215 protein-coding genes and 2 tRNA genes (2 of these 217 only partly in view) are annotated in these 230,686 nt (G+C 58.4%); 93 read left to right on the forward strand and 124 right to left on the reverse strand.

The annotated features are described in order from the left end of the window. Positions 1–662 carry the 3' portion of a metal ABC transporter substrate-binding protein gene (locus E8M78_RS13295; protein ID WP_137135482.1) on the forward strand. The gene continues 235 nt to the left of window position 1, outside the view, so only the last 662 of its 897 coding nucleotides appear in the window; its start codon lies off the left edge, out of view; it ends in the stop codon at positions 660–662. A 221-nt stretch (positions 663–883) separates the two neighbouring features. On the opposite strand, the gene E8M78_RS13300 is transcribed toward E8M78_RS13295, so the two are convergent. From E8M78_RS13300 to coxB, 14 genes are all read right to left on the reverse strand, one after another. Further along, positions 884–1,192, reverse strand: a complete 309-nt coding sequence (locus E8M78_RS13300) for a Dabb family protein (RefSeq protein ID WP_137135483.1) — start codon at positions 1,190–1,192, stop codon at positions 884–886. Positions 1,193–1,238: 46 nt separating this feature from the next. Continuing rightward, positions 1,239–1,679 carry a ribonuclease HI gene (rnhA, locus tag E8M78_RS13305; protein ID WP_137135484.1) on the reverse strand — a complete coding sequence of 147 codons (441 nt, stop codon included), beginning with the start codon at positions 1,677–1,679 and terminating at the stop codon, positions 1,239–1,241. Further along, positions 1,676–2,647 carry a homoserine kinase gene (locus tag E8M78_RS13310; protein ID WP_137135485.1) on the reverse strand — a complete coding sequence of 324 codons (972 nt, stop codon included), beginning with the start codon at positions 2,645–2,647 and terminating at the stop codon, positions 1,676–1,678. Before E8M78_RS13310 ends, rnhA begins: the two co-directional genes overlap by 4 nt. A gap of 95 nt (positions 2,648–2,742) precedes the next feature. Beyond that, positions 2,743–3,099 (reverse strand): VanZ family protein, encoded by a 357-nt coding sequence (locus E8M78_RS13315; RefSeq protein ID WP_137135486.1) that lies wholly within the window; start codon positions 3,097–3,099, stop codon positions 2,743–2,745. Positions 3,100–3,260: 161 nt separating this feature from the next. Further along, complete coding sequence (gene ispH / locus E8M78_RS13320) at positions 3,261–4,265, reverse strand: 4-hydroxy-3-methylbut-2-enyl diphosphate reductase (protein WP_137135487.1); 1,005 nt, start codon at positions 4,263–4,265, stop codon at positions 3,261–3,263. Positions 4,266–4,273: 8 nt separating this feature from the next. Further along, positions 4,274–4,639, reverse strand: coding sequence for a DUF1304 domain-containing protein (locus tag E8M78_RS13325; protein ID WP_137135488.1), 366 nt, complete (start codon positions 4,637–4,639; stop codon positions 4,274–4,276). A gap of 66 nt (positions 4,640–4,705) precedes the next feature. Next, the gene (locus E8M78_RS13330; RefSeq protein ID WP_137135918.1) at positions 4,706–5,425 is read right to left on the reverse strand and encodes an SURF1 family protein; all 720 of its coding nucleotides are present in this window, start codon (positions 5,423–5,425) and stop codon (positions 4,706–4,708) included. A gap of 25 nt (positions 5,426–5,450) precedes the next feature. After that, a complete protein-coding gene (locus E8M78_RS13335; RefSeq protein WP_137135489.1) occupies positions 5,451–5,831 on the reverse strand; it encodes a DUF983 domain-containing protein in 381 nt (126 codons plus the stop codon). 123 nt (positions 5,832–5,954) lie between these two features. After that, positions 5,955–6,830, reverse strand: a complete 876-nt coding sequence (locus tag E8M78_RS13340) for a cytochrome c oxidase subunit 3 (RefSeq protein ID WP_137135490.1) — start codon at positions 6,828–6,830, stop codon at positions 5,955–5,957. A gap of 56 nt (positions 6,831–6,886) precedes the next feature. Then, positions 6,887–7,492 (reverse strand): cytochrome c oxidase assembly protein, encoded by a 606-nt coding sequence (locus E8M78_RS13345; protein ID WP_137135491.1) that lies wholly within the window; start codon positions 7,490–7,492, stop codon positions 6,887–6,889. Between the two features lie 26 nt (positions 7,493–7,518). Then, complete coding sequence (locus E8M78_RS24060; RefSeq protein WP_137135492.1) at positions 7,519–7,653, reverse strand: hypothetical protein; 135 nt, start codon at positions 7,651–7,653, stop codon at positions 7,519–7,521. After that, positions 7,653–8,609, reverse strand: coding sequence for a heme o synthase (locus tag E8M78_RS13355; protein ID WP_137135493.1), 957 nt, complete (start codon positions 8,607–8,609; stop codon positions 7,653–7,655). The genes E8M78_RS24060 and E8M78_RS13355 overlap by 1 nt, the downstream gene beginning before the upstream one ends. A 63-nt stretch (positions 8,610–8,672) precedes the next feature. Beyond that, positions 8,673–10,364 (reverse strand): cytochrome c oxidase subunit I, encoded by a 1,692-nt coding sequence (ctaD, locus tag E8M78_RS13360; protein WP_137135494.1) that lies wholly within the window; start codon positions 10,362–10,364, stop codon positions 8,673–8,675. Between the two features lie 13 nt (positions 10,365–10,377). Continuing rightward, complete coding sequence (gene coxB / locus E8M78_RS13365) at positions 10,378–11,262, reverse strand: cytochrome c oxidase subunit II (RefSeq protein ID WP_137135495.1); 885 nt, start codon at positions 11,260–11,262, stop codon at positions 10,378–10,380. Positions 11,263–11,557: 295 nt separating this feature from the next. On the opposite strand from coxB, the gene E8M78_RS13370 reads away from it, so the two are divergent. From E8M78_RS13370 to E8M78_RS13385, 4 genes are all read left to right on the forward strand, one after another. Continuing rightward, positions 11,558–12,214 carry an invasion associated locus B family protein gene (locus E8M78_RS13370; RefSeq protein WP_246658314.1) on the forward strand — a complete coding sequence of 219 codons (657 nt, stop codon included), beginning with the start codon at positions 11,558–11,560 and terminating at the stop codon, positions 12,212–12,214. 106 nt (positions 12,215–12,320) lie between these two features. Further along, the gene (gene tldD, locus E8M78_RS13375; RefSeq protein WP_137135496.1) at positions 12,321–13,736 is read left to right on the forward strand and encodes a metalloprotease TldD; all 1,416 of its coding nucleotides are present in this window, start codon (positions 12,321–12,323) and stop codon (positions 13,734–13,736) included. A gap of 12 nt (positions 13,737–13,748) precedes the next feature. Then, on the forward strand, positions 13,749–14,174 hold the full coding sequence (locus tag E8M78_RS13380; protein WP_137135497.1) for a VOC family protein: 426 nt from the start codon (positions 13,749–13,751) through the stop codon (positions 14,172–14,174). Between the two features lie 15 nt (positions 14,175–14,189). Beyond that, positions 14,190–14,912 carry an HAD family phosphatase gene (locus E8M78_RS13385; protein WP_246658315.1) on the forward strand — a complete coding sequence of 241 codons (723 nt, stop codon included), beginning with the start codon at positions 14,190–14,192 and terminating at the stop codon, positions 14,910–14,912. Positions 14,913–14,914: 2 nt separating this feature from the next. Here E8M78_RS13385 and E8M78_RS13390 read toward each other — a convergent pair whose 3' ends face one another. Then, on the reverse strand, positions 14,915–15,214 hold the full coding sequence (locus E8M78_RS13390) for a MazG nucleotide pyrophosphohydrolase domain-containing protein (RefSeq protein ID WP_137135498.1): 300 nt from the start codon (positions 15,212–15,214) through the stop codon (positions 14,915–14,917). Between the two features lie 302 nt (positions 15,215–15,516). Here E8M78_RS13390 and E8M78_RS13395 point away from each other — a divergent pair, with 302 nt between their 5' ends. Continuing rightward, the gene (locus E8M78_RS13395; RefSeq protein WP_137135499.1) at positions 15,517–16,575 is read left to right on the forward strand and encodes a polysaccharide deacetylase family protein; all 1,059 of its coding nucleotides are present in this window, start codon (positions 15,517–15,519) and stop codon (positions 16,573–16,575) included. Between the two features lie 19 nt (positions 16,576–16,594). On the opposite strand, the gene pdxH is transcribed toward E8M78_RS13395, so the two are convergent. After that, complete coding sequence (pdxH, locus tag E8M78_RS13400) at positions 16,595–17,209, reverse strand: pyridoxamine 5'-phosphate oxidase (protein WP_137135500.1); 615 nt, start codon at positions 17,207–17,209, stop codon at positions 16,595–16,597. A gap of 50 nt (positions 17,210–17,259) precedes the next feature. On the opposite strand from pdxH, the gene E8M78_RS13405 reads away from it, so the two are divergent. From E8M78_RS13405 to E8M78_RS13420, 4 genes are all read left to right on the forward strand, one after another. After that, on the forward strand, positions 17,260–17,730 hold the full coding sequence (locus E8M78_RS13405) for an RT0821/Lpp0805 family surface protein (RefSeq protein WP_246658316.1): 471 nt from the start codon (positions 17,260–17,262) through the stop codon (positions 17,728–17,730). A gap of 216 nt (positions 17,731–17,946) precedes the next feature. Further along, on the forward strand, positions 17,947–19,194 hold the full coding sequence (locus E8M78_RS13410) for a DnaJ C-terminal domain-containing protein (protein WP_137135501.1): 1,248 nt from the start codon (positions 17,947–17,949) through the stop codon (positions 19,192–19,194). 194 nt (positions 19,195–19,388) lie between these two features. Continuing rightward, entirely contained in the window at positions 19,389–20,207 is an 819-nt protein-coding gene (fabI, locus tag E8M78_RS13415) for an enoyl-ACP reductase FabI (protein WP_137135502.1), read from the forward strand. Between the two features lie 34 nt (positions 20,208–20,241). Next, complete coding sequence (locus E8M78_RS13420) at positions 20,242–20,838, forward strand: histidine phosphatase family protein (RefSeq protein ID WP_137135503.1); 597 nt, start codon at positions 20,242–20,244, stop codon at positions 20,836–20,838. Positions 20,839–20,959: 121 nt separating this feature from the next. Here the strand turns inward: E8M78_RS13420 and E8M78_RS13425 are convergent, their stop codons facing one another. Beyond that, on the reverse strand, positions 20,960–21,220 hold the full coding sequence (locus E8M78_RS13425) for a DUF1344 domain-containing protein (RefSeq protein WP_137135922.1): 261 nt from the start codon (positions 21,218–21,220) through the stop codon (positions 20,960–20,962). Positions 21,221–21,544: 324 nt separating this feature from the next. Here E8M78_RS13425 and E8M78_RS13430 point away from each other — a divergent pair, with 324 nt between their 5' ends. After that, positions 21,545–24,715, forward strand: a complete 3,171-nt coding sequence (locus E8M78_RS13430) for an EAL domain-containing protein (RefSeq protein WP_246658317.1) — start codon at positions 21,545–21,547, stop codon at positions 24,713–24,715. 229 nt (positions 24,716–24,944) lie between these two features. After that, the gene (aroC, locus tag E8M78_RS13435) at positions 24,945–26,045 is read left to right on the forward strand and encodes a chorismate synthase (protein WP_137135504.1); all 1,101 of its coding nucleotides are present in this window, start codon (positions 24,945–24,947) and stop codon (positions 26,043–26,045) included. Positions 26,046–26,059: 14 nt separating this feature from the next. Here aroC and E8M78_RS13440 read toward each other — a convergent pair whose 3' ends face one another. Next, entirely contained in the window at positions 26,060–26,473 is a 414-nt protein-coding gene (locus E8M78_RS13440) for a GNAT family N-acetyltransferase (RefSeq protein WP_246658318.1), read from the reverse strand. 13 nt (positions 26,474–26,486) lie between these two features. After that, positions 26,487–27,680, reverse strand: a complete 1,194-nt coding sequence (locus E8M78_RS13445) for a winged helix-turn-helix domain-containing protein (protein WP_137135505.1) — start codon at positions 27,678–27,680, stop codon at positions 26,487–26,489. Between the two features lie 175 nt (positions 27,681–27,855). Between E8M78_RS13445 and E8M78_RS13450 the strand changes: the two genes are divergently transcribed. From E8M78_RS13450 to E8M78_RS13460, 3 genes are read left to right on the forward strand one after another with little or no spacing between them, the layout of a single operon-like run. After that, the gene (locus E8M78_RS13450) at positions 27,856–28,491 is read left to right on the forward strand and encodes an ABC transporter ATP-binding protein (protein ID WP_246658319.1); all 636 of its coding nucleotides are present in this window, start codon (positions 27,856–27,858) and stop codon (positions 28,489–28,491) included. Further along, complete coding sequence (locus E8M78_RS13455) at positions 28,485–29,102, forward strand: energy-coupling factor transporter transmembrane protein EcfT (RefSeq protein WP_137135507.1); 618 nt, start codon at positions 28,485–28,487, stop codon at positions 29,100–29,102. Before E8M78_RS13450 ends, E8M78_RS13455 begins: the two co-directional genes overlap by 7 nt. Before the next feature lie 40 nt (positions 29,103–29,142). Beyond that, positions 29,143–29,706, forward strand: coding sequence for a biotin transporter BioY (locus E8M78_RS13460; protein ID WP_062553033.1), 564 nt, complete (start codon positions 29,143–29,145; stop codon positions 29,704–29,706). Between the two features lie 6 nt (positions 29,707–29,712). Here the strand turns inward: E8M78_RS13460 and E8M78_RS13465 are convergent, their stop codons facing one another. Then, positions 29,713–30,114 carry a thioesterase family protein gene (locus E8M78_RS13465; RefSeq protein WP_137135508.1) on the reverse strand — a complete coding sequence of 134 codons (402 nt, stop codon included), beginning with the start codon at positions 30,112–30,114 and terminating at the stop codon, positions 29,713–29,715. 178 nt (positions 30,115–30,292) lie between these two features. On the opposite strand from E8M78_RS13465, the gene E8M78_RS13470 reads away from it, so the two are divergent. Both E8M78_RS13470 and E8M78_RS13475 read left to right on the forward strand, forming a co-directional pair. After that, on the forward strand, positions 30,293–31,228 hold the full coding sequence (locus tag E8M78_RS13470) for a histone deacetylase family protein (RefSeq protein WP_137135509.1): 936 nt from the start codon (positions 30,293–30,295) through the stop codon (positions 31,226–31,228). 2 nt (positions 31,229–31,230) lie between these two features. Further along, positions 31,231–31,485: an exodeoxyribonuclease VII small subunit gene (locus tag E8M78_RS13475; protein WP_137135510.1), complete on the forward strand. Its 255-nt coding sequence runs from the start codon at positions 31,231–31,233 to the stop codon at positions 31,483–31,485. A gap of 180 nt (positions 31,486–31,665) precedes the next feature. Here E8M78_RS13475 and E8M78_RS13480 read toward each other — a convergent pair whose 3' ends face one another. Next, positions 31,666–32,829, reverse strand: a complete 1,164-nt coding sequence (locus E8M78_RS13480; protein ID WP_246658336.1) for an ROK family protein — start codon at positions 32,827–32,829, stop codon at positions 31,666–31,668. A gap of 277 nt (positions 32,830–33,106) precedes the next feature. On the opposite strand from E8M78_RS13480, the gene xylF reads away from it, so the two are divergent. The 4 genes from xylF to E8M78_RS13500 all read left to right on the forward strand — a co-directional run bounded on the left by xylF (position 33,107) and on the right by E8M78_RS13500 (position 37,125). After that, positions 33,107–34,147 carry a D-xylose ABC transporter substrate-binding protein gene (gene xylF / locus E8M78_RS13485; protein ID WP_137135512.1) on the forward strand — a complete coding sequence of 347 codons (1,041 nt, stop codon included), beginning with the start codon at positions 33,107–33,109 and terminating at the stop codon, positions 34,145–34,147. Between the two features lie 117 nt (positions 34,148–34,264). Then, positions 34,265–35,587, forward strand: coding sequence for a sugar ABC transporter permease (locus tag E8M78_RS13490; protein WP_137135513.1), 1,323 nt, complete (start codon positions 34,265–34,267; stop codon positions 35,585–35,587). A gap of 14 nt (positions 35,588–35,601) precedes the next feature. Next, positions 35,602–36,387 (forward strand): ATP-binding cassette domain-containing protein, encoded by a 786-nt coding sequence (locus E8M78_RS13495; protein ID WP_137135514.1) that lies wholly within the window; start codon positions 35,602–35,604, stop codon positions 36,385–36,387. A 255-nt stretch (positions 36,388–36,642) separates the two neighbouring features. Next, complete coding sequence (locus tag E8M78_RS13500; protein ID WP_137135515.1) at positions 36,643–37,125, forward strand: hypothetical protein; 483 nt, start codon at positions 36,643–36,645, stop codon at positions 37,123–37,125. 94 nt (positions 37,126–37,219) lie between these two features. Here the strand turns inward: E8M78_RS13500 and E8M78_RS13505 are convergent, their stop codons facing one another. From E8M78_RS13505 to E8M78_RS13525, 5 genes are read right to left on the reverse strand one after another with little or no spacing between them, the layout of a single operon-like run. Then, the gene (locus E8M78_RS13505; RefSeq protein ID WP_137135516.1) at positions 37,220–38,128 is read right to left on the reverse strand and encodes a homocysteine S-methyltransferase family protein; all 909 of its coding nucleotides are present in this window, start codon (positions 38,126–38,128) and stop codon (positions 37,220–37,222) included. 30 nt (positions 38,129–38,158) lie between these two features. Then, a complete protein-coding gene (locus tag E8M78_RS13510; protein ID WP_137135517.1) occupies positions 38,159–38,848 on the reverse strand; it encodes an ABC transporter permease in 690 nt (229 codons plus the stop codon). A gap of 10 nt (positions 38,849–38,858) precedes the next feature. After that, positions 38,859–39,584, reverse strand: a complete 726-nt coding sequence (locus tag E8M78_RS13515; RefSeq protein WP_137135518.1) for an ABC transporter permease subunit — start codon at positions 39,582–39,584, stop codon at positions 38,859–38,861. Positions 39,585–39,596: 12 nt separating this feature from the next. Next, positions 39,597–40,370 carry a transporter substrate-binding domain-containing protein gene (locus E8M78_RS13520; RefSeq protein WP_137135519.1) on the reverse strand — a complete coding sequence of 258 codons (774 nt, stop codon included), beginning with the start codon at positions 40,368–40,370 and terminating at the stop codon, positions 39,597–39,599. Positions 40,371–40,401: 31 nt separating this feature from the next. After that, a complete protein-coding gene (locus tag E8M78_RS13525) occupies positions 40,402–41,181 on the reverse strand; it encodes an ABC transporter ATP-binding protein (protein ID WP_137135520.1) in 780 nt (259 codons plus the stop codon). Between the two features lie 186 nt (positions 41,182–41,367). On the opposite strand from E8M78_RS13525, the gene E8M78_RS13530 reads away from it, so the two are divergent. Next, positions 41,368–41,838 (forward strand): Lrp/AsnC family transcriptional regulator, encoded by a 471-nt coding sequence (locus E8M78_RS13530; RefSeq protein WP_137135521.1) that lies wholly within the window; start codon positions 41,368–41,370, stop codon positions 41,836–41,838. A 40-nt stretch (positions 41,839–41,878) separates the two neighbouring features. On the opposite strand, the gene E8M78_RS13535 is transcribed toward E8M78_RS13530, so the two are convergent. Beyond that, entirely contained in the window at positions 41,879–43,882 is a 2,004-nt protein-coding gene (locus E8M78_RS13535; RefSeq protein ID WP_137135522.1) for a DEAD/DEAH box helicase, read from the reverse strand. Between the two features lie 255 nt (positions 43,883–44,137). Here E8M78_RS13535 and E8M78_RS13540 point away from each other — a divergent pair, with 255 nt between their 5' ends. Further along, positions 44,138–45,055 carry a pirin family protein gene (locus E8M78_RS13540; RefSeq protein ID WP_137135523.1) on the forward strand — a complete coding sequence of 306 codons (918 nt, stop codon included), beginning with the start codon at positions 44,138–44,140 and terminating at the stop codon, positions 45,053–45,055. Between the two features lie 109 nt (positions 45,056–45,164). Beyond that, a complete protein-coding gene (gene dxs, locus E8M78_RS13545) occupies positions 45,165–47,081 on the forward strand; it encodes a 1-deoxy-D-xylulose-5-phosphate synthase (protein WP_137135524.1) in 1,917 nt (638 codons plus the stop codon). A gap of 157 nt (positions 47,082–47,238) precedes the next feature. Here the strand turns inward: dxs and E8M78_RS24110 are convergent, their stop codons facing one another. Together E8M78_RS24110 and E8M78_RS24115 are read right to left on the reverse strand one after the other, a co-directional pair. Further along, positions 47,239–47,673, reverse strand: coding sequence for a GNAT family N-acetyltransferase (locus tag E8M78_RS24110; RefSeq protein ID WP_348640118.1), 435 nt, complete (start codon positions 47,671–47,673; stop codon positions 47,239–47,241). Between the two features lie 5 nt (positions 47,674–47,678). Continuing rightward, positions 47,679–48,182, reverse strand: a complete 504-nt coding sequence (locus E8M78_RS24115) for a MarR family winged helix-turn-helix transcriptional regulator (protein ID WP_348640119.1) — start codon at positions 48,180–48,182, stop codon at positions 47,679–47,681. Between the two features lie 316 nt (positions 48,183–48,498). Between E8M78_RS24115 and E8M78_RS13555 the strand changes: the two genes are divergently transcribed. Continuing rightward, entirely contained in the window at positions 48,499–49,212 is a 714-nt protein-coding gene (locus E8M78_RS13555; RefSeq protein ID WP_137135525.1) for a DNA helicase, read from the forward strand. 71 nt (positions 49,213–49,283) lie between these two features. On the opposite strand, the gene E8M78_RS13560 is transcribed toward E8M78_RS13555, so the two are convergent. Together E8M78_RS13560 and E8M78_RS13565 are read right to left on the reverse strand one after the other, a co-directional pair. Continuing rightward, positions 49,284–50,291 (reverse strand): DUF4424 domain-containing protein, encoded by a 1,008-nt coding sequence (locus tag E8M78_RS13560; protein ID WP_137135526.1) that lies wholly within the window; start codon positions 50,289–50,291, stop codon positions 49,284–49,286. A 118-nt stretch (positions 50,292–50,409) separates the two neighbouring features. After that, positions 50,410–52,446, reverse strand: coding sequence for a methyl-accepting chemotaxis protein (locus E8M78_RS13565; RefSeq protein WP_137135527.1), 2,037 nt, complete (start codon positions 52,444–52,446; stop codon positions 50,410–50,412). A 241-nt stretch (positions 52,447–52,687) separates the two neighbouring features. Between E8M78_RS13565 and E8M78_RS13570 the strand changes: the two genes are divergently transcribed. Together E8M78_RS13570 and E8M78_RS13575 are read left to right on the forward strand one after the other, a co-directional pair. Beyond that, positions 52,688–53,476, forward strand: coding sequence for a TlyA family RNA methyltransferase (locus tag E8M78_RS13570; protein ID WP_137135528.1), 789 nt, complete (start codon positions 52,688–52,690; stop codon positions 53,474–53,476). Further along, a complete protein-coding gene (locus E8M78_RS13575; RefSeq protein ID WP_137135529.1) occupies positions 53,473–54,720 on the forward strand; it encodes a class I SAM-dependent RNA methyltransferase in 1,248 nt (415 codons plus the stop codon). Before E8M78_RS13570 ends, E8M78_RS13575 begins: the two co-directional genes overlap by 4 nt. A gap of 29 nt (positions 54,721–54,749) precedes the next feature. On the opposite strand, the gene E8M78_RS13580 is transcribed toward E8M78_RS13575, so the two are convergent. The 5 genes from E8M78_RS13580 to E8M78_RS13600 form a co-directional block, all read right to left on the reverse strand. Beyond that, positions 54,750–56,546, reverse strand: coding sequence for a PAS domain-containing methyl-accepting chemotaxis protein (locus tag E8M78_RS13580; RefSeq protein ID WP_137135530.1), 1,797 nt, complete (start codon positions 56,544–56,546; stop codon positions 54,750–54,752). A gap of 279 nt (positions 56,547–56,825) precedes the next feature. Further along, on the reverse strand, positions 56,826–57,104 hold the full coding sequence (locus E8M78_RS13585) for a hypothetical protein (RefSeq protein WP_137135531.1): 279 nt from the start codon (positions 57,102–57,104) through the stop codon (positions 56,826–56,828). 138 nt (positions 57,105–57,242) lie between these two features. Then, on the reverse strand, positions 57,243–59,324 hold the full coding sequence (locus E8M78_RS13590; protein ID WP_137135532.1) for a methyl-accepting chemotaxis protein: 2,082 nt from the start codon (positions 59,322–59,324) through the stop codon (positions 57,243–57,245). 334 nt (positions 59,325–59,658) lie between these two features. Beyond that, positions 59,659–60,414 carry a crotonase/enoyl-CoA hydratase family protein gene (locus tag E8M78_RS13595; RefSeq protein ID WP_137135533.1) on the reverse strand — a complete coding sequence of 252 codons (756 nt, stop codon included), beginning with the start codon at positions 60,412–60,414 and terminating at the stop codon, positions 59,659–59,661. Between the two features lie 21 nt (positions 60,415–60,435). Then, a complete protein-coding gene (locus tag E8M78_RS13600) occupies positions 60,436–62,214 on the reverse strand; it encodes an acyl-CoA dehydrogenase (RefSeq protein WP_137135534.1) in 1,779 nt (592 codons plus the stop codon). Between the two features lie 240 nt (positions 62,215–62,454). Here E8M78_RS13600 and E8M78_RS13605 point away from each other — a divergent pair, with 240 nt between their 5' ends. Continuing rightward, positions 62,455–63,453, forward strand: a complete 999-nt coding sequence (locus E8M78_RS13605; protein ID WP_246658337.1) for a transporter — start codon at positions 62,455–62,457, stop codon at positions 63,451–63,453. A 16-nt stretch (positions 63,454–63,469) separates the two neighbouring features. On the opposite strand, the gene E8M78_RS13610 is transcribed toward E8M78_RS13605, so the two are convergent. From E8M78_RS13610 to E8M78_RS13625, 4 genes are all read right to left on the reverse strand, one after another. Next, complete coding sequence (locus E8M78_RS13610; protein ID WP_137135536.1) at positions 63,470–63,934, reverse strand: BA14K family protein; 465 nt, start codon at positions 63,932–63,934, stop codon at positions 63,470–63,472. Positions 63,935–64,121: 187 nt separating this feature from the next. Then, positions 64,122–64,604: a BA14K family protein gene (locus tag E8M78_RS13615; RefSeq protein WP_137135537.1), complete on the reverse strand. Its 483-nt coding sequence runs from the start codon at positions 64,602–64,604 to the stop codon at positions 64,122–64,124. Positions 64,605–64,697: 93 nt separating this feature from the next. Continuing rightward, on the reverse strand, positions 64,698–65,780 hold the full coding sequence (locus tag E8M78_RS13620; protein WP_137135925.1) for a hybrid-cluster NAD(P)-dependent oxidoreductase: 1,083 nt from the start codon (positions 65,778–65,780) through the stop codon (positions 64,698–64,700). A 5-nt stretch (positions 65,781–65,785) separates the two neighbouring features. Next, on the reverse strand, positions 65,786–67,030 hold the full coding sequence (locus E8M78_RS13625) for an aromatic ring-hydroxylating dioxygenase subunit alpha (protein ID WP_137135538.1): 1,245 nt from the start codon (positions 67,028–67,030) through the stop codon (positions 65,786–65,788). Positions 67,031–67,334: 304 nt separating this feature from the next. Between E8M78_RS13625 and E8M78_RS13630 the strand changes: the two genes are divergently transcribed. The 3 genes from E8M78_RS13630 to E8M78_RS13640 are packed head-to-tail and all read left to right on the forward strand — an operon-like array spanning position 67,335 to position 70,413. Continuing rightward, positions 67,335–67,946, forward strand: a complete 612-nt coding sequence (locus E8M78_RS13630) for a DUF6656 family protein (protein ID WP_246658320.1) — start codon at positions 67,335–67,337, stop codon at positions 67,944–67,946. A 46-nt stretch (positions 67,947–67,992) separates the two neighbouring features. Then, on the forward strand, positions 67,993–68,973 hold the full coding sequence (locus E8M78_RS13635) for an L-threonylcarbamoyladenylate synthase (protein ID WP_137135539.1): 981 nt from the start codon (positions 67,993–67,995) through the stop codon (positions 68,971–68,973). Between the two features lie 12 nt (positions 68,974–68,985). Then, positions 68,986–70,413, forward strand: coding sequence for an FAD-binding oxidoreductase (locus E8M78_RS13640; protein WP_170973422.1), 1,428 nt, complete (start codon positions 68,986–68,988; stop codon positions 70,411–70,413). A 6-nt stretch (positions 70,414–70,419) separates the two neighbouring features. Here the strand turns inward: E8M78_RS13640 and E8M78_RS13645 are convergent, their stop codons facing one another. Further along, complete coding sequence (locus E8M78_RS13645) at positions 70,420–72,717, reverse strand: DUF1217 domain-containing protein (RefSeq protein ID WP_137135541.1); 2,298 nt, start codon at positions 72,715–72,717, stop codon at positions 70,420–70,422. Positions 72,718–73,047: 330 nt separating this feature from the next. Between E8M78_RS13645 and E8M78_RS13650 the strand changes: the two genes are divergently transcribed. After that, positions 73,048–73,614: a DUF6101 family protein gene (locus E8M78_RS13650; RefSeq protein ID WP_137135542.1), complete on the forward strand. Its 567-nt coding sequence runs from the start codon at positions 73,048–73,050 to the stop codon at positions 73,612–73,614. Between the two features lie 75 nt (positions 73,615–73,689). Here the strand turns inward: E8M78_RS13650 and ubiA are convergent, their stop codons facing one another. From ubiA to E8M78_RS13670, 5 genes are all read right to left on the reverse strand, one after another. Beyond that, positions 73,690–74,661, reverse strand: a complete 972-nt coding sequence (ubiA, locus tag E8M78_RS13655) for a 4-hydroxybenzoate octaprenyltransferase (protein ID WP_137135543.1) — start codon at positions 74,659–74,661, stop codon at positions 73,690–73,692. Between the two features lie 118 nt (positions 74,662–74,779). Further along, positions 74,780–77,614, reverse strand: a complete 2,835-nt coding sequence (locus tag E8M78_RS13660; protein ID WP_137135544.1) for a hypothetical protein — start codon at positions 77,612–77,614, stop codon at positions 74,780–74,782. A gap of 71 nt (positions 77,615–77,685) precedes the next feature. Beyond that, positions 77,686–77,916 (reverse strand): hypothetical protein, encoded by a 231-nt coding sequence (locus E8M78_RS23315; protein ID WP_170973423.1) that lies wholly within the window; start codon positions 77,914–77,916, stop codon positions 77,686–77,688. Between the two features lie 60 nt (positions 77,917–77,976). After that, entirely contained in the window at positions 77,977–78,150 is a 174-nt protein-coding gene (locus E8M78_RS23545; protein WP_205910238.1) for a hypothetical protein, read from the reverse strand. 409 nt (positions 78,151–78,559) lie between these two features. After that, positions 78,560–80,878, reverse strand: coding sequence for a Tex family protein (locus tag E8M78_RS13670; RefSeq protein WP_137135545.1), 2,319 nt, complete (start codon positions 80,876–80,878; stop codon positions 78,560–78,562). Positions 80,879–81,049: 171 nt separating this feature from the next. Here E8M78_RS13670 and purD point away from each other — a divergent pair, with 171 nt between their 5' ends. The 3 genes from purD to E8M78_RS13685 all read left to right on the forward strand — a co-directional run bounded on the left by purD (position 81,050) and on the right by E8M78_RS13685 (position 85,038). Then, a complete protein-coding gene (purD, locus tag E8M78_RS13675; protein ID WP_137135546.1) occupies positions 81,050–82,315 on the forward strand; it encodes a phosphoribosylamine--glycine ligase in 1,266 nt (421 codons plus the stop codon). Between the two features lie 110 nt (positions 82,316–82,425). Continuing rightward, a complete protein-coding gene (locus E8M78_RS13680; RefSeq protein WP_137135547.1) occupies positions 82,426–82,911 on the forward strand; it encodes a plant virulence effector HPE1-like domain-containing protein in 486 nt (161 codons plus the stop codon). A gap of 291 nt (positions 82,912–83,202) precedes the next feature. Then, positions 83,203–85,038: a methyl-accepting chemotaxis protein gene (locus E8M78_RS13685; RefSeq protein WP_137135548.1), complete on the forward strand. Its 1,836-nt coding sequence runs from the start codon at positions 83,203–83,205 to the stop codon at positions 85,036–85,038. Between the two features lie 54 nt (positions 85,039–85,092). On the opposite strand, the gene E8M78_RS13690 is transcribed toward E8M78_RS13685, so the two are convergent. The 11 genes from E8M78_RS13690 to E8M78_RS13740 all read right to left on the reverse strand — a co-directional run bounded on the left by E8M78_RS13690 (position 85,093) and on the right by E8M78_RS13740 (position 95,680). Then, positions 85,093–85,581, reverse strand: a complete 489-nt coding sequence (locus tag E8M78_RS13690; protein ID WP_137135549.1) for a DUF523 domain-containing protein — start codon at positions 85,579–85,581, stop codon at positions 85,093–85,095. A gap of 7 nt (positions 85,582–85,588) precedes the next feature. Further along, entirely contained in the window at positions 85,589–87,808 is a 2,220-nt protein-coding gene (gene glyS / locus E8M78_RS13695; protein ID WP_137135550.1) for a glycine--tRNA ligase subunit beta, read from the reverse strand. A gap of 251 nt (positions 87,809–88,059) precedes the next feature. After that, positions 88,060–88,389, reverse strand: coding sequence for a TM2 domain-containing protein (locus E8M78_RS13700; protein ID WP_137135551.1), 330 nt, complete (start codon positions 88,387–88,389; stop codon positions 88,060–88,062). Between the two features lie 83 nt (positions 88,390–88,472). Continuing rightward, positions 88,473–90,374, reverse strand: a complete 1,902-nt coding sequence (locus E8M78_RS13705) for a DUF2207 domain-containing protein (protein ID WP_137135927.1) — start codon at positions 90,372–90,374, stop codon at positions 88,473–88,475. Between the two features lie 54 nt (positions 90,375–90,428). Next, positions 90,429–91,685 carry a 3-phosphoshikimate 1-carboxyvinyltransferase gene (aroA, locus tag E8M78_RS13710; protein WP_137135552.1) on the reverse strand — a complete coding sequence of 419 codons (1,257 nt, stop codon included), beginning with the start codon at positions 91,683–91,685 and terminating at the stop codon, positions 90,429–90,431. A 51-nt stretch (positions 91,686–91,736) separates the two neighbouring features. Then, on the reverse strand, positions 91,737–92,288 hold the full coding sequence (locus tag E8M78_RS13715) for a LemA family protein (protein ID WP_137135553.1): 552 nt from the start codon (positions 92,286–92,288) through the stop codon (positions 91,737–91,739). Positions 92,289–92,379: 91 nt separating this feature from the next. Then, a complete protein-coding gene (locus E8M78_RS13720) occupies positions 92,380–93,336 on the reverse strand; it encodes a glycine--tRNA ligase subunit alpha (RefSeq protein ID WP_137135928.1) in 957 nt (318 codons plus the stop codon). 151 nt (positions 93,337–93,487) lie between these two features. Further along, positions 93,488–93,682, reverse strand: coding sequence for a hypothetical protein (locus tag E8M78_RS13725; protein ID WP_137135554.1), 195 nt, complete (start codon positions 93,680–93,682; stop codon positions 93,488–93,490). Positions 93,683–93,715: 33 nt separating this feature from the next. Then, a complete protein-coding gene (locus E8M78_RS13730) occupies positions 93,716–94,588 on the reverse strand; it encodes a S49 family peptidase (protein ID WP_137135555.1) in 873 nt (290 codons plus the stop codon). Positions 94,589–94,685: 97 nt separating this feature from the next. Continuing rightward, positions 94,686–95,456: a tRNA1(Val) (adenine(37)-N6)-methyltransferase gene (locus tag E8M78_RS13735; RefSeq protein WP_137135556.1), complete on the reverse strand. Its 771-nt coding sequence runs from the start codon at positions 95,454–95,456 to the stop codon at positions 94,686–94,688. Continuing rightward, entirely contained in the window at positions 95,453–95,680 is a 228-nt protein-coding gene (locus E8M78_RS13740) for a DUF2007 domain-containing protein (protein WP_137135557.1), read from the reverse strand. The genes E8M78_RS13735 and E8M78_RS13740 overlap by 4 nt, the downstream gene beginning before the upstream one ends. Before the next feature lie 104 nt (positions 95,681–95,784). Here E8M78_RS13740 and E8M78_RS13745 point away from each other — a divergent pair, with 104 nt between their 5' ends. The 4 genes from E8M78_RS13745 to moaB all read left to right on the forward strand — a co-directional run bounded on the left by E8M78_RS13745 (position 95,785) and on the right by moaB (position 100,417). After that, positions 95,785–96,801 (forward strand): polyprenyl synthetase family protein, encoded by a 1,017-nt coding sequence (locus E8M78_RS13745; protein WP_137135558.1) that lies wholly within the window; start codon positions 95,785–95,787, stop codon positions 96,799–96,801. Between the two features lie 180 nt (positions 96,802–96,981). Further along, positions 96,982–98,988, forward strand: coding sequence for a tetratricopeptide repeat protein (locus E8M78_RS13750; protein WP_137135559.1), 2,007 nt, complete (start codon positions 96,982–96,984; stop codon positions 98,986–98,988). 11 nt (positions 98,989–98,999) lie between these two features. Beyond that, positions 99,000–99,869, forward strand: coding sequence for a 4-(cytidine 5'-diphospho)-2-C-methyl-D-erythritol kinase (locus tag E8M78_RS13755; RefSeq protein ID WP_137135560.1), 870 nt, complete (start codon positions 99,000–99,002; stop codon positions 99,867–99,869). Further along, positions 99,866–100,417 carry a molybdenum cofactor biosynthesis protein B gene (moaB, locus tag E8M78_RS13760; protein WP_137135561.1) on the forward strand — a complete coding sequence of 184 codons (552 nt, stop codon included), beginning with the start codon at positions 99,866–99,868 and terminating at the stop codon, positions 100,415–100,417. Before E8M78_RS13755 ends, moaB begins: the two co-directional genes overlap by 4 nt. Before the next feature lie 5 nt (positions 100,418–100,422). Here moaB and E8M78_RS13765 read toward each other — a convergent pair whose 3' ends face one another. Beyond that, complete coding sequence (locus E8M78_RS13765) at positions 100,423–100,938, reverse strand: glycosyl transferase (protein ID WP_137135562.1); 516 nt, start codon at positions 100,936–100,938, stop codon at positions 100,423–100,425. A 130-nt stretch (positions 100,939–101,068) separates the two neighbouring features. On the opposite strand from E8M78_RS13765, the gene E8M78_RS13770 reads away from it, so the two are divergent. After that, positions 101,069–102,226, forward strand: a complete 1,158-nt coding sequence (locus E8M78_RS13770; protein ID WP_137135563.1) for a PA0069 family radical SAM protein — start codon at positions 101,069–101,071, stop codon at positions 102,224–102,226. 274 nt (positions 102,227–102,500) lie between these two features. Further along, on the forward strand, positions 102,501–103,157 hold the full coding sequence (locus tag E8M78_RS13775; RefSeq protein ID WP_137135564.1) for a ribonuclease HII: 657 nt from the start codon (positions 102,501–102,503) through the stop codon (positions 103,155–103,157). Positions 103,158–103,319: 162 nt separating this feature from the next. On the opposite strand, the gene E8M78_RS13780 is transcribed toward E8M78_RS13775, so the two are convergent. The 11 genes from E8M78_RS13780 to E8M78_RS13830 form a co-directional block, all read right to left on the reverse strand. Next, positions 103,320–103,805, reverse strand: a complete 486-nt coding sequence (locus tag E8M78_RS13780; RefSeq protein WP_137135565.1) for a F0F1 ATP synthase subunit B — start codon at positions 103,803–103,805, stop codon at positions 103,320–103,322. 4 nt (positions 103,806–103,809) lie between these two features. Continuing rightward, complete coding sequence (locus E8M78_RS13785; protein WP_137135566.1) at positions 103,810–104,409, reverse strand: F0F1 ATP synthase subunit B; 600 nt, start codon at positions 104,407–104,409, stop codon at positions 103,810–103,812. A 79-nt stretch (positions 104,410–104,488) separates the two neighbouring features. Continuing rightward, positions 104,489–104,716, reverse strand: a complete 228-nt coding sequence (locus tag E8M78_RS13790) for a F0F1 ATP synthase subunit C (RefSeq protein ID WP_010026583.1) — start codon at positions 104,714–104,716, stop codon at positions 104,489–104,491. A 66-nt stretch (positions 104,717–104,782) separates the two neighbouring features. Next, positions 104,783–105,535 carry a F0F1 ATP synthase subunit A gene (locus E8M78_RS13795; protein WP_137135567.1) on the reverse strand — a complete coding sequence of 251 codons (753 nt, stop codon included), beginning with the start codon at positions 105,533–105,535 and terminating at the stop codon, positions 104,783–104,785. Between the two features lie 61 nt (positions 105,536–105,596). Then, the gene (locus E8M78_RS13800; RefSeq protein ID WP_137135568.1) at positions 105,597–105,953 is read right to left on the reverse strand and encodes an AtpZ/AtpI family protein; all 357 of its coding nucleotides are present in this window, start codon (positions 105,951–105,953) and stop codon (positions 105,597–105,599) included. A 231-nt stretch (positions 105,954–106,184) separates the two neighbouring features. Beyond that, positions 106,185–107,360 carry a cell wall hydrolase gene (locus E8M78_RS13805; RefSeq protein WP_246658321.1) on the reverse strand — a complete coding sequence of 392 codons (1,176 nt, stop codon included), beginning with the start codon at positions 107,358–107,360 and terminating at the stop codon, positions 106,185–106,187. Between the two features lie 137 nt (positions 107,361–107,497). Then, a complete protein-coding gene (locus E8M78_RS13810) occupies positions 107,498–109,360 on the reverse strand; it encodes a potassium transporter Kup (protein ID WP_246658339.1) in 1,863 nt (620 codons plus the stop codon). A 66-nt stretch (positions 109,361–109,426) separates the two neighbouring features. After that, entirely contained in the window at positions 109,427–110,398 is a 972-nt protein-coding gene (locus E8M78_RS13815; protein WP_281405068.1) for a magnesium transporter CorA family protein, read from the reverse strand. Positions 110,399–110,565: 167 nt separating this feature from the next. After that, positions 110,566–111,738, reverse strand: a complete 1,173-nt coding sequence (locus E8M78_RS13820; RefSeq protein WP_137135571.1) for an Mrp/NBP35 family ATP-binding protein — start codon at positions 111,736–111,738, stop codon at positions 110,566–110,568. A gap of 391 nt (positions 111,739–112,129) precedes the next feature. Further along, positions 112,130–112,864 carry a LuxR family transcriptional regulator gene (locus E8M78_RS13825; RefSeq protein WP_137135572.1) on the reverse strand — a complete coding sequence of 245 codons (735 nt, stop codon included), beginning with the start codon at positions 112,862–112,864 and terminating at the stop codon, positions 112,130–112,132. A 165-nt stretch (positions 112,865–113,029) separates the two neighbouring features. Further along, positions 113,030–113,815, reverse strand: coding sequence for an IclR family transcriptional regulator (locus tag E8M78_RS13830; RefSeq protein WP_137135573.1), 786 nt, complete (start codon positions 113,813–113,815; stop codon positions 113,030–113,032). Positions 113,816–113,933: 118 nt separating this feature from the next. On the opposite strand from E8M78_RS13830, the gene E8M78_RS13835 reads away from it, so the two are divergent. From E8M78_RS13835 to E8M78_RS13855, 5 genes are all read left to right on the forward strand, one after another. Continuing rightward, complete coding sequence (locus E8M78_RS13835) at positions 113,934–114,710, forward strand: SDR family oxidoreductase (protein ID WP_137135574.1); 777 nt, start codon at positions 113,934–113,936, stop codon at positions 114,708–114,710. Then, positions 114,710–115,624, forward strand: a complete 915-nt coding sequence (locus E8M78_RS13840) for a 2-dehydro-3-deoxygalactonokinase (protein WP_137135575.1) — start codon at positions 114,710–114,712, stop codon at positions 115,622–115,624. Before E8M78_RS13835 ends, E8M78_RS13840 begins: the two co-directional genes overlap by 1 nt. Positions 115,625–115,636: 12 nt before the next feature. Continuing rightward, positions 115,637–116,275 (forward strand): 2-dehydro-3-deoxy-6-phosphogalactonate aldolase, encoded by a 639-nt coding sequence (locus E8M78_RS13845; protein ID WP_137135576.1) that lies wholly within the window; start codon positions 115,637–115,639, stop codon positions 116,273–116,275. Continuing rightward, the gene (locus E8M78_RS13850; protein WP_137135577.1) at positions 116,272–117,159 is read left to right on the forward strand and encodes an SMP-30/gluconolactonase/LRE family protein; all 888 of its coding nucleotides are present in this window, start codon (positions 116,272–116,274) and stop codon (positions 117,157–117,159) included. The genes E8M78_RS13845 and E8M78_RS13850 overlap by 4 nt, the downstream gene beginning before the upstream one ends. Positions 117,160–117,366: 207 nt before the next feature. Beyond that, positions 117,367–117,996 carry a PRC-barrel domain-containing protein gene (locus tag E8M78_RS13855; protein WP_137135578.1) on the forward strand — a complete coding sequence of 210 codons (630 nt, stop codon included), beginning with the start codon at positions 117,367–117,369 and terminating at the stop codon, positions 117,994–117,996. A gap of 83 nt (positions 117,997–118,079) precedes the next feature. Here E8M78_RS13855 and E8M78_RS13860 read toward each other — a convergent pair whose 3' ends face one another. Continuing rightward, positions 118,080–119,450 carry an EAL domain-containing protein gene (locus tag E8M78_RS13860; RefSeq protein WP_137135579.1) on the reverse strand — a complete coding sequence of 457 codons (1,371 nt, stop codon included), beginning with the start codon at positions 119,448–119,450 and terminating at the stop codon, positions 118,080–118,082. A 78-nt stretch (positions 119,451–119,528) separates the two neighbouring features. Further along, positions 119,529–121,193: a response regulator gene (locus E8M78_RS13865; RefSeq protein ID WP_170973424.1), complete on the reverse strand. Its 1,665-nt coding sequence runs from the start codon at positions 121,191–121,193 to the stop codon at positions 119,529–119,531. Positions 121,194–121,479: 286 nt separating this feature from the next. On the opposite strand from E8M78_RS13865, the gene mutL reads away from it, so the two are divergent. Next, positions 121,480–123,315, forward strand: a complete 1,836-nt coding sequence (gene mutL / locus E8M78_RS13870; protein WP_137135581.1) for a DNA mismatch repair endonuclease MutL — start codon at positions 121,480–121,482, stop codon at positions 123,313–123,315. 54 nt (positions 123,316–123,369) lie between these two features. Next, complete coding sequence (locus E8M78_RS13875; protein WP_137135582.1) at positions 123,370–123,609, forward strand: DUF2093 domain-containing protein; 240 nt, start codon at positions 123,370–123,372, stop codon at positions 123,607–123,609. Here the strand turns inward: E8M78_RS13875 and lpxK are convergent. The 6 genes from lpxK to E8M78_RS13905 all read right to left on the reverse strand — a co-directional run bounded on the left by lpxK (position 123,601) and on the right by E8M78_RS13905 (position 129,291). Next, positions 123,601–124,641 (reverse strand): tetraacyldisaccharide 4'-kinase, encoded by a 1,041-nt coding sequence (gene lpxK / locus E8M78_RS13880; RefSeq protein WP_137135583.1) that lies wholly within the window; start codon positions 124,639–124,641, stop codon positions 123,601–123,603. The genes E8M78_RS13875 and lpxK overlap by 9 nt on opposite strands. A 38-nt stretch (positions 124,642–124,679) precedes the next feature. Further along, entirely contained in the window at positions 124,680–125,414 is a 735-nt protein-coding gene (locus tag E8M78_RS13885; protein ID WP_137135584.1) for an HAD family hydrolase, read from the reverse strand. After that, positions 125,414–126,730 (reverse strand): lipid IV(A) 3-deoxy-D-manno-octulosonic acid transferase, encoded by a 1,317-nt coding sequence (gene waaA, locus E8M78_RS13890; protein ID WP_137135585.1) that lies wholly within the window; start codon positions 126,728–126,730, stop codon positions 125,414–125,416. The genes E8M78_RS13885 and waaA overlap by 1 nt, the downstream gene beginning before the upstream one ends. A 119-nt stretch (positions 126,731–126,849) precedes the next feature. Continuing rightward, positions 126,850–127,089: a DUF4170 domain-containing protein gene (locus E8M78_RS13895; protein WP_137135586.1), complete on the reverse strand. Its 240-nt coding sequence runs from the start codon at positions 127,087–127,089 to the stop codon at positions 126,850–126,852. 59 nt (positions 127,090–127,148) lie between these two features. Further along, positions 127,149–127,958: a 3'(2'),5'-bisphosphate nucleotidase CysQ gene (locus E8M78_RS13900; RefSeq protein ID WP_137135587.1), complete on the reverse strand. Its 810-nt coding sequence runs from the start codon at positions 127,956–127,958 to the stop codon at positions 127,149–127,151. After that, the gene (locus E8M78_RS13905) at positions 127,945–129,291 is read right to left on the reverse strand and encodes a TldD/PmbA family protein (RefSeq protein WP_137135588.1); all 1,347 of its coding nucleotides are present in this window, start codon (positions 129,289–129,291) and stop codon (positions 127,945–127,947) included. Before E8M78_RS13905 ends, E8M78_RS13900 begins: the two co-directional genes overlap by 14 nt. Positions 129,292–129,401: 110 nt before the next feature. Here E8M78_RS13905 and E8M78_RS13910 point away from each other — a divergent pair, with 110 nt between their 5' ends. Next, a complete protein-coding gene (locus E8M78_RS13910; protein WP_137135589.1) occupies positions 129,402–131,201 on the forward strand; it encodes a monovalent cation:proton antiporter-2 (CPA2) family protein in 1,800 nt (599 codons plus the stop codon). A 15-nt stretch (positions 131,202–131,216) separates the two neighbouring features. Here the strand turns inward: E8M78_RS13910 and E8M78_RS13915 are convergent, their stop codons facing one another. Genes E8M78_RS13915 through E8M78_RS13925 form a run of 3 tightly spaced genes read right to left on the reverse strand, consistent with a single transcriptional unit; the run spans position 131,217 to position 134,771 of the window. Continuing rightward, positions 131,217–132,098, reverse strand: coding sequence for a patatin-like phospholipase family protein (locus E8M78_RS13915; RefSeq protein WP_137135590.1), 882 nt, complete (start codon positions 132,096–132,098; stop codon positions 131,217–131,219). 12 nt (positions 132,099–132,110) lie between these two features. Beyond that, on the reverse strand, positions 132,111–132,671 hold the full coding sequence (gene rsmD, locus E8M78_RS13920) for a 16S rRNA (guanine(966)-N(2))-methyltransferase RsmD (protein WP_137135591.1): 561 nt from the start codon (positions 132,669–132,671) through the stop codon (positions 132,111–132,113). A 3-nt stretch (positions 132,672–132,674) separates the two neighbouring features. Then, positions 132,675–134,771 (reverse strand): pseudouridine synthase, encoded by a 2,097-nt coding sequence (locus E8M78_RS13925; protein ID WP_137135592.1) that lies wholly within the window; start codon positions 134,769–134,771, stop codon positions 132,675–132,677. A 158-nt stretch (positions 134,772–134,929) separates the two neighbouring features. Between E8M78_RS13925 and E8M78_RS13930 the strand changes: the two genes are divergently transcribed. Further along, positions 134,930–135,400 (forward strand): nucleoside deaminase, encoded by a 471-nt coding sequence (locus E8M78_RS13930; protein ID WP_137135593.1) that lies wholly within the window; start codon positions 134,930–134,932, stop codon positions 135,398–135,400. Here the strand turns inward: E8M78_RS13930 and E8M78_RS13935 are convergent. From E8M78_RS13935 to chrA, 6 genes are all read right to left on the reverse strand, one after another. Then, positions 135,393–136,019 carry a hypothetical protein gene (locus tag E8M78_RS13935; RefSeq protein ID WP_137135594.1) on the reverse strand — a complete coding sequence of 209 codons (627 nt, stop codon included), beginning with the start codon at positions 136,017–136,019 and terminating at the stop codon, positions 135,393–135,395. The two genes, E8M78_RS13930 and E8M78_RS13935, sit on opposite strands and share 8 nt — an antisense overlap. A 132-nt stretch (positions 136,020–136,151) precedes the next feature. Then, the gene (gene ileS / locus E8M78_RS13940) at positions 136,152–139,145 is read right to left on the reverse strand and encodes an isoleucine--tRNA ligase (protein WP_137135595.1); all 2,994 of its coding nucleotides are present in this window, start codon (positions 139,143–139,145) and stop codon (positions 136,152–136,154) included. Between the two features lie 237 nt (positions 139,146–139,382). Beyond that, on the reverse strand, positions 139,383–139,622 hold the full coding sequence (locus E8M78_RS13945; protein ID WP_137135930.1) for a BrnA antitoxin family protein: 240 nt from the start codon (positions 139,620–139,622) through the stop codon (positions 139,383–139,385). A 53-nt stretch (positions 139,623–139,675) separates the two neighbouring features. After that, positions 139,676–140,656 carry a bifunctional riboflavin kinase/FAD synthetase gene (locus E8M78_RS13950; protein WP_137135596.1) on the reverse strand — a complete coding sequence of 327 codons (981 nt, stop codon included), beginning with the start codon at positions 140,654–140,656 and terminating at the stop codon, positions 139,676–139,678. Positions 140,657–140,670: 14 nt separating this feature from the next. After that, positions 140,671–141,519, reverse strand: a complete 849-nt coding sequence (locus tag E8M78_RS13955) for a TIGR01459 family HAD-type hydrolase (RefSeq protein ID WP_137135931.1) — start codon at positions 141,517–141,519, stop codon at positions 140,671–140,673. A 124-nt stretch (positions 141,520–141,643) separates the two neighbouring features. After that, a complete protein-coding gene (chrA, locus tag E8M78_RS13960; RefSeq protein ID WP_137135597.1) occupies positions 141,644–143,008 on the reverse strand; it encodes a chromate efflux transporter in 1,365 nt (454 codons plus the stop codon). Between the two features lie 137 nt (positions 143,009–143,145). Between chrA and groES the strand changes: the two genes are divergently transcribed. Both groES and groL read left to right on the forward strand, forming a co-directional pair. After that, complete coding sequence (groES, locus tag E8M78_RS13965; protein WP_062553120.1) at positions 143,146–143,442, forward strand: co-chaperone GroES; 297 nt, start codon at positions 143,146–143,148, stop codon at positions 143,440–143,442. A gap of 74 nt (positions 143,443–143,516) precedes the next feature. Next, entirely contained in the window at positions 143,517–145,154 is a 1,638-nt protein-coding gene (gene groL, locus E8M78_RS13970; protein WP_062553121.1) for a chaperonin GroEL, read from the forward strand. Positions 145,155–145,233: 79 nt separating this feature from the next. Here groL and E8M78_RS13975 read toward each other — a convergent pair whose 3' ends face one another. Beyond that, positions 145,234–145,548 carry a hypothetical protein gene (locus E8M78_RS13975; protein ID WP_137135598.1) on the reverse strand — a complete coding sequence of 105 codons (315 nt, stop codon included), beginning with the start codon at positions 145,546–145,548 and terminating at the stop codon, positions 145,234–145,236. Positions 145,549–145,796: 248 nt separating this feature from the next. On the opposite strand from E8M78_RS13975, the gene E8M78_RS13980 reads away from it, so the two are divergent. Continuing rightward, positions 145,797–146,249 (forward strand): DoxX family protein, encoded by a 453-nt coding sequence (locus E8M78_RS13980; protein WP_137135599.1) that lies wholly within the window; start codon positions 145,797–145,799, stop codon positions 146,247–146,249. A gap of 84 nt (positions 146,250–146,333) precedes the next feature. Here the strand turns inward: E8M78_RS13980 and hisG are convergent, their stop codons facing one another. From hisG to hisS, 3 genes are read right to left on the reverse strand one after another with little or no spacing between them, the layout of a single operon-like run. Beyond that, the gene (hisG, locus tag E8M78_RS13985; protein ID WP_137135600.1) at positions 146,334–147,029 is read right to left on the reverse strand and encodes an ATP phosphoribosyltransferase; all 696 of its coding nucleotides are present in this window, start codon (positions 147,027–147,029) and stop codon (positions 146,334–146,336) included. Further along, entirely contained in the window at positions 147,026–148,150 is a 1,125-nt protein-coding gene (locus E8M78_RS13990) for an ATP phosphoribosyltransferase regulatory subunit (RefSeq protein WP_137135601.1), read from the reverse strand. The genes hisG and E8M78_RS13990 overlap by 4 nt, the downstream gene beginning before the upstream one ends. Position 148,151: 1 nt before the next feature. Further along, positions 148,152–149,687, reverse strand: a complete 1,536-nt coding sequence (hisS, locus tag E8M78_RS13995) for a histidine--tRNA ligase (protein ID WP_137135602.1) — start codon at positions 149,685–149,687, stop codon at positions 148,152–148,154. A gap of 165 nt (positions 149,688–149,852) precedes the next feature. On the opposite strand from hisS, the gene E8M78_RS14000 reads away from it, so the two are divergent. From E8M78_RS14000 to E8M78_RS14025, 6 genes are all read left to right on the forward strand, one after another. Continuing rightward, the gene (locus E8M78_RS14000) at positions 149,853–150,602 is read left to right on the forward strand and encodes a hypothetical protein (protein ID WP_137135603.1); all 750 of its coding nucleotides are present in this window, start codon (positions 149,853–149,855) and stop codon (positions 150,600–150,602) included. 220 nt (positions 150,603–150,822) lie between these two features. Continuing rightward, positions 150,823–152,604: a di-heme-cytochrome C peroxidase gene (locus E8M78_RS14005; protein ID WP_137135604.1), complete on the forward strand. Its 1,782-nt coding sequence runs from the start codon at positions 150,823–150,825 to the stop codon at positions 152,602–152,604. 302 nt (positions 152,605–152,906) lie between these two features. Beyond that, positions 152,907–153,302 (forward strand): hypothetical protein, encoded by a 396-nt coding sequence (locus tag E8M78_RS14010; RefSeq protein WP_205910239.1) that lies wholly within the window; start codon positions 152,907–152,909, stop codon positions 153,300–153,302. Between the two features lie 45 nt (positions 153,303–153,347). Next, positions 153,348–153,722, forward strand: a complete 375-nt coding sequence (locus tag E8M78_RS14015) for a DUF305 domain-containing protein (protein WP_137135606.1) — start codon at positions 153,348–153,350, stop codon at positions 153,720–153,722. Between the two features lie 93 nt (positions 153,723–153,815). Beyond that, the gene (locus E8M78_RS14020) at positions 153,816–154,520 is read left to right on the forward strand and encodes an HAD family hydrolase (RefSeq protein WP_137135607.1); all 705 of its coding nucleotides are present in this window, start codon (positions 153,816–153,818) and stop codon (positions 154,518–154,520) included. 187 nt (positions 154,521–154,707) lie between these two features. Continuing rightward, entirely contained in the window at positions 154,708–154,944 is a 237-nt protein-coding gene (locus E8M78_RS14025) for a hypothetical protein (RefSeq protein ID WP_137135608.1), read from the forward strand. 81 nt (positions 154,945–155,025) lie between these two features. Here the strand turns inward: E8M78_RS14025 and E8M78_RS14030 are convergent, their stop codons facing one another. Next, on the reverse strand, positions 155,026–155,655 hold the full coding sequence (locus E8M78_RS14030; protein ID WP_137135609.1) for a DNA-3-methyladenine glycosylase I: 630 nt from the start codon (positions 155,653–155,655) through the stop codon (positions 155,026–155,028). A gap of 196 nt (positions 155,656–155,851) precedes the next feature. Between E8M78_RS14030 and E8M78_RS14035 the strand changes: the two genes are divergently transcribed. Beyond that, complete coding sequence (locus tag E8M78_RS14035) at positions 155,852–156,697, forward strand: L,D-transpeptidase (protein WP_137135610.1); 846 nt, start codon at positions 155,852–155,854, stop codon at positions 156,695–156,697. A 113-nt stretch (positions 156,698–156,810) separates the two neighbouring features. After that, positions 156,811–157,503, forward strand: a complete 693-nt coding sequence (locus tag E8M78_RS14040) for a L,D-transpeptidase (protein WP_137135611.1) — start codon at positions 156,811–156,813, stop codon at positions 157,501–157,503. Positions 157,504–157,545: 42 nt separating this feature from the next. On the opposite strand, the gene glcF is transcribed toward E8M78_RS14040, so the two are convergent. From glcF to E8M78_RS14055, 3 genes are read right to left on the reverse strand one after another with little or no spacing between them, the layout of a single operon-like run. Beyond that, complete coding sequence (gene glcF / locus E8M78_RS14045) at positions 157,546–158,835, reverse strand: glycolate oxidase subunit GlcF (protein ID WP_137135612.1); 1,290 nt, start codon at positions 158,833–158,835, stop codon at positions 157,546–157,548. Positions 158,836–158,837: 2 nt separating this feature from the next. Then, the gene (gene glcE, locus E8M78_RS14050) at positions 158,838–160,046 is read right to left on the reverse strand and encodes a glycolate oxidase subunit GlcE (protein ID WP_137135613.1); all 1,209 of its coding nucleotides are present in this window, start codon (positions 160,044–160,046) and stop codon (positions 158,838–158,840) included. After that, the gene (locus E8M78_RS14055; protein WP_137135614.1) at positions 160,043–161,494 is read right to left on the reverse strand and encodes an FAD-linked oxidase C-terminal domain-containing protein; all 1,452 of its coding nucleotides are present in this window, start codon (positions 161,492–161,494) and stop codon (positions 160,043–160,045) included. The genes glcE and E8M78_RS14055 overlap by 4 nt, the downstream gene beginning before the upstream one ends. 263 nt (positions 161,495–161,757) lie before the next feature. Between E8M78_RS14055 and E8M78_RS14060 the strand changes: the two genes are divergently transcribed. The 5 genes from E8M78_RS14060 (at position 161,758) to E8M78_RS14080 (ending at position 167,111) form a co-directional block, all read left to right on the forward strand. Continuing rightward, positions 161,758–162,261, forward strand: coding sequence for an NUDIX hydrolase (locus E8M78_RS14060; protein WP_137135615.1), 504 nt, complete (start codon positions 161,758–161,760; stop codon positions 162,259–162,261). A gap of 66 nt (positions 162,262–162,327) precedes the next feature. Next, positions 162,328–163,872 (forward strand): inorganic phosphate transporter, encoded by a 1,545-nt coding sequence (locus E8M78_RS14065; RefSeq protein ID WP_137135616.1) that lies wholly within the window; start codon positions 162,328–162,330, stop codon positions 163,870–163,872. A 13-nt stretch (positions 163,873–163,885) separates the two neighbouring features. After that, positions 163,886–164,641 carry a 16S rRNA (uracil(1498)-N(3))-methyltransferase gene (locus E8M78_RS14070; RefSeq protein WP_137135617.1) on the forward strand — a complete coding sequence of 252 codons (756 nt, stop codon included), beginning with the start codon at positions 163,886–163,888 and terminating at the stop codon, positions 164,639–164,641. 93 nt (positions 164,642–164,734) lie between these two features. Continuing rightward, on the forward strand, positions 164,735–166,108 hold the full coding sequence (locus E8M78_RS14075) for a glutamate--cysteine ligase (protein ID WP_137135618.1): 1,374 nt from the start codon (positions 164,735–164,737) through the stop codon (positions 166,106–166,108). A 124-nt stretch (positions 166,109–166,232) separates the two neighbouring features. Then, positions 166,233–167,111: a DUF937 domain-containing protein gene (locus E8M78_RS14080; protein ID WP_137135619.1), complete on the forward strand. Its 879-nt coding sequence runs from the start codon at positions 166,233–166,235 to the stop codon at positions 167,109–167,111. Between the two features lie 205 nt (positions 167,112–167,316). Here E8M78_RS14080 and E8M78_RS14085 read toward each other — a convergent pair whose 3' ends face one another. Beyond that, a complete protein-coding gene (locus E8M78_RS14085) occupies positions 167,317–167,604 on the reverse strand; it encodes a DUF1127 domain-containing protein (protein ID WP_137135620.1) in 288 nt (95 codons plus the stop codon). Between the two features lie 184 nt (positions 167,605–167,788). Here E8M78_RS14085 and E8M78_RS14090 point away from each other — a divergent pair, with 184 nt between their 5' ends. Continuing rightward, entirely contained in the window at positions 167,789–168,745 is a 957-nt protein-coding gene (locus tag E8M78_RS14090; protein WP_137135621.1) for a LysR substrate-binding domain-containing protein, read from the forward strand. 20 nt (positions 168,746–168,765) lie between these two features. Here E8M78_RS14090 and E8M78_RS14095 read toward each other — a convergent pair whose 3' ends face one another. From E8M78_RS14095 to E8M78_RS14120, 6 genes are all read right to left on the reverse strand, one after another. Beyond that, entirely contained in the window at positions 168,766–169,653 is an 888-nt protein-coding gene (locus E8M78_RS14095) for a dienelactone hydrolase family protein (RefSeq protein WP_137135622.1), read from the reverse strand. Positions 169,654–169,751: 98 nt separating this feature from the next. Next, positions 169,752–170,780 (reverse strand): alcohol dehydrogenase AdhP, encoded by a 1,029-nt coding sequence (adhP, locus tag E8M78_RS14100; RefSeq protein ID WP_137135623.1) that lies wholly within the window; start codon positions 170,778–170,780, stop codon positions 169,752–169,754. 119 nt (positions 170,781–170,899) lie between these two features. Continuing rightward, entirely contained in the window at positions 170,900–171,319 is a 420-nt protein-coding gene (locus tag E8M78_RS14105) for an MAPEG family protein (RefSeq protein ID WP_062553144.1), read from the reverse strand. 55 nt (positions 171,320–171,374) lie between these two features. After that, entirely contained in the window at positions 171,375–171,740 is a 366-nt protein-coding gene (locus E8M78_RS14110) for a hypothetical protein (protein WP_137135624.1), read from the reverse strand. A 109-nt stretch (positions 171,741–171,849) separates the two neighbouring features. After that, on the reverse strand, positions 171,850–173,343 hold the full coding sequence (gene guaB, locus E8M78_RS14115) for an IMP dehydrogenase (protein ID WP_137135625.1): 1,494 nt from the start codon (positions 173,341–173,343) through the stop codon (positions 171,850–171,852). 171 nt (positions 173,344–173,514) lie between these two features. After that, positions 173,515–174,516, reverse strand: coding sequence for an MBL fold metallo-hydrolase (locus tag E8M78_RS14120; protein ID WP_137135626.1), 1,002 nt, complete (start codon positions 174,514–174,516; stop codon positions 173,515–173,517). A 191-nt stretch (positions 174,517–174,707) separates the two neighbouring features. Between E8M78_RS14120 and E8M78_RS14125 the strand changes: the two genes are divergently transcribed. Next, positions 174,708–176,117, forward strand: coding sequence for an MFS transporter (locus tag E8M78_RS14125; RefSeq protein ID WP_137135933.1), 1,410 nt, complete (start codon positions 174,708–174,710; stop codon positions 176,115–176,117). Here E8M78_RS14125 and E8M78_RS14130 read toward each other — a convergent pair. Then, on the reverse strand, positions 176,093–176,854 hold the full coding sequence (locus tag E8M78_RS14130) for an RlmE family RNA methyltransferase (RefSeq protein ID WP_137135627.1): 762 nt from the start codon (positions 176,852–176,854) through the stop codon (positions 176,093–176,095). The two genes, E8M78_RS14125 and E8M78_RS14130, sit on opposite strands and share 25 nt — an antisense overlap. Then, on the reverse strand, positions 176,851–178,536 hold the full coding sequence (locus tag E8M78_RS14135; RefSeq protein ID WP_137135628.1) for a Ppx/GppA phosphatase family protein: 1,686 nt from the start codon (positions 178,534–178,536) through the stop codon (positions 176,851–176,853). The genes E8M78_RS14130 and E8M78_RS14135 overlap by 4 nt, the downstream gene beginning before the upstream one ends. Positions 178,537–178,868: 332 nt before the next feature. Here E8M78_RS14135 and E8M78_RS14140 point away from each other — a divergent pair. After that, positions 178,869–178,942, forward strand: a tRNA-Gln gene (locus E8M78_RS14140). Between the two features lie 188 nt (positions 178,943–179,130). Here E8M78_RS14140 and E8M78_RS23550 read toward each other — a convergent pair. The 5 genes from E8M78_RS23550 to hsdR form a co-directional block, all read right to left on the reverse strand. Further along, positions 179,131–179,430: a hypothetical protein gene (locus tag E8M78_RS23550; RefSeq protein ID WP_205910240.1), complete on the reverse strand. Its 300-nt coding sequence runs from the start codon at positions 179,428–179,430 to the stop codon at positions 179,131–179,133. A gap of 33 nt (positions 179,431–179,463) precedes the next feature. Beyond that, positions 179,464–179,712: a winged helix-turn-helix domain-containing protein gene (locus E8M78_RS14150; protein WP_137135629.1), complete on the reverse strand. Its 249-nt coding sequence runs from the start codon at positions 179,710–179,712 to the stop codon at positions 179,464–179,466. Between the two features lie 46 nt (positions 179,713–179,758). Beyond that, positions 179,759–181,066, reverse strand: coding sequence for a restriction endonuclease subunit S (locus E8M78_RS14155; RefSeq protein WP_137135630.1), 1,308 nt, complete (start codon positions 181,064–181,066; stop codon positions 179,759–179,761). Continuing rightward, positions 181,063–182,598 (reverse strand): N-6 DNA methylase, encoded by a 1,536-nt coding sequence (locus tag E8M78_RS14160; protein WP_137135631.1) that lies wholly within the window; start codon positions 182,596–182,598, stop codon positions 181,063–181,065. Before E8M78_RS14160 ends, E8M78_RS14155 begins: the two co-directional genes overlap by 4 nt. A 79-nt stretch (positions 182,599–182,677) precedes the next feature. After that, positions 182,678–186,085: a type I restriction-modification system endonuclease gene (gene hsdR / locus E8M78_RS14165; RefSeq protein WP_170973425.1), complete on the reverse strand. Its 3,408-nt coding sequence runs from the start codon at positions 186,083–186,085 to the stop codon at positions 182,678–182,680. A 362-nt stretch (positions 186,086–186,447) separates the two neighbouring features. Here hsdR and E8M78_RS14170 point away from each other — a divergent pair, with 362 nt between their 5' ends. From E8M78_RS14170 to arsH, 5 genes are all read left to right on the forward strand, one after another. Further along, complete coding sequence (locus E8M78_RS14170) at positions 186,448–186,801, forward strand: metalloregulator ArsR/SmtB family transcription factor (RefSeq protein ID WP_137135633.1); 354 nt, start codon at positions 186,448–186,450, stop codon at positions 186,799–186,801. Positions 186,802–186,868: 67 nt separating this feature from the next. Then, a complete protein-coding gene (locus E8M78_RS14175) occupies positions 186,869–187,396 on the forward strand; it encodes an arsenate reductase ArsC (RefSeq protein WP_137135634.1) in 528 nt (175 codons plus the stop codon). Further along, positions 187,396–188,454 carry an ACR3 family arsenite efflux transporter gene (arsB, locus tag E8M78_RS14180; protein WP_137135635.1) on the forward strand — a complete coding sequence of 353 codons (1,059 nt, stop codon included), beginning with the start codon at positions 187,396–187,398 and terminating at the stop codon, positions 188,452–188,454. The genes E8M78_RS14175 and arsB overlap by 1 nt, the downstream gene beginning before the upstream one ends. A gap of 2 nt (positions 188,455–188,456) precedes the next feature. Next, positions 188,457–188,882 carry an arsenate reductase (glutaredoxin) gene (gene arsC / locus E8M78_RS14185; RefSeq protein WP_137135636.1) on the forward strand — a complete coding sequence of 142 codons (426 nt, stop codon included), beginning with the start codon at positions 188,457–188,459 and terminating at the stop codon, positions 188,880–188,882. Further along, a complete protein-coding gene (gene arsH / locus E8M78_RS14190; RefSeq protein ID WP_170973435.1) occupies positions 188,857–189,585 on the forward strand; it encodes an arsenical resistance protein ArsH in 729 nt (242 codons plus the stop codon). The genes arsC and arsH overlap by 26 nt, the downstream gene beginning before the upstream one ends. A gap of 4 nt (positions 189,586–189,589) precedes the next feature. Here the strand turns inward: arsH and arsK are convergent, their stop codons facing one another. Together arsK and E8M78_RS14200 are read right to left on the reverse strand one after the other, a co-directional pair. Next, the gene (gene arsK / locus E8M78_RS14195; protein ID WP_170973436.1) at positions 189,590–190,783 is read right to left on the reverse strand and encodes an arsenite efflux MFS transporter ArsK; all 1,194 of its coding nucleotides are present in this window, start codon (positions 190,781–190,783) and stop codon (positions 189,590–189,592) included. Between the two features lies 1 nt (position 190,784). After that, positions 190,785–191,144 carry a metalloregulator ArsR/SmtB family transcription factor gene (locus tag E8M78_RS14200; protein ID WP_137135638.1) on the reverse strand — a complete coding sequence of 120 codons (360 nt, stop codon included), beginning with the start codon at positions 191,142–191,144 and terminating at the stop codon, positions 190,785–190,787. A gap of 42 nt (positions 191,145–191,186) precedes the next feature. Here E8M78_RS14200 and E8M78_RS14205 point away from each other — a divergent pair, with 42 nt between their 5' ends. The 3 genes from E8M78_RS14205 to greA all read left to right on the forward strand — a co-directional run bounded on the left by E8M78_RS14205 (position 191,187) and on the right by greA (position 193,011). Further along, positions 191,187–191,702, forward strand: a complete 516-nt coding sequence (locus E8M78_RS14205) for a DUF6428 family protein (RefSeq protein ID WP_137135639.1) — start codon at positions 191,187–191,189, stop codon at positions 191,700–191,702. Beyond that, positions 191,690–192,370, forward strand: a complete 681-nt coding sequence (locus tag E8M78_RS14210) for an MmgE/PrpD family protein (RefSeq protein WP_281405069.1) — start codon at positions 191,690–191,692, stop codon at positions 192,368–192,370. Before E8M78_RS14205 ends, E8M78_RS14210 begins: the two co-directional genes overlap by 13 nt. A gap of 143 nt (positions 192,371–192,513) precedes the next feature. Then, entirely contained in the window at positions 192,514–193,011 is a 498-nt protein-coding gene (gene greA, locus E8M78_RS14215) for a transcription elongation factor GreA (protein WP_137135641.1), read from the forward strand. On the opposite strand, the gene E8M78_RS14220 is transcribed toward greA, so the two are convergent. Further along, a complete protein-coding gene (locus tag E8M78_RS14220; protein WP_246658343.1) occupies positions 193,008–193,739 on the reverse strand; it encodes a pseudouridine synthase in 732 nt (243 codons plus the stop codon). The two genes, greA and E8M78_RS14220, sit on opposite strands and share 4 nt — an antisense overlap. 231 nt (positions 193,740–193,970) lie before the next feature. Between E8M78_RS14220 and prmB the strand changes: the two genes are divergently transcribed. Together prmB and E8M78_RS14230 are read left to right on the forward strand one after the other, a co-directional pair. After that, complete coding sequence (gene prmB, locus E8M78_RS14225) at positions 193,971–194,888, forward strand: 50S ribosomal protein L3 N(5)-glutamine methyltransferase (RefSeq protein ID WP_137135643.1); 918 nt, start codon at positions 193,971–193,973, stop codon at positions 194,886–194,888. Between the two features lie 87 nt (positions 194,889–194,975). Continuing rightward, a complete protein-coding gene (locus E8M78_RS14230; RefSeq protein ID WP_137135644.1) occupies positions 194,976–195,680 on the forward strand; it encodes an SDR family oxidoreductase in 705 nt (234 codons plus the stop codon). A 3-nt stretch (positions 195,681–195,683) separates the two neighbouring features. On the opposite strand, the gene E8M78_RS14235 is transcribed toward E8M78_RS14230, so the two are convergent. Next, positions 195,684–196,232 (reverse strand): cupin domain-containing protein, encoded by a 549-nt coding sequence (locus tag E8M78_RS14235; protein ID WP_137135645.1) that lies wholly within the window; start codon positions 196,230–196,232, stop codon positions 195,684–195,686. A gap of 156 nt (positions 196,233–196,388) precedes the next feature. On the opposite strand from E8M78_RS14235, the gene E8M78_RS14240 reads away from it, so the two are divergent. Then, positions 196,389–197,723 carry an aspartate aminotransferase family protein gene (locus E8M78_RS14240; protein ID WP_137135646.1) on the forward strand — a complete coding sequence of 445 codons (1,335 nt, stop codon included), beginning with the start codon at positions 196,389–196,391 and terminating at the stop codon, positions 197,721–197,723. A gap of 169 nt (positions 197,724–197,892) precedes the next feature. Here E8M78_RS14240 and E8M78_RS14245 read toward each other — a convergent pair whose 3' ends face one another. Beyond that, positions 197,893–198,714 carry a bifunctional allantoicase/(S)-ureidoglycine aminohydrolase gene (locus E8M78_RS14245; protein ID WP_137135935.1) on the reverse strand — a complete coding sequence of 274 codons (822 nt, stop codon included), beginning with the start codon at positions 198,712–198,714 and terminating at the stop codon, positions 197,893–197,895. A gap of 1,545 nt (positions 198,715–200,259) precedes the next feature. Here E8M78_RS14245 and E8M78_RS14250 point away from each other — a divergent pair. Beyond that, positions 200,260–202,011: an MFS transporter gene (locus E8M78_RS14250; protein WP_137135936.1), complete on the forward strand. Its 1,752-nt coding sequence runs from the start codon at positions 200,260–200,262 to the stop codon at positions 202,009–202,011. Positions 202,012–202,080: 69 nt separating this feature from the next. Here the strand turns inward: E8M78_RS14250 and E8M78_RS14255 are convergent, their stop codons facing one another. Then, positions 202,081–202,356, reverse strand: coding sequence for a hypothetical protein (locus tag E8M78_RS14255; protein WP_137135647.1), 276 nt, complete (start codon positions 202,354–202,356; stop codon positions 202,081–202,083). A 150-nt stretch (positions 202,357–202,506) separates the two neighbouring features. Continuing rightward, positions 202,507–203,940, reverse strand: coding sequence for an aldehyde dehydrogenase family protein (locus tag E8M78_RS14260; RefSeq protein WP_137135648.1), 1,434 nt, complete (start codon positions 203,938–203,940; stop codon positions 202,507–202,509). Positions 203,941–204,258: 318 nt separating this feature from the next. Here E8M78_RS14260 and rpsU point away from each other — a divergent pair, with 318 nt between their 5' ends. The 5 genes from rpsU to E8M78_RS14285 all read left to right on the forward strand — a co-directional run bounded on the left by rpsU (position 204,259) and on the right by E8M78_RS14285 (position 209,340). Continuing rightward, entirely contained in the window at positions 204,259–204,492 is a 234-nt protein-coding gene (gene rpsU, locus E8M78_RS14265; RefSeq protein ID WP_137135649.1) for a 30S ribosomal protein S21, read from the forward strand. A 44-nt stretch (positions 204,493–204,536) separates the two neighbouring features. After that, entirely contained in the window at positions 204,537–204,722 is a 186-nt protein-coding gene (locus E8M78_RS14270; RefSeq protein ID WP_137135650.1) for a hypothetical protein, read from the forward strand. Positions 204,723–204,980: 258 nt separating this feature from the next. Continuing rightward, positions 204,981–206,459, forward strand: coding sequence for a PbsX family transcriptional regulator (locus E8M78_RS14275; RefSeq protein WP_137135651.1), 1,479 nt, complete (start codon positions 204,981–204,983; stop codon positions 206,457–206,459). Positions 206,460–206,789: 330 nt separating this feature from the next. After that, positions 206,790–208,037 carry an FAD-binding oxidoreductase gene (locus E8M78_RS14280; RefSeq protein ID WP_137135652.1) on the forward strand — a complete coding sequence of 416 codons (1,248 nt, stop codon included), beginning with the start codon at positions 206,790–206,792 and terminating at the stop codon, positions 208,035–208,037. A gap of 1 nt (position 208,038) precedes the next feature. Continuing rightward, positions 208,039–209,340, forward strand: a complete 1,302-nt coding sequence (locus tag E8M78_RS14285) for an FAD-binding oxidoreductase (RefSeq protein WP_137135653.1) — start codon at positions 208,039–208,041, stop codon at positions 209,338–209,340. 70 nt (positions 209,341–209,410) lie between these two features. Here the strand turns inward: E8M78_RS14285 and E8M78_RS14290 are convergent, their stop codons facing one another. Continuing rightward, positions 209,411–210,403 (reverse strand): Fe(3+) ABC transporter substrate-binding protein, encoded by a 993-nt coding sequence (locus tag E8M78_RS14290; protein ID WP_246658344.1) that lies wholly within the window; start codon positions 210,401–210,403, stop codon positions 209,411–209,413. A gap of 219 nt (positions 210,404–210,622) precedes the next feature. Between E8M78_RS14290 and rirA the strand changes: the two genes are divergently transcribed. From rirA to E8M78_RS14305, 3 genes are all read left to right on the forward strand, one after another. Next, positions 210,623–211,093: an iron-responsive transcriptional regulator RirA gene (rirA, locus tag E8M78_RS14295; protein WP_137135655.1), complete on the forward strand. Its 471-nt coding sequence runs from the start codon at positions 210,623–210,625 to the stop codon at positions 211,091–211,093. 87 nt (positions 211,094–211,180) lie between these two features. Beyond that, positions 211,181–212,209: an AbrB family transcriptional regulator gene (locus tag E8M78_RS14300; protein ID WP_137135656.1), complete on the forward strand. Its 1,029-nt coding sequence runs from the start codon at positions 211,181–211,183 to the stop codon at positions 212,207–212,209. Positions 212,210–212,692: 483 nt separating this feature from the next. After that, positions 212,693–213,352 carry a TetR family transcriptional regulator gene (locus E8M78_RS14305; protein ID WP_246658322.1) on the forward strand — a complete coding sequence of 220 codons (660 nt, stop codon included), beginning with the start codon at positions 212,693–212,695 and terminating at the stop codon, positions 213,350–213,352. A 128-nt stretch (positions 213,353–213,480) separates the two neighbouring features. Here E8M78_RS14305 and E8M78_RS14310 read toward each other — a convergent pair whose 3' ends face one another. Then, on the reverse strand, positions 213,481–214,977 hold the full coding sequence (locus E8M78_RS14310) for a CoA-acylating methylmalonate-semialdehyde dehydrogenase (protein ID WP_137135657.1): 1,497 nt from the start codon (positions 214,975–214,977) through the stop codon (positions 213,481–213,483). A gap of 105 nt (positions 214,978–215,082) precedes the next feature. Between E8M78_RS14310 and E8M78_RS14315 the strand changes: the two genes are divergently transcribed. Beyond that, positions 215,083–215,970, forward strand: coding sequence for a LysR family transcriptional regulator (locus tag E8M78_RS14315; protein ID WP_137135658.1), 888 nt, complete (start codon positions 215,083–215,085; stop codon positions 215,968–215,970). 23 nt (positions 215,971–215,993) lie between these two features. On the opposite strand, the gene E8M78_RS14320 is transcribed toward E8M78_RS14315, so the two are convergent. Then, a tRNA-His gene (locus E8M78_RS14320) sits at positions 215,994–216,070 on the reverse strand. A 142-nt stretch (positions 216,071–216,212) separates the two neighbouring features. Continuing rightward, a complete protein-coding gene (locus E8M78_RS14325; protein ID WP_137135659.1) occupies positions 216,213–216,659 on the reverse strand; it encodes a phasin in 447 nt (148 codons plus the stop codon). Positions 216,660–216,894: 235 nt separating this feature from the next. On the opposite strand from E8M78_RS14325, the gene E8M78_RS14330 reads away from it, so the two are divergent. Continuing rightward, entirely contained in the window at positions 216,895–220,752 is a 3,858-nt protein-coding gene (locus E8M78_RS14330; RefSeq protein WP_137135660.1) for an ATP-binding protein, read from the forward strand. Positions 220,753–220,818: 66 nt separating this feature from the next. Further along, positions 220,819–222,489: an iron ABC transporter permease gene (locus E8M78_RS14335; protein WP_137135661.1), complete on the forward strand. Its 1,671-nt coding sequence runs from the start codon at positions 220,819–220,821 to the stop codon at positions 222,487–222,489. Between the two features lie 269 nt (positions 222,490–222,758). On the opposite strand, the gene E8M78_RS14340 is transcribed toward E8M78_RS14335, so the two are convergent. Further along, positions 222,759–224,711 carry an acetoacetate--CoA ligase gene (locus tag E8M78_RS14340; RefSeq protein ID WP_137135662.1) on the reverse strand — a complete coding sequence of 651 codons (1,953 nt, stop codon included), beginning with the start codon at positions 224,709–224,711 and terminating at the stop codon, positions 222,759–222,761. Positions 224,712–224,850: 139 nt separating this feature from the next. Between E8M78_RS14340 and E8M78_RS14345 the strand changes: the two genes are divergently transcribed. Next, positions 224,851–226,704, forward strand: a complete 1,854-nt coding sequence (locus E8M78_RS14345; RefSeq protein WP_137135663.1) for an AsmA family protein — start codon at positions 224,851–224,853, stop codon at positions 226,702–226,704. Positions 226,705–226,710: 6 nt separating this feature from the next. Here E8M78_RS14345 and E8M78_RS14350 read toward each other — a convergent pair whose 3' ends face one another. The 4 genes from E8M78_RS14350 to E8M78_RS14365 all read right to left on the reverse strand — a co-directional run. Next, on the reverse strand, positions 226,711–227,529 hold the full coding sequence (locus tag E8M78_RS14350) for an ABC transporter permease (RefSeq protein ID WP_137135664.1): 819 nt from the start codon (positions 227,527–227,529) through the stop codon (positions 226,711–226,713). Between the two features lies 1 nt (position 227,530). After that, positions 227,531–228,439 carry an ABC transporter permease subunit gene (locus E8M78_RS14355; RefSeq protein WP_137135665.1) on the reverse strand — a complete coding sequence of 303 codons (909 nt, stop codon included), beginning with the start codon at positions 228,437–228,439 and terminating at the stop codon, positions 227,531–227,533. Between the two features lie 10 nt (positions 228,440–228,449). Continuing rightward, positions 228,450–229,616: an ABC transporter ATP-binding protein gene (locus E8M78_RS14360; RefSeq protein ID WP_137135666.1), complete on the reverse strand. Its 1,167-nt coding sequence runs from the start codon at positions 229,614–229,616 to the stop codon at positions 228,450–228,452. Between the two features lie 68 nt (positions 229,617–229,684). Beyond that, positions 229,685–230,686, reverse strand: the 3' portion of a protein-coding gene (locus E8M78_RS14365) for a polyamine ABC transporter substrate-binding protein (RefSeq protein WP_137135938.1). It continues 36 nt past the right edge of the window; 1,002 of the gene's 1,038 nt are visible here — the last part of the coding sequence; the start codon falls outside the window, past its right edge — the gene reads right to left on this strand; it ends in the stop codon at positions 229,685–229,687.

Below are 230,686 nucleotides of genomic sequence, written 5' to 3' on the forward strand. Positions count from 1 at the left end.
TGTTCGTCAGCGGCGAAGGACTGGAAGGCTGGATGGACCGGCTCATCTCCGCGTCCGGTTTCAAAGGCAAGCCGGTGGTCGCCTCCGAAGGCGTGAACACGCGCACCATGGAAGAGGACGGCAAGACGGTGACTGATCCGCATGTCTGGAACAGCCCGGTCAATGTGAAGGTCTGGGTCGCCAATATAGAAAAGGCGCTCTCAGCGGCCGATCCGGCACAGGCAGCAACCTTCAAGGCGAATGCTCAAGCCTATACCAAAAAGCTGGATGAGTTGAACGCCTACGCCCATTCCAAGCTGGACAAGATCCCGCAGGAGCAGCGCAAGGTGCTGACCAGCCATGATGCGTTTGGCTATTTCGGCCGCGAATACAAGGTAACCTTCCTGGCGCCGCTTGGCGTTTCCACGGAAACGGAAGCCTCCGCCGCCGACGTGGCGAAGCTGATCGAACAGATCAAGGCCGAAAAGGTGAAGACCTACTTCTTCGAAAACTCCAATGATCCACGGCTGGTGAAGCAGGTTGCCAAGGCAACCGGCGCCAAGCCTGGCGGAGAGCTTTATGTGGAGTCTCTCTCCAAACCGAAAGGTCCCGCCGCCACGTATGAAAACATGTTCCGCTTCAACGTGGACCAAATAGCGACCGCCATGGAGAAGGCAAGCTGACCTCCACACTGATCCGGCGCAACCTGCCCCCCCCTCACTTGGCAGGTCACCGGTCGAATGAGGGGGCTTGCCCAGCTCCCTCATTCTCTTGTTCTCTTGTTCTCTTGTTCTCTTGTTCTCTTGTTTCCTTGAAGCCTGTTGCTTCGCACTTGGCGCTTTAACTCTTTATTTTATCGCATGTCGTTATCGCAAAACCGCTGCGCACTTTTGCGCGACATGCTTCAAGTCTCGAAATCGAAGACCATCAATCCGGCAAGACCGCCATCGCAAGCAGCCACAAGGCGATCGCCGACCGCGACATGCTCCGGATGAACCAGATAGGCGTCACGTGCATCGGCGTTTTCAAACGTTACGATGAAGCCATCCCGAAAACCGCCACTCAGGCCCTCCGGCGAGACGTTCGGTCCATGCTGGATCTCAACGATACCGGAGATAGTTCCCCTCAAGGCCACAAGCGCCCCGAAGAGGGCCGCCTTTTCCTCTGCCGGCAACGAGGCCTTCAGGCGCAGGAATACGCAGTGCAGAATCATGCCGTCCCCTCCCATTTATGGCATTCTTGCGTCGAACCGGGCCGATTCATCGCTTCTTGAACGGCTCCATGCCGAGCCTTGCCAGTTCGTCCGCCCGCTCGTTTTCCGGGTGGCCGGCATGGCCCTTCACCCAGTGCCATTTCACCTTGTGCCGCTGGTTGGCGACATCGAGTTCCTGCCAAAGCTCGCCATTCTTGACAGGCTTCTTGTCCGCCGTCTTCCAGCCGTTCTTCTTCCAGCCGAAGATCCACTTGGAAATGCCGTCCATCACATATTTGCTATCGGTATGGAGATCGACTTCGCATGGAGTCTTCAGCGCATTGAGCGCGCTGATCGCCGCCAGCAGCTCCATGCGGTTGTTGGTGGTTTCCGGCTCGCCGCCATAGAGTTCCTTTTCGTTCTCTCCATAGCGAAGAATGGCACCCCAGCCACCCGGTCCCGGATTTCCCGAACAGGCACCGTCGGTGAAGATCTGCACCTGTTTCATGCGGCGGGCTCCAGCCCATATTCGGATGCAGCTTCGATTGCCCGGTGAAAGCGAGATTTGCGCAGGTATTCGATCGGATCTTTCTTGACGACCAGAGCGCCCTCCGGAGTCGTCAGCCAATCGTAAAGCCGCGTCAGGAAGAAGCGCAGCGCCGAGCCCCGGCACAGAACCGGCAGAGCCGCAATCTCATGCGCGTTCAAGGGACGGATAGACTGATAACCCGCCAGCAGCGCGCTGCCTTTCGCGAAATTATAGGCGCCATCCGGCTGGAAGCACCAGGCATTCAGGCAAATCGAGACATCGTAGGCCAGAAGGTCATTGCAGGCGAAATAGAAATCAATCAGTCCTGACAGGCGATCGGACAGGAAAAACACATTGTCCTGAAACAGATCGGCATGGATAACGCCCTGCGGCAGATCCTGCGGCCAGTGGCTGACCAGATAGTCGAGCTCGGCGCCGATTTCCTGCTGAAGACCGGGCAGAACCTCATCGGCACGCGGAGCAGCTTTGGCCCACAGCTCCTGCCAGCCATCTACCGAAAGCGCGTTGCGGCGGGTAATCGAAAAATCACTTGCTGCCAGATGCATCTGCGCAAGTGCTACGCCAACCGCATGGCAATGATGGGCTTCCGGCTTACGCAGCCACATGCCTTCCAGAAAGGAAATGAGCGCCGCCGGGCGACCCGACAGTTCGCCACAGATTTTTCCATCGTGGCGTGGCAGCGGCAGCGGGCAATTCAGGCCCTTCTGCGCAAGGTGCTGCATCAGCCCGAGAAAGAACGGCAAATCGCCTGCATCGACGCGCTTTTCGTAAAGTGTCAGGATCAGCGGATCCTTCGTGGTGTGCAGCAGAAAATTGGAGTTCTCGACGCCCTCTGCGATCCCCTTGTAGGAGGTCAGTTCGCCCACATCATATTCGCTGAGAAACTTGCGAAGGTCGTTTTCGGTAATGTCGGTGTAGACAGCCAAGAGCTCTGGTCCTGCTTTCGATCCTGCGTTGGACATGAGATACACAGCAGGATGGCCCCATGGCTAGTGCCGGAGGCGCTTCAGGCACAGGAATTCTAATCGCTCTCAACCCGCCTTGATGCCCGATAACGGTTGATGAGCCATCCGATGAGCAGGCCGAGCGCCGCACCCGCCGCCTTGATCAGGGCATCGCGCACTTCCGGATGACGGCTTGGCTGCAAAAATTGAAGCAGTTCGATGGCAAAGGCAGATGCGATGATGCAGGCCGTCGAAATCAGGAAAAAGCGCGGATAGGCCACGACGAAGAGGCAGGACAGCAGCGCGAACGCCAGCGCGCGATCCACATTCACCGGCAGAAAATCATGCGGACGCAGACCGATCGGCGAGACGGTTGCAAAAATAACGAAGGCAAGGGTCGACCACGCCAGTATCTTGAAGAGCTTTTCCGACATGGTTCCGTGCTGGCTCGGGTTTTATGAGGGTTTAGTGACGGAAACCTGTGGCCAAGTAAAGGCGGAAGCTGCGACAGCGTTAATCGTAAGACTTGCAACAATATCACTTACAGCATTCGTCACTGCAATCGACTCACTGGATCGATTTTACCGGTCGCAGCTCACCCATTCACCCAGGCCATATCCTCGCGGGTCAGCTCGATATCGCGAAGCTCGCGGTTGACCAGGAAATGTTCGTTTTCCTCGGTGGTGATCGCCAATTCGACACTGGCATCGAAACGCTCCCGGAAGGCCTCGATGATTTCGTCGACGATGACTTCCGGAGCCGAGGCACCGGCGGAAATGCCGAGCGTTCCGATCGTGCCGATGCTTTCCCAATCAATTTCGGAGGCACGCTGGACGAGCAGGGACCGCGTGGCCCCTGCCCGTAAGGCAACTTCCACCAGCCGCTTCGAATTGGATGAATTGGGAGCACCGACCACAATGAAGAGATCGCAACCGGGTGCGGCCTGCTTCACCGCCTCCTGCCGGTTGGTGGTGGCGTAGCAGATGCTGTCTGCCGACGGCGCTGTCAGGTTTGGAAAACGCTCCTGCAGTTTCGCGATAACGCCCGCCGTATCATCCACCGACAACGTTGTTTGCGTGACATAGCCCAGATTGTCCGGATCCGATGGCTCATAACGCTCGGCATCTTCCACGGTCTCGATCAGTGACACGGTGCCTTCCGGCAGTTGCCCCATGGTGCCGATGACTTCCGGGTGACCCGCATGGCCGATCAGCACGACATGCCGGCCAAGCCTCTGGTGGCGCATGGCCTGCTTGTGCACCTTCGACACCAGCGGACAGGTGGCATCCAGATAGAAGAGATTACGCGACTGCGCATCTTCCGGCACGGATTTCGGCACGCCATGGGCGGAAAACACCACGGGCTGATCGCGATGTTCCGCCGGGATCTCGTTCAACTCCTCAACGAAAATCGCGCCCTTAGCCTCAAGCCCTTCGACGACATAGCGATTATGGACGATTTCATGACGCACATAGACCGGGGCGCCATAACGCTTCAGCGCCAGAACCACGATCTGGATTGCCCGATCCACCCCGGCACAGAAGCCGCGCGGACCGCACAGGCGAATGTTCAGCGGGGGACGGAAAACCTGCATATTCATCGACAAACCTAGCCAGCAATCAGCACAAAAATCAGGGCGATGGCCGCCGGAAGCGCCTGAATGACAAAAATCTTCCGGGAGGCCGTTGCTCCTCCATATAGGCCAGCGACCAGCACACAGCCAATGAAAAATAGCTTGAGCTGATAGGCGACGCCAGCATCCGGATGGACAAGCGCCCAGAGAAGACCGGCGGCGAGGAAGCCGTTATAGAGCCCCTGGTTGGCCGCCATGACCTTTGTGGCTTCTGCCCGCTCGGGCGTCAGACCAAATGCTTTGCGCCCTTGGGGCTTGGTCCAGAGAAACATCTCCAGCACCAGAATATAAAGATGTTCGAGCGCCAGGAGTGCAACAATAACATTAGCAATAACAGACATTTATAAACCCCCTTAAACACTCCGACGACACGCCCCTGCGAATCGCCTTCTCCCCGCAAGAGTATGTTACTGACGACGACGGAAAACCATGGCGAGCGAGACGCCAACGAGCGCCGCCGCAAGGCCATACCAGGTGACCGCATATTGCAGATGGTTGTTCGGCAACTCGAACTGCGTGACGCCCGCCTTTGGCCAACCACCAGGCGGCTGCACGACATCATCCGCATCGACAAAGAAGGGTACCACGTTTGCCGGATCGAGGTTCGTAGACCGCACCATGGCCGTCCAATCCTTCCAGTAGAAGATGTTCTTCTGCAAGTCGTTGTCCGGCACAAGCGAGGATGGCTTTCCCTCAAGCCGGTTGCGGAGATAACCGGTCAAAGTGACCCTCCCCGTCACCTCCCCCGCCTGCCGCTTATGCGGCTGTTTCAAATCATAGGGCACGAACCCGCGGTTGACGAAAAGCTCCCTCCCATCGGCCAGTCGCAGCGGTGTGTAGACATAGAAGCCCGTGCGGCCAGCATCTGTGGCGAAGAAATGCCGCTCCTTTGTGTGATCGAAGACACCTTCGACACGCACGCGCAGATATTCCTGATCCTGCGCGGTTTTCAGCGCCGTCTCGGCGTCGACCAGTTCGACCGGGGCGGCCTGACGGCGGGCCTCGATCTGCGCCAGTAACTGCTCTTTCCAGTGAAGGCGCTGGACCTGCCAGGTGCCAAGTGACAACAGGATGGCGAGCGCGACCAGAACCAGCACGGCGGAGACGAGCTTGCGACGAGGTGACATGCGCGGCGACGGCAAGGGCGACTGATCAGCCACGGTCTATGCTGCCTTCATGGGCACTGTGCTTGTATTGCAAGGCAATCAGCACCCCCTTCAACACTCGTAGCGAGCCAAGGCAGATGACGATGGAAAACGGTGCGGTGACGATAAAATGCAGCCAGATGGACGGGTGAAAGGTGAATTCAAACCAGAGCGCAAAACCGACCACCACGAAGCCAACGAGCAGCATCACGAAAACGGCGGGACCATCGCCCGCATCCGCAAAGGAATAATCGAGGCCGCAATTGCCGCAGGCCGGCCGCACCTTCAACAGGCCATCGAACAGCTTGCCTTGACCACAGCGCGGGCACGAACCGCTCAGGCCAGCTCGCACTGCATCCTGCGGCGGGTAATGGGCTTCATCCTGCATGGTTCAATCTATCCGGTCCCGTTGCACCCTGTTGATACTGACGTTAGCCGCAGGCAAGGCATCTGTTCAAATGAAAAAGGGCGACCATGGCCGCCCTTCGCATGCGCAAGGATCGTCGATGGCTCAATGAGCCAACGGCGCGCCCCAACCACCCCAGATGTAGATGGTGAAGAACAGGAACAACCAGACCACGTCAACGAAGTGCCAATACCAGGCGGCGGCTTCGAAGCCGAAATGCTTCTGCGGCGTAAATCCGCCATTGACGGCGCGCAGCAGGCAAACGATCAGGAAGATCGTGCCGATCAGGACGTGGAAGCCGTGGAAGCCGGTCGCCATGAAGAAGGTTGCGCCATAGATCGAATTCTTGAAGGCGAACGGAGCTTCGGCGTATTCGTAACCCTGCACGAAGGAGAACAGAACGCCGAGCACCACGGTGAGCAGCAAGCCGTTGATCAGGCCCTTGCGATCATTGTGCAGCAGGGCATGGTGCGCCCAGGTAACGCAGGTGCCGGACAGAAGCAGGATGACCGTGTTGTACAGCGGCAAATGCCAGGGATCCAGCACTTCGATGCCCTTCGGAGGCCACTGGCCGCCGGTTGCAAGAACGCGGCTCGCCTGGATCGCCTCGTTGGCATAGAGGCTTGCATCGAAGAAGGCCCAGAACCAAGCCACGAAGAACATGACTTCCGAGGCGATGAACATGATCATGCCATAGCGCAGATGCAGCGAAACTACCCGCGTATGGTGGCCTTCGCGGCCTTCCTTGATGGTGTCTGCCCACCAGCCGATCATCGTGTAGATAACGATCGCCAGACCGATAAAGAACAGCCACGGCGTTGCGAAGTTCAAGCCGAACATCTTGAACTCGCTGCCATGCAGATAACGCATATAGCCAACACCACCGAAGGTGATGACGAAAGCACCGATGGAGGCAAGCAACGGCCACGGGCTTGGATCTATGATGTGGTAATCGTGCTTTTTCTGATGTGCATCTGCCATGTCGAAGTCCCCGGTCTTTCTCCTCAAGCCCCCGCGCGAAGCGGAGGAGCCCTCTCTTACAGCTTACGCTCTGTCTCGCCCGACTTATCCTGCAAACCGGCAACCGGCTTGGCCCCCTGGCTTGGATAGAAGGTATAAGACAGCGTAATAGTTCTGATATTCTTGGTTTCTTCTGCCTTGGTGATCTCGGGATCAACGAAAAACACCACCGGCATTTCCAGCGTCTCACCCGGCTTCAGGGTGGTTTCCGTGAAGCAGAAGCACTGGACCTTATTGAAATAGGCACCCGCCTCCATGGGCGTAACATTGAACACGGCCGTCCCGGTTACCGGTGTCGGCGATTTGTTCGTTGCCTTGTAGGTGATCTGGACCGTTTCGCCGATCTTCGGCTCAACTGAATGCTGGACGGGCTTGAACTCCCAGTTCAGCCCGGAGGACGTGTTCGCGTCGAAGGTGACCCTGACCGTCTGATCCAGAACCGTGTCGGAAAACTGCTCGACCCGCTGGGTGGTGCCATTATAGCCGGTCACCTGACAGAACAGGCGGTACAAGGGGACGGAGGCATAGGCGGCGCCCACCATGCTGGCGACGAACACGACACAGCCGACGAGAATCGAACTGTTGTTCACCCGGCGCTGCGCTGGCTTTGCGGCTTCAGTCATGTCGTATCCTCCTCCCTGTATTCGTCTCAGCCCATATGGCCGATCTTGATCAGCGTCACGATATAGAAGATCACGACGAGCGCACCGAGCACCACGCCCAGCGCGATGTTACGACCACGCCGGGACTTTTGCTGCTTTTCATTGAGCTTGATCGTTTCCATCAGAGCAATCCTCCCATGGGACCGAAGATCGCGGCTGCAAAATGTGAGGCCAGCAGACCGCAGAAGATGACGAAGAGATAGAGCACCGAGTAGGCAAACATCCGCTTTGCCTGCACCATCTTTTCGTCGCCATCCGGCATACGCCAGACGGCGATGGAACAGAGAATGAAGATGGCTCCAAGGACGGCGGCGAAGGCCCCATAGGCCCAACCGACCAGCCCGGTCAACGTCGGCGCGACGCCAACCAGAGCGGTCAGAACCGCGTAGACGATCATCTGGAGCTTGGTAGACCGTTCGCCTGCAACATTCGGCATCATCGGGACGCCAACGGAGCCGTAATCGCGCATCTTGAACAGAGCGAGCGCCCAGAAGTGCGCGGGCGTCCAGAGGAAAATGATGAGGAACAGCAGGATACTGTCCAGAGAGACGCCACCGGTCACGCAGGCCCAGCCAATCATGGGCGGAAATGCTCCGGACGCGCCACCGATGACGATGTTCTGCGGTGTCGAGCGCTTCAGCCACATCGTATAGACGACGGCATAGAAGAAAATCGTGAAGGCCAGAAGGCCCGCCGCGAACCAGTTGACCACAAGGCCAAGGATCGCAACCGAGAAGGTGGACAGCGTGAGGCCGAAAGCAAGCGCTTCCTGCGGCAGGATGCGCCCATCCGGGATCGGACGGCGCGCCGTGCGGCTCATGACGGCATCGATATCGGCGTCATACCACATGTTGAGAGCACCGGATGCGCCCGCACCAACGGCGATACATAGAATGGCGATGGCACCGATGAAGGGATTTATGTGGCCCGGAGCCAGCATAAGACCGGCAAAAGCCGTGAACACCACAAGCGACATAACGCGCGGCTTCAAGAGCTCGAAAAAATCGCGAGCGCCAGCTTCCGAAAGACGAACCTGATCGTCTCCCCCAAGGCCTGCGTGATGATCGACTGTGGTCATGTTTCAATCCTAACTCTACCGGAAGCGGCGCAGGGTTGCCGCGCCGCCTCTTATTCATCGCGCTTACTTGATGCGCGGCAGTTCTTCCCACTGGTGGAACGGCGGCGGCGAAGACAACTGCCATTCCAACGTGGTTGCACCTTCGCCCCACGGGTTGTCACCGGCGACGCGCTTGCGAGCAAAGGCTTCCCAGATGCCATAGAGGAACACAAGTACGGCAACGAAGGAGATATAGGAGCCGATGGAGGATACGTAGTTCCAGCCAGCGAACGCATCCGGATAGTCGATATAGCGGCGCGGCATACCGGCAAGACCCAGGAAGTGCTGCGGGAAGAACACCAGGTTCACGCCCACGAACATGATCCAGAAATGCAGGTTGCCAATCGCTTCGGAATACATGTAGCCGGTCATCTTCGGGAACCAGTAGTACCAGGCAGCGAAGATGGCGAAGACTGCGCCGAGCGACAGAACGTAGTGGAAGTGCGCGACCACGTAATAGGTGTCATGCAGCGAACGGTCGAGACCGGCATTGGCCAGCTGAACGCCCGTGACACCACCGACCGTGAACAGGAAGATGAAGCCGATCGCCCAGATCATGGGTGTGCGGAAGGTCAGCGAACCACCCCACATCGTTGCGATCCAGGAGAAGATCTTCACGCCCGTCGGAACGGCGATGACCATGGTTGCGAACACGAAGTAGCGCTGTGCATCGAGAGACAGACCAACCGTGTACATGTGGTGCGCCCAGACGATGAAGCCGACGGCGCCGATGGCCACCATGGCATAGGCCATGCCGAGATAACCGAAGACCGGCTTCTTCGAGAAGGTGGAAACGATGTGGCTGATGATACCGAAGCCGGGCAGGATGAGAATGTAAACTTCCGGATGACCGAAGAACCAGAACAGGTGCTGGTAGAGAATCGGGTCACCGCCACCTTCCGGCGAGAAGAAAGTTGTGCCGAAATTGCGGTCCGTCAGAAGCATGGTGATGCCGCCGGCCAGAACTGGCAGGGAGAGAAGCAGCAGGAATGCCGTGACCAGAACGGACCAGGCAAACAGCGGCATCTTGTGCAGGGACATGCCCGGCGCACGCATGTTCAGGATCGTGGTGATGAAGTTGATGGCACCAAGGATCGACGAGGCACCCGAAACGTGGAGCGCGAAGATTGCCAGATCAACCGCCGGACCGGGTTGCCCGGATGTCGCGAGCGGCGGATACATGGTCCAGCCACCACCGACACCGAACGCACCGGCTGGACCTTCCACGAACATGGACAGGACGAGCAACAGGAAGGCCGGGACGATGAGCCAGAAGGAGATGTTGTTAAGACGCGGAAACGCCATGTCCGGCGCGCCGATCATGATCGGGATCATCCAGTTGGCAAAGCCGCCGATGAGAGCGGGCATGACCATGAAGAAGATCATGATGAGCGCGTGTGCCGTGGTGAACACATTGTACATGTGCTTGCCGCCGTCAATGGCAGCGTCACCCTGGAAGCCGTAGACCATGGATGCCAGACCGTGGAAGATCTGGATGCCAGGATCCTGCAGCTCCATGCGCATGGCAACCGACATCAGGCCGCCGACGATGCCTGCCATGATCGCGAAGATCAGGTAGAGCGTGCCGATATCCTTGTGGTTGGTCGAGAAGAACCAGCGGGTAAAGAAGCCCGGCTTGTGATCGTGATGGTGATCATCGTGGACATGCGCGCCGTGCGCGGCATGCTGATGATCATGTGCGGAAGGTCCAGCCATTGTCCCCACTCCCTTACTTGATTTCCGCGGAGGCCAGCTTCACGCCGGTCTTGGCATCGGTTGCAGCCATGAGTGCCTTGTTGGCGCCCTGCAGATCGCTGCCGGCCTTGGCAAGCCAGGCCTTGTACTGCTCGTCAGAAACGACGCGGATGGCGATCGGCATATAGGCGTGATCCTTGCCGCAAAGCTCGGAGCACTGACCGTAGTAGAGGCCTTCCTTCTCGGCGCGGAACCAGGTTTCGTTCAGACGGCCCGGAACGGCATCGATCTTGACACCGAAGGCCGGCATGGCGAAGGCGTGGATAACGTCCGTCGGAGCAGCCGTCACCAGCATGCGCACGGTCTTGTTGACCGGCAGAACCAGCTCATTATCGACAGCCAGCAGGCGCGGATAGACCTTCACATCGACCTTGCCCGTTGCGGCACGATCGGTTTCCTTCAGCATGTAGCTGTCAAATCCGACCGGATTTTCCGAGCCCTGATACTCATAGGACCAAAGCCACTGCGTTGCCGTTGCCTTCACCGTCACGTCCGGATTTTCGGGGATGGTAAGCTGCGCGTTCAAAAGGTTGAACGACGGAATCGCTAGGAACAGGAGAATGACCACCGGGCCCAGCGTCCAGGCGACTTCGATCGCGGTATTGTGGCTCGTCTTGGATGGCACCGGATTGACGCTGGCGCGGAACTTCACCACGACCCAGACGAGAAGCGCCAGCACGAACAGGGTGATCGGCACGATGAACCAGAGGCTGTAGTGCGAAAACCACCGGATTTCGTGCATGATCGGCGATGCTGCCTGCTGAAGATCAAGCTGCCACGGCACAGGTTGATCCGCCCCTGCCCCCGAGGCAAAGAGCAGACAGATCGTCGCAGCCAAGGCTGCATAGGCTCTGTTCATCGATTTCTCTCCCCTTGCGTTTGATCTAGATCAGACCACAACGCAAATTCCCTAGCTATAGACCTGCGGTTCAACCACAGAATCACGCCTGCCGCAATATCCGTAAAGAGGGTTGCGGGCGCTTGTTCGTGCGGCATTTTTGCCCTGAATCAATTTTAACCACAAAAGAGCCCGGAATTGCTGGCTTCCCGTTCGCTCCCCATTTTCGCCGCAGTCGCTTGAAATGACGAGAGGGCTTTTCATTCCCGCTCCCCGGCGACAAGAATAGCGCGACTGATTCGTTTGAGAGGTTTTCATGAAATTCCCGACCCTGCGCGCCGCCACAATGGCCGCACTGTTGCCCTTGGCGCTTGCGGCGCAGCTCGTGGCAGAGCCCGTCCAGGCCCAGACGTCATCGGGAGACAAGCAGCCTCGTCCCACGCAGTCGCAGTCTCCAGCGCCCGCGCAGCCCGTACCAGCTTCCCCGTCTGCCGGTTCCGCATCGAGAACCTCCCCTCCCCAGACCGGCTCACCCGCAGCACCTGGCACCGTGCGCGAGAGCCATGGCGCCTGGTCGATCCTGTGCGACAAGCCCGCAGGCTCTTCCGTCGAACAATGTGCGATGATGCAGAACGTTATCGCAGATGACCGGCCGGAGGTTGGCCTCTCCGTCGTCGTGCTGAAGACGGTAGACCGCAAGGCCCGCATCCTGCGCATCCTCGCGCCGCTCGGCGTTCTCCTGAAGGATGGCATGGATCTCTTCGTCGACGGCAACAATATCGGTCGCGCCTATTTCACGCGCTGCTTCTCCGAAGGGTGCTATGTGGAAGTGGAAATCGACGATGAACTGATGAAGATCCTGCGGGCTGGCAAGAACGCAGTCTTCGCGCTGAGGGAATCCATTGATCAGGACCGCGTCGGCATTCCGATCGAGCTGTCCGGCTTTGCCCAAGGCTACGACGCGCTCCCGTAAGGCGGCGCCGCGCGACGTGCCTTGCGTTGCAAGCCGCACGGACCTACATCGACATTCTGGTATCGGAGATCTGGGCCGATCGTCTGGACCGGTGAAGGAGCTTTTTATGACGACCGATCTGATCAACCTGTTCGATTGCGATGAATCGCGTTTGCGCGCCATGCTCTCCGAGGCGCTGAGCGGCGCGGATGACGGCGAGCTTTTCATCGAGCATGCGCAGGCCGAAGCACTGACCTTCGATAACGGGCGGCTGAAGGGCGGTTCCTTTAATACAGACCAAGGCTTCGGTCTTCGGGCCGTGGCGGGCGAGGCAGTGGGTTATGCCCATGCGGGCGAACTGTCAGCCTCGGCATTGACGCGCGCTGCGGATGCGGTGAAAGCGGTAACGCGCGGTTACGCAGGCAGCTATTCTGCCGCGCCGCAACGCACCAACAAAAAGCTTTACGGTGACGAAAACCCGATCGGTTCCCCGACCTTCGAAGAGAAGGTGAAGCTTCTGACCGAGATCGACGCCTATCTTCGCAACAAGGATCCCAAAGTTCGTCAGGTTACCGCCTCGGTTGCGGCTAGCTGGCAGGTTGTCAACATTCTGCGGGCCGACGGTCATCTGGTGACGGATGTCCGTCCGATGACGCGCGTCAATATTTCAGTGGTCGTCGGCGAAGGCGATCGCCAGGAAAGCGGATCGTCCGGCAAAGGGGGCCGCATCGGTCTCACCGATTTTCTTCTGAACGGCAACTGGCAGCAGGGTGCCGATGAGGCTTTGCTGCAGGCCCTGACCAATCTGGAGGCCATCGACGCGCCGGCTGGCACCATGGATGTTGTTCTCAGTTCCGGCTGGCCGGGCGTGATGCTGCACGAAGCTGTCGGCCACGGTCTGGAAGGCGATTTCAACCGCAAGAAAACCTCAGCATTTGCCGGACTGCTGGGCCAGATGGTGGCCGCGCCGGGCGTAACCGTCGTGGACGATGGCACCATAGACAATCGTCGCGGCTCGATTACCGTCGATGACGAAGGTACGCCTTCGGCCTATAACGTGCTGATCGAGAACGGCAAACTCGTCGGCTACATGCAGGACCGGCAGAATGCCCGGCTGATGGGCATGAACCCCACCGGCAACGGTCGCCGCCAGGGCTATGCCTACCAGCCCATGCCGCGCATGACGAACACCTATATGCTGGGCGGCGACAAGACGCCGGAAGAGATCATCGCTTCGGTCAAGAAGGGCATTTATGCCGTTTCCTTCGGCGGTGGGCAGGTGGACATCACCTCCGGCAAGTTTGTCTTCGATTGCACAGAGGCCTATCTCATTGAGAACGGCAAGGTTGGACCGGCCATCAAGGGCGCGATGCTGATCGGCAATGGGCCGGACGCCATGAAACGCGTTTCCATGGTCGGCAATGACATGGCGCTCGATACCGGCATCGGCAATTGCGGCAAGGCGGGACAGTGGGTTCCGGTCGGCGTTGGCCAGCCGCATCTTCGCATGGATCAGGTGACCGTTGGCGGCACCAAGGCCTGAGGGACGAGACAGATGACCGAAAACGCGCTGGTACCCGAGCTGGCGGTTTTCGACTGGTCCGTCAGCCGTGATTTCTACACAGATATCATCGGCTTTGACGTTCTCTATGAACGTCCGGAAGAAGGTTTCTCTTTTCTGGCGTTCGGAAGCGCGCAACTGATGATCGACCAGATCGGCATTGGCCGCACCTTCGAAAGTGGAGCACCGCTCCTCCTGCCGCTCGGTCGGGGCTTGAACCTGCAGATCCGGGTCGATGCACTTGAGACGCTTCTAAAGCGTCTGGCCAAATCGGATTATCCATTGTATCTGCCGCCGGAAGAAAAGTGCTACCGCCGGGATACCGTCGAAATCGGACACAGGCAATTTATTGTCGCCGATCCGGATGGCTATCTGCTTCGCCTGTACGAAGACATCGGCACGCGCCTCTCACAGTCCTGAAATCCCGAAAGACCCTTGTCGAAAGAAGTCGACGTGATCGCTCTCTCCCTCCCCCGCCCTCCGAAAGCCGTCATCTTTGATATGGACGGTCTGCTGCTCGATACGGAGGTGCTGTACCGCCAGTCGGTTATCTCAGCTGCGGCACATCATGATCTGCTCATCGGACCTGCCATTTACGAAGGTATGCTGGGACGGCCTTGGGTCAGCATTGCCGATCTGCTGCGGGAGCATTACGGCACGGAGTTCGATGTCGACGGCTTCCGTCAGGTTTGGCTTGAGCACTTCGATCTGCTCACGCAGACCGAACTGCGCCTGAAAGCTGGCGTTCACGAATTGCTCGATGTGTTGGACGCGCTCGACCTGCCGCGTGCCATCTGCACCTCTTCGGCGCATTTCCAGGTCGAACATCACCTGGGGACGCTGGGTATTCTCGACCGCTTCCACCATGTCATCGCACAGGGCGATTATCCGCGCGGAAAGCCGCATCCCGAACCCTATCTGGCGGCTGCTGCGCGCATCGGGGTCGATCCTGTCGACTGCCTGGCCCTTGAGGATTCCTTCAATGGCATCCGCAGCGCGGCCAGCGCAGGCATGATGGCCGTCATGGTGCCTGATCTTCTGCAGCCGACCGATGATATCCGCGCGATCTGCACGCAGGTGGCGGAAAGCCTTGCACACTGCTGCGCCTTTTTCGATCAGCATCCGGCGCGCCAATCGGCACGGACCGCTTTACGCTGACTCTACGGGCGAAATCGCCATTTGCGCTCAATGGCAACGGACAGATCGAGCCTGTTGCGGTGCGCAAGAAGAAGAATATGACCGAGTACGTCAGCCGTTTCATCCGCCAGATCCTGGCGGATTTCCTCTGCTGTTCGCCCTTTTGCCCGTCCACGTCCCGTCGCCCTGTTGTAAGCTTGCGTTAGCTCTCCAACCTCCTCATGCAGTTTCAGCATGAACCAATCATCATCCCGATGAAGACCATTGGCCTCCGCATAGGCGGCAGAGGCGAGCTCAAAGCGGGCGGCTAGATCCTGCAACACGTCCGTTCTCCGTTTGTTCAGGAACATGCAGGAAGTGCGACGATTCGACAAGTTCCCACCGGGTGAAACTGTCAGATCATCAGAACGAATAGCGGGATGAGCGCAAAGAGTTCGTTTTCTGTTTCCGCATCTGCCTGGCATTGATCGGTGCGGCGGGTGTGATCAGCCTGCCAGTTCTCGACAGCATCCTACGGTAGAAACCATGCAATTCGTTTCAGTTTCAGACAGTGATTTTTAGAAGTGCTTAACGGTTGACGCGCTAGCGTATCCGCGTCAAAGGCGGAAACCGGATCAACAATCAGATGAGCGTATTGTTACAGGCCATTTGGCGCCGTAGCCTCAAGCGCGCGATGATTGCCGGCGGCCTGGAAGCGGCATACGTGCTGGCGAACCTCGGCGTCCTGCGCAATGCGCGTGGGCATGGTGCCATCTTTACGCTGCATCATGTGCGGCCTCGTGCACCACGCATTGTGGAACCCAACGCCCATCTGGAGATCACACCGGAGTTTCTGGACCAGGCGCTGAGCCGTTTGAAGGAAGAAAGCTACGATCTAATCCCGCTTTCAGAGGTTCCGGCACGCCTTGCAAACCCCAGCGAAAGGCCATTCGCCTGCTTCACGATGGATGATGGCTATTGCAACAATGCCGACCATGCCCTGCCCGTCTTCGAACGCCATGGCGCACCGTTCACGATCTTCATCAACGAAGGTTTCGCGGATCGGACGCACACGATCTGGTGGGAAACGGTGGCGGCGCTGATCAACCAGCAAAGCCGGATCCGCTTTGATTTCGGTGAAGGCATGGAGGAAGTCAGACTCTCCTGCCCCAAAAGCAAGCTCGATACCTTTGACCGCTTCGCACGCTTCATGCAGAAGGATTGCGAGGCCCAGGCGGTCAAGCGTCTGGATGACGCAGCGCGCGCTTATGGGATCGAGCCTTTGGCGATCACGGAGGCCCTCACGATGGACCGGGCGCAGTTGCGCGCGCTTGCCCGCCACCCGCTTGCCTCGCTCGGCGCGCATACGGTCAGCCATCGCGCCCTGATGCGGCTTTCGCCAGACGTTGCAGGACACGAAATGCGGCGCTCCGCCGATTGGCTGGAAGAGGTGACCGGCACGAGGCCCACCACCATTGCCTATCCCTATGGCACGAAAGCCGCCGTTTCGGAGCGGGATCAGCGTATCGCCCGCGAACTTGGTTTTTCGGTCGCAGTCACCACACAGCCCGGCACGCTGGGCCCCGACAGCCTTGATCGGCTGACGGGGCTGCCACGCATTTCGCTCAATGGCTTCTATCAGGAGCCGCGTTATGTCGCGGCCCTTGCTTCCGGGATTCCCTTCGCGATCTCGCGCGCGGCGTGACGATTTTCGCGGATACATGCTAGGGATATAGGCGGACCTTTTCCCAGCCCTCGCCCGCTCGCCGGAATTCCACGCGATCATGCAGGCGAAACTGGCGATCATGCCAGAATTCGATAGAGGTCGGCTCTATACGGAAACCCGACCAGTGGGGTGGGCGCGGTATCTCGCCTATTGCGAACTTGGCGGTGTATTCCGCAACGGCCTTCTCCAGCGCAAACCGGCCCTCCAGCGGTCGTGACTGCCTGGATGCCCAGGCACCGATGCGGCTGCCCCGTGCGCGCGAGGCATAATAGGCATCCGCTTCTTCATCAGAAACGACTGTTACCGGCCCACGGACCCGGACCTGACGGCGAAGCGATTTCCAGTGAAAGCACATGGCTGCCTTTTTCTGACCCAGAATTTCCTGTCCCTTCTGGCTTTCGAAGTTCGTGTAGAAAACGAAACCTCGTTCATCCAGACCCTTCAGGAGGACCATGCGAACATTTGGCAGACCATCCTGATCGACTGTGGCCAGTGCAGTGGCGTTCGGATCATTGATCTCCGAGCCCTCGGCATCCTTCAGCCACTTGGCAAAAAGCTGAAAGGGCTCGCTCTCCTCGGTGAAGTCACCGCTTGTTAACCGTTCTTGCGACATATTGACTAAAATGCTCCCGATCTGATCGAATGCAGCCCTAGAATCTTTCCGTGATTGGACGCAAGGTGGCAGTGACGCACAAGACAATCAACCGCACCCCCGGCACTTCGTTGCGTTCGGTCCAGGCTGCAATTCTTGTTGTTATGGCATGCGCTTTGGCAGGTTGCACTACCGGTGCGATGGATCTTTTCGGATCCACGCCGAAGGTGGATCGAAGCCTTTCTACGGCCACCGTCCCTACCCGGACCACCGAATCCGTCTCGGATGAAAAAACGGTGTTGAATGCCGTTTCCTCTGCCGATCTGGTCAAGCTCGGCTCCTCGCCTCTGCCCTGGGCAAACACATCGACGGGAAGCGCCGGTGTCGTTTCCGAGATTCACGAGGTCAATCTCAACAGTCAGGTTTGCCGCCAGTTTCTGACAACCCGCCATTCCTATGAAGGAATTGCGCGCATGCGCGGCAATGCGTGCCTTGTCGGTACGGAATGGACCATGACCTCGTTTGCACCGCAGACGAACTGAACAATCCGCCAACATAGCCAGACGCTTACATTGGGTTAAGCTTAATGCGGTTTTCACTTTTCGCTTAAAAGCATCTTTAGAAACTCAGCCTCTATCGTCGCTCTCAACATCGCGGACTGCTGTTTTGGCCCAATGGAACCGGAACGGCAAAATGCGAGTTGGATGGAGGAATGCTCGTGCCTGGCGCGAGCCTTTGCAGCGAACCGGTGGCGAAAGATGCGTGACCCTTATTCCCTTCTCGGCGTCAAGAGAGACGCAGGAGCCGACGAGATCAAGGCAGCATGGCGATCCAAGGCGAAATCGCTGCATCCGGATCATAACCAGGACGACCCGCTGGCAGCGAAGCGCTTTTCAGAAGTCGGCCAGGCCTATGATCTGTTGAAAGATCCCGAGCGCAGACGCCGCTTCGACCAGAGCTTCGACACTCAACAAACGATCATGCAGCAGCGCGAAGCCGCAAGGCAGGCGGAAGAACGGGCCAAGGCGGCCCGCGCGCGCGCTGAAGCGGTGATGGAGGAACTTGCCCGCGCCAATGCCCAGCGCGCGCAGGCACAAGCCCAGCAACAGGCCCAGCAACAGGCCCAGCAACAGGCAGGTGCCGCATCAGAACCGGCTGAAGACATGGTCGAGCGCATTTTTGGCAGCGGCGCCCAGCGAGCCGCGGCGGGCGGCGGCGGTTCCTATCGCGCCCAGCAGCAATCCAGTGCACGGAAAGGGCAGAATTCAGCCAATCAGCAGGCGGGCCAGCAATCGTCCGGACCAAAACCCAATACGCAGCAACAGTCACAGGCTTCTTCCGGAGCCAAGGCTGCCGACCCCTCACAGGATCAGGCCAACAAAGTCGAACCGGAGGAAAAGCCGGAAGCGCCCAAGCCTGCGACCCCTCTTCCGCTTCAGGCCCTCGAACTCATTTCAACCCTGGTTCGCCGTATTCGCGGTGAAGTACCGCCGCCGGAAAAAGCGCCCGATCTCACAGTGACGGCGAGCGTGTCGCTTGAGGACCTGCTTGAGCTGAAACCATCGCAGGTAACCCTGTCCGACGAGCGGGAGGTCTGGTTTGCGCTGGAGCCCGGCATGAGCGACGGACACGTGCTGCGCCTCAAGGGCCAGGGCCTGCGTTTGCCGAACATGCAGCGGGGCGATCTCGTGATCACGCTGCAGGTGCGCAAGGACAATCGTTTCCGCCTTGAGGAATTCGATCTCCATACCGTTCTTCCCATAAAGCTCGAAGACGCCGTGCTCGGTGGCGAGGCCGAAGTCGAGACCCCAGGCGGCATTGTTCCCGTATCCATTCCGGCCTGGACCGGCTCCGACCAGACCGCAAGGCTGGAAGGACTGGGATTACAGAAGGAAGACGGCAGCCGCGGTGATCTGGTGGTAGAGTTCCGCGTGCTTCTCTGGGAGAAGCCCGATGACAAGGTTATCGATCTCATGCGGCACATGCGCTACGGATTATTTGTGTAACGGAGATATGACGTTATCCACTGCACGTCCGGCGACAAAGGCCCGTCATGGTCTCGAAATTGCAGTCATATTTGCTCAGCATGCCTGAATGCACGCCGTGTTACGGAAGCTTACAGGAGATGATCTGCCTTGTGCTTGAACCCGCGGGCGGCCTATGCCATAGGCAAACTCGAAATTAGCTTAGGGGATACCGTATGGCTCAGGCAACCGGCCTCATGGCAGGCAAACGTGGCGTTATCATGGGTGTTGCGAACAATCGTTCCATCGCCTGGGGTATCGCAAAGGCCATTCATGCGCAGGGCGGCGAAATCGCACTAACCTATCAGGGCGATGCGCTGAAGAAGCGCGTCGAGCCGCTGGCCGACGAAATCGGCGCGATCCTGGCGGGCCACTGTGATGTCTCTGACGAAACGACAATCGATGCCGTTTTTGATCATATCGAAAAGGTCTGGGGCAAGATCGACTTCATCGTCCACGCAATTGGATTTTCCGACAAGGACGAACTGACGGGTCGTTACGTTGATACGACGCCGGAAAACTTTGCCAAGACGATGCAGATCTCCGTCTATTCGTTTACGTCGGTCGCACGTCGCGCTGAAAAGCTGATGACAGATGGCGGCTCGATGTTGACGCTCACCTATTACGGCGCCGAAAAGGTCATGCCGAACTACAACGTCATGGGCGTTGCCAAGGCGGCTCTCGAGGCGAGCGTGAAGTATCTGGCGGTCGACCTCGGACCGAAGAACATCCGCGTCAATGCCATTTCGGCCGGTCCGATCAAGACGCTGGCAGCTTCGGGCATCGGCGATTTCCGCTATATCCTGAAGTGGAACGAGTACAACGCGCCTCTGCGCCGGACGGTAACGATCGAGGAAGTGGGCGATGTCGGCCTCTACATGCTGTCCGACCTGTCGCGTTCGGTCACGGGCGAAGTTCACCATGCTGACAGCGGCTATCATGTCATCGGCATGAAGGCTGTCGACGCACCGGATATCTCGGTCGTCAAGGATTGAGTCGTCTTACCCGGCAACAGACGGAGCACGTGCTTTGCTGATCTACATGATCCGCCATGGTCAGACCGACTGGAATGCCGAAGGGCGATTGCAAGGCCAAAAGGATATTGGCCTGAATGACACAGGGCGGGCTCAGGCCCGCCTGAACGGGCACACCTTGCGCGACCTTCTGGGCCCAGAGGCGCCGCATTTCGACTATGTGTCCTCCCCGCTTGGCCGCACCCGCGAAACCATGCAGTTGGCGCGAACTGAAATGGGCCTCGATCCCATGGCCTATCGCACCGATGAGCGGTTGGTGGAGCTTTCCTTCGGAGACTGGGAGGGTCATACGCTGGACGACATCCGTGCCGTGGCGCCGGATCGCCTCAAGGCACGCTCCCGCCATAAGTGGTCCTTCATTCCACCGGGCACTGACGCGGAAAGCTATGAGATCCTGTCATGGCGCGTCGGCGCCTGGCTGCAAACCGTAACCCAGCCCACAGTCTGTGTTGCCCATGGCGGCGTTGTTCGCTCCATCCTGAAACTCGTGGGAGGATGGGACGAGATGGAAGCCGCGAAATGCGACATTCCGCAGGACAAGGTGCTGATCATAGACCGCGATGCGGGCAAGGCGCAGTGGTACGCACAATAGAACGGAATTCGATCTGATTGAATCAGATCGGCACTCTATCTGTATGTTTGTCACGCATAACTTTCTCGATCCTCGTTTCACTCCGGTCGGATTATGCTGTAAACGGGAAGCGAACAGGCCGTTACTGTCTGACCTGCAAGTCGTCGATCATCCGGTTTCCGCCGACCACCGTGTAAAAGACGACGACCTTCACACCTGACTTCAACCCGTCGAAGTTGAATTCTTCCGGTACCTTGTAGGTTTTGCCGTCATCAAGCGTGATGGAAAGCTTCTTTGTATCAACGGCCTTGATCGTGGCTTCGACATCCATGCTTTGAGCGGAACTGGCCAGGGGCGACAGGATGCTGGCAGTGGCGAGGAGAGCCGCAATCAGGAGACGCATGGAGATATTGCTTTCATTAACGGATCGAGTGTCTTGTTTCGACACATAATTTTCTGCCAGATTGTGGCGAAATTCGACCCCGATGATGACGATTTCCGGCTTCTTCCACAGATCACAAAACGCGATCCGGTGCTCCAGGTGGCGATATGATGCTTTATACCGCAGCATCCGTCAAACTTGCTTCGAGGCGATGATGTTCTGACGATTTACCACAGTGGAAAACAAGAAATCACAGGGCAGTTAATGCTGTTCATCTAAAGCAGAAAATTAACTCGCGCCCCTTAGTTTTGATCCCAATGGTTGTAGAACAGGATGACATGGCTGGTGCGGTTTCTCTCTTCACTCACTATTTTCAAGCGGGAGAGCCCTCAATTTCTGACGCGGCGTACGCCGCTTGCCATGGCTTTTGTCATGGTCATCGGGATCATAGCGCTCGGACTCGTCATCGATCTTGAGCGCACATCGCGGCATCAGGCCGAATTGCGCGAGTCGGCTGAACATTCTCTCGCCGACCTCCTGCAGAAAATCGACGGACATTTGCGCAGAGATCTGATGATTGCCGATAACCTGGCGAATGTCTTGCGGTATAAATCTCGTTTTTCCCCTGTACAACTGAATGACGAGGCGCGATCCGCTCTGCAGATGAACGGTCACATTCGCGCAATTGCGGTTGCGCCGGACAACAGGCTCAGTCATATCCTGACCCGCGACGGCACCATCGATCTGTCGAGCAGTCAGCCGCACTCGGACCAACAGAACCTGCACCTGAAAATTCTGGCTCGACAATTGGGCGAGCTTTCCCCGACGCAGGAGCCAATACTCCTGCCTGATCCGGAACAGGGCGTCCTCAACCTTGCGGTTCCCGTGCCGGGTGCAGACGAGCAATCGTGGGGATCACTGATTCTCCTGATCGACCGCAATGCATTTCTGTCGGACGTGGGCCTTGATGCCCCATCCTCCAGCGTTTCCCTGCAGCACGCCGAAAGCACCCACTCCCTTCATGTTTCCATCGAGCATCGCGGTCTGAATGGTACGTCGCCGATCACGGGGAAACCGCATGCCGGAGATATCCTTGCTCTGTCGGGCCAAGTGGACCTGTTCGGAACGGGCCATTGGCACATCCGCGCGATCCCACAGTCGGGCTGGGACGCTGCTCCCGAAGATCTGGTTCCTTTTCGCATCTTCCTGACGCTGACAGGCTTGGCGGTCATCATTCCGATCATCGTCGCAGCCTTCCTGATCGGCGAGCGCAACCGCAATATCCAGATGCTGAAGGCACGTGAGGCCAATCTCCTGGAGTTGTCGCAGCGTTTCAACCTCGCCATGGAAACCTCCAATATCGGCATCTGGGAGGTTAAGGCGGATAATCATCTTATCTGGGACGAGCGGGCAGCCATCTTGCACGGAAAGAACCCCGATATGGAGGCCAACAGGCTTGAGGAATGGCTGGATCTGATCGTGCCGGACGATCTTGCCGCGGCAGAAGCCCATTTCTTCACGACGATCTGCTCTTCGGAGCCCTGTACGAATATCTACCGCATCCGTACCGCACAGGGCGAGATCCGCTATCTGCGATCGGCGGGCGCAAGCTACCGCAAGAGCGACCTGACGACCCACACGACGGGCATCGTCTGGGATGTCACCTCCGACATGATGGTCAACAAGACGCTGCTCGAAGCCAAGGCCGACAGCGACATCAAGAATGCCGAACTGGAACTGGCGCTTGACGAGCTTTCCAATCGTGAACAGGAACTGGAAGAGCTTTCAACGCGTCTCAACCTGGCGCTTGCCTCCTACAATTGCGGCATATGGGAATCCGTTCCGAGCGGCGGTGGCGAATTGTGGGACGAGCGCATGTGCCAGCTTTACGGCATTCCCTACACAGGACGCGTCATCAGCCACGAAACCTGGATCGACATGATCCATCCCGATGACCGGTTCATGGCTCGTCCGCTGATCGGCATGTTGCCCAATGATCTTTCTGCAGCGCCGCTAACGGTGCGCGTGCCGCAACCCGATGGAACAAGCCGCTATGTGCGCTCCATCGGCAAGACGCATGTCATGCGTGACGGTTCCACCAAGCTGGTCGGCATCGCCTTTGACGTGACCGGCGACATGCTGATGACGCAACAACTGCAGGCCGCCAAGCGCGAGGCCGAGGCCAAGAATGTGGAACTGGAACTGGCGAAGCACCGCATCGAGCACAATGCGCTGCATGATCCGCTGACCGGGCTGGCCAATCGCCGCAAGCTGGACATGGAACTGGATGCGCTGACGCAGAAGAGCCACAGCGAGCGAACCCATATCTCAATCCTCCATCTCGATCTCGACCGCTTCAAGCAGATCAACGATACTCTGGGGCACGCGGCCGGGGACGCCATGCTGGTTTATGCCGCCAAGATATTGACCCGCAGTGTTCGCGCCGATGATATCGTTGCACGTATTGGCGGGGATGAATTCGTTATCCTGGTGCAGGGAACCAGCGACCCGGATGTCGTGGCCGAGCTCTCCAGCCAAATTATTACAGAAATTCGCCAACCGCTCGATTATGACGGCTTTTCTTGCCGATGCGGCGTTTCCATCGGCATCGCGCAGGCCAGCGGAACCCGTATCGATGGGCGCAAGATGCTGGTCAATGCGGATATTGCGCTCTACCGGGCGAAAAATCTTGGCCGTAACCGCTTCGAATTCTTCACGCAGAACCTGCAGTCGGAGATCATTACCCAGAAGAGAACAGCCGATGAGCTTCTGACAGCCATTGAGGAACAGCAGTTCGTGACCTGGTACCAGCCGCAATTCTGTGCAAACAGCATGAAGCTTACCGGCGTGGAAGCCCTCGTGCGGTGGCGTCATCCGCATCGCGGCATTCTGGCGCCGGATGCATTCCTGGGCATTGCCGAAGACCTGAACGTGACTGCGACACTCGACCAGATCGTTCTCGAAACCGTTCTCAAGGATCAGATGCGGTGGGCGGCCGTCGGGATCGACGTGCCGAAGGTATCGGTCAACGTGTCTTCCAAGCGTCTCAAGGACGAAGGCCTCATCGAAACGCTGAAAACACTCCAGATCACGCCCGGACGTATCTCTTTCGAACTGATTGAATCGATCTTCCTCGATGAAAGCGAGGACTGCGTGACCGCCAATCTGGAGCGCATCAAGGCGCTTGGGATCGACATCGAGATCGACGACTTCGGGACGGGGCATACCTCGATCGTCAGCTTGCTGAAACTCAGGCCCAAGCGCTTGAAGATCGACCGCCAACTCGTGATGCCGATCCTGGAGTCCCGTCAGGAGCTGACGCTCGTACGCGCGATCATTGACATCGCCAAATCGCTTGGGGTTGAGACAGTGGCTGAAGGCGTGGAGACCATGCAGCACGCCAAGATGCTTCGGGACATGGGCTGCGACCTGTTGCAGGGTTACGCCTTCTCGCGTCCCCTACCCTTCGAGAATTTCAGCACAATGGCACTGGCAGGCTTCCAGAAGGCCAGTTGATCCAGACAGGTCTAATGCATGTCGCGCTCAACCGAATTCGGTTGAGCGGAACGAACATGCATCAATTTAAAGTCTTACAGCGTCGTTCGCGCGTTCAATCGAACGCGCCGCGCTGTAGGACCGGCGAACGGATTGCCCGATAAAAGGGCTTTCCTCGTGCAGGTCTTTTCAACTATGACAAACCCGATTTCAAAGGGAGCGGCTCTTCGCCGCCGAATGGTCGGGTCTCATGTCGCACAACACATTTGGTCATCTCTTCCGCGTTACAACCTGGGGTGAAAGCCATGGTCCCGCGCTTGGCTGTGTGGTGGACGGCTGCCCTCCCGGCATCACCTTCACGCTCGATGATCTGCAAATCTATCTCGACAAGCGCAAACCCGGCCAATCCCGTTTCGTGACGCAGCGCCGCGAAGACGATATCGTGAAGGTGCTCTCGGGTGTCATGATCGCCGAGGACGGGTTGACAATGACCACGACGGGCACGCCGATCTCCATGCTGATCGAAAACACCGATCAGCGTTCAAAGGATTATGGCGATATCGCCCGCCGCTATCGCCCTGGCCATGCCGACTTTGCCTATGACGTGAAATACGGCATTCGCGACTATCGCGGCGGCGGTCGCTCATCTGCCCGCGAAACCGCAGCACGTGTGGCAGCGGGTGCGCTCGCCCGCAAGATCATTCCCGGCGCGACCATCCGCGGGGTGCTGACCCAGATCGGCAAGCACAAGATCAATCGTGACAACTGGGACTGGTCGCAGGTCGATCAGAACCCGTTCTTCTGCCCGGACGCTGCCATGGTGCCCGTGTGGGAAGAGTATCTCGATGGCATCCGCAAATCCGGTTCCTCCATCGGTGCGGTCATCGAAGTGGTGGCCGAAAATGTGCCGGCCGGTCTTGGCGCGCCTCTCTATTCGAAGCTCGATCAGGATATCGCCTCGCTGCTGATGTCGATCAATGCGGTGAAGGGTGTCGAGATCGGCGAAGGCTTTGCCTCTGCCGAATTGAGCGGCGAGGAAAATGCCGACGAAATGCGCATGGGCAATGATGGCAAGCCGCTTTTCCTCTCCAACCATGCAGGCGGTATTCTGGGCGGCATTTCCACCGGCCAGCCCATTATTGCCCGCTTCGCCGTAAAGCCGACTTCCTCGATTCTGACGGAGCGCCAGTCTATCGACGCCGATGGCAACAACGTGGATGTGCGCACCAAGGGCCGTCACGACCCTTGCGTGGGCATTCGCGCCGCCCCTATTGGTGAAGCCATGGTGGCCTGCGCGATTGCAGACCACTTCCTGCGTGATCGCGGCCAGACGGGCAAGCAGCGCGACTAATTATTTCACTGCGGTTACCGTCCAACGATCATCGACATGCCGAGCGAGCGCGGCGCGGTTTCACTGAAGCCATATTGCTCGTACAGGCGGTTTGCGGGTACATCGGCAATCAGGCTGACATAGGCCGTTTCCGGCAGGTTCTCCCGGATGTAATCGGTCAACGCACCCATGATCTTCTTGCCTAAGCCCTGCCCCTGATGGGCGGGGTCGACGGCAATATCGGTGATCTGAAAAAAGCAGCCGCCATCACCGATGATGCGGCCCATGCCGATAACGTCCTTGCCGTGGCAAACAGAGACGCCGAAAATCGTGCCCTTCAGGCCGATGCGTGAAGCCTCTTCGGAAAATGGCGTCAGGCCCGAAATCTTCCGCAGCCGCATGTAATCGGCAAGTTCGGGAGTGCGCAGTTCCACGCTATAGCCATTCATATCAGTCCTTCCCTCAATCATTGGCCAACCAGCGATCGGCATACTCCACGCGTTCCACTCCGGTAAAACGAGCAAGCCGTACAAGCTCTGCGTTCAGGCGCTCCAGTCGTCCGGTGGACGGTTTGACGCCCGGCTCCAGCCACAAACGCTTGACGCCAAGAACGCTTGTCTTTCGATCCGCCTTCATATCTATGCGACCAATCATGCGGTCCCCCTCCAGCAAGGGGAAGACATAGTAGCCGTATTGCCGCTTGGGTTCGGGCACGAATATCTCGATGCGATAGAAGAAACCGAACAGTCTCTCGGCACGGTTCCGGTCCCGCAGCAGTGGATCGAACGGTGACAGGACGCGGATGCGCTGCGGCGGTGCCGGCGGCTCAAGCAGCGAGGATAGCTGTTCCTTCAGCGCGAAGGATGGGCGTGGGGAACCATCGACGCTGCTGATCGATACGGCTTGCAATTCCTCGCGGTGGCTATCCACCCAGATTTTCGCCTCCTGCGGGGAAACCAGCGCCCAGAAGGCGGCGATCTCTCCATGTGTCGCAAAACCAAGCCGGGAAAGCGCCGAGCGACAGGCCCAATCCACAAATTCATCGTGGCTTACCTCTGGCTCATAATGATGAGGCGGGATTACGCGCTCGGCCAGATCATAGACCTTCTGGAAGTTCTCCCGCCGCGCGATGGCGAGCTTGCCCGTATGCCACAAAAATTCGAGCGCGGTTTTCGATGGATGCCAGTTCCACCAGCCACCAGCTTTATGATCCTGCGCCTTCACATCCCGCGACATCGTGGCTCCCAGCGTGCGTATGCGCTGATAGGTTTCCTCGAAAGCGCGATCGAACCCCTCTCCCTGCCACTTGGCCCAGTTCTCCATGATCTTCGCCTCGCGGCGGACAAAGCGATGCTTCCAATAGGGAAAGAAGGCGGATGGAATGACCGAAGCATCATGCGTCCAGTGCTCGAACAGGCTTCTTTCTTTCTCCAGCAGGTGCGCCAGATCCTCTCGCCGATAGGTCTGGTTGCGGGAGAAAAGGATCTGGTGATGCGCGCGCTCCACCGTCTGGACGCTATCGACCTGAACAAAACCGATTGTCTCGATCAATTCCTGCAGGCCCTTGGGCCCAAGCGCACGGTTTGGCGCTGCGGCAAGGCCCTGCCGTTCCAGAAACATTCGCCGTGCACGCTCGTTTTCGATCAGAATCGTCATAAACCGCACGCTAGCGCCTGTTCTTGTTTTGTTCAATGCGGCTTGCAGATTTTTCCGCCTTCAGACAGGCATTCCCCTGATCGATGCTGGAGGTTATAGAGACTGCGGAAACGGATAGAGGCCTTCACGGTTGCGCATTCAACTTGAAAACGTGGGTTTGAGCTTTGGAGAACGGGTGGCGCTTCATACGCTTTCGCTTGAGCTGAGCGAACACCGGATTGGCGTGATCGGCCTCAACGGGTCCGGCAAAACGAGCTTTGCGCGGCTCATTGCGGGTCTGGCAAGGCCAACCGCTGGCAGGGTTCTGCTGGATGGACTGGATACGGTCGAGCAGGCAAAGGCACTTGAAGGGCGCACAGGGTTCATTTTTCAAAACCCCGGCAACCAGATCATTCTGCCAATCATCGAGGATGACATTGCGCTGGGCCTGAAAAGCCGGGGCGTAGATGGGGCTGACCTGACGCAGCGCGTTTCGGCTGCGCTCAACCGGTTCGGCATCGAGGATCTGGCCAGACGCAGACCACACGAGTTGTCCGGCGGGCAATTGCAGCTCGCGGCGCTGGCCGCCGTAACGGTGACGGAACCGGATCTTATTCTGTTCGACGAGCCGACCAATCAACTGGATCTGCGCAATCGGGCCATCGTCAAGGACACAATTGCCAACCTGCCGGAACAGGCCGTTATTGTTTCCCACGATCTGGATCTGGTCGCCGGCTTCGAGCGCGTGCTGGTATTCCATGAGGGACGGCTTGCCTTTGATGGCTGGGGGCATGAGGCCCTCCGCTTCTATCGCGAGCTGGCCGGATGCTGAACAGCCTGCACATCGAGGGCGCAAGCTGGCTTCACCGGATGGGAACCGGCTGGAAGCTTTTCGCGCTGTTCGTAATCAGTCTCGCGCTCACACTGATCGACAACCTACCGGTGCTGGCAGGCGCACTCTTTGCATCGCTGATTGTTGCGCGCAGTATCGGCATGAAGGAAAGGATGCTGTGGCAGAGAACCAAGCCGGTGCTCTTGACTATTGCCTTTCTTGCGCTTGTCAACATGGTGCTCCTGTCACCGCGCGACGGTCTGGTCATTCTTCTTCGCCTGCCTGCCATCCTGTTTTTTGCCAGCGCGGTGACGGCCAGCACATCCCTGTCAGCCTTTATCGATTGCCTGACGCGCGCCGCCATGCCGCTGGAGAAAATGGGCCTGTTGCGCGCTGCGGATCTGGGATTGGCGCTCGGTCTCGTCTTGCGTTTCGTGCCGGAAATTCATGAGCGCTATCGCGCCTTGAGGGATGCGCATCAGGCGCGTGGAATCCCGGTCAAATTGCATCGTCTGCTCGGTCCGCTGATCATTTCAACGCTGAAGGATGCGGATAGCATTGCTGATGCGATTGACGCGCGCGGCATTCGAGGCCAGAAAAGCCGCCATTAATCTTTCTTTAAAGAGGCGCTCCGCCTCGACAGGAGTTTTCATGTCCACCAGAGATCTCGTGCTTGCGGCGCTGTTTACAGCCATCATAGTTGTTCTTGGCCTCATTCCGCCGGTTCCGCTGGCCTTTCTGCCGGTACCGATCACCGCGCAGTCCATGGGTGTCATGCTGGCGGGCTGCATCATCGGTGCCACGCGCGGCGCTCTGGCCTATGTTCTGCTGGTCGTGCTGGTGGCGGTCGGTCTGCCGGTCCTGTCCGGCGGTCGCGGCGGACTTGCCGTCCTCATGGGGCCGACGGCAGGCTACATCTTCGGCTGGATTGTCGGCACCTTCGTCACTGGCCTTCTCGCCCAGCGTCTCGTCAGCGAGAGCCAGCCTGCGCTTCGCCAGATGGCGGGTTTCCTGATTGCGGGCGTCGTGGGCGGAATCGTGGTCGTCTATGCCATCGGCATGCCCTGGCTGAGCTTCATTACCGGCACGCCATTCGACAAGGTCGTCACCGGCTCGGTCGTCTTCCTGCCCGGCGACATCCTGAAGGCTGTGATCGCATCGCTGGCGGCGCGCGCCGTCATGGTCGGTTACCCGCTCCTGCCACAGCGGGCCTGAGTTTCCTCAATCGAGGAAGCGATACAGCCAATCACGCAGCTCTTCGGAAAGCGGTGCCGGTGCGCCGCTTTGCCGGTCGCAGGCGCTCCAGATGATTTCGGCCTCCGCCACCGGCTCGGTGCCGCGGTGCATCAGGACGGAAAAGCCCGCTGAGCGACCGCCGATCTTGCTGACGCGTACCGTCGTTTCAATGCGATCGCCAAAGCGCACTGCCCGCAGAAGATTGCAGCTGACCTTTGAGACATAGAAGGCCGGATCGGTGTCCAGCGGCTCACGCTGGTCCCAGAAGCGGGCGAGCGCCTCTTCCGCATGAATGATATAGGCTGCGCTGAACATTTCGCCGCGCATACCGACATCACGAAACGGCACCTCGAAGGCCTGCCGGTTATTGATCTGTTTAGCCGTCATTCTGCCCCTCAACCGGTTGCCCGGCCTTCCACCCCTTTAATGCCATTAAAGAGCACGGATGCCCTGCCCACAAGCAGGAAGCGGTGGGTGGTCAGAGCAGACGGCTTGAAATCTCATCACATATGAGCCATTTCGGTGACGCCCGCCTTTTTGGTTGAAGCGGCAGGAGGCCGAGTGCATGACGACCCGCCTGTACGAAAACAAGATTTTCCTCGAACACAATACGCCTGAAGGCCATCCTGAACGCGCCGACCGGCTGCGCTCTCTGGCACTGGCGCTGGAGCACCCGAATTTCGAGCGTCTGGAGCGTGTTCAGGCACCGCAAGCCAACGAAGATTTCGTTCTGTTGGCGCATCCGGAAGAGCATCTTTACTCAGTCATGCGCGAGATTCCCGAAGAGGAAGGCCGCATCCGCCAGATCGAGGCGGATACCCATGTCAGCCAGAAAAGCCTGCAGGCCGCACTGACCGGCATTGGCGGCGCGATTGCTGCGGTGGATGACGTGTTCAACGGCAAGGTCGACAATGTATTCGTTGCCTCCCGCCCTCCCGGCCATCATGCAGAAAAATCCAAGGCCATGGGCTTTTGCCTGTTCAACAATGTCGCCATTGCTGCACGCCATGCGCAAAAGACCTATGGTGTGGAGCGCGTTGCGATCGTGGACTGGGACGTTCACCACGGGAACGGCACACAGGACATTTTCTGGGACGATCCGAACGTGCTGTTCTGTTCCACCCACCAGATGCCGCTTTACCCCTGGAGCGGAGAACTCAGCGAAACCGGTGCGCACAACAATATCATCAACGCACCGCTGGAGCCGCATGCGGCGGGCGATCATTTCCGCGAGGCGTTTTCGACCCGCGTGTTGCCTGCCCTACACAATTTCCGTCCGGATTTCCTGTTGATATCTGCCGGTTTCGACGCGCATCACCGCGATCCGCTGGCGCAGATCAATCTGGTGGGCGATGATTTCGATTGGGCGACGGGGCGCTTGATGGAAGTTGCCGGACGCTATGCGGGCAACCGCCTCGTGAGCCTGCTGGAAGGCGGCTATGATCTTGAAGGGCTGGCAGAATCCGCCGGACTTCACATTTGCAGACTGATGAAGGGTTGAGGATGAGCGACAGCGCAGCAAATCAGGATGTGGGCAGCCTGAGCTTCGAAAAGGCAGTTGCAGAGCTGGAGGGCATTGTAACCCGGCTGGAACGTGGCGACGTGGCACTCGACGAGTCGATCGCGATATACGAGCGCGGCGAAGCCCTGAAGAAGCATTGCGAGACGCTTCTCAATGCGGCGGAGAACCGGATCGAAAAAATCCGTCTCGATCGTGCAGGCAAGCCGCAGGGTGTGGAGCCTCTCGACGGGGAATAATCGCAGACCGCGAGGGAACCCGAAGAAGGCTCCCGCCGTTCTCGGGCCATGGCAAGAGATACCGGACCCCGCGCCCGCAAGGGCATGATCAGCTTTGTTTTGACCATATTTTTCGTGGCCCTTGTTTTGGCCGCGATTTACATGATCGGCTTCACGCCCGGCGAAACGAATTGATCGGCGTCACCTGACCTGCGTGACACGATGGTCGATGGCGTTCAGGGCCCTGTCGACATGACCCTCGAACACCAATGTCTGTTCGTCCTGCACCAGCGATATCGCTGGCTGACCGTTCAGCCTCACATGCAACGACTGTGACAACCCTTCCTCGACACCGCCCGTCAGGAGATCGTAGAAGCGGTTGCCGGGGCCGGTGATGGCAACCGGCATGTCGCCCGCAAGACTAAGCACGCGCGACAGCCCCTGCCCCAGCGCCAAGCCTGCCTGACGAAAGGCATATTGCGCCATGCGATTGCCTTGACGGGCCGACTGGGCAATCTTTTCCATTTCCGCAAGCGGAACGAACTTGGCGGGAATCGTATTTGGCGGCACCTGGAAGGCCAGGCGCAGGATGCCGTAAAAGCCGGCCGATGCCTCGATACAGCCATAGGCGCCGCAACGACAGAGCCGGTTATCTGGAGCGTTCAGCATATGCCCGAAATTCGGAGCGGTCGTCATGATTTCGCCTGCCTCCATGCGCGCAATACCCAGGCCGATGCTGTGGCCGAGCGACAGGGCAACAAGCCCGTTCGGTGGCATTTCCGATCTTGACGATTGACGCCGTGCCAAGGCCTGAACCACAAGCAGGGTTTCATTGCTGAGCGACAGATGACAATTGGGATAGGCATCGGCCAGCACGGAAAAATCCACCTCTTCCCGGCCCAGGACAGGCGACCAGACGAGCCTGCCGATCTCCGACTCCACGATGCCCTTGCTGCTCAATGAGAGCTGGCTGAAAGCCTCTGGCGAAAGCTTTGAGCGTCCCAGAAGCCTCGCAAGCGATGCGGCGATATCTTGTAGAAGCGGACCGGCCCTTGCGACGTTGACATCCCGGACCGTGCTGAACCGGTCGATCAGTTTGCCGCGGTAATCGGAAAGCGCATAATGCAGGGCATCTGAGGAAATCTGTACCGAAACCGCATAGGCAAATCCGGCAGCCCGCTCAAACAAGACACGGGGCCGCCCTCGCCCACTGGGCGCGCTCTGCTCCTGCCGTTCGATGGCACCTGTCTTCTCCAGATCGACCGTCACTGCCGTCACGGTGGCCGAAGCCAAACCCGTAAGTTCCGAAAGCTCCGTATGGGAAAGCGCGCCCTTTAGCCGCAGTACGCCAAGCACGGCCAGCATGTTCTGGCGGCGCAGAAGCTCGGTTCCTGGCTTGGCAGCCAACGAACGCTGGCCCGATGGCAGATCTATGGATGGCGTGGCTTTCATCCACATGATTTCGCACTCAACTACTCAAAAAGGGCTGTTGACACCCTGCACTCCATCTGCCAGATATTTTCTCGACTGTCGAGAAAAACAATTTCCAGCATGGGAGCAGGGATTGTCGACGGTATTCGGGCGGGGGAGGAACGGGCCTGAAAGGTCCGGGCGCTGCCGCGTATTCACTCGGGAGGTTTTAATGAAATCAGTTCTCAAGCTGATGGCCGCTGCGGCTGTCATCACCGCCGTACACGCTCCGGCTTTCGCCAAGGATCTCGTGGTTGGCGTATCCTGGTCCAACTTCCAGGAAGAGCGTTGGAAGACTGACGAAGCAGCGATCAAGAAGGCGCTCGAGGCCGCTGGCGCGAAGTATATTTCTGCTGACGCCCAGACATCTGCCGCAAAGCAGCTGACCGACATCGAAAGCCTGATCTCGCAGGGCGCCAACGCCCTTATCGTGCTGGCACAGGATTCGTCCGCCATCGGCCCGGCCATTGAAAAGGCAACCAACGAAGGTATTCCGGTCATTGGCTATGACCGCCTGATCGAAAACCCGAAGACCTACTACATCACCTTCGACAACAAGGAAGTCGGTCGTCTGCAGGCAAAGGAAGTCTTCAAGGTCAAGCCACAGGGCAATTACGTGTTCATCAAGGGCGGCTCCACCGACCCGAACGCAGATTTCGTCTTCTCCGGTCAGCAGGAAGTGCTGAAGGAAGCTATTGCTTCCGGCAAGGTGAAGAATGTCGGTGAAGCCTATACCGATGGCTGGAAGCCGGAAATTGCCCAGAAGAACATGGAGCAGTTCCTGACCAAGAACAGCAACAAGGTCGATGCAGTCGTTTCCTCGAACGACGGTATGGCCGGTGGCGTTGTGGCCGCTCTCGAAGCGCAGGGTCTTGCCGGTTCCGTTCCGGTCTCCGGTCAGGATGGCGACAAGGCTGCTCTGAACCGCATCGCGCTCGGCACGCAGACTGTCTCCGTCTGGAAGGACAGCCGCGAGCTCGGCAAGAAGGCCGGCGAAGTGGCTGTTGCTCTCGCAAAGGGCACCAAGATGGAAGCTCTTCCGGGCACGCAGAAGTTCAAGGGCGGCGCCAAGGGCGTTGAAATGAACTCCGTATTCCTGACACCGATCGCCATCACCAAGGACAACCTGAACATCGTTCTCGATGCTGGCTGGATCTCCAAGAAGGAGCTTTGCCAGGGTGTAAAGGCCGGTTCCGTGAAGGTCTGCAGCTAAGCTCGGACTTTAGAAGTCGATCATCGGCAACAAAAGTTCCGCAAGGGACGTCGCAGCACAACTGCGGCGTCCTTCGCTCGCGGAGGCTTGCCGACAAGAAGAGGGAGTTCAAGGCTTATGACGGATCAAACCATTCCGGTCGCCATCAAACCCGCCAGTGGCGCTCGCGCGGCACCCGGCAACCCGCTCAAGCGCTTCTTCCAGGCCACGGAAATCGACACGCGCCTTCTGGGCATGGTCGTGGCGATGCTGCTGATCTGGCTGGGTTTCCACGTTCTGTCGGACGGCCTGTTCCTGACATCGCGCAACCTCTGGAACCTTTCGGTTCAGGCAGCCTCCGTTTCCGTCATGGCAACGGGCATGGTGCTGGTCATTGTGACGCGCAACATCGACCTCTCTGTCGGCTCGATCCTTGGCTTCGTCGGCATGATCATGGCTGTCACGCAAACAAAGTTTCTGCCCGTATGGCTGGGCTATGATCATCCGCTGACATGGATTCTGGCGCTGAGCATCGGCATCGCTCTCGGTGCGGCCATCGGTGCCTTTCAGGGTGCTATCATCGCCTTCCTCAACGTCCCTTCCTTTATCGTCACACTCGGCGGTCTGCTGGTCTGGCGTGGGGCGGCATGGATGGTGACGAGCGGCGCGACCGTTGCACCCATGGACACGAAATTTCGCCTGATGGGCGGCGGTGCAGATGGCTCCATCGGTGCGACGGCCAGCTGGATCGTCGGCGTCATCGCCTGTGTTTTCATCGTGTTGTCCATCCTGCATTCGCGCAAACAACGCAAGCGCTTCGGCTTTCCGCTGAAGCCAATCTGGGCCGAATTCTTTGTCGGTATAGCCAGCTGCGGCATCGTTCTCGGCGCGGTGAAAGTGCTCAACAGCTATTACATGCCGGTCAATCTGGCGCGGCGCTATGCGGAAGAGCATGGCATTGCCTGGCCGGAAAATGGCCTCGATATTCCGCTCGGCATCGCCATTCCTGTTCTCATTGCGCTCAGCATTGCCATCGGCATGAACTTCCTGACGAACCGCACGCGCTTTGGCCGCTACGTCTTCGCTATCGGTGGCAACCCGGAAGCAGCAGAACTGGCCGGTATCAAGACCCGCTGGGTAACCGTTCGCCTGTTTGCCCTGATGGGAGCGCTCTGCGCCATCGCAGCCGCCATTTCCACCGCACGCCTCAACGCCGCTACCAATGCGCAAGGCACGCTGGACGAGCTTTACACCATTGCCGCGGCCGTTATCGGCGGCACCTCGCTGGCCGGTGGCGTGGGCACCATTGCCGGTGCGGTTCTCGGCGCGCTGGTCATGCAATCGCTGAATTCCGGCATGGTTCTGCTCGGCATGGATGCGCCCTTGCAGAGCATCGTGATCGGCATGGTGCTGGTGCTGGCGGTCTGGCTTGACACCATCTATCGCGCAAGAGCCCGCTAGAAGGAGCAGGAAAAATGACGCAAAACAAAACACCTCTGGTGGAAATGCGCAACGTTTCCATCTCCTTCGGCGGCATTCACGCGGTCGATGGCGCTTCGGTGGATCTCTTCCCCGGCGAAGTCGTGGCTCTTCTCGGCCACAACGGTGCGGGCAAATCCACCCTCATCAAGATCCTCTCCGGCGCCTATCGGCGTGATTCCGGCGAGATCCTCATCAATGGCGAAGCGGCGGACATCAACAATCCACGCGATGCCAAGAAATACGGCATCGAGACCATCTACCAGACGCTCGCCGTTGCCGACAACGTCGATGCCGCCGCCAACCTCTATCTCGGCCGCGAGCTTCGCACGCCCTGGGGCACGCTGGACGATGTGGCGATGGAAGCCAAGGCGCGCGAAGTCATGGGCCGCCTGAACCCGAACTTCCAGCGCTTCAAGGAACCGGTGAAGGCATTGTCCGGCGGTCAACGCCAGTCTGTCGCTATCGCCCGCGCCATTCTGTTCGACGCCCGTATCCTCATCATGGACGAGCCGACGGCAGCACTTGGACCGCAGGAAACGGCGCAAGTTGGCGAGCTGATCACGCAGTTGAAGCGCGAAGGCATCGGCATCTTCCTGATCAGCCACGACATTCATGACGTGTTCGATCTGGCAGACAGGGTGTTCGTGATGAAGAACGGCCGCGTGGTGGGCCATGCGCGTACTGAAGATGTGACCAAGGATGAAGTTCTCGGCATGATCATCCTCGGCAAGGTGCCGCCCGGCGCCACCGCCGGCCCCGGCGCCATGCAGATGGCGTGAGGGTAACATTCTGCAATCGAGCGGCGGGCCAAGTGCCCGCCGTTTTGGTTTCAAGAGCTGTGTTACGGCGTCAGAAAAATGTTTAACCCTTACAGAGATTGGAGGGCTTTCTCATTATGATCCACAATCATATTATACTATTAAATTGAATTTACTCAGATTTTGCATTTTCTAGTTGTGCCTCCAGCGCCGGGAGCTACGCTGCGCCCATGCTTGGATCAATAAGTAATGAATGCTCTTATGTAGATGTACCCAATGTACACTGTCCCAACCAGAAACCTGATATTCGCGGCCTTTGCGACGGCTTATTACGCAATACTTGTTTATGCCTATGCTCATCCGGCTCCATACCGGCATGAGGAAAAGAAGCACGAAGCCATTGTTGCGACGATCAATTACCTGATGAAGCCGAGGCAACTGCGAACAGAGTTCGCACGGAACGAACTTGCGAAGTATCAGGACAATGGGGAGCTTTTTCTTAAAGATTACCCAAAATGTTGCAGCGCCTCTATGTACTATAGAGGTCTTTCGCCTAGTTACTTTGAAAAATTTTCATCAATCTCCAAGGTTTCAACCACACTTGGAACTTATTTCAACATGGAAGATTATGGGGTCTTCATATCAGTTGATGCATTAACATTTTCGTTTGAAGGAGGCGCAGACGTCACAGCAAATGGTTTTATTAGAGATTATTGGGGACCTGTTATAAAGGAAAATAGACCCAAAGCACCGACTTGAATGGATTAGATCGGTGCTCTGACTTTCCGTTTGTGAGGGATAATCTTTTCGATCCCTGCTTCAATTCAGTCGGATCATGCTCTGGAGCCCTCCCTCACCTTCCCCGCAGAACACCGGCCAGCGTGTGGATGTGGGCCGCACCGATGCCGCAGCAGCCGCCGATGAAGCTGGCGCCCGCATCGGCCCAGTTGCAGGCAAAGCGGGAATAGGCATCGTCCGTCAGGTCCTTGCGGGTTTCGTGCAGGCCTTCGTTGGCAGCACTCTCATCCGCATCGGCCTCAAAGGCGTTGGCATAGACGCCGATTTCGATCGAGACGCCCTTCTCCTTGAAGATGGCGGACGCCGTGCGTACCGCCGCTTCCATGACTTCCGGCTTGGCGCAGTTGAACATCAGCGCCTGTGCGCCGGAACCTGCCGCCCAGAGCGCTGCATCGACCACCGTCTCGCCGGAGCGAAGTTTCGGTTCTCCGCCCTTCACCTGTGCCTCGTCATCGGCCAGCGTGAACGAGATCCAGAAGGGCTTGCCCGTACCCTTCACTGCGACACGCACCGCCTCTCCCTCGGCGATCAGGCTCAGCGTTTCGCCCAGCCAGACATCCGCATAGGCGTCGAGGTTTTCCACAAGCACCGAGAGATAATCCTGCACGCGGGAGGGATCAAAATTCTCAGGCTCATAGGAGCCAAAGATCGGCGGAAGACCACCTGCAACTGTGACCGGACGGCCCGCCTTATCCGCTGCCTGTCGCGCCAGTTCACCGGACAGGCGGATGAGCTGAGGGCCTTCGGAAGCGAAACGCTCTTCCCCAATGTGGAACGGCACCAGTGCATAGGAATTGGTGGTGATGACATCGGCGCCGGCGGCGATGAATTCCTCATGCACCTGCCGCACGATATCCGGGCTATTGATCAGCGCCAGCGCCGACCATTCCGGCTGCTTGAGTTCAGCGCCGAGACGCAGGAGTTCCCGGCTCATGCCGCCATCGAGAATTTTGAGCGTCGTCATAGGATTACCTCATGGAATTCGGATTGAAGCTCAGCGTCGGATCGGCACTTGTGCTTCGACAAATTTGAAGCTGCGGGCAATCACGGCCGTCAGCGCGACATAGAAAAGGGTCACCACGAGCAGCGGCTCGTAGACCAGCAGCGTGTCCTGCCGGACCTTGTAGGCAACCGCATAGAGATCCATGACCGTGACGGTGAAGGCGAGCGGCGTAGATTTCAGCTGCAACACAACCTCGCCCGCAATGGTAGGCAGCGCGATACGGATGGCGCGCGGCAGCCAGATGCGGCGCACCAGCGTGAACGGGCTCATGCCAACAGCGCGGCCTGCTTCCAACTCGCCTTTGGGCACCGAGAGAAGCGCGCCCCGCAGGATGACGGCCTGATAGGCGGCAAAATTCAGCGTGAAGGAGACCGCGGCGAAGAAGAAGCCTTCGCGCAGAATGGGCCAGAGAAAGCTTTGCCTCAGACCCGGCACCAAAGGCAGCAGCGAGCCGACACCGTAATAGAGCAGCCAAAGCTGGATAAGCAGCGGTGTTCCACGCAGGAAGGTGCAATAGGCGCGCGAGAGATTACGCGACAGAAGGCCTCCAGACACCTGGGCAAAGGCAAGACCGATGGCGAGCACGAAGCCCACGCAGACCGAAATCACCAACAGCGATATGGTCTGTATCGCGCCGTCGATCAGAAGCGGCCAGTATTTCGCAATCCAGTCGAACCGCATCCTATCCTCCTCAACTCAACTGTGGCTGGCCGCGCCGCACGCGGCGTTCCAGTGCGGTGAAGACGAGGTTGGAGACGAGCGTGATGGCGAGATAGAGAAAGGCCGCCGCGAGGAAGAACAGGAAATATTGCTTGGTGTTTGCCCCTGCCAGTCGCGTTGCAAGCGCCAGTTCCTGGTAACCGACGACGGCAACGAGAGCGCTATCCTTGGTGACGGACATCCAGAGGTTTGCCATGCCCGGCAGCGCATTGGGCAACAATGCCGGAAGTGTGACACGGCGAAAGGCAAGCAAGGGTGAGAAGCCGAAAGCCTTGGCCGCATCGATCTGCCCTGAAGGCACGGCGAGGATGGCACCGCGCAGCACTTCCGTCATGTACGCACCCTGCACAAAGCCCAGCACGGAAACGGCTGCAACAAAGCCGTTGACCTCTACCGTTGGCAGCGACAGCGCGCTCAGCAACCGGTTCAGTCCATCCGTTCCCGCATAGTAGAGGCCGACGATGAGAATGAGTTCCGGCACCGCGCGAATGATGGCCGTATAGGCACTCAAGCCGCCTACCAACAGGCGATTGCCGGAAAGCTTGCTGAGCGCACCCGCAAGGCCAATGGCAAGGCCGATGGCATAGGCGCAGACCGAGATGGCGACGGTCGACAGGGCACCGGTCAGCAGCACCCCGCCCCATCCCGGAGGATAGGGGGAGAGCAGTTCCCAAACACTCATCTGGCTCGCCGCCATCCGGGACGTTCCTTACTTCGCGCCGTAGATATCGAAGTCGAAGTATTTCTTGGAGATCTGATCGTACTGGCCGCTGGTGCGGATCTTTGCGAGAGCGGCATTCAGCTTCGCCTTCAGCTCCGTATCGCTCTTGCGCAGGCCACCGCCGACGCCGATACCCAGAACGGCCGGATCATCCGCCACATTGCCCATGTCTGCGCAGCAGTTCTTGCCTGTCTCGCTCTTCAGAAATTCGGCAAGCGCGATCGAGTCACCAAACACATAGTCGATACGCCCATTGACGAGATCCTGGAAGGCTTCGTCCAACGTCTGATAGGTTTTCTGGTCCGCCTGCTTGGCGAAATACTTGTTGTAGTATTCCGTCTGGATGGTAGAGACCTGAATGCCGATGGTCTTGCCCTTCACGGCATCTGCCGTCGCGCCGGGCTTCTGGTCCTTCGGACCAATCAGCTTGCTTGGCGTGTTATAGTACTTGTTGGTGAAATCGATCGTCTTCAGGCGCTCTTCCGTGATCGACATGGAGGACCAGATGACATCGAATTTCTTCGCATCCAGCGCCGGGATCAGACCATCCCAGGATGTTTCGACGATGGAGCATTTCTCCTTCAGCTCGGCGCAAACGGCATCCATCAGCTCGATTTCCCAGCCTTGCCACTTGCCGCTCGCATCCTTGGCGAAGAAGGGCGGATAGGCCTCGTTCATGATGCCGAAGCGAATTTCAGCGTGAGCGGCAAAGGCCGACGCCACGAAGGCGGCAGAGGCGAGCAGAAGAGAGAAAGGCTTCATCAGGCAATCATCCTTGTTTTGCGTTGAGATGTCAGCGGGAAAAACCGCTGGTGAAGGCGCGCGCCCGCTCCGTCAGCGGGGCATCGAAAATCTGTTGCGGCGGCCCCTGTTCTGCGATATCGCCTTTATCGAGGAAGACGACATGGCTGGACACATCGCGGGCAAAGGCCATTTCATGCGTCACGAGAAGCATGGTGCGCCCCTCCTCCGCCAGATCGCGGATGACCTTCAGCACCTCGCCCACCAGTTCCGGATCGAGCGCGGAAGTCGGTTCGTCAAACAGCATCACAGCCGGATCCATGCACAGAGCCCGCGCAATGGCAGCCCGCTGCTGCTGACCGCCAGACAGGAAAGCCGGGTAGACATCGCGCTTATCGGACAATCCGACCTTTGCCAGCAGCGCCTCAGCCTTCTCAATGGCTTCGCGGCGTGACTTTCCCTGAACATGGATCGGGGCTTCGATCAGGTTTTCCAGAACCGTGCGATGCGCCCAGAGATTAAAGCTCTGAAACACCATGCCGAGCCCGGTGCGCAGCCGCTCCAGCTGGCGGCGATCCACCGGCTCAAGCCCTCCCTGGCGCGCAGGCTTCAGCTTCAGTTCCTCGCCTGCCACGATGATGCGGCCCTGGTCCGGCTTTTCCAGCAGGTTGATACAGCGCAGAAGCGTGCTCTTGCCGGAACCGGATGAGCCGATGATGGACAAAACATCACCGCTATTTGCTTCAAGCGAAATGCCACGCAGCACCTCAAGGCCCGAGAAGGTCTTGTGGATGTTTTCCACCTGCAAAGCTGCAACGCTGGTTTGAGGCATTCGTTCTTCTGTCACAATTGAATTTGCGCACAATAAAGGTTCATTGCGCGGATTTTCCTCGCTTCATGCCTTAATGACGCATAAAACAGTCACAGATGAGAAACAGGCGCATATTTTCCCCAGCAACGAGGGAAAATTCATCTCAGAACGCGTCTCTTTACAGAAGTCGTATGTGAGGAGTTTGAAATGGCGGAAGCACTGGATAGTTTTGATCGTGCCATTCTGCATCTTGTTCAGAAGGATTGCCAACTGAAGGCAGAAACCATTGCCGATGAAGTGGGCCTTTCCGCATCCGCCGTGCAACGCCGACTAAAGCGGCTTCGCGACAACGGGATCATTCAGGCGGAGGTGGCGGTCATCAATCGCAAGGCGACCAGTTTTCCGATGACCTTCATAGCGGGCATGGAAATAGAGCGCGATAATTACGATGCGCTGGCCCGCTTTCGCCAGTGGGCGGAAAAGCAACCGAATGTTCAGCAGGTGTACTATGTCACCGGTCAGGTGGATCTGATCGCCATTATTACTGCTCGCGATGTGGAGCATTACGACGACATCAGCGCCCAACTGATGGCCGACAATCCGCAGATCAAACGCATGACCACCAATGTGGTGCTGCGCGATGTAAAGACGGGACTGTTCATTCCGATGGAGGAGTAAGAAAAGGCCCGGATCGCTCCGGGCCTTTGCATATCATGAATTACCAGGTCTTGCCCTTGGCATTGGCCTGCTTGGGCTTGCCTTTCTTGGCGAAGGGCTTTGCCCCATCCTTGAACGGAGCCTTGGCGGCGTAGGGCTTTGCGCCTTCCTTGCGGGCGGGTTTTTCGCCGCGCGCGGGCCGATCCGAGAAAGGACGCTCGGAGAACGAACGCTCGCCTGCCGGGCGGTCTTCATTGAACCGCTTCTTCGGCTTGTCCTTGGTCCACTCGCCGCCACGCTCGCTTCCGCGCTCGCCACGAGGCTCCTTACGGCTGTCCTCGCGCGCCGGGCGATCTTCATAAGCGCGCTTGGCAAACGGCTTGTCGTTGCTGCGGTTTTCGAACGGACGCGAAAGATCCGGCACGCCATCCAGCTGCTTGACGCGCACGCCACGCTCCAGCGTCTTGTTCGGACCGATGGCGCCGAGGAAGTCATCCACCTGATCGGCGGCAATTTCCACGAAGGTTTCTTCCGGCTGCATCTTGATCGCGCCGATGCTGGCCTTGGTCAGGCTGCCATTGCGGCACAGCATGGGGATGAGCCAGCGCGGCTCTGCATTCTGCTTACGGCCAACCGACAGCGAGAACCAGACGGCGGGGCCGAACTCGCCGCGCGGCGTGCGCGGTGTCGGCTCGAATTCCTGACGCTCACGGCCACCTTCGCGGGGCTTGCGAGCATCCTTGCCCTGCACGGACACTTCGATCAGATCTTCCGGGGCTGCATTGCGGGCGCGATGAAGCGCCACGAGAGCTGTGGCCAGACGCTCGGCTCCATATTGTTCGGAAAGCTTGGCAATCAGATCCTGCTCTTCCTCGCGTGCTTCCTCGGCAAAGATCGGATCGTTGAGAAGGCGTTCCTGATCACGGGCAATCACCTCGTCGGCGCTTGGCGGACGCACCCAGTTCGGCGTCACATCTGCACCGCCGAGAAGACGCTCCGCCTTGCGGCGCTGGTTGACCGGCACGATGAGCGCGCTGATGCCCTTGTTGCCGGCGCGGCCCGTGCGGCCCGAGCGGTGCAGAAGCGTTTCGGAATTGGTGGGCAGGTCGGCGTGAATGACGACTTCGAGACCCGGCAGATCGATGCCGCGAGCCGCGACGTCCGTTGCAATGCAGACGCGAGCGCGGCCATCACGCATGGCCTGCAGCGCATGGGTACGCTCGTTCTGGGTTAGTTCGCCGGAAAGCGCCACGACCGAGAAGTTACGGTTGCTGAGGCGGGCCGTCAGATGGTTCACATTGGCGCGGGTGGAGCAGAACACGATGGCGTTTCTGGCTTCGTAATAGCGCAGAACGTTGACGATGGCGTTCTCGCGATCCGCCGGAGCCACGACCAGCGCGCGATATTCGATATCGGCGTGCTGCTTTTCTTCAGACGCAATCTGAATGCGCACCGCGTTGTTCTGGTACTGCTTGGCAAGCTTTGCAATGCCGGACGGAACGGTTGCCGAGAACATCAATGTGCGGCGATCTTCCGGCGCGGATTCCAGGATGAATTCCAGATCCTCGCGGAAGCCGAGGTCCAGCATCTCGTCGGCCTCGTCCAGAACGGCGACGCGAATGTTGGACATATCCAAGGCGTTGCGGCGAATATGATCGCAAATGCGGCCCGGCGTGCCGACCACGATATGGGCACCACGTTCCAGCGCACGGCGTTCGTTACGGATATCCATGCCACCGACGCAGCTGGCAATCACAGCGCCTGCCGGCTCATACAGCCAATCGAATTCGCGCTTCACCTGAAGGGCAAGCTCACGGGTCGGCGCAATGATCAGCGCCAATGGCGCTTCCGCACGGCCAAAACGCTCGCCGTCATCCAGCAGGTTCGGCGCGATTGCGATACCAAAGGCAACAGTCTTGCCGGAACCGGTCTGGGCTGAGACCAGAGCATCGGAACCGGACAGGTTTGGATCGAGCATGGCTTCCTGAACAGGCGTCAGGGTTTCATAACCGCGTTTTGACAACGCCTTGGCAATCGCCGGAACGGCGTTCTTCAGATCGGACATCACTTCTCTTTCGGAATGGGGATGAGCGCATTGGCGCGCCGCTGCCCCTAGATCGAGAGCCGTTCTGAGTGCAGCGCAACATTGCGCTCTCCCTACTCATTTGTTGAGCAAATGTCAAAGCCGGGAAAGCGAGGTCTGCTAGAACCTTCTTGCATGGCTAATGCTAATACTTGCCGGGTTCCCGGTCAGTTCTGCCTATCGCCGCGCGCTTGGACCCACTAAACTAACGGCAAACCAACAGGAAAGCGCGCGATCATGTCCTTCTTCCCCGGCAACGATCCCGAACCCGGCGATGCCTTTGCCTGCGATGCGATCGAAAACCTGATCATTCCGCGCTCCAGCGATATTGGCGGGTTTTCGGTGCGCCGGGCCCTGCCCACCCGCCAGCGGCGACTTGTGGGTCCTTTCATCTTCTTCGATCGCATGGGACCGGCGGTCCTTCGCGCGGACGAGGCGCTGGATGTGAAGCCGCATCCGCATATCGGCCTTTCCACCGTGACCTATTTGTTCGATGGAGAGATCAAACATCGCGACAGCCTCGGCACAGAACTTGTCATCCGCCCCGGCGACATAAACCTGATGACGGCGGGACGCGGCATCGTGCATTCGGAACGCACGCCTGAAAACCTGCGCGGCAATCCGCTTTCCATGTCCGGCCTGCAGACATGGCTGGCGCTGCCGGACGACAAGGAAGAGATAGACCCAGCCTTTGCTCACACCGCCCGAAGTGAAATGCCGCTGATCGATCTGGCGGGCGTTTCAGGACAGGTTGTGATCGGCGTGCTGGATGGCTTGAAGTCCCCGGTACACACCTTCACCGATACGCTTTATGTCGACCTGCGCCTGGAGGCTGGCCGTCGCTTTCCCTTCTCCGCAGCCCATGAGGAACGCGCGATCTATGTGCTGTCGGGTTCGCTGGTGGTGGCTGGCGACCGGTTTGCACAGGATCAATTGCTGGTGTTTCGCCCGGGCGATGAAATCACGCTGGAGGGCGGGCCGGAAGGCTGTCACATCATGCTGTTCGGCGGCGCGGCGCTGAACTCTAAACGCTATATCTGGTGGAATTTCGTGTCTTCCTCCAAAGAACGGATCGAACAGGCCAAGGAAGAATGGCGCACGGGACGCTTCGATATCGTTCCCGGAGACGAAGAAGAGTTCGTGCCTTTGCCTTGAGCCGGGAATCCTATAGAAGCGCGGCAGTTAACACTTGAAAAAGCCGCCTTTCTTCTCAATGTGAGAGGAAACGCAGGCTCCGGACGTGAGAGCAGAAAAGGCAAGTTCCGTGATTTCAACCCCGACCACGCCCCTTCTGGACCAGGTAACCTGGCCCGCCGATTTGCGCAGGATCGACGATCGCGAACTGCCGCAACTCGCCCGCGAGGTGCGTGACGAGATGATCGACGCCGTTTCCAAGACCGGTGGACATCTGGGTGCGGGGCTTGGCGTGGTGGAACTCACCATCGCCATCCACAAGGTTTTCAATACGCCGGATGACCGGCTGATCTTCGATGTCGGCCACCAGTGCTATCCGCACAAGATCCTGACGGGACGCCGCGACCGCATTCGCACGCTACGCCAGGAAGACGGGCTTTCCGGTTTCACCAAGCGGGCGGAAAGCGAATACGACCCGTTTGGCGCGGCCCATTCCTCCACCTCCATTTCAGCCGGTCTCGGCATGGCAGTGGCGGCGGAACTTTCCGGCAAGCCGCGCAATGTGATTGCCGTTATCGGTGACGGCGCGTTGTCAGCCGGCATGGCCTATGAGGCACTGAACAATGCAGGTGCCTTGGATGCGCGGCTGATCGTGATTCTCAACGACAACGACATGTCGATTGCGCCGCCGACGGGTGCCATGAGCGCCTATCTGGCGCGCCTTGCCTCTGGCCGCACCTATATGGGCTTTCGGGAATTTGGCAAGAAGCTGACGGCCTATCTTGGCAAGAACATTGATCGCGCCATTACCCGCGCCGTGGAGCATGCACGCGGCTATGTGACCGGCGGCACCATGTTCGAGGAAATGGGCTTTTACCATATCGGCCCCATCGACGGGCATTCCTTCGAGCACCTGCTGCCCGTGCTGCGCAATGTGCGCGACAATGCCAAAGGCCCGGTTCTCATCCATGTCGTGACGCAGAAGGGCAAGGGCTATCCACCTGCGGAAGCGGCTGCCGACAAGTATCACGGCGTCAACAAGTTCGACGTCATTACTGGCACGCAGGCCAAGGCGAAACCCAACGCGCCTGCCTATACATCCGTGTTTGCCGATGCTTTGGTGCAGGAAGCCAAACTGGATGAAAAGATCGTTGGCATCACCGCTGCCATGCCATCCGGTACCGGCCTCGACAAGCTGCAAAACCTGTTTCCAGAGCGCACCTTCGACGTGGGCATTGCCGAACAACATGCGGTGACCTTTGCCGCCGGTCTCGCTGCTGAAGGCTACAAGCCCTTCTGTGCGCTCTATTCCACCTTCCTGCAGCGTGGTTACGATCAGGTCGTCCATGATGTGGCGATCCAGGGTCTGCCCGTGCGCTTCCCCATTGACCGCGCAGGTTTCGTGGGTGCCGATGGCCCGACGCATGCGGGCTCGTTTGACACCGGCTTCCTTGCCTCCCTCCCCGGCTTCGTGGTGATGGCTGCCGCCGATGAGGCAGAGCTGAAGCACATGGTGCGCACGGCTGCCGCTTACGATGACGGCCCGATCTCCTTCCGCTATCCGCGTGGTGAGGGCGTTGGCGTCGATATGCCGGAGCGTGGCGAAATTCTCGAGATCGGCAAAGGCCGCGTGATGAAGCAGGGCGCCAAGGTGGCGCTACTGTCCTTCGGTACGCGGCTTGCCGACTGTCTGCTGGCGTCGGAAGATCTGGATGCTGCGGGCCTTTCAACCACGGTGGCAGACGCCCGCTTTGCCAAGCCGCTGGATCACGACCTCATTCGCCAACTGGCCCGCCACCACGAGATTGTGGTGACAGTGGAGGAAGGTGCTATCGGCGGCTTCGGCTCCCAGGTCATGCACTTCCTCGCCAATGACGGGTTGCTGGACAATGGCCTCAAAATCCGCTCGCTGGTGCTGCCCGACCTCTGGATGGATCAGGCCAAGCCGGAGGTGATGTATGCCAAGGCAGGCCTCGACCGCGCCGGTATCGTCAAAACCGTGTTCGATGCACTGGGCCGCGGGGCAAAGGTGGGCGCTGCGGGGTGAGGTAGGGGTAGAATGCGAGCCGGAAGTCACCGAAGCGGGCGTGTTTAATTCTTCAGGCTGGGAGAAAATCTGAAAGCTACAGCTACCATATCGTCATGATCGACACATAAAGCGCGGCGCATCTTATTGGATTCAACAGAGCCGCGCTTTCGATCTTTCATTGCCGCATCCTGACGAAGCGTTGTTCGAGGACTTGGCTACCCCACTGTGTCCCGGAACGCTCCTCCATCAAGACGAACCCCCGAGATTCATACAGGTATCGAGCCGCGTCGAGTCCGGAAAAGGTCCAAAGATGGGTCTCCCTGAACCCATTAGAATCTACGAAATCCAAAGCGGCATCTAAAAGACGGCTACCTGCCCCCCTTCCGCGCAGAGAGTCATCGACAATGAACCAACGAAGATGAGCAATATCAGATCCCAGATCCTCCCCGTCGATAGCGACAGAGCCGAGAATTTGGCCACGACACACTATCGCCCATATCTGATTTATCCGCTTGTTCAAACGGCCACAGAACTCGGCCAGACCACCTGCGACCACGCTTTCAAAGGGCTGCCCAAACCCCGATTTCCGAGAATAAAAAAGTGCGTGCATCTCGGTTATCCGCGCGATGATACCCGAGCGATACCCTTGAAGCAGCTCGACCTCGCTCGATACGGCCTTGTCGACCGAGGTCGAAAGGGCCTCTGCATAGGCCGAATGCCTTCCAGAACCGTGCGGTCCTGCCCCGGTTGCAGGCGACCGAGGGCATCAGATACCCGTCGTCGGGCAAAGGCATGAATGGCACCTACACGCTCCAGTCCAGCCGGTGTCAGCGATAGAAGCTTGGTGCGGGCATCGTCTTCACTTGCAACCTCTCGCACGTCACCAGACGCTATTAGCTTGCAAAGCATGCGGCTTACACTCGACTTTTCGAGACGCAGGGTCACAGCCAGATCCCGTGCCGTCACTCTGCCTTGCTCGATTTCAATCAGCGCATGCACCGCGGAAGGAGAGAGGTTTGTTCCAGCGAAGTCCTCTCCCATGAAACCAAGTTCGCGGACGAGATGGCGCGAAGTCGCTCGCAATTCGTCGATTGTGAACGGGTTAAGAGGCGTTGTCATCGCTGCAGCCTTCATATAGTTGCACCATGCAACCATATCTGTGAAATATTGCACTGTGTCAACAGGAAGTGCGGCGGGGCAAAGGTGAGCGCTGCCGGGTGAGCGTGTGGGTTTGCGTAGTGGGCCAGAAAGCAGCCCTTTGCGGCCCTTGCCACGAATCACCCGACCTAATAATTGTTGGGTACTGGCTAGACCCAAGCCTCCCCCCTCCTTTCGGGAAAGCATTTTACATGTAGGGTGACCACATCTTATCGAACCATCTGTTCGAGCATCGCATTAGGAGGGGTTGCGATATGGCTCGTAATGGAGGTTTTTGATGAAGCTTTCTGCACCAATATTCCAGCTTAAACGTCGAGCCAAGCTGATGGCCCGGAGTAATAGCCTGCCTCTGAACGAGGCACTGGACCATGTTGCACGAGAAGAGGGATTTGCACGATGGAGCCTGCTTTCCGCAAGCATGTCTGCTGGCCCACCATCTGAAACGGTTCTGTCTCAGCTTGACGACGGCGACCTGCTACTGATTGCAGGCAGACCCGGCCACGGCAAGACCAAGCTTAGTCTTCAACTTTTAGTTGACGCCGCTCGCGACGGCCGCAAGGCTTTTCTCTTTACGTTAGAGTTCACTGAGCAACAGGCAAGGAATCACCTCCAAACGTTGGGGGTACCTAGCAGCAATATTGCCGAAGCTGTGCAGATTTTCACATCTGATCAGATCAGCGCAGAATACATCATCCAACACATGTCCGGCCTGGAAGCCGGCGCAATTGCAGTCATTGATTTCCTGCAACTGCTGGACCAGCAGCGCAGCAAACCGGTGCTTTCCGAACAACTTCAAACTTTGGGAGACTTCGCAAAGCACACAGGTATTATCCTTGGTTTCATTTCCCAGATAGACAGGTCATTTGAAGCGGAAGGCAAGCGGCTTCCTGACATCAGAGACGTTCGGTTACCAAACTTCGTTGATCTGGGACTATTTTCCAAAGCATGCTTCCTCCACAACGGAGAGGCCCAGTTCCAGAACGTTGCGTGACTGCCTGCCGCGACCTCGATGGTCGCGGCTTTTCCCTTATGACCACTTGCCCAACGCCCCCTCCCACACCACTACTGCTGCAATGGCGGGTTGGACACCAAAAACAAAACATCCAAATCCTTTTCCGGCCAGAAATCGGTCTTTTCCATCACGAAGGTGGTGGGGCCGGTTTTCTTGATGCCATCGGCGCAGAGGCTGAGGTAGTTGTCGGGCTTGCCCTTGTCGATGGTAAGCTTGAACTTGGAGATCGAGCCGCCCCAGTTTGCACCGGTTTTCAGCACGTAGGAGAGCCAGCTTTCCGTGTAATAAGGCCCGCCGGATCTTGATGCCTTTTCCAGCTTCATGGCTGTCTTCAGGAAAGCGTCGTCGATGCAGTAGCGGTCCTTGTAGCTGGCATAGGTCTCGTTGGTCTTGCCTTCGCTGAGGAACGATATGGCGACCGTGCCGCCGACGCTCGGCTTGTAGCGATGGCTGACACGTACCGGCTTCTTGGCCGGAAATGTGGTTTTCCAGTAATAGACCGATTGAAGGGTCCAAATCGGCGTATAGACGGTCTGCATGCCCTGCCCTGCATCGAAGGTATCGGCATAAACGAGGCCTTTGCTTTCCCAGTCCTTCAGCGTTTCCGGCGGCAGCGCCTTCAGCGCTTCGAGCGTCTTGTCTGCATAGGGGCGGAAGGGAACCTTGTTGGCTTTCAGCAGATCCGTGTAATCGACGGAAAGTGCGCTGACACGCTGCTGGAGCTGCGGCGTTATCGCCTTGCCATCCTGCGTCACGGAAAAGCCAAGAAAGTTATCCGTCTCATAGTCCGGAATGGCGACATTGCTTTCCGGACGCGCCGTAATATCCGGCATGGGAAAGGCGATGATGCTTTCAATATCCTTGTCGCCACTGTTCTGGAAAACATAGTCGACGCGCACCTCATCCATGGAGAGGAACAGGTTTTCCTCGACCATCGAAACATCGGTGCTGATGACATAGGCCAGACCGCCCGTGCGCAGCTCTGCCATGGTATCATTGGCGAGCGCTGGTGCGGCCAGACAAAGCGCCGCCACGGACGCAAGAAGCAGATGTTTCATGATCAGGTCCCCTCATTGCCAAGAACTTAGCGCGGCAATGAATTTACCGGAAGGGGCTCAAACGTGGAAAAGGGCCGCTTTCGCAGCCCCTCCCCGATCTCTCATCCATGAGGATTGATCAGAACTCTTCCCAGTTATCCTGAGACGGTTTGGCTTGTGGTGATGCCGCGCCGAAGGCCTTGGCCAGCGTGTTATGCAGCGCATTGGCCGGCGATGCCTTCGGGCGAGATGTTGCGGTTGCGGCAACCGGTCCGCGGCCAATTGCCGGGCGCAGAGCGGGCTTTGCTGCTGCCTGCGGCGCTGGCTGTGCCATAGGCGCTGGCTTTGCGCTGGTCGCAGGGGCGCTCGCGTTGAAGGAAGAGCGTGCGGCACCGTTGGCAGGCGTTCCCAGCTTGAACTGGCGCAGCAATTCGTCCAGCGAACTTGCTTCGCGGGCGAGCGAATGGCTGGCGGCCGTCTGCTCTTCCACCATGGCAGCATTCTGCTGGGTGTTGTGATCCATGGCGGAAATCGCCTGGTTGATTTCCTGAAGACCGAGCGACTGCTCCCGCGTCGATGTAACGATGGCCTTGATGTTATCGTTGATCTCCTGAACCTCGACCACGATAGCTTGAAGCGCATCGCCGGTTTCACCAACCAGAGCCACACCAGCATCCACCTGCTGGCTGGATGTTGTCAGAAGCGTCTTGATTTCACGGGCCGCGTTGGCGGAACGCTGGGCCAGTTCGCGGACTTCCTGTGCAACGACCGCAAAGCCCTTTCCGGCTTCACCGGCGCGGGCGGCCTCGACACCGGCATTCAGCGCCAGAAGGTTGGTCTGGAATGCAATATCATCGATGACACTGATGATATTGTTGATTTCGCTGGATGACTTCGAAATGCCCTCCATCGCGGATACGGCACGGCGTACAACTTCGCCCGAACGCTCAGCCCCCACGCGTGCCCGCTCGATGCGCTGGCCGACATCCTCGGCACGCTTGGCGGAATCCTTGACGGTGGTTGTGACCTCCTCAATGGCGGCAGCCGTTTGCTCTACAGAGGCAGCCTGACGCTCCGTGCGCTTGGCGAGATCGTCTGTCGCAGCGCGAATTTCCGCAGCACCGGCATTGATGGCAGAGGCGTTGTGACCGACGCTTTCCAGTGCGCCCTGAAGTTTTGCAAGCGCCTGGTTGAAGTCGACGCGCAGGCGATCCAGATGATCGGCAAAGGGGTTGTTGAGGCGGTAGGCGACATCACCATCCGCCAGCTTCACCAGACCTTCGGCCAGCGAATTCATGGCGAACTCGATTTCAGCGGTTTCGCGCGCCTTGCGGGCGTCGTTGTCCTGACGTTCGCGATCGGAGGTCAGGCGGATACGGTCCGTTTCGGATGCCAGCCGCAGCTTCTCGACCGCCGCATCCTTGAACACGGCAACGGCCTTGGCCATCTGGCCCACTTCGTCACCGCGATCGAGTGCCGGAACCTTGATCTCATGGTTGCCATTTGCCAGTTCCGTCATCGCGCTTGTCATGCCGACAATCGGCGTGACAATCGCACGCGACAGCAGCCAGATGAGCCCCGTTGCAATGATACCGGCGACACCGCCACCGATTATCAGCGTCCACAGTACGGCTTCATGGGCAGACTTCTGCTGGGCCACCATGGCATTTTTGAAAGACTGCGCCTCGGCGCGTACCTTTGCCGCAGCCTTGCGGAAATCCGAAAGCGGAACCGCATTCTCGCTGGTCTTTACGTCGGCAGAGTTACCTTTGGCCTGGTAGGCCTTCACCTGCGGCTCAACCACGTCATTATTGAAAGCGTCTGCGGCGCTGCGCATCTGCTGGAGACCAGACAAGATACCGGGCTGACCAACAGCCAGTTTTTGCAAGACATCCAGCGCTGCCAGTGTGGCGGACCGCTGGGCGCTGATACCGGCCAGCATGTCTGCATTGCCGGAAATGAGATAGCCGCGCAGAGCCAGAGCCTGTTCCAACTGAGCCTCCGAGGCTGCAGCCACGATCATGTCTGCTTCCTGCGCAATAACCAGCTCACCGGATGCATGTGATGATTTGAGGCCCTGCCAGTATACAACGGCAGAGGCGCAGCCACAGACAAACATCAGGGTGAGGAATGTCGAGATGATTTTCTTACTGATGGACAGGTCTCGGAATGACATCGGGTACCGCTTTCGAACAGCAATATGCGTAGCCTTACAGAATCCCAGTTCAGTTAATATTGCGTTGCGTCGCGCGCTCAAATTACCAAACAGAGCCTGAGATTCTGTCAATTTCTACAGGAACTTAAAGAGCAAATGCTAATAGTTTGGCATTCGTCATTTCAGGCGGCGCTTTTTCGTCCTGTTCCAATGGATCGGGAAAATGCTTGCGTTCGACGTGCGCGAACGGCATGGACACAGAATGACAGCAAAGAGCACCCAGACAGCGGCCGAAAGGCTGGATCAACTTCTCGTTTCACGAGGGCTTTTCGAAAGCCGGTCGCGCGCGCGCGATGCCATTGCCCGCGGCACGGTGCAGGTGAATGGCGTGACCGTGACCAAGCCCGGCCAGGTGGTTTCAACCGCGGCCGCGCTTGTGGTGGACGATCCGGCGCAAGGCTATGTATCGCGCGCGGCCCTGAAGCTGATCGCGGCGCTTGATCATTTCGGCATCGATCCGTCAGGCATGCATTGTCTGGACATCGGCGCATCCACCGGCGGCTTTACCGAGGTGCTGCTGGAACGCGGCGCATCCCATGTCGTTGCCGTCGATGTGGGTCATGACCAGATGAACGAACGCATCGCTTCCGATGAAAGAGTAACCAACCTCGAAGGGCTCAACGCGCGAAACCTGACGCGAGACGACATCGGCGAGGATGACATTCAGCTCGTCGTGTCGGATGTCTCGTTCATATCGCTCAAGCTTGCCTTGCCGCCAGCATTGGAACTGGCGGAGCCGGGGGCGCTGTGTGTGCTGCTCGTCAAACCGCAATTCGAGGCCGGGCGTGAAAATATCGGCAAAGGCGGCCTCTTGCGCGATCCGTCCTCCGCCCCCGTCATCGCGGAGAACCTCAAAGCATGGCTTGAACAGGACATGGGCTGGAAGGCTCTTGGTCTGATTCCCTCCCCCATTGCCGGTGGCGATGGCAATCACGAATATCTTCTGGCTGGCAAAAAGCCCGGCAAGTCTTCGGAAACGACCGCATCATGAGCACCGAATCCTACACCATTACCTCCCTCACCTCCAAGGGCATGGGCTTGGCCCATGCGCCGGATGGACCGGTCTATGTGCCCTTTGCGCTGCCGGGGGAAACCGTGGCGGTGGCGCGTGTGGGTAACGAGGGCACTGTCATATCCTACGGCCCTCCCTCACCGGATCGCATCCAGCCTGCCTGTCGCCATTTTGGGCCTGAAGGCAAGGGCGGCACCTGTGGCGGCTGCTCGCTGCAACATCAGGCTAAACCCGCCTACAATGCCTACAAGCGGGATCTCCTGATCAACGCGCTGAAATCAAAAGGCATCGACGCGCCGGTCGGCGACCTGATCGAAGCACAGCCGCACCAGCGCAGGCGGCTGGTCTTCACGGTTCGACGGCCGGAAAAAGCGCTTGTCATTGGCATCAATCAGGCGGAGACGCATCATGTCGTGCCGGTGGAGGAATGTCCCATCGCGTCCGACGGGCTGATTTCGCAACTGGACGCATTGCACATCATTGCGCGTGCAACAGGCCATGACATGTTTCGCATCACGGTGACGGAAACGCTGACCGGTCTCGATATCTCGATGGATGGATTGCGCTCCGGCCTTGGTGAGCGCGAGCGGCGTGCCGTGACCGAGGCGGTCATGGGTCTTCGCGGCATCGCGCGCGTTTCGGCCAATGGGGAGATCGTGGTGGAACCGCACAAGCCCCAACTGGACTTTGGCGGCGCCCGCGTCATCCTGCCCCCCGGTGGCTTTACACAGGCAACCCGCGAGGCGGAAGAGGCCATGGCAAAGCTTGCAATCGAGCATATCGGCAAAGCCAAACGCGTGGCAGACCTGTTTGCCGGGATTGGTACCTTCGCGCTGAGAATTGGCCGCAAGACGAGCGTTCACGCAGTCGAATCCGAAGAGCGCGCCGTCAGGGCGCTGGATCAGGCCGCGCGCATGACGCAAGGGCTGAAGCCGGTGAGCGTGGAGCGGCGCGATCTTTTCCGCCGCCCCATGACCCCGCAGGAACTGAAGGTCTATGACGCTGTGATCTTCGACCCACCCCGCGCCGGCGCAGAAGCGCAAAGCGCGGAACTTGCTCGTTCACAGGTCAAGCGGGTCGTTGCGGTCAGCTGCAATCCGCTGACGCTTGCGCGCGATCTCGCCATTCTCGCGAAGGGCGGTTATCGCATCAAGACGGTGATCCCGGTCGATCAGTTCTTGTGGTCACCGCATGTGGAAGCCGTGGCGCTTCTGGAAAAATAATATCGGCAGAAGCGCCTTGCAGGTATCGATCAGAACTCTTCCCAGTTCTCTCCGGATTTGACCGCGGCATTACCGTGGAAAGCGTGGGCGATCTTCGCCGTCATCTTCTTGACGGGCGGTGGCGCGACCGTGCGCGAGATGGCTGCGGCCGGAGCAATAGATGACCCCGTGCGACGGGCCATCGGCTCTCCACCGACCTTGAACTGGCTGAGCAGTGCAAACAATTGCTCGGCCTCACGCGCCAGAGCGTGAGAAGCTGCTGACGTCTGTTCAACCATTGCGGCGTTCTGCTGCGTGCCCTGGTCCATCGTGTTGACTGCCACGTTGATTTCCTTCAGGCCAGTTGCCTGCTCGCGAGACGCTTCCACGATCGCACCGACATTTCCGTCGACCTGCACGACCTGGGACACGATTTCCTGCAGCGCCTTGCCCGTGTTACCAACCAGGTTCACGCCATTCTTGACGTAATCATTCGAGGTATTGATCAGCGCCTTGATTTCCTTGGCCGCCGTTGCGGAACGCTGCGCGAGTTCACGCACTTCCTGCGCCACGACCGCAAAGCCCTTACCCGCCTCGCCGGCACGCGCAGCCTCAACACCGGCGTTCAGCGCCAGAAGGTTTGTCTGGAAGGCAATCTCATCGATCACGCCGATGATGTTGCCGATCTCACCCGCTGACTGCTCGATCTTGCCCATGGCTTCAACTGCCTGGCTGACGATATGACCTGAGTTTTCCGCATGCTCCTTAGTGCGGCGTACCAATTGACCGGCGTCCTGTGCACGCTGGCTGCTATCGGCGACCGTTGTGGTGATTTCTTCCAGCGCGGCTGCCGTCTCTTCGACGGACGCCGCCTGCTGTTCGGTGCGCTTGGAAAGGTCGTTCGAGGCCGACTGTATTTCCTGCGAAGCGGCGCTGATGGCGCTGGCGTTTTGCGCAATGGTCTGGAGGGTAGCGCGCAGTTTCGATGACGTCTGGTTGAAATCGATACGCAATGTTTCCAGAGCCGGCACGAAGCGGGTCGTCAATTCCTGAGTCATGTCTCCGGCCGACATGGCTTTCAAGGCGCCCGCCAGTTGCTCGACATTGGACACTCGCTCGCTGACGTCCATACCGAACGCCACCACCTTGAAGACCTTGCCGTCGATATCAGTGATCGAGCTGTAGGACGCCTGCATGTGAATCCGTCTGCCGCCCTTGCCGACAAACAGGAATTCATCGGAGACATGATGTCCACCGGACAGTCCTGCCCAGAAACCCCGGTACTCTTCGCTGCTCGAATGCGAAACCTCGCAGAGCATGGAATGATGCTTCCCCTGAATTTCGGACAACTGATACCCAACCGCATTCAGAAAATTCTCGTTTGCTGTGAGGATCTCACCGGTTGGCGAAAACTCGATCACGGCCTGTGCCTGCCCGAGAGCCTGCAGCTTGCCCTTGTCTTCCGACCGGCGAAGGTTCTGCTCGGTAATATCGGTGGCGAACTTTACGATCTTGTAGGGCTTTCCACCGCGCAGCACAGGATTATAGGAGGCTTCGATCCAGATCTCGCTTCTATCTTTGCAGACCCGCTTATACTGGCGGCGGTCGAACCGGCCCTGGGCAAGCCCCTGCCAAAGCTCCTGATAGGCTCTGGATGACGCTTCCTCCGGATGCACGAAAATACGGTGATGCTTGCCGACGATTTCCGAAAGCTGGTAGCCGAGGGTACGACAAAAATTTTCATTTGCGCTGATGATGGTGCCATCTGGCTTGAACTCGATGATGGCCTGCGATCTGTTCATCGCCTCCAACACTGCCTTTGCATCCGCGCTTCCAATTCCAAACATCTTTTCCCCCGAAATTACACTTCGCTCACCCCGGCCCGTTGCCTGAAGACAACCGGCACCCAGAGACTGATGACACAATTTGTCGCAAAATAACTTTACGGTCGGTAAAGTTTTAGTCGAAATATAAATTCCGCCTATGTTTAGATAATCGCTGTTTTTCGAGATTATATATTTATACTATTCAAATAAAATCATTGGTTTCAAATCGCGTCCCGCGCGACACTAATGATAGAAGATCACTAGACATTTGCCGACGATGGTCCATCATGAAGGCAACATTCAGTTGGCAAGCTGAAGCGTTCCATTACCGGTGACGCCATCGCAGCGGCAACGCCCGCCGACACGGCCTTCTGTGGCCCGGCACACATTGGGATATTGTTGGCTGGAACTTTGCGGCTGCGGCACGACGCAGACGTAACGCTGCCTTGGTTTGTAGTCATTGCTGTTGTCTGTGCGCGTATTGACCCCGCCACCACCGATCACCGTGCCACCCTGCTGGGCGCCAGCAGCAATGGCACTGACGAAGATGATGAGCGCCGCAGATATCAGTCGTTTCATGACGATCTCCCGAAAAACTATTTCCGATCCTGGAATCTCCTGGTTTAACCGGAGATGAATGTCTTGCCTGCGGATACGACAAGAGGCGCCGGAAGTTCCCGCGCCTCTCAATGCTTTCAAATTGTCGTTAACCGGCAGTTACGCCGCGCGGCGCGAATGCCCGGTCGACGGTTGGCGATCATCAATCCGGAACTGGGCAATCAGGTTGTTCAATGTCGCAGCCTCGCTGGCAAGGCCATGGCTTGCCGCCGTCTGCTCCTCGACCATGGCAGCATTCTGCTGCGTGCCCTGATCCATGGTGTTGACCGCCGTATTGATCTCCTGAAGGCCAGTCGATTGTTCACGCGAGGCGGTCACAATAGCGTGGATATGCGTATTGATCTCCTGCACCTCCCGGACAATGACGGCAAGCGCTTCGCCCGTCTGGTTGACGAGATCGACACCGCCACGCACCTGATCGCCGGATGTGCTGATCAGTGCCTTGATCTCGCGCGCAGCCGTGGCCGAGCGCTGCGCCAGTTCGCGTACTTCCTGTGCGACAACCGCGAAGCCCTTGCCTGCCTCACCCGCACGCGCTGCCTCGACACCGGCGTTCAAGGCCAACAGGTTGGTCTGGAAGGCGATTTCATCGATAACGCCAATGATGCTGGAAATGGCCTCGGACGACTTCTCGATGCTCTGCATGGCCTCGACGGCACGCTGTACAACTTCGCCGGACTTTTCCGCACCGGATCGAGCACGTGTAACCAGATTTCCAACCTCTTCCGCCCGTCGCGCACTGTCTTTTACGGTGGTGGTGATTTCCTCCAGCGCCGCTGCGGTTTCCTCGACAGACGCCGCCTGCTGCTCGGTACGCCGCGCGAGGTTGTCCGCGGCGGAACGGATTTCAGCGGCACCGTTATCGATGGCGCGCGCATTGCGGCCCACTGTTGCCATGGCATCGTTCAGGCGTTCAACGGCTTCATTGAAGTCGTTGCGCAGGCGATCGAGATCGCCGGCAAACGGTGTATTGATGCGACAGGTCAGATCACCATCAGCAAGCTGGCCGAGCGAAGTGGCAAGCGAATTGACGACGAAGGCGATCTGTTCCGCCTCACGAGCCTTCGCGGCCTCACGCTGCAGCCGCTCCTCCTCGGTCAGGGACCGGTTTTCTTCCGCTTCCTTCTCCAGACGCGACTGTTCCATCATGCTGTTTCGGAAAACCGCGACAGCTGCCGCCATCCGGCCGATTTCATCCTGACGCTCCGTGCCCGGGATCTCGACGGAAAGATTGCCCGCCGCAAGCTTGTCCATACTGGCCGTCATTGCCGTGACAGGACGGACCACCACGCGCGAGATGACATAACCCAGCATGCCGGTCATGAGGAGAACCGCCAGCGCCGTCACGATAGCGCCGCCCCAGCGTGCCTCAACAAGCGGCGAGAAGACCTTGCTCTCATCGAAAACGAAGGCCAGCTGCCACTTCACGCCTGGCAATCCCTGCACCGGTGTAAAGCTGACAAGAACTGGCTTGCCATCAAACGCAGTTTCCACCAGCTCCGAATTGCGCTCTTTGATGGATGGCAGGATATCCGCCAAGGACTTGTTGATCAGATCCGCATTGGGATGCAGCAGCACCTTGCCGGCATCATTGATCAGGAATGCGTGGCCCAAGCCATTGAAATCCAGCGACTTGATCTGATTGACTAGTGTTTTCAACGGGAAGTCACTACCCGCAATCGCAACGATCTTTCCGTCCTTGCGAATTGGAGCTGCGGACGTAATCGTCAACTCCTTGTCGGAGGCCGACATGTAAGGTTCGGTCAGGATGGTGGCGTTAGCTGCGAGAGCCGCCTTGTACCAAGGGCGCTTGCGTGGATCATAATCCGGCGGAACCGCCTTTTGCGGCCAGTTGGTGAACACACCCTGCTCATCGCCAACGTAGGAGCTGTTGAAACCCTTCAGCGCATCGTTTTGCAGCATGGAGCGGATTTCATCCGGCGTTGACAGCTTTTCAGCAGCCGAAGCGATCACTTCGGTCAGGCGGATATTGGCGTTGAGCCAGTTGGACATGCTCTCGCCCGCAAGCTTGCCCGCCGTATCGACTTCGCGCTGAACCGTTTCGCGCAGAAGCCTCGATTGGACATGATCGCCATAGAGAGAGAAGCCGCCAAGCGCGACCACGACGACGGACGTGGCTGCGACGAGAATGCGCGTCATAAGTTTGGTGCTTTTTAGCATCCTGATGCCTTCTTATTTTCTCTACACGGTAGCCGTTCGCCACTCTCCTGAAGCAGAAGGTGATTTTGAGCCTGACAGTGGAAATGTGCCGCACAACGCAATAGCCCGATATCATGTCGAGCCTGCTCTCGGTTGAGTTCCGATACTGCAAATATTGATGAAAAGTTTTAATATAATTTTAAGTCAACACAGACGCAATGTCACCGGCAACAGGCCAGCAACCCAACAGTTAACCTTATTGGACTGTTGAACGTCAAAATAGCCGTATCAGGCATATAGTATTATTATAAATTACTACATGCGCGATCAAGCTTACAAACAAATGCAGTCCTGATCAGCGCTTCATGAAGGCTTCAAAGGCAGCGCGCGCTTCCTGGCTGCGCAATTGGGCCTCGAAATGCACCATTTCTGCATCAATGCGCGTCAGCACCTCTTCCGCATCGCCCCGAACGAGGTTGCGGGCGATCCGGACTGCATTGACCGGCTTTGCCGCGATCGAGGCTGCCAAGGCAAGCGTTTCTGCTTCCAGTTGCTGCGGCTCCACGACGTCCCAGATCAGGCCTGCCGCCTGAGCCTGTTCGGCCGAGAACGGTTTACCGACGGCCAGCATGGCGAATGCGCGCTGATGACCCATGATGCGGGGCACCAGCAGGCTGGATGCCGCTTCCGGCACCAGGGCCAGATCCGTGAAAGGTGTGCGGAACTGGCTGCGCGTGGAGGCGACGGTCAGATCGCAATGCAGGTGCAGCGTGGTGCCGATGCCGATGGCAAGACCATCGACGCCGGAGACCAGCGGCTTGCTGAAGCTTGCCAGAACTTTAAGAAAGTCCACGGCAGCCGGAGGCTCTTTCGTTCCCGACAAGGCATAGGTAAGGAAATCCCCCATATCGTTGCCTGCGGAAAAACACCCCTCGGAGCCCATGAAAACCACGGCACGGATAGATGAATCATGACCCGCCTCATGGAGGGCCATGACCATCTTGCGATACATGTCCGACGTGATGGCGTTTTTCTTTTCCGGCCGGTTCAGACGTATGACGAAGACACCGGGAAAGGCTTCGGGCCGTTCGATAAGGATATGGTCGGTCATTACGGGTCCTCCTCGGACGGATTACGCAAGCACGGCGCGGGCTGCCTGAAGGCTGGCTGCGCCATTGATGACGCGATCCTTCAGCGCTGCAGTTTCCGCAATCAGGTTTTCTGCCGTGAACCTGCACAGGGAAAGGCGCTGTTCGCGACCGTGGTCCTCTTCCGCTAGGGCTCCCTTGGCGAGATAGACGCCCGTGAGCGCAAGCCCAAAGAGACGCTGATAGGGCGTGGCGCCCGCGAGCGCCGAAGCCATATCTCCTGCGGCGAACCTTGCCAGCAGCCAATCAGTAGTATCTTCGAGATCTGCGAGGCTGGACGAAAGACGGGCCGCCGTTTCGCCGAACGCTTCGAGATTGGAGGCGCGCACCTGCTCTGCAATCTCCTTCAGTTCGGCAATGAAGCCCCGAACGTGATCGCCATTGGAAAGCGGCAATTTACGGGTTACCAGGTCTGCCGCCTGAATGCCGTTCGTTCCCTCGTAGATCGGCGCAATGCGGCTGTCGCGCCAGAGACGAGCCGCACCGGTTTCCTCGATAAAGCCCATACCCCCGTGCACCTGAATGCCGAGCGACGCTACATCGACGCCGGCATCGGTGGCAAAACTCTTTGCAATCGGCGTGAGAAGTGCAGCCCGTTCAGCCCAATGGCGGACCTCGTCTCCTTCGCCATTATGGCTGAGGTCTGTTGCATGGGCACAGGAATAGCAGATGGCACGCGCGCCCTGTGTCAGCGCCTTCATGGTGACCAGCATACGCGCCACATCCGGATGCTCGATGATGGGACTCATGCCGGAGCCGCTCCAGCCGGGCGCTTTGCCCTGGGTGCGATCCTTCGCATACTGGATGGCCTTCTGGGTCGCAGCCTCACTGATGGCGACACCCTGCATTCCCACCGCCAGACGGGCATTGTTCATCATGGTGAACATACAGGCGAGACCCTTGTTCTCTTCGCCGATCAGGTAACCGATCGCCCCCGGTTCATCCCCGAACTTCCCGTCTCCATAGATCATGGTGCAGGTCGGAGAGCCATGAATGCCAAGCTTGTGCTCGAGAGAATGGCAGTGCAGATCGTTGCGAGCTCCAAGCGAGCCATCCGCATTGAGCAGGAACTTCGGCACCAGAAACAGCGAGATGCCGCGTGTGCCGGCCGGCGCATCCGGCAGACGGGCGAGAACCAGGTGAATGATGTTTTCGGTCACATCATGCTCCCCCCAGGTGATAAAGATCTTCTGGCCGAAAATCCTGTAGGTGCCATCGTCACGGCGCTCGGCCCGGCTTTTCATGACGCCGAGGTCGGAACCGGCATGCGGCTCTGTCAGGTTCATCGTGGCCATCCATTCGCCGGACACCATTTTCGGAAGATACTGCGCCTTGAGAGCGTCCGATCCATGCGCAGAGAGCGCATCAACGGCCCCCATGGTCAGCGTCGGCCCGAGCGTGAAGCCCATGGAGCCGCCGTTCCACATTTCCAGCGCCGCGACATTGAGCATGTGCGGCAGGCCCTGGCCGCCAAAATCCGGATCAGACGTCAGGGAGTTCCAGCCACCGGCAGCCCAATCCTGGTACAGCTTATCCCAGCCCGTCGGGACGATAACCTTGCCATCCACGAGGCGAGCACCTTCCTTGTCGCCCACCGGGCCAAGCGGCGCCATTTCGTCGGATGCAAAGCGCCCCGCCTCAGCCAAGATCGCATCGACAAGGTCATCGCTGAGATCGCCCAGCCTGCCGTCGGCGATGGCGTCCTTCAGACCTGCAACATGGTTGAGTGTGAAGGCAATATCTTCGACCGGGGCCTTGTACATGGCGCGTCTCCTCGCAACAATCCTCGTACAGCCGCGCGGAGCGGCTTCTCCTTCCTGCTTTTTACGTAAACGTAAGACGATTTGTCAATCGCCGCCAGATCACAAAGGAGGGGTCAGGTGGGCGGTTCTCCTGTCACAAAACTGTTGTGAAACGCCGTTACGGCCATAGGATGGATGGAATTCTATCGGTCCATTTGCCGTTGTTCCACGCATTCAGACACGGGAGGCTCCGGGTTGACAATCACGCTCGCGGCATCCGCCATTCCCGGCATCGTTTGGGCGTACCGGCTCAAGCCGGATGAGCGCCTTTGTCTGCGTCTGTTACCCGATGCCGCTCGTGATCAGATCAAGCCACCGCTGAACGGCTTCACCTGGCTTCACCTCAATCTCGCAGACCAAAGGGTTCCGGCCTTTCTGGAGAGCCTCGGCACTCTGCCGCCAGATATTGTGAGTGCACTGACGACACACGAAACGCACGCCTCCATCACGCTGGACGAGCAAACGATCTATGGCACGCTGGTCGACTTTCAGCGTGAATTCGACAGCAATACGCGCGACATCGGCTGGCTGCACTTTGCCGTGGTCGAGGGCATGATCATCACCACGCGGCTGCAGCCGCTGCGTTCCATTGATCGGGTGCGCGCCAGTCTGGAAAAGAACCCGGCTCGCTGCAGGCAGCCAATCGATATCTTCGAGATGATCGTCATCGAATTCCAGCGCACGCTGATTTCGCTCGTGATGGAATTGACGGAGGAACTCAACCAGATCGAGGATATCGTCTACGACAGCGATGCCCGCGATGAGCGCCGCAGGCTTGCGCCGGTTCGGCGGACAATCGTGCGCTTGCATAGACACTTACGGACGATTTTGACGCTCATGCGCCGCGCCGCCGCATCCGACGATGACGAGATGCCCCCAGGTTTCGACGATACGGCCAGCCGTCTGATGGCCCGACTGGAATCGGTGGATTACGATGTCTACGCACTGCAGGAACGAGCGCGGCTGCTGCACGAAGAAATCGACTCGAAGCTCTCCTCCGAGACGAACCGCCACCTCTACATTCTCTCGCTGATGACAGCCTTCCTGCTGCCGCCCTCGCTGGTGACCGGCTTTTTCGGCATGAACACCTCGGACCTGCCGTTTGCCCACGGCGTTGGTGGCACCACGCTGGCCTTCGGCTTCATTGTTCTATCCGTGCTTTGCGCCTGGTGGATACTGCGGCGAGCAAGGATTCTCTGATTGCTCAATCCGTAAATCAATAGAACGGTGAGTAGCAAGGGCGACGCGGCCCGTGATTTGGCTGGAACGTATTGCTGTAGCTATCATACGACCGGTAACGCGCCGCGCAATATTCGTAGTGGCGTGGATTGATGCCCGAACGCGCCGGTGCAACGTAGCGTGGAGCCGGAGCCACGTAGCGTGGCTGGGCCGCGACGGCACCACCGATCAGGGCACCGGCGGCAAAGGCCGCGAGCGGGAACCAGTAGCCGTTGTGATAGCGATAGCCATCCCGACGCTCGCGATGGCCGCGATAGCCGCCGTAATATCCGTCACGATGGCCGCCGTAATAGTCGCGTTCGCGCCAGTATTGCACGGTCTGCACATCGGTTTTTACTTCCGGACGTGCGGTCAGAGGCATTGCCTCTGCGGGCAGGAAAGAGGTCGCCAGGACCGCAGCAGACACTCCGAGAAGTGCGATTTTCTTCACCAAACTTGTCATATCCAGTCTCCAACCCGAAACGATCATCTGGAGGGCTTTGAACGCCGTACGATCGAGCTTGTCCGGGTTCAACTTGAGTGTAATCCGAATAGAGAAAGCTTACAAACCGGAAGCTGAACCGCTCATTAACAATTTTTTCAGATTTCCAGCAAACGGCCCGGGCCACTCTGACAACTGCCGTGGCAGATCAATAAGGAGAGTTGCAGTAGCGGCGCTCGCCCGCGCTATTGGCCACATAAGTATTGTCGTAAGCGCGGTAGGTTCTGTAGCGCTGCTGGCACCAGGCATAGTGGCGGGAACTCAATGCGCCAGCCGGGGCACCAGCCGGAGCCACCGCGCGCGGCGCAATCGTTGCACCGCCAATAATCGCACCAGCCGCGAAGGCTGCCAGCGGGAACCAGTAGCCATTGTGGTAGCGGTATCCCGAGCGACGTTCGCGGTAACCCCGATAGCCGTTGTAATAGCCGCCGCGATATTCCTGGCGGCGATCCCAGCGGCGGTCATAACCGCGATCCCAGCGGCGATCGAACTGGACGTTCACCACCGGTGCTTCTGCCGATTGCTTTTGCTGCATCGGCGCAAATGGCATGGCTTGCGCAGGCGAAAGTCCAGTCACGGTCACAACGAAGGCGATGGCGATAGCAGCCAGCTTTCTGGTGATGATACCCATTTTCGGTTTCCTCTGTTTCCTGGTTGGCCCTCTAACGCAATGGTTCGAAGGCCGGTTCCGCCAGCAGAGGCACGAAAGCGTGATCGGGCTCGATCAGGCTTCCACTTCGACATCCGTCTTTGGACGAGAGCAGCAGGCGAGAATATAACCTTCCTCGATCTCCTCATCGAGAATGCCACCATTGTGCGCCATATCCACCTCGCCAGACAGAAGCATGACGCGGCAGGTACCGCACAAACCGGATTCGCAGGCAGCGCCGATCCGGACACCGCTGGCGCGGGCCGTCTGCAAGACCGTGAAGCCGGGCTCGCACTTGCCGTCCTTGCCGGACATCGAGAAAGAGACCTTGTGCGCCTTGGCCTCTCCATCGGCGTTTGCAACCACCACGGGCAGTTCGGAAGCAACAGGCTGGAAGGCTTCCTCGTGATAGCGGCTCATATCGAAACCGGCGCTCTTCAGGCTTTCCCGCACCGTTGCCATGAAGGCTTCAGGCCCGCAGCAGAACACCGTACGCTCCAGAAAATCTGGCGCAAGAAGCGAGAGCTTGGCCTTGTCAATGAAGCCCTTGAGGCCTGCCCAAAGCTGCGAACGTCCGACCTGCTCAACGATGAAGCCGAGCTGGAAATGCGGCAGGTGGCGCGCGAGATACTCCAGTTCCCAGCGGCAGATGATGTCATCGGGCGTGCGGGCGCAGTGGATAAAACTGACATCGGTATCCGGCGTGCGGTCCGCCATGTCACGCGTCATCGACATCATGGGCGTGATGCCGGAGCCTGCCGAGATGAACAGATATTTCTCGCCCGGATGCTTCACATAGGAGAAATCGCCAAGCGGCCCGATGGCGCGGATTTTCATGCCCGGCTTCAGATTGTCGAACATCCAGCGCGTGCCGATGGAGTTCTTCTGCGCCTTGACCGTGACCGAGACCGTGTAGGGCCGCGAGGGACTGGATGACAGCGTATAGGTGCGCAGCACGGGCTCCGGCCCGACCGGAAGTTCCAGAGTAACGAACTGGCCGGGAAGATAACGGAACCAGTGGCCGGGATTTTCCGGCTTGAAAGTGAAGGTCATCACATCCGGCGCTTCGGGCGTCCAGGCAACAAGTTCCAGAAGATGGGTCCGGTCGGACCAGGGCCGCATCTCGTCAACATGCTTGTAAGGATGAATTGGCGCCATAATGATCAGGCCACGGCGGAAAGCTTGGTACGATCGCCCTGCAGGCGTTCCGTCATGAAGTTTGTGTACCATTCGACGAACTGCATGACACCACCTTCATGATCGGGCGAATAGGGACCTGGCTCATAGGCAGGCGAGCGGATGCCGAAAGCGTTTTCCTCAACGATCGAGCGATCCTGATCATTGGTCATCTGCCAGACATGAGTGAGCTCGTGCAGGTCGTAATCCACGCCTTCCACGGCATCCTTGTGCACCAGCCATTTGGTGGTGACCTGCGTTTCTTCCGCAGAAAGGGGAAGCACACGGAACGAGATCGCGTGATCTCCCAGCATATGGTTCCAGGTCGTTGGGTAGTGGAACAGCAGCATGGTGCCAATGTGGGAAATCTTCACGTCATCGGAGAGAGGACGCTTCACGGCCCGCTTGCCGCTCATGGTGTAGCTTTCGGCATCCTCGATCAGCGGCATGCGCGCCACGCGGAACTGGCCGCTCTGGTGCATGGTGAAGGTGCTTGGCAGGCCTGCCTGCTCGCAGCGCTGCCAGTGTTCCGAGATAAAGGGATCTTCAGCGGCCCCCTGAACGCCGGTTGCAGACGGCGCTTCCGGGTATGTACGGCAAAGCTCCGGGTGATTACCCGCGCAATGGTAGCATTCGCGGTTATTTTCCCAGACGAGCTTCCAGTTCCCCTTTTCGACAATGGTGCTTTCGAACGCGACCTTGCTTTCCCAAAGGCGATGCGGCGCGACATAGGGTTCGATGGTCTGGCGAACGGGTGCGAAATCCGGCGCCTCATCGGCCAGACAGATGAAGATGTAACCGGCCACGCTTTCGCAATGAACCTGCTTCATGCCGAACTGAGCCTTGTCGAAATCCTCGCCCATCTGGCGCGCGAAAACGAGGGAACCGTCCAGATCATAGGTCCACTGGTGGTAGGGGCAGACGAGCTTTGCGGATGCACCTTTTTCTGCGGTGCAGACCCGGTGGCCACGGTGGCGACAGGTGTTGTGAAAAGCCCGAATGACCTTGTCGCGACCGCGCACGATGACGACAGGATAATCGCCAATCTGCACGGTGAAATAATTGCCCACTCGAGGGATCTCGCAATCATGGCCCATGAACAGCCAATCGCGATACCAGATCATTTCCATGTCGAGACGGAAGTAATCCTGATCGATATAGAAGGGCTGTTCGAGACTGAAGCCCTCGCGGTGGTTCTTCAGCTGGCGCAGCACGGTTTCGCGAATATCCATCTTGCGTTCCTGTCGATCTGGAATGACCCTGAAATGTCGATACCAAATATAGCCGACAGCAGGTCAGCCACGACAGAGGGCATTGCGACATGCAGTTCCGCATTGACGACAGGAAAAACGACATGTCGCAGCAAGCGCATTCGCGAAACTGTCTCAAACATCCAATGACTTAAGTTACAAGACCGTCGCTTTCTGATGGAGTCGGACGACGCAAACAGGATAGGTTTGAAAATCAACAATCACGCAAGCCAGCGTTAAGGATCGTGCAATAAACTTTGGGCTGTACCTGATTGGAGAGCGTGGCGTGGAAGAGAAGAGGAAGTTCCGTTATTTCGATGCGGCGGCGCTCAAACCCTTGTTGCCGCAGACGAAGAAGGCGTCGCATTCCGAATTTCTGCGCACGGGCCGCATTTCCCGCGAAAAAGGCGACTGGCTGCCAGACGAGCGGCGCTACCTGACCTATGAAGAGGTTGCGGAACGCACGGAAAAAAAGCTGACGACAGCCGGGGAAACCACCCATGAGCGGCTGAACAATGTTCACAAGCTCATCCGCTTTCCGAAGATCATCTTCAGCAAGGCGCTGGATGAGCGCCCGCATCTCGGCTATTGCCATGTCACCACGGCCAAGACCCGCTTCGAGCGCAGTAAGCCTATCGTCTGGTCGTTCTACATCTGCAACTTTGCCGCAGACATCGGGGATAATGAAGAGTTCTTCCAGCACATTCGCACCGACTATTCCCGCATGTATTTCGCCGTTGCCATGCAGCAGGCAGCCGATGGTCGGATGGAAATCGACAAGAGCATTCGCGGCAATGGACTTCTGTTCAAGACAAGCGATCCTTCGGAAGCGCTGAAGAACGTGCTCGTTCTGGGCGCTCCGGACGAAACGGTGCGCGAGATCATCCGCAAGCTCTGAAAGAATTTGCAAGGCCGATGGATTTGGCGTTATTCACCAGATCATCATGGCTGCAACAATCATTTCCATCGAAAACGAACACGACCGAGCCCTGAAGGACGGCGTCTCCCGGCTGAGCGAAGGCTTGCCGATCGCCATTCCAACGGAAACGGTTTACGGTCTGGCGGCCGATGCGACAAATCCGAAGGCTGTGACGGCCATCTACGAGACCAAGGGGCGACCGCAGTTCAACCCGCTGATCTGCCATATGGCAGATCTTGCCATGGCAAAGCTGCATGCAGAATTCGATCCCATCTCGGAACGTCTCGCGCAAGCCTTTTGGCCGGGGCCCCTGACGCTGGTTCTGCCGCTTCTGGAAACAAGCCCCATCCACCTATTGGCGACGGCGGGGCTTGATAGCGTGGGCGTGCGCGTCCCGAAGGGGTTTGCCAGCGAACTCATCCGTGCTCTGGGCAGACCGCTGGCTGCACCAAGTGCGAACACCTCCGGCAAGATCAGTCCGACCAGCGCGCAGCATGTCGCGGATGATCTGGGAAACAAGCTCTCGCTCATCCTTGATGGCGGCAGTGCGCCGGTGGGTGTTGAATCCACCATCATCCGCGTTGAGGGCAAGCGCGTGCGTCTGCTTCGTCCGGGCGGCATTGCGGCGGAGGAGATCGAGGCGCTGCTGGGTCAACCGGTCGAGCGCCAGGAGGGTCCGGCACCGACAATCGAAGCGCCTGGAATGCTGGCTTCGCATTATGCGCCAGGGGCTTTCGTGCGCCTTAACGCCGTGGATGCGCAGGCTGGTGAGGCGCTGATCCGCTTTGCGGGTCAGCCCGTAACCGGAAGCGAGCATGCGCGCGCCATCTTCGATCTGAGCGCCTCTGGTGATCTGGCCGAGGCTGCCGCCAATCTCTTCGGCCTGTTGAAGCAGGCAGACGCCACAGGCGTTGAGCGAATTGCCATTGGCCCTGTTCCGGATCATGGGCTGGGAGAAGCAATCAACGACCGGCTGATGCGCGCTGCCGCACCTCGCGATACGTAAAGGATAGCGACTATGGATAGCCTCCTCTCCTCCGATCTGCTTTCCCGCTTTGCCGCAATCGTGGGCGAAGCCAATGTCATCACGGATGAGAAGGAGATGGCTCCTCGACTTTCCGAGAACCGAGGGCTCTACCATGGCCGCGCTGCCATGGTGCTGAAACCGGCTTCAACAGAAGAGGTTTCGCGCATCATGGCGCTGGCAAGCGAGACAGGAACGCCAGTTGTACCGCAAACGGGCAATACGGGACTGGTCGGCGGGCAGACGCCCTCGGAAGACGGCAAATCCATCATCCTGTCTCTGGAGCGGATGAACCGCATTCGCGACATCGATCCGCTGGGCAACACCATGGTGGTCGATGGCGGGTGCATTCTCGCCGATATCCAGAAGGCCGCGGAAGATATCGGGCGGCTGTTTCCGCTCTCGCTTGGCTCTGAAGGCTCTTGCCGCATTGCGGGCAATCTCTCCACCAATGCGGGCGGAACCGCCGTTCTTGCCTATGGCAATACGCGCCAGCTTTGCCTAGGGCTCGAAGTCGTCCTTCCGACCGGCGAAATATGGGACGGGCTGCGTCGCCTGAAAAAGGACAATACTGGCTACGACCTGCGAGATCTCTTCATCGGCGCGGAGGGAACGCTCGGCGTGATTACCGGAGCGGTGTTGAAACTGTTTCCACGTCCAGCAGGCCATCAGGTTGCGTTTGCGGGCGTGCCCTCACCGCAGGCCGCGCTCCAGCTTTTTGAGAAAGCATCCAACCTGTGCGGCACGGCGCTGACGGGCTTCGAACTGATGCCGCGGATCGGCATAGACTTCACAACCCGCCATATTCCGGGCGTGCGCGATCCGCTCGCCTCCCCTCACCCGTGGTATGTCCTGATCGACATCTCCACCAATGATTCAGCCGCGACAGCGGAAACCATGGTGCAATCCCTGCTGGAGCAGGGCTTCGAAGATGGCCTGGTGGAAGATGCCGTGATTGCTGCTTCCCTCGCACAGACCAAAGCGCTCTGGCACATGCGCGAAAGCATGTCGGATGCGCAGAAGCCGGAAGGTGGCTCGATCAAACACGACGTCTCCGTTCCGGTGTCGCGCATTCCCGAATTCATGGCACAAGCCGAGACGGCCGTGCTGGCGGCGATGCCGGGCGCGCGTATCTGCGCTTTCGGGCATCTGGGCGACGGCAATATTCACTACAATATCTCGCAGCCGGTCGGCGCCGACAAGGCTGCGTTTCTTGCCCGCTGGCGCGAGATCAACGCAATCGTCCATGCCATCGTGCTGGAAAAGGGCGGCTCGATCTCCGCCGAGCATGGCATCGGTCAGTTGAAGCGGGATGAGCTCGCGAGCATTCGTCCTGCAATCGAAATCGACCTCATGCGCCGCATCAAGCGGGCATTCGACCCGGCCGGGATCATGAACCCCGGCAAGGTGATCAACGTCTGAACCAGATTATCGCTGCGAGAGCGAATACAACAGGTCGGCGCTGATGCCGGACGCCGCGCCGGTTCCATTCAGGATGGAGAGAGCTGACGAGCTGGCGCTGGAATTCTGCTGGTCATACAACGCGGTGAACTTGCTGATCATCTTGGCGACCTTGTCGCTATCCTTGAGATCTGAAAGGGTCATGTACTTCTCGACAAGCGCCGCCTGTTTGTCGACATCCATGTTGCTGAAGCTTTCCGGCAGAGAGTAGGACACGCGGAAGAACTCGAGCAGCGCCGTATCGCCGAGAATATCGTAGGCGGAGGTGATCTTCGGCGACATGCGCTCGAAGTAGAGCGCCAGGCGAACGCCGGGATTGGCCTCGCCCTGCTGTTCTTCCAGCGTCTGCCGGTTATACTTGTTCTCGATCTCGATGATCTTGCCCTGGGACTGGACGCCGGTATTCACGTTGCGCGAAACATTGCCGCTCTTATCGAAATTGAACGATCCCAGAATCTCCGCCCAGACACCATCCTTCTGCTGGTTCACGAAGCTGTTGGGGTCCAAAAGATCGGAACTGAATACCTGCTTGAGGAAATCGCTGGAAACATCCTTGGGATCGACGCCGTAAGAGGTCAGAAGAACATTCACCAGACGGCTATCGCTCAAAAACTGAGACGCGGTTTCGATCTCCACCATCTGTTTCGAATAGTAGCTGACCTCCTCCTTGGCCTTTGTCTGCGCGGAGGTAAGTTCTGTGCCCTTGAGCAGACGCGTCTGCTGAATGGTATAAGCAGAGCCGATGGAAGTGATCGTTGCAGTGGTCTGGGCAATGACAGGAGATGTGGTTTTGCCATCCTTGCCGAAGTTGAACGCCTTGGCGAGTTGGAGATAGCGGTCGTCGCCAAGCGTGTAGACGAAGCTCTTCGTATCGTTGAGATCGCTGGTCAGCACCTGCCTGAGCGTGAAGGTGGACACCTGCGACGGGTCCAGACCCACAGCCTTGAGAGCAAATTCATAGGCATTCGGTTTACTCAGGAAATCATCGACCGAAGTGACGTCTGTCATCGCCGTCTTATAGAGCAATGCTGCCTGCTCATCGGCTTCATCCTGCGTATCGTCATAGCGGCTGAAGTAATAGTTTGACGTTGTCTCCTGCTGCTGGGCCGTCTGGGCGCTTCCCGCGGCAACGGTTCCGTCGGAGGCAAAATTGAAGGCTTTGGCCAGTTCAAGCAGACCGGGCTTCTCAGCAGCAAGCGTGTAAACCGCGCTACTGGTATCGTTCAGATCGCTTTTCAGCGCGCTCTCGATATTGGACCAGACTACGCCATCCAGATCGAACGCCTTGGTTATGTAGTTGTAGAGACGGCTGTCGGTCGAGAGATCCTCGATCTTCGTGACGCTGCCGATCTTCGATTTGAAATAGGTATCCTCATTGGTGGCGGTCGTGGTTGAGACACGCGTCTGGTTGCTCAGATAAAGCTCGTAGGTCGCCTTGGACTGATCGCTTGTCTGCGCACCACCCGTCGGCACAGTGCCATCAGCATTGAACTGGAAGGCATCCGCCAGCTTGTAGTACTGCTCGATCGTACTCAGCGTCTTCTCGTTGGCAAAAATCTGGTTGCGCAAGGAAATTCGCTCGTCGGGATCGTCTGATGCATCCACCTTGGCCTGGAGGTCCGCATTGGCCGCCGTCAGTTCATCCTTGCTAGGCTTCAGGTTCTGGTTGATGTAGCTGTTGGCATCGCTGGTATCGCTTGTCAGCACGCCTTTCAGAAAATCGCGCGAATAATAGGTCTCATCGAGACCATAGGCGGTAAACATATAGGAGCGCAGCCGGTCATCGCTCAACAGTTGATCGACGCTGGTGATCGTCCCCATCATAGCGTTGAAATATCCTGCCTCCACAGAGACGGATTCTTCCTTGGCGTCCATTGTCGCAGAATAAAGCCCGATCACATCGTCCATCTGATTGGACGTCTGAGCAACCGCGGAACTCGTGTTGTTGAAATTGAACGCTGCTGCAAACTGGCGGTAACGACTATCGCTCAAACGATTGGCGAAGCTCGTCTCATCGCTCAGGTCGCTTTCCAGAACCTTTTGCATGAAGGCCTTGGCATAGGTCATCTCGCCAAGACCAAACGCTTTCATGGCATAATTGTACAGCCGATCGTTCTCCATGAACTCATCGACGGTCTTCACCTTGGCGATGTTGGCTTCGTAATAATCTGCCTCCCGCGAAACCTCGGGCTGCTTGGCCACGCGATTCAGTGACGTATAAAGATCGCGATTGACGAGATCGTAGCTGAGAAAGGTCGATACCATTGCCGAGGCCTCTTACCCTCACGCGACGTTGTGAGACGCCACAATACATACGGAAACTTAAGGAATTGCTGCCGCAGTCTGTCACGTTTCCCTTGCCCGGACCTGTTGCATTTGAGCTTTTCGTATCAGACCCGCACTGAGATTACTGGATTCATTCAAATGAAACCTTGAGAAGTTGACATTCGCTAACCATCTGACGACGCTAGAATTTCTTAACCGCGATTTTTAAGTCGTTCTGCAAATACCCCGCCTATGTTGAGCCCACCAGAGGACAAAAGTCCCGGGAGATGACCGAAACGGCTCTCAGGTAAAACAAGGGTAGCATTCGAGATGACAAATACGGTTCTGAAACCCACATGGGCAGGTGCGACGCTGAGGCTCGACCCCGCGCGTTTCCCCCAGCAGATCACGTACGGGCTGCATGATGCCGCCGGCGATGTCACCATTACCATCGACGAACGCGGCGCAGTCCTGCGCAAGATCCTCCCCGAGAGCGGCCTGCCGCTTTCCTTCGCTCTTCCCGCTCGCGCCTTCAAAGGAGTCGCGGCTCGGGCTATCGATCATGGCAATGGCGAAGTGACCGTGACACTTGAACTCCATCACGAAGATCCGGACCTCTGCATTCCGCTGCTGGTGGCTCACGACCTGTGCGACATCGCAGCCGACTGGCGTAGCTGGTCGGAAGCTTTCCGCATTCCGATGCTGATGGTAGAGGCAGACGGAATCGCCCGTCCGCTGGAAAACCACCTCGGAAACATTCGGACCGGGGAAAGCAAGCAGCGCCGCCGTCACTCCTACTTTGCGGCTCGTCGGCCACGCTTCCTGGTTCGCCGCCAGACCGGCAGTCTGGGCGTTGCCATGCGCATCGAAGGCAAGGAAATCATCGCAAGACGTTGAATTTCCCATTTTTTATGAAAATTGCCCGGTCCTGACGCCAAACGTCAGCCGGGCATTTTCATATACGACATAGCGTCACAGGGCATTGCCGTTGTAATGCGCCAAGGCTGCGGTAAGGCCGACAAAGATGATGAAGCCCACCCGGTTGTTGAACTTGAACAGCTTCAGGCATTGATCAGGATTATCGATATCCAGCACCAGGATCTGCCAGGCCAGCATGACGGCGGCAACCAGCAGGCCTAGGTAGGCGAAAAGGCCTGCATGGGCGGTCGCAAAGGCAGCGATAAAGAAAATCAGCGACAAACCATAAATGGCCGATAGCCAGATCTTTGTATGTTCCCCGAACAGACGCGCGGTCGAACGGACGCCAACAAGCGCATCGTCCTCCTTATCCTGATGGGCATAGATCGTATCGTAGCCGATGGTCCAAAGGATTGCCGCAATGTAGAGCCACAATGCCGGCCAGCCGAGACTACCATAGACGCCAGCCCAGCCCATCAGCGCGCCCCAGGAAAAGGCCAAACCTAGGAAAAATTGCGGCCAATCCGTAAACCTTTTGGCAAAGGGATAGATCGCAACGATTGCGAGCGAGGCAAAGCCCAGCCAGATCGCAAATGTATTGAATTGCAACAACACGACCAGACCAACCAAGGCCTGAAGCACCATGAAGACCTTGGCCTGCAGACGCGAGACCCGGCCCGACGGAAGAGGCCTTGAGCGCGTGCGGGCAACCTGCAGGTCGATCTTGTGATCCACCAGATCATTATAGGTGCAGCCCGCACCGCGCATGGCAACGGCACCGATGAAGAACAGAAAGAGATGGACAAGCTTCAGCTCCAGTGAAAACCCGCCATCAGGAGCCCCATCGGCATTCGCGGCAAGGGCTGATGACCAGAAACACGGCCACATGAGAAGCTGCCAGCCGATAGGCCTGTCCCAGCGCGCGAGCTGTGCATAGGGCCACAGCCATCGCGGCAGGACGCGGTAGACGAAGTTATCGGAAGGAGCGTCGGCGACACGGCCGTTCAGATCAATGGGCTTACTCATGGCAGCCTTCTACAATATTGACCTGTCCGGCGGAACCAAATTCTACTCTGTTGGGTCACATCACGACACCAGCTTGACCCGCCGGATTACTCCGGCGGGTCAAGCATTGATTGCACTCTTACATCTGCGGGTTGGAACTGTACCGCGCCGCATATTTCTTATCATTCTCCGCCTTAACCTTGGCCCAGTCATATGGATTAGCGTCGTAGCCATATTGATAGGGTGCGTGAGACAGCTTCGACCGATCGTAGGAACCAGGTCCCCTGCCGATACGAGCATTTGGATGCTTATCCCAGTCCTTAGCATAGTTGTTCGGAACGTCGTTGCGGGTAAGTTTCCAGATGGAGTCGTAGATCGTGTCGCGATATTTGGCTTCGGCTTTGTTCTGCTTGATCTCCTGCCAGATCTGCAGCCCCAAAGTTACGAATTGTCCAATACCGGCCAGGACAAGGCCTACGCCAGTGCCAGCGCTGCCCGCCGTTATCGTGGTGAGAATTTGCGCGACGCGGGTGGCGCCGGTAGCGGACGCAACCGCCGCACCGGCGCTCAGACCGCTCAAGACCGCAGCGCCAAAATCTGTTGCAACAATGCCGGTTACGAAGACTTTTTCATGAGTGTCCATCTTTTTCCAGCCCCGGATCAACCAGTTCAGGTCCACACCCAACCACGCTGCATTGGCGATCAAGTCGACTCCGATTCCGACGCGCGCAATATTCGTCTTGCGCTTCTCGAGATAGGCAACCTGCTTGGCAGCAACTTCGTCACCAAAAGCTTCCAGGATCTTAAGCTCTCCAGTTGCTCCCTTCGCCTTAGGTGCCAGAGCGCCAGTCAAGATCATTCCCGCTCCCTGTATGGCCATCGCGCTTACGAAACCGACGTCGGTGGAATCCAGACGATCCTTTCCAACCGTAGCCCAAGCCATACGCATGCCCATGATGCCACCAGACATGATGCGGGTGGCATAATCGAGCTTTACAGGAGTATTGAAGACAGAAAACTCTTTCTTGTACTTGGTATTCATCAGTTTGGCCATCTCGTTGTAGAGACCCTGAACTGTGCCGCCAGGCTTCAGAAGACCGAACGCATCCCACATAACGCGAGTGATATTAGCCTTTAGCTCCATTCCCGCTGGTGTTGAGGCATCTCCGAGAGTACCTTTGGCAACTGCATTCGCCAAGGGCTCGAACAGAGTGTCCATCGCATCCTTGTCGCTGATGTCGTTAATGCTGTAATATGGCTGCTCGATCTTGGCCATGCCAATGCTCTGACCATAGTTGACCATGAGGCCAGTGAAGTCACGCAGGCTCGTCGCACCATATTTCTTGATCAGCGCAGCATCCCAAGCCCTCGTCTGCGTCTGGAACATGGAATTAAGATCATTGCTCGAGACAGTGACCGGCAGCTTCGTCTGGCCACTGGCGATACCTTTGCCTTCAAAGCCGATGGCCATACCCGTTAGACGTTCAAGACCGGCCATGCCCATCTTCGAGATGCCGCTGTCAGGCAATGCTGCAACAGGGGAGTTGCCATTCCCAATAGGGCGAGTATTATCCCGTCCCGCTGAATAATTAGCCATTTTTGACGTAAGAACAGATCCGCGAACCATAGCCTTTATGCCCGCAGCCAGCAAACCGCCTTGCCCCTTATTTGGGCCCGCTCCCTTGTCGATTTCCGCCTGCAGGGAGCCCAGACGCGAGTCCAAAACAGCGTCATCAAGTTTACCTTGATCGGCAAGTTCGATGAGGGTGCGCGATTCGGAAATCAAAGTCTTTGTGAAGCCATCCTTGACCACGGCAGAAGCGGTGCTCAATTTCGAATTCGCCATATAACGTGCTGATGAAAGCAGCGTAGAGTTCAGCGCATCATCTTTTACGCCAAGCTTGCGCAGTTCGCCAGCATTCGCTGCGCTGGCGGTCAATCCTGAGTAACCGCTTACAACCCCGCTCGTCTTGAGATCCGTCAACATGTTGCCGTAATTACTGCCGTTGATGAGCGGCGTGATGCTACCAAGATTGCCAAACTGGCTGGCTGACATCTTCCCAAGCTTTGCAAGATTTATCATTCCTTGCATCGATGCTTTTGCATCAGGAAGAAGCGGAGAAACGTGCTGTGAGTAGAAGCCGTTCAAACTATTCTGGGCCGCATCTCCATTTGCCTGCATAAACTCATTCGAGAGTACAGAGCCAAATGTACTGAAATAATTATTGAACCCCGTCAGAATACTAAGTTCGTTCCCCTTCTCCTTGCCTGCGTATTGCTTGAAGTAGCCACCATCAATGATGTCAGTCTTGAACGCAGTCTCCAAGTCGGTCTTGAGAGTGGCAACGGATGCCTTGTATGCATCGCCGTGATCGGCGTCAGCATCGAACGTCTCGCCATTCAGGACACGCTTGTAAAGATCAAGCGTTATCTGCGTTACCTTCGATGCCACTTCCGGATCAGCGGCAAGGGTCTGCATCGCCTGATCCAGGTCCTTGTTGATTTCATCGGCGTTACGCTGCGGACGCGACTCACCCATCTTGCCCTCGACGAGGGCTTGCAGATAGCCGGCAAAATTGGATTTCGCCTTCAGAAGCTCCGCGTAACGGGCGACCTTCTCATTCAGGCTGTATTTCTCCGGATGCTCATAGATATCCATCCCATCAAGATTGCGCCTGGTCTTGCCATCGTTGAACATGGCATCAAACTGATGCAGAATTTCATTCTGGATTTTCGGGTCCGACTTCTGAAGAATGGAAAAGAGTTTGGCAGTGCCGGAACCAGAAATAGTCGCATCAACTTTCTGACCGTTTATACTGTTACTTCCCTGTGCCTCCAGAAGTCCGGACGATCTGTCACTGATTGGATTGCCGCTTTCATCGTAACCAAGCAGCCTACCATCCGTACTGGGGTTATAGGTCGCCGTTCCTTGACCAGTTCCAGTACCGGATGAACCGTCTGCAGCGAGCTTCATAACAACGCCGGATGCTCCAGATCCAGATCCAGTGCCTGTTCCAGTCCCGGATGAGCCGTCTACAGTGAGCTTCAGAACATCGCCGGATGCTCCAGCACCCGTTCCGGCTCCCGTTCCAGTTCCCGCACCCGTTCCGGATCCCGTTCCAGATCCAGCGCCCGTTCCGGCACCCCTTCCGGATCCCGTTCCAGATCCAGCGCCCGTTCCGGCACCCCTTCCGGATCCAGCGCCCGTTCCGGCACCCGCTCCAGTTCCAGCACCCCTTCCAGTTCCAGTTCCAGAACCCGTGCCAGTTCCAGCACCAACTTCCAATTTGCTGACGACCGGCGTACCTCCTGAAGGATTAAATGGTGAGACTTTTTTTACGGTAGCCGGACGTGTCGACGCAGTTCCCGAGCCTTTTGATGCCGCCCCGCCATTGGACTGACCACCGGAAGCCGCGCCACTTCCAGCACCAGACCCTCCACTGGAGCCGGAACCGCTTCCAGAACCAGTAGTTTTTTTGGATGTCCCTTTACCGTTGGTCGTATCGTCATTCACATTCGAAGATGTCGACGCAGAAGTACTCGTCGTCGCCAAACGTGAAACTTTTGCCATGCCATCGTCCCTTCAGGCACAAAAATCGGAATTGACAAAAAAGTTTCATAAATCCTTAACACTGTCAACATTACCAAGTAAATCTCAATAAATATTCAAATTGAATCATTCATTTTAGCCATTTTATACAACAGTTAGAGAGAAAATATTTTATATATTTTTCAAATTATCGCCGCAACCAGCGACATTACCAAAGGTTGCACAATTCGATAAATTCATAAGTGTTGAATTTTACATATAATACTGATTTTCTCTACTTAGTGTGCTCCACCGTTAAACAGGCAGACACAAAAAAACCCGCCGGAAGAACCGACAGGTTTAGTTTAAAGCCTGTTACTTTGCTTTAGATCAGCGCTTCTTCATGGCCTCAGCGAGGGCCGCACCCAGTCCGCCCAGCTGGTTTCCCTCACTCTTCTGTGGCTTGGCCTGCGCATGGCGCATGGGGTTACCGCCTGCAGGAGAGCGGTTTTCGCGCATGGATGCGGGTGCGGCCTCGCCGCCATCCTTGCGCATGGTGAGCCCGATGCGTTTGCGCTTGGCATCGACTTCCACCACGCGCACCTTCACCACATCTCCGGCCTTTACCACCTCATGCGGGTCTTTCACGAAACGATCCGCCAGTTGCGAGACGTGGACGAGGCCATCCTGATGCACACCGATATCAACGAATGCGCCGAAGGCCGCGACATTGGTGACAGTGCCTTCCAGCAGCATTCCCACCTTGAGATCGCTGATTTCGTTGACGCCTTCGGCAAAGGTCGCCGTCTTGAAGCTTGGGCGCGGATCGCGGCCCGGCTTCTCCAGTTCGGAGAGAATATCCTTCACGGTTGGCAGACCGAATTGCTCATCAACGAACTGGCGCGGATCGAGCTTTTTGAGAGCTGCGCTATCACCCATCAGGTCGCGCAAATCACGGCCGCAGGCGGCCACGATCTTCTTTGCCACGCCATAGGCTTCCGGGTGGACGGCAGAGGCATCCAGCGGCTCCTTGCCGTTGGGAATACGCAGAAATCCGGCACATTGCTCGAAAGTGCGGGCACCGAGGCGCGCCACCTTCAACAGTTCCCTGCGACTTGCAAACGGACCGTTCTGATCGCGATGCACAACGATGGCATCGGCAATAGAGCGGGTGAGGCCTGCCACACGCGCCAGAAGCGGCGAGGAAGCGGTATTGAGATCCACGCCGACGGCATTCACCGCATCTTCCACCACCGCATCCAGCGAGCGGGACAACTTTCCTTGATCGACATCGTGCTGATACTGGCCGACGCCGATGGATTTCGGTTCGATCTTGACAAGCTCCGCCAGCGGGTCCTGCAGGCGACGCGCGATGGACACGGCGCCACGCAGCGAGACGTCGAGATTGGGGAATTCCGCCGCCGCCAGTTCAGACGCGGAATAGACCGAAGCTCCGGCCTCAGACACAATGACCTTGGTCGGTTTCGGACCTGCCGGAAGCGCGGACAGCATGTCCGCCACCAGTTTTTCCGTCTCGCGGCTGCCGGTGCCGTTGCCGATGGCAATCAGATCCACCTTATGTTTGCGGATAAGGCTGGCGAGTTCCGCCTGCGTGCCGCGCAGATCATTCTTCGGTGGAAACGGGTAGACCGTGGTGGTTTCCACCAGCTTGCCGGTGCCATCCACCACGGCCACCTTCACGCCGGTGCGGATGCCCGGATCGAGGCCCATGGTGGCACGCGAACCAGCGGGAGCTGCCAGCAACAAATCCTTGAGGTTGCGGGCGAAAACGCGGATCGCCTCTTCCTCCGAGCGTTCGCGCAGTTCACGCATCAGGTCGAGCGACAGGGACATGGAAAGCTTCACGCGCCAGGTCCAGCCCGCCACATCCATCAGCCAGCGGTCGGCGGGGCCCTTGTCACCAATCTGGAAGGCGCCGGCGATCATGCGATGGGTCGGCTTGATCGGCGACGGATCATCCTGGTCAACATCGATGGTCAGCGTCAGGAACTCCTCGTTCCAGCCGCGCAGCATGGCGAGTGCCCGGTGGCCGGGGGTTGTTGCCCAGCGTTCGGAGTGATCGAAATAGTCGGAGAACTTTGCGCCCGCCTCCTGCTTGCCATCCACCACCTTGGCCCGCAGAGTGGCGTTGTCGCGCATATGCTGGCGCAGGCGCCCCAGCAGATCGGCATTTTCCGTAATGGTTTCCGCCACGATATCGCGCGCGCCTTCGAGTGCCGTCTTAACATCGGCAACCTCGGACGAGAGGTAGGCTTCCGCCAGCTTAGAGGGATCGGCCGAGCGGTCTGCCCAGATTGCTTCCGCCAGAGGCCCGAGACCCTTTTCGCGGGCAATCTCTGCCTTGGTGCGGCGCTTGGGCTTGTAGGGCAGGTAGAGATCTTCCAGCTCTGCCTTGGTGGTGGCGCGGGCGAGCTTCACCGCCAATTCATCTGTCATCTTGCCCTGAGAACTGATGCTCTCGACAATGGAGGTGCGCCGCGCTTCCAGCTCACGCAGATAAACCAGACGTTCAGCGAGCGTGCGCAGTTGCGTGTCGTCCAGCCCGCCGGTCACCTCCTTGCGGTAACGCGCGATGAAGGGCACCGTTGCGCCCTCGTCCAGCAGTCCGATCGCGGCGACCACCTGATCCGGGCGGGCATTGATTTCTGCGGCAATGGTTGCGGCGAGAAGCTTGGTATCGGCGGCCATGGGTCTTCCTGTTGCTTGGATTTGCGGCGACCATAGCGATAGATCGTGGCAAGGCAACGCCGCGAGCACCGATTCCACAGGTTGAAACGCCTCCGACCGGGCGTTCGGTCTTGACCTTTGACGCCCCTGCCCTTAACCGCGCAGCATCTCTTTAAAATATTGGGGGCGGCAATGAAGGTTCTTCTGATCGGTTCTGGTGGTCGTGAGCATGCTCTTGCCTGGAAGCTTGCACAATCCCCCCTCTTGACCAAACTCTATGCGGCTCCGGGCAATCCCGGCATCGCAGAAGAAGCAGAGCTGGTGCCACTGAACGTGGAAGACCATGCAGCCGTCATCGCCTTCTGTCAGAAGCAGGCGATCGATTTCGTGGTCGTCGGGCCGGAAGCGCCGCTGGTGGCAGGCATTGCCGATGACCTGCGCGCAGCGGGCTTCGTCGTCTTCGGTCCCTCGAAGGCGGCGGCCCAGCTGGAAGGCTCCAAGGGTTTTACCAAGGATATCTGCGCCCGCTACAATATTCCAACAGGCGCCTATCAGCGATTTACCGCCGCAGAACCGGCCAAGACCTATATCCGCGAACAGGGTGCGCCGATCGTCGTCAAGGCCGATGGTCTGGCCGCGGGCAAGGGCGTGACGGTTGCCATGACAATTGATGAGGCGCTTGCCGCCGTGGATGACTGCTTTGCCGGTGCCTTTGGATCAGCTGGAGCTGAGGTTGTCGTCGAAGCCTATCTGGATGGTGAGGAAGCGAGCTTCTTCTGCCTTTCCGATGGCAAGACCGCACTGGCGCTGGCCACGGCGCAGGACCACAAGCGCGTGGGCGATGGCGATACCGGCCCGAACACTGGCGGCATGGGCGCCTATTCTCCCGCGCCGGTCATGACGCCCGAGATGGTGCAACGCACGATGAAGGAGATTATCGAGCCGACAATCCGCGGCATGGCAGAGAGCGGCTATCCATTTACCGGCGTCTTCTTCGCCGGCCTGATGATCACCGCCAAGGGTCCGGAACTCATTGAATACAATGTGCGCTTCGGCGATCCAGAATGTCAGGTGCTGATGATGCGCCTGAAGAGCGACCTCTTGCCAATCCTCTATGCCGCCTCCACGGGCACGCTGGACCAAGTGACAGCTGAGTGGCGTGACGAACCGGCGCTGACAGTTGTTATGGCATCCAAGGGCTATCCAGGTGCCTATGACAAAGCCACCCCGATTGCTCACCTGCCGCAGGCGCGCGACGGTGCGAAGGTGTTTCATGCCGGAACGGCGCTCAAAGACGGACAACTGGTCGCGACAGGGGGCCGCGTGCTGAACCTGACGGCAACCGCGAGCACGGTGGCCGAAGCCCAGGCAAAAGCCTATGCGCTGGTAAATGAGGTTCGCTGGGAAAATGGCTTCTGCCGCCGTGACATTGGCTGGCGTGCGCTCAATCGCGGATAATGGAGGACAGGTGAATTGCGCGTCTTTACGATGTGTTAACCGCACCTCCTGACTGCTTGGAAAGATTCTTCTGCTAATGCTCTGACCTATTATCGGGAAGGGTATTCGCTATGATCGGCTCTGTTCTGGCACTGGTAGCATCTGTTGCAGCCGTATCGGCAGACATGACATCGATCTCTGTCCTGTCCGGTCAGCCTCTCACGGCAACACCCAGCGTCGTGCGGATCGCATGCACACATTGCGACGGCAAAGCGCCCCGGCGCTCGAAATCCGACTATGTGGTTCCGTCGCTGGATGCGGGCCACGAACGCGTGACCATTTCACAGATCGGTGGGAGACCGGCGATTACCCGTACCGAGAACTTCATGGGTGGCTCGCCGGTTCGTTTTGTCAGCGTCAACCCGATGTGGGTGGAGCGCGAACAGCAACTCATGCTGTCGCGCACCGTGTCACCCACCAGGAGCGACGGCGTGGACCAGAGGGCGACGACGTCTGCCGTATCGGCGGATGCGGCCCCGAAGCCTGTTGCTGCAACGCCGGTCGAGCAGCCGATTGTTCCTGATTTCTCGAAATTCGAGCTTCGGCCCAGTCTCTGATCAGGTATTCAGGACATTAAACACAGGTAAAGCGTAAACCTGATGCTTTGCGGCTGATCCATTTTGCTGCGCTCTCTGCAATCAACATATGCCCCTGCAGTTTCCATTTCTCGCTGTCACTGAGGAGTGCAACGGGAAACTTTCTATTATCCAAATTTTCAGGAAGCCGGTTTACTCTCTGCGTCCAGGAACGCGTTGTAGCGTTCGTCCGGTGCAGGAAGCGCCTCTCTCAACCTTCCTCGGCACCTTGTGTTTCTGACAGTGTTCGAGATCGAATAGGCGGTCGTCAGAATGAAGAACATGCGCATATCACTTCAGCTTTTCATGCTCGTGGGCGCCATGATGGCAGTCTTTGCGGTCATTACCTATTTCCAGCTTCAATCTTCAACGACGGCTATTTATCGCGAACGCTACGAAATGCTGCGCACGCAGGTGGAAACAGCCATTTCGGTGCTCAAGGATTTCGACGAGCGTGCGAAGAAGGGGGAATTCAGCCAGGAAGAAGCGCAAAAGCGCGCCTACGGCCTGTTGAACACTATGAAGTTTGAGCCGGATGGCTATTTCTTTGCGTATGATTACGACGTTGTCATGATGTTTCACCCGAACCAGAAACTGGTCGGCACATCTGGTAAGGGCAAGGGCGATCCAACTGGCTTCCTGTATAGGGATGAACTGGTGAAGCTGGGCCGTGCCGGTGGCGGGTATGTAGAATTTCTAGGCCCGAAGCCCGGTATGGACCAGACCGACTACAGCTATCCCAAGGCCTCCTTCGGCAAAGCGTTCGAGCCTTGGAAGATCGTCGTGGTGACGGGACTTTACACCGACGACCTGAAGGCCGAGATCCGCGAGAACATCATCAAGACCGCCGGTGGTTCGCTCGCGCTGTTCCTGGCCGCTCTCGCCGGCGCCTATGCCGTGATCCGCGGGATCACGCGCCCATTGAGCGCCATCCACGATACGCTCGGCGCGGTCGCCAATGAGAACACCAGCCTGCCGGTGCCGCATACCGACATGAACAATGAAATCGGCAAGATGGCCCGCGCGACCGAGGCGCTGCAACAAAAGGTACGCGAACGCCATGCCATGGCGGCACGCCAGCAGGAGCAGGAAGCGCAGATCGAGGAACAACGCATACGGGCCGAAGAGGCGCAGCGTCGCGAGGCCGCCGAACAGGCCCATGTGGTTTCAACCATCGGCACTGCGCTCGAGCAATTGGCCAAGGGTGATCTGACCATTCGTTGCGCTGACCTGGGCGGAAAATACGAGGGTCTTCGCCACAATTTCAACGATGCGCTTTCGCACCTCGAACAGGCCATGTCTCGCGTCAGTCTTAAGGGCAATGACATCGGCGTGTCGAAAGAAGAGATCCGCCGTGCTTCCAATGAACTGGCGCAGCGCACGGAGCGCCAGGCCGCCAATCTCGAGGAGACATCTGCGGCACTGGACGAGTTGACCGTTGCCGTTCGCCAGACCGCCGATGGTGCCAAGGAAGCGGCTCAACGCGTGAAGACGATCAGCGGCGAAGCCCGCCAGAGCGACTCCATTGTCGAGCAGGCCATCACCGCCATGAGCGGCATCGAGCAATCCTCCGCCGAAATCACCAAGATCATTGGCGTGATCGACGAGATTGCCTTCCAGACCAACCTTCTGGCACTCAACGCAGGCGTCGAGGCAGCACGCGCAGGTGAAAGCGGCAAGGGCTTTGCGGTCGTTGCGCAGGAAGTTCGCGAACTGGCCCAGCGTTCCGCAGCAGCGGCCAAGGAGATCAAGGATCAGATCTCGCGGTCCGGCGGCCAGGTAGAACAGGGCGTTCAGCTGGTTTCTCAGGCTGGCGAAGCCCTGAAGCGGATTTCGGCGCAGATCGAAGCGGCAAACGACGTGGTATCCAAGATTGCGCACAGCGCGCAGGAGCAGGATACGACCTTGCGCTCGATCTCATCGGCGCTGAACCAGCTCGATACGGCCACGCAGCAGAATGCCGCCATGGCAGAAGAGACGACCGCATCCGCCGAAGTTCTCGCCAACGATACCGGCGATCTGCTCGATCTTATCCGCGGCTTCCGCACGGCTGACGCACGCGGCAATGGCCTGCAGGACATGGCAAACCGCATGCGCCGCGCCGGCTGACAACATTTCATCCGATGATGGCAGACGCCGGTTGAAAGGCCGGCGTTTTGCGTTTCAGCAAAGTTTCGCGGCCAGCTCTTCAATTTGAGAAGGCGCGTAGACGGCAATACCCTCACGCTTCAAGAGCGCCGCGGTTACGCCATTGCCTGCGTGTTTCACGCCTTTAAAGTTCCCGTCATAGATTGCCAGCGAGCCGCAGGATGGACTGCCGTCGATCAACAGAGCGTGGTGACAGCCATTTTCGCGGGCATGTCTGAGCGCACGCCCTGCGCCGTCGATGAATGCGACCGTGACATCGCCACCGGTCAGTTCCAGAACGCGGGCACGGCCCGCCAGAACATCCTCGCCGTTCAGGCCGTCTTCGATTTCCGCAGGCGGGCGCGGCACGCTCATGCCGCCCGCAAGTTCAGGACAGAAAGCAACAAGGCGCCCCTCCCCTTTCCACTGTTCGATGAGCGGATGGAGAAGCGGCTTGCCTTTGCCGTCATAACGGACCGGCTGGCCGAGGAGGCAGGCACTGATGAGGATCCTGCCTGCCGCCATCTCTTCTCTATCCACTGATCTTGGAGAAGTCCGCAACCGTTCCTGTCGCCTCGCGAATGGCCTTCAACAGGGCCAGACGGTTGGCGCGAACGGCTGGGTCTTCATCATTGACGAGCACCGCTTCAAAGAATGCATCGACCGGGCCGCGCAGCTTGGAGAGTGCTTCCATGGCAGAACGGAAGTCTTCCGCTGCCACTGCCGCTGCTGCCTCGCTGGTTGCAGATGTGATGGCCGCATGCAGCGCCTGCTCCGCATCAAGTTTCAGGAGATCCGGTGAGACGGCATCCGCAACGACGGTTCCCTTCTTCTCTTCCGCCGCAAGCAATTGCGTGGCACGCTTGGTGCCAGCCAGCAGGTTCTTGCCATCTTCCGACGTGATGAAGGCGGTAAGTGCTTCGGCGCGTCGAGCAACCAGCAGAAGATCATCCGCATCCGGCGTCAGCACGGCATCAATGATATCGTGACGCGCACCCATGTCGCGGAGATAAACCTTCAGGCGGTCGTGGAAGAAGGAGAGAAGGTCGACAAATGTAGCCTTGGGATTTTCAATGGTGAAACCGAGTGGCCCAGAGAACCGTGCTGTGGCATACCCGGCGAATATTATCTTCAACAGCGGCAACCGCACCTTACGCTCCAGCATGATGCGCACGACGCCGAGAGCGGCGCGACGAAGGGCGTAAGGGTCCTTGGAGCCGGTCGGCTTTTCATCGATGGTCCAGAAGCCGACAAGCGTGTCGAGCTTGTCAGCCAGGGCAACGGCGATGGCGACCTTGTCTTCCGGCACACGGTCGGACGGGCCTTGCGGCTTGTAATGGTCTTCGATGGCGGCGGCGACGGACGCATCTTCGCCCTGGAGAACCGCATATTTGCGGCCCATCAGGCCCTGAAGCTCAGGGAATTCGCCCACGGCTTCGGTGCGCAGATCCGCCTTGGCAAGAACCACGGCGCGATCCACCAGCTTTTCATCGGCACCGACAACGCCCGCGATCTGCTTCGCCAATGCACGAATGCGCTCCACGCGTGCACCCTGCGTGCCGAGCTTGGCGTGGAAGGTGACGTTCAGCGCATCGAGCTTGGCCATGCGCTGGTCGAGTGGCTTGGAGAGGTCGAGGCCGAACTTGTCCGCGGAAGCCTTCAAGGTTTCGAGGTCCGGCAAATTGCCCTGGTCACGCGTCCAGAAATGCTTGGCATCCGAAAGCCTGGCGCGCACGACCTTGCCATTGCCGTGGATGATTTCCTTGCCGCCATCCTTCGCTTCGATGTTCGAGATGAGGATGAAGTGGTTGGAGAGACCTTCGGTTGCACCTTGCGGACGAGTGACGAAGCATTTCTGGTTTGTCTTGATCGTCAGGCGGATGATCTCAGCCGGGATCTGCAGGTACTCTTCTTCGAAGGTGCCCATCAGCACATGCGGCCATTCGACAAGGCCGGACACTTCTTCCAGAAGGCCCTCGTCTTCCACAAGTTCGAGGCCGTTGGCAAAGGTCAGATCCTTCGCGTCATGCAGGATCACATCCTTGCGGCGCTCTGCATCCAGCATGACCTTCGCTTTTTCGAGGCTCGCCACGTAATCGTCGAAGCGGCGAACAGTAATCGCCTCCGGCGCATGGAAGCGATGGCCATAGGTAACGTTGGAGGCCGTGATGCCATCCACTTCAAACGGAATGATCTGCGTTTCGTCATGCTCAGGCCCGAACATGCAGAGGATGGATTGCAGCGGGCGCACCCAGCGCAAGCTCTCAGATCCCTTACCGTCAATGCCGTTGAACCGCATGCCCTTGGGCGCGGAAGCGGCACCGGAGCGCATGCTCTTCGGCCAGGGGAAAGAGCGGATGATGCCGGGCATCACATCGGCAATGATTTCTTCCGCCGCACGACCCGGCTTGGAAATCACCGCCACGTAAAAATCGCCCTTCTTCGGGTCCGAAGCGACTTGCGCCTCTTCCACGGAGCTAAGTCCTGCCTTGCGCAGAAAGCCTTGGACTGCCTGTTCCGGTGCCTTGGTGGACGGACCCTTGATCTCTTCCCGCTGGTCGGCGGAACGGGCCGTCAGACCACGGATATCCAATGTCAGGCGGCGCGGCGTCCAGTATTCGCGCGCTCCCTCATAGGTCAAACCGGCTTCCACCAGCGCATCGGTCACGAGCTTCTTCAGATCGCCCGCCGCCTTGCGCTGCATGCGGGCAGGAATTTCCTCGGAGCGGAGTTCTAGGAGAAGATCAGGCATAGTTTATTCCTTGGCCCACATGCCATCTGCCTGTTTGCGCGTCCTCGCACCTGCAACGCTGCGGGCGCGCGGCGTGGCAGGAATTTCCTCGGAGCGGAGTTCCAGGAGAAGATCAGGCATGATGACTATTCGGCTCTGGCTTTAAAATTCGATGCCGGGACTTAGCAAGGCAACGTTCAAAAGTCATCCGCAGAGTGCGAAAAAAGAAGATGCAGCAAGCAATCCCGCATCTTCTTTCAACATGCATCGAATTACAGGCTGCCTGTCAGTGCCCGCTGAAGCAGCTCATTGCGCACCTGGTTCTTGTGCTTGGCAACCATGCCCGGAATGAGAAAGGCATCGATCAAGACCCAGATCCCCATGATGCCGAGAAACACGACGCCGACACCGATGAAGCTTGTCGCAAAACCGATAATCGTCAGTAGCAGAATGGCGATCGCCGACCCCTTGCGCCCCAGATAGAAGCGATGGCCACCGAGTGAACCAAGAAAGAACCAGATGAGATAGGCAGCGCCAATCGATTTGGCTTCATTTGTGACGCGCTGCTCAATTAGTATTTGTTGTTCGGTAGTAACGGCCATGAACTAAACCTCTGTTGTCCCCAATTTCTTCTTAGACAAGGACAACAGAACAGACAATCTTCAAAGAGTTTTAGCCTTAAATTCTACCAGCCGCCGCCACCTCCACCGCCACCGCCGCCACCGGAAGAGCCACCACTGGAGAATCCCGACGAAGACGAGGAGACGGGCTGCGGGATGGTGGATGCGATGGTCGACGCCATGGACGACGAAAAGCCACCTATGCTGTCCCCAAACGAGCCGAAACTATCTCCACTGTACCAGCCGGGGTGATAGCTCGCCGCTGTAGCACCGGCTGCAGCGGTTGCAAGCCAGGTTTCGAATGTGCGGCTCCATGGCTTTTCCACACCCAGCGCAACGGCGTAGGGTAGAAGCGTCTCGAAATGGCGCGGCGACATTTCCGGCACATCGACCATGTTCATGCGATCTTTTTCGGCCAGCGTCAGGTAGATCCGCAAGCCCTCCACCTCATCCATCAACTTCGCGCCCAGAGGCGTTGGTGCGCCCATGAGGAAGAAGAATATGGCGTTGATGAGCGTAATTCCGCCGACGACCGCCAGAACCGGCCAATCGGCGTGATCCAGCGCTTCGACCGCCGCGACAAGCAGACCTCCGGCGGCAATCAGGCCAATGAAGCCGAAGACACCGAACATCAGAACGCCGCCGATGCGCGCCAGAACGCTGCGCTTACGGAACAGGGAGCGACCGGCATTCAGGGCAAAGCCACCCCAAACCGCACCGAAAATGACCGAGGGAACGAGGAAGCCGATGCTATCGGGATCAAAATCACCGAAGAACAGGAGGGCCGCGAGAGCCAGGATGCTGAGGAGAACACCGACGACGACATAACCGATATTGCTCTTGTAGTAGCGGCCGCGATGCTCTTTTTCGATCGCGTTGCGAAAGAGCTTGCCAACAGATTGCACCTTCGTGCCATTGGCCTTGTCGATGGTGAAAGCTTCGCCCTTCGCGCCCATCTGCTGCAGCAGGATGGCCTGTCCGGCGGGGAGACCGGATGGAGCGGCTTTGCCCGTTCGCCGCACCACAATGCTGCTCTTCAAATCTTCCAGAACAACATAACCGCCCACGGCGAGATCGATGAAGCTGGCCGACAGCGCATCCCAGCCTTCGCCGGAGAAACCCTTGTTGTCGACATAGTTGACCAGTGCAGGCGATAGCCCTTCCGGTGGATGCCAGCGCGGCACCACGACGCCGCGCGGCGGATCACGACCAACACGTCGCCAGAACCAGAGATAGTAGAGCCCGACCACGGCCAGGGTGATACCGCCAATGATGAAGTTGATGTTATCGCGCCAGAACCAGCCGCGCTGCTGCGCATCGCTGGGCGGCATGATCGAGCCCTTGGGCATGGCGATGGCAATCGTCAGGCCTTCATTCGGGCTGAGAGGGCGCACAGTAACGAACCCCGGCGCCGTATCGCTGCCAGTGCGGCGCGCATCCTTACCGGTTGCGCCTTCGGCACCTGTGAAAAAGGTCGTGTTCAGCGACTTCACCCCCGGTGGTAACTGCACCACGGCGGAGGCCTGATCGATACGGAACATCCAGCCATTGCCGGTCACATTCCAATAAAACTCGTCGAAGCTGTCCTGATAGCGGATCTGGCGATCCGTCCGGTAGGTCAGTTCATAGGTGTGCAGACCGCGATCAAGCTGGGTATCAGCAGAGCCGAGATAGATGCGCACGCCTCCGCTCACGCCTTCCGTGCGCCAGTTTTCCGGCCGCCCGTCGCGGGTGACAGTCAGAACCTCGAAGCCCACCTTCTGCCGCTTGCCCTTCGCATCCACCATGTAGAGCGGGAAGTCGCGAAAGATGCCACGCCGGATATCCTTGCCTTCCGCATTGACGGTGATGATCTCGGTGACCGTCACATCGCCTTCACGACTGAGCTGGATCTCGGAGCGAAAGGCCGCGATATATTCCGCAGCCCATGCCGCACCCGACATGCCAACCCCCAGCGCCTGCAGCATTAGCAGCAGCAGGAGAAGGCGAACAATTGGCACGCGAGCGCATATCATCCCTGGTCAGCCCCGATCCAAAGCCACGCCAAGCGATGACAGGGCATCCCAATAGTGCGGATAGGTTTTTGCCACGCAGCCCGGATCAAGAATGGTAATGCCGTTGATCTTCAGGCCCGCCAGCGCAAAGCTCATGGCAATGCGGTGATCGGCAAAGGTATCGATGCTGGCAGGCAGCGTCTGGCCGACAAGCGCAGGGTCGGATGCGACAACGAGATCGTCGCCTTCCTCCGTGGCCAGACCGTCGCGAATATTATTGAGGCCGGTCGAGAGCGCACGGATGCGATCGCACTCCTTCACGCGCAGGTTCGCGATGCCGACAAAACGCACCGGCGTTTCGTTGAAGGCAGCCAGAACCGCAATCGTCGGAATGGCATCCTGCATCTGGCTGCCATCGATCAGTGAAGGCATGTTCGGGAAAGCCGAAATGACCTCATAGGCCTTGGCATCCGGCTGGGTAAACTCGGTCGCAGGTGTGCCAATATCGATTGAACCACCGGTCAGCACTTCCGCGCCCCAGAGATAGGTGGCAGCAGAGGCATCTGGCTCGATGTGGAAATCGGTTGCTGTGTAACCCGTGGGTTCGATGCGCCAGACGGATGGGGACGGCTGCTCGACCCTCGCCCCGAAAGCACGCATGGCGGCCAAGGTGAGATCGATATAGCCGCGTGCGCCGATATCGGCACCGGCCAGTTCGATTTCGAAGGGTTCGGCGGCGATGGCCGCGGCCATCAAGAGGGCCGACACATACTGGCTGGACAGACCGGCATCGATGACAACGCGGTTCTTCTCGAACCGGCCTGTGGCATCGATTGTCACCGGCGGGCAGCCGGTTGGTGCTTCGACGGCAACGCCCAGCGACCGCAAGGCATCGACCAGAGGCTGGATTGGACGCTTGCGCATATGCTGATCGCCATCCACCACATAGCGCCCCTGCCCCAGAGCCACGGCCGCTGTCAGAAACCGTGTTGCCGTGCCTGCGTTGCCAAGGAAAAGCGGCTCCGACGGCGGGGTGAGAGTGCCGGAACTGGTGACGACGAAGGTGGTCGCGTCCGGCTCATCCACCGTCACGCCCATGGCGCGCAGAGCTTCAGCCATATAACGTGTGTCATCGCTTTTCAGCGCGCCGGTCAGGCGGCTCGTTCCCTTGGCGAGACCGGCCAGCAACAGGGCACGGTTGGTGATGGATTTCGAACCGGGAGGCGCCACATGCCCCTTCAGGGGATGGGCGGGTGGCAGGATGGTCAGTTGATCGGCACTCATGATACTCTCGCAAGCGCTATTGGAGCGCCTTTTGCATAAACGTCAGGCATTTCAGAACTTAACGGTCGGAACAGCCCGATCCGCTTCATTGGTAATTTCGAAATAGGGCTTCTTGGCAAAGCCGAACTGACCGGCAATGAGGTTGGACGGGAAGCTTTCCACCTTCACATTCAGGTCACGCGCAGCACCATTATAATAGCGGCGTGACATCTGGATTTCGCCTTCCACGGTTTCCAGCGACTGCTGCAGCTCCAGAAAGTTCTGGTTCGCCTTGAGTTCCGGATAGGCTTCCGCGAGCGCGACAATGCGGCCAAGCGCTTGCCCAAGAAGACCTTCTACGGCTGCGCGGCCCGCGACGTCGCCGGCTGGCACGGCCTGCGCCTTGTTGCGCAGTTCGACCACGGCTTCCAGCGTGGATTTCTCATGGCTGGCGTAACCTTTGACGGTCTCAATCAGGTTGGGAATGAGATCGGCGCGGCGCTTCAGCTGCACGTCAATGCCCGACCAAGCCTCTTCCGCCATCTGACGGGATTTAACCAGCCCGTTATAGACGAAGACGACATAGAGGGCGATGGCCGCGAGTACGGCTAAGGCGACATACATGGAGGGCTCCCCGGCTTAATCAGCGCGCGAACCCTAATCGTTCCGCGCGCTTCTGTCATCGGGATTCTCTGACCTGGCTGTGTAAGGCCTCTCAGGCCGCCGCACCAAGGTTGGCGCCACCGGCATCCGTCAGCAGGAAGGCTTCACCACAGGCCTTCGCCAGCGTGCGCACGCGCAAGATATAGCTCTGGCGCTCGGTTACGGAGATCACGCCGCGTGCATCCAGAAGATTGAAGACGTGGGACGCCTTGATGCACTGGTCATAGGCGGGAAACACGCATTTGTGGAGGCGCTGGTTGGCTCCTCCTTTTTCGCTCCCCGCCTCTTCATCGCCTGGCGCACCGGCGGCGAGAAGTGCCTGACACTCCTTTTCCGCGTCGATGAAATGGCGATGCAGCATTTCAGTGTCGGCGAATTCGAAATTGTGGCGCGAATATTCCTGCTCTGCCTGCAGGAAGACGTCACCGTAGGAAATCTTTTCCTCGCCTTCGCGACCGTTGAAGTTGAGGTCGTAAACATTGTCCACGCCCTGCACATACATGGCCAGACGTTCCAGACCATAGGTCAGCTCACCGGCAACCGGCGAGCACTCGATGCCGCAAACCTGCTGAAAGTAGGTGAACTGCGAGACTTCCATGCCATCGCACCAGCATTCCCAGCCAAGACCCCAGGCGCCGAGCGTCGGGCTTTCCCAATCGTCTTCCACAAAGCGGACATCATGCAGTAGCGGATCGAGACCGATGGCCGCCAGCGAACCGAGGTAAAGCTCCTGCAGGTTCGACGGGTTCGGCTTAAGGATGACCTGATACTGGTAATAGTGCTGCAGGCGGTTGGGGTTTTCACCATAGCGGCCATCGGAGGGACGGCGCGAGGGCTGCACATAGGCCGCCTTCCAGGGCTTGGGGCCAAGCGCACGCAGCGTCGTTGCCGGGTGAAACGTACCCGCGCCCACTTCCATGTCATAAGGCTGCAGGACGGCGCAGCCCTTGTCTGCCCAATAGTTATGAAGCGTCAGGATCAGCGCCTGGAAAGAGCGCTTCGGGTCCATATGCGGAGCAAGGGTCGTGGTCATGGGATTGTGTCCGGAGCCAGTATTCAAAGATTTTTGCGCGTCTGGTGCCACGGCGGGGCTTAAGGGTCAAGTCTGAGGGGCAAGATCGCGCCAGCCAAGACGACGACAGGAATACCCCAGGACCAGCCTAATCCTCGTCTTCGCGCTTCACGCGATATTCGCCGGTGACCGGGTCCTTGATCAGTGTTCCAATCGCCCCGGTCTGCTGTTCCTTTTCCTTGGCGCGCCGGATACGGGCGAGCTTTTCCGCGTCATTGACGAATTTCCGGTACAGCAGCCAGCCTCCGCCGATGAGAATGGCCAGAAACACAAGCTGCGGCATGGGTAACACGTCCTCGAATCGGAAATGGCGGGCTCAAAGTCCGTAACGGCTCCATAATGCCCGTTCTTCCAATGTGCTCGCAAGACCTGCGGCAGCACCGGAAGCGATTTCCGCGCCGATGTTGGTGTTGGAAAGCGAAGCGATACCCGGCAGACGACGGCCCAGAAGGCCACGCGCCGAACCCACCAGTTCCAGCCGAGTCTTGGGGCCAAAGCGACGCTTCAGTACATCGCGGATTTCGCCGATGCCATCGACAAGACCGAGCTCTACGCCGCGTTGCCCTGTCCAGAAAAGGCCGGAGAAAATGGTCTCGTCATCGGCAAGCCGCTCTCCACGACGGGACTTGACCATATCAATGAAGACCTTGTGAATGTCGAGCTGCAGCGATTTCAGATATTCGATGTCGCTTTCCTTTTCCGGCTGGAAGGGGTCGAGGATCACCTTGTTCTCACCCGCCGTGTAGACGCGCCGCTCGACGCCGATCTTCTGCAAGAGTTCAGGGAAACCAAATCCACCGGAGACAACGCCGATAGAGCCGACGATAGACGTCGGATCGACGAAAATTTCATCGCCCGCCAGCGCAATCATGTAACCGCCGGAGGCCGCCACATCTTCCACGAACATCAGAACACGCTTGTTCTTTTCCTCCGCCAGCGCCCGAATGCGCTGATAGATCAGGCGCGATTGCACCGGAGAACCACCGGGCGAATTGATGGAGATGGCGACGACGGGCGCATCCTTCTTCGCAAAGGCGCGCTCCAGCACCGGGGCTGTATTGGCAAGGTTCAGCGTGGGGCGGAACTGGCCGCCGCCGGTCATGATCGCGCCCTGCAGGCGGACGACGGGAATGGCTATGCCTTCTTTACGGAACCGCTTCGGTAGAATGCGCGTCAAAAGGCCTGCCATGTTATCTCCTTGGAATGGTGTTTATTCATCATGTACGCAACGAAATGGCGGGCGCAATGGTTGCTTCCCGTAAATTCCGCGTCATTGGCAATCAGCCTTAACGACCCTTGCGGGCATAGGCTTTACGGCCATTGTTGAGATCATCCACAACGGGGGAGAAAGCGTGGCCGTCCGCTTCATGCATGAAGAGTGGCGCGCGCCATATGAGACGGGATTTCGAACCCTTGATGGCCGTGACGAGAAGCCGAATGGCATCTTCGCCCGGTCGCGGATGGATGGCTGTCAGTTCCAGCCCGCCAAAGCGTTTGCCACAAGCGGCGATGATGTCCGCCACGGATGACGGGCGCGCAATGAGAGAAAGCTGGCCACCAGGGATCATGATTGCGTTTGCGGTACGAAGCCAGCTTTCGAAGAGGTCTTCGGTCATGGCATGCGCTTCGGCCTTGAGGGCGTTTGGTGTTCGGCGGTCCCGTGCATCGTTGAAGGGCGGGTTCATGATCACATGATGGAAATGATCATCCGGCAAACTCGCCGCTGCGCGTGCCTTGCCGCGCAATGTCACATCCGCCTCGATCACGGTGAGACGAGAGCCAAATGCACGGTTTTGATCGATCGCCGTATTTCTCCGCGCATAATCGGCCATTTCCGGCGAACGCTCGACCAGCACCACGTGAGCATTCGGCAATCGAGCGGCGACGGCAAATCCGGCAGCGCCGGCCCCCGCACCCAGGTCCGCCACACGTACAGGACGCTCGTCATCCACCAGCGAGGCCAGTAGCATGGCATCCATGCCCGCACGATGTGCCCCCTTGGCCGGTTGCAACAGGTGAAAGGCGCCACGATGGAAGGCGTCGAGCGTCTCGGTCATTTTTCAGTCCGCAGTTCCGCCTCAAGACCCGCATCGACCAGCAGCCGTCGCGCCTCATCTGCCCGCTCCGTCTCCACCAGGAGGCGACGGGGCAGAAGACCGAGGGAACCCTCCAGCACGCTCATGGATTGATCTGCGGTCAGAGAATGAATACCTGCGTCGTTCAATAGGCTGGTGGCGAAGGACAAGACCACGGCATCATTGGTGCGGATCAGTTCTTTCATGCGTCAAACGATCTCGATTCCGGGTTATAACATGATTTGGCACTTGCCGGTTGTTGCGCCCCTTTCTATTGTCCGCCGCAAGATTTGAACAGGAGGCCATTTCATTGGGCGTCGTTATTCCGCTCGAAGAGGGCAAAAACAAGCAGGCATCCGTCAAGCCGCTGGTCGATCTGACCAAGTCGGACATGGATCGGGTCAACCAGCTGATCCTGTCGAAGGCCGGATCCGATGTGCAAATGATTCCGGAAGTAGCGAACCATCTGATCTCCTCAGGCGGCAAGCGTCTGCGCCCCATGCTGACACTCGCGGCCGCACAGATGTTCGGCTACGAGGGCGATGGCCATATCAAGCTCGCCACGAGCGTGGAATTCATGCACACGGCCACACTGCTGCATGACGACGTGGTGGATGAAAGCGACATGCGGCGGGGTAAGTCCACCGCCCGCATGATCTGGGGTAACCAGGCCAGCGTTCTCGTCGGCGACTTCCTGCTGGGGCAGGCCTTCAAGATGATGGTCGAGACCGGCTCCATGGACGCGCTGGATGTTCTGGCCTCCGCTGCCGCCGTGATTGCGGAAGGCGAAGTGCTTCAGCTTTCCGTTGCCAAGAACATGGAAACAACCGAAGACGATTATCTCTCCGTCATCCGCGCCAAGACCGCAGCGCTTTTCGCAGCCGCTGCCGAAGTCGGCCCCATCATTGCCGGAAACGACAAGAGCGCCCGCTCGGCCCTTCGCTCCTATGGCATGAATCTGGGCCTTGCCTTCCAGCTGGTGGACGATGCGCTGGACTATGGCGGCAAGGCCGCTGACCTTGGTAAGAACGTCGGCGACGATTTCCGTGAAGGCAAGATCACGCTGCCGGTGATCCTGTCCTATCGCCGTGGCACGCCTGAAGACCGCGCCTTCTGGAAAACCGCGATCGAAGATGGCCAGAGCAGCGATGAAAACCTGCAGCGCGCGCTGGGCCTGATCGCAAAAAACAATGGTCTGGCCGATACGATTGCGCGCGCCAAGCATTATGGCGCGATTGCGCGTGACGCCTTGTCGCCCCTGCCCTCTTCGTCACACAAGGCAGCATTGATGGAAGTCATCGATTTCTGCATCGAGCGGGTGAATTGACGGCTCAGGAAGGTCGCGGAGGCTGTTTAATGGCCTTCCCTTCTGACGGCGGCGACAAAGGAACCGGATATCCGAGATTCTTGCGCAGCTGCTTCAAAAAAGCCATTCTATCATGAATCATCGATTGAAGATTCCCGGTGGCCTGATGGCCGCCCTCAGTTCTTCTTGAAAGGCACTTTCATGCGGCAGAATTTCGCCCTTCGTCTGCTTTCCGGCGTGGCTTTTGCCTCAGCCCTTCTGGCAGCGACGGTCGCCCCCCGTCTTGCTGCGGCGCAGGACAACCCGGTTACGGAAGCCGTAGAGTTCACGCCGGAGAAGGTCAACACGTTTTCCGGTGCATTTCTGGCGGCCAGAACCGCTGATGTCGATCACGATTACGCGACTGCAATCGCCCTCTACCAGAAAGCGCTGAACTTCGAACCGGCCAACCTCGACATTCGCGAGCGCCTGATGGTGTCCTTGCTGATGAACGGGCAGCTTGACGAAAGCCTCAAGCATGTGGAGGCACTGAAGGGCGACGACGCCGTCGAGCGTATCACCACGATCGTGCGTGGGCTCGAAGCGATCCGCAAGGGGTCCTACGCCGATGCCGAAAAGATCCTGACTTACAAGGGCGGCAACGATCTGGACCGGCTGACCCATGCCCTGCTGATTGGCTGGGCAAAGGTTGGTGCCGGCAAGGGTGCGGAAGCAATCAAGCAGATCAAATCGCTTAAAGGCCCTGATTGGTTCAAGGTCTTCACGCAATATCATCTGGGTGCGATGGCGCTGGTGGCGGGCGATACTGCCACAGCCCGCAGCAACCTTAGCGCAGCCATCACCAGCCAGGAAGCCGTTGCCACGACGCCGGATACATTCATGCGATCGGTCATGGCGCTGGCCCGCCTTGAAGCGGCGCAGGGCAACAAGCAGAAGGCGCTCGATGCGATCTCTGTTGCCGAACGGCTGATGCTGAATTACGCGCCGCTCAAGGCTCTTCGCCAGAGCATCGAAAAGGGCGAAAAGCCGGAGCAGCAGGTCACCGACGCCACGCAAGGGGCCTCCGCCGTTCTCTTTTCCATCGGCAGTGCGCTGAACCGCCAGGGTGCCGAGGAGATGGTCTCGCTCTACTTGCAGATCTCGCATGCGCTTGATCCGAAGAGCGCCGATACGCTGATCCTGCTGGGTGGTATTGCCGAGAAGCTGGAGCAGCCGAAACAGGCAATCGAGCTCTATGGTCGCGTTCCGCAGGATTCGCCCATGCGGCGCATTTCCGAGCTGCAGCTGGGCCTGACACTAGCGCAGACAGGCGATGTGGACGGCGCGAAAGAACATCTGAAGAAGCTCATCGAATCCGATCCGACCGACATTCGCAGCTACATTGCTTACGGCAGCGTTCTTTCAGACGCCAAGGATTTTGCCGAGATGGCAAAGACCTATGACAAGGCGGTGGAAGTGGTCGGTCCGGCCCCTCGGCCCAGCGACTGGTCGGTGTTTTTCCAGCGCGGCATCGCCTATGAGCGTCTGAAGGAGTGGGACAAGGCCGAGCCCAACTTCCGCAAGGCGCTCGAACTGAACCCGGACCAGCCGCAGGTTCTCAACTACCTTGGCTATTCCTGGGTTGATATGAACCGCAACCTGGAAGACGGTCTCAACATGATCCGCAAGGCGGTGGATCTGCGGCCCGACGACGGATATATCGTAGATTCGCTCGGCTGGGCCTATTATCGCCTAGGCCGTTATGACGACGCGGTGACCGAGCTTGAGCGCGCGGTGCAGCTGCGAGCGGGCGATGCCACGATCAACGACCATCTGGGCGATGCCTACTGGCGCGTTGGACGGCAGCTGGAAGCGAAGTACCAGTGGCAACGTGCCCTGACCATGAAGCCGGAACTGACAGAAATCCCGAAGATCGAACAGAAGATCCGGGAAGGTCTCGCAGATGCCGGTCCGCCGCCGGTACAGACAGCCATGGCTTCTCCGGCAGCCACCGCACCTGCTGCTCCCCCTGCCGCAGCGCAGCCCAATGCACCGGTCACTGCCGATTACATCGTCAGCGAAGGCGATACGCTGTCCAAGATTGCGACGGATCGGCTGGGTGACAAGGAACGCGCGCGCGAAATTCTGGAGATGAATCCGGAACTCAAGCGTAACCCCAACCGGCTGTTTCCCGGCCAATTGATCAAGATTCCGGCTAAATCCAATTGAGCCCAACCGGAATGGTGATCGAAGCAGCGCGGGCGAAGATCAATCTCGCGCTGCATGTGACCGGTCAGCGCGCGGATGGCTATCATCTTCTCGATAGCCTTGTGACGTTCGCAGACTTCGGCGACGAGCTCGCCATTCGCCCATCTGCGCAGGACCGGTTCGAGATAACCGGGCGGTTTGCAGACACTCTGTCGATCGAGGCGGATAATCTCGTGACGCGGGCGCGAGACGGGTTGCGCGCCCTTGCCGCAGAACTCGAATACGAGACGTGTCCGGTCGACATCACGCTAACGAAGAGCCTGCCGCTCTCCTCCGGAATTGGTGGTGGCTCCGCAGATGCAGCGGCAACCTTGCGCGGCCTCGCTCGACTATGGAACCTGAACGTGCAGCGAGACCGGCTGGCAAAGCTTTGCCTGTCTCTTGGGGCGGACGTGCCGATGTGTCTTGCGTCCAGCCCTTTGATCGCACGTGGGATTGGCGAGGACATAGAACCGCTTGCCACCCTACCGCCCTTCTTCATACTGCTGATCAATCCGCTCAAACCCGTTTCAACGCCCCAGATATTCCGGTTGCTGACATCGAAGAGCAACGCGCCGCTACCTCCTTTTGATCCGGCGCAATCGGACTGGCTGGAGTATCTGGGGGCCCTCAGAAACGACCTTCAAGAACCTGCGCAGAGGCTGCTTCCGGAGATCGGGGAATGCCTCCGGCAGCTGGAGGAGAGCGGCGCGGAGGTCTCGCGCATGTCTGGATCGGGCGCCACGTGTTTTGGCCTCTACCGCGACGAAATGGCTCTGGAACGTGCAGCTTTGACGCTCCAGCAGACCAGGCCGCAGTGGTATGTCAGAGCGGGCCGAACTTTGGAAGGAAATGCACCATGAGCCGTATCGATGAGAGCCGTCCCTTCATTCCGGTCGGTATTGCCGTGCTGACCGTTTCCGACACTCGGCGGCTGGATAATGACAAATCCGGCGATACGCTGGTGCAGCGCATTCTGGAAGCGGGCCACGAACTCGTTGCTCGCGCAATCGTTGCCGACGACAAGGAGCAGATCTATGAGCAGGTCCGTAACTGGACGCTTGCAGAAGAAATCGACGTGGTGATCACCACCGGTGGCACGGGCTTTACCGGCCGGGATGTGACGCCGGAAGCACTGGAACCCCTGTTCGAAAAGCGTATGGATGGCTTCTCCGAAGTGTTTCACCGCATATCCTACGACAAGATCGGCACATCCACGATCCAGTCCCGCGCCACCGGCGGCGTTGCCAATGCGACCTTCATTTTTGTCCTGCCCGGTTCGCCCGGCGCCTGCAAGGACGCGTGGGACGGCATCCTGAAATGGCAGTTGGACTACCGCCATATGCCCTGCAATTTCGTGGAAATCATGCCACGGCTTGATGAGCACCTGAAGCGCGGCGGCAAAGCCTGACTAGATTAGCTACGCGCTGCAGCCCAGGCTGGAATCAGTTCGGAGATGAGCGTATGCGGCCGATTCCCCTCGACAAGGTCGGCAAGCCGCCTTGCGCGCGCACCCTTTGCTGAAGCCGCACTTTTTTGAATGAGAAGACCCTGCGCGAGCGGCGGATCCTTGCCGAACAGTCGCTGGATCAGCGACCTGCGGTAATTGCGGGATGGACTGAAGCGCGCGGGATGGCGCGTCAGCGAGATATGCTCGGCGACTTCATCAATCCAGCCGATTTGAGGGCGCGCTCCCGGCTCCAGAAGCATGAGCCACTCGCCACGCACCTCTCGCAGAACGCTTTCCAGATCCCACTGCGTATAGAACTTGCAACCCGCCGCATCCGCAACACGCGCAGACGCATCAGTGGAACCATGGTCGAGCACCGCAACGTCGCTGACCAGACCTTCCACAGCACCGGCAACCAGCACAGACAATGTCTGTGCCAGCTCGGATTCCTGATCATGGCATTCCATCAATACAGTCAGCATTCATGACCTTTATCGCATCGGCCCGAAAATTGCCATCAACAAAGGCGGCAGATTTTGTTCTTGCATTGTTCTCATTTTAACGATACGAATTTGAGTACGCCAGCGTTAAACATCTGGCTGGGAGTTTTCCATGAACGAGCTGTCTCAACTGCGGCAGGACGCTTTTGCGCCTGCTCACACGGCGGATATTGCCGATGCTCTGGTCCAGTCATCAGGTCTCAGGATCGAGGTGGACCGACGCCGTGGACGTGGTGCAGGCTTGAACCCGAGCGGCCGGTTCGAAGACCAGCGGAGAGAGCAGTTCGATGATGGCTGGCAGTCGCTGGAAGAACTCGAGCCTTTCAAGACCGAAGTCCAGATCGAGAAGCCGAAGACGGCTATCACCCGCAATGATTCACCCGATATTCCGTTTGACCGTTCCGTCAATCCGTATCGCGGCTGTGAGCACGGCTGCATCTATTGTTTTGCCAGACCAACCCATAGCTATATGGGGCTTTCGGCAGGGCTGGATTTTGAGGCCAAGCTCTTCGCGAAGCCCGATGCCCCTCGCCTGCTTGAGCGAGAGCTAAGCAAACCCGGATACAAGGTGAAGCCCATTGCGATCGGCACGAACACGGACCCTTATCAACGGATAGAGCGCGACTGGCGTATCATGCGGCAATTGCTGGAAGTGCTCGAGAAAGCCAACCATCCAGTCATGATCGTTACGAAGTCGGCGCTGGTAGCGAGGGATATCGATATTCTTGGCAAGATGGCCGCAAAAGGACTGGCCAAGGTAGCGATTTCCGTCACCACGCTTGACCGTAAGCTGGCGCGTCTGATGGAACCTCGTGCTTCGACGCCGACCAAGCGCCTGGAAGCGGTACGGCAGTTGACCGATGCAGGAATACCGACCGGCGTTCTCGCCTCTCCTCTTATTCCTGCGCTGAACGACCATGAGTTAGAGCGAATTCTGGATGCGGCACAGGCAGCTGGCGCTGTGTCTGCAAGCTACATTCTGCTGCGTCTGCCGTTGGAAGTCAGCCCGCTCTTCCGCGACTGGCTTCTGAGACACTATCCCGATCGCTACCGGCATGTGATGTCGCTGATAAAGTCGATGCGCGGCGGAAAAGACTATGATGCAGAATTTGGCAAGCGCATGAAAGGAGAAGGTCCCTATGCCTGGCAGATTTCGCGCCGTTTTGAAATGGCGACAAAGCGCCTTGGTCTTGCCCGTAGAGGTGTAGCACTGCGCGACGACCTTTTTGTTCGCCCCGATGGCGCCGGGGTCCAGCTGTCGCTTCTCTGATACCGCGACGGGATATGCGGCGACTACGTGCGGGTTTTACCAGAGATTTGTTCAATCGCACGCGAAGTCAGAAGTCAGCCATCGGAGCGGGCTCCTGAATTCGAACTAAGACTTGTCGTTTCGCTGACCGAGCGTGTTGCGAAACTAAAATGGACCGGCGCCGCCCCTGCTGGTCTTGCCCCGTTGGCCTGATCCCCTTGGGCCGGAAGCAGTGCCGCCTCATTTGCTTCAACGGGGCTTGCGGGAAATCGGGTGGGCGTGCGACTGATGCCGCATGTCACGACGCACGCCCCCCGATTCTCCTCCCGATCTTTTCTCTCTCGAACCGATCGTTCCGGATTTTTCGCTGGAGCAGATGGCGCGCAAGGCGGGGCATTGGCCGGTAGCCGGCACCGACGAAGCCGGACGCGGCCCCCTTGCCGGACCTGTTGTCGCTGCAGCAGTCATCCTGGATCCGGACCACATTCCCGCCGGATTGAACGATTCCAAGCAATTGACGCTGAAACAGCGTGAGGCGCTCTTCGTGGAGATCTGTGCAACGGCGCATATCTCAGTCGCCTCTTCCGGTCCCCGTCATATCGACGAGAAGAACATTCTTCGCGCCAGCCTTGATGCGATGCGCCGGGCTGTGGACGCCCTGCCGGTGAAAGCCGACTTTGTTCTGGTCGATGGACGGGATGTTCCCGCAGGGCTCTCCTGCCCAGGCAAAGCCGTTATTCAGGGCGACGCCCGTAGCCTTTCCATTGCCGCCGCTTCGATCATCGCCAAGGTGACGAGAGACCGGATGATGGCCCGCGCGGGAGATGTCTTCACAGCCTACGGATTTGCGCAGCATGCCGGCTATGGCACGGCCCAGCACCGTCGCGCCATCGAAGAGTACGGGCCGTGCGCACTGCACCGTATGAGTTTCAGGCCGCTACGACGAGATTGAACAAATTAATCGCTACCCGACGTGCTGTCAGTCAGAAGGACGATGCGCTGAATCAGATCAGCTGGGGTCGAACAGTCATCCCAGTTCATTGTAGCCAGGAACTCCAGATACAAAAAAGGCCGGGTTACCCCAGCCTTCCTGCAAAGTCGAATATCTTGGAGATCAGTTCAGGCGAGCCTTGACCTGAGCGACGGACTGAGAGAACAGAGCCTGCTGCGTCGCGGCATCAGCCTTGGCAGCAATAACCTTCTCGGCAGCAGCAACCGCCAAATCGACCGCGGCGGCGCGAACGGCGCCGATGGCATCGGCTTCGGCCTGGCGGATCTTCTGTTCCGAAAGAGCATTGCGGCGCGCGACGAATTCCTCCGTCTTCTGACGGGCTTCCTGCGTCAGGGCAGCGGCTTCACGTTCTGCGGAGGCAACGATCGCAGCGGCTTCAGCTTCGGCTTCCTTACGCTTGCGCTGGTACTCTGCGAGCAGAGCCTGCGCCTCTTCACGAAGGCGCTTGGCCTGATCGAGTTCCTCGCGGATGTTGGCGGCGCGCTTATCCAGCGACGAGGCCATCATACCAGGAACCTTGAGATAGACGAGGAGAAGAAGAAAGAGAACAAGGCCTACAAAGGCGAAGAATGTTGCATCAAATGCCATGTGATCAGGCTCCTACCTTTGCGGTTGCAACTGCAGCCCTGACGTCTTCGGCGCTGGCCTTGGGACCGATGAGCTGATCGACAATCGCAGACGCCGTCTCTTCAGCAATCGCACCAACTTCAGCAAAAGCTGCAGCCTTGATTTCAGAGATGCGAGCTTCGGCGGCGGCAAGCTTGCCTGCCAGTTCAGCTTCAATGGCTGCGCGGTCGGCATTTGCCTTGACCTTGGCTGCCTCACGTGCGCTTTCCGCGATCGCGCCACCCTTGGAACGGGCATCCGCCAGTTCCTTCTCATAGGTAGCCACGGCGGCGTCTGCCTCTGCCTTCAGGCGGGAGGCCTCATCGAGATCTTGTGCAATCCGATCATGACGGTGCTCGAGAATGCCGCCGATACGGGGCACGATCAACTTCTGCATGAGCAGATAGAAAAGGCCGAAAGTGATGACGAGCCAGAGCAGCTGCGACGCATAGGTCGACTGGTCGAAAGGCGGGAACACGCCAGTGCCGTGCTCATTGTGAGCGACACCCGTCTCCGTATGCACTTCACCTTGCGTGGCGCCATTGGCCGGCGCAGCTTGTTGCGCAAATGCCGGTGTCACGAACATCATCACCTCCAGGGGGTATTCAATAAGAAGGATCACGGCACACATAGTGGCGGCCGTGATCCGATCGGTTTGCCGGTTATTAGACGGCGAACAGCAGGAGGAGCGCTACGAGCAGCGAGAAGATGCCCAGAGCTTCCGTAACGGCGAAGCCGAATACCAGACGGCCGAACTGGCTGTCAGCAGCAGACGGGTTGCGAAGCGCGCCGGAGAGGTAGTTGCCGAAGATGTTGCCGAGGCCGAGAGCCGTACCAGCCATGCCAAAGCAAGCCAGACCTGCACCGATGAACTTTGCTGCTTCCGCTTCCATGTGTGAACTCCTTAGAATGGGTTGTTGCGGCGGTTGACTGACGCTTCAATACGCCAATGTCGTTCCTCAGTGACCGCCTGGGTGAACTGCATCGTTGAGGTACATGCATGTGAGTACCGCAAAGACGTAGGCCTGCAGGAAGGCTACGAGGAATTCCAGACCGGTCAGAGCGACCGTCATGATCAGGGGCAATGTCGCGCCACCGATACCGATTGCACCCAGGGTTCCAAGCGAAGCAACGAAGCCCGCGAACACCTTGAGGGTGATGTGTCCCGCCAGCATGTTGGCGAAAAGACGAACCGACAGAGAAATCGGACGGGACAGAAACGAGATGATTTCGATCGTGACAACCAGTGGCAAAAGTACGCCCGGGACACCGCTTGGCACGAAAACATTAAGGAAATGCAAGCCGTGCTTGTAGAAACCGTAGACGACAACAGTGCCGATAACGAACAGCGCGAGCGCGAAGGTGACGATGATCTGGCTAGTAACCGTGAAGAAGTACGGGAACATGCCGAGCAGGTTTGCAGTCAACACGAACATGAAGAGCGAGAAGACCATCGGGAAGAACTTCATCCCGTGGCTGCCCGCACCTTCGCGCAGCATGGAGGCGATGAACTCATAGGAAAGCTCGGCAACCGACTGCGAACGACCCGGGATCAGGCCACGATTGGCGGTCGAGAAGTAGAGAAAACCGGCGGCACAGGCAACCGTGGCGACCATAAACAGGGACGCATTGGTAAAGGAGAAATCGATACCACCAATTTCGATTGGCACGATCTTGAAGATCTGGAACTGATGCGTCGGGTCGTTCGCCACCGCTCTACCTTTTCTTTCCTCATGGCCGCCGCAATTGGCAGCTAGCCTCTAAATCCGAGCCTTAGCGCTTGTGGTCCGAGTCATCGCCGCGAGAAACACCCGGATCCGGGGTCGCAACCATGCCCATGGCACGAAGCACGTTCAGCACTCCGGCACAGAAACCAAGAAGAAGAAGAATGATCATCCCCCAAGGCGTCGTGCCGACAAAACGGTCGATCAGATAGCCAAGCATGGCGCCAACAGCGATGGCAGCAATGAACTCTGAAGAGATCTTCAACCCGAGAGCCATTCCCTTACGGCTTTCCTCTGATTGCTTTTCCTTCGCGGTTTCAATTGCCTCGCTGCGTTCCCTTGCCGCCAGTTTTGCGGAAAGAGCCTCGCGTCGTTGCTCCAGACTATCATCCCGGTTGTCGGTCATGCGCCTCTCCCTGGCTTCAGCAGACCTGATTTTCGGTCTCAAGCCTCTCTCGAAGCCTTGGGAAATAGCGCCTTCCGGCCCGTTTTGAAGTCGGGCGCAACATAGTTTTGCACGCCCCCATAGTCAAGGCGTTAACCGACACTCATCCAGAACAAATTTCTGACGAAAAATCAAATACTTGAGATTATCGATAATCAGCATGTGCTGTTGAAGTCGAGGAATCGGCGGTCCTCAGCTCCAGCCGCCGCCATAGGTGCGGTAGAAGACATGCAGCCCAATACGGCCTATCTTTTTCATGGTAGGTGCCCAGTTGGGACGGACATAGACCGCATGATAGTGAGTTGCGGAGCCAACTTCCTTCAACCATATCTTGCCCGCCGTGGTCGCCATGGCGACTTCCCTCGCCATTTTCCAATGCTCCTCCGAGCGGATACGATCCTTGATATCATCGCAGGCAAACGAGAACTGGCAGCGATTGCGCCAATCTTCGTTCTGGTAGACGACACCGCAGATCGTTTTGGGATAGGCAGGATTTCGAACGCGATTGAGGATGACCTGCGCGACGGCTGCCTGCCCCTTCACCGATTCGCCGCGCGCCTCGAAGTAGATGCCGGACGCCAGGCACTGTTGCTCCTGCGGCGAAAAAGCATCAGGCGGAAGGGGCGTTGCCGCCCATGCATGGTCCTCAGGCCCAATATCCGGGATGAAACGACCGTCATCCTTTTTTTCAGTCAGGATCGCATCGAATGGCGATTGCCGCGCAAAGTCGGGCTTGGCCGGGGCATAGGCCGTGGCAAGGATATCGGCTTTCGGATTGGTGACGAGTTTTGCCACCATAGGTGAAAGACCGGCGTCGGGTTTCTTTTCCTCCGAACGGCGGAAATAGAAGGCAGCGAGCTTCACCTCTTCGCTGGCCTTGGGCGCCTTGGCAAACGCAACCTGATCTTCGGCGCGGATGACGGGTGCGAGAAGCGAACTGCTGCGCTGAAGAATGGAACCGGCACTGAAGGCCCGCGGCGGCAACATGGGCACAACTGCCACCACCCTGCCCTTCTTCTGTGCACGGTTCACCCGGTCTTCGTCGGGAATATGCTGGTCTTCCTTCTTTCCCGCCACGATGGCAATCTTCTCGCCGTTCGGCAGGCTGAAGCCCGTATTTGAGACAAGACGCTCCTCACCCGGCGGAAAAGCAAGCTCTGCCGAATGGATGGACCCGGCGGGTGATTTTGTCATCACCATGCGCCACTGCGCACCAGAGCGATCAAAGCCGGACAGGAGATCACTCAGATCCCCGTGCGCTGGCAGGCTGGGGAATGCCAACCAGGCGGCAAGGCCGAACAGGGTGGGGGCTGCCCAGCGGTCGGCAAGCGAAATCCGCTTTCGGGCGATATTTCTCAAACTCGGCACAAGACAACTCCAACACGTCAACACTTGAGCGTGGAGAATCTAATATTAACCCTAATGGACGGTTAACCGACCTAAATGATACGCTGCCGCTCACGCGGGTGTGACAGGTTCAACGCACACCCCCGCAGGAAACGCCATCAAATGATGACGTGCGAACCAAGCTCGACCACGCGATTAGCGGGTAGATGGAAGTAATCGGAAGGATCCGTGGCTGTATTGGCAAGCCCGATGAAGAGCCTGTCCTGCCACATTGGCATGCCTGATTCGGCATCCGGCACAAGCTTTCGGCGTCCGAGATAGAAAGACGTCGACATGATGTCGAACTTGATGCCGCATTTGCGCAGATAACCCAGCGCCTGCGACACGTTGTGCGACTGCATGAAGCCATATCGAAGTTCGATGAGCGTGAAGCGCTCGTTGAGCTTTTCGACAGAGAACGAATTCTCCTGGGCCACGCGCGGTTTGTTGACCGTGCGAATGGTCAGGATCACATTTCTCTCGTGCAGCACGTGGTTATGCTTGAGATTGTGCATCAAGGCGGCAGGCGCGGATTCCGGATCGCTGGTGAGGAAAATGGCCGTTCCCGGCACGCTGACGGGTGCATGCTTGCTCTTGTTCTCGATGGATTTCTCGATCGAGGTGGCAAAGCTGGTGAGCGGCACGTCAATGCGCTTTGTCTTCTCGGCGAGGATGAGTGTACCGCGCTTCCAAGTCCACATGACAATGGTGAAGCCCGCCGCCATCATGACAGGCACATAGCCACCATCGTGGATCTTGAGCAGGTTTGCGCCCAGGAAAACGACTTCGAGTGCAAGAAGCGGCGCGAGCGCCAGGGCCGCGACCCAGCGGGGCCAGCGCCAGCGCGCACGGACGAATTCGAAGGCCATCATGGTCGTCACCACCATGGCTCCCGTAACCGAGATTCCATAGGCCGTAGCGAGCGCATCGGAACTTTCGAAACCGAGGACGAGTGCCAAAACGCCGATCAGGAGAACCAGATTGACGGCCGGCAGGAAGATCTGCCCGGTATTCGTCTCAGACGTGAACAGGATCTGCATGCGCGGCAGATAACCAAGGTGAATGGCCTGCCGGACAAGCGAAAAGCCGCCGGTAATCACGGCCTGGCTGGCGATGATGGTTGCGGCTGTTGCCAGCAGGACCATGGGCAGAAGCGCCCAGGAGGGGAACATCAGGTAGAACGGATTCGATGCGGCTTCCGGGTTCTGCATGACCAATGCACCCTGCCCCAGATAGTTCAGCGTGAGCGCCGGAAAAACCAGAACGAACCAGGCCCACTGGATCGGGCGGCGCCCGAAATGTCCAAGATCCGCATAGAGCGCTTCAGCTCCTGTCACGGTCAGGAAGACAGCGCCCAGGACGACGATCCCAAGAAACCCCTCATTGAACAGAAAGGTGACCGCATAAACCGGGTTGAAAGCATAGAGGATGCTGAGATCATCGGTGATGTGCAGGACACCCCCCAGACCCATGGCGATGAACCAGAGAGCGGTAATCGGTCCAAAAAACCGCGAAACCTTGGCCGTGCCTTGAGACTGGATGGCAAACAGTGCGATCAGGATGACAATCGAGATCGGCAATACCCACTCGTCGAAGGCAGGCGTCACCAACTTCAACCCCTCGACGGCCGATAGAACCGAGAGGGCCGGGGTGATCATAGCATCGCCGAGAAACAGCGCGGCCCCGATAAGACCCAGGATGATGAGCGCCATCTTGTTTCCGCCAGCGGTCTTGATCAGCATGGCCAGCAAAGACAGTGTTCCGCCCTCGCCGTCGTTATCCGCACGCAGCAGAAAAAGAACATATTTGATGGTCACGATGATGGTGAGCGTCCAGATCATCAGGGAAATGATGCTGATAATCTCGACATTGGTCAGACCATCGGCGGAAACTGGCCGCAGCGCTTCGCGAAAAGCGTAGAGCGGACTGGTGCCGATGTCGCCATAGACGACGCCGATCGAACCCAGCGTGAGCGCCAGCATGTGCTTGAGGCTCTTGTCGTCGTGAACCTGTGCTTCAGTCTCGTGTGACATCCAAAGATCCGGCCTTTAGAGCCAGCCTTTCCAGCGGAAGAAGAAAAAGGGAATGATGGCGGAAAGCACCATGGCGAACAGGGCAAGCGGATAGCCCAGTTGCCAGGACAGTTCCGGCATATGTTGGAAATTCATGCCGTAGATCGATGCCACGAGTGTTGGTGGCAAAAAGACCACCGAGGCAATCGAGAAGATCTTGATGATGGCATTCTGCTCGACATTGATCAGGCCCAGTGAAGCATCCAGAAGGAAGGCTATATTACCTGCCACGAAACTGGCATGCTCCGAAAGCGTTGTTACGTCCTGTGCGACAGTTGCACACAGTTTGCGTACGTCCTCGTCCTTCTGGATGACGGAGGCATTCTGCAAAAAGGTCAGCAGGCGAGAGAGCGAGCCGAGACTGTCACGTACCTTTCCGACAAGGCGGTGAACCTCGGCGATTTCAGCCAACTTGCTTTCCAGGAATTTCGGTGGACGCCGCTCGGTTCGTTCGCGAAAGATATCTGTGGCCAGATGATCCACCCGAGACACCACGGTCTCCATGATCTCCGCCGTGCGATCCGCGATCGTCTCCAGAAGATGCGCCAGAAGGGTGCGCCCGTTACAAGTCTCCTCCGGTGCGCGGCCGAGCGCTGCGACAAAGAGGCTGAAGGACTTCGGGTCCGCGTAACGGACCGTGACAAGCCGTTCCGCCGTGAGAATGAACGCAACATCCGTGAGTTTGGAGTCTCGGCTGTCTGCGCGCCAGACCAGTGACCCGGTCATGTAGAGCGCGCCGTTTTCGGCATACAGCCGGCTGGACGGCTCGATATCCTTCAACTCGTCCCGGGTGGGGATCGAGATGCTGAGAAGCTGCTCGACGAACCGATCCTCCTCGGATGTCGGATGATGGAGATCAATCCATACGACATCGTCAGAAAGAAGAAATTCCGGCTTGTTGAGCGTCAGTTCGCTGACGGAACCGTTGGACAGGTAAGCGTTGATCAAGGGCATCTCCGTGCCGGTGCATCATGCACGGCACATTACAATAGTAGGACCTCAGTTCCGGTTCCCCGTCCCAAACGGGGGCGCGTATAAGACCTGCCCTTGATAAATGCAAGCAAAACGAATCCTTGCTTGCATTTGTATCAAACTGAAAGCGTCGGCTTCGCAGGTTATTCGAAGACAATGTTTGGTGCGGGTCTTGCCCGGCGCCCAGCCAATTGTTCCCAGACCTGGCGCGCAATACCCTTATACACTTCAGCGGCAGCGCCGTTAGGGTCAGCCACGACGACGGGCGTTCCTGCATCGGATTTCTCACGGATTTCCATGGTGAGTGGCACTTCGCCGAGGAATGGAACGCCAATCCTCTCTGCCTCTGCCCGAGCGCCGCCATGGCCGAAGATATCGTAGCGCTTGCCAGTATCCGGCGCGAGAAAATAGCTCATGTTCTCAATGATTCCGAGAAGTGGGACTTCTACTTTCCTGAACATGGCAATGCCCTTGCGCGCATCGATCAGGGCAAGATCCTGCGGCGTCGACACGATGACGGCACCGGCGAGGGGCACCTGCTGCGCCATAGTCAGTTGTGCGTCTCCCGTGCCGGGCGGCATGTCGACGATCAGAACATCGAGTTCGCCCCAGGCGACCTCGCGAAGCATTTGCAGAATGGCCGACTGTACCATCGGTCCGCGCCAGATCATGGCAGCATCCTCATCGACCAGATAGCCGATGGACATGGATTTGAGGCCATAATTTTCCATGGGCACGATGATGCGGTTGTCGATCTGTTTGGGCCGACCAGAAATCTTGAGCAGGCGCGGCACCGAAGGACCGTAGATATCGGCATCCAGCAGGCCGACCTTCAGACCATTGGCCATGAGACCCAACGCGAGATTGACGGCGGTCGTGGACTTTCCGACGCCGCCCTTGCCGGATGCGACAGCGATGATGGCGCCGACACCTGGAACACCGGCTTTCTGCGCTCGGCCGCCTTGCGCAGCATGTGAATGCCCGGCGTGAGAGTGGCCTGAATGGGAATGGCCGGAGTTCTGGGGCGGCGCTGCTGCGGGTTTAGCGCCAGCGGCGGCTCCTGCCTTGCGATCAGCCGTGAGGGTGACGAGTGCGCCTTTTACGCCCGGAATTGCTTTTACGGCCCGTTCGGCGGCTTGCCGCATGGGCTCAAGTTCTTCAGCACGCTCCGAGGGTACGCTGATGGAGAAATAGACCTTCCCATCTGCAATGAAGACATCCGACACCATGTTGCGGGAGATGAGATCGCCTTCCAGATCTGGTCCGCGCACCTTGCGGAGTCTATCGATGACAAGATCCTTGGTTACTTCGGCCATATCCGCTCGCTCCTGCTGTCTGCACCGGCAATTCCCGACCGATGATGTTATCGACTGCACATATAGTGAGCGCCGCGATGAAAGCGCAACCGCCAAGTACTGGTATGCGACATGTGAGACAATCGAGCGGTGGCTGGAAACGAAAACGCCGGATGGCGCTGCTGCAGTTGCAAGACCGCGCTACGCCATCCGGCGGTTTTTTTGATCGCGCCTCTGTGTGCGCTTTCCAGTCCCCTCTGGACCGCAGAAAGCTATGCACGAAGCGTGCCAAACTTCATTTTGCGCATGAACACGGCATTATTGCCAAGGTGGCAAACTCTTGAGGGATGATGAAAGATTGGCGCTGCCGAAACTTTAAGCTACAGAAGAACGAATTGCCTTGAAATGCCTTTCAGGCGATCAGATTGCTGCGGATCGCCTTGGCGACAGCCTGCGTGCGGTTGACGGCATCCAACTTCCGGGTCGCACGGTTGAGATAGTGGTTAACGGTATGCTCCGACAGGCTCAGGATTTCCGCGATTTCCGCACTCGTCTTGCCGGCAGCGGTCCATGTCAAACATGCAAGTTCGCGATCGGCCAGCTTGTCGTTGACCCGGATATCCTGCGAGCGCAGATGCGCCAGTTGGTGATAGACATGGTTGAGGCAGTAGGAGAGCGCCATCATCTCATAAAGGGAAAAGCCGACCCCCTGCCCACAAAGCCCTGCCCAACCCCGCTTGCCGGATGAATCATGGACCGGAAACACTGCGCCGCTGTCCATGCCAAAACGAGCGAACAATTCCCTGACCGCCTGGCTACCACGTTCTTCGGCTATATCCTTGAGGTCGAATTGGAAAGGCAGGACACTCACGCGGATCCTGTGGATGACTGGACTGCTGCCCAGGAATTTGTCCTGATCGAAAAGGGCGATAAGTTCAGGAGGGCCGTTGGTGATGATGGAGCTTGCGGAAAGCTCGGTCTCTGTTGGATCCGGCAGGTCTGCAACGACGAAAGCATTGCAGTTAAACTGCTCGGATAGCTGTCGCATCAGCCGAAAGATTTCAAACTGCGTCTGAATTCTCTCAAGTGCTGCCAGCCAATTGGCCACAAACGCCCGGTGAGCGGGAAAATCGGCAAATCCATCCATGAACTGGTATCGCATTTTCTTTGTTTATTTTAGAACATAATTGCATTAGCAATTCTAAATTAAATTAATACCGTGCATTCATTACGAAATTGCAAAATATGTTTAAATTTCTGATGTTCAATACACAATTGTATTACAAAAATCGAGTCTCAATCTGAATCTTTATCATCTGTCTTGATGGGCAGGACTGAGACCGTAGGCCATGTCTTCGGCGATCGAACCCGCGGCCCGGCGCACAGGCGCAACCCATTCTCCACGTTCCAGTGACCCTGCTCTGAACACCGGGGCTGTTACCGAAATTCCGCCGATGAAATTCTGGGAGGCAACGACAACCGAAGCGGCAACGCAGCATATTCCGGCCTGATGTTCTTCCAGGTCTTCTGCATAGCCGCGTTGCCGGATCAGGCCCAATGCGTCTCGAAGCGCGGCAGCATCCGTAATCGTACTGGCCGTATAACGGTGAAAGCGCACTTGCTGGACGAGGTCAGCAAGACGATCCTCCGCCAGACATGAAATGGCGGCCTTGCCGATGCCGGTGCAATAGACCGGCGATGCGTTTCCCACCTGGGAATGCATACGGACAGCCTGCCTGCTTTCCAGTTTGTCGAGATAAACAATTTCGGCTCCACGCAGCATTCCGAAATGGACGGTCTCCCCGGTGATATCATGCAGCACCTTCATATGCGGTTCTGCCAGCTTGCGCACGGTATTGCGTGCCCAGGCTCGGGAGGCGAATTTCAGGAGACGGATTCCCGGCTGATAGGCGCCGTCAGGTGATATGTCGACCAGACCCTCAACGACCAGATGACGAAGCTGCCGATGAAGGCTGCCTTTCGGCTGGCCCGTAAGCTTCAACAGATCGCTGAACCGCAAGGCATCCGGCGCCGATGCAATGAGATCCAGCAGATTGATCGCCTTGCCTAAAGTGCCTGTATCTTCGCTGGATGACATCGAAGCCTCGTTGTTCGCGCGCGCCTTCTTATTGACATCCAGACGATAATAGATGTTTTATTCCACATAGTCAAACATGTTTCCAAATAATGGAACTATCAGGCCTGTCGTGAAATCCATGAGTTCGCTACCCCCTGCCCCTTCCTTTCCCGATCTTCAGGATCGCGGCGTGCTGATCACCGGTGGCGGCTCCGGCATCGGCGCTGCGCTTACCGAGGCCTTTGCCATGCAGGGCGCGAGGGTCGCCTTCCTTGATTTTGCGGAAGAACCCTCGCAGCATCTTGCCGCCGGATTGAGCGCGAGAAGCCGGCATACGGTTCATTTCCTGAAAGCCGATCTGCGCAATGTGTCTGAAATCCGTTCCGCGGTGGAGGAGGCTATTCTCCGCCTCGGGGGGCTTGGGGTTCTGGTCAACAATGCGGCCCGAGACGACCGCCACGAGCTTCTCGACATGAGCGAGGACTATTGGGATGAAAACCAGGCCATCAACCTGAAGCACATGGCGTTTGCTGCCCAGGCTGCGGCTCCCGCTCTCATCCGCGACGGCAGGGGCGCGATCGTCAACATGTCCTCGATTGCCTTCATGCTGAATATGGGGGCAATGCCGAGCTATACGACCGCCAAGGCCGGCGTTCTGGGCCTGAACAAAAGCCTGGCCGGACGTCTGGGGCCGGAGGGTGTGCGCGTGAATGCCATCCTGCCGGGCATGGTGGTAACGGAGCGTCAATTGAAGCTCTGGCTGACGGAAGACGGCATGGCCGCGATGCGCGATCGGCAGTGCCTCAAGCGTAATCTTTTGCCCGCCGACATAGTGGGACCATGCCTGTTCCTGGCATCGTCCGCATCGGCGGGAATGACTGCACAATGGATAACCGTAGATGGAGGAGTGCTCTGATGAATGAGTCCGCCTATGTGGCCATAGACTGGGGCACGTCCAGCTTCCGGCTGTGGCTTATGGATAGAGATGATAATGTGCTGGCGGAGCGGCGCAGCGGCGAAGGCATGACGACGGCCGCCTCCATCGGCTTTGGTACTGTCCTGTCCTCCCACCTGCAGGCCGTTCAGGCAAGTGCTGCCCTGCCCGTGGTTATCTGCGGCATGGCGGGAGCCCGTCAGGGTTGGGTCGAGGCCGGTTATGTCGATGTCCCGGCAAGGCTTTCGACGGTTCTTTCAAATGCCGTCCGTGTTCCGGCGGAAGAGCGGGACATCCGGATTTTGCCGGGGATCGCCCAGCGTAGCGATACCATGCCCGATGTCATGCGCGGCGAGGAAACCCAATTGCTGGGCTCTGCCAGCACTGCCAGCCAACGGCTTGTCTGCATGCCGGGAACGCATTCGAAATGGGTGCGCGTGGATGGCGATGCCGTCACCAGCTTTTCGTCGTTCATGACCGGCGAAGTTTTCGACGCTCTGTCGAAGCATACGATCCTGAAACACGCCATGGCTGAGGCCGGCAGTTTCGATGGTTCCCATCCGGCCTTCATCGCTGCGGTGAAACAAGCGCGCGAAAACCCGGCCATGTTCACCAATCTCATTTTCACATGCCGGTCCGGACAGCTGTTGCACGGGCTGGATGCAACCTCGGCGGCGGCTCGATTGTCGGGCTTGCTGATTGGTACCGAATTCGCTGGCGGGCTTTCCATTGCCGGAACAGACGCAACCGTTCAGCTGGTCGCATCCGGCAAACTGCAAACCCTGTATGAAGCCGCATTCTCCGCCCTCGATCTCGACTTCGAGACCGTGGATGCGGATCTCGCCGTTCGCAACGGGCTTGCCTCAGCCGCCCATTCCCTCTTTTTTGCGCATTAGAAGGTTCCGCACATGAGCCGTATTCCCTTTCCAGACATGAAGCGTCCGCTGGTCGCCATCCTGCGGGGGCTGAAACCCGAGGAAACGCAGGCGGTGGTCGGCGGACTGATCGATACCGGCTTTACGGCAATCGAAATCCCGCTCAACTCGCCGGATCCGTTCCGGTCCATCGAAATCGCTGCGAAGATGGCGCCTGCCGACTGCCTGATCGGCGCAGGCACGGTACTGACCGTCGAAGATGTTCAATCGCTGGACGATGCGGGCGGCAGATTGATGGTGAGCCCGAATGTGGAGCCGGAGGTGATTTCGCTTGCGGCGGCAAAAGGCATGATCACGCTGCCGGGCTGCTTTACGGCAACCGAGGCACTGGCTGCCGCGAAGGCTGGCGCAACGGGTCTTAAATTCTTCCCCGCCAACGTTCTTGGTCCATCCGGCATCAACGCCATCCGCGCAGTTCTGCCGAAGGATCTGCTGATTGCGGCCGTGGGCGGCGTGTCCGACACCAACTTCGCCGACTATGTCAAAGGTGGCATCACGGCCTTTGGTCTGGGCTCCAGCCTCTACAAGCCGGGCATGAGCGCTGCGGAGGTGATCGCCAAGGCGCGCATCACCATCGAGGCCTATGATCGCGCCATGGGAGAAGCCGCATGACGGAAATCTTCGACTTCAAAGGCAGCGTCCTGTCGGATCATCCTTGCATGCTGGGCGAAGGTCCAACCTACGACCCGCACACGAAAACGCTCTACTGGTTCAACATCCTGGGTCAGGAACTGCATGAGCTTTCGCTGGATGCCGGCGAGAAGAAGGTGCATGCCCTGCCCTGCAAGGCAAGTGTTCTGGCCCGCATCGACGGCGAGCGGCAGTTGCTGGCAACCGAGCGCGGACTGATGATCCGCGAGCGCGCAACGGGCGCTTTGTCTGCCTATCTGGAGCTTGAACCCGCCCATATGGGAAATCGCTCCAATGACGGGCGCGTGCACCAGAGCGGCGCCCTATGGATCGGCACGATGGGGCTGAAGGCTCAGGACGGGGCCGGTTCAATCTATCACGTTGCGGGAAATCAGGTCACCCGCATCTTCACCGGAATCAGCATTCCCAACAGCATCTGCTTTTCACCGGACGGGGCTATCGGCTATTTCACCGATACGCGCAACAGCCGCATCATGCGGGTTGCGCTCGATGCCAAGACCGGCCTGCCGACTGAACAGGCTTCGGTCTTCATCGACACCAGCAGCCGCGAGGGTGGAGCAGACGGTTCCGTTTGCGATGCCGAGGGAGCCATCTGGAATGCGCGCTGGGGTCAGTCTGCGGTGGATAAATACGCGCCCGACGGCACTCATCTGGCGCGATATGCACTACCCACGGCGCGGACCAGCTGCCCCGCATTTTTTGGCGAAAATGCCAGCCGCATGTTCGTGACGTCCGCCTTTGAAGGAGCAACGGCACAGGAACGCGAGACAGACCCGAAGGCTGGCTTTACTTTCGATCTGGCAATCGATGTAAAGGGCCGGTTCGAGCCCGATTTCAAACTCTGAAGACATTTCGTCATCAACTTTTCCGGCACCTTCCGCGGGTGGCCGGAAACCACGGCAAGGCGAAAATGTTCCGGCATTTTCGCCTATTTTTTTAGCATTTTCGAACGGAACTTACCCTCTCCAACGACATTCTCCTCTCGAACCGGCGCGGTGAAGACTACTCCAAACCGCGCTTCAAGAGCAAAAACCAAGGAAGGTATGTTCGAGATGAAGAAGACCCTTAGCACCATGGCTGCAGCCGCCGTACTGATGGCCTCCACTGCAATCGCGCCGGCATTTGCACAGTCCAGCACCACGGCCCCGGCTGCGGCGCCGAACGCACAGCAGATGGACATGATGATGCCAAAGGCGTCCGGCACAACGAGCAGCGGTGCGATGAACAGCACCCCCGGCACCGCATCGAGAACATCTGCCGCCGCTTCCGGTGAATACATCACCCAGCAGAGCGAAACACAGATCAGTGCGAACGACTACATCGGCAAGGCGATCTATAACGCCGAGAACAACAGCATCGGTGATGTGAATGACCTCATCCTGGAAGAGAACGGCGGCATTGTCGCCGCAGTAGTCGGCGTTGGCGGCTTCCTCGGCATCGGCGAAAAGGACGTCGCAGTTCCGATGAGCAGGCTGACGATGGCGCGCGATGAAAACAATAATGCCCGCCTGACAACCACCGAGACAGCAGACTCTCTGAAAGCTGCTCCAGAGTTCAAGACACTGAGCGACCAGCAGACTGAGATGCGCTCGAAAGCAACAGATACCACGACCACCTCCTCAACGGGTGGCGCGGCACCGGCAGGCAACGCCACTACCCCGTCGACGCAGGCCCGCCCATAACGGGCAGCCGCTGGAACGAGAGAAACGTTGTCAATTGATTGAGGGCGGCGCTTCGGCACCGCCCTTTTTCGCCTTCTAAAGCGTTATGCAATTTCGCGCGTGGTCACAGCAAAATCGCGATAGTTGCGTTCGAGATAGTCGAGAGTTGCGGCAGCATCGACCGGACGACCGTAAAAATAACCCTGCCCCATGGAACAGCCGAGCGCCTTGAGCTTCTCAGCGTCGGCCTTTTCCTCGATTCCCTCGGCGACGACCTGCAGATCAAGACCATCACACATGGCGATGATGGCCTTCACGATATGTTCCGACGCCCGATCCGTGGTGATGCGAGATACGAAAGCGCGGTCGATTTTCACCTTGTCGAAGGTGAAGTCCCGCAACCGCCCGAGGCTCGATTGGCCTGTTCCGAAATCATCGAGCGATATCCGCACACCAACCTGCCGCAGTTCTGCAATGATGCGCTCTGCCGTGTCGGCAGATGTCATAACGGCGGTTTCAGTGATCTCAAGCTCAAGGCGGACGGGATCGAGACCCACACGTGCCAATGTCGCAAGTATGGTTGGCGCGGTCGTCGGATCCATCAACTGAGCCGACGATAGATTGAAGGAGAGAAACAATTCTCGCGGCCAGGAAAGGGCCGCTTCCGCCGCCTTGCGCAGCAGCGTTTCCGACAGCGCATCGATGAAGCCCCGTTCCTCTGCCAGAGGTACGAAGACAGCAGGAGAGACAAAGCCAAGATCGGCATCAATCCAGCGGGCCAGCGCTTCAAAGCCCACGACCGATCCATCCCGAATGCGAACGATGGGCTGGAAATGCACATCTACCGCATCCGCCATGATGGCGTTGCGCAAGGCCTGCTCCAACTGGGTGGAGCGCTTCATTTCCTGAGCGATCTCACGGGAATAGACCGTGATCTGCCCGCGGCCTCGACGTTTCGAGCGATAAAGCGCGGTTTCGGAGCTTTTCAGCAGCTCGTCGAACTCTTCTCCCGCAAACGGATAGATGGCAAAGCCGAAAGATGCCGAGAGGCGTACGTTGCGATCTCCCAGATCATAGGGCGCCGAGAGCACTTCCCGGATCATCAGGCCAATGCGTTCGGCGCTTGTCTTCTCAAAGACCAGAGGCAGCAGAAAAGCAAATTCGTCTCCCTCGTGCCGTGTGACCGTTGCTCCATCAGGGATGCAAGCCTTGAGACGATGTGCAACCTGGCACAGGATCTCGTCGCCCGCCTGGGAGCCGAAAAGATCGTTGATCGGCTTGAACCCGTCGAGGTTGGCAATGCCGATCGTAAACGGCGCAGGGTCTTCTGCACGCTCGGAGACAAGAGCGCGGACCTTTTCGCGCAGGCGATGGCGGTTCCCGAGCCCTGTCAAAGGATCGCGATAGGCCAGGACCTGAAGTTCGTTATGCGTCACCTGGGGCAATGCGGCCGCCGCTTCATTCGTTCGCCACATCTCATTATGTAGCAATCGGCAGAATGGTGCTGAATGATTAAGAAAAATTTATTATCGGATCAGTGTTGCACACAAGTTTTATGCACGCTTGATAGCGCTAACGCTATCGGTCAAATATTTGCGGAATTTGTCTTCAAGAATATCCGGGCTCAGCGGCTTCATGACGACATCATTCATGCCGGCGGCCCAGCAGGCATCCCGGTCACCTTCCACAGCGGGTGACAGAACGCCGATGATAGGAGTACGCCCTGGCACCTCTTCTGTCTCGCGTATCTTGGAGGCTGCCTCATATCCGTTGAGCTTCGGCAAGGTTACATCCATAAGCACGATACGCGGATTGAGTTCCCGCCACAGCCGGACGGCCTCCTCGCCATCGCCCGCGATGACATAAGTGTAGCCGAAACCTTCGAGGATCTGGGAAAAGACGATGCGGTTGACGGCATTGTCTTCCGCCACCAGCACATCGACTGCAGCTTCGGCCGCGACCTGCCATTCGACGTCTGGTTCTTCCTCTACCTTTTCGTTTTTGGGGCGCAGCAGATGCCGGGTGATCTTGGACATCAACTCGCGTTCCATCTGGAAGGCTTCGAAGACAAGTACATCGATGCCGCTGGCCTGCGCCACCTCAAGGCATTCGAATGGCATCGCACTGTCGATGGCAATGAGGTCGATCGTCATCTGACGTTCAGCCGCGATATCGGTAATCGCCTTCACCTCCGCGGCGCTTCGGGCCGATGTAGCATCGAGACCAAGCCCCAACATCTGTGGCAGACCATCCTGCTCGATCCGGCTGTCCTCCGTCACCAGCAGGACACGCCGACCGGCAATCGGAAGGACAGGTGCGACGGCTTCCTCCACCAAGGTATCCGGCGGTCGCATGTCCGAATGAACGAAATCCAGCCCTTCCATCCCGGTGAAGATGGCGTCCGCAGGCAGGCCACCGCCCAGAAGATCCGACAAATCTTCCATGATGGTAACGACCAGATACCGGCCTGGTTTCCCCACCCTGAATTTGCGCGTCAGCATGGCCGTTGTCGACCCATCAGCACGCACGACGCGCTCGGCAATCTGGAAGGGCTCTCCTGTTTCCAGAACCTGGGAGTTGATCCGGTCCACCCTCTCCGCCAGATCCGGTGCAAGAAGCTCGCGTGCGTTACGTCCAAGAATATCTTCCGGAAGGCGATTGTAGAGCGCTGCACAGGAACGGTTGACGCCGACATGGGTGAGCGAGCGATCCTTCACCAGAACCGGAAACGGCAGGTTTTCAAGGATTTCCTCGGTGACCTGGACGCGTTCCAGATCCGCACGCCACTGATCTTCCCGTTTGCGATGCTCGGAGATATCCCGAAGCACGCAGACGCCGAACCCAGAGGGGAAGCGACGTCGCGTCAGGCTCATCCACCGATCAGGGCCGCGCCGCTCGGTTGATTCGGAACGCTCCTTCCAGAGCGCGGCAATCTCACCCACGATCCAGTCATCCCGTCCGACCGGAGCCCGGCTTCTGCGATCAGGCTTGTGAGGGGAATAGCCGCCATTGTCATAGATGGCGCCGAACAGTTCACGAAGCCGCGCACCTGGCGCCATAAGTTCCGGCTGCACCGGGAGAAAGTTGCGCACCTGTGCACTGGCGAATAGAATGGTGTCGTTCCGGTCATAAACAAAAAAGGCGCCCGAAATGGCATCGGCAACGATTTCAAGCAATTGCGTCTGAAATTCAGTTTCCGGATGCGTGTTTTCACTCATCGCGTACTCATCCGGTACCGATGGACAACCTCCGTAGAGCGGAGCCGGCAGATACGCTGGGCCGGACGCATAATATTTCATTCCTTACTACCCGATAGGATAAAGATCGGGTCGTTGTTCTCACCGCACTGAGTTAGACAGAAGCAAACTGGCGCGAAGCTGCCCCGGCCTTTAATTTTACTTATTCAGTTTATCGCAGGGATGTTAAGCCCGACTTAATCGTCTGCGCAGGGGAGAACCATCGATGCGGGCTTCTCAAGCCAGAGCAAATCCGAGACAATAGGATATGCCCGTAAAACAATTGTCCGAGACACTGATCAACCAGATCGCCGCAGGCGAAGTTATTGAACGCCCCGCCAGTGCTGCAAAGGAACTGATCGAGAATGCCATCGATGCCGGTGCGACGCGCATCGAGATTGCGACAGCAGGCGGGGGCAAAAGCCTGATCCGCATTACCGATAACGGTTTCGGCATGAATGCGGACGATCTTGCGCTTGCGGTACGCCGTCACTGTACCTCCAAGATCTCTGAAACGCTCGACGATATCCGGACACTGGGCTTTCGCGGCGAGGCGTTGCCTTCCATCGGTTCGGTGGCGAAACTCTCCATTACCAGCCGACAGGCAGGCTCTTCGACAGGCGTGGAAGTCTCTGTGGTCGGCGGCAAGATGGCGCCCGTGCGCCCGGCCGCCGCCAATCAGGGAACGGTAGTGGAGGTTCGCGACATCTTTTTCGCGACCCCAGCCCGGCTGAAGTTCCTGAAGACGGAACGTGCCGAAGCGGGAGCTATTACCGAAGTGGTGAAACGCATGGCAATTGCGTTCCCCCATATCCGCTTCACTTTAAGCGGTTCAGACCGTTCGACGCTTGAGTTTCCGGCAACCAGCGGTGATCCGCTAGGGCGGATGGCGCAGGTGCTCGGCGCCGATTTCAAGGACAATGCAATCGAGATCGACGCATTGCGCGAGGATGTTGGCCTCACCGGCTTCATTGGTCTTCCCACCTTCAACCGTGGCAACTCCGGTCATCAGTATGCATTCGTCAACGGACGTCCCGTTCAGGACAAACTGATCCTATCGGCCATCCGCGGAGCCTATGCCGAGACTATTCCTGCAGGGCGCTATCCCGTTGCCGTGCTTTCGCTCACGCTTGATCCGGCTCTGGTGGATGTCAATGTTCACCCGGCCAAGGCAGATGTGCGTTTCCGCGATCCGGGGCTTGTTCGCGGCCTCATCGTCGGCGCCATCCGCGAGGCGCTGAACCGCGAGGGAGACCGCGCGGCAACGACCGGCGCCGATGGGCTGCTGCGTGCCTTTCGTCCCGAGACCGCACAGCCAGCCAATTGGGCCAGAGCAACCTACAATGCCGGCTGGTCAGCGGCATCGTCCCCGTCCCGCCCCCTTTCGGCCAACCATGACATGCGTTTCTCGGAGGCGAGGCAAAACTCCTTTCAGGAATTCGCGGCCCCCAGCGCGCGGGTCTCCGAAACGTTCGAGGCCACAGATTCCAGGCCCACGTCCGAGGCGGTGCCTCCAGAGACCGGCTATCGGCTGGGGGCAGCACGGGCCCAGTTGCACGAGAATTACATCGTCGCACAAACGGAGAACGGGCTTGTGATCGTCGATCAGCATGCCGCCCACGAAAGGCTGGTCTTCGAGGCGATGCGCAAAGCGCTGGAAAAGGACAGGCTGACCTCGCAGGTTCTTCTCATACCGGAGATTGTGGATCTTCCGGAAGAAGAATGCGATCGGCTGATGATGCATGCAACTGAGCTGGACCGACTTGGCCTTGCGATCGAACGCTTCGGTCCCGGAGCGATTGCCGTTCGCGAAACGCCATCCATGCTGGGCGAGGTCGATGCGGTAAGCCTCATTCGCGATCTGGCTGACGAGATCGGAGAATGGAACACTGCGAACGGCCTCAGAGGTCGCCTGGAGCATGTGGCCGCCACCATGGCCTGCCATGGCTCTGTCCGCTCCGGGCGACGGCTTCGTCCCGACGAGATGAATGCGCTGCTGCGCCAGATGGAAGCGACGCCGGGTTCGGGCCAGTGCAACCACGGACGCCCAACCTATATCGAACTCAAGCTCAGCGATATCGAGCGTCTTTTCGGACGCAGTTGAGCTTGAAGATTTTCGGCGTTACAAGCGCACATGATTTTTCGCAGGAGAAGACCGATGAACCGTTTTGAAGGCGGAGGCAGCCGCGAGGCGAAGATTCGTTATCTGGACGGCGACTACCAGATCCTGCAGCCGGGTTCCTTCGTGACCTGTGCCATGACGGGAGCGATCATTCCCGTCGACGAACTGCGTTACTGGAGCGTGGCGCGACAGGAGGCCTATGCCGATTGCGCATCATCGCTGGAGGCAGAAAAGCGTGCCGGTGCGCTTCCCAACCAGCGACGGGCTCTATCCTGATCGGCGGCTGGTAAGCAGGCGATTGCGGCAGTTGAGAATTGCCTGATCGATCATCTTCGCTGGTGCGTGCGGATCATCAAAGACCATTTCCACATCGACGACGGACAGCTGCGGCAGTAGTTCTTCTGTTGCACCATGGTGTCCGAGCAGACGGGCGCGGTCTTTTGCCGTCGTCACCAGTTGCAGATCCTGCTTGCGCGCATCCACCAACAGATCCCGGATCTCATCCTCAGCAAAATAATGGTGATCGGGAAAGGAGCGCGTCGCGACCAGTTCCGCGCCCACCATTGAAACGGTCCGGTAGAATTTTGCCGGGTCAGCGATGCCTGCAAAGGCGAAGACCCGCTTTCCCTTGAGATCGGAATTTTCCATCGGCACGAGATTGGCCACCTGCACCGGGCGGCCAGCCCGCGCGGCACGGCGCACCAGCGCATCTGCTGCCGGACCATTGCCGACCTTGAGCATGGATGACATCTGCCGCAATTGCAGATCGAGTGGTGCCCGCACCGGCCCACCGGGAACCAGATGACCGTTGCCGATCCCACGCACGGAATCCACCACAACCAGCGCGAAGTCAATCGTCAGCCGGGCACTCTGGAAGCCATCATCCATGATGATGAAATTGCAGCCTTCGGCAACCAGACGCTCTGCGCCCTCGAAGCGCCTGCGCGAGATCACTGTCTTGGCTTCCCGCGCCAGAAGCAGCGGCTCATCACCCACAGCGTCGGCACGGTGGTGATGCGGGTCGACCAGCGTCGTGACATCGAGTGAACCGCCATAACCACGGCTCAAAAAGCCCGGCGTCAGGCCTTTATTGATGGCTGCTTTTGCAATTGCGAACGCCGTTGGAGTCTTGCCGGCACCGCCTACCGTAAAATTGCCGACGCACAGGACAGGGACGGAAACGGAAGGGCGATCCTTGCGGGCCATCCGGCGACCGGCGATGCGGCCATAAAGATAGGAAACGGGGCTCAGGCTCCAGGCACGCCAGTCGGCTTTCGTCCACCAGAATGGCGGTGCTTCCGAAACCATCTAACCCCTCCTCCGATCCGATGCGAAGGACCTGATCATCATGCCGTCTGGGCCTGCGGCAACAACGCTTCCAGACCTGTGATATCGCCCAGCACATGATCGGCCATGGCTTCCAGCGTTGCGGGCGAGCCGGTTCCCGTCAGCACGGCAACCTTCAAGCCAGCACCTGCTGCCGCCCCCATGTGCAGATCGTGATTATTGTCCCCCACCATAGCGACCTGCGAAGGATCAAGACCCACAGCCTTGCAGAAGCCGAGCACCATGCCCGGTTCCGGCTTGCATCCATGGCCGCTGTCATAGCCCGCTATGAAATCGAGGTGCTCGATGAAGCCGAACCGCCGGGCCGTCTCGCGGATCGATCGTTCGTTATCACTGGAGGCAACCCCCAGCTTGAAGCCCCGCGCCTTCAGGCGTCCGAAATAGCCGCCGAGATCCGTCACCGGCACGGAAAAATCCGATGCCCGGACAAAAAGGTCGTCCAGTTCGATCGTCAGAGGACCAATGGCAAGCGGCGAACCGGCGGTGACGAAACCAGCCGCGATTTCAGCGGCAGTCCCTGCCGCAAACAGGCTGTCAGGCCGGGTCTTGCCCGTCGCCGGATCCATGCCGCAGGCGTTCATCAGGCGTTCTTCCAGTTCCACGCCACCGCCAGCCGCGGCAATGCGCGCAGCCTCGCGGTTCACTGGGCCCCAGCTTTCGTCATAACGGATGAGAGTGCCATCCTTGTCGAACAGGAGGCCCTTGATGTGGGAGAGATCCGCAGCGTCTGCCATCAGCCACCTGCACCGGCAGGACGCAGACGGGCTGTCACCGTCAACGGGTTGATGTAGGGTTCGAGCGCCTTGATCGTCGTCGATAGGGCGCCACGCATATCCTGGATTGCCTCGTGGCCGCTGTCGATCATCTTGTAACGGGCCTGCTCGTTCGTCATCAGATAATGAACGGCCTTGGCCAGCATCTCGACATCGCGCACCATCCGGGCACCACCTCGCTTGACGATGTGCTGATAGGTCTCGCGGAAATTCTGCACATTCGGACCGGAGAGCACGGCACAGCTCAGCATCGCGGACTCCATCGGGTTCTGGCCGCCTTCCGCCGTCAGCGAACGACCGACGAAAGAAATTTCCGTCAGCCGCAGATATAGCCCCATCTCGCCGATCGTATCACCGAGGAAAATATCCGTTTCCGGTGTGATTTCGTCGCCACGTGAACGGCGAGCCACGACGAGCCCCTTTTCCACCAGCATGGCCTCGACCTCATCCCCACGCTCCGGATGGCGCGGGACGATAATCGTCAATTGCTGGTTACGAGGCTTGAGGGCACGGTGCACGAAGGCAGCGCCCTCTTCCTCGCCTGCGAAAGTGCAGATAGCTGCCCAGGTCGGGCGATGGCCGATCTGGGCACGGTAACGCGCAACCACGGCCTCGTCACAGGGCGGCGGATCGCTGTCGCCCTTGAGATTGCCGGATATCACCACCGGCCAGGCGCCCAGATCCTTGAAGCGTTCCGCATCCACATCCGAGCGCGCAACCACGAGCGCGAGTTTGCCGAACAGAAGCTCGGAAATGGAAAGATGATTTTTCCAGCGATCGAAGGAGCGGTCCGATATACGCGCATTCACCCGGATCTGCGGAATGTTGCGGCGCGAGAGTTCTGCGACTGTTGTCGGCCAGATTTCCGATTCTGCGGTAATGGCCGCATCCGGATGCCAATAGGCAATAAAGCGCTTGACCGAAAATTTCAGATCGAGCGGGACATATTGGTGGATGACCTCGCCTGCCAGACGCGTTTCCACGAGCGAGGCCGATGTGACGGTGCCGGTCGTCAGGAGAACATGGATCTCACGTCGCACCAGTTCCTTGATCAGCGGAATGACGGCATTGGTTTCGCCGACACTTGCTGCATGTACCCAAACCAGAGGGCCGCGCGGCCTTGGCTGGCTGGGATGGCCGAACCGCTCCAGGCGACGGGCCCTGTCTTCCTTGCCCTTGAAGGCGCGATAGGAAAGATAGGGGACAGCGAGGGGATAGGCGCAAATTCCGGCCAGCCGGTACGCCAAAAGGGCTGCTTGCGCCATACCGCTCCTCACTTGCCCCATCCGCTCATCAAGACCATCGCCTAAACTGCTCCCCAACCGAATGCCGCAATCGTATGCTGTCAAAATACGTCAAAAACGGGCCGAAAACGGCACCCAGTGGCGTGGCTGCTTCAGTCGTTGGATTGTGGATCCAGAAGGCGGTGCATGTGCACGATGAAGTAACGCATCTGTGCGTTATCAACAGTCGCCTGAGCCTTGGCCTTCCAGGCCTGCAGGGCACTCGCATAGTCCGGAAAGATGCCGACGATGTCGAGCGCGTTCAAATCCTTGAACTGAACACTCTGGAGGCTTTCCAGCTCTCCGCCAAAAACCAGGTGAAGAAGTTGCTTTTTGCCGTCTTTATCGGTCATAATCGCTTAATCCTTTAATCTCCCCCGTCCTATTCTCCTGCGGCATTCCGCAAAAAAGGTCAACAGGATCGCAGACCCCGGACAAGGCTTTCCAGAACATGTTCGGCGCCTGCACATAACTCTTCGTGAGTCACGCGCTTGCGATTGTAGATGAGGCGGTTCCCCTCGAGATCGACCAGGCGCCCGCCCGCCTGATGCAGGATTACGTCGGCCGCTGCAAGATCCCAATCGTGAGAATTCCGCTTTACCACCGTGCCGTCAATGCGGCCATCGGCAATCATGGCAATGCGATAGGCAAGAGAGGGCACGTGGCGAATGCGCTTGAGGGTGCTTCGAACATCGTCCGGAAAGCGAGCCAGCATATCCTCCGGAAGCGCAATCTGGCGGAGTTCGCCCTCGCGCGGCTTGGAGACCTTCACCGAAACGCCATTCTTCATGGCAGATAGACCGACTGCCGAGTACAGTTCCTCGCCAAGGGCAGGCGCGAAAAGAACACCTGCGACAGGCTCTCCACGATGGACCACGGCGACGCTGACGCACCAGGTCTTCTCGCCATTGATGAAAGCGCGGGTGCCATCGATCGGATCGATGACAAACACTGTTTCGGCAGAAAGACGAGCCTCATCGTCATCGGTTTCTTCCGAAAGCCAGCCATAATTCGGGCGTGCCTTCAGCAGAATGTCTTGTAAACGGTCGTTGGCGGCGAAATCCGCCGCGCTCACGGGGGACCGTCCGCCCTCCGTCTTCCACCAGACTTCTGGCGACTGGCCGAAGAAGGCAAGCGCAACTTCACCCGCCTCTCGCGCTGCATGGCGGATCAGCGCGAGATCATCGCTCCAGTCTGTTCTGTCGTTTTCAGCGTCCGGCAAGCGTCATGCCTTCAATCGCGATCGTGGGAGCCGCCGTGCCGAAGCTTCGATCAATATCGTTGGCTGGCGTGACCCGCATGAACATGTCCTTCAGGTTCGACGCAATGGTCACCTCGGACACGGGAAACGTGATTTCGCCGTTCTCGATCCAGAAGCCAGTTGCGCCACGGGAATATTCGCCCGTGATCATGTTGACGCCGTGACCGATGAGCTCGGTGACATAGAAGCCGTTGCCAATGCTGCGGATCAGATCCTGCGGCGAGATGTCACCCGGCTCCAGGGCCAGATTGGTGGATGCAGGATTTACGCTGGTGCCGCCCCGGACGCCGCGACCATTGGTGGACAGCCCCAGTTCCCGGCCCGTGGAGGTGGACAGGAACCAGTGGTTCAGCACCCCGTCCTCGATCATGACCATGCGTTCGCCCTTGACGCCTTCGCCATCGAAGGGGCGCGAGGACGAGCCGCGCACGATCAACGGATCATCGGTGATGTTCAGACCGGATTTGAGCACCTGCTGACCCATCCGGTCGCGCAGGAAACTCGTCTTGCGCGCGACGGAGGCACCATTGATTGCACCGGCAATATGACCAACGAAACCGCGGGCGATACGAGGATCGAAAACAACGGTGACGTTGCTTGCCGTTGGCACCTGCCGTGGATTGATGCGCTTGACCACGCGCTCCCCTGCCCGCCTGCCGATGTCACGCGCATCGTCCAGTTCAGCAAAGTAAAGGCGACTGTCGTAGTCGTAGTCACGCTCCATCTTCGTGCCTTCGCCCGCGATCACGCTGACGGAGCAACCAAAACGGCTTGCCATGTAGCTGCCGGAAAATCCGTGCGACGTAACCAGAACAAGGCCGCCAGCACCGGCGGATGCGCCTGCGCCAGACGAATTCGTCACACCGCCGACAGCCAAGGCCGCCTCTTCGGCAGCAAGCGCTGCATCGGTCAGCGTATCGGTTGAAACCTCTGTTGGATCGAAGAGATCGAGATCGGGATAGCTGTGCGCCAGGTCCTTTTCATCAGCCTGGCAGGCAAACCGATCCTCTGGCGAGACCTTGGCCATGGCAACCGCCCGTTCTGCCAGTGCCTTGAGGTCGAAACCGGGATTGGCTGAAACACTTGCGACGCGCTGGCCGACAAAGACGCGGAGTGAAAAATCATCGCTTTCCGCACTCTGCGTATTCTCCACCTTGCCCAGTCGCACGCTGACCGACCGGGAGCGAGAGCGCACCACGACCGCATCGGCCTGGTCGGCTCCGGCCTTCATGGCAAGATCGATAAGTTCGCTGGCGCGGGTCACCAGGGCAGAGGAATCAATTTCGGATGTCATTCGCTTAAACCCTTCGTTCACGAACCATGTATTGTGCACTAAACAAAGCATCAAGTGCGGCAAGCGATTCTTGTCGGCTTCCATCCTGCCACACCCCGCTGCGAGGCCTCATGGCGACACCTGATCCACTGTTCAACGAAACGCTGCTTCTGCTGGGTGGCGCCGTTCTGGCCGCGCCGATCTTCAAGAAACTCGGTCTCGGGACCGTTCTGGGCTATCTGGCAGCAGGCATCGTCATCGGACCGATCCTGCGGCTGATCTCCGATCCGGAAGAGGTGCTGCATGTCTCGGAACTCGGTGTCGTGTTCCTTCTCTTCATCATCGGTCTGGAACTGAAGCCCTCCCGTCTGTGGCAGATGCGCGGCGATATCTTCGTTCTCGGAACTGCGCAGGTTCTGTTTTCAGGTCTGCTTCTTTCAGGTCTCGCCTATCTTGCCAATATTGCCAGCTGGCAGGGAAGCGTGATTGCAGGCTTCGGCCTTGCGCTTTCGTCGACCGCCTTTGCCCTGCAAATTCTGGCCGATAACGGGGAAACAAATTCGCTTTACGGGCGACGGTCCTTCTCGATCCTGCTGTTTCAGGACTTGGCTATCGTTCCGCTGCTGGCGCTAATCACGATCCTGGGGTCTGGGCCGGAAGCCAGCACATCGACAATTCTGATCGATTCCGGCCGCGCCATCCTTGCTGTTGCTGCCATGGTTGTGGCTGGCCGCTATCTTCTAACGCCCATGTTTCAGGTAATTGCTCGCACCGGCGCCCGTGAAGTCATGCTGGCTGCGGCCCTGTTTGTGGTCATGGGCTCTGCCGTGCTGATGCAACTCGTAGGCCTGTCCATGGCGATGGGGGCTTTCCTTGCGGGCATCATGCTGGCGGAATCCTCCTATCGCCACGAGCTGGAAGCCGATATCGAGCCCTTTCGCGGCCTTCTGCTCGCCATGTTCTTCATTGCGGTCGGCCTGTCTCTCGACCTCAACGCCATCCTCTCGAACCTCCTCCTGATTGTTCTCGGCGTGCCACTGTTCATGATCGCCAAGGGACTGGTCATCTACATACTCTGCCGCCTCTGGGGTTCTACGAAGGAGGATGCGGCCAGTATCGCAGCCCTTCTACCGCAGGGCGGCGAATTCGGTTTCGTGTTGTTCACCAGCGCTGTTTCCGCCGGTCTTCTGTCAGCGGGTACATCCTCGCTGCTGATTGCCAGCGTTACGCTGTCCATGGCGCTGACACCCTTGGGGTCGGCACTTGCGCGGCGCTATTTCACCGGTGAGCAGAAGCGGGAAGAAATAGAAGAGGATTTCGAGGGTGCCGGTGCGGATGTGCTGATGGTCGGCTTCTCGCGTTTCGGCCAGATCGCCGCGCAAATCCTGCTCGCCGGGGGCCGCGACGTGACCGTGATCGACGATTCGCCTGACCGCATCCGACAGGCAAGCTCCTTCGGTTTTCGCATCTACTTTGGAGATGGCGCACGCAAGGAGGTTCTTCTGGCAGCGGGTATCGAGCGGGCAAAGATCGTTGCGATCTGTACGCATCGCCGCGATATTACCGACCGGATCGTGGATCTCATCCGGTCTGAGTTTCCAGAAGTGAAACTGTTCGTTCGCTCCTATGACCGCATTCACACCATTTCACTGCGCGCACGCGAGGTGGAATACGAGATCCGTGAAACGCTGGAGTCCGGCCTGCTGTTCGGCCAGAAAACGCTGGAGGCGCTTGGAAAAACGGAGACGGAAGCCGCAGAGATTGGATCCGATATCCGCCGTCGGGACGAGGAACGGCTGCAGATACAGGCAGCGGAAGGGCTGACCGCCGGTGTGCACATGCTGCACACCCGCCCGGTTCGCCCGGAACCCCTGACAAAGCCGAAGAGACAGCCACTGGCACACGAAGCAGAATCCGCTGGCCAGGCGTGAGTCAGCCCGTACCCGCTAGGCTTTTTGATGGTCTGCCATCAACTTCTCGAAGGAGCGCTTCAGCTCATCCTTGATGGGCTGCGTTTCTTCGAGAATCTCGCGAGCCTTGAGAAAATCCAGCACGCGAAAGCGGTTGACGGAGGGGCGCAGGAAGATATGCGGCGGGTGCAGCTTCATCTTTAGCGCGATGGCTGACTGCATCATCAATTGGCTGGCACCGAACATGCTGTCGAAACGGCTGGGTGGGTGGGTTCCATCACCTTCCGGCGCGCCCACGACATCGACACCAATAACGATGTCGCAATCCTCCATCAGGTGTTCCCACGGGATGGGGTTGAAGATACCGCCATCCACCATGATGCGGCCATTGATTCGCACCGGCATAAAGAGACCGGGGATTGCCGCCGAGGCCGCTATGGCCAGTCGTAGATCGCCGGTTTCCAGAATGGCTTCCGTCTGGCCGTAGTAATCGGTAACGGCGATCTTCATCGGGATGGACAGGTCACTGAAGCTCTGGGGAATTGCCGGAGACAGGAAGGCCTCCAGAATGCGCTCCAGGTTGAAGTGGCCGAGGCGGAAGCCGCCAATCCCATCGCGCATGCTAGCCGGACCTAGCGACCAGAGACGGTTGAAAACAACGTTACGGTTGCCGACCGTTTCCAGTGTGTAATCCCGGATCTCGGCGCCGCTCATTCCTGCTGCCATGCCGGTGCCAAAGATTGCACCGATCGATGAACCTGCAATGGCGACCGGACGAATGCCCAGTTCATCGAGCGCCTCGATGACCGCAATATGGGCAATGCCACGCGCGCCGCCGCCGCCAAAGGCAACGGCGACACGCGGAGAACCACTTGAGGGGACGACCTTCTCTGCGGCGGGGGAGATCCGTGTCGTCATCGCGCTTTGCTTTCAGGCCGGTTTGTAGCGGAAAAAGTCAATGCGGGTTTCGCCAAAAACCCTTTGTTCCAGCGGCTGGAAGACAAGATCGCACGCCACGGTCACATCCGCCCTTTCCTCCAGCACCACCAGCGCATTCGGTGCAATCCAGCCACCCTTATGGGCGGAGAGAAGAGCCTGCTCGCCGAGACCCTGACCGTAGGGCGGATCTGCGAAGACGAAATGAAACGGCTCTATATTTCCAACGGTGCCGAGACTGGTCGCATCCCGCCTCAAGATACGAGCACGACCATGCAGGCCGAACTGCTCAATGTTCTCCCAGAGCAGCCCGCGTCCCTCAACCCCGTTTTCGACGAACAGTGCGCTGCGGCATCCGCGCGAGAGGGCTTCCAGCCCCACCGCACCGGTTCCGGCAAAGAGGTCGAGAACCCGGCTGCCATCCACGGCTTCCGGGTAGACATGGCTGATGATGTTGAACAGGCTCTCCCGCGTCCGGTCGATGGTCGGCCGGATCGCGTTGGATTTTGGCGTGGCCAGGTTACGGCCACGGAATTCACCACCGACAATGCGCACGGTTTAGCCCCTTGGACCGCGCGGCCCCTTGCCGCCGCCTTGGCCACCTCTCGGGCCACCGCCCGAGCCAGAACCCGGACCACGACCGCCAGCCGGACGTCCGCCGGGCTTGCCGGAACCACCGGGACGGCCATCTGGCTTGCCCGCACCACCTGGTTTGCCACCAAACTTTCCTGCTGGCTTACCACCAAAGCTTTTGCCAGCGGGACGCTCACCAGAGCGTTCACCGCCGGATCTTTCACCGGAAGGCTTGCCACCGAATGAGCGGCCGCCTGGCTTTCCGCCAAATCCGCCGCGTCCACCTTCGCGGTCTCCGCGCTCGGGACGATCTCCAAACGAACGGCCACCAGATGGACGACCGCCTGACGGACGCCCCCTGCCCTCGGAACGATCACCCTGCGGGCGACCGAAACCGCGCTCGCCACCTTCGCGTGATGGGCGCTCTGCCCTGTCGGGACGTTCTGCGCGCGCGGGACGATCACCACGATCCGGACGCTCCGAACGGAACGGACGATCACCGCGCTCCGGGCGGGCGCCACGCTCTGCACGATCACCCCGGTCGCCGCGACCTGCACCGCGATCATTACGCTCGCCACGGTCACGGAAGCCGCCGCCATCCTCCTCACGAGAGCGACGCGGTGCCGGAGCTTCTTCTGCACGAATCCAATCGCTGTCACCTTCGACACGATTGATGTTGGGACGACGGGGAGCTTCGGTCGGCTTGTTGAACAGACGTTCCGCCTCGGCGCGCGCCGAGGTTTTGCCAGCCCCTCCATCCTTGGTCGGGCGAGCTCCCGGAGCCATCCAGACATTGGCCGTGCGCGAAGTACCCATAGGAGCACGCTTCTTTGGCTTCTCGTCTTCGAAACGATCGTCGCGGCCACCGGATCGGCTATCGAACTTGCCAGAAGGCTTGCCCTTTCCGGCAAACTTTCCGTCACCGCGGCCCTTTGGTTTATCACCAAACCTGGGCCTGTCGCCAAAGCTAGGCTTTTCGCCGAACTTGCCGCCCTCGCGGCGCTCGCCACGCGGTGCATCACGCTCGCCACGAGCGCCAGACGCTTTTTCACCTGCATCCTTTTCGCCGGCACGCTTTTCACCAGCGCCCCAGGCCTTTTCGGCACGGGGAGTTTTCACGTCAGGCTTGTCTTCATCGGCTGGCGGGTTGCTATAGATCGGCGCGTCGAAATTGGCCTTGGCCTCTTCGATCAGACGCGGACCAAGCTGATCGCGCAGCATACGGCCGCGCGCTTCAACCACATGGCCTTCCGGCAAATCGCCAAGCTGGAAAGGCCCGTAGGAGATGCGGATCAGACGGTTGACGTCGAGCCCCAGAGCGCCCAGCACGTTCTTGATTTCGCGGTTCTTGCCTTCGCGAAGGCCCATGGTGATCCACACATTGTGGCCCTGGGTCCGATCAAGCGTCGCGTCGATTGCGCCGTAGAGAACACCATCGACGGCGATGCCGTCCTTCAGCTTGTCCAGCTGCTCCTGAGTGACCTCGCCATGGGCGCGCACGCGGTAGCGGCGCAGCCAACCGGTAGTCGGGAGTTCCAGTACACGGGACAGACCGCCATCATTGGTAAGCAGCAGCAAGCCTTCGGTGTTGATATCCAGACGGCCGATCGACATGACGCGTGGCAGTTCTTCCGGCAGGTTTTCGAAGACTGTCGGGCGGCCTTCCGGATCGGAATTCGTTGTCACCAGACCGGCTGGCTTGTGATAGAGCCACAGGCGGGTACGCTCGATACCGCGGATCGGCTGGCCATCCACTTCGATCTTGTCGGCCAAGGTCGCGTTCACGACAGGCGTATCCAGCACCGTTCCGTTGAGGCTGACGCGGCCTTCCATGATCATGCGCTCGACATCGCGGCGCGAGGCAACGCCTGCGCGCGCCAGGATCTTGGAAATGCGCTCCGGCTTGTCCGCTGTCGCGGCAGCAACGGCTGCCGCATCGACGGCTGGCTTGCGGAGGGGTTTCGCGCCGCCCTTCTTTGCAGAAAACGCGCCATCATCAGATTTGCGGGCTGCGGTTGGTTTTTTCCTGTCGCGATCGAAGGGCTTGCCTCCTTCGCGCTTCGGCTTGTCTTTAAAGCTCATATGTTGTTTGCCTGAAGCGAGGGTGGGACATCGCGTCCTACCTTAAGTGCGTGTGTTGACTGTACTGACGTCTTGTCGCATCTCGGTTGAACCGGCGCGACGCAGGTTGGGACCGTTCCTATCAGGTCAGGCCCGCCGGGTTAAGAGGGAATCGCCGCATGAGCGGGACAAATCGTTTCATGGATGCGGCGATCGAGGAAGCAATCCGGGCGCAGGAGCGCGATGAGGTGCCAATCGGCGCTGTTGTGGTGCTGGACGGCCAGATCATCGGACGTGGTGGAAATCGCACCCGCGAGACCAATGATGTGACGGCGCATGCGGAAATCGTAGCGCTGCGCATGGCCTGCGAGGCACTGGGACAGGAGCGGCTGGCAGGCGCGGATCTTTATGTCACGCTTGAACCCTGCACCATGTGTGCCGCGGCCATTTCGTTTGCGCGCATCCGAAGGCTCTATTACGGCGCAAGAGATATCAAAGGCGGCGCCGTGGAAAGCGGCGTTCGCTTCTTCAACCAACCGACATGCCACCATGCGCCGGATGTCTATTCAGGTTTTGCAGAGACCGAAAGCTGCCGCCTGCTGGTGGAATTCTTTCAGGCGAGGCGCAGCGGCGAAAAACCCCTTACTTGAAGGGGTTCCACCACGATGAAGAGTTGGAGGATGCCGCGGCGGCTGACTTTTTCCGCTCGCGCTCCTTCTTCAGTTCAGGCTCGCCGAGATCTGTCAGATTTGCGCTGTCTGCAACACGATATTGCACGGGCGGCTCCGTCAGCGTGCGGCGCTGGCCGGCAATACCAGGGTTTTCCGCATTGGCCTTTGCCTGACGGAAGGCCTCCCACTTCTGGGCCTCGGTCATCGTACCGGCCTGACCGTCGCCCGCCAGCAGTGGCGAGCGATAATGCGGATTGTTCTTGTTGGCTTCCGCCTCGTCACGCAGGCGAGCGCGTGTTTCTTCCGGAGACTCGACCCAGTTCGGATTGGCTTCGCGGCTTGCAAGCGAGGTCTGCGGCTGCGGCAGGTTATCCGTGCGGGCCTTGTTGACCACCAGACCGGGACGCGGATTGTACTTGTTGCTTGGCTTGTCTTCCGGACCCAGCGAAATGGCGGAACCCAGATCGTCCACCAACTGCTCGCCCGCCGTCTTGCTCGTTCCATAGGTCGGGCTCGAAACGCAGCCGGACAAACCAACCACTGCCGCAGCCGCGGCGAGTAGGCCGAGCCTTACACGAATTGCCTGCAACGTCTTCATACCAACCCTTCCAGACGCGCCCCGTCCTGGCACGCGAGATCACTCAAAACCCCGATTGGCCGAAAAATCCGGCCAATTTCAGGCAGACTTACCGGATGATGCGGCAAAGCGCAATCATCCGGTATTCTTCACTCACTTCAATGCAGCCAGTTCGCGCAGAGCTGCAGCATCACGGGCAGAAACATCCGGGTACGCCGGATCGGAACCGACATCCTTTGTGATCCTCCACGAACGGGCGCATTTGACGCCTTCTGCAAGCTTCGGCTCAACCGCAACCTTCGTGCCATCGTCGAGACGGAATGCCTCGGCTGTCCCCTCGCCTGCCACGATGGAAATATCCGACGTGATGCAGATTTCCGCGAAATCGAGGCCTTCCAGCGCCTTCAAAAGCTCCGGATCAGCCACATGCACCACGGGTGCAGCTTCCAGCGAAGAGCCGATACGCTTTTCCTTGCGCTCGATTTCCAGAGCGCCCGTCACCGCACGGCGAACGGCGCGCACCTTTTTCCACTTTTCCGAAACCGTCTCGTTGGCCCAGTTCGCCGGGATTGCCGGAAACTGTTCGAGGTGTACGGAGGTGGCGGACGGATCACGCGACAGCCATGCCTCTTCCGTGGTAAACGGCATCATCGGCGCAAACCACAGCACGAGGCAGTCGAACAGCTTGCGGATGACGAAGAGGGCCGCGCGACGACGGGTCGAAGACGGCGCATCGCAATAGAGCGCATCCTTGCGGATATCGAAGTAGAAGGCCGACAGCTCGACATTGGCGAAATCCGACAGAGCGCGGACGATGCGCTTGAAATCGAACTCATCATAGCCCTTGCGCACCAGCTGATCGAGCTCGCTGAGGCGATGCAGCATCAGCTTTTCGAGTTCCGGCAGGTCGGCATAGGCAATCTCGTCGCCATGGTCATGCGCCAGCGTGCCCAGCATCCAGCGGATCGTGTTGCGGATCTTGCGATAGGCATCGATATTGGTCTGGATGATCGTCTTGCCGAGGCGCTGGTCTTCGGCATAGTCGGTCGACATGACCCAGAGGCGCAGGATATCGGCACCCGATTCCTTCATCACATCCTGCGGCGTCACCGTGTTGCCGAGCGACTTCGACATCTTGCGACCGTCTTCCGCCATGGTGAAGCCATGGGTGATGACGGCGTTATAGGGCGCACGGCCACGCGTGGCGCAGCTTTCGAGCAGCGAGGAATGGAACCAGCCGCGATGCTGGTCCGACCCTTCCAGATAGACATCGGCCGGCCACTTGAGATCCGGACGATCTTCCAGTGTAAACGTGTGGGTGGAACCGGAATCGAACCAGACATCGAGGATGTCGGTTACCATCTGCCACTTGTCGCCATCATGCTCGCCGGCGAGGAAGCGTTCCTTGGCGCCTTCGGCGAACCAGGCGTCGGCCCCTTCCTTCTCGAAGGCTTCGAGGATGCGGGCGTTGACCTTCTCATCCTTCAGCACATTGCCTTCGGCATCGGCGAAGACGCAGATCGGCACGCCCCAGGCTCTTTGACGGGACAGCACCCAGTCCGGGCGCTGCTCGATCATTGCGCGCAGACGGTTCTGGCCGCCTGCCGGCACGAAGCGGGTCTGGTCGATGGCCGAGAGGGCGCGGGTGCGCAGTGTCGTTCCGTCGGACAAATCCTTGTCCATATAGACAAACCACTGCGGCGTATTGCGGAAGATAACCGGCTTCTTGGAGCGCCAGGAATGCGGGTATTCGTGCTTGATGCGGCCACGGGCAAACAGGTTGTTGGCGGCGATCAGTGCCTCCATGACCCGCTTGTTGGCATCGCCCTTCTTGCCGTTATCGTCGATAACACGCGCAGCACCGCCTTCAGCGGAGGGGCCGAAACCGGGGGCGTCTTCGGTGTAGAAGCCTGCGTCATCGACCGGGAACGGGATCTTGGTGTCGATGCCACGGGCTTCGAGCGCCTTGGAATGGCTCATCCAGGCATCAAAGTCTTCACGGCCATGGCTTGGCGCCGTGTGGACGAAACCGGTACCCGCATCGTCGGTGACATGGTCGCCATCGAGCAGGGGCACGTCGAAAGTGTAACCGAGGTCTGCGAGCGGATGGGCGCAGGTGATTGCACCGAGTTCGTCGGCGGCAACCTGACGAATGCGCTTGAACTCCAGCTTTGCCTTTGCAAAGGCATCCGCTGCCAGCTTGTCTGCAAAGATCAGCTTTTCCCCTGCCTGCGGGCCGAAATCGTTGGCGGCAGCGGTCACTTCGTAGAGGCCGTATTCAATGCGTGACGAATAGGAGATCGCGCGGTTGCCGGGGATAGTCCATGGAGTCGTGGTCCAGATGACTACGCTCGTTTTGTCGTCCGGAAATGTTAGTGCCGCTGCGATTAATTCAGCGACTTCCGAATTCGTTTTCCCCTCAGCGTCATTTCTCTGAGGTTGTCCAAAATGGCCAGCCACCACCGGAAACTTCACCCAGATCGTGTCGCTTTCGACCTCGGCATATTCCACTTCCGCTTCGGCCAGCGCCGTGCGCTCGACAACCGACCACATGATGGGCTTGGAGCCGCGATAGAGCTGGCCGCTCATGGCGATTTTCAGCAGTTCACCGGCGATGCGGGCTTCCGCGTGGAAGTTCATCGTGGTGTAGGGATTGTCAAAGTCACCCTCGATGCCGAGACGGCGGAATTCCTCAGACTGGATATTGATCCAGCCTTGCGCGAACTCACGGCATTCCTTGCGGAATTCGTTGATCGGAACTTCGTTCTTGTCCTTGCCCTTGGCGCGGTAGGCTTCTTCGATCTTCCACTCGATCGGAAGGCCGTGGCAATCCCAGCCGGGAACGTAGTTGGAATCGTAGCCGCGCATCTGGAACGAGCGGGTGATGACGTCCTTCAGCACCTTGTTCAGCGCATGGCCGATATGGATGTTGCCGTTGGCATACGGAGGGCCATCGTGCAGCACGAACTTTTCGCGGCCGGCGGCGGAGGCGCGGAGCTTTTTGTAAAGCCCCATCTCCTTCCACTTCTTCGCCATTTCCGGCTCCTTCTGGGGAAGGCCGGCGCGCATGGGGAAATCTGTTTCAGGCAGGAACAGCGTGGTTGAGTAATCTTGCTTGTCTGCGGTATCGGTCTTGATGTCGGTCATGGATCAGCCATCGGAAAAGCGACGCTCGGTCGGTCGCAGGATAAGGAAACTGGCGGCACGTCGCGCTGGAACCAGCACGGAAAACCCGGACCTTTCCGCTACCGTTCAGGCGGCTGGAAAGGCCGGGCCGATAATTCGCATCAAGGAGGCCGCAGCAAAAACGTTCATGATGCCCGGTTCTTTAGGGGTTTTTCGCCATAAAGAAAAGGGGCTTGCGAGGGCGCGGTTCCGGATATTCTACTCACTCTTCTGCGCATCCACCACGGCCCGAAGCGCATCATTGATGCGCTCCTGCCAACCGGGGCCATCATTCTGGAAATGCTCCAGCACGTCGCTGTCGAGCTTGATCGACACCATTTCCTTCACCTTGGGCGGAGAGCGACGTTCAACTGCCGGTGCAGCCTGCTTCCTGGCGGGCTTGAACAGTGCCTCTGCGGCCTCCATCGGATTGACCGGTCTGCGCGGTGTAGAGGCTATGACAGTGCTATCCTTCTCAGAGTTCACGCAACCATCTGTAGCTGCTGCATCGATCAAAATGCAATTTTTATATCCAGGTCTGAAATCGGCTGCACACCGGCAAGGAGCGCGCGAGCCTCTTCTTCATCCCGCTTCATTTGCTCCACCAGAGGATCGAGACCATCGAATTTCAGTTCCGGCCGCAGATAGCCGAAGAAGGAGACGGCACAGGTTTCACCGTACAGACTGCCGGAAAAATCAAACACAAAGGTTTCCAGCAGCGGCGCACCGTTATCCGTTACAGTCGGTCGGCGGCCATAACTTGCGACACCATTGTAGACGGTTCCGTCTGCGCGGCGGAATCGCACAGCATAGATCCCCGGCTTCAATCCTGCCTCGGGCGCAATGCGCATGTTGGCCGTTGGATAGCCAAGCGTGCGGCCCAGTTTTTCGCCATGCACCACCTCGGCTTCCACCGTATAGCGATAGCCGAGAAGACCCGCCGCCTGAACGACATTGCCTGCAATCAACAGGTCTCGAATGCGGCTGGATGAAACCACCTCGGCATTCTCGTCGCGGAAGGCATCCACCAGCGACACATCGAAACCGTAGCGTCTTCCCGCATCCATCAGAAATGCCGGACCGCCCTCGCGGCCACGGCCGAAATGGAAATCGAAGCCGGTGACCACGGAACTGGCCTGCAGCCAATCCTTCAGAACGGACTGCACGAATTCCTCGGCTGAGCGCTTCGAAAACTCCGCATCGAACGGATATTCGATCACTGACCGAAAGCCCATAGCCTCCAGCAGGCGCGCCTTCAGCGGCGCAGGAGTAAGCCGAAAAACCGGCTGGTCCGGTTTGAACAGCGTGCGGGGATGCGGTTCGAAGGTCAGCACCAGCGCGGGCACACCGCGCTGTTCAGCGATCTCCAGCGCGCGTTCGAGCACGCTGCGATGGCCGCGATGAACGCCATCGAAGTTTCCAATCGCCACCACTCCGCCCTTAAGGGCATCCGGTAGCGGTTCCTTCTTCTCGTTGCGGTGAAACACGGTCATCGTTCAGGCACCCATTACGCCAGCCGCGGCATCCACCATTTCGGCGTCGCCCCTTCCCGCTTGAGGTAAGCGTTGAGGATCGCCTCGTCCGTCTGGCCGTTGACCGTATATTCTGCGGCATGAATACCGCCAGAGACATAGAGCAGGTCGAGACCATAGCTCAAGGCGCCCTTCACGTCGGTCGGCATTCCGTCCCCCACGGCAATGACCTTGGCAAGGTCGATTTCGCCTCTTACCTCGCTCGCTGCCGCAAGTGCGGCCTCGTAGATCGGTGAATGCGGTTTGCCAGCGATACGGGTGGAGCCGCCGAGCTGTTCGAAATAGGCGGCAACGGCACCGGCACACGGAATGATGCGATGGCCGCGCTCGACAACCAGATCCGGATTGGCGCAGATGAGGGGCGCGCCCTTCGCGACAAAGCGCGCCAGCATATCATGATAGTCTTCCGGCACTTCCTTCTCGTCATCGAAGAAGCCGGTGCAGACGATTGCCTGCGCATCCGCCTCGCCGGTCACGTTCACATCAAGCCCCTCGAACAGCGGCATGTCGCGCTCAGGGCCGAGGAGAAACACGTTTTTCGGACCCTCGGCGATCAGCTTGCGGGTCACGTCACCGGAGGTCACGATCCGATCATAGGCGCTATCGGGGACGCCCAGCACGCGCAGCTGGTCAATGACACCCGGCGCCGGACGCGGAGAATTGGTAATGAGAACGACAGCAAGACCGGCCTTGCGCGCCTCTTCCAGCGCCGTGCAGGCAGCAGGAAACGCATCCACCCCGTTATGCAGAACGCCCCAGACATCGGAGAGGATCAGCTCATAGCCGGTTGTGATTTCACCGAGGGTCTTGATGCGGTCTGCCATGGTCATCCGGTCTTTTCATGAAAACTACTGGTGCTGACATGGCAAAGCCGGACCGGCTTGGCAAGGAGTTTCAGTCAAGCCGAATGATGCCAGTGTGTTCATGATGCGCGTGCGCCGGATTGGTTTAGCTTGTAAATACCTGCCAGCCTACGCCCGCCAGAGCGCAGAAGGCCAGCACTTTCACCATTCCAGCTTGTATCCGGATCAGCAGAAAGGCGGAAACCAGAAACAGCAACAGAGCCGCACCATCGAGAGACGATAGAACCGGCACAAGAAGGCCCGAGACATCCTTCCCCGGTATCGGTGGCAGCAGAGGGATGCGATGCATTTCCTTGAAAAGCACGTGCAAGCCGAACCAGAGCGCCAGGTTGCAGATGACGCCGACAACTGCTGCAGTGATCGCCGACAGCGCCGCAGACATGCGGGCATTGCCCCGCAGACGTTCAATGTAAGGGGCTCCGGCAAAAATCCAGATGAAGCTCGGCACGAAGGTCGCCCAGGCAGCAAGAAGTGCGCCGAGAATGCCGCCAATCACCGGATCGATTCCGTTCACGGTTCTGAAGCCGACGAGATAGCCGATATGGGACAGGACGAGCACAAGCGGGCCCGGCGTCGTTTCCGCCAGCGCCAGACCATCGACCATTTCACCTGGCTTCAGCCATCCGTAATCCTGGACGACAACCTGCGCCACATAGGGAAGGACCGCATAGGCACCACCGAATGTGACCATGGCCATTTTGGAGAAGAATGCAAACAGGGTGACCAGACTTTCAAACCCGCCCGCGACCCAGAGGAAGAGCAGCGGCAATTGCCAGACTACGACCCAGAACAGGAGCGATAAAAGCTGGGAGGCCAGAGCAGGCCGCCTTATCGCTGCATCGTTCGACGGGGAGACTGGAGCGGCAATCCGGCTCCGCCAGTAACCGAGTAGGCCTGATCCGAGTACCACAAGCGGAAACGGCAGGTCCAGGACAAAGAGAGCCAGGAAGGCGCCGACCGCAAGCGCAATATGAAAGCCTGATTTCAACGTTCGCGCGGAAAGGCGAACCAGTGCCTGCACGACGATCGCGAGAACCGCAGCCTTGAGGCCAAAAAAGAGGCCCGTCAGCCAGTCGGTCTGCTGATACAGCGCATAGGCTGTGGAAAGGCCGATCATGACGGCGAGGCCAGGAAGCACAAACAGAAGTCCAGCCAAGACCCCGCCACGCACACCCTTGACGAGCCAGCCAATATAGGTGGCAAGCTGCTGGGCTTCCGGTCCGGGAAGCAACATGCAGTAGCTCAAGGCGTGCAGAAATCTCTCCTCGGAAAGCCACTGCCTTTCTTCGACCACAGCCTTGTGCATCATCGCGATCTGGCCCGCTGGCCCGCCGAAACTCAACAGGCCGATACGGGCAAAGACGCCCAGAACCTCCGAGAATTCAGGGGTTTTAACCGATTGCGGACGATCGGACGAAGAATCGAGGGTTGCAGGAAGGGATTCAGACACTTTTTTGCAAAGCCTGTTCTTGACTCAGTCAAGAGCCGATCTTATCTCTGCGCCGCTAGCACTCGCACAGAGTGAGTGCTAACAACAATGATACGGGCCTCAAGCCCGTCAATGTCATTTGATCGAGGGATTAGACAATGGCAAGCACCAATTTCCGCCCGCTGCACGACCGCGTTGTCGTTCGTCGCGTCGAATCTGAAGCAAAGACGAAGGGTGGCATCATTATTCCGGACACCGCGAAGGAAAAGCCGCAGGAAGGCGAGATCGTCGCCGTCGGTTCCGGCGCTCGTGACGAGTCCGGCAAGATCGTCGCACTCGACGTCAAGGTTGGTGACCGCGTTCTGTTCGGCAAGTGGTCCGGCACGGAAGTGAAGCTCGACGGCGAAGACCTTCTCATCATGAAGGAAGCCGACATCATGGGTATCATCGGCTGATTTCCAGTCGATTTTCTTCCATCATCACAAGATTGAACGACAGTGAGCTGTAACGCTCAGAGGAGTTTTAAAAAATGGCTGCTAAAGAAGTAAAATTCGGCCGTACCGCGCGCGAAAAGATGCTGCGTGGCGTCGACATTCTCGCTGATGCCGTCAAGGTAACGCTCGGCCCGAAGGGTCGTAACGTTGTTATCGACAAGTCCTTCGGCGCTCCGCGCATCACCAAGGACGGTGTATCGGTTGCCAAGGAAATCGAACTGGAAGACAAGTTCGAGAACATGGGCGCCCAGATGGTCCGCGAAGTTGCTTCGAAGACCAACGACATCGCAGGCGACGGCACCACCACGGCTACGGTTCTTGCCCAGGCTATCGTTCGCGAAGGCCAGAAGGCTGTTGCTGCCGGCATGAACCCGATGGACCTGAAGCGCGGTATCGATCTGGCCGTTGCAGAAGTGGTCAAGGACCTGCAGGCCAAGGCAAAGAAGATCAACACCTCTGAGGAAGTTGCTCAGGTTGGTACGATCTCTGCAAACGGCGACACCCAGGTTGGCCGTGACATTGCTGAAGCAATGCAGAAGGTTGGCAACGAAGGCGTTATCACGGTTGAAGAAGCCAAGACCGCCGAGACCGAACTCGAAGTCGTCGAAGGCATGCAGTTCGACCGCGGCTACCTGTCGCCTTACTTCGTCACAAACCCGGAAAAGATGGTTGCTGACCTGGACGACGCTTTCATTCTCCTGCACGAGAAGAAGCTCTCCAACCTGCAGGCCATGCTGCCGGTTCTCGAAGCCGTCGTACAGACCGGCAAGCCGCTCCTCATCATCGCTGAAGATGTCGAAGGCGAAGCTCTTGCAACGCTCGTCGTCAACAAGCTGCGTGGCGGCCTGAAGATTGCTGCCGTCAAGGCTCCGGGCTTCGGCGATCGCCGCAAGGCCATGCTGGAAGACATCGCGATCCTGACCGGCGGTACAGTGATCTCTGAAGATCTCGGCATCAAGCTCGAGAACGTCACGCTCGACATGCTCGGCCGCGCCAAGAAGGTTTCGATCTCCAAGGAAAACACCACGATCGTCGATGGTAACGGTCAGAAGGCTGACATCGAAGGCCGCGTTGCCCAGATCAAGGCTCAGATCGAAGAAACCACATCCGACTACGACCGCGAAAAGCTGCAGGAGCGTCTCGCAAAGCTCGCTGGCGGCGTTGCCGTTATCCGCGTTGGCGGTGCAACGGAAGTTGAAGTCAAGGAGCGCAAGGATCGCATCGACGACGCTCTGAACGCAACGCGCGCTGCTGTTCAGGAAGGCATCGTACCGGGCGGTGGTACTGCTCTGCTGCGTTCTTCCACGAAGATCTCCGTCAAGGGCGCAAACGACGACCAGGAAGCTGGCATCAACATCGTTCGCCGCGCACTGCAGGCTCTGGTTCGCCAGATCGCAGAAAACGCCGGTGACGAAGCTTCGATCGTTGTTGGCAAGATCCTCGACAAGAACGACGATAACTTCGGCTACAACGCTCAGACCTCCGAGTACGGTGACATGATCGCCATGGGTATCGTTGACCCGGTCAAGGTTGTTCGCACGGCTCTGCAGAACGCAGCTTCGGTTGCTTCGCTGCTGATCACGACGGAAGCCATGATCGCCGAACTGCCGAAGAAGGATGCTCCTGCAATGCCGGCTGGCGGCATGGGCGGCATGGGTGGCATGGACTTCTAAGTCCAAGCCCTACGGCATCTGGAATAGGAAGGGCGGCTCGCAAGGCCGCCCTTTTTTATTGGCCTTGTGAAATGCGGTATCAATAATATCCACGACCGTTGTGGCTCTTGCGGTAGATGTTGCGCGACGCACGATCCTGCATGCGCTCGATCTTGCGGCGTTCCTGGCGAGTAACATAGCCATCCCGTCCGGCGAGAGCCTGGGCGCGATCGATCTTGCGCTGCTGCTGGATGAGGCGTTGCGCCTCCCGCGGCGTCAACTCACCCTGGCGAAGTGCACGGTGAATGCGCTGTTCCTGACGATATTCGCGCGCTTCGGAACGATAGGTCTGTGCGAAGACCGGGACCGAAGAGGCCATGACGAGGGCTAGAGCACTGATGATGATTTTGTTCATTGGTGTTTCCTTCGGACGCTTGTGTCTGGGGCTCAAGGTGCCCGGCGCCACCTGAATATGATATGAAGTCAGTATTCAGATTTGCAGACCAAACGCGGCAAGCACTATCACGTTCCGATCACGGAATTGTTGTTCACCAAAATCGAACAATTCGTTGCCTGTTGTTCATCTTCCTTCATGCGGCAATGTGGCGCATAAGATTGGTCATCGACATTCAATGCCTTGAACGGCTTTCTGGAGATTACCCAATGTCCTCGACGAACAACGCGCTGATCCTTGTCGCGCGCATCTTTCTCTCTGCAATGTTCATCATGGCAGGCTTCGGCAAACTGGTTGACCCGGCTGGTACGGCCGGCATGATTGCGAACGCTGGCTTTCCGCAGACTCTGGCTCCGGCGCTCGCCTACCTCGCAGGGGCTTTCGAACTGGTTGCAGGCCTTGCCGTGCTCGTCGGCTTCCAGGTCAAAATCGTCGGCTGGGCTTTGGCCGCCTTCTGCCTTTTCACTGCCTTCGTTTTCCACGGCAGCCCTATCAATGTGCCCGCCTTCCCTGAGGGCGCAAACAAGCTCCTCAGCACGTTCAACCAGATTATGATGATGAAGAACATCACGCTGGCTGGCGCCTATCTTCTGCTGGCAACCGTCGGTGCAGGCGCTTACTCGCTCGATGCACGTCGCGGCGCAAAGCCAGCGCTGGCCTGATCTTTCGCCTGACCTCCAAGGCACATAAAAACCCGCCGGATCGACAAGGATCCGGCGGGTTTTTCCATGCTTTGAAGAATGGTTTCAGAGAACGCTTCGTACGGCCTCGATGATGCGGCCAACGGTCGGATTGCCCTCATGCTCCGGCTTTCTTGCCCGGACAAGGCAAGCCTCGGATCTCAGGATCACGCCATCGGAAAGCACCTTCAGATGATTGGCTTTCAGCGTCGATCCGGTCGTGGTAATATCAACGATGATATCCGCCTGCCCTGCTGCCGGTGCGCCTTCTGTCGCGCCCAGACTTTCCACGATGCGGTAAAGCTGAATGCCGTGGCTTCCGGAAAAATGCTGCTGGGTGAGCCGCCAGTATTTGGTCGCAATCGCCAGACGCCGGCCATGACGGGCGCGAAACTCCGCCGCGACATCGCCGAGATCGGCCATGGTTTCGACATCGAGCCAGATATCCGGTACGGCAACGATGACATCGGCATTGCCGAAGCCAAGCCGCGCGGCAATTTCCACCCGCTTGTCCGCTTCCGCCAGACCTTCGCGGATCAGATCCTCGCCGGTCACGCCGAAATCCACAGTCCCGTTGCCGATCTCGCGGGAGATCTCGGATGCCGAGAGGAAGGCGATTTCCACATCGTCCCAGCCTTCGACACGGCCGCGATAGGAGCGGTCATTGCCGACGCTGGTGATTTTCATGCCTGCTCGTTCGAAAATGGCCGAAGCGTCATCTTTCATGCGCCCCTTGGAGGGCAGCCCGATGGTTATCGTCATCGTAAGGCCTCCAAAGACTTTTCAATCCGATCCAGCCACATGGAAAAGCCGACAGCCGGGATATGGTCCTTTGCGCCAAGCAGCGTCAGCATGCGGTCATAGCGACCGCCGCCTACTAGCACATCGTGCCCGCCGCGCACGGTAATCTCGAAAACGAGGCCAGTATAGTAATCCAGCGGACGGCCGAAGGCGGCTCGCCAGGTGATATCGGCCAGTGAAGCGCCAGCCTTGCCAAGTGCCGCCACGCGGGCATCGAAGCCTTCTATCGCCTTTGCCAGCGGCAGGTTGGCAGACTTTGCAAAATCAGCCAGCACTCCCGGCGCATAGCGCAGCGAAACATTGATGGAGAGGAACTCCTTCAAGGCGTCGAGCTTGGTCGCGTCCAGCGAAACGCCCGCCAGGTGTCGCTTCTCCTTGAGACGGCGTACGATTTCTTCCGGCGAACGGCTGGCATTCGTCAGGTAGCCGGTCCGGTCCATCTCGTTGGTCAGATGCGCCACCAGTCCTGCTTCGTCCCCGGCCTCCAGCAGAAGCTCGACCTCCGGTGACAGACCCGCCACGGGTTGCGCCTTGGCCAGGCGCGCAATCATTGCCTCTAGCAGATCCGTCTGGCCAAAGGCGCGAACCAGCCGACGCTGCCAGCCTGCGGGGAGACCAAGAGCCGCGACCACCGCTTCGAACACGGCCTGATCACCGATGGTCACGGCAAAGGCTTTGCCGGGCAGAACGTTTTGCAGGCAACCCAGCGCATCGGCAACGATGCGGGCATCGGCGCTGGCTGCATCCTTTTCGCCGAGATCCTCGATTCCAGCCTGATAGAACTCGTTCGCGCCCTCGCGGCGCTGGCGAAACACCTGCCCCAGATAAGAATAGCGCTTTGGCGTGCCCGTCGCCGTTTCGATGTGGCGCAGGCAGACGGGAATGGTGAATTCCGGCCGCAGGCAAAGGCTTTCCCCCCGCTCGTTCTCGGTCAGGAAAATCCGCCGCCGCAGATCCTCGCCCGCCATATCGAGAAAGGGTTCGGCAGCTAAAATCACGGGCGTATCCACCCGCATGGCGTTGCGCGTGGCAAAATCGTCCAGAATGATCCCGGCAAAATCCGGCATGTCGGTCAGTGGCATGTCAGCCTGCCTTCGCCCGGCGACGATCCTCGGCCTGCTGCTCAAGGATCTCCTTGACCTTCGCCACCAGTTCCGCTTCCGGCACCACGACCTGTGCGACGCGGGCCTCGCGCCATTCGGTGTTATCGGTAATCTCACCGGAAAGACGCTTGCCCTCGATCAGGTCCTTGATCTGTACGACTCCCTCAGCTCGCTCATCGCCGCCCTGGATGATGGCGATGGGGGAACCGCGACGGTCAGCATATTTCAGCTGATTGCCGAACTTCTTCCAGTTGCCCTGGTACATTTCGGCGCGGATGCCTTCGTTACGAAGCGCCTGCGTGAAGCGCTGATAACGGCCCATGGCCTCGACATCGCCATCCATCACAGTCACCAGAACCGGAGCCAGAACCTCATCCTGCCCCAGCTTGCCGAGGTTCTTCAGCGCCGTCATCAGGCGCGAAACGCCGATGGAGAAGCCCGTGGCCGGAACCGGCTGGCCCATGAAGCGGGAAACCAGACCATCATAGCGACCGCCGCCACCAACCGAGCCGAACTGAACCGGAACGCCCTTTTCGTTTGGAATCGATGCAGTGAGTTCTGCCTCGAAAACAGGGCCTGTGTAGTATTCCAACCCGCGAACACAGGTCGTATCGATTAAGATTCGGCCTTCGTATCCCGCCGATTTCACTAGCTTCCAGATATCTGAAAGTTCGTTGGTTGCAGCAACGACTGCCTTGTCATTAGCAAATCGAACCTCAAGATTTGCTAATGAATTTTCGCTGTCACGACCCTCTTCAAAAAAGGTAGCACGTAATGTCTCTATCTGAGCAGGACTAAGTTCGACACCTTTGGTAAAGTCACCTTCACCTTCTACACCGCCATCCCAACGGCCCTTACCTAACAGGGCCGATACACCAGCCCAACCAAACTTATCAAATTTATCAATCGCGCGCAGAACATTGAGGCGCCTCGCCGCATTCTCGTCGCCGCCAAGGCCGATGGCTTCCATCACGCCATCCAGAACCTTACGGTTGTTGACCCGGATCACGTAATCACCGCGCTTGATGCCGAGAGCTTCCAGCGTATCGGCCATCATCATGCACATTTCGGCATCGGCGTTGACGCCCGGAGCGCCCACCGTATCGGCATCGAACTGCATGAACTGGCGGAAGCGGCCCGGACCCGGCTTCTCGTTGCGGAACACATAGCCCGCGCGATAGGTGCGGTAAGGCAGCTGGATCTCGTTGAAATTCTCCGCCACGTGGCGGGCCAGCGGTGCCGTCAAATCATAACGCGCAGACATCCACTGCTCGTCATCGTCCTGAAGCGAGAACACGCCTTCATTCGGACGGTCGCTATCGGGCAGGAACTTGCCCAGCGCATCGGTATATTCGAACAGCGGCGTCTCGATCGGGTCGAAACCGTAACGCTCGTAGACTTCGCGGATCTTGGCGACCATCTCGTTGGTGGCATGGATGTCAGTGGCAGTGCGATCGACAAAGCCGCGCGGCAGGCGGGCTTTCAGTTTCTGGGGCTTCTTCTGCTTGTCGCTCATGGTGATCTTCCTTGCCACCGGCACCCTTGAAAATGGCCGGAATTTTGAGCGGTTTCTTAGAGGATGAAGGCTAAAGCGGCAAGGCCGAAGGGGTGGCGGCGTGGGCTTCGCCGTGCATATAATTGCGTCCTGTCTTACGCCAACGCGAAAGTTTCGATTGCATCCATGATCCCAGAAGCCCTGCAATATGCGACAAGCCTTGGCCTGACACCCGCCGACTTTCGTCGCCATGTATCGTCCTCCGTGCGGCTGTGGGCGCGGGCAAGACGCTGCAAGCGCGATTGGGCAACGCATGAGGCGAACACGAAATCGCATATTCTTCATGCCGTTTCCGATCTGAAGCAGAGGCGTACCGCTGTGGTTCTGGGCTCCGGCCTCTTGCGCGATGTGCCGATGGACGGGCTTGTCCAAGCCTTCGATACGGTGGTGCTGGTGGATCTCGTGCATCTCGCCAGCGTTCGGGCATGGGTCGCGCTGCGCGGCAAAGGCAAGGTCAGGCTGATTACGCGGGATGTGTCGGGTCTGGAGGAAGCCCTCAAAGGCGCCGTGGTGGAGCCATTGTCATTCCTGCGGCAGGTGCCCTATCTGGATTTCGTGGCATCCACCAATCTCCTCTCCCAGATCGGAGTCGGCGCACGTCGCAAACTGGAGAAGAGGCCGGGTCAGGCAGACCTGATCGTACCTCAGCTCATCCATGCCCATTTGACGGGCCTCTCCGGCCTGCCCTGCAAGGCCTGTCTGGTGACGGATATCGCCTATCAGGTGACCGACCTGCAGGGAAAGGTGCTGGAGAGTGGTGATCTTCTGGCGGGGATCGAGCCCCCGCCCAGCGCCCGTCACTGGAACTGGCCGGTGGTGCCCTTAGGCGAAGACAGTCGGGACTATGAGGCGGTGCATCGGGTGATCGCCGTTTGAAGATTGCCGATGCGATTGGCAGAGAATGTGACGGCGAAGTATTCTGCTTGGCGGTTTACATGAAAGGTATCATGCAAAAATTTCGAAACTTCTTATATACTTAAGATTGAATATTTCCTGCCCAAGATAACTAATTATTATTAGCAATTGCAATTATCAACTTAACGTCGCAATATCGCACTTGCGTTCGCTCTTTGGACGCAGCTTTGGGGATTTTTGCATGACGACAGTATTGTTGACAGGCGCGGTTGCCGCGCTAGGGCTTTTTTGCGCGCTTTCGCATACCGCAAGCGCGCAGGAAATTGTCTACACAGATCAAGGAAGCAACTGGAACGCAACGACGCGGACGCTCTACTATACGCAAGATCAGGGCTCACGCTTGATTGCGCTGTCATGGATGCGCGCTCTGAAACAGCCGGATGGAAAGAGCTTCCTGGCGGACGGCTTGCAACGTTATGGCTATCTGCCGATGGACGGACCATCGCAGGGCCTGCCGATCGGTTTTCCGGTCACGGGTGCCGCTCCCCAACAAATGGTGGGCATGACCTGTTCCGCCTGCCATACCCGGGAAATCTCGGTGTCTGGTACGCGCTACCGCATTGATGGCGGTCCGGCACTCGTGGATTTCCATGGGCTTCTGGTTGATCTGAACACGGCGGCGCAAGCCGTTGCGACGAATGCCACCGCGTTCGACAGTTTTGCCAAGGAAGTACTTGGCACGCAGTATCAAGATCCCAACAGTCTATCCTGGCTGAAAACCGAATTCACGCTCTGGGCGCAGCGTTTCGATGCCATCGTCAAGAATGGCGTTCCGCACGAAAACTGGGGCGTGGGGCGTCTCGATGCGGTTGGCATGATTTTCAACCGGTTGACTGGTCTCGATATCGGCCCGCCGCCATCCAACCTTCTGGTTGCCAATATCCAGCCTGCCGATGCGCCGGTACGCTATCCATTCCTTTGGAACGCGGCCATTCAGGACAAAACGCAATGGCCCGGATTTGCGGAAAATGGCAGCGACATCCTCGGTCTCGCGCGGAATGTGGGCGAGGTTTACGGCGTCTTCGGCGAATTTGCACCGAAGAAAGAAGAGTGGTCTCTGCTGGGATATGACTATCTGGCGGGCAACTCCGTCAATTTCAGTGGCCTGTCCACTCTGGAAGGGCTCATCAAGAAAATGGGGCCGCCGAAATTCCCGTTTCCAGTCAACAAGAAGCTGGCTGAAAAGGGCAAGGTCGTCTTCAATCAACCTGGCAATAATGGTTGTGTCGACTGCCATGGCATAAAGCCCGGCCAGCAGAGATTGCTCAACTCGACCTGGGCCACGCCTATTCTGGATGTTGGAACCGATAGCCGTCAATATGACATCCTGAACTGGACGGCATCGACAGGAGTTATGGAGGGTGCGCGCATACCCTTTGCGCGTGACACGCTGGGCAAGACCGCCTCATCGCTCGATATTCTGACGGTGAGTGTAGCCAACAGCATTCTGCAATATTACGGCAGCAAGCTGTTCGATCTGCGGGAAGACGCCCAGACACTGCTAGCCACAGCACCGTCCGTGCTGAGGGACATCGCTGATCTGCCGGAGGCGCGTCTGCCCGGAACGCTTCAGGAATTGAAGCTGGCCTTCCCAAGTTCACGCGGTGAAAACCAGAAGGTCATGACCGCGACTGCGACCGATGGCTCGACCAACTTCAAGTATGAATCTCGCGTCATTCAGGGCATATGGGCAACAGCGCCTTACCTCCACAATGGCTCTGTGCCAACGCTGGAGGATCTTTTGAAGCCTGCGGCGCAACGTCCAACGCAATTTGCCGTGGGCCGGGATTACGATATCAAGAAAGTTGGTCTTGCTGCCACACAAACAGGCCTGACCTCGACCACGGTGACGACAGGCTGCGACCAGCGCAATTCCGGCAACAGCCGTTGCGGCCATGAGTTCGGCACCACTCTGTCGGATTCGGACAAGAAGGCTCTGCTGGAATATCTAAAGACGCTTTAACTATACCTTCTAAAACGAGGCGCACCTTATTGGATTCAATAGAACCGCGCTTTCGATCTTTTCTTGCTGCATATCCGTTATCGTTCAATCGAGAACGATTGAACGCGACATTCTGTAGTCTATGGTCCACGCAAAAATCGTTGGGGACTTTTGCGTGGCCACAGCTTCAAGGCTTGCCAGGAAAAGGCGGAATTACGAGGCGATTTGCCGGGTCGTCGCCGATTGACAGACAGATTTGACCGATCACAAACATGACCGCGAATTCACTTGTCAAAGTCATTCGTGCCATTAGATTCACGGGTATGCACCGTTTCGCAAAAATCCTCATGCTGCTTGCGCTGATCCTTCAGGGGTTCATGCCAGCCATGGCTATGGCACCGCCGCTGGTCACGGCACCGGATCACGCCCTGCGCCATGGCATGAGCCACGAGCAGATGATGGCGACGAAGGCGAGCGTTTCCCACGCGCATCACGAAGCTCTTGAAGATGCGCAGCCCGCGCAGCGGGATAAAAGCTGGCATTGTCCGCTTCTGCCCGCCAATTGCACCGTGGCGTTCTGCATTGCCTGTACAGCGCTCCCTCCGCCGCTCATCTCCGCTTCAGGTCCGGTTGCGGCACCGGATAGGCCTGCACCCGCGCTGATGTCTCCCATGAGCGACGAAACCCCGCGTCCGCTGGTTCCTCCTCCCCGCGCTTGAGTTCTTTTCCATCACAGAACTCAAGATCCATTCAGGAGAAAAACCATGAAACTCTCAATGCTTTCGGCTGCAATCGTGGCGCTCGGCATAACCATCACCCCTGCCCTTTCGCTGGACATGAAGATGAAAGGTCATCAGGGCCACCAGGGCATGGGCATGGACACATCCGCCTCGACCAAAGCCTTCGAAGCGGCGAACGCTAAGATGCACAAGGACATGATGGTGCCCTATACCGGCAAGACGGATGTCGATTTCGTGCGCTCCATGATTCCGCACCATCAGGGCGCTATCGACATGGCCAGGATCCAGCTTCAATACGGCAAAGATCCCGCCATCCGCAAACTCGCCGAAGAAGTGATTACGGCACAGGAGGCCGAGATCAAGATGATGCAGGACTGGCTGGCGAAGAACGGCGGCTGACGCAGTCTTTTCATCCGATTTCGACAATGGCGCGGTTGCGCCATTGTCTCGCGTCAGACTGCCGCTAAACTCTGCCTTGAAAAGGAGGCCGCCTTGACGATACGCCCTGTCTCGATGATCGCCTTCGATGCCGACGACACGCTCTGGCAGAACGAGCAATATTACCGTTTCACGGAACAGAGTTTTCGCGACCTGCTGGCTGAGTATGCGGAAGGCGAACAGGTGTCCGAGCGCTTACTGGAGGCGGAGAAGCGCAACCTCGCCCATTATGGTTTCGGCATAAAAGGTTTTACGCTGTCGATGATCGAGACCGCCATCGAGATGACGGAAGGCAGAGTTCCAACCGAAACCATCGGCCAAATCCTGATGATTGGGCGCGAACTGCTGAAACATCCGGTGGAATGCCTGCCGTATGCGCGAGAGGCTCTGGAGAGTTTACGCGGGCAGTATTTTCTCGTCCTGATCACCAAGGGGGATCTGTTCGATCAGGAACGAAAGCTTGCCCAATCCGGCCTTGGCGATTTTTTCGATGCGGTGGAAATCGTGTCCGACAAGACGGCGACCACCTACAGACGGATTTTCGGCAAGCATGGAGAAGGGCCGGAACGCGCCATGATGGTGGGCAATTCGCTGAAATCCGACATTGTACCGGCCATTGCAGCGGGCGCCTGGGGCGTGTTCGTACCGCATGAACTGACCTGGGTGCTGGAGCATGTGGAGAAGCCCACAGAGGCGCCGCGATTTCGGGAAATTAAAAATCTGGGAGAGTTGAAACAGTTGATCGACACTATATATTAAATTATTATTATAATAACATTTACTCCCGAATTTGATACATAATCCTGACCAAAATAGGAATTCTGACCAAAATAAGATAAATAATCACAAACAAATTTTACTTTACACATCTTAAAGAAGAATTTACTACCGCTTAATGCAATTTAAAATTACGGTGTCTCTGGCGATTTTGCCACGGAGGATCGTTATGGCTATCAATATAACCTATGCAGGCTATGGAGTTTGGGAAAAAACTCGCGACGCCACAAGCGAAATCAAGAAGGCGTATGCATCCGGACAACGCCGCTTTCTCGCGACAAACGATTGGGTGGGCGACCCAGCGCCGGGTGAGCGCAAGTATCTCTATATCGTATGGGATGGCGGCGGGTTCCTGACGTCTGGTGTCGTCGGAGAGGATGACGGCAAGGGCGTCAACCTCCCCTGATTTCAGGCAAGGACGAACTTGCTGATTTGAGTGCGAAAGAGACCTGGAGGTTTTTCCAACCTCCAGGTCCATGCATAGCACTCAAGGACGAACGAAATCCGCGCGGAGGGCCTCTGTCTCCTCGCGGATACAGCAGCCTTCGATATGGTCGTTCACCAGCCCCATGGCCTGCATGAAGGCGTAGACCGTCGTCGGGCCGACGAAAGTCCATCCGCGCTTCTTCAGATCCTTCGACAGACGAACCGAGACCGCCGTCGTTGGATTGGCGCGCAGGTGTTCGAGATCAACGGCGGACGGACGTTCCTCGGGCTTCGGCTCATAGGACCAGAAGAAGCGCGCCAGCGAACCGAACTCATCGCGCAACTCGATGGCTCTGCGAGCATTGTTGATGGTCGAGACGATTTTACCGCGATGACGGATGATGCCCGCATCAGCCACGAGCCGTTCGACATCCGTATCATCGAACAGAGCCACTTTCTCGAAATCGAAAGCGGCGAAGGCTGCACGAAAATTCTCGCGCTTGCGCAGGATTGTCAGCCAGGAAAGGCCTGACTGAAAGCCTTCGAGACAGATCTTCTCGAACAGGCGGTGATCGTCCACCACCGGGCGGCCCCACTCCTCATCATGATAGCGGATATAGTCCGGCAGGTTCTGATGCCAGAAACAGCGGCATTTCCCATCCGGCCCCTCGATTATGCCCGCTTTTTCCACCTTCGAATCCCTCTCCTGCTGCAATGAAGATGGTTTAACAGCTATCAACCATCTTTTAAAACCGGCGGTTAACCTTGCCGAAAGCTTTCCAGCATCGGCAGCATTCTCGCCACCCGAAATTTACCATTCGCTTTAATCTTTGGGTCACGGTCGCAGCCAAACCACTGCCGATAGCGAATGTAGGAAGAGGGATACAATGCCCAGCAGATCGAAATCACTGGTCTTGATCTTGAGTGCAATAACAGGACTGACGGCCGCAGAGGCCGCAGCGCAGGAACGTTACCGTGAACGTCCGCCGGTCGTGGTGAGCCCCGATCTCACCGCTCCGTGGGTCATGCAACTCGGCGGACAGGCGCGTGCTCCCGGCGGCTACCGCGTTCAGCCCATGCAGCGCGGCGTTCGCGATTACCGGGATCCGGCCACACGCGATGCGGCGCAGCCTCGCTATGCCTACCCGTCGCGCCAGCCGGCTTATGTCGTACCGCGAACCCAGACGACACAGATCCGGCCAAACCGCGTGCCCGCTCAGCAGGCTCCGGTCCAGCAGGCGGCCATGCAGCGCGTTCCCGTGATCAAGGGCCAGATCGAGCCGCAATTCCTGCCGCAGATGGTCGAATATAAGACGGAACACAAGCCCGGCACGATCGTGATCGATACCAACAACCGCTTCCTCTATCTCGTGATGGAAGGCGGTCAGGCCAAGCGTTATGGCGTCGGTGTGGGCAAGCCTGGCTTCGAATGGGCCGGAACGCACACGGTTACGCGCAAGGCGGAATGGCCGGATTGGCATCCACCGAAGGAAATGATTGCACGTGAAGCCGCGAAGGGCCATTACCTTCCGGTCAAGATGGAAGGCGGCCCGGAAAACCCGCTGGGTGCGCGCGCCTTGTATCTCGGCTCCACGCTCTATCGCATTCACGGCACCAATGCACCATGGACGATCGGTAGCGCCGTCTCTTCGGGCTGCATCCGCATGCGCAACGAGGATGTGACAGACCTCTATGGCCGTGTGAATGTCGGCACGAAGGTCATCGTGATGTAAATCCGCGAAATGAGTGCCGTTTCAGGACGGCACTCCTGTTGGCGGACTTGCATTCCCCGACAAATCAATAAAACTTGCCCTGACTTGCGAAAGCTCAAATCGGGGGATGGGGAATGGCAGTTTTCAAGGGGCGCCTGGCGCTTGCACTCGCGGCCTGCGCGATGATCGGATCGGTCGACACGGCATCGGCCTTCACGCGCGGTCCGCAACCGGTTGCGACAGGGTCCAGCGACGTGACCTTCGTTGCGCAGCATCGCGAACCGGACGAAAAGTTCCAGAGGCGCGTCGTCAGGCTGGCGACGACGGAAGCGCCGGGTACGATCATCATCGATACCAACAACAAGTTCCTCTACCTCGTCGAAGGCAATGACCGCGCCATCCGCTATGGCGTCGGTGTGGGTCGCGAAGGCTTCGGCTGGTCCGGCATCGTCAAGATCGGCCGGAAGGAGGAATGGCCCGAATGGCGTCCGCCCAAGGAAATGATTGCCCGTGAGGCCCGCAAAGGCCACCATCTACCAGTGGTACAGAAGGGCGGCATAGACAATCCGCTCGGCGCGCGCGCCATGTATCTTTACAAGGGTGGCCGCGACACGATTTTCCGTATCCACGGAACCAACCAACCCTGGACTATTGGCCTCAACATGTCATCCGGCTGCATCCGCATGATGAACAAGGATGTAGAGCATCTCTACTCTCGGGCAGAGATCGGCGCGAAGGTGATTGTCATCGGCCCCGGTAACAAGCAGGGCGCGGTGGCTTTCGAAGATCGCGGCATCGATATTCTGCGCACGATCTTTGGCGGTTGAACTCGCAATTTCTGGCGGCGATGAAAGTCGTCGCCAGCCTTCTTAGCTCAATTTATCCGGCTTCGGGCCACCATAGGCCCAATCCAGAAGCTCAACCGTATGGACGATCGGCATGGCTGTGCCGCTGGCAATCTGCGTCATGCAGCCGATATTGCCGGTGGCAATAATATTGGCCTTCGTCGCCTCGATATTCTTCACCTTACGGGCCTTGAGCTGAGCGGAAATTTCCGGCTGGAGAATGTTGTAGGTTCCGGCCGAGCCGCAGCACAGATGCCCTTCCGCCGGATCACGCACGGCAAAGCCTGCATTGCGCAGGAGCGCCTTCGGCTGGAGGGTAATCTTCTGGCCATGCTGCATGGAACAGGCAGAGTGATAGGCCACCGTCAGGCCGCGACTTTCCAGAGGAGGCAGATCGAGCGTGGCCAGATATTCCGTAATGTCCTTGGCGAGGGCGGAAATCCGTCTGGCCTTTTCCGCGTAGGACGGATCGAGCCGCAGCATGTGGCCGTAATCCTTGATGGTCGTGCCGCAACCGGATGCGGTGATGATGATGGCATCCAGACCGCGCTCCTCGATCTCGCGGGTCCAGACATCCACATTGCGGCGGGCAAAATTCAGCGCCTGTTCCTCGCGTCCCATATGATGAACCAGTGCGCCGCAGCAGCCCTCTCCCTTGGGGCGGGCAATCTCAACGCCAAGCCGGGTGAGAAGCCGCTCTGTTGCTTCATTGATGCGCGGATCAAGAACCGGCTGCGCGCATCCGGTCAGAATGGCAACGCGGCCCCGTTTCGCCACCGCAAGCGGCTGAGATTGCTGCGGCAGCGGCTGCGGCAGGGTTACCGGTGCAAGGGTCAGCATGGCAGCGAAAGGCTTCAGCGGCGCAAAGCCCGCCAGCATGGGGCCAAACGGTTTTCCAATCCGGGCAAGTTTCAGTGCAGCGCGAAAGCGCGAAGGATAGGGCAGGACGAAGGCCAGAACGTTGCGGATCAGGCGGTCCATCAGTGGACGGCGATAGGTATTTTCCACATGCGCACGGGCATTATCGATCAGGTGCATGTAGTCCACGCCCGAGGGACAGGTGGTGGTGCAGGCAAGACAGGACAGGCAGCGATCCAGATGCTTGACGACTTGCGCATCGGCAGCGCGACCGTTTTCCAGCATATCCTTGATGAGATAGATGCGGCCGCGCGGACTATCCAGCTCATTGCCCAGCGTGACATAGGTGGGACAGGTCGCCGTGCAGAAACCGCAATGCACGCAGCGGCGCAAAATGGCCTCGGATTCTGCCACATGGGGATCGGCGAGCTGCTCGGCGGTGAAATTGGTCTGCATGATCAGGATCTCGCCATCTTGCCCGGATTGAAAATGCCAGCCGGGTCCAGCTGCTGCTTGACCCGCGCCTGAAGCGCGAGAACCGCTGCGGGCAAGGGCTCGAACGCGTTTTCTGTTGCCCTCATATCGTCGCTCGCCCGAACAAGCGTGGCATGGCCCCCGCCGGTCTGATGCATGACGTGACGCACGAGTTCGCCTTCCGGCTCGGATTCCATGCGCATCCACAAAAGACCGCCCTGCCAGTCGTAGAAGCAATCGATCCCCGCCTGCAAGCGAAGGGCCGCGACCAACTGGAAACCGCTGGTGGGCGCGACGGAAACCCTCCACAAGGGCTTCATAGTGCCGTCGGCATAGGGTTTGACATCGCGAATTTCCTGCCAGAGAACGCGGCTTTCTTCGGCTTCCAACTGGCTGATGGGCGCGAGAGATTGCAGCGTCGCGACCAGTTTTTGGGCACGCACGGCAACCGATGCGGCAAGGCCTTCGAGTCTCAGAACCGTCGCAGGACCGTCTGACAGGTTACCGTTCAGGAAGCGGCCCCTGACGCTTTCCGGCAGATGCGCGGCCCCCGAGACCTCGACCGACAGGCTCATGGCAATCGCCATGGCACGGGCGGCCTCTCCATCATCGAGCCCGGACAGGATGATGGTGCGCTGGTCCTGCGGGCGAGGAAGAACACGGAACGTAACCTCAGTCAAAAAGCCCAGCGTTCCAAATGAGCCCGCCAGCAGCTTCACGAGATCCAGGCCGGTGACATTTTTCATCACCCGTCCACCGGCTCTCAGAACCTCACCGCGGCCATTGATATAGCGGACGCCCAGAAGGCTATCACGCGCTGCACCGGCAACGAAACGGCGGGGACCGGATGTATTCGTTGCAAAAATGCCGCCGATTGTCGGTTCGCCCACAGTGCCCATGACGGCGCGATGATCCATGGGCTCGAAGGCCAGCATCTGACCATTTTCAGCAAGCGCCTCCTCGATCTCGGAAACAGGCGTTCCGGCGCGGGCGGTCAAAACCATTTCTGCCGGATCGTAAGCGACAATGCCGGAAAGACCCGCCGAGCGCAGCACGCCCTGTGCTTCGACCTGCTGACCGAAGCCGCTGCGGGTATTGCCGCCGGAAATTGCGAGACTGCGTTTTGCTTCGGCGGCAGCGCGGATCATATCCGCCGCTTCCTCTTCACGCGTCGGGACCAGAAGAAGGCTCATACGGCACCGGCAGTCTGTGGCCGTCCATCAAGCGGGAAGACCTTGGAAGGATTGAGCAGCCATTGACTGTCAAAGGCTTCCCGCACTCGGATCTGCTGATCGAGTTCCGCCCGCGTGTATTGATGCAGCATCAGGTCCCGCTTTTCGATGCCAACGCCATGCTCCCCGGTCAGGCAGCCTCCGGCATCGACGCACAGTTTCAGAATTTCATTGCCAGCGGCTTCCGCCTTGGCCGCCTCAACGGGATCGTTTGCATTGAATAGGATCAGCGGATGCATGTTGCCATCTCCCGCATGAAAGACATTGGCGACACGCAGACCGAACCCTTCGACGATTTCACTCGTGCGCTTCAGGACATAGGAAAGCTTGCTTAGCGGCACCGTGCCATCCATGCAGATGTAATCGGCTATCCGCCCGGTTGCGCCGAACGCGGATTTACGGCCCTTCCAGATCAGCGCCGCTTCCGTGGCCGACTGACTTTCCCGTACGGTCTTCACCCCATGACGGCGAGCAATCTCGACGATGCTGGACAGCATCGCCTCCATCTCGGCTTCAGACCCCTCCACCTCGACAATCAGCAAGGCTTCGACATCCAGCGGATAGCCAGCCTTGGCGAAGGCTTCACAGATTTCGATGGCTGGCTTGTCCATGAATTCGATTGCGACGGGGATGATCCCTGCCCCGATGACATCTGCCACACAGGCCCCGGCTTCTTCTGAACTCGTGAAGCCGAAAAGCACCGGACGCGCGCCTTCCGGTTTCGCAATCAGGCGTACTGTCGCCTCGGTCACGATACCAAGCTGCCCTTCCGATCCGCAGACGAGGCCCAGAAGATCGTAACCGGCACTATCCAGATGCTTGCCACCAAGATCGATGACGGTGCCATCCATCAGCACCATCTTCACGCCCAAGAGATTGTTGGTCGTCACGCCATATTTCAGACAGTGGGCGCCGCCGGAATTCATGGCGATATTGCCGCCTATGGTGCAGGCCAGTTGCGAACTTGGATCGGGAGCATAGAAATAGCCTTCCGGTCCAACCGTATCGGAAATGGACAGGTTCGTGACGCCCGCCTGCACGGTTGCGGTGCGATTGGCAAAGTCGACCTCGAGAATTCGCGACATCTTCGACAGGCCGATGACGACGGCATCTTCCTGCGGAATGGCGCCGCCACATAAAGAGGTACCAGCACCCCGCGGCACGACAGGAACGCCATAGCGATGACAGTATTTCAGGACAGCCGCCACCTGGGCGGTGTTGTGAGGCAAAACGACGGCCAGAGGTAGACGACGATAGGCGACGAAGGCGTCCGTTTCGAAGGGAACAAGTTCGCGCGGCTCATGCACAAGGCAATCGGCCGGGAGCAGATCCGCCAGATCCGCAATGATTGTGGAACGGCGAGCCAACACCTTTTCGCGCGGCGGAAGAAACGAAATCACATCAGACAAGACTGCCTCCCTCATCTGGTCAATATCGCATTCCTCTCACTTTCGTGTAGGCGCATCAAGCTTGTGCCGCTGCGAAAGCAGACTTATCTGGAACTCGATGCCTGCAATGGTAGTGACCGGTTAAGGCTCGCGCAACTTATCGCCCCTAAAATCTGTTTCTAGACGAAGGGTGTGAGCCGGGACTATAGTTTTATTTCTGTTGAACAGCTGTGCAGCAGCTGATTCTTGCGTCATAATCGGTCGCAGGAAGGAGATTTCGGAAAGTGAGTCTGCTCGATCGCATAACGGAAAACATTCTGCTGATGATGCGACGCCCGCCGCGTCAGCAATATGCCGCCCTTTGCTATCGGATCGATTCCATCCATGGTCTACAGATCCTGCTTCTGACCAGCCGCGAAACCCGACGCTGGGTCATCCCCAAGGGTTGGCCGATGAAGGGCAAGAAGGCGCATGTAGTTGCCGAGCGTGAAGCTTTAGAGGAAGCGGGTGTGCGCGGTACCGCTGAAAAGGAAGCCTTTGGCCACTTTGGATATCTCAAGAAGCTCAAGAACGGCTTGAAAGTTCCTGTCCGCGTTCAGGTCCATCCCCTACGCGTGGATGGAATGGTGGATAACTTCAAGGAGAAAGGTGTTCGCGACCTTGATTGGGTCGACTGCCAGACGGCAGCCTCGCGCGTTCAGGAACCGGAACTGCGCAACCTTATCCTTGCTTTCGGAAATCATCCCGATCACCGCATGAGTTCATCGCTCAAGGCTGTCGGTCGCTAAATTGTCAACCGTCTGCCAAAGACCGCTGATTATATCGGCAATACAAAGATGGCGGTTTGAGGCTGCGTGAATAAACCTGATCAAACACAGGCGAACCGCCGAAAGGCGTCGCGCAAAGCAACGCTGGACAAGGATCTGGAGAAGATCAATCTTGTCGAGGATGCCTCACGCCACATTAGCCGCAGGCTTGCAGCACCGGGTGCTGCCTTTCTGTTTGTGATTGCTGCCATGCTGATGGCGATCGGGGCGATGACCGGCCATCCGGAAACAATTCTCGTGGTGCTGGCGGCAGCCCTTGCCGCCTACATGGCCATGAACATCGGCGCGAACGACGTTGCCAACAATATTGGCGCGGCGGTTGGTGCGCGTGCCATGAGCATCGGCACGGGCCTCGTGCTGGCGGCGATCTGCGAGATTGCAGGCGCGCTGATCTCCGGCAGCGACGTCGTGCGGACAGTTGCGACCGGCATAGTGCGACCAGATATGGTGCAGGACCCAATACAATTGTCTTTAATCATGATGGCTGCCCTTATTGCTGCGGCAGCCTGGATCAATATTGCGACCTGGATCAACGCACCGGTTTCGACCACGCATTCGATCGTGGGTGGTGTTATGGGCGCCGGAGTTGCCGCGGCGGGCGTGAACGCAGTCAACTGGTCCGTACTTGGCGGCATTGCGGTCAGTTGGGTTGTTTCTCCGATCCTGGGCGCCCTGATCGCCGTGGCCATGCTCGCCTTCATCAAGACGTTCATCATCTACACGCCGGACAAGATTGCCGCGGCCCGGCGCTGGGTGCCGCTCTTGATTGCTCTGATGCTTGGCAGTTTCACCACCTACATCCTGATCGTTTTGCCGAACGAGATCGTCTTCCTGCCCATGTCCGTCATGCTGGGGATCGGTTTCGTGACCAGCGTCCTAGGTTGGATGATCAGTCACCCGCTCATTGCAAGAAGCGCGGAAGGACTTGAGAACCGCAATCAGTCCCTGCGCGTGCTCTTTCGTATTCCACTGATCTTTTCCGCAGCGCTGCTATCCTTCGCCCATGGGGCAAACGATGTTTCCAATGCAATCGGACCCCTGGCGGCCATTGTTTCTGCATTGGGAGGATCGCAGAATTTGGGGGTGCAGTCCGTACCTCTCTGGGAACTGACGATCGGCGGGCTGGGGATTGCCCTTGGTCTACTGCTTTTCGGGCCGCGACTGGTCAATCTGGTCGGCAAGGAGATAACAAAGCTCAACCCGATGCGGGCCTACTGCGTTGCCCTTTCGGCAGCGGTCACCGTCATTCTCGCCTCCAGCATCGGCGCTCCGGTAAGCTCGACGCACATCGCTGTCGGTTCAGTCTTCGGTGTCGGGCTGTTTCGCGAATGGTATATTCGCCGCTCAGCGCAGAGGCAGACCTATCTTTCCCTCACGGCGCAGGAACAGGGCATGACCGAGGTCGCCCCGATCAAGCCTCCACGAGATGTCAATCAGGCTGAAGAAAGGCGCCGAAGGTTAGTGCGTCGCTCGCATCTACTGAGCATCCTGGCGGCGTGGATGATCACGGTTCCGCTATCGGCTGCCCTTGCAGGTGGCGTGGTGATGCTTATGTTGCGGTTTTTAGGCTGAACAGGCATTTCCTATGCGCGCCAACTTCCGCATGCAAAGACTCTTCATTTCCTCTGCCATTTCGGCTGGTGCCGAGCTGGAGGCCACATCCGATCAATACAATTATCTCGTCAACGTGCTGCGCATGCAGGCCGATGACGACGTGCTGATCTTCGATGGCGAAAATGGCGAATGGCGTGCCAAGCTGGCGCTTCCCAGCCGCAAGAGGCTGCTGCTGGTGCCCGTGGAGCAGACGCGGCCCCAGACACCACTTCCTGATCTTCATTATCTTTTCGCGCCGTTGAAGGTGGGGCGGCTGGACTATCTGGTCCAGAAGGCCGTCGAGATGGGCGCCGGCCTTCTGCAGCCGGTCATGACACAGCATGTCCAGGGCAAGATCACCAATCTGGATCGCTTGCAGGCCAATGTCGTGGAAGCCGCAGAGCAATGCGGCATTCTTTCCGTGCCGGAAGTCCGCGCTCCGGTTCGCTTGCGTGATCTGCTGGAAACCTGGCCGGGCGACCGTCGCATTATCTACTGCGATGAAGGCGAGGAAAGCCAAAATCCACTGCCCGTCCTCTCCACGGTGTCTGAACGCAAGCTGGCGCTGCTCGTCGGTCCGGAAGGCGGTTTTTCCGAGGAGGAGCGACAATGGCTTCGGACCCTCCCCTTCGTGACCGCCATTCCGCTTGGTCCGCGAATTCTGCGGGCGGATACGGCAGCCGTTGCAGCTCTTGCCGTGGTTCAGGCTGCAATTGGGGATTGGTCTTCCAGTTCATATTCAATCTGACTTGCAAAAGAAATTCACTTGCACCGATCAAAGATCCGGTTCAAGCAGCCATCATCGGAATCCCATCCGCAATTTCATTGAACAAGGTCTCCCATGGCCCGTGACACTACCGATAGCACACCGCTGACCTCCACGGCTGAACTGGCCGCCTATCTGGCGAAGGGCTGCAAGCCGGAAAGCGATTTCCGGATCGGCACCGAGCATGAAAAGTTCGCGTTCTTCCGGGCGGATAACAGTCCCGTTCCTTATTTCGGCGATCGCAGCATTTCCGCCCTGCTGAAAGGCATGCAGGCAAAGCTGGGCTGGGAACCGATCCTGGATGGCGACAACATCATCGGTCTGGGTGAGCAGTCTGGCATGGGCGCCATATCCATCGAACCGGGCGGCCAGTTCGAGCTCTCCGGTGCGCCGCTCGAGACCCTGCATCAGACCTGTCGTGAGTCCAATCAGCACCTTGCTGTCCTGCGCGACATAGCCGAGCCGATGGGCATCCGCTTCCTCGGTATCGGCGGCAGCCCGAAATGGACGCTGGCCGAGACGCCACGCATGCCGAAATCCCGCTATGACATCATGACGCGCTACATGCCGAAAGTGGGACGTCATGGCCTGGACATGATGTATCGCACCTGCACCATCCAGGTGAACCTTGACTTCTCTTCCGAGGCCGACATGGCGCGGAAGATGAAGCTTTCGCTGAAGCTGCAATCGCTTGCCACGGCCCTGTTTGCCTCCTCGCCTTTTACGGAAGGCAAGCCGAACGGGTTGCAAAGCTGGCGCGGCGAGATCTGGCGCGATACCGACAATGCGCGCTCCGGCCTGCTGCCGAAGGCTCTTGGCGATGGCTTCACCTTCGAAGACTATGTGGAATGGGCGCTGGATGTGCCGATGTATTTCATCGTGCGCGACGGCCGCTACCATGATTGCACTCACGTGACCTTCCGCCAGTTCATGAATGGCGCCCTGAAAGGCGAGGTTACGGACTGGGAGCCTAATATGGGCGACTGGACTAACCATTTGTCGACATTGTTCCCGGATGTACGGCTGAAGCGTTACTTGGAAATGCGGGGTGCCGATGGTGGCCCATGGCGTCGCATTTGCGCACTTCCCGCTTTCTGGGTCGGATTGCTTTACGACGAAGGCGCCATGGCCGCTGCCGAGGACGTTACCGAGAGCTGGAGCTTCGAGCAGGTGCAGGCGCTGCGTGATGCAGTTCCGGTTGAGGGGCTGCATGCGGCGATCGCTGGGCGCCCACTGATGGACTTGGCGCGTGAGATCGTGAAGATTTCCGCCGAGGGCCTCAGGCAGCGAGCCCGTCTCAACGGCGAAGGTCAGGACGAGAGCATCTTCCTGCAACCGCTTGAGGAGATCCTCGCCAAGAAGCGTGTTCTCGCGGAAGAACTGCTTGCGCTTTACAACGGCCGCTGGAACGGGTCGGTCGATCCCGTCTTTGACGAGTACCAGTATTGAGCCATTCAGGAAGGGGCTTGTTTCCCTTCCGCTTTCTCTCTGAATTCTATTCGAAAACCGCTGCACAGTTTTCGAGATGCGCTATAGTGGCGCCCATAAACACAATCCAGAGAGGAGCCACAGAATGGTGCCGCTGTTCGATATGATCATGAGAGCGCAGAACGGTGCAGCCATGGATGCCATGGCCAAACAGTTCAATCTGGCGCAGGAACAGACGGCGCAGGCCATGGCGGCACTGCTGCCTGCCTTCTCCTCCGGTTTCAAACGGTCGAGTGCCAATCCCTACGATATGAGCTCTCTGATGAGCGCCATGTATTCGGGCAATTACGGCAAATATTTCGAGGATGTGAGCAAGGCCTTTACTCCACAGGGCATGATGGATGGCAATGCCGTGCTGGAGAAGCTCTTCGGTTCCAAGGAGGTTTCCCGGGCCGTGGCAGAGCAGGCCGCTCAACTGACCGGTATAGGGCAGGATGTTCTCAAGCAGATGATGCCTGCCATGGCAGACACTTTGATGGGTGGACTGTTCAAGCAGATGAGCGGCCAGATGACTCCTAACAATGCCTTCTCCCCGGACGCCATGACCCGCATGAGCGAGCAATGGCTACAGGCCATTGGCTTCCAGCCGAAGCCCAAGCCGCAAGCCGACCCCTTCTCCCTTAATAATCCGATGTTCCAGGCTGTGCGCAGTTTCTGGGGACTGGACAAGCAGCAGGAACAGAAGGCGCAGGCGACAGGAAATCCCTTCCTCGACAACCCTTTCGCCAAAGCATTCCAGGACATGATGACCGGCGGATTGCAATCCAAGCCAGCCGAGGAAGCCGCGCAGCCGAAGCCAGAGGCAGAAGCGCCCAAGCCGGATAACGAGGCTTTTCGGTCTATGCTGAATTCCATGTTCGACACCGGGGTCGAAGTTCAAAAAGCATATCAGAAGAATATGGAAACCCTGATAGAAGGCTACCGGCGCAGCGCTACCGCAGAGCCGAGCAAGAGCGACGGCTGAGCCAGATCGTTTCTACGTTTCAGAGACAAAAAAGCCCGGCAGGTGGACATACCGGCCGGGCAAGGAGCAGGGGTATTGGCGGACCCTGCGGGGAAAACTTGAATTGGAGCATGCCGAACAGACGGGAGGTGGATCATCTGATCCGGAATGCCTGGGTGGCGCGGTAAGCCACCTGAAGTTCGAACTCAGCCTGTCATCGGGCTTTTTACTTTCCGGCCGAAAATGTACCAGGTTGACGGGGAGCCGACGGCAGGAGCGTGAACGGATCCTGCAACAGCCTCGTCGTATCAAGTACGTGATCGACATCCCGACGGTTAAGACCAATGTCTCGCAGATGGGCTTCGTCAAGTTCTGCGATGGCTGCCAGTGCCTGTCGATTGCGCACACCGTTCAATACGGATTTGACCCAGGATGTAGCCGTGGCAAAAAAGCGTGTCTCGGCTTTGCCAGCATTTGCCAGTGCAGGGGTAAAGGTCCGGTCGGTCGTGCGCATGGGAGTATCCTTTCGATTCGGCACGAGGGAGCATGCTCCTGCACGGGTGCACAGGAGTGACAGCGTCTTGCGGCGTTGGAGGTCAATGTCGCTTTGCTATGATGCAGTTATCGCCGAATTCATATTGATCAGTCCAACGAATGTTTCTAATGATTAACATCAGCGAACCTGATGGATAGAGCCGATGTCAGCACCTTTGGATATAGATCAGCTGCATACCTTCGTCGCAATCGTCGACGCAGGCAGTTTCACGAAGGCGGCCGACCGCGTGTTCAAAACGCAAAGCGCGGTTTCCATGCAGATGCGACGCCTGGAAGAGCGCGTTGGCAAGCAGCTTTTCACCAAGGATGGACGAGGTAACCGGCTTACGGCAGAAGGCGAGAAGCTTCTGAACTATGCGCGCCGCATCATTCGCCTCAACAACGAAGCGATTGCTGCATTTGACGACAACCGTCTTGAAGGCACCCTGCGCATCGGCACGCCGGATGACTATGCCGATCGCTACATGCCCGAAATAATTGGGCGTTTTGCCAAGACACATCCGAATGTCGAACTGTACATCGTCTGCGAGCCTTCAGTCGATCTGGCCGAAAAGATGGCAAGGGGCGAACTGGATATTGCGCTGGTGACCCATAATCCGCGTGCGCGGCAATCGGATGTCGTGCGGACCGAGCCGCTCTGCTGGGTCGCTTCGGCAAATCATCCCCTGCGGGACAGCGCACCGGTGCCACTGGCCGTTGGGCGCCGCGATTGCAACTGGCGGCAGCTCGCCTGCTCGGCACTGGATGCGGATGGGCGCGACTATCAAATCCTGTTCACAAGCTGGTCTTCGACTGTGGTCGCTGCAGCCGTACTGGCGGGCATGGCGGTTTCGGTGCTGCCGGAGTCGGCACTTCGCCCTGGAATGAAAGTCCTGACCCAGGCGGATGGCTTTCCTCCCCTGCCCCCGGTCCAGATCGGTTTGATGAAACGGCCCGGTCTTTCGACGTCGCTGATGACGGCGATCACCGATCACATCACCGCATGTCTCGACAATATTTCGTCGACGGTGGCTGCCGATGAGGTGGACGGCGCGGAAATAAAGCCATTCGGCCGCAGCGGAACACGCTTGCGCAGCATACCGATGATGCCCGGCTGGTAACCGGGCATCACAAGAAACGATCAGGCCAGATACTTCTTGAAGAAGGCTGTCGTGCGGCTCCAGGCGAGATCTGCTGCCGCCTTGTCGTAGCGTGCCGCCGATGTATCGTTGTTGAAGGCGTGGTTGACGCCGTCATAGATGAAGATCTCGAATGTCTTGCCGTTATCCGTCAGCGCTTTCTTGTAGGCGTCAATCCCGGCATTGATCCGTTCATCCAGACCCGCATAATGAAGCAGAAGCGGTGCCTTGATGGCAGGAACATCGGCTGCCGGTGCCTGTGCGCCATAATAGGCGACGCCTGCGTTCAACTCCGGTGACTTGGTGGCCATGCGGTTGACCAGGCCGCCACCCCAGCAGAAACCAACCGCACCCACCTTGCCATTGGCGCTCTGGTGCTTGGCGAGAAATGCCCGCGTTGCCTCGCCATTGGCGACCGTCTGGGCCATGTCAAGCGTGCTGAACATCTCGCGTGCCTTGTCCTCATTGGAGGGCGTGCCGCCCTGCGGCGACAGGAAATCTGGCGCAAGCGCCACGAAACCATCGACAGCGACGCGGCGGGCGACATCACGAATATGCTCGTTCAAGCCGCGATTTTCATGGATAACAATGACGGATCCCAATGGGGCAGAAGCGGATTTAGGCGTGACGAGGTAGCCCTTCATCTCACCCGAGGCGCCGGGATAGGTGACATCCTGGCCGGCAACACGGCTATCATCCGGAGCAACCATGGCCGCCTGTGCGCTGTTTGCGGCAAGCATGGGAGCGATGGTTGCCGCAGCTGCACCAGAGCCTGCGAGAACCGTCAATCTTTCCATGAACTTCCGACGGTCGAGGCTGAGATGGGTATATTCATCATAGGCGTCGATCATGGCCTGCGTGATATTCGGCTTATCATTCTGGCGATCCATAGGGTTTCCTCTGCTGGGTTTTGGTGCGGCTAAGATGGAACAAAAAGAGCGGCCTGGAAGCCGCTCTCACTTTATCCGCCAACACGTCTACGTGACGATCAGTCTGCCAGATCCAATACGATGCGTCCATCGATCTTGCCCACCTCCATGCGGTGGAAGATGTCGTTGATGTTCTCGATCCGGTCCCACGAGAAGTGCGAGGCAACCTTGCCTTCGCCTGCGAACATCAGGCTCTCTTCCAGATCCTGCCTCGTGCCAACAATAGAGCCGCGGACAGTAATGCGCTTCAGAACCGTGTCGAAGACCGGCAGAGAGATGAAGCCAGGCGGCAGACCGACAAGCGACATGGTGCCTTTGGAGCGAAGGAAACCATAGGCCTGCTCCATGGCTTTGGGCGAGACAGCCGTTACCAATGCGCCGTGAACACCACCCGTTGCCTTTTGAACCTGCGCGGTGGCATCGGCATCCTTGCCATTCACGGTCAGATCGGCGCCGAAGGTTTTTGCCAGCGCCAGCTTGTCGTCGAAGATGTCCGCGGCCACAACATGCATGCCCATGGCCTTGGCGTATTGAACCGCCAGATGGCCCAGCCCACCAATGCCGGAGATGACGACCCACTCTCCCGGCCTGACTTCCGTTTCCTTGAGGCCCTTGTAGACAGTCACGCCCGCACACAGGATCGGGGCCGCCGGTCCGAATTCCAGATTGTCCGGCAGTTTCCCAACAAAGTCAGGATCGGCTAGGCCGTACTGCGCGAAGGTGCCGTTGACCGAATAGCCGGTATTCTGCTGCGAGCCGCACAATGTTTCCCATCCCGTGCGGCAGGGCGAGCAGCAGCCGCAGGCGGTGTGCAGCCACGGAACGCCCACACGATCGCCCTCTTTGACGGATTTCACGCCAGCACCGAGTTTGGCCACGAAGCCTACGCCCTCATGGCCCGGAATAAAGGGAGGATTCGGCTTGACCGGCCAATCGCCATTGGCTGCATGGAGATCCGTGTGGCACACACCGGTCGCCTTGTACTGCACGAGAATCTGGCCCGGGCCCGGCTCCGGAACTGCCATTTCCTCGATTGCGAGCGGCTGCCCGAAGGCACGCACGACGGCAGCTTTCATTGTCTCAGCCATGATCAAACTCCATCTCCAAACGAAAAGGTCCGGGCTGTCGAATTGCCCAGACCTTGTCTAGATGAGATTCAGCATTGGCTTATTGATCTGCCTCAACTACGCGGGTTTGTGCCCCGCTCTCACGTCAGCACCATCCAGATGGCAAGCCAGATCCACATGATCAGCAGTGCGCCAAAGCCCACGATGAAGGCTGGTCTGCGATGGGCAATACGATTCGTGGAGATGTGAATATAGCTATGCACATAGCGGGAGATGACGAAAAGCCAGGCGAGCAAAACCGTGCCGATATTATCCGCATTGACGATGTAGATCGCAATACAAGCAACATGGAAGAAGATCGGCAACTCGAACTGATTCTTCAGGTTGTTATGCACGAACAGGCTGTCTTCCGGCTCGCTCAGATTCTGGCGGAACTGGGAAACTGTTGCCCGCCCACCTTTGACTGCCGCAACGCGCCTGCGTGACAGAAGCACGTAGAGCACGAAGACAAGCACGACATGGGCAAACATCGGCCAGATCATGGATTGATCCGAAATCATTCAATTTCCTTTCCAGGCATTTCCCGCACTGCTTGGCCGCTTCCGATGCCTATCCTTATTGACGCCGAAGACGGAGTGTCTCTGTTCCAGAGCCATCTTCGCCGGATACGGTCCAAACGCCTTCCAACACCCCATTGCCCTTTACCTCGTAGACAACCAGGCCGACATCCTTACCGAGAATGTAGGAGGCGGCAAACGCGTTTTCGTAGAGCATGCAAATGCCTGTGGACGAGGTGGAACCCGTTTTCCACTCGATGGAGCAGGTTGTCTCGCTGGTTAGCTTGATGCGAGCCGTGCCCTGATACTTGCTGCCGTCCAGATTGGTTCCACGAACATCGTAAGTACCGGCCTCGACGGTCTGCCCGAGCACCGGAAAGGCCGGAAGAGCGGCCAGAACTGCGACTGCAATCAGTTTTCTCATTGTCTACCCCTGATCCCCTGAAGCCCCGCGTTGTGAACGAGGCGGCATCAGAATAATCGGGGCGTTGCGGCTGGCAATGGCGCCTGCCGCAACGATAGAACTTTATTTATCAGCCGCCGTTGCCGGGATAGTTCGGGCTCTCGCGCGTGATGGTCACTCCATGCGGATGGCTTTCACGAAGGCCAGCGCCGGAAATGCGAACGAAGGTCGCCTTCGCCTGAAAGTCCTTGATATCCTTGCCGCCGACATAGCCCATAGCCGCCTTCAGGCCGCCTGCAAGCTGGTGAAGCACGGCCGAGACCGGACCCTTGTAGGGTACCTGACCCTCGATGCCTTCGGGCACCAGCTTCAGCGTATCGCGCACTTCCGCCTGGAAATAGCGGTCTGCCGAACCCCGCGCCATGGCACCAACGGAACCCATGCCGCGATAGGCCTTGAAGGAACGGCCCTGGTAGAGATAGACCTCGCCCGGGCTTTCATCCGTGCCGGCCAGCAACGACCCGACCATGACGGCAGAGGCGCCTGCGGCAATCGCCTTTGCCACGTCTCCGGAGAATTTCAGGCCACCATCGGCGATAACCGGAATGTCGTGCTTGTTGGCTTCCTCGACAGCCGCCATGACGGCCGCGAGCTGGGGTACGCCGACACCTGCCACAACGCGCGTGGTGCAGATCGAACCGGGACCGATACCGACCTTCACGCAATCGGCACCGGAATCGATGAGCGCGCGCGCTCCCTCGCCCGTTGCCACATTGCCCGCAATGATGCGGATGGCGTTCGACATCTTCTTGACGTGTGCAACGGCATCCAGAACCTTCTGGCTATGTCCATGCGCTGTATCGACGACGATCACGTCGCAACCGGCCTCGATCAGGCGCTCGGCCCGCTCCACACCGTCGTCACCGGTTGAGATGGCGGCGGCAACGCGAAGGCGACCCTGCGCATCCTTGGCAGCATGCGGGTTCAGCTGCGACTTCTCAATGTCCTTGACGGTGATCAGGCCGATGCAGCGTCCGTCATTGTCGACGACGAGCAGCTTCTCGATGCGATGGGAATGAAGCAGGCGCTTGGCTTCCTGCTGGTCTACGCCATCCTTGACCGTCACGAGGTTTTCGCGGGTCATCAACTCGTAGATCTTCTGGTTCGGATTGGAGGCAAAGCGAACGTCGCGGTTGGTGAGGATACCGACAAGCCGACCGGGACGACCACCATTCTCGACCACCGGAATGCCGGAAATGCCGTGCGCCTTCATCAGCGAAAGGGCTTCGGCCAGCGTGGCATCCGGACCGATGGTGACCGGATTGACGACCATGCCGCTCTCGAACTTCTTGACCTGGCGTACTTCCTCGGCCTGCTGGACCGGGGTCAGATTGCGATGAATGACGCCAATGCCACCGGCCTGCGCCATGGCAATTGCCAGACGGCTTTCCGTGACCGTATCCATGGCTGACGAGAGGATCGGAAGCGACAGATCGATGTCGCGGGCAATGCGCGTGGCAATATTCGTCTGTCCGGGCATGACTTCGGAATGACCCGGCTGCAGCAGCACGTCGTCGAAAGTCAGCGCTTCGGCGCCCGTTGCGGATTCAATGATTCGAGCCATGGCCAATTTCCTTACAATATAGGAAGCCCGTCCCGGCGGGAGATGCCGGAAGCGTTCTTCAGGAATGGGAAGTTGGCGAGGGCTGGTAACACGGTTATGACAGGATGGGAATAGCAAAAAGCGGGGCTTCTTTCGATACCCCGCCTTCAGATCCATCAAAACTGGGTGCTATCAGATATCGAACTGATAGCTCTTCGGAACGAAGCGGTAGCCAGTATCCTTCTTTTCCACGAAGCCGACAGCCGGGAACGGCATGTGATAGCCGAGGAAGGCAACCTTGTCTGTCGCGAGCATGTCGAACACCTTTTTGCGGGTTGCGGCGGCTGCGGCCTTGTCCATGTCGAAGCGGACTTCCCATTCCGGCTTCTGAAGCGACAGCACGTAGTGGTTTGCCGTATCTGCCGTCAGGATCAGGCGCTTGCCCGCAGATTCGACGTTATAGATCATATGACCCGGTGAATGGCCGAAGGCTGCCATGCCGGTGATGCCGGAGGTAACGGATGCATTGTCACCAACGAACTTCGTCTTCTCCGCCAGCGGCTTGACGTTCGCCAGAACGCCTTTCTGGCCTCCTTCCGCGGGTGTGCCCGCACGGGCAGGATTGGTCCAGAAATCATATTCCGCCTGACCTGCGATGTAGCGCGCATTGGCGAAGGCTGGCTTTCCGTCTTCCATCAGACCGCCGATGTGATCACCATGCATATGGGTGATCACCACGACCGTTACATCTTCCGGCTTGTAGCCGACGGCTTTGATACCTTCCAGCAGGCGGCCTGTGCCCTGGGCACGCCCACCCTGGCCAAGTCCGGTATCGAACAGCACGACATCGCTACCGGTATCAATCATGACCGGCGCGAAAGAATTCACCAACTGGTCTTTCGGCAGGAAGTTTTCTGCCAGAAGCGCGCCTACAGTATCTGCGCTCTGGTTCGTGCCAAAGATTTCATTCGGCTTGCCCGAGGATCTTGCGCCATCCTTGATGACGAAAACCTTGAAGTCTCCCAGCTTGAAACTGTGCGTTTCCGGCGGCAACTGAGTCGTCATGCTTTTATCCGTTGATGCTTGAGAAGCGGTTTGCGCAAAGGCGCGACCTGAAATGATTGCCGGCGCCGCAAGGATTCCTGCCCCTGTTGCACCGAGAAGTGCGCGCCGCCCCAACGTCCATACTGCCATCTAACCCTCCAAAACGTGCGTGGCCGCTGGTGTCTCTCGCAACAGCATGACCGAACCGAGACATAATGGAGGTTCTGCGAATGAAAACGCTGCTCACGGAGACGTGAAAATGCTCACAGTCGCGTGAAAGCACTGGCGAGGCGATGGCGAGGGGCGTAGTGAGTGACACAATCTCTGTTGAGCGTGACCGCATGAACCGCATCGTACCGCTGATCCTCGCCGTAGCCCTGTTCATGGAACACATGGACTCTACCGTCATCTCGACGGCCTTGCCGGCCATCGCGATGGATCTCGGCGTCAGCCCGATCACGCTCAAGCTGGCGCTGACCTCCTACATGGTGTCGCTCGCGGTCTTCATTCCGATCAGCGGCTGGATGGCAGACAAGTTCGGCGCGAAGAACATTTTTCGCCTGGCCATCGGCGTTTTTGTCATCGGTTCGATTTTGTGCGCCATTTCCTCGTCCGTCTTCAGCTTCGTCGTGTCACGCTTCCTGCAGGGCATGGGCGGCGCGATGATGACACCCATCGGTCGCCTCGTTCTGCTCAGAACGACGGACCGCAAGGATCTGGTATCGGCCATGGCGCTACTGACGATTCCGGCACTGGTCGGCCCGCTGACCGGTCCGCCGATCGGTGGTTTCATTACCACCTATTTCACCTGGCACTGGATCTTCATCATCAATGTGCCGATCGGGATCATCGGCATCTGGCTGTCTTCCGTGCATCTTCCGGAGATTCCTGCGCGCGGCGCACCGCCGCTGGACAAGATCGGCTTCGTTCTGACCGCCGTTGCGGCGGCAGGTCTTGTGTTCGGGCTATCCGTCGTCAGTCTTCCGGCACTGCCGCCAGCCGTTGGCATCGGCACAACGCTGCTCGGGCTTCTCTGCGGAGGGCTTTATATTCTGCATTCGCGGCGTCACCCGAACCCGATCCTGAAACTGGAGATCTTCCGCAACACGGCCTTCCGGGCTGCGACCACCAGCGGTTCGCTTTTTCGAATAGCAACCGGTGCCGTGCCGTTCCTCATGCCACTGATGTTGCAGTTGAGCTTCGGAATGACGCCCTTTCAATCGGGCCTCACCACCTTTGCCGGGGCTGCCGGTGCGCTGACAGTCAAGTTCGTTGCAAAACGTGCCTTTGCCGCTATCGGGTTCAGGACGGCACTCATGAGCGCCAGCGTTGCAGGCGCGGCGATGACGGCGGTGAATGCGCTATTTGACGCTACAACCCCGCCGCTCCTCATCACGTTTTTCCTGTTTGCTTCGGGCCTTGCCCGCTCGCTGTTCTTCACGGGCGCAAATGCTCTGAGCTATTCTGATATTGGAGATGACGAGGCGAGCCAGGCAACCTCCATCAGTTCCGTCATGCAGCAGGTCAGCCTGGCGCTTGGTGTTGCCTTCGCAGCGCTTGTGCTGGAGACCTCCTCCTACATCTCAGGTACGCATCTGCAACTGGCGGATTTCCATCTGGCCTTCCTGATCGTCTCGGCGATCTCGCTCTGCTCGATCATCCCGATCCTCTCGCTACCCCGCCATGCGGGGGCAAGCGTCTCCGGCCATCGCAGCAGGACTGGAGATCAGGCAGAGGCGCCTGGCGAATAGACGTCCGCCGCTTCGCTATCGGTTGCAGCGTCTTCTGGCGGATCCGCATCCTGAACAGCCTTTCGGCCCTTGAAGCCCTTGGCCAGCAGGAACATCTCGACCGATTCAGACCGGGAGGACGCAGGCTTGATGTGCATGACCTGCCGGAAATTCTGTTTCAGCATGTTCAGCAGATCCTTCTCGGTGCCGCCCTGGAAGGTTTTCGCCAGAAAGTGCCCGCCTTCTGCCAGGACTTCCACGGCGAAATAGGCCGCCACTTCGCACAGATGCATGGTGCGCAGGTGATCCGTCTTCTGGTGGCCTGTGGTCGGTGCGGCCATATCGGACATCACGAGGTTCGGCGTTCCGCCCACGGCTTCCATCAACTGGCGTGGCGCATCGTCATCCAGAAAGTCGAGTTGCAGGATCTTGACGCCCGGAATGGGTGCAACTTCAAGGAAGTCGATGGCCGCAACGCGCACATCCTCTTCCGTCGATCCAGTCACTTTGGCCGCAATCTGCGACCAGCTGCCGGGAGCGGCGCCCAGGTCGATGATCCGGCGGGCGCCCTTCAGGATCTGATGCTTCTCATCGATTTCCAGAAGCTTGAAAGCTGCACGGGCACGATACCCCTCCAGCTTCGCACGCTGGACATAGGGGTCGTTGATGTGACGCTCCAGCCATCGGCGAGAAGACGCCTTGAGCTTGCCCTTCTTGACCTTTTGGCCGAGCTTTCGGCCGATCGGTGTTTTCGTCATCTATTCGTCTCCCCGGCACTGCGGGCCGAATGTTCAGTGCGGCGTCCACGCGCACGGCGCCAGACACCATCATCCGCCATCATATCTGTCAGCAGGCCCTCGCGAAGCCCGCGGTCGGCAACACGCATGCGTCGCGATGGCCAGCGACGGCGGATAGCCTCCAGAATGGCACATCCGGCGAGCACCAGATCTGCCCTGTCCGGCCCGATGCAGGGATTGGTTGCCCTGCCCTCGAAATCCCAGGACAGAAGTTTTTCCTGCATGGCGCTGACTTCCGCATCCGACAGCCAGAGCCCATCCACCTTGCGGCGATCATAACGTGGCAGATCGAGATGAACGCCGGCAAGCGTCGTTACCGTGCCGGAGGTGCCGATAAGGTGGAATTCTGCATCCGGCTCCTGACCGTCGGTTTCACCGAAATCCGGGCAATCGAAACCGGCCAGCATGGTTTCAACCTCCTCGACCATGGCCGAGAAAACGGTCGGCGTGACATCGCGCCCACCGTGGCGCTCCGAAAGCGTGACCACGCCCACCGGCAACGAAGTCCAATGCGTGATGTGATTGGCTAGACGGCTGGAGCGATTGTCCTGAATGCGAATGACCGCGATTTCAGACGAGCCGCCGCCGATATCAAACAGAACGACCGAGCGCGCTTCGCGCCCGACCAGCGACGAGCAGCCGGAGACGGCGAGCCGTGCTTCCGTTTCCCGATCGATAATTTCGAGCGCCAACCCGGTTTCGCGGGTCACCCGCTCAAGGAAAGCCTCTCCGTTGGCCGCGGCACGGCAGGCCTCGGTCGCGATCAGACGCATCTTGCGGATCTGGCGCGAGGCAAGCTTGGAGGCGCAGATGCGCAGGGCTTCCACGGCACGATCCATGGCTTCGTTGGAAAGCCTTCCCGTTGCAGCCAGTCCCTCGCCCAAACGAACAATGCGCGAGAACGCATCCACGACGCGGAACTGACCGGGACGAGTTGGCTGCGCAATCAGCAGACGACAATTGTTGGTGCCCAGATCCAGCGCCGCGTAGAGATCATCGGCCTGCGCGCGTCGACGCTGATCCGTGAACTGCTCACCGACGGAGGACATGCGTGGCGGTTGATCGGAGGCATGTCTAAGGTGCGCGGAGCCCTTTGAATGGCCGCCTTTTGCCTGATGCGGCTTTGCTGTGCCAGTGGAGGCCATGGAGGGAGAAGACTGGGCCGCTTTCGCAGCCCCCCCGCCCTTTCCATGCCCGTGAGACTGCGTAGCGAGCGGGCGCCCCTGCAGCCCACGCGCCTGGTGCGCCTTCTTGCCTCGCCCCTTGCGCTGGCTTGCATTCGATGCGTGACCTGCCGCGTGCGCCGACTTGGCCGACGTCGCGTCCGGTCCCGATAGAGCATCAGCATTGGCATGGACCGCTGCGGCCGCTTGAGCACCTGCGCCACCGCCCGGTAACCCACCAGACTGACCATTGCCACGCGCGCGCCGGCGCTTTCGCTTTCGCGGAGGAGATTGTTCCTGTGTCTCCGGTCGCCGGACATCAGACCGGGCCTGCGTATCGTGTACACGCGCGGCCTCGGGCGCGGCGTTTGGTTTGCCACCCCGTCTCGATCTGCGGCGACGGCGAGTTTTACTCCCGGGTCGCCCATCTGCCGACGTACCACCTACGGGCGGCTTTCCGCCGCTATCGGGGTTCATCACTGTCTTATTCCATGGCCGCGCCCAGAGCATTGTTTGCCCGCAGCGGCGTTAATCGTTTCGTTGGCAATAGGATAACAGCCTCTGGCGAATTCGCCAATGGATTTATCCAGAAAGCTTGAAGAGGGAAAAGGCAGGCCCGCCCGGCTCCCTAGAGGTGCATTTTCGAAGCCCCTGGAAATTTGCAGGTCTCCTCAAAAAACTTGCCGATCACTCTTGATCACCTGCGGAATTCTGTTAGAAGGGCGCTCACGATGTTGCAGGACAGAAATGCCTCGGGCTTCTTCCTAAGAGAAACCTTACATCGCCACTCCAAGGGCTTTGTCCTTTGCGATTGGGGAATAGTTCAATGGTAGAACGGCGGACTCTGACTCCGTTAATCTTGGTTCGAATCCAGGTTCCCCAGCCAATTTCCCTGTTATAATTCAATTACTTAGCTTCATTTCGCCAGTGTGCGAATTACCCCACACTGCACCCCCGCAAAGGGCGCTGGCGATGTCGGACTATCTCAGGCGTGAAGCCGATTCTTTCTATTTCCGGCGGCGGGTCCCCATATTGCTTCGGGCGCGGCTTAGACAATCCTAAATATACCGCTCTTTAAGCACCAGCGTGCGACGTACAACTAAAGCGCGAGCCGCACACCTGTTCATCGCCACAGACAAGCTTTTCGGGATGATCATGGATGAAGATCATGAGGTCCCACTCACCGACGGCGATATCCGAGCTGCAATCCGCGTAGGGCTGGACACACCGCCATGACAGCATCTCGTCGCGCTCTTTCTGGGGGAAGCCAAGATCGTCGGCAATGCGTTCGGCAACATCCGCCACACGGATTTCTGCTTCGGCGGCAAGGCGCAGAACGGGCAGCATCAGGGTTTGGTAATCGGGAATGGTCATGATCCCCTTACTGTAGGATTAAATTTAAATTTCTTAAGACAGTGCCCAGACGCCACGTTTGGGGCTGACGATGACACCCTCCTGCCGCATCTTCCAGCGCGCGAAACGGACTTCTTTTTTGAACAGGTTTTCGCCGTCGGCGGTCTGGCCCGAAAGATCAGCGGCGGGCACGGGTTCGTTCTTTCGGATCCATTCGTAGACGGATTTCGGCGTTGACGGACCAAGTGCTTTCAGGGCGTTGACGACCCAGCGGCAGTAGGTGGCGCGAGAAGCGGACGGCATGAAAATCTCCGCAATATGTGATTGTTTCAGAATTAGCGCGTCAGGGTCATATCGTGGCCCCCCGCCCACGCTTGCCCTTCGGTGCCGCCTCGCGCTCGGCGCGGATCCGGGCGAGCAGGTGTTCGGCGGGTTCGTCGTTTTCGTCCTGGGAGACCAGTTCGCCGCGGAAGGCTTTGGCGAGGATCGCCTCGTCCAGCCGGCCCACCAGCTCCAGCGCGCGCTTTGCCTCTTTCGCCAACCGGTCGATCTTGGCGAAGGCGGATTCGATGCAGCGGACGATTTCGTGTTGTTCTTCGAGGGGGGGCAGCTTGAGCTGCAAAGCCTGAAGTTGCTGGCTGTTCACGTTGTTGACGCCGCTCGTTGATTTTGCTGCGTCTTCGATTGTGCGACGAACGGCGAAAGACTGCATCCAGTATTGAATGAAGGAGGGCATAGCCTTGCTCAAGGCGAGCCGCACCCTAATGAGATAGCCCGCGAAAAGCATTCCGGCGGCTGCCGCATCAACGACTGCGGAACGCCCAACGAGATCGAGGCTACCATTCGATCGAATGATAAGCAGATCCCCTTCCAACAGCTCCAGCTTCCTGAGTTCTTTTTCATTGAACGAGGCGTGCTTGAGATCCGACAGGTCGATCCGGCCATTGGCGACATTGGGTATGCGCAAAACCGGTGTCAGATCTGGCGCATAGGTGCATTTCTCTGCGGTTCCATACCTGACATCGAGTGCTAGATCCCCAAGGGTGCACAAAGCCCAATTGGAGACCTCAGCCGACGTCAGTTCCCCGCTGAACGCCTTGCTGAGCACGGCCTGCTTGTAGCGGGAGACGAGGGCTTCGATGCGGGCGAGTTCGGTGCGGGCGCGGGCGGCTTTCGCGTTAAGCGTTTCCAGCTTGGCCACGATGCGCTTTTGCTCGGCCAGGGGTGGGAGGAGTATTCGACGCTGCTCCATATCGCCCTTGGTCACGTGGATCATCGTCGATCCAGTACCATGAGCTGCTTTGATGTTTTCCTTGTCCCAGTTGAACCAGTGAAACACAAAATCCCTGTCAGAGACGCTGCGTTTGAGATCGACTCGCCAGATATGGTAGTGGAAAATCACTTTTCCGCCCGACCAAATTCTGGGGCCGAATGATGCTGACCACGCGTAAAGAAGGTCCCCATCATCGCAGTATTTGGTGGGCTCAAGCTCAAGATCCGAATAGTACCATTTTTGACTGGTGAAGAAGTTCCCCACGCGCAGCACGGGGTATTTGCCTGAGCTAAGCAGCTCCTCTTGCTTATAGGCTCGCCCATTCTGGAGATGGCAAATCTCCCCTAAGCTCGCCTCAACCCACCCCCTCGGCAGCCCACTCATTCCGCCGCCTCCGGCAGGTCATCGCCCAGCTCAGTCATCAGCGCTTCGATCTCCAGCGTCGCGGCCTGAAGATGGCCGAGGATGGCGGCGGCGATGTCGTCGGGTTCAATCAGGCCTTCTTCCGCCTCTTCCTCTGCCTCGCGCAGCCAGGCGATATCGAGATTGTCGCCACGGGCGGCGATAGCCTCGCGGGTGAACATGCGCCAGCGGCCAGCTTCACCTTCATCCGGGTCACGCTCCTTGCCATACGGGTCTTTACCAAAGGCCTGTTCGAAGCCTTCGAAATGGGCCTCCGTCAGTGGCGTCGTCTTGCCGAATTTCGGCATCTGGGCGCGCAGGTCATAGATCCAGACGGATTTTGTGTTGCCGCTCTCGGTCTTGGCCCGCGTCAGGAAGATGACATTGGTCTTGACGCCCTGGGCGTAAAAAATGCCGGTCGGCAGGCGCAGGATGGTGTGCAGGTCGCACCAGTCCATCACCATCCGGCGTAATTCCTTGCCGCGCCCGTCTTCGAACAACACATTGTCCGGCACGACGATCGCCGCCCGGCCGCCGGGTTCAAGCGCGCGAATGCAGTGTTCGACAAAGGGAAGCTGATAGGAGGAGACGCTTGCGGTGACGGAGAGGTCATCGCGGGTCGGCGCGCCACCCGCCGGGCCGAAGGGCGGGTTGGTGAGGATGAGATTGGCACGGCCGAGACCCTTGCCCTTGTCGGAGAGCGTGTCGCCGAGATCGACATGGTCGCCGTCGATATCGTGCAGATAAAGGTTCATCAACAGCAGGCGCAGCGTGCCCGGCACGTTTTCCATGCCATGGATGGCGCGGCGCTTCTGGAAGTCCTGTTCCTTTTCGCCGAGATCAAGATAGTCATCGGTGCGCGCCTTCATGTAGCGATCGGCGGCAATCAGGAAGCCGCCGGTGCCGGCTGCCGGATCCTGTATCACCTCGCCGGGCTGTGGCTGCATGAGGCGGACCAGAAGTTCGATCAGCACGCGGGGGGTAAAATATTGCCCCGCGCCGCGCTTGGTTTCTTCCGCGTTCTTCTGCAGCAAGCCTTCATAGAGATCACCGAACTGGTCGCGCTCTTCGGAGAACCAGTCGAGTTCATCGATGGCGGTGACCAGCGTCGTCAGGTTCTGCGGCTCGCGCAGGAAGGTGGAGGCGTTGTCGAAGATCTTCTGCACCATCTCCGGCAGGGGGCGGGCATCGGCATAGCGCTTGCGCTCTTCCGCGCTGGCGCCTTCGCCGGGTGGCAGTGCGAGCGCATCGTCCGCGCCTAGCCTTGTGCTGACAGCGCCGAGGGTGACGAGAACCTTGCGGTAGTGCTCCAGTTTGCGCAGACCATTCTCCGCGACCAGATCCGCCCAGCGCATGCCCTTGGGCAGGCTGCCCGTTTCGCGGTTGCGCTCGGCCATCATTTTCAGAAACAGCAGATAGGTCAGCTCGGTGACATATTGCTGATAGGTGATGCCGTCCTTGCGCAGGACCGTGCAGAGGCGCCAGAGTTTCTGGACGATGGCATTGGCATTCATGGCGTGATTCTCATCTGATCCGGGATCGTGATTGCGGTTGTAGCGATCAGCCGTCGATGGTCAACGACGGCCTTGAGGGTCACGCGGCGGGCGGGGCCCAGATCGCCTCGTTGAAGGCATGCAGCACCTCATCGAGCTCGCCGTCGAACTCCTGCGCGATGCGCTTGAAGCCGCCCTTGTCGGCAAAGGCGCCCTGGTCGAGCAGGGTCGGATCGGCCACCGGCTTGTCCTTCAAGGCACGACCGATGCGGCGCAGCCATTCCTTCTGCTTTTGCGTCCAAGGTCTGGAGGCTTCAATCTTGACGATCGCGCTGTCGACGCGGGTGGCATAGGGGATCAACGGATCGCCTAGGGCTGCCTGACGGACGAAGCCGATGATATGGGCGGCGATATCGGCATTGCGGGCGCGACCATAAGCGGCGCGCAGCATGGCTTCGGAATAGTTCTTCTCGTCGAGAAGGCCCGCCAGTTCCGACAGCTCCTTGCGGGTCAAATCACGCGGGCGCTGGGTGACGGCAATCAGCGCCGGGACCTGGTTCATGTTCTCGCGCACGAAACGTTCGAAGCCGGTGATGTAATCCTCCGGCGTCGTGTTCTTGCCAAAAATCTCCTCGATGCGCAGCAGCTCGTCTTCATGGGTGGAGATGACCACGCCATCATTCTTGTCAGTCCGCAGCGGGCGGCGTTCCAGCAGTTCGACGGCGCGTGGATGAGCGGCCAGCCATGCTTGCAACTCGGCACCGGAGCCGGTGGAAAGGTGCTGCAGCGCCATGTCGGGGCTTTCGCCCGTGTGGCGCTCGAAACTCTCGCGGGTCTCGGCATCCATGCGCTTCACAAGGCTGCGCATGCGCACCACGACCTGGGCCGCAACCCAGCTTTTGTCCTCTTGCGTTTCCGCCTTCTGCAGGTCTGCCACGAGCTGGCCGAGCGATAAATCCGGCTTCACGACGACCGGGCGCATATCGCTCATTTCCTGCAGCTCGGCGTAGAGATCGACGGCATCGAAGATGCGGAAATGCTCCTTGCCAATCTCCGGGCAGAGCCGCGTGGCGCGGCCGATCATCTGGTCGTAGAGAATGCGGCTCTTGACCCTACGGACGAAGACGAGATTGCAGATGGAGGGCACGTCGACGCCCGTGGTGAGCAGATCGACGGTTACGACATATTTCGGATAGGGGTCGTTCTTGAACTTCAGGATCAGGTCATCGGCCTTGTCGACCGTGCCGGTGATCTTCGTCACCATGCCATGGGGCACGTTTTCCGCGCCGTATTCCTCCTGCAGTTCCTCGATGAGGAGTTTCACGATGTCATTGGCATGGGCATCGCGGGCGGCGAAGATCAGCGTCTTTCCGGGTTTCGACGGCGGGATCTCGGTGGCGATGGCGCGGCAGACGATGCGGTTAAAGGATTCAGAATAAACGCGCTTGTTGAAGTCGGCGAGGTCGTAATCGAGCGAGACTTCGTCGGGCAGCTCGAAGAGATCGATCTGGCCTGTCTTGCGGTCGATGATCTCGACCTCCTCGCCACCCTGGAAATGAATGCCGGCTTCCGAAAGCGCCGTGGTGATGCGCTTCGGCGGCAGGTGATCGTTGAGATAGCCTTCAACCACGGCCTGACGATAGCCATAATGGAAGACGGGGTGACCAAAAATCTCGCGGGTGTGGAGCGCGGGTGTGGCCGTCAATGCCACCTTCACGGCGTCAAAGTAATCAAGAATCTGGCGATAGGCCGACTGGTAGTCATCGATGTTGCGAAAGCCGATATCGCTTTCGCGCAGCTCCGCATCCAGCGTGTAGCCGCGATGGGCTTCGTCCACGATGATGCAGTCGAAGGTGCCAGGCGTCGGACGCTTCGCCGGGTCCGGCTCGTTGAGGATGCGGGCGATCAGCGACTGGACGGTCGCGACCTGCACCTGGTCTTCATCCTCCGGCAGCTTTTGCTCCAGTCCGGCAACCTTGTAGATCTGGGCGAAGTTCAGCATGCCCTCGATCTCGGTCGTTTCGAGCGCATCGCTTGTCTGGCGGCCGAGCGCCTTGCGGTCGACGAGGAAGAGGATGCGGCGAAAGCGCTTGTGCTTCAGCAGGCGATACATCAGCGCGATTGCCGTGCGCGTCTTGCCCGTGCCGGTCGCCATGGAGATGAGGACGTCGCGCTGGCCAGCGGTGACCGCAGTCTCGATCGCCGCGATCGCCTCTTCCTGATAGGGGCGCATGCGTCCCTTGCCGAAACTTTCTTCGGCCAGACCCTGGGCGGCGGTATCCACATCGGTGGTCAGCTTGTCGAGGAGATCCTTTGGCGAGAACCAGCTCGTCATCGGGACGGCGTGGTTGGTCTCGCGCCTGACATCCCGGTACCAGATGCCGGATTTTGTCACCCACTGGCGCACATAGGGCCGGCCATTGGTCGCAAAGACAAAAGGCACGCGGAAGGGGTCATCCAGGCCGTGTTTCCAAAGGCCGTGCGGATGCGCGTTTTCGGGGTCGAGCAACATGGTGCGGGCATAGCGCTCGGCCTGCTGCAGAGTAGACGGCACGTCGACGCTTTCGCGCTTGGCCTCGATGGCGCCGACGCAAGTGAGGCCAACGAAGAGGACGTAATCCGCCCGACCGCCTTCGGCGGGCCATTCGGCAATAGCGAGATTGCGGCCTTCCTCCGGTCGAGCGCCTTTCTGGAAAGAGAGGTTATCGCTATCAGCTTCCCATCCGGCATCGACGAGCTGTACGTCGATCAGCCGCCGCGTCTGGCGTTCATCCAGCTCCAGGCGGCTCGCGGCCTTAAGGCCCGCTTGCTTGAACTCCATCTGCAACTGCTCGGGCTGGGCCTCGGCTGCCTTCTGCAGTTCGGCCAGCTTGCGGGCAAGGGCCGCCTGATTGGCCTCCATCTGGACGGCGGCCTGCTCCCAGACGGCACTATCTGCTGAAGCCTGGCGGGCAAGCTCTTCGGCAGCGGCGCGGGCCTTGGCGAGCTCTTCGGCAGAGGCATGGGCGACTGCTAACCTCGCCTCCGTCTCACGAACTTGGAGACGCAGGGCGGCAAGCTCAGCTTGCGTTGCCTGATCGGTATCGGCCGAGGCCTTTGGAGGTACGAATGGACCCGGCTTGAAGTTCGGATCACGCCCATAGGTACGGCGATACCAGGTGGCCAAAGCACTGCAGAACTTCAGGGCAGCCAGCGCTTCAGCAGGCGATCCGGCCAGGCTATGAGCGGCACTATTGCCGCGTGTACGAATCGCATGGAAAATATTGGCGACCTCCCGCGGCAGCACCTGCTGTGCCGAAAGCCTGCGAAGCAGGTCATTTGTTGTGTCGCGTGCGGCAGGATCGTAGGCACCAGAAAGCGCTGCAATCTCCTTGACCATGTATTCGCCGAACTGGCGGCTCTTGATCAGTGAGGTGTTGGCATCTTCGGAGAAAAACCGTTCCGCAAGCACACCAAGACGATGGAGCTCAGGACTGAGTTCCTTCAGATGATCGAAATTCGCAGACAACGCCCCACCCAGATGCTTTGCAATGCTCTTTGGCCGAACATGCCATAGGTTGCCGAAGCTGGCAAACTAGAGTTGTGGCAACCAGTCGATGAAGAAGGTCACCGATCTGCGGAAATTATTTCCGGGACATCAAGCCAATACTCTTCCCAGACGCGTCTTATCCAAAGACGCTATTGGTGCAAAGTTCGTCGCATCGAGCGTGTTGGGGAGTAGCCTCGTTTGGAGAGACGCAGATGTTCATTCGTCTCCGCGAGTTTTGGTTCAACGCGGGCTTGTCCCGGATTCGGATCGAAACCTCCCAGGAGCCAATCTTGATTGGTGCAAAGGGTTGACTTCTAGAACGCATCCATTAATCTGGATATATGGAAAAAACAGATGCGATATCGGCCCTCGCGGCCTTGGCTCAGACTACGCGGCTTGAGACGTTCCGTCTGCTCGTGCGTCATGAACCAGAAGGCATCCCTGCTGGAGAACTGGCGCGAATGCTCGATGTCCCGCAGAATACGATGTCCGCGCACCTCGCGACCCTCTCGCGTGCTGGTCTCCTGAAGAGTGAACGGCAGAGCCGATCGATTATCTATCGCGCTGATCTCGACGGCCTTCGTGAACTCATGCTGTTCCTGCTCAAGGACTGTTGCGGCGGCACCTCCGAACTTTGTGAGCCTTTGATTGCAGAACTGACACCATGCTGCGTTTCGGAGGTCAGGTCATGTTGAACCAGCCTACTATCGCGGGCAGGTAACTCGAACAGCAAGAATCCACCGACTTACACGGACCACGACAATGACTGACAAGACCTATAACGTGCTGTTCCTCTGCACGGGCAATTCCGCTCGCTCTATTCTCGCCGAGTCCATCCTCAACAAAGAGGGCAGCGGCCGGTTCAAAGCCTATTCTGCCGGCAGCCAACCGAAGGGCGAAGTCAATCCGCACGCGCTGAAGGAATTGGAAACGCTCGGCTATCCATCGACGGGGTTCTCGTCGAAGAGTTGGGATGTGTTCGCCGCGCCGGGCGCACCGGAGATGGATTTCATCTTCACCGTCTGCGACAGTGCAGCCGGTGAAGCCTGCCCTGTATGGATTGGCCATCCGATGACCGCTCATTGGGGCGTCGAGGATCCCGCCGCCGTTGTCGGAACTGAAGTTGAGGTCCAGCGCGCCTTCGCGCAGGCCGCCCGCTTCCTCAAGAACCGTATCCTCGCATTCGTGAACCTGCCGCTGGCGTCCATCGATCGGTTGGCGCTGGAGACAAAGCTCCGCCAGATCGGCGCGATGGAGGGTTCGACGTCACCTCAAGGAAAGTCAGCCTGATGTCCACCTTCGAACGATACCTGACCATCTGGGTCTTTCTCTGCATCGCCGTCGGCGTTGCCCTCGGCCATTTGATGCCCGGCGTCTTTCAGATCATCGGCGGCGCCGAGATCGCCAAGGTCAACATCCCAGTCGCCATCCTGATCTGGCTGATGATCATTCCGATGCTGCTGAAGATCGATTTCCGGTCGCTCACGCAGGTCGGCTCCTACTGGCGCGGCATCGGTGTCACGCTGATCATCAACTGGGCGATCAAGCCATTCTCGATGGCTCTGCTTGGATGGCTGTTCGTCGGCTGGCTTTTCCGGCCCTATCTGCCAGCGGATCAGATCGACTCCTACATCGCAGGCCTGATCATCCTTGCCGCAGCACCCTGCACGGCCATGGTTTTCGTCTGGTCAAACCTAACGCGAGGCGAGCCGCTGTTCACCCTGTCGCAGGTCGCTTTGAACGACGCGATCATGGTGGTTGCCTTTGCGCCGATCGTCGGCTTGCTGCTGGGTCTCTCGGCCATCACCGTGCCATGGGCGACGCTTGCCCTGTCGGTCGCGCTCTACATTGTGGTTCCCGTTATCATCGCTCAGGTTCTCCGGAGCCACCTAACCGCCGACGGGACCACGCGAGCACTCGATCGCCTGCTTGCGAAGCTGCAGCCGATATCGCTCGTCGCGCTGCTTGCCACCCTTGTGCTTCTATTTGCATTCCAGGGTGAGCAGATCATCGCTCAGCCAACCATCATTGCTCTGCTCGCGGTTCCGATCCTGATCCAGGTCTATTTCAACTCCGGTCTTGCCTACCTCCTCAACCGGATGTCGGGAGAGCGCCATTGCGTCGCGGGGCCGTCCGCCCTCATCGGTGCAAGCAACTTCTTCGAGCTCGCGGTTGCCGCAGCCATCAGCCTCTTCGGATTTCAGTCGGGCGCGGCACTCGCCACCGTCGTCGGTGTCCTGATCGAGGTGCCGGTGATGCTGTCAGTCGTCTGGATCGTGAACCGCTCCAAGGGTTGGTACGAGGCAGCGCCCGCCGTTTCCCGCAACACCATCATCGAAAGGCCCTGACCATGGACGCCACCATCTACCACAATCCCGCCTGCGGCACGTCTCGCAATACGCTGGCGCTGATCCGCGCCGCCGGGATCGAACCCACCGTCATCGAATACCTGCAAGACCCGCCCTCGCGCGAGCAGCTCTCGAAGATGATCGCAGATGCCGGCCTGACTGTCCGCGAAGCGATCCGTGAGAAGGGCACGCCCTATGCGGAACTCGGCCTCGACAATCCAGCCCTGACCGATGACCAGTTGCTGGACGCGATGATCGCCACCCCGATCCTGATCAACCGACCGCTCGTCGTCACGCCGCTCGGTACCAGGCTTGCTCGCCCTTCGGAAGTCGTGCTCGACATCTTGCCGGCGGACGCCTTCAAGGGACCGTTCACGAAGGAGGACGGCGAACAGGTCCTCGATCAGGAAGGAAAGCGCATTGTCTGAGACATTTCCCGCACTGCACGACGACCATCTTCAGCCGATCTCGCCAGAGTCCCTTCGCCCGGCGTTCTCCACCCACAAGCCACGGATCCTGATTCTCTATGGATCGCTCCGGGAAGTGTCATACAGTCGCCTTCTAGCTTTCGAAGTCCGTCGCCTTCTCGAGCGCCTCGGATGCGAGGTGCGCATATTCGATCCGGCCGGATTGCCGCTCCCGGACGAGGCACCGGTCAGCCATCCGAAGGTTCAGGAACTCCGCGACCTCTCTCAATGGTCGGAAGGCCAGGTGTGGATCAGCCCGGAACGCCACGGCGCCATGACCGGGATTATGAAGGCCCAGATCGACTGGATTCCGCTTTCGGTCGGCTCCGTCCGCCCCACCCAAGGCAAGACTCTTGCGGTGATGGAGGTTTCCGGCGGCAGCCAGTCCTTCAATGCCGTGAACCAATTGCGCATCCTCGGCCGCTGGATGCGGATGATCACCATCCCCAACCAGAGCAGCGTGGCGAAAGCGTTTCAGGAATTCGACTCTAATGGCCGAATGAAGCCGTCCTCTTACTACGACCGCGTCGTCGATGTCTGTGAGGAATTGGTGAAGTTCACAATCCTCACCCGTGACGCCTCCGATTATCTGACCGAGCGCTATAGCGAGCGGAAGGAAGAAGCCGCCGAGTTGGAGAAACGGGTTCCGCTCAAGTCGATCTGACGGATCATGCCTTGACGGTGGCGGGTTGCCGACAGGAAACCGCCACCGTGACGAATGCCGCGATACTGATCGCGCCAAGGAGGGCATTCGCGGCGAGCGACATGCTGAGCCCAATACTCTGCGTGGCGGCGGCGAACACGAAGGGCGCGCCAGCCCCGACCGCCAGGCGGGCGGCCGCCATCTTGCCAGTGATCGCACCATATCCATCAGATCCGAACAGATAGAGCGGCAGGCTCCCCTGTGCGATGCTGTTGATACCGGAACCCAGTCCCAGAAAGATCGCGAATGCGACAGCCCCCGGCAGCCAGTCGCCCGCGATCAGCAGGATCAGGACGCCGAAGACGATCAGCACCGCCGACAGGACGGCAAGTCCAGGCGGCGACAGGTTCTTCCCAAAGACCATGTTAACCAGGCGGCTCAGAACCTGCGCCGGGCCGAACAACGAGCCGACCACAACGGCTGCAGCGCCCAGCCCAATCGAGCCGAGCATCGGCACCATATGGGCAAGGATCGCGGCGAGCGTGAAGCCGAGGAGCGCGAAGGCAAAGGAGACGATCACCATCGCGCGGCGCCGGGCGTGCGGCGGGATCGCGCCGATCACCGTCTCGCGTGTCCGGATCGTCTCAGTCCCGGCCTTCTTCCCAAGGCTTCGGATCCAGAAGTGCAGCGGCATGCAGAGGAAGAGGTTCAGCGCCGCAAAGGCGAGATAGATCTCCCGCCAGGACAAATACCCGGTGAGCGTGGCCGAGATCGGCCAGAAGATCGTCGAGGCAAAGCCGCCGATCAGCGTCAGATAGGTGATGCTTCGGGAGGCTGTGCGGGGGTCGCTCTCGACCAGCGCTGCGAATGCCGCCTGATACTGGACCATGCCGGACGACACTTCGAGCAGGATGATGGCGATGGCGAAGATCGCGATCGAGGGCGACCAGGCGCAAAGGGCGAGCGTCAGCGCTGCGAGGGCCGAGCCGATGGTCATGATCGTGGCGGCGCCAATTCGGTCCATCTGCTTGCCGATATAGGTCGCCGACAGGCCACCGATGAACAGGGACACGGAGAATACTCCAAACACCTCTGCCAGCGATAAGCCGAGATCCGCCGCCATGCCGGGGGCCAGGATGCTGAAGCTGTAGTAGAGCGTGCCATAACCGATGATCTGCGTCAGGCCGAGGGCCGAGACGACACCGGCCGGGATTTTCAAACTATGCAACGACGCCTCCCTTGCCGACCGGGCTGCAGCAGTCGTCGGCACGCTCAACGTTCTCCCTGATCGTCGGATGGCCGGCGCAGCAGTCTTCCATCAGGAATTTCACGAGATCGGCAAGCGCCTCGTAGCTGGCGCTGTAGATGATCGAGCGGGATTCCCTTCTCTGGGTGATCAATCCCGACCGCTCCAGTTCCTTCAGATGGAAGGAGACATTCGTGGCGGAGACGCCCATACGCTCGGCGATCACGCCTGCAGCCAGTCCCTCTGGCCCGGCCACAACCAGCGCCCGGACTATGGCAAGGCGCGTCTCCTGAGAGAGCGCTGCGAATGCGGAAAGGGCTTGACGTTCGTCCATATTTCAATAATCCTTGAACTATTAGATAAAGGAATAACGCATATGAACGCTATGGACAAGACCGTTTCGACCGACATCAGTCTCGGCCACCTCCTCGATATGCTTGCGGTGGCACCGGATGCGCCGTTGGTTTTCAGCTATGACGGCAATTACGTCCGGCCCGGCTATCACGTTACCGAGGTCAAGGCCGGGATGTTTTCGGCGCTCGACTGCGGGGCTAACCCGGAAGCCTGGGCAGAGATCTTCGTGCAGCTCTGGGATATCGACGAGGATGGCCGCACACACATGCCGGCCGGCAAGTTTGCCGCGATCATCCGCAAAGTCTCCGACCATGTGCAGCTCGAGCCGACGGCAAAACTCACGTTCGAGGTTAGCGACGGAGAGCGGCCGATGGCCCTCTACTGCGCATCCGCACCGAAGCTCGTCTCCGGCACGTTCGAGGTGTCTCTTGCCGCTCGACCAGCAAGCTGCAAGCCGCGGGATCGGTGGTTGACTGAGGAGCAGGCCAAATCGTCCTGCTGCGGATCAGCGAGCACTTCGTCGAAGTGTTGTCCTTGAGCCGCGCAATCTGGTGCGCTCCCGAACGCCACGCGGGGAGCGGCTGGCATGGAACCTCGACAATTGGCTGTATCGGAGCCGCCGCAGGTGCGGCAGTTCTCTTAGGGCTCGATGAGGCACAAATAGCAAACGCCATGAGCCTCGCCACCAGTATGGCCTCAGGTTCAAAGATCGAAACGAAAGTCGGACGCTCAGCGGTCGACAATCTCGCCTACCCCGATCCGTCCAATGAAATGCAGGCCAGATTTTCGGTGCAATATTGCCTTGCCGTTGCATTGACGGACATCGGGCTGTCCCTTCGTGATTTCACACCACAGGCCGCTGCAAGGCCCGAACTGCGTGTTCTTATGGCGAAGATCAACATGACTTCGTATAGCGCTGAAGGCGAGCGCGGGGTCGAGCGCCTGCCGCATCACGTCCACATTACGTTAAAGGACGGCCGCACGTTAAAGGACGGCCGCGGGTTGTCGACCGAACGACTTCACGCCAACGGAGCTATTCAAAGGCCGCTGACAGACGCGCAGAAGCTTGCAAAATTTGAAGATTGCTTGCGTTGGTCAGGGCGGCAGGACACAGAAATGGCTTACGCGAGCGTCAAGAGACTTTGCTCTGAGGACAGCGTGAAGGCGATCACTGACGGCCTTCTTACCGGCCGCGACAGTTCCTGATCATCGACTGGCAATCCCCTCCGGCAAAGCCTGCTTGAGGCGCATGACATTCCCTTCTCTGCCTGTTCAGTGTACGAACGATCCAGCAATCGAACGCGCCGCGCTGTAGAGCCAGACGTCTGATCCAGAAGAAAGAGTCCGTCATGAGTGTGGCCTTCGTAAAAGAAGAGAGTGCAGAAACGGCAGCGGAAACCCTGTTGCCTGACCGCCCCATATCGCCGCATCCAAACCTTGTGACCGAGGCTGGACTGGAGCAACTGACGCGGCAGCTGGAGGAGGCGCGAGAGGCCTACCAGGCTTCCAGCGCAATCGACGACATCAACGAAAGAAGACGACAGGCTGCCGGACCGCTGCGTGACCTGCGCTATCTGACGGAACGGGTAAGAACGGCCCAGATCGTACCGGACCCGACAGATACCGAGGTGGTCGCTTTCGGCCACACCGTCACCTTCTCACGGGAAGACGGCAGGGTTCAGACCTACCGGATCGTGGGGGAAGATGAAGCCGACCCCAAGGCAGGCAGCATTTCTTACGTATCGCCCGTTGCAAGGCAACTTGTGGGAAAACGCGTGGGCGATGTCGTCATGGCGGGCGGGCAGGAACTGGAACTGCTTTCCATCGCCATTCAAAACGTGTCTTAACTTCCGCCAGAAAGCCGCTTGAGTGCGAGGACTTCAGCGTCCGTTAAGTTGCGGCTTTCACCTTTTGCCAGATCTCCAAGCGGTAGATTGCCAATCGCCACACGGACAAGCCGAAGACATTCGACATGGTGGGCCTCCAGCATTCGGCGGATCTGCCGGTTCTTGCCCTCGTCCAGCACGATTTCCAGCCAGGCGTTTTTCTCGCCCTGCCGCAAGACGTCCACGCGTCTGGCGCTCAGTCTTTCTCCGTCATGCACCACTCCGGCTCGCAAGCCTTCAAGGAGCATGTCATCTGCAGGCCCGTCGATCTGTACATGGTAAGTTTTCGAAACATGCGTTCTGGGATCAAGCAGCGCATCGGCAAATCGCGTGTCGTTGGTGAAGAGCAACAGGCCTTCGCTCGCCTTGTCCAGACGTCCGACAGGCGAAACATGCCGATCCGGCAGATGTTTCAGGCAATCATAGACCGTTGCCCGACCCTGCGGATCGTGACGGGTGGTAACAAGGCCCCGCGGTTTGTTAAGCATCAGATAGACCTGTTCTTCTGCCACGACCGGTCGGCCATCCACAGTGATGCGGGACCGGTCGAGGTCCACCCAGGTTTCGACGTCTGTCGTAATATTTCCATCAAGGGAAACGCGGCCAGCCCGCACCAGGTCTTCCCCTTGCGTGCGCGAGCAGAAGCCAAGCTTGGAAAGCGCACGCGCCAAGGTCACGCGCTTGCCCACAGCCGCCTTTGGAGCGGGCTTGAGTTTCGGCTTACCGGCTTGGCCCGACGCCCGTCCCGCAGACCGGGCTGGCGGCCGCTGACCGCGCGCATTTCTGTTTCTCACCGTTGTTCTTCACTCTGTTGACCAGCCGCACGCACCATTCTACAGCGAGGGCAGTTTTGCACGACCATATTCCATAAGTGCCATAACCTAGAACTGCGAAAACCCAAGTCAGGAAGTGAGACGATCTTGAACACTGACCTTATCACTCAGGAACTCGTAACGCTGCGCGACTACTGGCGTTATGCCATTTCGCGCTTCAACGCGGCAGATCTGGCCTATGGTCACGGCACCGGCAATGCGGGCGATGACGCTGCCTTCCTGCTGCTCGATTCGCTCGACCTGCCGATCGATACGCTGGACCCGTTTCTGGATGCAAGGCTTCTTCCCCACGAGCGCAAGCTTCTGGCGGAACGTATCGAGACGCGCGTTTCCACCCGTAAGCCGTCCTCCTACATCACCGGTCACTCCTACATTCAGGGTGTGCGCTTTCATGTGGACGAGCGGGTCATCGTTCCTCGCTCGCATATCGGCGAAATCCTGTTTGCGGAATACACGAACCCTCACGGCTCCAACTGGTTGCCAGACCCGATGATGGTGGAGAGTGCCGTCGACATCTGCACCGGTTCCGGCTGTCTTGCCGTGATCATGGCAAAGTTCTTCCCGCAGGCGGAGGTCGACGCGGTTGACCTGTCAGCCGATGCGCTGGAAGTCGCCAAGCTCAACGTCGCCGAGCACGAGGTGGAGGGACAGGTCACGCTTCACCAAGGTGATCTCTTCAAGCCGCTTGCTGGAAAGCGCTACGATCTTATCATCACCAATCCGCCCTATGTGGATCACGAGGCGCTTGCCGGCTACCCACCGGAATATCAGGCCGAGCCGCGTATGGCGCATGATGGCGGAGAAGACGGCCTTGATCTCGTTCGAGAAATCCTCCGCGAGGCACCCAAATATCTGACGCCAGAGGGTGGCCTCCTGTGCGAAATCGGTTCCGGTCGCGAAATTCTGGAAGAGGAATTTCCGCATCTGGAATTCACCTGGCTGGAGACGGCAGAATCCCAGGATGCCGTGTTCTGGATCACGGCGGAACGGCTCGGCATCAAATAAGCTTCTAACGTCCGCCAGTCGGAAACGCCCTTGCAGTCGCTCCCTTCGGTGATATCTCTGCCTCCTAAGCTTCAGGAGGCAGAGATCATGTCTGAGACGAAAGTGGCACTCATTACGGCGGGCGGCAGTGGCATGGGCGCGGCAGCCGCAAGGCGGCTTGCCGCCGATGGCTACAAGGTTGCCATCCTTTCTTCCTCCGGCAAGGGAGAAGCACTGGCCACAGAACTTGGCGGTATTGGCGTGACCGGCTCCAACCAATCGAACGACGATCTCAGGCGGCTGGTCGATGGTGCCATGGAGAAGTGGGGCCGGATCGATGCCCTCGTGAATTCCGCCGGCCATGGACCGCGTGCGCAAATTCTGGATATCACGGACGAGCAGTGGCATACGGGCATGGATGTTTACCTGATGAACGTCATTCGTCCGGTACGGCTGGTGGCTCCCATCATGCAGACGCAAAAGGCTGGCGCCATCGTCAACATCTCGACCGCCTGGGTGTTCGAGCCATCGCCCATGTTCCCTACTTCTGCCGTGTTCCGTGCGGGGCTTGCGGCCTATACGAAACTGTTTGCCGATACCTATGCCATCGACAATGTGCGCATGAACAATGTTTTGCCCGGCTGGATCGACAGCCTTCCCGGCACAGAGGAGCGGCGTGAAAGCGTGCCAATGAAGCGCTACGGCACAATGGAGGAAATCGCGGCAACCATCTCCTTCCTTGTTTCCGAAGGTGCGGGCTATATCACCGGCCAGAGCCTGAAGGTGGATGGCGGGCTGATGCGCTCCGTGTAAGCCTTAAAATGTTGGCGGCGTGCAGGCGCTGATGACCTCGCAGGGAACAGGGCCGACACAACGGAAACGATGCGGTCTGCGGCTTTCGAAATAATAGGCATCGCCGGGGCCAAGGATCCGGCGCTCTTCATCCACCGTCACCTCGAGCCGACCGGACAGCACGATACCGCCCTCCTCTCCTTCGTGAACAAGCGGCACCTTGCCCGTATCTGCACCCGGCTGATAGCACTCCTTCAGGATCTGCAAACTGCGGCCAAACAGATTATCGCCGATCTGGCGATAGGAGATCTTGCCCTTGCCGATCTCGACAAGCTCTTCTGCTGCATAAAAGGCCTTTTTCGGCTTCTCCGGTTCGAAGGCAAAGAATTCTGCGAGCCCGATGGGAATGCCATCGAGAATGCGCTTCAGCGCCCCAACGGACGGATTGGAGGCGTTGGATTCGATCAACGATATGGTGGAGTTTGTTACGCCCGCGCGCTTGGCCAACTCCCGCTGTGAAAGCTTATGGGCCATGCGCAGATGGCGAAGACGGTTACCCACATCGACTGACATGATAGACCCGCTGTTTCGGATGTTGAAAATATCGCAAATCCTGTCACTTCCGCCTTTTCAAATCAATAGCTTACAGATTGAGAGAAAAGGACTTGTTGGCATCTCTAAAATCGCTCACACCAGCGTGACATGCTGTGCAGAAGGAGCCGAACCGCCATGGACTATACCAAGCCATCCAACACGCCGACGCTGGAAAACTTCTGGATGCCGTTCACGGCCAACCGGCAGTTCAAGGCGGCACCGCGTCTGCTCGCCAGCGCCGAGGGCATGTATTACACCGATGTCGATGGCAATACGGTGCTGGACGGCACGGCGGGCCTCTGGTGCGTCAACGCCGGCCATGGTCGCAAGCGCATCGCCGATGCCGTGGAACGCCAGTTGCGCACGCTGGATTTTGCACCAACTTTCCAGATGGGGCATCCTATTGCGTTCGATTTTGCCGAAAAGCTCGGAAAAATCGCGCCAGGTGGCGTTGCAGCTGAACTCGACCGCGTCTTCTTCACCGGCTCCGGCTCCGAATCCGTCGATACGGCGTTGAAGATCGCCATCGCATATCAGCGCGCCATCGGCCAAGGTACGCGCAGCCGCATCATCGGTCGCGAGAAGGGTTATCACGGCGTCGGCTTCGGCGGCATTTCCGTCGGCGGCCTTGTCAACAATCGTCGCGTATTCCCGCAGATCCCAGCCGACCACATGCGCCATACGCTGGATATCGAGCGCAATGCCTTCTCCAAGGGTCTGCCTGCGCACGGTATTGAACTGGCGGAAGATCTGGAGCGTCTGGTCCAATTGCACGGCCCGGAAACCATTGCCGCCGTCATCGTCGAGCCGATGTCTGGCTCGGCGGGTGTCATTCTGCCGCCGAAGGGCTATCTGGAGCGCATCCGTGCGATCTCGCAGAAATACGGCATCTTGCTGATTTTCGATGAAGTCATCACCGGTTTCGGCCGTCTCGGCACGCCTTTTGCCACCGACTATTTCGGCGTCGTGCCGGATCTCGTCACCACGGCAAAGGGCCTGACCAATGGTGCGATCCCGATGGGTGCCGTATTTGCCAGCCGCAAGATCTATGACGGGCTGATGAACGGACCGGAGAATGCCATCGAGCTGTTCCACGGCTATACCTATTCCGGCCATCCGGTGGCCAGCGCCGCAGGCATTGCGACACTGGAAATCTATGCGGAAGAAAACCTTCTGACGCGCGCTGCCGGTCTGGCAGAGACCTGGCAGGAGGCACTGCACAGCCTGAAGGGCCATCCACATGTGGTGGACGTGCGCAATCTCGGCCTCGTCGGCGCCATCGAGTTGAACCCGCGCGAGGGTGCACCGGGGACACGCGCCTATGACGTGTTCGTGGATTGCTTCAAGAAGGGCCTGCTGATCCGTGTCACGGGCGATGTCATTGCTCTCTCGCCGCCGCTGATCATCGAGAAGGAGCAGATCGAGACGATCGTCTCCATGATCGGCGATGCTCTGAAGCGTGTCGCGTAAAAGTGTGCAGCGGTTTTACGGCTACGACACGCGACCCGACAATTCTGTGAAGCGTGTCGCCTGACAAGAAAAAATGCCCCCGGTGAATTGCTCACTGGGGGCACTGTTTATCAGCTGGTCGCATTTCCGGACGGAAAACCGCTGACACTTTTCCTGGAAATGCTTAGGTCTACCACAGATCGACGTGACGGTTCACGTCCTTATAGAGCAGATACCGGAAGCGCCCCGGTCCACCGGCATAGCAGGCCTGCGGGCAAAAGGCGCGCAACCACATGAAATCTCCCGCCTCGACTTCCACCCAGTCATCGTTCAGACGATAGACGGCCTTGCCTTCCAGGACATAGAGACCGTGCTCCATGACGTGCGTTTCCATGAATGGAATGAGCGCGCCCGGCTGGAAGGTCACGATATTCAGGTGCATGTCGTAGCGCACGTCAGCGGGATCGATGAAGCGGGTGGTCGCCCATTTGCCATCGGTATCCGGCATGGCCGAAAGCTGGTGGTCATCCTCATGACTGAAGATGGCGGGCGGTAGCTCCAACCCGTCCACGACCTGAAACCTCTTGCGCACCCAATGGAATTTGGCGAGGCCCTCGCCGTTGTTCTTCAGGCTCCACTTGGAACCTGCCGGCAGATAGGCAAAGGAGCCTTCGCGCAGTTCGTGCGCCTTGCCTTCCAGCGTAATGGTCATTTCGCCTTCGACAACGAAGATCGCGGCCTGAGCTGCCGGGTTCGGTTCCGGCCTCTCGCTGCCCCCACCGGGGGCCACTTCCATGATGTATTGCGCGAAGGTCTCGGAAAAACCGGTCATCGGTCGCGCAATGATCCAGGCACGCGTTGCATCCCAATGGGGCAGCACGCTGGTGACGATATCCGACATGACCCGCTTTGGAATAACGGCGTAGGCGGTCTTGAAGGTTGCCTTGCTCGACAAAAGCTCCGTCTGTCCCGGAAGCCCGCCCATGTTGGAATAGTATCGTCCTGATGTCATGCCCATGTCTCCGTCGGCAGATGCCCTGCTCTGATCACACGCAGCGGCACCAATTCCTTCTGTCTTATCTGCAAGCGAAGTCGAAATAAATCGCGAACTCACGGGCGCTTCGTGATCTGGTGCTGTCAACCTGCGTCCGAGGATCCAGCCTTCCCAATCGCGGCAACCCGCCAGATCCGGCACCCCTTCGGTGTGTCTTCCCTCAACGATCTCGAGCATTGGAAGCAGGCCCATCAGCGCGTCGAAGCGATCTTCGCCGCTGGGATCGCTGCCGAAGCCATCGTCGATCATTTCGAGAAGGCTGCCATCCGGTTGCAGATCGGGTCTCGCGTCCAGCCATTGCCGGATGATGGGGGCAAACCGCTGCCGATCCTCCTGCCGTCCCTTGCTCCAGCGTGGCATCCGTGGAATGCCGATTTTCGCATAGGCATCTGCCGGATAGCTTTCTGCGACGACTATCTGTCGGGCGCGAAATAGATCCGCCAGGCCACCATCGAAGGGCCAGATCCCGATCCGTTGACGGAATGGCTGGATCAGTTCTCGCCACCCGGCAATCGCCGCCTTGCCCACTTGCGATGCACCCATGGTCCAGAACAGCATGGAGGGTGGCGAACGCCCAGGAAACGGCTGCTCACACAGACGCAGCAGACCCTCCTTCCTGATACCCAGCCCCTCGAACAGATGTGCCTGAAGTGTGCCGCCAGAGCGTGCCGGATAGAAGGGACGCTTCAGCGAAATCTCTGAAGGCTTATCAGCAGGGCGAAACCAGTCCGACCATTCATCGTGACCAAGCACATGAAGCAAATCGCGAAAATTCCTGAAACCGGTCCTTTCGCCATAGGTTCTCGGAACACCGATCGGAAAGTCGAAACCGAAGAATATGCAGCCATCTCCCTCATTTTTTGCAGCGACTCGATCGAAGAGGGAGGCTGTCTGTCCAACTTTTTGAGGCCCAGAGATCAGCCAGTTGGCTCCATTGCGAGCGGCAACTGTCATCCACCGCTTTTCATCAGCCACACTCCAATCGCAGTGCACAACACAGGAAGGTTTCATGTACCCGTTTCCACGCCATTCTCTTTATTGAACATTTGACCTTTTCAAGCTGTCTATTCACTCAGCGCAACTTATGCTTCGATCCAAGCAGTGAGCAGATGCAGCATGCAAGAATCATTTATTGCAGGTTGTATATTATGTTTTTATTCAATCTTTTTTCTGCATTATCTATTCTCTTAGACCAAAGTCGTTCTGATTCAGTCCTCGGGGCTGTGTTAGCTTCAAGATCCCAGGTCATCGTTCTGACGATGATAAAGACATAGCGCAAGCTTTGGTCCGGACATCCGGACCGCGGGGCAATTAGAGGGCGTGCCGCCAAGGCGGAACGAGATAGCCTTGAGGCGGTAGAGGGCCGCACTCGGGGCAAGCGAAAGCTACGGAGGTAGCGATCGCGATGGATGTTGAAAGACATTTTCCGGTCGGAAGGCCGGACAAAAGGAGGAGGAATACATGGCAGCAATCGAGATGAATGCGAGGGACCGGTCACGGCCTATGACCGCAGAGGAAAAGAAGGTCATCATGGCCTCCTCTGCCGGTACAATCTTCGAGTGGTACGACTTTTATCTCTATGGTTCACTGGCAGCCATCATCGGCGCCCAGTACTTTACCGCATTCCCGGAAGCCACGCGAAACGTGTTTGCGCTTCTGGCCTTTGCTGCCGGCTTCATCGTGCGTCCGTTCGGCGCTCTGGTGTTTGGTGCGCTCGGCGACCTCGTTGGCCGTAAGTACACCTTCCTGATGACCATTCTCATCATGGGCTTCTCCACCTTCCTCGTTGGCCTTCTTCCCAGCTACAACAGCTGGGGCGCAGCTGCGCCGATCATCCTGATCGTGCTTCGCATGCTTCAGGGTCTGGCGCTCGGCGGTGAATATGGCGGTGCTGCGGTGTACGTGGCCGAACACGCCCCCTCCAACCAGCGCGGTTATTTTACGGCCTTCATCCAGACGACCGCGACGCTTGGCCTTCTGCTGTCGCTCGTGGTCATTCTGGCTGTGCAGAGCTATGTCAACGCCAACTGGGCTCCCACTGCGGTTCTCGATGCAGCCGGTGCTGCCGTCATGAACCCGGATGGCACGCCACGCATGATCAAGGCCTTCGATCTCTGGGGCTGGCGCATCCCGTTCCTTGGCTCGATCGTTCTGCTGCTGATTTCGCTTTACATCCGCCTGCAGATGAACGAATCCCCTGCCTTCAAGAAGATGAAGGAAGAGGGTGCTGCCTCCAAGGCGCCGCTGCGTGAAGCATTCGGCACCTGGAAGAACGGCAAATTCGCTCTCATCGCGCTGTTCGGTCTCGTCGCAGGTCAGGCTGTTGTCTGGTACTCCGGCCAGTTCTATGCGCTGTTCTTCCTGCAGAACGTCATCAAGGTTGACAGCTTCACGGCAAACGTCATGGTTGCCTGGTCGCTGATCCTGGGTACCGGTGGCTTCCTGTTCTTTGGTTCGCTGTCGGACAAGATCGGCCGCAAGCCAATCATTCTTGCAGGCTGCCTGATTGCAGCGCTGACTTACAAGTTTGTGTTCCCGCTGCTGACCCAGGTTGCCAACCCGGCACTCCATGCCGCACATCAGACTGTCGTAACCGTCACGGCTGCACCGGGTGACTGCTCGTTCCAGTTCAACCCGGTTGGCACAGCGAAGTTCACGTCCTCTTGCGATATCGCCAAGTCGACGCTTGCCCGTTCTTCGGTCAACTACACCTCGGTGCAGGATCCGGCGACAACGGTTGCACAGGTCAAGATCGGTAACACGGTCATCCCGTCCTATGACGCGACCAAGCTTGCAGGCGATGCTGCCAAGACGGCTCCGGCCGCCTTCACGAAGTCTGTCAATGAAGCCCTGACGGCTGCCGGATACCCGGCTTCCGCCGACAAGAACACGACCGTCATCAAGGCTGCCCACTTCTTCGATATCTTCAGCGGTCAAAAGCTGACGGTTGTATTGATCCTGACCTACCTCATCATTCTGGTGACGATGGTCTATGCCCCTATTGCAGCCATGCTGGTCGAACTCTTCCCGACCCGCATCCGCTATTCCGGTCTCTCCCTGCCATACCACATCGGTAACGGCTGGTTCGGCGGCCTGATGCCTGCAACAGCCTTCGCGATCTCTGCGCAGACGGGTAACGTCTATGGCGGTCTGTGGTACCCGATCATCATCGCTGGTGCGACGGTTGTCATCGGTGCACTGCTGGTTCCGGGCAATACCCACAAGAAGGATATCTTTGCGGACGACGCACAGTAATCCAAACGGTTCCTCTCGAAGGAAAGCGACAGGCTGGCCTCACCGCCAGCCTGTTTTTTTATTGCAAGATCAGCTTTTCCGCCTTTCCCAGAAAAACCAACCAAGCAGAAACACGCCAAGAATCATGGCATTGGAAACGATGCCAAGGCCGATGGACGTGAAACGCGCAACCTCTGCGCTGGCCGCCGTGGTCATGGGCAGCAGGATCGCAACGAAAACCACGCCCATGGCCAGAGGCGCCTTCATGCCCACCGTATCGCGCGTGCGGATAGCCGTGACGAGCAGGAAGAACATCATCCCGATGCGAAACGGATCTGTCAGTTGCGAAACTAGAATATCTGCCATCGCTCTCCCCCTAAACAATTGGTTCGCCTTCATAAACTGAAAGTGCGCCTAAGTCTTGCAAAAGAGTTGTGAGGGAAGCCGCAACCCATTCATCATGAAAAAGCCGACGGAGAGACCCCGTCGGCTTGATCGTTGACCTGGTGAATTGAATTAAGCCAGCGTGTAAGCGGTCTTGACGACGGTGAAGAATTCCGCCGCGTATTTGCCCTGCTCGCGCGGGCCGAAGGAGGAAGCCTTGCGGCCACCGAACGGCACATGGAAATCGACGCCAGCGGTCGGAAGGTTGACCATGACCATGCCGGCTTCCGAATTGCGCTTGAAGTGGGTGGCATGCTTCAGGCTTGTTGTGGCAATGCCGGCAGACAGGCCGAATGGCGTATCATTGGCAACCGCCAAGGCTTCCTCGTAGTCTTTGACGCGAATGACGGCGGCAACAGGCCCAAAAATCTCTTCGCGGGAGATGCGCATCTGGTTGGTTGCTTCGGTGAACAGTGTCGGCTGCAGGTAGAAGCCGGGGGTATCGCGTTCGATACGCTCTCCACCGAAGGCGAGCCTTGCGCCCTCCTGCTTGCCGATTTCGATGTAATCGCAATCCTGCTGGAGCTGCTTTTCATCGACCACCGGGCCAATATGCGTTCCATCCTTCAATGCGTGATCGACGTTCAGCTTGCTCAGGCGCTCCGTCAGAGCAGCCACGAACTTGTCGTGTATGCCCTCTGTCACGATGAGGCGCGAAGAGGCGGTGCAGCGCTGGCCAGTGGAGAAGAATCCGGAATTGGCAGCAGCTTCGACAGCGACGCCGAGATCTGCGTCATCCAGAACCACCATCGGATTCTTGCCGCCCATTTCCAACTGAAACTTGCGGTTATGCTCGATGGAGGACAGCGCCACGCGCTTGCCGGTGCCGGTGGAGCCGGTGAACGTGATGCCCGCAAGGTCTGGGCTATCCAGCATGGCCTGGCCAACAACCGAACCGCGTCCCATCACCAGGTTCAGCACGCCCTTCGGCAGGCCTGCGCGATGGAGAATGTCGACGATGGCCCAGGAGCAACCGGGAACCAGATCCGCGGGCTTGAAGACTACCGTATTGCCATAGGCAAGGGCCGGGGCAATCTTCCAGGCGGGAATGGCAATCGGGAAGTTCCACGGCGTGATGATGCCGATTGGCCCCAGCGGCTCGCGGGTAATCTCGACGCCAATGTTCGGGCGCGCAGATGGAAGCACTTCGCCTGCCAGACGCAGGGTTTCACCGGCAAAGAAATCGAAGATCTGCGCGGCACGGATGGTCTCGCCAATGCCTTCCGGCAGGGTCTTGCCTTCTTCCTGCGAGAGGAGGCGTCCGAGTTCGTCCTTGCGGGCGAGGATCTCATCCGCCGTCTTTTTCAAAATCGCGTGTCGTTCCAGAATGCCGGAACGGGACCAGGCCGGGAATGCGGCTTTCGCTGCGGCAATAGCTGCCTTGGCATCGTCAGCCGAGGCCTGTGCATAAACGCCGACGACGTTCTTGGTATCGGACGGATTGATGTTTTCCGAACCTTGTGTGCCGACCCATTCACCGGCAATGAGATTTTGATGGATGGTCATGAATGCCTCCCTTTCGCTAGGTGCTTTTAGCAGTAATTCCACGATCCGGCAGCCGCAGGATCATTATCGACCCCCACTTATCATATATCTCAGTCAAATAAATATGATAAGCTGCTTTAAACATCGGTTCAGCCCGCTTGTCCTGTCAGGATTGAAGGTTTTCGAGCGCGCCCTACATAAGTTGTGACATCGTCGCTCGACGACATGCGATGTAGGCACATGTAAACCTCAATTGCCGCGCGGCGATCTTGATACCATCAGCATAGCACCGGTCACAGGCTGCAAGGTTTGAACGGTCACAATGCATAAGGAGATGTTTTGCAGGTTCTAGTCCGAGATAACAATGTCGATCAGGCTCTCCGAGTCTTGAAAAAGAAAATGCAACGTGAAGGTATCTTCCGCGAAATCAAGGCGCGCAGCGCCTATGAAAAGCCGTCGGAGAAGCGCGCACGAGAGAAGTCAGAAGCCATCCGCCGCCAGCGAAAGCTTGCTCGAAAAAAGGCGCAGCGTGAAGGCCTTCTGCCGGCGCCTAAGAAAGCAGTTGGCCGCTGATCGGACGATTTTGCAATTCCGTTTGACGAGAAAGGTAGGTTCCAATGTCCATGGAAGAAGCGACTTTACCCCCCGCCAAGCTTTCGCCGCGAGACAGGGCGGAAGCGACAGACCGGGCGGCGAAGGCCATTATCGACTCTGAGGCGATGGCGCGGGAAAAGAAGACCGAGAAACTTCGAGCCATGAGAATGGCGAAGGCAACGTCACAACCCATCAAGACCAAGCGGTAACCCTGCTACTAAAAAGACGAAGCGGCGGACGAGCCGCTTTTTTTTGCGTTCTCCGCTTTGGTCGGATGCGCTAATTCGTGCCTACGGCTGCCCTTTTTTGGGTCGACGATGGCGACGAGAAAAGGAAGTGCGCATCGTCACAGCTTTGCTCGTTTCCGTGTCGAACTCCTCCCAGAACATATACGCGAAAATTTGTAATATGACTTGCTCAGCACATCATATAAGAATTGCCCCTTCATTGTTGGGGAGGAGACGATCATGACATCCTTTGACCTGAAACATCGGCTCGCTGCGCTGATCGCCGCCACTCTCGTGATGCCGCTGCCACAAGCAGCCGCTGAAGGTGACCCTCTGCGCCAAACGCTGGCAGCCAACGATGGATGGGCCGGAGGAACGTCGGGCGGTGCTGATGCCAAAGATGGCCATGTCTACACGGTTACAAACCGCTCCGAATTGCTGAAGGCCCTGCAGGCGGGTGGGGAGGCGAATACACCGAAAATCATTCAGGTGAGCGGAACGATCAACCTGTCGGTCGATGATCAAAACAGGGAATTGCTGGAAAAGGACTATGCCGATCCGGGCTATAGTTTCGAGGCCTATAGAACGGCCTACGCGCCCTCCACATGGAATGTGCGGCTGGATGACAAGAAGAAACCGATCCGCGACCTGACTGGCCCTCTCGAGGAAGCGCGCAAACGGTCTGCGGACAGGCAGAAGGCGCGGGTCGTCATCAGGATGACGTCCAACACGACGCTCATCGGCCTTGGCAAAGATGCCCGGATCACCAAGGGAAGCCTCGTTATTGGCGACGGTACGGAAAACGTCATCATCCGCAACATCACATTCGAGGATGCCTTCGACTATTTCCCAGCCTGGGATCCAGGCGACAGCTGGAAGATCGATGCAAGCTATCCCGGCTGCCAGGAGACGCATGTGGATGCGGCCAAGGGTCCGCAACAATGCCCGGGCGGCCGCTGGAATTCGGAGTACGACAACATCTCGATCAGCGGCGGCAAGCGGATCTGGATCGACCATTGCACCTTCACCGATGGCGAGCGGCCCGACCATCTTTTCCCACCAGTCTACCCCTTCCCCAACAATCTGCCGGAACAGAAGGTCCAGCATCATGACGGACAGGTAGACATCACCAACGGTGCCGATCTGGTGACCCTGACCTACAACCGCTTCAGCGGGCATGACAAGACATCGCTGATCGGCGGCAGTGACAGCCGGGTATCGGATGCGGCTAAGCTGAACGTCACCTACCGGGCAAACTGGTTCGACAATGCCGGTCAGCGAAGCCCACGCGTTCGTTTCGGCAAAGTGCACAGCTACAATAACTATTTTACTGGCACCGCCGCCCTGCCAATCAAGGACGCGAAGGATCTTGAAGAAAAGCATGCGCTGGCTTTGAAGGCCAAGGGCGAATACCCGATCTTCCGAAGCGGCTTCGGCATTGGCAAGGAGTCCGCCATCTACTCGGAAAACAATGTCTTCGAGATCAAGAATGGCGGTCCCGAGACTGCGGTCGCGATCCAGGGCGGCACGCGTTTCTTCGATAGCGGTTCCACTGTTAACGGCAAGCCGGCGGATTTCGCCGCTGCCCTGAACCGGGATGCAAAGCAGCCCATAACTGAAGATGTCGGCTGGAAGCCTGATCGCTATGCCCATGCGCCACTTCCCACCGCAGAGGTTCCGGACTATGTCCGGGCAAACGCCGGAGCGGGCAAGATGTGAATGGATTGAGGGACATCTTCTCCCGCTCAACATGCGGGAGAAGCTATATTCCGTTCAGGCTGGACGCCTGGTCGGAGATGTAAAAGCCGATTACATCTGCTTGGATTGTGCGCCGCTTCCCGGTTTGGCCTTGCCTAGCACGGGTTCCGGCCCAAGGGCCGAGGACAGAATGTGCTTCATATTGATGCCACCCAACAAGAGGTCTGGTGAGAAGTTCCGTACACCATTCGAGAACAGGGATTGATGTCTCGTTTGCAGTTTTCGTTTGCAAGCGATCCCGCACGGACGCATGTTCAGCCACGAATTCAATACAGCGTGAGACAGTCATTCATGTCGGCAGATGCAATTGTTCTGGGTGCGGGTATTATTGGCGTTTCAACCGCCGTGCACCTGGCGAAGCGGGGGAAATCCGTTGTTCTCGTGGACAGGCGTGGTCCCGGTGAAGAAACCTCCTATGGCAATGCCGGCCTCATTCAGCGCGAAGGCGTCGTTCCCTATGGCTTTCCACAGCAGATCGGCATGATCCTGCGCTATGCGCTGAACAACCGGATCGACGCCCACTACCACCTGAGCGCCGTTCCGTCGGTCGCGAGGTTTCTGGCAAAATACTGGTGGAATTCGAATGTCAGCCGTCATCAGGTGATTGCCAAGGCCTATGCGCCTCTCATCGAACATTCCATCTCCGAACACGACGCCCTGATCCGTGAAGCGGATTGCGAGCATCTGATCAAGAAGGATGGCTGGACAGAAGCGTTTCGCACACAGGCCAAACAGGATGCGGAAGTCCGTGAGGCCGAACGGCTGAAGCGGGAATACGACCTGAATTTCAAGGTGCTGGATGCCAAGCAACTGGCGGAGAAGGAACCGCATCTTTCAAACGACTTCGTCGGTGGCCTGACCTGGGTCGAACCCTGGTCCGTGCTCGATCCGCACGCGCTGACCATGGCCTATGTAAAACTGCTGGAAAGGCTCGGCGGTCGGTTTGTGCGCGGCGATGCCACGACGCTTGTGCGCACCGGCGCTGGTTGGCGGGTGACGACGGATGAAGGCGCAATCGAGGCGAAAGACGTCGTCATCGCGCTCGGTCCCTGGTCTGATACTGTTACGGCACCGCTCGGCTATCGTTTCATCGTCGGTGTGAAGCGCGGCTACCACATGCATTACGGTACACGCGACAACAAGGTTCTGAATGGCTGGACCATGGATGCCGAGCGCGGCTATTTCCTCGCCCCCATGAACCAGGGCATCAGGCTGACGACCGGCGCCGAATTTGCGCTTCGGGACGCACCCAAAACGCCTGTGCAGCTTGAGCGCGCCGAAGCGGTGGCACGCACCGTGTTTCCCCTTGGCGAGCGGCTTGACCGCGAACCGTGGATGGGAGCACGCCCCTGTACGCCTGACATGATGCCGATCATCGGCAAGGCGCCGCGCCATGATGGCCTGTGGTGCGCCTTTGGCCATTCCCACCATGGCCTGACACTCGGGCCGGTCACGGGCCGCCTGATTGCGGAAGCCATTTGCGGCGAAAAGCCTTTCATGGATGCATCAGCCTATCGCCCAGAACGGTTTGCGATCTGACATGCCCCTCTCTCCCCTGCCCGAAAATGCCGGTCATGCAAACACCTGGTATGCGGCATCGGCCCGCGACAGGCGCATCCGACCGTCGCTGGCTGAAGATCTGCAATGCGATGTGTGTGTCGTTGGCGCTGGCTTCACGGGCGTTTCAGCGGCCCTTGCTCTCGCCGAACGGGGTTTCTCCGTCGTCATTCTGGAAGCGGAACGCATCGGCTTTGGTGCGTCAGGACGAAATGGCGGCCAGATCGTCAACGGCTATAGCCGGGATCTGGCAACAATCTCCGCGCGCTACGGGAAGGATAAGGCCGTCAGGCTGGGTGAAATGTCGCTCGAAGGCGGCGCGATCATTCGCGAGCGGATTTCCCGCTACGCTATCGATTGCGATCTGCGTGAGGGCGGCTTCTTCGCAGCCTTCAGCCAGAAACAGATGCACGAGATGGAGGTGCACAAGCGGGACTGGGAGCGCTACGGCCATCCCGGTCTCGAAATGGTCTCGCGATCCGAGGTGGGAGCCTATGTGCAGACCGATCGCTACACCGGCGGCATGATCGACCGCCTGGGCGGGCATATCCATCCACTCAATCTGGTTCTGGGAGAAGCGAGGGCCTTTGAACAGCAAAACGGCCGCATCTTCGAGCGCTCTCGCGTTCTGCAGATGGACGATGGCGAGCGACCTGTCGTGCGCACGGCCGCGGGTTCCGTGACCTGTGAATACGTTCTGATCTGCGGCAATGCCTACCTCGCACCGCAGTTTCCAGCGATTAGCGAGCGTGTACTCCCCGTCTCGAGCCAGATCATTGCCACAGAGCCGCTCGATCCGGCGCTGGCGCAGTCTCTGCTACCGGCGGATTTCTGCGTCGAGGACGCGAACTATGTGCTGGATTACTTTCGTCGGACAGCCGACAATCGCATTCTCTACGGTGGCGGCATCGGTTACGATGGGCGCGATCCCCACGATATCATTGAAGCAATTCGGCCAAAGATGCTGAAGACGTTCCCGCAACTGACCGATGCGCGTATCGACTTTGCCTGGGGCGGAAACTTTGCCCTGACCTTGACCCGTATTCCCCATGTCGGGCGTCTTTCACCCCGCGTGTATTTTTCCCATGGAGACAGCGGCCATGGTGTAACAACCACGCACCTCCTGGGCCGCATTCTGGGCGAAGCGGTGGCGGGCCATGCGGAACGTTTCGACGTCTGGGCTTCGCTGCCGAATCTGCCCTTCCCCGGAGGAAGCCGCTTGCGCGTGCCGATCACGCAGCTGGGCGCATGGTGGTATGGACTGAGAGACCGATTTGGCATCTGAACGAAGTCAAAAAAACGCCGATGGAGTGACCACCGGCGTTTCAATGATCCAAACTTAATAAACAGCAGGCTTACTTCGACGGACCTTCGTTAAAGCCGACCTTGTCCACCAGTTCCGATGCCTGCTTGCGGTGCTTGGCAATCTCGGTCAACGCAATCGTGTCCGCCTTGAGGGTGCCGAAGGACTTGACGATTGCGGATGGCTCAGCGCCCGTCATGACCGGATACTCGAATACCTGCTCGGCATAGATCTTCTGGCCCTCGACTGACGCCAGGAATTCCATCAGCTTCAGCGCGTTGGCCTTATTCGGTGAGTTCTTGGCAAGCGCCATGCCCGAAACATTCACATGCGTTCCGCGATCCTTGACGTTCGGAAACAGAACCTTGAAGGACTTTGCCCATTCCTTCTCTTCCGGCGCCTTGTCGTTCGTCATCATCAGGCCGACATAATAGGTGTTGCCGAGCGAGATATCGCACTCGCCAGCCATGATGGATTTCGCCTGGCTACGATCATTGCCGTCCGGCTTGCGCGCAAGATTGTTCTTCAGGCCCGTCAGCCATTTCTGCGTATAGTCTGCGCCGTGATGTGCAATCATCGAGGCGAAGAGAGCAATGTTATAGGCATGCTGTCCGTCCCGGATGCAGATCTTGCCCTTCCACTTGGGGTCAGCCAGTTCCTCATAGGTAATCTCGGACTGGGCAACGCGATCCTTGGAGGCATAAACCACGCGACCACGGGTGGTGAGGCCGAACCATTCACCATCCGCATCACGCAGGGATGCCGGAATATCCTTGTTGATGAGCGCATTGTCCTTGACCGGCTGAACCACGCCGCCATCCTTCGCTTCGGTGAGACGCTGGATGTCGATAGTCAGAATGACGTCCGCCGGGGAGTTCACCCCTTCAGCCTTGATACGCTCCACCAGCCCCTTGTCGAGAAACAGGACGTTGGTTGCAATGCCGGTTTCTTTCGTGAAGCGATCAAGAAGCGGCTTGATCAGTTCCGGTTGACGATAGGAATAGATGTTCACCTCTCCTGCGGCATGAGCGACAGTAGACGACATCAGCGCCAGAGCGCCCGCCAAAGCAATGCGCGTGAGTTTTTTCATGAATTTTATCCCTCCACTCATAATTCTGGACTGGCTCATTCAGGAAAAGAGGGGCACAGTCAACTCACGGCCCTGTGAGCCCCCCTTAAGATGAACAAAATTTTCATATTTTGGAATTGTTCAAAAGAAGCTCAAGGCTTATATGTATGTCGAACGGGAAACACGGAGAATGGCATGCGCTTGACCAAGCAGACGAATTACGCCGTACGTATGCTGATGTACTGCGCAGCGAATGATGGCAACCTCAGCCGCATTCCCGAGATCGCCAAGGCCTACGGCGTTTCTGAACTGTTCCTCTTCAAGATCCTGCAACCTTTGACAAAGGCTGGCCTGATCGAGACTGTGCGCGGGCGTAATGGTGGCGTTCGCCTTGGTCGCTCCGCAGACAAAATTTCTCTTTTCGACGTCGTGAAGGTGACAGAAGACAGCTTCGCCATGGCGGAGTGTTTCGAGGATGGCGCTGTGGAATGCCCACTCGTCGATAGCTGCGGCCTTAATTCCGCACTCCGCAAGGCACTCAATGCCTTTTTCGATGTCCTGACGGAATACTCGATCGACGATCTGGTAAAAGCACGTCCCCAGATCAACTTCCTATTGGGGCTCGATGACCTTGCACAGCGCCCGCGTGCAGCTCTGCCGGCTTGACGAACGCATTGCGCGTTCGCCCGTATCAGGGCTGAACGCGAGGGCCAACCCCTTGGCTGGTCTGCCACACAGCACTGCAAGGTGAGAATGTTTTCGAAGGATATCTGGCCGGTTGCCATCACCGCCGTTCTTGGCTCGATGGGCGCCCTGATTGCTTCGGCGCTTTCCCTCCCCGCTCCTTATCTCATCGGACCTGCGGCACTGGTAACGCTTGGCAGCCTGGCTGGGCTTGATCTCAAGGTGCCCCACCTTGTACGCAATATTGCCTTCCTGTCGGTGGGTTTGTCGATGGGATCGGCCGTAACGCCAGAGGTTCTTTCGGCGGCACGAGCATGGCCCCTCAGCTTCATGACCTTGGCGGCCATGTCGCTTGCTCTTCTGCTGATCGTCTATGGCGTACTGAAGGCGGTCTTCCGATACGACCCCATGACATCCATGCTGGCGGCCTGCCCTGGACATCTCAGCTATGTCCTTGCACTGGCTGCGGGGGTCAAAAGCGATCTCGTAAGCGTCGGTATCATTCAGAGCGTGAGAGTTCTGGCCTTGACGCTTCTTGTGCCCTTGTTTGTCGAGATGAGCGCCCCGGGTAGTACGCAAATGCCGGCGCCTTCCACGACAATCGCCTCTCTCGCTCTTTTAATGATGGGAGCGGCGGGCTTCCTGCTTGGTCGGGGCCTGAGCAGGCTTCGCGTACCGGCTGCTCTGCTGGTTGGCGGAATGGTCGTCTCCAGCGCGGCGCACCTCATCCATCTTGTTGAAGGCGGGATCCCGACATGGCTGCAAATTCCGATTTATGTCGTTCTCGGCAGCATGATCGGATCAAGATTTGCGGGCATCAGCCTATCAGACCTGAAGTCGGCTTGTATGGCAGGTTTATCCGTAACCATCATCGCCGGTGTCATTTCGGTCGCCGTTGCATTGGGTGTGTCGCGCATACTTGGCATTCCGTTGCCAGCGGCCCTCATTGCTTTTGCCCCAGGGGGGCTTGAGACCATGGCCGCCATGGCCATTATACTTCATGCCGATCCCGCCTATGTCGGTACGCATCATATTGTAAGACTTATATTTTTGTCATTCCTAATGCCCGCTATGATCGCATGGGTCCGAAACCGCTAAATAATCATCTACAAAAAACCGTATTCAAAAAATGAGATATTGATGGGTTCTTGCAGTTGAACCCCTGTACAACATGAAGTACTGACAGAGATAAGCGCAAACGTTGCAGACGCAGGCGCGAAGCAGAAATTGTGTTTTGATAACCTGTCAGACGTGAGCTTACACGGGCAGTAAGCTATATGAGCGCTCAAGAACAAAGGAATGCTTCTTCTTTACTAAAGAAGTTAAGATTTCCAAAGTTCCGGCGAGCTGCATGCGGGACAGTCGGGATCATCATATGCAATCTGGCAATGTGAAATGTCGATGAAGTTCAGTTTAAATCGTTCGATATGATCTGACTTCGGGGCGAATGGGATGACTGGAGTGATACGGGGTTCTCCAGTTGAAGATGCGTGAGAGGGTTTCGCCAAACGTGCATTCGCAAGCATTCCACAAGGAATACTTGTTATGCTGTCAGGCGTGCCTGTTGAGGGGAGACTTAGAATGGACGCAACGGGAAACCAGATGGTCGACAGGCGTGATGTAGGTTCGCATTTTGCCCTGCGCCGCATTCCGAAGCAGGAACGGAGCCGCGAGCGGATTGATGAGATCCTGAAGGTGGCGATGGACCTAATCGGCCAGAAGGGGATCGACGCGGTAACAATGAAGGAAATTGCCAGCCTGTCAGGCGGGCCGATTGCTTCCGTTTATCAATACTTCCCCAACAAGACGGCAATCATTGCCACACTCTACGAGCGTTATATTTCACAACTGCGTTCTATCCTGGCGGGCGCGCTGCCTCAGATCAACGAAGCGGGCGGAATTGCCGATGCCGCCGAAGAGATGATCACACTCTATGCGAAGTTCGTGCGCTCCCATCCGCATGTTCAGGATCTGATCAATGCAGTACAGGCGGACAAGCTGCTCGAAGATATCGACATCAAGGAAGCGAGGCAGATCGCCGACATGTTCTGCAAGGCTTCGGAGGCCTTCGTTCCGGCCAATCTGCGTGAGGAATTTGTTCGCACCACCTTCGTCATGTGCCACCTGACGGTCAGCATGGTACGACTGGCGATCAAGGTTGCGGACGACGAAGGTGACCAGATCGTGTCCGATTTCACGGCGTCTATTCGTCATCAGTTAAGCCGTTTCGTCATCAAGTGACGTAAACGCGTCCGGTACCAGTATTTTGAATGGCCCTGTCCGACCGGCGGGGCCATGTTCGTTTCAGCAAGACGCATACAGAAAAAGGCGGCTACGGGAGCCGCCTTTATAATCTGACCGACCGATGTTTACTTCATCGTCGGCATGACGAACTGCGCGCCTTCCTTGATGCCGGAAGGCCAGCGGCTGGTCACGGTCTTTGTCCGGGTCCAGAACTTGATGGAATCCGTGCCGTGCTGGTTGAGGTCGCCAAAGGACGAGGACTTCCAGCCACCAAAGGAATGATAGGCCAGCGGAACCGGGATCGGAACGTTGACGCCCACCATGCCGATATTGATACGGCTGGCGAAGTCGCGGGCTGCATCACCATCGCGGGTGTAGATGGCAACGCCGTTGCCGTATTCATGCTTCATCGGCAGATCGAGTGCTTCTTCATAGGTCTTGGCGCGGACGACCGAGAGAACCGGACCGAAGATCTCGGTCTTGTAGATGTCCATGTCCGGCGTCACGTTGTCGAACAGGCAGCCGCCGACGAAATAGCCGTTTTCATAGCCCTGCAGTTTGAAGTCCCGGCCATCGACCACAAGCTTTGCACCTGCTTCGACGCCGCTGTCGATGAGGCCCAGAATGCGATCGCGCGCTTCCTTGGTAACAACAGGTCCAAGGTCTGCCTTGTCATCGGTGTAAGGACCGATGCGAAGGCTTTCCACCATGGGAGCGAGCTTCTCGATGAGGCGGTTCGCCGTATCTTCGCCCACGGGCACAGCGACGGAGATTGCCATGCAACGCTCGCCGGCGGAGCCATAGCCCGCACCCATCAGTGCGTTTGCAGCCTGATCAAGATCGGCATCCGGCATGATGATCATATGGTTCTTGGCACCGCCGAAGCACTGCGCGCGCTTGCCGTTCATGGCCGCCGTTCCGTAGACATAGCGAGCGATCGGCGTAGAACCGACGAAGGAAACGGCGCCGATATCCGGATGCGTCAGGATGCCATCGACAGCCGACTTGTCGCCGTTTACGACGTTGAGAATGCCTTCCGGCAAACCGGCCTCGATCATCAGTTCGGCCAGACGGATCGGAACGGAAGGATCACGCTCGGATGGCTTCAGAATGAAGGCGTTGCCGCAGGCGATTGCCGGCGCAAACATCCACATCGGGATCATGGCCGGGAAATTGAACGGCGTAATGCCGGCACCCACGCCGACAGCCTGACGGATCGAATACATATCGATGTTCGGACCAGCGCCTTCGGTGAACTCGCTCTTGGACAGATGCGGGATACCGATGACGAATTCGCAGACTTCCAGCCCGCGAACGATATCGCCCTTGGCATCTTCGATTGTCTTGCCATGCTCACGCGACAGCATTTCGGCGAGCGAATCCATGTTGTCATTCAGCAATTGAACGAACTTCATGAAAACGCGTGCGCGGCGTTGCGGGTTCATGGCAGCCCATTTCGGCTGTGCAGCCTTGGCGCTGGCAACAGCAGCGTTCAGCTCTTCCTGGCTGGCAAGAGCGACTTCACCCTGCACTTCGCCTGTCGCCGGATTAAAGATGCCCTGCTTGCGACCCGATGTACCGGCGACCTTCTTGCCGTCGATGAAATGTCCGATTTGATACATGGTGTTCCTCCAGTGTTGTGGCCGCAGTATGCGCTTTCATTTGCACAAGACAACACCATGATTTACGCATCCATTGTGCAAATTTTATAGTGCGAGGCAGGCAAAATGGACTGGGATAATGTTCGCATCTTTCTCGCCGTGGCTCGGGAAGGCCAGTTGCTTTCGGCATCTCGAAGGCTCGGACTCAATCATGCAACGCTCGGACGACGCATCAATGCGCTTGAAGAAGAGCTGCGGACACGGCTTCTGATCCGCAAGCCCAGTGGATGCGATCTGACGGCAGAAGGCCATGCCTTTTTCGCGACGGCTGAGCGCATGGAGGCCGAGATGCTGGCGGCGCAGGCACGAGCGGGTAAAGTCGATGCACCGATCGAGGGGATCGTGAGGATCGGCGCTCCGGACGGCTTTGGCGTCTCTTTCCTGGCGCCACGGCTAGGCCCTCTGATGAGACGGCATCCGAACCTGCGCATCCAACTGGTGCCCGTTCCGCGCTCCTTCTCGCTGTCTTCGCGAGAGGCGGATATTGCCATTACCGTCGAGCAACCCTCACAGGGGCGACTGATCTGCGCCCGCCTGACCGATTACACGCTCGGACTATATGCATCCGAGGATTATCTCAGGCGGCACGACGCACCGCGCGATGTTGAAGATCTGCGGCATCATGCCAGGATCGGTTATGTGGAAGATCTGATCTTTTCCCCGTCGCTGAATTTTACCGGTGAAATCATGCGCGACTGGGATGCCCGTTTCGAGATTTCCAGCGCGATCGGTCAGACGGAGGCGGTGCGATCAGGTGCTGGTATTGGCATCCTGCACGATTACATCGCAAGCCAGGTGCCGGAACTGCGCCGTATTCTTCCGGCCATTTCAATTCGTCGCGCCTACTGGACCAATTATCACGAGAGCCTGCGTGACATGGCACGTATCAGGACCGTCGTTTCGTTTCTGCAGGAGATCGTCGGGCAAAACAGATCACGTTTCGTCACCGAATAAAAACTTCAGTCATAAGGGAAAAATGGTACGGTTGGGGGGTCTCGAACCTCCGACCTCAGGTGCCACAAACCTGCGCTCTAACCAACTGAGCTACAACCGCACATCAGGCTGCGGACCGTTCGATCCGCTGCTCTGCGGCGTGACATAAGGGGATTGCGTTGTTTTTGCAAGCCCTTCTTTTGTCTCGCATGCAAAAATGGCCGGACACGAATGTCCGGCCTATCCTTGGGAGGATATGAATATCAGGCAGTCTTGAAGGTAGAGAGCGCCTTTTCAGCCGCTTCCTTGGCAGGCCGGGACACCTCTTCCGAGGCCTTGCGCGCTGTTTCCTGCAAAGCCTTGGCCTGCTCGACAGCCACTTCTGCCTGCTTGCGGATGAAGGCCGTCTGAAGCTCGATGAGCTGCGCTACGGACTTCACACCAAGAAGCGACTCCAGATGTGTCAGCGACAGTTCGGTGTTCGTGCGCAGCGCGTCCACAGCCTTCAGGCCGATTTCCACAGAAGCCGACTGTGCGGTCTGAAGCGTCGCTTCAACAACCTTCGTGGCTTCTTCAGCAGCGTCCTTGACCTTGGTGAAGGCTTCGCGGGACTGTGTTGCGCCCTTCTCGGCGAATTCACGGAAGCTGTCTGTCAGCTTGCTCGGATCGAAGGTCGAGAACGAGAAAATGTCATCAGTTCTGTATGCCATGTGATCTGTCCTTTTTTCGGTGAGCCCCAATCATGAAAGCTCCATGACCTCCCATATAGATCATTCCGTTGTGCGTTGCAATATTTTTGTGCGCTGCACAATAAGATTTTACAGGTTAACCCTGTTCAGGTTTTATTCTCCTGACCACATGGACGCCCGAGGGCTGGGAAGTTACTAACAATGTGTTAATCTACCGTCTTAACAAATGGTGACGGTCCCGGTGCAAGGAAGCTTCATGTCCTCTGTACAGTACCCATTCATTGATCTTGCCGTGCACGAGCGCGTGAGGCTGAACTATGCCGCGGGCAAAGCGGTGATCATCTTTTCGGCTGAGATGGATGAGGTGATCTGGGCCAATGGGGCCGGGGCTCAGCTTTTCGGTCAGGCCAGCATCTATGATCTGATCGAACAGGGGCCACCTGCAACAGAGCTCACCTTCAGGCAGGCCAAGGCCAGCGCACGCCCCTTGCAGAACACCGGAGACACGCGCAGTTTTCTCATTCGCATGACTGCGGGTTTTGACCGGGTGACTGTACAGGCGAATCTGGAACTCATTTCCCTTCCGAACGGCGAACATGCCGTGCTTCTCGCCGTACCGGCCGGCGAGGCGCAACCGGCAAGCCTGACCAGCGCGAGCCAGATGCTGCAGGGCTTTGATGACCCCTCTACCCATATGGCCGTTCTGGACCATCAGGGAGACGTGATCACCGCCTCTTCCGGCTTTTCCGGGCTTGCCTTGTCTTCCCAGACGATACAGTTGCTGGTGAGGCTTGCTGGGTCCGGACCAGACCGACTTATCAAACGCGCCGTACCGACCGATTTCGGAAGCCTGCCGACAGCCATCGCGCGCTTGAGCGATGAGCCAGCTCTTTACCTTGTGATGCTTGTTCAACCCTCCCTAACCGTCGAAGAGGTTGAAGCAGAGACTGGGGTCGCGGAAGATTTTATCGCGGATCAACCGATCGTCAGCGTCAATGTCGCGGACGCTACTTTCGAGACTGCACTTGATGCGGTGACATCCATTGACGACATGGAGGAAGAACTCGACGAGGATCCGGACTTCGTTTCGCAGGGCGATGAAGATCACGCAGACCATGCAGAGATCGTTGACGAGACGGAGACGTCCGCAGCTGTGATCGAGCCTGTAAAGGAGACCGTCGCAAACAGCGCGCTTGTTCCTCAACCCAACGATCCGGAGAGCTCAGCGGCAGAGCCAGCATCTCCGCACCGGCCCGTGCGCCGTGAGACCCGCGCCACACGTTTTGTCTGGAAAATCGATGCCGATGGCTATTTCAGCGAAATCTCGCCGGAACTTGCCGCATCTGTTGGGCCGCACGCCGCAGAAATCGTCGGCCTTTCCTTCACGGACGTGGCTGCCTTGTTCAATCTCGATCCGGAAGGAAAGATTGCCGAATTGCTGAACCGGCGTGACACCTGGTCCGGCAAGACGATCTGGTGGCCTGTGGAGGGTACCTCAGCGGTCGTGCCCATCGATTTGGCCGCGCTTCCAACTTATTCGCGCAATCGGGAATTCGATGGCTTCCGGGGTTTTGGCATCATCCGGCTTGCGGATGCGGAAGAGGATGAGCACGCAATCGGCCTGACTTTCCTGGAAACCGTTTCGGATCCGGTGATTGCGGAGGATAAACCCCAGGTCGAGAGCGTAGTCGAGGAAGCACAGAACGATGCGGACGGCGATGGCATTGATGTGACACCGGTTGTCGTGCCGATGGAATCAGAAGCTGCCCCAGCTGAGACAACAGACGTTGACACCGTGCCGCAGTCCGATGACGCCGCTTTTCAAATGGCAAGCGATGAACGGAGTGATGCGGATGCATCGCAACCCATTGCAGAGACGACGGACGAAAGCACGGACACCGATGACGTGGTAACGGAGGAAGAGGTCGAGGCCTATTATGTCGAGCTCGACGAGTGGGTTCCAGAGGAAGGCGACGAGAGCGCTACACCGACTGACGCGCCTGCTGCGATCAATACCCCGATCCCCCTGCCCGCCTTTGAAAAGCCCGTTCTGCGCATCATCGAAAATCCGGGCCTGCGTTATTCCGATAAGGTTATCCGTTTTGACGAACGGCGGAGCAATCTGCAGGATGGCCTGACGGCGGGCGAACAGGCGGCGTTTCGCGAGATCGCCCGGAAGTTGGACGCCTTTCGTCGCGGTGAGGATCCGAAGGCGGAGAAGCCGAAATTAACGGCGGAGGAACAACAGGATCGGCGACCGAACGACGTGCAGGCAATGGACGCTCCCGAGACGGAGGCAGATGGCGAAGTTGCGCCGATTGTTGCTCCTCCGGCCGCATCCTTTGCGCCCCGCTCGCTGCTCGAAGCTGACGAGGACCAGGCTCTGGATGCCGGAACGGCTCAGCCAGAAGAAACCGGCACGGACAACCTTCCGGAGCCTGTCGCATCCGATCTCGAATCAGATGATGAGGCTGATCTCGACGAGCAGGCAGAAGAAAATGACGCGCCCAAGGATGGCGAGACCGCTGCCGAAGACGACCGGATCTCGCTTGCGGAAGCCTATGCACAAGCCATTCCCTTGCGTCCCCGGCCTGAATTGACAGCCGAGATCATCGATCAGATGCCTGTCGCTCTGCTTGTCCATAGCGGCGACACCCTTATCCACGCCAACCCGGAGTTCCTGCGCCTCACGGGCTATGCGGGTCTCGAGGATCTTAACGCCGTTGGCGGTCTTGATGCGCTTTTGCAGCGTCAGGATCTCGACGATAAAACGCACGAAGCTGGCGGCATGGTTGTTGTTCGCGAGGATGATTCCATCGTTCCCGTGACGGCGCGGTTGCAATCTGTTCGCTACGATGGCGCAACGGCTCTCATTCTTGCCTTGATGCCGAGCCAGGCCACTGTGGAGGTGACAGAGCCTTCCACAGACGCGGCACCGGACCTGTCAGCGGAGGCGTTTGAAGCGCAGGCGCGGCAGGCAGGCGAGATTTCCCGTCTGCAGGTCGAAGTCGAGGAATTGCGGGCGATCCTGGATACTGCGACGGACGGCGTCGTTCTGATTGGCGCCGACGGTACGATCCGTTCCATGAACCGGGCTGCCAATGCGTTGTTCAACTACGATAACGAGCAGACCAGCGGAAGACCCTTCGTCATGCTGTTTGCCCATGAGAGCCAGAAATCCGTTCTCGATTACCTGCATGGTCTCAGCAGCCACGGCGTCGTCAGCCTGTTGAACGATGGGCGCGAAGTGATCGGCCGCGAGGCAGGCGGCGGCTTCGTGCCACTGTTCATGACGATCGGCAAGCTGACGTCCTCCAACGGCTATTGCGCGGTGATCCGTGACATCACCCAGTGGAAGCGCACCGAAGACGAACTTCGCAGCGCAAAGCGTGCGGCTGAAACGGCCAATGCCCATAAAAGTGACTTTCTCGCCCATGTCAGCCACGAGATCCGGACACCGCTCAATGCTATTATCGGCTTCGCCGACATGATGGCGACCGAGCGCCTCGGCCCAATCGGACATGCGCGCTATATCGAATACGCCAATGATATCGGCCGGTCCGGTCGCCATGTTCTCGACATCGTCAACGATCTCCTGGATATTTCCAAGATCGAGGCAGGCGAGATGGAACTGGATTTCGTTTCCGTTGGGCTCAACGAGACGATTGCTGAAGCTGTTTCGCTTGTTCAGCCGCAGGCAAATACCCAGCGCGTCATTATTCGCACGGCGCTCAGCCATTCGGTGCCGCCAGTGGTGGCAGATCTTCGCTCGGTCAAGCAGATCGCCCTCAACATCCTGTCCAACGCCATTCGCTTCACGCCATCCGGGGGACAGATCGTGGTCTCCACGTCCTATGAAGCCAATGGCAGCGTGGTGCTGCGGGTGCGCGACACGGGCATCGGGATGACACGCTCCGAACTCGAGCTGGCAATGAAGCCGTTCCGACAGGTGGCTAGCGCTTCGCGAAAGCGTGGCGACGGAACTGGACTAGGTCTGCCTCTGACTAAGGCTATGGTAGACGCCAATCGCGCCGTGTTTACCATCCATTCGGCACCAAACGAGGGAACCCTGGTTGAGATTACCTTTCCATCGCCGCGTGTGCTGGCAAATTGAACGGATCGCGTGGGACGGCATTCCGATTCCTGATGTCTTGATGTAGAGGGACCGGACGAACAAGGGATGCCGGTTTTGCCTCCAGCCAGTCATGATTATCCGCGCGTGGTGAAGGAAGAGACACGCTCGCTCGCCGTTCTGGCAGTGCTCATCGCACTGATATCAGCAATGCCGCTCGGCGCGGTGGTCTGGATCGCCTTTTCCGGCAGTACGGATAGCCTTTCTCATGTCTTCGTCAATGTCTTGCCAAAGGCCGCGAGCCGGACGTTTCTCCTCGTGGGCATGACCGGAGTGCTCAGTGCCCTCTTCGGTATCGCAACCGCATGGCTCGTGACGACATTCGAATTTCCATTGAGGCGCATCCTTTCGGTCGCTCTCGTCTTGCCGCTTGCGATACCCTCCTACATCGCAGCCTATACCTTCGTGGAGTTCCTGGATTACACAGGGCCTCTCCAGACCGCCCTTCGCTCGACCCTTGGCTTCAAGACGGCGAGAGACTACTGGTTTCCAGATATACGGTCACTTGGTGGCGCTGTGCTGATCCTGTCCAGCGTGCTTTACCCCTATATCTATCTCGCCTGCCGGGCGACATTCCTGATGCAGGGGCGCGCGGCAAGCGATGTAGCGCGCACGCTGGGTTCGGGGCTCTGGCGAACGCTCTGGCGGATCCAACTTCCGATGGCGAGACCGGCCATTGTGATCGGCCTGACCCTGGTTGCGATGGAAACGCTGAATGATATCGGCGCGGTTGAATATCTCGGCGTCAACACGATCACCTTCTCGATCTACGACAGCTGGCTCAACCGCGGTAGTTTGTCCGGTGCTGCACAGCTGGCACTCGTGCTACTTGCCGTTGTCATCGTTCTGATCTCCATCGAGCGGATCGCACGGCGCCGACAGCGCTTTTCCGCAAACCGGACGACATCCAGCGTGAATGACCACGTGCGGCGTCCGCTTGGCCTCGGGAGTGGCTGGCTGGCAGCTATCGCCTGTCTTCTGCCTGTTGCGCTGGGCTTCCTTCTCCCCTTCGCAATGCTGGTGCATTATGCAAGCATTCGGCTGGAGCTGCTTGCAGAACCGAAACTGATCAAGGCCTTGTGGAACAGCGTGCAGGTTTCCGGCGCCGCAGCACTGGCAACGGTGATCATCGGCTTTATGCTCGCCTACACTCACCGCAAGGACACGAGCCATTCAACCCGGTTGGCTGGCCGTATCGCGTCACTCGGCTACGGCATGCCGGGAACCGTGCTTGCGATTGGCGTCCTGTTCCCACTCGCCGCCTTCGACAACACGCTCGATGCAATCCTGCGTGCGCATCTGGGTATTTCCACAGGCCTTCTTCTGTCGGGCTCCGGCTTCGCCATTTTCTATGCATGCAGCGTGCGCTTCCTGACGATGGCGGAAGGCACAATCGATGCCGGATTCCAGAAGCTTTCGCCGCATCTCGATATGGCAGCAAGAACCCTGGGCCGCAACCGGCGGCAAACACTGCTGTTTGTTCTTCTTCCGAATATGCGACCTGCGCTTCTGACCGCCGGCCTCTTCGTGTTCGTCGAGACCATGAAGGAACTCTCGGCCACGATCCTGCTGCGCCCCTTCAACTTCAACACGCTGGCGACGCTGGTCTATGAGGACGCATCAAGAGCGCAAGTTGAAGATGCATCTGTCGCCGCCCTCATAATCGTGCTGGTCGGTCTCATTCCGGTTCTTTTTGTATCCAGAACAATGGAGCGCTAAGGATCACCGGACCGGACAAAGGCCGTAAGAACCACATTGCGCACAGAAAAAAAGGCAGCCGGAGCTGCCTTTGAGTTTAAGGTATGCTGATGGATTGTCTCCAGAGCGACCCATAATGACAATTCTCTTGCCGCCTCATGAGCCGATGCCCGATCGTCTCCGCTGCGCCTTAACAAGACATTAAAATACGACACCTTGTTATGATGGATGGATCATTGGTTCACAAGATGACAACTTCGCTCTACAATGAAACAAGATCCCATTTCGGATCATGATTTCAGGGCATCCAGATCGGAGAAGAGATCCAGCGCCTCCGGGTTGGCCAAGGCTTCCTTGTTCTTGACCGGGCGACCATGGACAACTTCCCTCACGGCAAGCTCTACGATCTTGCCGGACTTGGTGCGGGGAATATCCGTGACAGCGATGATCCTGGCAGGCACGTGGCGCGGTGTACAGCCGGTGCGGATACGGTTCTTGATGGCCGCCGCCAGATTGTCGTCGAGCGTGTAGCCATTGGCCAGACGCACGAAGAGTATGACCCGGACATCATCGTCCCAGTCCTGACCGATGCACAGCGCTTCCAGCACTTCCGGCATCTGCTCAACCTGGTTGTAGATTTCTGCAGTGCCGATGCGCACGCCACCCGGATTGAGGGTCGCATCTGAACGGCCATGAATGATAAGCCCGCCATGGCTGGTCCACTCGGCAAAGTCGCCATGGCACCAGACATTGTCGAAACGCTCGAAATAGGCGGCGCGATATTTCTTGCCGTCCGGATCGTTCCAGAACATCACCGGCATAGATGGGAAGGCTTTCGTGCAGACAAGCTCGCCCTTCTCGCCGCGCACGGATTGCCCGTCATCGTTCCAGACATCCATTGCCAGTCCAAGACCTGGCCCCTGGATCTCGCCGCGCCAGACAGGCTTGAGAGGATTGCCAAGCACGAAGCAGGACACGATGTCGGTGCCTCCAGAGATGGAAGCCAAGTGCACGTCCTTTTTTATGCCTTCGTAGACGAAGGTGAAACCCTCCGGAGACAGAGGCGATCCCGTTGAGGTGATCAGGCGCAAGGCGCTCAGATCGTGCGATTTCATCGGCTCCAGACCGCTTTTGCGGACCGCGTCGATATATTTGGCGGAAGTGCCGAATACGGCGAATTTCTCCTGTGCGGCATAGTCGAACAGCACGCTTCCGTTCGGCGCAAACGGAGACCCGTCGAAAAGGCAGAGCGTTGCACCGGCGGCGAGGCCGGAGGCCAGCCAGTTCCACATCATCCATCCGCATGTAGTATAATAGAACAGGCGGTCGCCAGGCTGGATGCCGCAGTGAAGAACATGTTCCTTCAAATGCTGCAAAAGGGTGCCACCGGCAGAGTGCACGATGCACTTCGGAACTCCAGTGGTGCCGGAGGAGAACAGGATGTAGAGCGGGTGCGAAAAGGGAAGTTGCCGGAACTCAAGCGGCTCGACCGCAAAACCTTCGACAAATTGCTCAAGCGTCCGCGCATTCGGAAAAGACCCTGCCAATGCGGCGGCATCTCCCGCATAGGGAACGATCAGAACTGGCACATTGAGTTCAGCGGCCACATCCCGCACCTTGGCAGAGACATCCTGCAGCTTGCCATTGTACCAGTAGCCGTCGCAGGTGATGAACAGCTTCGGTTCGATCTGGCCGAACCGGTCCAGCACACCTTGCGAACCAAAATCGGGCGAGCAGGACGACCAGATGGCACCGAGAGATGTTGCCGCAAGCATGCAGGCGATCGTTTCCGGAAGGTTCGGCATCATGGCTGCGACGCGATCGCCCTCGCCGATACCCATTGCCGCAAACGCCTGCTGTAGGCGCGAAACCCGACCTTTCAACTCATCCCAGCTCCAGCGATAGGATACCTTGTCCTCACCCCGGAAAATCAGGGCGTCCGCTTCACCAGATTGCTTGAGAAGATTCTGGGCGAAGTTCAGCCGCGCCTCAGGAAAAAAGCGTACCTCCAGCATACGACCGTCATCAATGAGAGCCGTTTCGCCTTTCTCTCCCTCGACGCTGCAAAAATCCCATATTGATGACCAGAACTCGCCGCGGTTTTCGACGGACCAAGACTGAAGCGCATCTATGTCCGCAAACACTGTCCCCGACCTTGAACTCAACCATGACATGTAGCGCGACAAAGGTTCAGCTTTTTTGCGCTCCTCGGTCGGAATCCATAGCGGCATTTCCTTCGTCATCAGCATCTCCCTCCAAATAGGTCACGCAGCTATAGCATGTTGCACTGCATGATAAAGACCTCGAACCGCTGTTGTTTGCAAGGCAGCAATAAATCCGGTAACCCACAAGGCAAACCACATTGCGACACAATCTAAACACGTGAAAATTCAGTCTATGTACCAGAACCTGCTCCGCACCACGCCGGTCCGAATTGCCCTTGCGGCGAGTGGGCTCGTGCTTGTCTTGCTGGTTTTGTTCCGCCTGCTTTCGCCTCTGCTTGTTTCCTCCGATCTCGTTCGTGAGCGGATGGAAAGCTCTGTCGAGGAATGGCTGGGCCATGATGTGGTGATACGGGGGGCGCCGGTCCTTAGTTTCTGGCCTCGGCCAGTCGTCAGGATCGATGACATCGCTATTCGCGAGACAGATGGGCCGGATGCGTCCGTGCTCGGTCATGTTGCCTCGCTTTCGGCACGCTTCAACATCTGGGATGCGCTGCGAGGAAAGCCGATATTCCAGGATTTTACCCTGACGGAACCACAAATCTTCCTGCGCCAGAAGGAGGATGGTTCGCTGAACTGGAGTTCGGATGGCCTTCTCGGCCAGACATTGCGCAAGACAGGCCAGGCTCAGCCTACCGCCGAGAGCCAGTTGCGGCTTGAACGCGACCCGGTGATTGGCGACATCTCGATCGTGTCGGGCTCTCTGCGAATTGAAGACCGGACCGGACGCTCTGTTCTGATCGATAAGATCGAGGGCAGCCTCGACTGGCCCCGACTCTCAAGATCCGCTCGCCTTCGAATCGATGCCATCGCGAATAAAGAGCCTGTGTCGCTGGATGTCAGCGCCGTGAATCCGCTGCTGCTGCTCGCCGGAAGGGGCAGCGAGGTGGATGCCACACTGCAGTCTTCGCTGGTAACAGCAAGCTTCAGCGGCACTGCGGATCTGCAGCGTTATGCCTTCATGTCTGGCGACCTGAAGATTTCCGTGCCCAGGGTCGCAGAGGCGGTGACATGGGGACATATCCCCGTCCACATCGCTGACCGGCTGACCAATTTCTCGCTGACGGCCAAACTGCTGACGATCGGAAACGTTCTGCGTTTCGACCAGCTTTCTGTCGCAGCGAACGGCACCAAAGGCACCGGGGTCATGGATCTGGCCATGGCGACAGGGTCCAATCCTCCCCGCCTGACCGGTACTCTCGCCTTCGATATCATTGATCTTGCGCGACTCGGACATGTGATTGCCAGCGAGGAGCAAACCATTGGCGCCGATAAAGTCAAGCGAGCCTCGCTTCTCGAACGTCAGATCGGTCTCGATGTGCGGTTTTCGGCAGCCTCGGCGACACTCGGACCCGTGACATTGGAGAATGCCGCTGTCAGCATCGTTTCGAATGCAAGCCAGACGCAAATCGAGGTTCTGGACAGCGACCTCTTCAAAGGAAGCCTGACAGGCGAACTGACCTTGCTTCAGGTTCCGGAGCTTTCCACAAAGCTGAGGATTGCCGCAAAGGATGTCGATCTTGGCAGCCTTGGAAAAGCGCTTGCCTGGTCTTCGCCCTCCATCAGCGGGACGGGGAGTTTGCAAGCCAGAATGAAGCTTTCGAAGACGCTACTACAGACCTCTCCCGACGACGTGACGGGCGATTTTCGCTTTCAGGCGAAATCGGGAAGCATTGGGGGGCTCGATCTCTCGAGGCTCATGACGCTGGCCGGGGGAACTTCGTATTTCTCCCTCCAGCAGGCAGGTCAAAGTTCCAGCAGTTTCGAAACACTGGAAGCGGTGGGCAAGATCAACGGCAGCAGCGCCGAAATCAGTTCTGCATTCATCGCTGTCGCACCCTACCGGCTCAGCCTGGCGGGTGTCATTCCCTATGAAACCCGGAGCCTGTCGCTTTCGGGCACAATCGAGAACGGAGCGACCAGCCATAGGCTGTTCATCGGCGGTGCGTGGCCGAACCCGGTCATCTGGCCCATGCATGAACAGTTTGCCCCCCCCGGAACCTCAAGGCCCTAGGGGAATTCAGGTGGCCGCGCGAATGGCATCATGCTCGTCGCGGATGCGGCGCAGTTCTGTCCGTTTGGAACTGATGGATGCGCAAATCACGCCGATCGTCACGAAACCGATCAAGATCGTACAGATGGCATTGATTTCCGGCGTCACGCCCAGGCGAACCTGCGAATAGATCTTGATGGGAAGCGTGGTGGCTCCGGGCCCGGTAGTGAAGCTTGCGATCACCAGATCATCCAGCGAGAGCGTGAAGGCCAGCATCCAGCCTGAGATGATGGCCGGCGCGATGAGCGGCAGCGTGATGCGGAAGAAGGTCTTGACCGGTGGGCAGCCGAGATCCATAGCCGCCTCTTCCAGAGATCGATCGAAGGTCAGCAGGCGCGACTGTACGATGATTGCCACATAGCACATGGTGAAGGTGGTATGGGCGATCGTGACCGTCCAGAAACCGCGGTCGATGTTCATGGCCACAAAAAGAAGCAACATCGACAGACCGGTAATGACTTCCGGCATGACGAGTGGCGCATAGATCATCCCGGTAAAGGGAACACGTCCCGGGAAGCGCGGAAAGCGCACCAGCGTCAGGGCTGCAAGCGTTCCGAGGATCGTGCCGAGTGTCGCGCTCAGCATCCCGACCCGCGCTGTGACCCAGGCAGCATCCATGAGCCCCTGGTTGCTCCAAATCACCTTGTACCACTCCAGCGAAAAGCCGCCCCAGACGGTAACAAGCTTGGACGCGTTGAACGAATAGACGATGAGAATGATGATCGGGATATAGAGAAAGGCGAAGCACAGCGTCAGGACGGTGCTGTCGAAGCGGGACGGTTTCATGTCACGTCACCTTCCGCTGCTGGTTCTGGAAGATGACGATGGGAACGACCAGCGCAAGCAGCAGCAGAACGGCAACGGCCGACGCAAGAGGCCAATCGCGGTTGCCGAAGAACTCGGTCCAGAGCGTCTTGCCGATCATCAGAGTGCTCGCACCGCCCAGAAGATCGGGGATCACGAATTCGCCGGTGATCGGAATGAAGCAGATCATGGAACCTGCGATGACACCCGGCAACGACAGCGGAAACGTGATGCGCCAGAACGCTTTCCAGGGCGGGCACCCAAGGTCGCTTGCTGCCTCCAGAAGCGTGCCATCCATTTTTTCCAGCGCCGCGTAAAGCGGAAGGACCATGAAGGGCAGATAGGAATAAACGATGCCGATGAAGACCGCCCAATCGGTGCGATAGATTTGTACCTGATCGTCCGGCCCCAAAATGTGGAGCGTCTGAAGCAGAAGCGTCAGCAGGCCCTCCGGTTTCAGGATGCCGATCCAGGCATAGACGCGAATAAGAAAGGAGGTCCAGAAGGGCAAAATGACCAGCATCATCAGCGTTGGCCGGATGGTGCTGGGTGCCCGCGCCATGGCCAGCGCCATGGGATAGCCGATCAGCAGAAGCAGGAGCGTCGAGATGAAGGCAATACGCAGGGAGGAGAGATAGGCATCGAGATAGAGCGGGTCCTCGGCCAGGAAGCTGTAGTTATCGAGATCCAGCCCGCCGAAAAACGAGCCGATATCACCAAAGCCTTGGAATACCGGCGTATAGGGCGGCATGGCAATGGCCGTATCCGACAGAGATATCTTCAAAATGATGAAGAAGGGCGCGGCAAAGAACAGCACAAGCCAGATGTAGGGTATGGCCACGACGAGCCAGCGGGCGGGACTACGATGGGTCGGGGCTGAAATCTCTGCCATGGCTTCACCCCTAGCGCGTCAAGACGAGGCCAGCATCAAGCGGCCAGGTAAGCCAGACAATGTCGCCGAAGGTAATGGGCCGATCGACGAGACGCAACACATTGGCCTGCGCCGCACGAACGACACGCCCATCGACAAGCTTGACGAGGAAGACGGAAAAATCTCCCAGATAGCCGATATCCCAGACCTCGCCATGGACGGCATTGATATGGACATCCGCGGGCTGATTCAACGAGATGCGTACCTTTTCAGGCCTTATGGCGAAGGCGACGGATGTGCCCGCAGCAGCTGCGCATTCCTGCTCCACGGCGATGGAAACGCCTTGGCTATCCAGTCTGACGACCGGTGGATGACCTGGCTGCAGGACCTCACCCGTGTTTGCCACAACGGCACACTCCAGAATGTTGATATCGCCAATGAACTCGGCGACATAGCGGGTGTTCGGCGCCTCATAGATTTCGGCGGGCGTCGCAACCTGCATCACGACGCCCTTGTCCATCACCGCAATCCGATCGGATACGGTCATTGCCTCTTCCTGATCGTGGGTGACGATCAGGAATGTCAGTCCGAGCGTATGCTGGATATCCATCAGTTCGAACTGCGTTTCCTCGCGTAGCTTCCGGTCGAGAGCACCCAACGGCTCGTCCAGCAGCAGAACCTTCGGGCGCTTGGCAAGCGAGCGCGCCAGCGCAACACGCTGGCGCTGTCCGCCGGAAAGCTGTGCGGGCTTGCGCTTGGCAAACGCTTCCAGCTTCACCAGCTTCAGCATCTCATCGACACGCGCCGAAATTTCGCCCTTCGGCAAGCCATCCTGCTCCAGGCCGAACGCGATGTTCTTCTCGACCGTCATATGCGGGAAGAGCGCATAGCTCTGAAACATCATATTGGTCGGGCGCTTGTAGGGTGGCGTGTTGGCGAGATCCCTGCCCTGCAACAGGATGCGGCCCTCGGTTGGCGCCTCAAAGCCCGCGAGCATGCGCATCAGCGTGGTCTTGCCGCAGCCTGACGGCCCCAGGAGCGAGAAGAATTCCCGCTCATAGATGTCGAGCGAGAGGTTATCGACCGCGACGAAATCGCCGTAACGCTTGGTGATGTTCTCAAAGCGGATGAAGGGCACTGCATGCGGCTCGGTCCAGGGAGAGAATTTGCGCTTTACCGGTCCCAAAGATCTGGCCATGCCTGAGCCCCTGCTTCACCCAAAAGTTTCACATTGCCGGAACCTCCGGCAATGTGTTCGTTCAAAGCTTATTTGCCGGTCTTGATCGACGTCCACTCGCGGTTCAGGACGCGCTGGGCCTTGGGATCGTAGGGCGAGATGGTGAAGAGCTTTCCGAGCGTCGCCTCGTTCGGATAGACCGACGGGTTCTTGGCGACGGATTCGTCGATGAACTTCTGCGAGGCGAGGTTGCCGTTGGCGTATTGAACGAAGTTTGATGCCTTGGCGATCACCTCCGGCTTCATGAGGTAGTTGATGAAGGCATGCGCTTCCTCGACATGCTTGGCATCTGCCGGGATCGCCAGATTGTCGAACCACATGTAGGTGCCTTCCTTCGGGATCACGTACTTCACCTTCACGCCGTTCTTGGCTTCAACAGCGCGCTTCTTTGCCTGGAGAATATCTCCCGACCAGCCGATGGTGATGCAGGTATCTCCGTTCGCCAGTTCATCGATATAGGCAGAAGAGTTGAAGCTCTTCACATAGGGGCGGATCTTCCTGAAGACCTCGCCACCGGCGACCAGATCGGCTGAGGCCTTGCTGTCCGCATTCCTGCCGAGATAGTTCATGGCAATTGCAAAGGTTTCGTCGGACGCATCCAAAATATTGATGCCACAGGCTTTCAGCTTCTTGGCGTTTTCCGGCTTGAAGAGAACATCCCAGCTGTCGATCGGGACATCACCGAGAGCCGCCTTTACCTTGTCGACATTATAGCCGATGCCGGTGGTGCCCCACATATAGTTGACGGCAAACTGATTGCCGGGATCATACTTCGCCAGGCGCTCCATGACCTGCGGCCACATGTTGGAGAGGTTCGGCAGCTTGGACTTGTCCAGCTTCTGGAAGACGCCGGCGCTGATCTGGCGGGCAAGGAACGGCCCGGTGGGCACCACGACATCGTAACCCGAGCCGCCTGCCAGAAGCTTTGTCTCGACGATCTCGTTATTGTCGAAGACGTCATAGACAACCTTGATGCCAGTTTCCTTGGTGAAGTCCTCCAGGATCGATTCATCGATATAGTCGGACCAGTT

Source organism: Rhizobium sp. FKY42 (assembly GCF_005222835.1).
Lineage (GTDB): Bacteria > Pseudomonadota > Alphaproteobacteria > Rhizobiales > Rhizobiaceae > Neorhizobium.

Coding starts and splice junctions, on each gene's coding strand:
- E8M78_RS13300 (WP_137135483.1), bottom strand. CDS start 1,192: ATGATTCTGCACTGCGTATTCCTGCGCCTGAAGGCCTCGTTGCCGGCA.
- rnhA (WP_137135484.1), bottom strand. CDS start 1,679: ATGAAACAGGTGCAGATCTTCACCGACGGTGCCTGTTCGGGAAATCCG.
- E8M78_RS13315 (WP_137135486.1), bottom strand. CDS start 3,099: ATGTCGGAAAAGCTCTTCAAGATACTGGCGTGGTCGACCCTTGCCTTC.
- ispH (WP_137135487.1), bottom strand. CDS start 4,265: ATGAATATGCAGGTTTTCCGTCCCCCGCTGAACATTCGCCTGTGCGGT.
- E8M78_RS13325 (WP_137135488.1), bottom strand. CDS start 4,639: ATGTCTGTTATTGCTAATGTTATTGTTGCACTCCTGGCGCTCGAACAT.
- E8M78_RS13330 (WP_137135918.1), bottom strand. CDS start 5,425: ATGTCACCTCGTCGCAAGCTCGTCTCCGCCGTGCTGGTTCTGGTCGCG.
- E8M78_RS13335 (WP_137135489.1), bottom strand. CDS start 5,831: ATGCAGGATGAAGCCCATTACCCGCCGCAGGATGCAGTGCGAGCTGGC.
- E8M78_RS13340 (WP_137135490.1), bottom strand. CDS start 6,830: ATGGCAGATGCACATCAGAAAAAGCACGATTACCACATCATAGATCCA.
- E8M78_RS13345 (WP_137135491.1), bottom strand. CDS start 7,492: ATGACTGAAGCCGCAAAGCCAGCGCAGCGCCGGGTGAACAACAGTTCG.
- E8M78_RS24060 (WP_137135492.1), bottom strand. CDS start 7,653: ATGGAAACGATCAAGCTCAATGAAAAGCAGCAAAAGTCCCGGCGTGGT.
- E8M78_RS13355 (WP_137135493.1), bottom strand. CDS start 8,609: ATGACCACAGTCGATCATCACGCAGGCCTTGGGGGAGACGATCAGGTT.
- ctaD (WP_137135494.1), bottom strand. CDS start 10,364: ATGGCTGGACCTTCCGCACATGATCATCAGCATGCCGCGCACGGCGCG.
- coxB (WP_137135495.1), bottom strand. CDS start 11,262: ATGAACAGAGCCTATGCAGCCTTGGCTGCGACGATCTGTCTGCTCTTT.
- E8M78_RS13370 (WP_246658314.1), top strand. CDS start 11,558: ATGAAATTCCCGACCCTGCGCGCCGCCACAATGGCCGCACTGTTGCCC.
- tldD (WP_137135496.1), top strand. CDS start 12,321: ATGACGACCGATCTGATCAACCTGTTCGATTGCGATGAATCGCGTTTG.
- E8M78_RS13380 (WP_137135497.1), top strand. CDS start 13,749: ATGACCGAAAACGCGCTGGTACCCGAGCTGGCGGTTTTCGACTGGTCC.
- E8M78_RS13395 (WP_137135499.1), top strand. CDS start 15,517: ATGAGCGTATTGTTACAGGCCATTTGGCGCCGTAGCCTCAAGCGCGCG.
- pdxH (WP_137135500.1), bottom strand. CDS start 17,209: ATGTCGCAAGAACGGTTAACAAGCGGTGACTTCACCGAGGAGAGCGAG.
- E8M78_RS13410 (WP_137135501.1), top strand. CDS start 17,947: ATGCGTGACCCTTATTCCCTTCTCGGCGTCAAGAGAGACGCAGGAGCC.
- fabI (WP_137135502.1), top strand. CDS start 19,389: ATGGCTCAGGCAACCGGCCTCATGGCAGGCAAACGTGGCGTTATCATG.
- E8M78_RS13425 (WP_137135922.1), bottom strand. CDS start 21,220: ATGCGTCTCCTGATTGCGGCTCTCCTCGCCACTGCCAGCATCCTGTCG.
- aroC (WP_137135504.1), top strand. CDS start 24,945: ATGTCGCACAACACATTTGGTCATCTCTTCCGCGTTACAACCTGGGGT.
- E8M78_RS13440 (WP_246658318.1), bottom strand. CDS start 26,473: ATGAATGGCTATAGCGTGGAACTGCGCACTCCCGAACTTGCCGATTAC.
- E8M78_RS13445 (WP_137135505.1), bottom strand. CDS start 27,680: ATGACGATTCTGATCGAAAACGAGCGTGCACGGCGAATGTTTCTGGAA.
- E8M78_RS13455 (WP_137135507.1), top strand. CDS start 28,485: ATGCTGAACAGCCTGCACATCGAGGGCGCAAGCTGGCTTCACCGGATG.
- E8M78_RS13460 (WP_062553033.1), top strand. CDS start 29,143: ATGTCCACCAGAGATCTCGTGCTTGCGGCGCTGTTTACAGCCATCATA.
- E8M78_RS13465 (WP_137135508.1), bottom strand. CDS start 30,114: ATGACGGCTAAACAGATCAATAACCGGCAGGCCTTCGAGGTGCCGTTT.
- E8M78_RS13470 (WP_137135509.1), top strand. CDS start 30,293: ATGACGACCCGCCTGTACGAAAACAAGATTTTCCTCGAACACAATACG.
- E8M78_RS13475 (WP_137135510.1), top strand. CDS start 31,231: ATGAGCGACAGCGCAGCAAATCAGGATGTGGGCAGCCTGAGCTTCGAA.
- E8M78_RS13480 (WP_246658336.1), bottom strand. CDS start 32,829: ATGCTGGCCGTGCTTGGCGTACTGCGGCTAAAGGGCGCGCTTTCCCAT.
- xylF (WP_137135512.1), top strand. CDS start 33,107: ATGAAATCAGTTCTCAAGCTGATGGCCGCTGCGGCTGTCATCACCGCC.
- E8M78_RS13490 (WP_137135513.1), top strand. CDS start 34,265: ATGACGGATCAAACCATTCCGGTCGCCATCAAACCCGCCAGTGGCGCT.
- E8M78_RS13495 (WP_137135514.1), top strand. CDS start 35,602: ATGACGCAAAACAAAACACCTCTGGTGGAAATGCGCAACGTTTCCATC.
- E8M78_RS13500 (WP_137135515.1), top strand. CDS start 36,643: ATGTACACTGTCCCAACCAGAAACCTGATATTCGCGGCCTTTGCGACG.
- E8M78_RS13505 (WP_137135516.1), bottom strand. CDS start 38,128: ATGACGACGCTCAAAATTCTCGATGGCGGCATGAGCCGGGAACTCCTG.
- E8M78_RS13510 (WP_137135517.1), bottom strand. CDS start 38,848: ATGCGGTTCGACTGGATTGCGAAATACTGGCCGCTTCTGATCGACGGC.
- E8M78_RS13515 (WP_137135518.1), bottom strand. CDS start 39,584: ATGGCGGCGAGCCAGATGAGTGTTTGGGAACTGCTCTCCCCCTATCCT.
- E8M78_RS13520 (WP_137135519.1), bottom strand. CDS start 40,370: ATGAAGCCTTTCTCTCTTCTGCTCGCCTCTGCCGCCTTCGTGGCGTCG.
- E8M78_RS13525 (WP_137135520.1), bottom strand. CDS start 41,181: ATGCCTCAAACCAGCGTTGCAGCTTTGCAGGTGGAAAACATCCACAAG.
- E8M78_RS13530 (WP_137135521.1), top strand. CDS start 41,368: ATGGCGGAAGCACTGGATAGTTTTGATCGTGCCATTCTGCATCTTGTT.
- E8M78_RS13535 (WP_137135522.1), bottom strand. CDS start 43,882: ATGTCCGATCTGAAGAACGCCGTTCCGGCGATTGCCAAGGCGTTGTCA.
- E8M78_RS13540 (WP_137135523.1), top strand. CDS start 44,138: ATGTCCTTCTTCCCCGGCAACGATCCCGAACCCGGCGATGCCTTTGCC.
- E8M78_RS24110 (WP_348640118.1), bottom strand. CDS start 47,673: ATGCACGCACTTTTTTATTCTCGGAAATCGGGGTTTGGGCAGCCCTTT.
- E8M78_RS24115 (WP_348640119.1), bottom strand. CDS start 48,182: ATGACAACGCCTCTTAACCCGTTCACAATCGACGAATTGCGAGCGACT.
- E8M78_RS13555 (WP_137135525.1), top strand. CDS start 48,499: ATGAAGCTTTCTGCACCAATATTCCAGCTTAAACGTCGAGCCAAGCTG.
- E8M78_RS13560 (WP_137135526.1), bottom strand. CDS start 50,291: ATGAAACATCTGCTTCTTGCGTCCGTGGCGGCGCTTTGTCTGGCCGCA.
- E8M78_RS13565 (WP_137135527.1), bottom strand. CDS start 52,446: ATGTCATTCCGAGACCTGTCCATCAGTAAGAAAATCATCTCGACATTC.
- E8M78_RS13570 (WP_137135528.1), top strand. CDS start 52,688: ATGACAGCAAAGAGCACCCAGACAGCGGCCGAAAGGCTGGATCAACTT.
- E8M78_RS13575 (WP_137135529.1), top strand. CDS start 53,473: ATGAGCACCGAATCCTACACCATTACCTCCCTCACCTCCAAGGGCATG.
- E8M78_RS13580 (WP_137135530.1), bottom strand. CDS start 56,546: ATGTTTGGAATTGGAAGCGCGGATGCAAAGGCAGTGTTGGAGGCGATG.
- E8M78_RS13585 (WP_137135531.1), bottom strand. CDS start 57,104: ATGAAACGACTGATATCTGCGGCGCTCATCATCTTCGTCAGTGCCATT.
- E8M78_RS13590 (WP_137135532.1), bottom strand. CDS start 59,324: ATGCTAAAAAGCACCAAACTTATGACGCGCATTCTCGTCGCAGCCACG.
- E8M78_RS13595 (WP_137135533.1), bottom strand. CDS start 60,414: ATGACCGACCATATCCTTATCGAACGGCCCGAAGCCTTTCCCGGTGTC.
- E8M78_RS13600 (WP_137135534.1), bottom strand. CDS start 62,214: ATGTACAAGGCCCCGGTCGAAGATATTGCCTTCACACTCAACCATGTT.
- E8M78_RS13610 (WP_137135536.1), bottom strand. CDS start 63,934: ATGACAAGTTTGGTGAAGAAAATCGCACTTCTCGGAGTGTCTGCTGCG.
- E8M78_RS13615 (WP_137135537.1), bottom strand. CDS start 64,604: ATGGGTATCATCACCAGAAAGCTGGCTGCTATCGCCATCGCCTTCGTT.
- E8M78_RS13620 (WP_137135925.1), bottom strand. CDS start 65,780: ATGGCGCCAATTCATCCTTACAAGCATGTTGACGAGATGCGGCCCTGG.
- E8M78_RS13625 (WP_137135538.1), bottom strand. CDS start 67,030: ATGGATATTCGCGAAACCGTGCTGCGCCAGCTGAAGAACCACCGCGAG.
- E8M78_RS13635 (WP_137135539.1), top strand. CDS start 67,993: ATGGCTGCAACAATCATTTCCATCGAAAACGAACACGACCGAGCCCTG.
- E8M78_RS13640 (WP_170973422.1), top strand. CDS start 68,986: ATGGATAGCCTCCTCTCCTCCGATCTGCTTTCCCGCTTTGCCGCAATC.
- E8M78_RS13645 (WP_137135541.1), bottom strand. CDS start 72,717: ATGGTATCGACCTTTCTCAGCTACGATCTCGTCAATCGCGATCTTTAT.
- E8M78_RS13650 (WP_137135542.1), top strand. CDS start 73,048: ATGACAAATACGGTTCTGAAACCCACATGGGCAGGTGCGACGCTGAGG.
- ubiA (WP_137135543.1), bottom strand. CDS start 74,661: ATGAGTAAGCCCATTGATCTGAACGGCCGTGTCGCCGACGCTCCTTCC.
- E8M78_RS13660 (WP_137135544.1), bottom strand. CDS start 77,614: ATGAAGCTCGCTGCAGACGGTTCATCCGGTACTGGAACTGGTCAAGGA.
- E8M78_RS23545 (WP_205910238.1), bottom strand. CDS start 78,150: ATGACGATACGACCAACGGTAAAGGGACATCCAAAAAAACTACTGGTT.
- E8M78_RS13670 (WP_137135545.1), bottom strand. CDS start 80,878: ATGGCCGCCGATACCAAGCTTCTCGCCGCAACCATTGCCGCAGAAATC.
- purD (WP_137135546.1), top strand. CDS start 81,050: ATGAAGGTTCTTCTGATCGGTTCTGGTGGTCGTGAGCATGCTCTTGCC.
- E8M78_RS13680 (WP_137135547.1), top strand. CDS start 82,426: ATGATCGGCTCTGTTCTGGCACTGGTAGCATCTGTTGCAGCCGTATCG.
- E8M78_RS13685 (WP_137135548.1), top strand. CDS start 83,203: ATGAAGAACATGCGCATATCACTTCAGCTTTTCATGCTCGTGGGCGCC.
- E8M78_RS13690 (WP_137135549.1), bottom strand. CDS start 85,581: ATGGCGGCAGGCAGGATCCTCATCAGTGCCTGCCTCCTCGGCCAGCCG.
- glyS (WP_137135550.1), bottom strand. CDS start 87,808: ATGCCTGATCTTCTCCTAGAACTCCGCTCCGAGGAAATTCCTGCCCGC.
- E8M78_RS13700 (WP_137135551.1), bottom strand. CDS start 88,389: ATGGCCGTTACTACCGAACAACAAATACTAATTGAGCAGCGCGTCACA.
- E8M78_RS13705 (WP_137135927.1), bottom strand. CDS start 90,374: ATGCTGCAGGCGCTGGGGGTTGGCATGTCGGGTGCGGCATGGGCTGCG.
- aroA (WP_137135552.1), bottom strand. CDS start 91,685: ATGAGTGCCGATCAACTGACCATCCTGCCACCCGCCCATCCCCTGAAG.
- E8M78_RS13715 (WP_137135553.1), bottom strand. CDS start 92,288: ATGTATGTCGCCTTAGCCGTACTCGCGGCCATCGCCCTCTATGTCGTC.
- E8M78_RS13720 (WP_137135928.1), bottom strand. CDS start 93,336: ATGGACCCGAAGCGCTCTTTCCAGGCGCTGATCCTGACGCTTCATAAC.
- E8M78_RS13725 (WP_137135554.1), bottom strand. CDS start 93,682: ATGCCGCAGCTTGTGTTTCTGGCCATTCTCATCGGCGGAGGCTGGCTG.
- E8M78_RS13730 (WP_137135555.1), bottom strand. CDS start 94,588: ATGGCAGGCCTTTTGACGCGCATTCTACCGAAGCGGTTCCGTAAAGAA.
- E8M78_RS13735 (WP_137135556.1), bottom strand. CDS start 95,456: ATGACCGAGACGCTCGACGCCTTCCATCGTGGCGCCTTTCACCTGTTG.
- E8M78_RS13740 (WP_137135557.1), bottom strand. CDS start 95,680: ATGAAAGAACTGATCCGCACCAATGATGCCGTGGTCTTGTCCTTCGCC.
- E8M78_RS13750 (WP_137135559.1), top strand. CDS start 96,982: ATGCGGCAGAATTTCGCCCTTCGTCTGCTTTCCGGCGTGGCTTTTGCC.
- E8M78_RS13755 (WP_137135560.1), top strand. CDS start 99,000: ATGGTGATCGAAGCAGCGCGGGCGAAGATCAATCTCGCGCTGCATGTG.
- moaB (WP_137135561.1), top strand. CDS start 99,866: ATGAGCCGTATCGATGAGAGCCGTCCCTTCATTCCGGTCGGTATTGCC.
- E8M78_RS13765 (WP_137135562.1), bottom strand. CDS start 100,938: ATGCTGACTGTATTGATGGAATGCCATGATCAGGAATCCGAGCTGGCA.
- E8M78_RS13770 (WP_137135563.1), top strand. CDS start 101,069: ATGAACGAGCTGTCTCAACTGCGGCAGGACGCTTTTGCGCCTGCTCAC.
- E8M78_RS13775 (WP_137135564.1), top strand. CDS start 102,501: ATGTCACGACGCACGCCCCCCGATTCTCCTCCCGATCTTTTCTCTCTC.
- E8M78_RS13780 (WP_137135565.1), bottom strand. CDS start 103,805: ATGGCATTTGATGCAACATTCTTCGCCTTTGTAGGCCTTGTTCTCTTT.
- E8M78_RS13785 (WP_137135566.1), bottom strand. CDS start 104,409: ATGTTCGTGACACCGGCATTTGCGCAACAAGCTGCGCCGGCCAATGGC.
- E8M78_RS13790 (WP_010026583.1), bottom strand. CDS start 104,716: ATGGAAGCGGAAGCAGCAAAGTTCATCGGTGCAGGTCTGGCTTGCTTT.
- E8M78_RS13800 (WP_137135568.1), bottom strand. CDS start 105,953: ATGACCGACAACCGGGATGATAGTCTGGAGCAACGACGCGAGGCTCTT.
- E8M78_RS13810 (WP_246658339.1), bottom strand. CDS start 109,360: ATGCTGGCGCTCACGCTGGGTTCGATCGGCGTCGTCTATGGCGACATC.
- E8M78_RS13820 (WP_137135571.1), bottom strand. CDS start 111,738: ATGGCCGAAGTAACCAAGGATCTTGTCATCGATAGACTCCGCAAGGTG.
- E8M78_RS13825 (WP_137135572.1), bottom strand. CDS start 112,864: ATGGATGGATTTGCCGATTTTCCCGCTCACCGGGCGTTTGTGGCCAAT.
- E8M78_RS13830 (WP_137135573.1), bottom strand. CDS start 113,815: ATGTCATCCAGCGAAGATACAGGCACTTTAGGCAAGGCGATCAATCTG.
- E8M78_RS13835 (WP_137135574.1), top strand. CDS start 113,934: ATGAGTTCGCTACCCCCTGCCCCTTCCTTTCCCGATCTTCAGGATCGC.
- E8M78_RS13840 (WP_137135575.1), top strand. CDS start 114,710: ATGAATGAGTCCGCCTATGTGGCCATAGACTGGGGCACGTCCAGCTTC.
- E8M78_RS13845 (WP_137135576.1), top strand. CDS start 115,637: ATGAGCCGTATTCCCTTTCCAGACATGAAGCGTCCGCTGGTCGCCATC.
- E8M78_RS13850 (WP_137135577.1), top strand. CDS start 116,272: ATGACGGAAATCTTCGACTTCAAAGGCAGCGTCCTGTCGGATCATCCT.
- E8M78_RS13855 (WP_137135578.1), top strand. CDS start 117,367: ATGAAGAAGACCCTTAGCACCATGGCTGCAGCCGCCGTACTGATGGCC.
- E8M78_RS13860 (WP_137135579.1), bottom strand. CDS start 119,450: ATGTGGCGAACGAATGAAGCGGCGGCCGCATTGCCCCAGGTGACGCAT.
- E8M78_RS13865 (WP_170973424.1), bottom strand. CDS start 121,193: ATGAGTGAAAACACGCATCCGGAAACTGAATTTCAGACGCAATTGCTT.
- mutL (WP_137135581.1), top strand. CDS start 121,480: ATGCCCGTAAAACAATTGTCCGAGACACTGATCAACCAGATCGCCGCA.
- E8M78_RS13875 (WP_137135582.1), top strand. CDS start 123,370: ATGAACCGTTTTGAAGGCGGAGGCAGCCGCGAGGCGAAGATTCGTTAT.
- lpxK (WP_137135583.1), bottom strand. CDS start 124,641: ATGGTTTCGGAAGCACCGCCATTCTGGTGGACGAAAGCCGACTGGCGT.
- E8M78_RS13885 (WP_137135584.1), bottom strand. CDS start 125,414: ATGGCAGACGCTGCGGATCTCTCCCACATCAAGGGCCTCCTGTTCGAC.
- E8M78_RS13895 (WP_137135586.1), bottom strand. CDS start 127,089: ATGACCGATAAAGACGGCAAAAAGCAACTTCTTCACCTGGTTTTTGGC.
- E8M78_RS13905 (WP_137135588.1), bottom strand. CDS start 129,291: ATGACATCCGAAATTGATTCCTCTGCCCTGGTGACCCGCGCCAGCGAA.
- E8M78_RS13910 (WP_137135589.1), top strand. CDS start 129,402: ATGGCGACACCTGATCCACTGTTCAACGAAACGCTGCTTCTGCTGGGT.
- E8M78_RS13915 (WP_137135590.1), bottom strand. CDS start 132,098: ATGACGACACGGATCTCCCCCGCCGCAGAGAAGGTCGTCCCCTCAAGT.
- E8M78_RS13925 (WP_137135592.1), bottom strand. CDS start 134,771: ATGAGCTTTAAAGACAAGCCGAAGCGCGAAGGAGGCAAGCCCTTCGAT.
- E8M78_RS13930 (WP_137135593.1), top strand. CDS start 134,930: ATGAGCGGGACAAATCGTTTCATGGATGCGGCGATCGAGGAAGCAATC.
- E8M78_RS13935 (WP_137135594.1), bottom strand. CDS start 136,019: ATGAAGACGTTGCAGGCAATTCGTGTAAGGCTCGGCCTACTCGCCGCG.
- ileS (WP_137135595.1), bottom strand. CDS start 139,145: ATGACCGACATCAAGACCGATACCGCAGACAAGCAAGATTACTCAACC.
- E8M78_RS13950 (WP_137135596.1), bottom strand. CDS start 140,656: ATGACCGTGTTTCACCGCAACGAGAAGAAGGAACCGCTACCGGATGCC.
- E8M78_RS13955 (WP_137135931.1), bottom strand. CDS start 141,519: ATGGCAGACCGCATCAAGACCCTCGGTGAAATCACAACCGGCTATGAG.
- groES (WP_062553120.1), top strand. CDS start 143,146: ATGGCAAGCACCAATTTCCGCCCGCTGCACGACCGCGTTGTCGTTCGT.
- groL (WP_062553121.1), top strand. CDS start 143,517: ATGGCTGCTAAAGAAGTAAAATTCGGCCGTACCGCGCGCGAAAAGATG.
- E8M78_RS13975 (WP_137135598.1), bottom strand. CDS start 145,548: ATGAACAAAATCATCATCAGTGCTCTAGCCCTCGTCATGGCCTCTTCG.
- E8M78_RS13980 (WP_137135599.1), top strand. CDS start 145,797: ATGTCCTCGACGAACAACGCGCTGATCCTTGTCGCGCGCATCTTTCTC.
- hisG (WP_137135600.1), bottom strand. CDS start 147,029: ATGACGATAACCATCGGGCTGCCCTCCAAGGGGCGCATGAAAGATGAC.
- E8M78_RS13990 (WP_137135601.1), bottom strand. CDS start 148,150: ATGCCACTGACCGACATGCCGGATTTTGCCGGGATCATTCTGGACGAT.
- hisS (WP_137135602.1), bottom strand. CDS start 149,687: ATGAGCGACAAGCAGAAGAAGCCCCAGAAACTGAAAGCCCGCCTGCCG.
- E8M78_RS14000 (WP_137135603.1), top strand. CDS start 149,853: ATGATCCCAGAAGCCCTGCAATATGCGACAAGCCTTGGCCTGACACCC.
- E8M78_RS14005 (WP_137135604.1), top strand. CDS start 150,823: ATGACGACAGTATTGTTGACAGGCGCGGTTGCCGCGCTAGGGCTTTTT.
- E8M78_RS14010 (WP_205910239.1), top strand. CDS start 152,907: ATGCACCGTTTCGCAAAAATCCTCATGCTGCTTGCGCTGATCCTTCAG.
- E8M78_RS14015 (WP_137135606.1), top strand. CDS start 153,348: ATGAAACTCTCAATGCTTTCGGCTGCAATCGTGGCGCTCGGCATAACC.
- E8M78_RS14025 (WP_137135608.1), top strand. CDS start 154,708: ATGGCTATCAATATAACCTATGCAGGCTATGGAGTTTGGGAAAAAACT.
- E8M78_RS14035 (WP_137135610.1), top strand. CDS start 155,852: ATGCCCAGCAGATCGAAATCACTGGTCTTGATCTTGAGTGCAATAACA.
- E8M78_RS14040 (WP_137135611.1), top strand. CDS start 156,811: ATGGCAGTTTTCAAGGGGCGCCTGGCGCTTGCACTCGCGGCCTGCGCG.
- glcF (WP_137135612.1), bottom strand. CDS start 158,835: ATGCAGACCAATTTCACCGCCGAGCAGCTCGCCGATCCCCATGTGGCA.
- glcE (WP_137135613.1), bottom strand. CDS start 160,046: ATGAGCCTTCTTCTGGTCCCGACGCGTGAAGAGGAAGCGGCGGATATG.
- E8M78_RS14070 (WP_137135617.1), top strand. CDS start 163,886: ATGCGCGCCAACTTCCGCATGCAAAGACTCTTCATTTCCTCTGCCATT.
- E8M78_RS14075 (WP_137135618.1), top strand. CDS start 164,735: ATGGCCCGTGACACTACCGATAGCACACCGCTGACCTCCACGGCTGAA.
- E8M78_RS14080 (WP_137135619.1), top strand. CDS start 166,233: ATGGTGCCGCTGTTCGATATGATCATGAGAGCGCAGAACGGTGCAGCC.
- E8M78_RS14085 (WP_137135620.1), bottom strand. CDS start 167,604: ATGCGCACGACCGACCGGACCTTTACCCCTGCACTGGCAAATGCTGGC.
- E8M78_RS14090 (WP_137135621.1), top strand. CDS start 167,789: ATGTCAGCACCTTTGGATATAGATCAGCTGCATACCTTCGTCGCAATC.
- E8M78_RS14095 (WP_137135622.1), bottom strand. CDS start 169,653: ATGGATCGCCAGAATGATAAGCCGAATATCACGCAGGCCATGATCGAC.
- adhP (WP_137135623.1), bottom strand. CDS start 170,780: ATGGCTGAGACAATGAAAGCTGCCGTCGTGCGTGCCTTCGGGCAGCCG.
- E8M78_RS14105 (WP_062553144.1), bottom strand. CDS start 171,319: ATGATTTCGGATCAATCCATGATCTGGCCGATGTTTGCCCATGTCGTG.
- E8M78_RS14110 (WP_137135624.1), bottom strand. CDS start 171,740: ATGAGAAAACTGATTGCAGTCGCAGTTCTGGCCGCTCTTCCGGCCTTT.
- guaB (WP_137135625.1), bottom strand. CDS start 173,343: ATGGCTCGAATCATTGAATCCGCAACGGGCGCCGAAGCGCTGACTTTC.
- E8M78_RS14120 (WP_137135626.1), bottom strand. CDS start 174,516: ATGGCAGTATGGACGTTGGGGCGGCGCGCACTTCTCGGTGCAACAGGG.
- E8M78_RS14125 (WP_137135933.1), top strand. CDS start 174,708: ATGAACCGCATCGTACCGCTGATCCTCGCCGTAGCCCTGTTCATGGAA.
- E8M78_RS14130 (WP_137135627.1), bottom strand. CDS start 176,854: ATGACGAAAACACCGATCGGCCGAAAGCTCGGCCAAAAGGTCAAGAAG.
- E8M78_RS23550 (WP_205910240.1), bottom strand. CDS start 179,430: ATGACCATTCCCGATTACCAAACCCTGATGCTGCCCGTTCTGCGCCTT.
- E8M78_RS14150 (WP_137135629.1), bottom strand. CDS start 179,712: ATGCCGTCCGCTTCTCGCGCCACCTACTGCCGCTGGGTCGTCAACGCC.
- E8M78_RS14155 (WP_137135630.1), bottom strand. CDS start 181,066: ATGAGTGGGCTGCCGAGGGGGTGGGTTGAGGCGAGCTTAGGGGAGATT.
- E8M78_RS14160 (WP_137135631.1), bottom strand. CDS start 182,598: ATGAATGCCAATGCCATCGTCCAGAAACTCTGGCGCCTCTGCACGGTC.
- E8M78_RS14170 (WP_137135633.1), top strand. CDS start 186,448: ATGGAAAAAACAGATGCGATATCGGCCCTCGCGGCCTTGGCTCAGACT.
- E8M78_RS14175 (WP_137135634.1), top strand. CDS start 186,869: ATGACTGACAAGACCTATAACGTGCTGTTCCTCTGCACGGGCAATTCC.
- arsB (WP_137135635.1), top strand. CDS start 187,396: ATGTCCACCTTCGAACGATACCTGACCATCTGGGTCTTTCTCTGCATC.
- arsC (WP_137135636.1), top strand. CDS start 188,457: ATGGACGCCACCATCTACCACAATCCCGCCTGCGGCACGTCTCGCAAT.
- E8M78_RS14200 (WP_137135638.1), bottom strand. CDS start 191,144: ATGGACGAACGTCAAGCCCTTTCCGCATTCGCAGCGCTCTCTCAGGAG.
- E8M78_RS14205 (WP_137135639.1), top strand. CDS start 191,187: ATGAACGCTATGGACAAGACCGTTTCGACCGACATCAGTCTCGGCCAC.
- greA (WP_137135641.1), top strand. CDS start 192,514: ATGAGTGTGGCCTTCGTAAAAGAAGAGAGTGCAGAAACGGCAGCGGAA.
- E8M78_RS14230 (WP_137135644.1), top strand. CDS start 194,976: ATGTCTGAGACGAAAGTGGCACTCATTACGGCGGGCGGCAGTGGCATG.
- E8M78_RS14235 (WP_137135645.1), bottom strand. CDS start 196,232: ATGTCAGTCGATGTGGGTAACCGTCTTCGCCATCTGCGCATGGCCCAT.
- E8M78_RS14240 (WP_137135646.1), top strand. CDS start 196,389: ATGGACTATACCAAGCCATCCAACACGCCGACGCTGGAAAACTTCTGG.
- E8M78_RS14245 (WP_137135935.1), bottom strand. CDS start 198,714: ATGACATCAGGACGATACTATTCCAACATGGGCGGGCTTCCGGGACAG.
- E8M78_RS14250 (WP_137135936.1), top strand. CDS start 200,260: ATGACCGCAGAGGAAAAGAAGGTCATCATGGCCTCCTCTGCCGGTACA.
- E8M78_RS14255 (WP_137135647.1), bottom strand. CDS start 202,356: ATGGCAGATATTCTAGTTTCGCAACTGACAGATCCGTTTCGCATCGGG.
- E8M78_RS14260 (WP_137135648.1), bottom strand. CDS start 203,940: ATGACCATCCATCAAAATCTCATTGCCGGTGAATGGGTCGGCACACAA.
- E8M78_RS14270 (WP_137135650.1), top strand. CDS start 204,537: ATGTCCATGGAAGAAGCGACTTTACCCCCCGCCAAGCTTTCGCCGCGA.
- E8M78_RS14275 (WP_137135651.1), top strand. CDS start 204,981: ATGACATCCTTTGACCTGAAACATCGGCTCGCTGCGCTGATCGCCGCC.
- E8M78_RS14280 (WP_137135652.1), top strand. CDS start 206,790: ATGTCGGCAGATGCAATTGTTCTGGGTGCGGGTATTATTGGCGTTTCA.
- E8M78_RS14285 (WP_137135653.1), top strand. CDS start 208,039: ATGCCCCTCTCTCCCCTGCCCGAAAATGCCGGTCATGCAAACACCTGG.
- E8M78_RS14290 (WP_246658344.1), bottom strand. CDS start 210,403: ATGTCGTCTACTGTCGCTCATGCCGCAGGAGAGGTGAACATCTATTCC.
- rirA (WP_137135655.1), top strand. CDS start 210,623: ATGCGCTTGACCAAGCAGACGAATTACGCCGTACGTATGCTGATGTAC.
- E8M78_RS14300 (WP_137135656.1), top strand. CDS start 211,181: ATGTTTTCGAAGGATATCTGGCCGGTTGCCATCACCGCCGTTCTTGGC.
- E8M78_RS14305 (WP_246658322.1), top strand. CDS start 212,693: ATGGACGCAACGGGAAACCAGATGGTCGACAGGCGTGATGTAGGTTCG.
- E8M78_RS14310 (WP_137135657.1), bottom strand. CDS start 214,977: ATGTATCAAATCGGACATTTCATCGACGGCAAGAAGGTCGCCGGTACA.
- E8M78_RS14315 (WP_137135658.1), top strand. CDS start 215,083: ATGGACTGGGATAATGTTCGCATCTTTCTCGCCGTGGCTCGGGAAGGC.
- E8M78_RS14325 (WP_137135659.1), bottom strand. CDS start 216,659: ATGGCATACAGAACTGATGACATTTTCTCGTTCTCGACCTTCGATCCG.
- E8M78_RS14330 (WP_137135660.1), top strand. CDS start 216,895: ATGTCCTCTGTACAGTACCCATTCATTGATCTTGCCGTGCACGAGCGC.
- E8M78_RS14335 (WP_137135661.1), top strand. CDS start 220,819: ATGCCGGTTTTGCCTCCAGCCAGTCATGATTATCCGCGCGTGGTGAAG.
- E8M78_RS14340 (WP_137135662.1), bottom strand. CDS start 224,711: ATGACGAAGGAAATGCCGCTATGGATTCCGACCGAGGAGCGCAAAAAA.
- E8M78_RS14350 (WP_137135664.1), bottom strand. CDS start 227,529: ATGAAACCGTCCCGCTTCGACAGCACCGTCCTGACGCTGTGCTTCGCC.
- E8M78_RS14355 (WP_137135665.1), bottom strand. CDS start 228,439: ATGGCAGAGATTTCAGCCCCGACCCATCGTAGTCCCGCCCGCTGGCTC.
- E8M78_RS14360 (WP_137135666.1), bottom strand. CDS start 229,616: ATGGCCAGATCTTTGGGACCGGTAAAGCGCAAATTCTCTCCCTGGACC.